The 230,686-nt window shown below is 34.6% G+C and carries 201 protein-coding genes, 5 pseudogenes and 5 riboswitches (2 of these 211 cut by a window edge); of the genes and pseudogenes, 57 read left to right on the top strand and 149 right to left on the bottom strand.

Annotated features, from left to right (window positions below):
• A protein-coding gene (locus tag HS848_RS08270; RefSeq protein WP_198611961.1) for an SDR family oxidoreductase crosses the window boundary here: on the bottom strand, nt 1–121 show its 5' end (the start). It extends 575 nt beyond the left edge of the window; the window shows 121 of its 696 coding nt (coding positions 1–121); the start codon lies at nt 119–121; its stop codon lies off the left edge, out of view.
• 185 nt (nt 122–306) lie between these two features.
• Here HS848_RS08270 and HS848_RS08265 point away from each other — a divergent pair, with 185 nt between their 5' ends.
• Nucleotides 307–573 carry a DUF1413 domain-containing protein gene (locus HS848_RS08265; protein WP_198611960.1) on the top strand — a complete coding sequence of 89 codons (267 nt, stop codon included), beginning with the start codon at nt 307–309 and terminating at the stop codon, nt 571–573.
• 220 nt (nt 574–793) lie between these two features.
• Here the strand turns inward: HS848_RS08265 and HS848_RS08260 are convergent, their stop codons facing one another.
• The 13 genes and pseudogenes from HS848_RS08260 to HS848_RS08200 form a co-directional block, all read right to left on the bottom strand.
• On the bottom strand, nt 794–985 hold the full coding sequence (locus HS848_RS08260; protein ID WP_198611959.1) for a hypothetical protein: 192 nt from the start codon (nt 983–985) through the stop codon (nt 794–796).
• 420 nt (nt 986–1,405) lie between these two features.
• Nucleotides 1,406–2,644: pseudogene (gene dcm / locus HS848_RS08255) on the bottom strand (DNA (cytosine-5-)-methyltransferase).
• A 105-nt stretch (nt 2,645–2,749) separates the two neighbouring features.
• A pseudogene (locus HS848_RS08250) lies at nt 2,750–4,218 on the bottom strand (Sau3AI family type II restriction endonuclease).
• Between the two features lie 522 nt (nt 4,219–4,740).
• Entirely contained in the window at nt 4,741–4,932 is a 192-nt protein-coding gene (locus HS848_RS08245) for a hypothetical protein (RefSeq protein WP_198611958.1), read from the bottom strand.
• An 829-nt stretch (nt 4,933–5,761) separates the two neighbouring features.
• Entirely contained in the window at nt 5,762–6,628 is an 867-nt protein-coding gene (gene galU, locus HS848_RS08240) for a UTP--glucose-1-phosphate uridylyltransferase GalU (RefSeq protein WP_107508048.1), read from the bottom strand.
• A gap of 177 nt (nt 6,629–6,805) precedes the next feature.
• Nucleotides 6,806–8,164 carry a gluconate:H+ symporter gene (locus HS848_RS08235; protein WP_198611957.1) on the bottom strand — a complete coding sequence of 453 codons (1,359 nt, stop codon included), beginning with the start codon at nt 8,162–8,164 and terminating at the stop codon, nt 6,806–6,808.
• Nucleotides 8,165–8,200: 36 nt separating this feature from the next.
• Nucleotides 8,201–9,739 (bottom strand): gluconokinase, encoded by a 1,539-nt coding sequence (gntK, locus tag HS848_RS08230; RefSeq protein WP_198611956.1) that lies wholly within the window; start codon nt 9,737–9,739, stop codon nt 8,201–8,203.
• A gap of 21 nt (nt 9,740–9,760) precedes the next feature.
• Entirely contained in the window at nt 9,761–10,441 is a 681-nt protein-coding gene (locus HS848_RS08225) for a GntR family transcriptional regulator (protein ID WP_198611955.1), read from the bottom strand.
• Between the two features lie 211 nt (nt 10,442–10,652).
• Entirely contained in the window at nt 10,653–11,351 is a 699-nt protein-coding gene (locus tag HS848_RS08220; RefSeq protein WP_107508043.1) for a GTP pyrophosphokinase, read from the bottom strand.
• Between the two features lie 212 nt (nt 11,352–11,563).
• Nucleotides 11,564–11,977 (bottom strand): DUF2188 domain-containing protein, encoded by a 414-nt coding sequence (locus HS848_RS08215; RefSeq protein WP_198611954.1) that lies wholly within the window; start codon nt 11,975–11,977, stop codon nt 11,564–11,566.
• Nucleotides 11,978–12,051: 74 nt separating this feature from the next.
• On the bottom strand, nt 12,052–13,935 hold the full coding sequence (locus HS848_RS08210) for an FUSC family protein (protein WP_408642067.1): 1,884 nt from the start codon (nt 13,933–13,935) through the stop codon (nt 12,052–12,054).
• A gap of 217 nt (nt 13,936–14,152) precedes the next feature.
• Complete coding sequence (locus tag HS848_RS08205; RefSeq protein ID WP_107508040.1) at nt 14,153–14,437, bottom strand: putative quinol monooxygenase; 285 nt, start codon at nt 14,435–14,437, stop codon at nt 14,153–14,155.
• 347 nt (nt 14,438–14,784) lie between these two features.
• Nucleotides 14,785–16,065 carry an MFS transporter gene (locus HS848_RS08200; protein ID WP_107508039.1) on the bottom strand — a complete coding sequence of 427 codons (1,281 nt, stop codon included), beginning with the start codon at nt 16,063–16,065 and terminating at the stop codon, nt 14,785–14,787.
• 340 nt (nt 16,066–16,405) lie between these two features.
• A riboswitch (TPP riboswitch) is annotated at nt 16,406–16,515 on the top strand.
• Nucleotides 16,516–16,581: 66 nt separating this feature from the next.
• Between HS848_RS08200 and HS848_RS08195 the strand changes: the two genes are divergently transcribed.
• From HS848_RS08195 to HS848_RS08165, 7 genes are all read left to right on the top strand, one after another.
• Nucleotides 16,582–17,172, top strand: a complete 591-nt coding sequence (locus HS848_RS08195; RefSeq protein ID WP_198611952.1) for a thiamine phosphate synthase — start codon at nt 16,582–16,584, stop codon at nt 17,170–17,172.
• Complete coding sequence (thiO, locus tag HS848_RS08190; protein WP_198611951.1) at nt 17,165–18,280, top strand: glycine oxidase ThiO; 1,116 nt, start codon at nt 17,165–17,167, stop codon at nt 18,278–18,280. Before HS848_RS08195 ends, thiO begins: the two co-directional genes overlap by 8 nt.
• On the top strand, nt 18,264–18,464 hold the full coding sequence (thiS, locus tag HS848_RS08185; RefSeq protein ID WP_198611950.1) for a sulfur carrier protein ThiS: 201 nt from the start codon (nt 18,264–18,266) through the stop codon (nt 18,462–18,464). Before thiO ends, thiS begins: the two co-directional genes overlap by 17 nt.
• Before the next feature lies 1 nt (nt 18,465).
• Entirely contained in the window at nt 18,466–19,233 is a 768-nt protein-coding gene (locus HS848_RS08180) for a thiazole synthase (protein WP_198611949.1), read from the top strand.
• On the top strand, nt 19,233–20,231 hold the full coding sequence (locus HS848_RS08175) for a ThiF family adenylyltransferase (protein WP_198611948.1): 999 nt from the start codon (nt 19,233–19,235) through the stop codon (nt 20,229–20,231). The genes HS848_RS08180 and HS848_RS08175 overlap by 1 nt, the downstream gene beginning before the upstream one ends.
• A gap of 140 nt (nt 20,232–20,371) precedes the next feature.
• Nucleotides 20,372–20,989, top strand: coding sequence for a DedA family protein (locus tag HS848_RS08170; RefSeq protein WP_107508033.1), 618 nt, complete (start codon nt 20,372–20,374; stop codon nt 20,987–20,989).
• A 204-nt stretch (nt 20,990–21,193) separates the two neighbouring features.
• Nucleotides 21,194–23,158: a fructose-1,6-bisphosphatase gene (locus tag HS848_RS08165; RefSeq protein WP_107508032.1), complete on the top strand. Its 1,965-nt coding sequence runs from the start codon at nt 21,194–21,196 to the stop codon at nt 23,156–23,158.
• 325 nt (nt 23,159–23,483) lie between these two features.
• Here the strand turns inward: HS848_RS08165 and uidA are convergent, their stop codons facing one another.
• From uidA to HS848_RS08120, 9 genes are all read right to left on the bottom strand, one after another.
• Nucleotides 23,484–25,295: a beta-glucuronidase gene (uidA, locus tag HS848_RS08160; protein WP_198611947.1), complete on the bottom strand. Its 1,812-nt coding sequence runs from the start codon at nt 25,293–25,295 to the stop codon at nt 23,484–23,486.
• A gap of 23 nt (nt 25,296–25,318) precedes the next feature.
• The gene (locus HS848_RS08155) at nt 25,319–26,164 is read right to left on the bottom strand and encodes an SDR family oxidoreductase (protein WP_198611946.1); all 846 of its coding nucleotides are present in this window, start codon (nt 26,162–26,164) and stop codon (nt 25,319–25,321) included.
• 13 nt (nt 26,165–26,177) lie between these two features.
• Nucleotides 26,178–27,221, bottom strand: a complete 1,044-nt coding sequence (uxuA, locus tag HS848_RS08150; protein ID WP_198611945.1) for a mannonate dehydratase — start codon at nt 27,219–27,221, stop codon at nt 26,178–26,180.
• An 18-nt stretch (nt 27,222–27,239) separates the two neighbouring features.
• Nucleotides 27,240–28,646, bottom strand: coding sequence for a glucuronate isomerase (gene uxaC, locus HS848_RS08145; protein WP_198611944.1), 1,407 nt, complete (start codon nt 28,644–28,646; stop codon nt 27,240–27,242).
• An 18-nt stretch (nt 28,647–28,664) separates the two neighbouring features.
• Complete coding sequence (locus tag HS848_RS08140) at nt 28,665–30,095, bottom strand: MFS transporter (protein WP_198611943.1); 1,431 nt, start codon at nt 30,093–30,095, stop codon at nt 28,665–28,667.
• Between the two features lie 23 nt (nt 30,096–30,118).
• On the bottom strand, nt 30,119–31,129 hold the full coding sequence (locus HS848_RS08135; protein WP_198611942.1) for a PfkB family carbohydrate kinase: 1,011 nt from the start codon (nt 31,127–31,129) through the stop codon (nt 30,119–30,121).
• Between the two features lie 4 nt (nt 31,130–31,133).
• Complete coding sequence (locus HS848_RS08130) at nt 31,134–31,772, bottom strand: bifunctional 2-keto-4-hydroxyglutarate aldolase/2-keto-3-deoxy-6-phosphogluconate aldolase (protein WP_107508026.1); 639 nt, start codon at nt 31,770–31,772, stop codon at nt 31,134–31,136.
• Between the two features lie 325 nt (nt 31,773–32,097).
• The gene (locus HS848_RS08125) at nt 32,098–33,303 is read right to left on the bottom strand and encodes an AraC family transcriptional regulator (RefSeq protein WP_198611941.1); all 1,206 of its coding nucleotides are present in this window, start codon (nt 33,301–33,303) and stop codon (nt 32,098–32,100) included.
• Nucleotides 33,304–33,567: 264 nt separating this feature from the next.
• Complete coding sequence (locus HS848_RS08120; RefSeq protein WP_198611940.1) at nt 33,568–35,349, bottom strand: cation:proton antiporter; 1,782 nt, start codon at nt 35,347–35,349, stop codon at nt 33,568–33,570.
• Nucleotides 35,350–35,594: 245 nt separating this feature from the next.
• Between HS848_RS08120 and HS848_RS08115 the strand changes: the two genes are divergently transcribed.
• Nucleotides 35,595–36,638: a YkvI family membrane protein gene (locus HS848_RS08115; RefSeq protein ID WP_232806148.1), complete on the top strand. Its 1,044-nt coding sequence runs from the start codon at nt 35,595–35,597 to the stop codon at nt 36,636–36,638.
• 52 nt (nt 36,639–36,690) lie between these two features.
• Here the strand turns inward: HS848_RS08115 and HS848_RS08110 are convergent, their stop codons facing one another.
• Together HS848_RS08110 and mhqR are read right to left on the bottom strand one after the other, a co-directional pair.
• Nucleotides 36,691–37,590, bottom strand: a complete 900-nt coding sequence (locus HS848_RS08110) for a VOC family protein (protein ID WP_198611938.1) — start codon at nt 37,588–37,590, stop codon at nt 36,691–36,693.
• Between the two features lie 81 nt (nt 37,591–37,671).
• A complete protein-coding gene (mhqR, locus tag HS848_RS08105; RefSeq protein WP_107508021.1) occupies nt 37,672–38,106 on the bottom strand; it encodes a MarR family transcriptional regulator MhqR in 435 nt (144 codons plus the stop codon).
• 192 nt (nt 38,107–38,298) lie between these two features.
• Between mhqR and aldA the strand changes: the two genes are divergently transcribed.
• A complete protein-coding gene (gene aldA, locus HS848_RS08100; protein ID WP_198611937.1) occupies nt 38,299–39,723 on the top strand; it encodes an aldehyde dehydrogenase in 1,425 nt (474 codons plus the stop codon).
• Nucleotides 39,724–39,868: 145 nt separating this feature from the next.
• Here the strand turns inward: aldA and HS848_RS08095 are convergent, their stop codons facing one another.
• The gene (locus tag HS848_RS08095) at nt 39,869–40,834 is read right to left on the bottom strand and encodes a metal ABC transporter solute-binding protein, Zn/Mn family (protein ID WP_198611936.1); all 966 of its coding nucleotides are present in this window, start codon (nt 40,832–40,834) and stop codon (nt 39,869–39,871) included.
• Between the two features lie 182 nt (nt 40,835–41,016).
• Here HS848_RS08095 and HS848_RS08090 point away from each other — a divergent pair, with 182 nt between their 5' ends.
• Nucleotides 41,017–41,298, top strand: coding sequence for a GNAT family N-acetyltransferase (locus HS848_RS08090; RefSeq protein WP_107508018.1), 282 nt, complete (start codon nt 41,017–41,019; stop codon nt 41,296–41,298).
• A gap of 392 nt (nt 41,299–41,690) precedes the next feature.
• Nucleotides 41,691–42,497: a VOC family protein gene (locus HS848_RS08085; RefSeq protein WP_198611935.1), complete on the top strand. Its 807-nt coding sequence runs from the start codon at nt 41,691–41,693 to the stop codon at nt 42,495–42,497.
• 114 nt (nt 42,498–42,611) lie between these two features.
• On the opposite strand, the gene HS848_RS08080 is transcribed toward HS848_RS08085, so the two are convergent.
• Nucleotides 42,612–43,238, bottom strand: a complete 627-nt coding sequence (locus HS848_RS08080) for a TetR/AcrR family transcriptional regulator (RefSeq protein WP_198611934.1) — start codon at nt 43,236–43,238, stop codon at nt 42,612–42,614.
• A 210-nt stretch (nt 43,239–43,448) separates the two neighbouring features.
• Here HS848_RS08080 and HS848_RS08075 point away from each other — a divergent pair, with 210 nt between their 5' ends.
• Nucleotides 43,449–44,717 carry an ABC transporter permease gene (locus HS848_RS08075; protein ID WP_198611933.1) on the top strand — a complete coding sequence of 423 codons (1,269 nt, stop codon included), beginning with the start codon at nt 43,449–43,451 and terminating at the stop codon, nt 44,715–44,717.
• Between the two features lie 201 nt (nt 44,718–44,918).
• Entirely contained in the window at nt 44,919–45,851 is a 933-nt protein-coding gene (locus tag HS848_RS08070) for an alpha/beta hydrolase family protein (protein ID WP_198611932.1), read from the top strand.
• 119 nt (nt 45,852–45,970) lie between these two features.
• Here the strand turns inward: HS848_RS08070 and HS848_RS08065 are convergent, their stop codons facing one another.
• Together HS848_RS08065 and HS848_RS08060 are read right to left on the bottom strand one after the other, a co-directional pair.
• Entirely contained in the window at nt 45,971–47,464 is a 1,494-nt protein-coding gene (locus HS848_RS08065) for an aldehyde dehydrogenase family protein (RefSeq protein WP_198611931.1), read from the bottom strand.
• A 228-nt stretch (nt 47,465–47,692) separates the two neighbouring features.
• A complete protein-coding gene (locus HS848_RS08060) occupies nt 47,693–48,352 on the bottom strand; it encodes an NAD(P)H-dependent oxidoreductase (protein WP_198611930.1) in 660 nt (219 codons plus the stop codon).
• A gap of 318 nt (nt 48,353–48,670) precedes the next feature.
• Between HS848_RS08060 and HS848_RS08055 the strand changes: the two genes are divergently transcribed.
• Nucleotides 48,671–49,663 (top strand): D-lactate dehydrogenase, encoded by a 993-nt coding sequence (locus HS848_RS08055; protein ID WP_198611929.1) that lies wholly within the window; start codon nt 48,671–48,673, stop codon nt 49,661–49,663.
• A gap of 91 nt (nt 49,664–49,754) precedes the next feature.
• On the opposite strand, the gene HS848_RS08050 is transcribed toward HS848_RS08055, so the two are convergent.
• The 3 genes from HS848_RS08050 to srtA form a co-directional block, all read right to left on the bottom strand.
• Entirely contained in the window at nt 49,755–50,552 is a 798-nt protein-coding gene (locus HS848_RS08050; protein ID WP_198611928.1) for a Cof-type HAD-IIB family hydrolase, read from the bottom strand.
• Between the two features lie 186 nt (nt 50,553–50,738).
• Nucleotides 50,739–56,987, bottom strand: a complete 6,249-nt coding sequence (locus HS848_RS08045; RefSeq protein WP_198611927.1) for a YSIRK-type signal peptide-containing protein — start codon at nt 56,985–56,987, stop codon at nt 50,739–50,741.
• 201 nt (nt 56,988–57,188) lie between these two features.
• Nucleotides 57,189–57,800, bottom strand: coding sequence for a class A sortase SrtA (gene srtA, locus HS848_RS08040; RefSeq protein WP_198611926.1), 612 nt, complete (start codon nt 57,798–57,800; stop codon nt 57,189–57,191).
• Nucleotides 57,801–57,960: 160 nt separating this feature from the next.
• On the opposite strand from srtA, the gene HS848_RS08035 reads away from it, so the two are divergent.
• A complete protein-coding gene (locus HS848_RS08035) occupies nt 57,961–58,455 on the top strand; it encodes a GNAT family N-acetyltransferase (RefSeq protein ID WP_198611925.1) in 495 nt (164 codons plus the stop codon).
• 253 nt (nt 58,456–58,708) lie between these two features.
• On the opposite strand, the pseudogene HS848_RS12720 reads toward HS848_RS08035, so the two are convergent.
• From HS848_RS12720 to pgsB, 10 genes and pseudogenes are all read right to left on the bottom strand, one after another.
• Nucleotides 58,709–58,876, bottom strand: a pseudogene (locus HS848_RS12720) (hypothetical protein); the annotation flags it as partial.
• 223 nt (nt 58,877–59,099) lie between these two features.
• Nucleotides 59,100–60,005: an L-serine ammonia-lyase, iron-sulfur-dependent, subunit alpha gene (sdaAA, locus tag HS848_RS08025; protein ID WP_107507118.1), complete on the bottom strand. Its 906-nt coding sequence runs from the start codon at nt 60,003–60,005 to the stop codon at nt 59,100–59,102.
• Nucleotides 60,006–60,018: 13 nt separating this feature from the next.
• Nucleotides 60,019–60,705, bottom strand: coding sequence for a serine dehydratase beta chain (locus tag HS848_RS08020; protein WP_107507117.1), 687 nt, complete (start codon nt 60,703–60,705; stop codon nt 60,019–60,021).
• Between the two features lie 2 nt (nt 60,706–60,707).
• A complete protein-coding gene (locus HS848_RS08015; RefSeq protein ID WP_107507116.1) occupies nt 60,708–61,751 on the bottom strand; it encodes a PTS sugar transporter subunit IIC in 1,044 nt (347 codons plus the stop codon).
• 426 nt (nt 61,752–62,177) lie between these two features.
• Nucleotides 62,178–63,665 (bottom strand): xylulokinase, encoded by a 1,488-nt coding sequence (xylB, locus tag HS848_RS08010; RefSeq protein ID WP_332871288.1) that lies wholly within the window; start codon nt 63,663–63,665, stop codon nt 62,178–62,180.
• 213 nt (nt 63,666–63,878) lie between these two features.
• Nucleotides 63,879–65,480 carry a gamma-glutamyltransferase gene (locus tag HS848_RS08005; protein ID WP_198611923.1) on the bottom strand — a complete coding sequence of 534 codons (1,602 nt, stop codon included), beginning with the start codon at nt 65,478–65,480 and terminating at the stop codon, nt 63,879–63,881.
• A 1-nt stretch (nt 65,481) separates the two neighbouring features.
• The gene (locus HS848_RS08000; protein WP_198611922.1) at nt 65,482–65,643 is read right to left on the bottom strand and encodes a hypothetical protein; all 162 of its coding nucleotides are present in this window, start codon (nt 65,641–65,643) and stop codon (nt 65,482–65,484) included.
• Nucleotides 65,633–66,706, bottom strand: a complete 1,074-nt coding sequence (locus HS848_RS07995) for a CapA family protein (RefSeq protein WP_198611921.1) — start codon at nt 66,704–66,706, stop codon at nt 65,633–65,635. Before HS848_RS07995 ends, HS848_RS08000 begins: the two co-directional genes overlap by 11 nt.
• 23 nt (nt 66,707–66,729) lie before the next feature.
• Nucleotides 66,730–67,182 (bottom strand): poly-gamma-glutamate biosynthesis protein PgsC, encoded by a 453-nt coding sequence (gene pgsC / locus HS848_RS07990; protein WP_107507112.1) that lies wholly within the window; start codon nt 67,180–67,182, stop codon nt 66,730–66,732.
• Nucleotide 67,183: 1 nt separating this feature from the next.
• Nucleotides 67,184–68,341 (bottom strand): poly-gamma-glutamate synthase PgsB, encoded by a 1,158-nt coding sequence (gene pgsB, locus HS848_RS07985; RefSeq protein ID WP_198611920.1) that lies wholly within the window; start codon nt 68,339–68,341, stop codon nt 67,184–67,186.
• Between the two features lie 471 nt (nt 68,342–68,812).
• Between pgsB and HS848_RS07980 the strand changes: the two genes are divergently transcribed.
• Nucleotides 68,813–69,130 (top strand): hypothetical protein, encoded by a 318-nt coding sequence (locus HS848_RS07980; RefSeq protein WP_198612170.1) that lies wholly within the window; start codon nt 68,813–68,815, stop codon nt 69,128–69,130.
• A gap of 45 nt (nt 69,131–69,175) precedes the next feature.
• Here the strand turns inward: HS848_RS07980 and HS848_RS07975 are convergent, their stop codons facing one another.
• Nucleotides 69,176–70,147 (bottom strand): alpha/beta hydrolase fold domain-containing protein, encoded by a 972-nt coding sequence (locus HS848_RS07975; protein ID WP_198611919.1) that lies wholly within the window; start codon nt 70,145–70,147, stop codon nt 69,176–69,178.
• A 160-nt stretch (nt 70,148–70,307) separates the two neighbouring features.
• Between HS848_RS07975 and HS848_RS07970 the strand changes: the two genes are divergently transcribed.
• Complete coding sequence (locus HS848_RS07970) at nt 70,308–71,267, top strand: L-lactate dehydrogenase (protein ID WP_198611918.1); 960 nt, start codon at nt 70,308–70,310, stop codon at nt 71,265–71,267.
• A gap of 111 nt (nt 71,268–71,378) precedes the next feature.
• Here the strand turns inward: HS848_RS07970 and HS848_RS07965 are convergent, their stop codons facing one another.
• Together HS848_RS07965 and HS848_RS07960 are read right to left on the bottom strand one after the other, a co-directional pair.
• Nucleotides 71,379–71,708, bottom strand: coding sequence for a thioredoxin family protein (locus tag HS848_RS07965; RefSeq protein WP_198611917.1), 330 nt, complete (start codon nt 71,706–71,708; stop codon nt 71,379–71,381).
• A gap of 34 nt (nt 71,709–71,742) precedes the next feature.
• The gene (locus HS848_RS07960) at nt 71,743–72,147 is read right to left on the bottom strand and encodes an acyl-CoA thioesterase (protein ID WP_198611916.1); all 405 of its coding nucleotides are present in this window, start codon (nt 72,145–72,147) and stop codon (nt 71,743–71,745) included.
• A 260-nt stretch (nt 72,148–72,407) separates the two neighbouring features.
• On the opposite strand from HS848_RS07960, the gene HS848_RS07955 reads away from it, so the two are divergent.
• Both HS848_RS07955 and HS848_RS07950 read left to right on the top strand, forming a co-directional pair.
• Nucleotides 72,408–73,460: a zinc-dependent alcohol dehydrogenase family protein gene (locus HS848_RS07955; RefSeq protein WP_198611915.1), complete on the top strand. Its 1,053-nt coding sequence runs from the start codon at nt 72,408–72,410 to the stop codon at nt 73,458–73,460.
• A 660-nt stretch (nt 73,461–74,120) separates the two neighbouring features.
• A complete protein-coding gene (locus HS848_RS07950; protein WP_232806124.1) occupies nt 74,121–74,678 on the top strand; it encodes a LysE family translocator in 558 nt (185 codons plus the stop codon).
• 65 nt (nt 74,679–74,743) lie between these two features.
• On the opposite strand, the gene ptsG is transcribed toward HS848_RS07950, so the two are convergent.
• From ptsG to cidR, 5 genes are all read right to left on the bottom strand, one after another.
• Nucleotides 74,744–76,810, bottom strand: coding sequence for a glucose-specific PTS transporter subunit IIBC (gene ptsG, locus HS848_RS07945; RefSeq protein ID WP_198611914.1), 2,067 nt, complete (start codon nt 76,808–76,810; stop codon nt 74,744–74,746).
• A gap of 884 nt (nt 76,811–77,694) precedes the next feature.
• Nucleotides 77,695–79,434, bottom strand: coding sequence for a pyruvate oxidase (locus HS848_RS07940; RefSeq protein WP_198611913.1), 1,740 nt, complete (start codon nt 79,432–79,434; stop codon nt 77,695–77,697).
• A gap of 51 nt (nt 79,435–79,485) precedes the next feature.
• Nucleotides 79,486–80,172, bottom strand: a complete 687-nt coding sequence (locus HS848_RS07935; protein ID WP_198611912.1) for an LrgB family protein — start codon at nt 80,170–80,172, stop codon at nt 79,486–79,488.
• A gap of 4 nt (nt 80,173–80,176) precedes the next feature.
• Nucleotides 80,177–80,560 carry a CidA/LrgA family protein gene (locus HS848_RS07930; RefSeq protein WP_107507101.1) on the bottom strand — a complete coding sequence of 128 codons (384 nt, stop codon included), beginning with the start codon at nt 80,558–80,560 and terminating at the stop codon, nt 80,177–80,179.
• A gap of 191 nt (nt 80,561–80,751) precedes the next feature.
• Nucleotides 80,752–81,636 (bottom strand): cidABC operon transcriptional activator CidR, encoded by an 885-nt coding sequence (cidR, locus tag HS848_RS07925; RefSeq protein WP_198611911.1) that lies wholly within the window; start codon nt 81,634–81,636, stop codon nt 80,752–80,754.
• Nucleotides 81,637–81,991: 355 nt separating this feature from the next.
• Between cidR and HS848_RS07920 the strand changes: the two genes are divergently transcribed.
• Together HS848_RS07920 and HS848_RS07915 are read left to right on the top strand one after the other, a co-directional pair.
• The gene (locus HS848_RS07920) at nt 81,992–82,207 is read left to right on the top strand and encodes a sterile alpha motif-like domain-containing protein (RefSeq protein ID WP_107507099.1); all 216 of its coding nucleotides are present in this window, start codon (nt 81,992–81,994) and stop codon (nt 82,205–82,207) included.
• A 513-nt stretch (nt 82,208–82,720) separates the two neighbouring features.
• On the top strand, nt 82,721–83,155 hold the full coding sequence (locus HS848_RS07915; protein WP_198611910.1) for a CHAP domain-containing protein: 435 nt from the start codon (nt 82,721–82,723) through the stop codon (nt 83,153–83,155).
• 80 nt (nt 83,156–83,235) lie between these two features.
• Here HS848_RS07915 and HS848_RS07910 read toward each other — a convergent pair whose 3' ends face one another.
• Both HS848_RS07910 and HS848_RS07905 read right to left on the bottom strand, forming a co-directional pair.
• A complete protein-coding gene (locus HS848_RS07910; protein WP_198611909.1) occupies nt 83,236–84,513 on the bottom strand; it encodes a hydroxymethylglutaryl-CoA reductase, degradative in 1,278 nt (425 codons plus the stop codon).
• Between the two features lie 4 nt (nt 84,514–84,517).
• The gene (locus tag HS848_RS07905; RefSeq protein ID WP_107507096.1) at nt 84,518–85,669 is read right to left on the bottom strand and encodes a thiolase family protein; all 1,152 of its coding nucleotides are present in this window, start codon (nt 85,667–85,669) and stop codon (nt 84,518–84,520) included.
• Nucleotides 85,670–85,951: 282 nt separating this feature from the next.
• Between HS848_RS07905 and HS848_RS07900 the strand changes: the two genes are divergently transcribed.
• Nucleotides 85,952–87,118, top strand: coding sequence for a hydroxymethylglutaryl-CoA synthase (locus tag HS848_RS07900; RefSeq protein ID WP_198611908.1), 1,167 nt, complete (start codon nt 85,952–85,954; stop codon nt 87,116–87,118).
• Nucleotides 87,119–87,454: 336 nt separating this feature from the next.
• Here HS848_RS07900 and HS848_RS07895 read toward each other — a convergent pair whose 3' ends face one another.
• Nucleotides 87,455–87,976, bottom strand: coding sequence for a methylated-DNA--[protein]-cysteine S-methyltransferase (locus HS848_RS07895; RefSeq protein WP_198611907.1), 522 nt, complete (start codon nt 87,974–87,976; stop codon nt 87,455–87,457).
• Between the two features lie 150 nt (nt 87,977–88,126).
• On the bottom strand, nt 88,127–88,591 hold the full coding sequence (locus HS848_RS07890) for a hypothetical protein (RefSeq protein WP_198611906.1): 465 nt from the start codon (nt 88,589–88,591) through the stop codon (nt 88,127–88,129).
• 337 nt (nt 88,592–88,928) lie between these two features.
• Between HS848_RS07890 and HS848_RS07885 the strand changes: the two genes are divergently transcribed.
• Entirely contained in the window at nt 88,929–89,477 is a 549-nt protein-coding gene (locus tag HS848_RS07885) for a TetR/AcrR family transcriptional regulator (RefSeq protein WP_198611905.1), read from the top strand.
• Between the two features lie 108 nt (nt 89,478–89,585).
• The gene (locus HS848_RS07880) at nt 89,586–90,032 is read left to right on the top strand and encodes a VOC family protein (protein ID WP_198611904.1); all 447 of its coding nucleotides are present in this window, start codon (nt 89,586–89,588) and stop codon (nt 90,030–90,032) included.
• A gap of 127 nt (nt 90,033–90,159) precedes the next feature.
• On the opposite strand, the gene pruA is transcribed toward HS848_RS07880, so the two are convergent.
• From pruA to HS848_RS07860, 4 genes and pseudogenes are all read right to left on the bottom strand, one after another.
• A complete protein-coding gene (gene pruA, locus HS848_RS07875; RefSeq protein ID WP_198611903.1) occupies nt 90,160–91,704 on the bottom strand; it encodes an L-glutamate gamma-semialdehyde dehydrogenase in 1,545 nt (514 codons plus the stop codon).
• A gap of 180 nt (nt 91,705–91,884) precedes the next feature.
• The gene (locus HS848_RS07870; protein ID WP_198611902.1) at nt 91,885–92,475 is read right to left on the bottom strand and encodes a sugar O-acetyltransferase; all 591 of its coding nucleotides are present in this window, start codon (nt 92,473–92,475) and stop codon (nt 91,885–91,887) included.
• Between the two features lie 151 nt (nt 92,476–92,626).
• A pseudogene (locus HS848_RS07865) lies at nt 92,627–92,818 on the bottom strand (KGG domain-containing protein); the annotation flags it as partial.
• A 233-nt stretch (nt 92,819–93,051) separates the two neighbouring features.
• Nucleotides 93,052–93,921, bottom strand: coding sequence for an SDR family oxidoreductase (locus tag HS848_RS07860; protein ID WP_107507088.1), 870 nt, complete (start codon nt 93,919–93,921; stop codon nt 93,052–93,054).
• Between the two features lie 254 nt (nt 93,922–94,175).
• On the opposite strand from HS848_RS07860, the gene HS848_RS07855 reads away from it, so the two are divergent.
• The 3 genes from HS848_RS07855 (at nt 94,176) to copZ (ending at nt 97,389) form a co-directional block, all read left to right on the top strand.
• Nucleotides 94,176–94,382, top strand: coding sequence for a hypothetical protein (locus HS848_RS07855; protein WP_107507087.1), 207 nt, complete (start codon nt 94,176–94,178; stop codon nt 94,380–94,382).
• A 265-nt stretch (nt 94,383–94,647) separates the two neighbouring features.
• Nucleotides 94,648–97,035 carry a heavy metal translocating P-type ATPase gene (locus HS848_RS07850; RefSeq protein WP_198611900.1) on the top strand — a complete coding sequence of 796 codons (2,388 nt, stop codon included), beginning with the start codon at nt 94,648–94,650 and terminating at the stop codon, nt 97,033–97,035.
• 147 nt (nt 97,036–97,182) lie between these two features.
• Nucleotides 97,183–97,389 (top strand): copper chaperone CopZ, encoded by a 207-nt coding sequence (gene copZ / locus HS848_RS07845; RefSeq protein WP_198611899.1) that lies wholly within the window; start codon nt 97,183–97,185, stop codon nt 97,387–97,389.
• 131 nt (nt 97,390–97,520) lie between these two features.
• On the opposite strand, the gene HS848_RS07840 is transcribed toward copZ, so the two are convergent.
• From HS848_RS07840 to HS848_RS07795, 10 genes are all read right to left on the bottom strand, one after another.
• On the bottom strand, nt 97,521–98,519 hold the full coding sequence (locus tag HS848_RS07840) for a D-lactate dehydrogenase (protein ID WP_198611898.1): 999 nt from the start codon (nt 98,517–98,519) through the stop codon (nt 97,521–97,523).
• 24 nt (nt 98,520–98,543) lie between these two features.
• Complete coding sequence (locus HS848_RS07835; protein ID WP_198611897.1) at nt 98,544–99,704, bottom strand: aminotransferase class I/II-fold pyridoxal phosphate-dependent enzyme; 1,161 nt, start codon at nt 99,702–99,704, stop codon at nt 98,544–98,546.
• Nucleotides 99,705–99,781: 77 nt separating this feature from the next.
• A riboswitch (SAM riboswitch) is annotated at nt 99,782–99,891 on the bottom strand.
• An 83-nt stretch (nt 99,892–99,974) separates the two neighbouring features.
• Complete coding sequence (locus tag HS848_RS07830) at nt 99,975–101,480, bottom strand: phytoene desaturase family protein (protein ID WP_198611896.1); 1,506 nt, start codon at nt 101,478–101,480, stop codon at nt 99,975–99,977.
• Nucleotides 101,481–101,491: 11 nt separating this feature from the next.
• A complete protein-coding gene (locus HS848_RS07825) occupies nt 101,492–102,355 on the bottom strand; it encodes a phytoene/squalene synthase family protein (protein WP_198611895.1) in 864 nt (287 codons plus the stop codon).
• 20 nt (nt 102,356–102,375) lie between these two features.
• Nucleotides 102,376–103,506: a glycosyltransferase family A protein gene (locus tag HS848_RS07820; RefSeq protein WP_198611894.1), complete on the bottom strand. Its 1,131-nt coding sequence runs from the start codon at nt 103,504–103,506 to the stop codon at nt 102,376–102,378.
• Between the two features lie 21 nt (nt 103,507–103,527).
• Nucleotides 103,528–105,027 (bottom strand): phytoene desaturase family protein, encoded by a 1,500-nt coding sequence (locus HS848_RS07815; RefSeq protein WP_198611893.1) that lies wholly within the window; start codon nt 105,025–105,027, stop codon nt 103,528–103,530.
• Entirely contained in the window at nt 105,020–105,451 is a 432-nt protein-coding gene (locus HS848_RS07810; RefSeq protein ID WP_232806123.1) for a glycosyl-4,4'-diaponeurosporenoate acyltransferase CrtO family protein, read from the bottom strand. Before HS848_RS07810 ends, HS848_RS07815 begins: the two co-directional genes overlap by 8 nt.
• Before the next feature lie 224 nt (nt 105,452–105,675).
• A complete protein-coding gene (locus HS848_RS07805; protein ID WP_198611891.1) occupies nt 105,676–106,443 on the bottom strand; it encodes an aggregation-promoting factor C-terminal-like domain-containing protein in 768 nt (255 codons plus the stop codon).
• A 583-nt stretch (nt 106,444–107,026) separates the two neighbouring features.
• The gene (locus tag HS848_RS07800) at nt 107,027–108,451 is read right to left on the bottom strand and encodes a phosphate--AMP phosphotransferase (RefSeq protein ID WP_198611890.1); all 1,425 of its coding nucleotides are present in this window, start codon (nt 108,449–108,451) and stop codon (nt 107,027–107,029) included.
• 162 nt (nt 108,452–108,613) lie between these two features.
• Entirely contained in the window at nt 108,614–109,672 is a 1,059-nt protein-coding gene (locus HS848_RS07795; RefSeq protein ID WP_198611889.1) for a PTS transporter subunit IIC, read from the bottom strand.
• A 266-nt stretch (nt 109,673–109,938) separates the two neighbouring features.
• Here HS848_RS07795 and HS848_RS07790 point away from each other — a divergent pair, with 266 nt between their 5' ends.
• On the top strand, nt 109,939–110,964 hold the full coding sequence (locus HS848_RS07790) for an alpha/beta hydrolase fold domain-containing protein (protein WP_198611888.1): 1,026 nt from the start codon (nt 109,939–109,941) through the stop codon (nt 110,962–110,964).
• Nucleotides 110,965–111,188: 224 nt separating this feature from the next.
• On the opposite strand, the gene HS848_RS07785 is transcribed toward HS848_RS07790, so the two are convergent.
• Nucleotides 111,189–111,734: a M23 family metallopeptidase gene (locus HS848_RS07785; protein ID WP_198612168.1), complete on the bottom strand. Its 546-nt coding sequence runs from the start codon at nt 111,732–111,734 to the stop codon at nt 111,189–111,191.
• Nucleotides 111,735–111,978: 244 nt separating this feature from the next.
• Here HS848_RS07785 and HS848_RS07780 point away from each other — a divergent pair, with 244 nt between their 5' ends.
• Nucleotides 111,979–112,545: a TetR/AcrR family transcriptional regulator gene (locus tag HS848_RS07780; protein ID WP_198611887.1), complete on the top strand. Its 567-nt coding sequence runs from the start codon at nt 111,979–111,981 to the stop codon at nt 112,543–112,545.
• A 440-nt stretch (nt 112,546–112,985) separates the two neighbouring features.
• Nucleotides 112,986–113,213 (top strand): DUF896 domain-containing protein, encoded by a 228-nt coding sequence (locus HS848_RS07775; protein WP_198611886.1) that lies wholly within the window; start codon nt 112,986–112,988, stop codon nt 113,211–113,213.
• Between the two features lie 59 nt (nt 113,214–113,272).
• On the opposite strand, the gene HS848_RS07770 is transcribed toward HS848_RS07775, so the two are convergent.
• The 3 genes from HS848_RS07770 to HS848_RS07760 are packed head-to-tail and all read right to left on the bottom strand — an operon-like array spanning nt 113,273 to nt 114,808.
• Nucleotides 113,273–113,650 carry a VOC family protein gene (locus tag HS848_RS07770; protein ID WP_107507072.1) on the bottom strand — a complete coding sequence of 126 codons (378 nt, stop codon included), beginning with the start codon at nt 113,648–113,650 and terminating at the stop codon, nt 113,273–113,275.
• Between the two features lie 27 nt (nt 113,651–113,677).
• Nucleotides 113,678–114,496, bottom strand: coding sequence for an NmrA/HSCARG family protein (locus tag HS848_RS07765; protein ID WP_198611885.1), 819 nt, complete (start codon nt 114,494–114,496; stop codon nt 113,678–113,680).
• A gap of 12 nt (nt 114,497–114,508) precedes the next feature.
• Nucleotides 114,509–114,808: a DUF2316 family protein gene (locus HS848_RS07760; RefSeq protein ID WP_198611884.1), complete on the bottom strand. Its 300-nt coding sequence runs from the start codon at nt 114,806–114,808 to the stop codon at nt 114,509–114,511.
• A 128-nt stretch (nt 114,809–114,936) separates the two neighbouring features.
• Between HS848_RS07760 and HS848_RS07755 the strand changes: the two genes are divergently transcribed.
• The 6 genes and pseudogenes from HS848_RS07755 to HS848_RS07730 all read left to right on the top strand — a co-directional run bounded on the left by HS848_RS07755 (nt 114,937) and on the right by HS848_RS07730 (nt 119,745).
• Nucleotides 114,937–115,491, top strand: coding sequence for a TetR/AcrR family transcriptional regulator (locus HS848_RS07755; RefSeq protein ID WP_198611883.1), 555 nt, complete (start codon nt 114,937–114,939; stop codon nt 115,489–115,491).
• A gap of 2 nt (nt 115,492–115,493) precedes the next feature.
• The gene (locus HS848_RS07750; protein WP_198611882.1) at nt 115,494–116,198 is read left to right on the top strand and encodes an SDR family NAD(P)-dependent oxidoreductase; all 705 of its coding nucleotides are present in this window, start codon (nt 115,494–115,496) and stop codon (nt 116,196–116,198) included.
• A gap of 37 nt (nt 116,199–116,235) precedes the next feature.
• Nucleotides 116,236–117,240 (top strand): amidohydrolase family protein, encoded by a 1,005-nt coding sequence (locus HS848_RS07745; RefSeq protein WP_198611881.1) that lies wholly within the window; start codon nt 116,236–116,238, stop codon nt 117,238–117,240.
• 71 nt (nt 117,241–117,311) lie between these two features.
• Nucleotides 117,312–118,148 (top strand): alpha/beta fold hydrolase, encoded by an 837-nt coding sequence (locus HS848_RS07740; protein ID WP_198611880.1) that lies wholly within the window; start codon nt 117,312–117,314, stop codon nt 118,146–118,148.
• 24 nt (nt 118,149–118,172) lie between these two features.
• Entirely contained in the window at nt 118,173–118,799 is a 627-nt protein-coding gene (locus HS848_RS07735; protein ID WP_107507065.1) for a nuclear transport factor 2 family protein, read from the top strand.
• Between the two features lie 6 nt (nt 118,800–118,805).
• Nucleotides 118,806–119,745, top strand: a pseudogene (locus HS848_RS07730) (amidohydrolase family protein).
• A 160-nt stretch (nt 119,746–119,905) separates the two neighbouring features.
• Here the strand turns inward: HS848_RS07730 and HS848_RS07725 are convergent.
• Complete coding sequence (locus HS848_RS07725; protein WP_198611879.1) at nt 119,906–120,760, bottom strand: fructosamine kinase family protein; 855 nt, start codon at nt 120,758–120,760, stop codon at nt 119,906–119,908.
• A gap of 239 nt (nt 120,761–120,999) precedes the next feature.
• On the opposite strand from HS848_RS07725, the gene HS848_RS07720 reads away from it, so the two are divergent.
• The 3 genes from HS848_RS07720 to HS848_RS07710 all read left to right on the top strand — a co-directional run bounded on the left by HS848_RS07720 (nt 121,000) and on the right by HS848_RS07710 (nt 123,429).
• Complete coding sequence (locus HS848_RS07720; RefSeq protein WP_198611878.1) at nt 121,000–122,067, top strand: quinone-dependent dihydroorotate dehydrogenase; 1,068 nt, start codon at nt 121,000–121,002, stop codon at nt 122,065–122,067.
• A gap of 154 nt (nt 122,068–122,221) precedes the next feature.
• The gene (locus HS848_RS07715; RefSeq protein WP_198611877.1) at nt 122,222–122,506 is read left to right on the top strand and encodes a hypothetical protein; all 285 of its coding nucleotides are present in this window, start codon (nt 122,222–122,224) and stop codon (nt 122,504–122,506) included.
• Between the two features lie 305 nt (nt 122,507–122,811).
• Entirely contained in the window at nt 122,812–123,429 is a 618-nt protein-coding gene (locus HS848_RS07710) for a LysE/ArgO family amino acid transporter (RefSeq protein WP_198611876.1), read from the top strand.
• A 66-nt stretch (nt 123,430–123,495) separates the two neighbouring features.
• On the opposite strand, the gene HS848_RS07705 is transcribed toward HS848_RS07710, so the two are convergent.
• The 3 genes from HS848_RS07705 to HS848_RS07695 form a co-directional block, all read right to left on the bottom strand.
• Nucleotides 123,496–124,212: an epoxyqueuosine reductase QueH gene (locus HS848_RS07705; protein ID WP_107507059.1), complete on the bottom strand. Its 717-nt coding sequence runs from the start codon at nt 124,210–124,212 to the stop codon at nt 123,496–123,498.
• Between the two features lie 78 nt (nt 124,213–124,290).
• Nucleotides 124,291–124,797, bottom strand: coding sequence for a DUF3278 domain-containing protein (locus HS848_RS07700; protein ID WP_198611875.1), 507 nt, complete (start codon nt 124,795–124,797; stop codon nt 124,291–124,293).
• Nucleotides 124,798–124,904: 107 nt separating this feature from the next.
• Nucleotides 124,905–125,498 carry a TetR/AcrR family transcriptional regulator gene (locus tag HS848_RS07695; RefSeq protein ID WP_198611874.1) on the bottom strand — a complete coding sequence of 198 codons (594 nt, stop codon included), beginning with the start codon at nt 125,496–125,498 and terminating at the stop codon, nt 124,905–124,907.
• Nucleotides 125,499–125,656: 158 nt separating this feature from the next.
• Between HS848_RS07695 and HS848_RS07690 the strand changes: the two genes are divergently transcribed.
• Nucleotides 125,657–127,345: a CocE/NonD family hydrolase gene (locus HS848_RS07690; protein ID WP_198611873.1), complete on the top strand. Its 1,689-nt coding sequence runs from the start codon at nt 125,657–125,659 to the stop codon at nt 127,343–127,345.
• A 325-nt stretch (nt 127,346–127,670) separates the two neighbouring features.
• On the opposite strand, the gene budA is transcribed toward HS848_RS07690, so the two are convergent.
• Both budA and alsS read right to left on the bottom strand, forming a co-directional pair.
• Nucleotides 127,671–128,375: an acetolactate decarboxylase gene (gene budA, locus HS848_RS07685; RefSeq protein WP_107507055.1), complete on the bottom strand. Its 705-nt coding sequence runs from the start codon at nt 128,373–128,375 to the stop codon at nt 127,671–127,673.
• 30 nt (nt 128,376–128,405) lie between these two features.
• On the bottom strand, nt 128,406–130,070 hold the full coding sequence (gene alsS / locus HS848_RS07680; RefSeq protein WP_198611872.1) for an acetolactate synthase AlsS: 1,665 nt from the start codon (nt 130,068–130,070) through the stop codon (nt 128,406–128,408).
• Nucleotides 130,071–130,840: 770 nt separating this feature from the next.
• On the opposite strand from alsS, the gene HS848_RS07675 reads away from it, so the two are divergent.
• On the top strand, nt 130,841–132,292 hold the full coding sequence (locus HS848_RS07675; RefSeq protein WP_198611871.1) for an APC family permease: 1,452 nt from the start codon (nt 130,841–130,843) through the stop codon (nt 132,290–132,292).
• A 149-nt stretch (nt 132,293–132,441) separates the two neighbouring features.
• Here the strand turns inward: HS848_RS07675 and HS848_RS07670 are convergent, their stop codons facing one another.
• Nucleotides 132,442–133,779, bottom strand: coding sequence for an aspartate aminotransferase family protein (locus HS848_RS07670; RefSeq protein ID WP_198611870.1), 1,338 nt, complete (start codon nt 133,777–133,779; stop codon nt 132,442–132,444).
• A gap of 320 nt (nt 133,780–134,099) precedes the next feature.
• Entirely contained in the window at nt 134,100–134,849 is a 750-nt protein-coding gene (locus HS848_RS07665) for a MetQ/NlpA family ABC transporter substrate-binding protein (RefSeq protein WP_408642065.1), read from the bottom strand.
• Between the two features lie 112 nt (nt 134,850–134,961).
• Nucleotides 134,962–135,068: riboswitch (SAM riboswitch) on the bottom strand.
• 151 nt (nt 135,069–135,219) lie between these two features.
• Between HS848_RS07665 and HS848_RS07660 the strand changes: the two genes are divergently transcribed.
• Together HS848_RS07660 and HS848_RS07655 are read left to right on the top strand one after the other, a co-directional pair.
• On the top strand, nt 135,220–135,645 hold the full coding sequence (locus HS848_RS07660) for a hypothetical protein (RefSeq protein WP_198611869.1): 426 nt from the start codon (nt 135,220–135,222) through the stop codon (nt 135,643–135,645).
• 178 nt (nt 135,646–135,823) lie between these two features.
• Nucleotides 135,824–136,435: a cell surface protein gene (locus tag HS848_RS07655; RefSeq protein WP_198611868.1), complete on the top strand. Its 612-nt coding sequence runs from the start codon at nt 135,824–135,826 to the stop codon at nt 136,433–136,435.
• A gap of 126 nt (nt 136,436–136,561) precedes the next feature.
• Here HS848_RS07655 and thiC read toward each other — a convergent pair whose 3' ends face one another.
• Both thiC and HS848_RS07645 read right to left on the bottom strand, forming a co-directional pair.
• On the bottom strand, nt 136,562–138,298 hold the full coding sequence (thiC, locus tag HS848_RS07650) for a phosphomethylpyrimidine synthase ThiC (protein WP_198611867.1): 1,737 nt from the start codon (nt 138,296–138,298) through the stop codon (nt 136,562–136,564).
• 185 nt (nt 138,299–138,483) lie between these two features.
• A riboswitch (TPP riboswitch) is annotated at nt 138,484–138,586 on the bottom strand.
• A gap of 763 nt (nt 138,587–139,349) precedes the next feature.
• On the bottom strand, nt 139,350–140,684 hold the full coding sequence (locus tag HS848_RS07645; protein WP_198611866.1) for a putative glycoside hydrolase: 1,335 nt from the start codon (nt 140,682–140,684) through the stop codon (nt 139,350–139,352).
• Between the two features lie 425 nt (nt 140,685–141,109).
• On the opposite strand from HS848_RS07645, the gene HS848_RS07640 reads away from it, so the two are divergent.
• Nucleotides 141,110–142,000, top strand: coding sequence for a fructose bisphosphate aldolase (locus HS848_RS07640; RefSeq protein WP_107507045.1), 891 nt, complete (start codon nt 141,110–141,112; stop codon nt 141,998–142,000).
• A gap of 118 nt (nt 142,001–142,118) precedes the next feature.
• Here HS848_RS07640 and HS848_RS07635 read toward each other — a convergent pair whose 3' ends face one another.
• The 14 genes from HS848_RS07635 to betB form a co-directional block, all read right to left on the bottom strand.
• Entirely contained in the window at nt 142,119–143,291 is a 1,173-nt protein-coding gene (locus tag HS848_RS07635; protein WP_198611865.1) for an FAD-dependent oxidoreductase, read from the bottom strand.
• A 20-nt stretch (nt 143,292–143,311) separates the two neighbouring features.
• Nucleotides 143,312–143,893: a PadR family transcriptional regulator gene (locus tag HS848_RS07630; protein ID WP_198611864.1), complete on the bottom strand. Its 582-nt coding sequence runs from the start codon at nt 143,891–143,893 to the stop codon at nt 143,312–143,314.
• A 158-nt stretch (nt 143,894–144,051) separates the two neighbouring features.
• Entirely contained in the window at nt 144,052–144,366 is a 315-nt protein-coding gene (locus HS848_RS07625) for a YciI family protein (RefSeq protein WP_107507042.1), read from the bottom strand.
• Nucleotides 144,366–145,232, bottom strand: a complete 867-nt coding sequence (locus HS848_RS07620; RefSeq protein ID WP_198611863.1) for a class I SAM-dependent methyltransferase — start codon at nt 145,230–145,232, stop codon at nt 144,366–144,368. The genes HS848_RS07625 and HS848_RS07620 overlap by 1 nt, the downstream gene beginning before the upstream one ends.
• 188 nt (nt 145,233–145,420) lie before the next feature.
• The gene (locus HS848_RS07615; RefSeq protein WP_198611862.1) at nt 145,421–146,860 is read right to left on the bottom strand and encodes a 6-phospho-beta-glucosidase; all 1,440 of its coding nucleotides are present in this window, start codon (nt 146,858–146,860) and stop codon (nt 145,421–145,423) included.
• A 428-nt stretch (nt 146,861–147,288) separates the two neighbouring features.
• Nucleotides 147,289–148,782: an L-lactate dehydrogenase (quinone) gene (lqo, locus tag HS848_RS07610; RefSeq protein WP_198611861.1), complete on the bottom strand. Its 1,494-nt coding sequence runs from the start codon at nt 148,780–148,782 to the stop codon at nt 147,289–147,291.
• Nucleotides 148,783–149,165: 383 nt separating this feature from the next.
• Nucleotides 149,166–149,996 (bottom strand): pyruvate, water dikinase regulatory protein, encoded by an 831-nt coding sequence (locus tag HS848_RS07605; RefSeq protein WP_198611860.1) that lies wholly within the window; start codon nt 149,994–149,996, stop codon nt 149,166–149,168.
• A gap of 4 nt (nt 149,997–150,000) precedes the next feature.
• On the bottom strand, nt 150,001–152,625 hold the full coding sequence (ppdK, locus tag HS848_RS07600; protein WP_198611859.1) for a pyruvate, phosphate dikinase: 2,625 nt from the start codon (nt 152,623–152,625) through the stop codon (nt 150,001–150,003).
• Nucleotides 152,626–152,938: 313 nt separating this feature from the next.
• Nucleotides 152,939–154,534, bottom strand: a complete 1,596-nt coding sequence (gene mbcS / locus HS848_RS07595) for an acyl-CoA synthetase MbcS (RefSeq protein WP_198611858.1) — start codon at nt 154,532–154,534, stop codon at nt 152,939–152,941.
• 166 nt (nt 154,535–154,700) lie between these two features.
• Entirely contained in the window at nt 154,701–155,174 is a 474-nt protein-coding gene (locus HS848_RS07590) for an antibiotic biosynthesis monooxygenase family protein (RefSeq protein ID WP_198611857.1), read from the bottom strand.
• Nucleotides 155,175–155,228: 54 nt separating this feature from the next.
• On the bottom strand, nt 155,229–155,453 hold the full coding sequence (locus tag HS848_RS07585; RefSeq protein WP_198611856.1) for a sterile alpha motif-like domain-containing protein: 225 nt from the start codon (nt 155,451–155,453) through the stop codon (nt 155,229–155,231).
• Between the two features lie 114 nt (nt 155,454–155,567).
• A complete protein-coding gene (locus tag HS848_RS07580) occupies nt 155,568–156,749 on the bottom strand; it encodes an amidohydrolase (protein ID WP_198611855.1) in 1,182 nt (393 codons plus the stop codon).
• Between the two features lie 291 nt (nt 156,750–157,040).
• Nucleotides 157,041–158,747: a choline dehydrogenase gene (betA, locus tag HS848_RS07575; RefSeq protein ID WP_198611854.1), complete on the bottom strand. Its 1,707-nt coding sequence runs from the start codon at nt 158,745–158,747 to the stop codon at nt 157,041–157,043.
• Nucleotides 158,748–159,015: 268 nt separating this feature from the next.
• Complete coding sequence (gene betB, locus HS848_RS07570; protein WP_198611853.1) at nt 159,016–160,506, bottom strand: betaine-aldehyde dehydrogenase; 1,491 nt, start codon at nt 160,504–160,506, stop codon at nt 159,016–159,018.
• Between the two features lie 260 nt (nt 160,507–160,766).
• Here betB and cudC point away from each other — a divergent pair, with 260 nt between their 5' ends.
• The gene (cudC, locus tag HS848_RS07565) at nt 160,767–161,321 is read left to right on the top strand and encodes a choline uptake/conversion transcriptional regulator CudC (protein ID WP_198611852.1); all 555 of its coding nucleotides are present in this window, start codon (nt 160,767–160,769) and stop codon (nt 161,319–161,321) included.
• Nucleotides 161,322–161,413: 92 nt separating this feature from the next.
• On the opposite strand, the gene HS848_RS07560 is transcribed toward cudC, so the two are convergent.
• From HS848_RS07560 to HS848_RS07505, 12 genes are all read right to left on the bottom strand, one after another.
• A complete protein-coding gene (locus HS848_RS07560; RefSeq protein WP_198611851.1) occupies nt 161,414–163,036 on the bottom strand; it encodes a BCCT family transporter in 1,623 nt (540 codons plus the stop codon).
• 366 nt (nt 163,037–163,402) lie between these two features.
• A complete protein-coding gene (locus tag HS848_RS07555) occupies nt 163,403–164,695 on the bottom strand; it encodes an anaerobic C4-dicarboxylate transporter family protein (RefSeq protein ID WP_198611850.1) in 1,293 nt (430 codons plus the stop codon).
• A gap of 249 nt (nt 164,696–164,944) precedes the next feature.
• Nucleotides 164,945–165,208: a hypothetical protein gene (locus HS848_RS07550; protein WP_107507028.1), complete on the bottom strand. Its 264-nt coding sequence runs from the start codon at nt 165,206–165,208 to the stop codon at nt 164,945–164,947.
• Between the two features lie 477 nt (nt 165,209–165,685).
• Nucleotides 165,686–166,474: a CHAP domain-containing protein gene (locus HS848_RS07545; protein WP_198611849.1), complete on the bottom strand. Its 789-nt coding sequence runs from the start codon at nt 166,472–166,474 to the stop codon at nt 165,686–165,688.
• 486 nt (nt 166,475–166,960) lie between these two features.
• Complete coding sequence (gene cysC, locus HS848_RS07540; RefSeq protein WP_198611848.1) at nt 166,961–167,560, bottom strand: adenylyl-sulfate kinase; 600 nt, start codon at nt 167,558–167,560, stop codon at nt 166,961–166,963.
• Nucleotides 167,561–167,576: 16 nt separating this feature from the next.
• Nucleotides 167,577–168,755, bottom strand: a complete 1,179-nt coding sequence (gene sat, locus HS848_RS07535; protein WP_198611847.1) for a sulfate adenylyltransferase — start codon at nt 168,753–168,755, stop codon at nt 167,577–167,579.
• Between the two features lie 46 nt (nt 168,756–168,801).
• Entirely contained in the window at nt 168,802–169,677 is an 876-nt protein-coding gene (locus HS848_RS07530; RefSeq protein WP_198611846.1) for a sulfite exporter TauE/SafE family protein, read from the bottom strand.
• Complete coding sequence (locus HS848_RS07525; protein ID WP_198611845.1) at nt 169,674–170,309, bottom strand: NAD(P)-binding protein; 636 nt, start codon at nt 170,307–170,309, stop codon at nt 169,674–169,676. Before HS848_RS07525 ends, HS848_RS07530 begins: the two co-directional genes overlap by 4 nt.
• A gap of 37 nt (nt 170,310–170,346) precedes the next feature.
• Entirely contained in the window at nt 170,347–171,114 is a 768-nt protein-coding gene (gene cobA / locus HS848_RS07520) for a uroporphyrinogen-III C-methyltransferase (RefSeq protein ID WP_198611844.1), read from the bottom strand.
• A gap of 34 nt (nt 171,115–171,148) precedes the next feature.
• Nucleotides 171,149–172,870, bottom strand: coding sequence for an assimilatory sulfite reductase (NADPH) hemoprotein subunit (gene cysI / locus HS848_RS07515; protein ID WP_198611843.1), 1,722 nt, complete (start codon nt 172,868–172,870; stop codon nt 171,149–171,151).
• Nucleotides 172,871–172,887: 17 nt separating this feature from the next.
• A complete protein-coding gene (locus tag HS848_RS07510) occupies nt 172,888–174,762 on the bottom strand; it encodes an assimilatory sulfite reductase (NADPH) flavoprotein subunit (protein WP_198611842.1) in 1,875 nt (624 codons plus the stop codon).
• Nucleotides 174,763–175,013: 251 nt separating this feature from the next.
• Entirely contained in the window at nt 175,014–175,745 is a 732-nt protein-coding gene (locus HS848_RS07505) for a phosphoadenylyl-sulfate reductase (protein WP_107507019.1), read from the bottom strand.
• A 399-nt stretch (nt 175,746–176,144) separates the two neighbouring features.
• Here HS848_RS07505 and HS848_RS07500 point away from each other — a divergent pair, with 399 nt between their 5' ends.
• The gene (locus HS848_RS07500) at nt 176,145–176,324 is read left to right on the top strand and encodes a hypothetical protein (RefSeq protein ID WP_198611841.1); all 180 of its coding nucleotides are present in this window, start codon (nt 176,145–176,147) and stop codon (nt 176,322–176,324) included.
• An 87-nt stretch (nt 176,325–176,411) separates the two neighbouring features.
• Here the strand turns inward: HS848_RS07500 and HS848_RS07495 are convergent, their stop codons facing one another.
• Together HS848_RS07495 and HS848_RS07490 are read right to left on the bottom strand one after the other, a co-directional pair.
• The gene (locus HS848_RS07495) at nt 176,412–177,524 is read right to left on the bottom strand and encodes a 5,10-methylene-tetrahydrofolate dehydrogenase (protein WP_198611840.1); all 1,113 of its coding nucleotides are present in this window, start codon (nt 177,522–177,524) and stop codon (nt 176,412–176,414) included.
• A complete protein-coding gene (locus HS848_RS07490) occupies nt 177,521–178,717 on the bottom strand; it encodes a 5,10-methylene-tetrahydrofolate dehydrogenase (protein WP_198611839.1) in 1,197 nt (398 codons plus the stop codon). Before HS848_RS07490 ends, HS848_RS07495 begins: the two co-directional genes overlap by 4 nt.
• A gap of 253 nt (nt 178,718–178,970) precedes the next feature.
• A riboswitch (TPP riboswitch) is annotated at nt 178,971–179,072 on the top strand.
• Between the two features lie 134 nt (nt 179,073–179,206).
• Here HS848_RS07490 and HS848_RS07485 point away from each other — a divergent pair.
• Together HS848_RS07485 and HS848_RS07480 are read left to right on the top strand one after the other, a co-directional pair.
• Nucleotides 179,207–179,956, top strand: coding sequence for a 3-oxoacyl-ACP reductase (locus HS848_RS07485; RefSeq protein ID WP_198611838.1), 750 nt, complete (start codon nt 179,207–179,209; stop codon nt 179,954–179,956).
• A 48-nt stretch (nt 179,957–180,004) separates the two neighbouring features.
• A complete protein-coding gene (locus HS848_RS07480) occupies nt 180,005–181,306 on the top strand; it encodes an LLM class flavin-dependent oxidoreductase (protein WP_198611837.1) in 1,302 nt (433 codons plus the stop codon).
• A 582-nt stretch (nt 181,307–181,888) separates the two neighbouring features.
• Here the strand turns inward: HS848_RS07480 and HS848_RS07475 are convergent.
• The 6 genes from HS848_RS07475 to HS848_RS07450 form a co-directional block, all read right to left on the bottom strand.
• Entirely contained in the window at nt 181,889–183,001 is a 1,113-nt protein-coding gene (locus tag HS848_RS07475) for a DUF4064 domain-containing protein (RefSeq protein WP_198611836.1), read from the bottom strand.
• 88 nt (nt 183,002–183,089) lie between these two features.
• Complete coding sequence (locus HS848_RS07470) at nt 183,090–185,081, bottom strand: ABC transporter permease (protein WP_198611835.1); 1,992 nt, start codon at nt 185,079–185,081, stop codon at nt 183,090–183,092.
• A gap of 1 nt (nt 185,082) precedes the next feature.
• On the bottom strand, nt 185,083–185,832 hold the full coding sequence (locus HS848_RS07465) for an ABC transporter ATP-binding protein (RefSeq protein ID WP_198611834.1): 750 nt from the start codon (nt 185,830–185,832) through the stop codon (nt 185,083–185,085).
• A gap of 143 nt (nt 185,833–185,975) precedes the next feature.
• A complete protein-coding gene (locus HS848_RS07460; RefSeq protein WP_198611833.1) occupies nt 185,976–186,872 on the bottom strand; it encodes a sensor histidine kinase in 897 nt (298 codons plus the stop codon).
• A 5-nt stretch (nt 186,873–186,877) separates the two neighbouring features.
• Nucleotides 186,878–187,543 (bottom strand): response regulator transcription factor, encoded by a 666-nt coding sequence (locus HS848_RS07455; protein WP_198611832.1) that lies wholly within the window; start codon nt 187,541–187,543, stop codon nt 186,878–186,880.
• A 15-nt stretch (nt 187,544–187,558) separates the two neighbouring features.
• The gene (locus HS848_RS07450; protein WP_198611831.1) at nt 187,559–187,723 is read right to left on the bottom strand and encodes a hypothetical protein; all 165 of its coding nucleotides are present in this window, start codon (nt 187,721–187,723) and stop codon (nt 187,559–187,561) included.
• A gap of 307 nt (nt 187,724–188,030) precedes the next feature.
• On the opposite strand from HS848_RS07450, the gene HS848_RS07445 reads away from it, so the two are divergent.
• Nucleotides 188,031–189,506: an alkaline phosphatase gene (locus tag HS848_RS07445; RefSeq protein WP_198611830.1), complete on the top strand. Its 1,476-nt coding sequence runs from the start codon at nt 188,031–188,033 to the stop codon at nt 189,504–189,506.
• Nucleotides 189,507–189,760: 254 nt separating this feature from the next.
• Here HS848_RS07445 and HS848_RS07440 read toward each other — a convergent pair whose 3' ends face one another.
• From HS848_RS07440 to HS848_RS07355, 18 genes are all read right to left on the bottom strand, one after another.
• A complete protein-coding gene (locus HS848_RS07440) occupies nt 189,761–190,708 on the bottom strand; it encodes an LCP family glycopolymer transferase (RefSeq protein WP_198611829.1) in 948 nt (315 codons plus the stop codon).
• Between the two features lie 97 nt (nt 190,709–190,805).
• Complete coding sequence (gene wecB / locus HS848_RS07435; RefSeq protein WP_198611828.1) at nt 190,806–191,945, bottom strand: non-hydrolyzing UDP-N-acetylglucosamine 2-epimerase; 1,140 nt, start codon at nt 191,943–191,945, stop codon at nt 190,806–190,808.
• 41 nt (nt 191,946–191,986) lie between these two features.
• Nucleotides 191,987–193,258 (bottom strand): nucleotide sugar dehydrogenase, encoded by a 1,272-nt coding sequence (locus tag HS848_RS07430; RefSeq protein WP_198611827.1) that lies wholly within the window; start codon nt 193,256–193,258, stop codon nt 191,987–191,989.
• 66 nt (nt 193,259–193,324) lie between these two features.
• Nucleotides 193,325–194,194: an NAD-dependent epimerase/dehydratase family protein gene (locus HS848_RS07425; protein WP_198611826.1), complete on the bottom strand. Its 870-nt coding sequence runs from the start codon at nt 194,192–194,194 to the stop codon at nt 193,325–193,327.
• Complete coding sequence (locus HS848_RS07420; RefSeq protein WP_198611825.1) at nt 194,194–194,751, bottom strand: sugar transferase; 558 nt, start codon at nt 194,749–194,751, stop codon at nt 194,194–194,196. The genes HS848_RS07425 and HS848_RS07420 overlap by 1 nt, the downstream gene beginning before the upstream one ends.
• 1 nt (nt 194,752) lies before the next feature.
• The gene (locus HS848_RS07415) at nt 194,753–195,961 is read right to left on the bottom strand and encodes a glycosyltransferase family 4 protein (protein WP_198611824.1); all 1,209 of its coding nucleotides are present in this window, start codon (nt 195,959–195,961) and stop codon (nt 194,753–194,755) included.
• Between the two features lie 5 nt (nt 195,962–195,966).
• Complete coding sequence (locus tag HS848_RS07410) at nt 195,967–197,175, bottom strand: polysaccharide biosynthesis protein (RefSeq protein WP_198611823.1); 1,209 nt, start codon at nt 197,173–197,175, stop codon at nt 195,967–195,969.
• Nucleotides 197,168–198,334: an O-antigen ligase family protein gene (locus HS848_RS07405; RefSeq protein ID WP_198611822.1), complete on the bottom strand. Its 1,167-nt coding sequence runs from the start codon at nt 198,332–198,334 to the stop codon at nt 197,168–197,170. Before HS848_RS07405 ends, HS848_RS07410 begins: the two co-directional genes overlap by 8 nt.
• A gap of 16 nt (nt 198,335–198,350) precedes the next feature.
• A complete protein-coding gene (locus HS848_RS07400) occupies nt 198,351–199,466 on the bottom strand; it encodes a glycosyltransferase (protein WP_198611821.1) in 1,116 nt (371 codons plus the stop codon).
• A gap of 10 nt (nt 199,467–199,476) precedes the next feature.
• A complete protein-coding gene (locus tag HS848_RS07395) occupies nt 199,477–200,100 on the bottom strand; it encodes a CatB-related O-acetyltransferase (protein WP_198611820.1) in 624 nt (207 codons plus the stop codon).
• Nucleotides 200,097–201,224: a non-hydrolyzing UDP-N-acetylglucosamine 2-epimerase gene (gene wecB, locus HS848_RS07390; protein WP_198611819.1), complete on the bottom strand. Its 1,128-nt coding sequence runs from the start codon at nt 201,222–201,224 to the stop codon at nt 200,097–200,099. The genes HS848_RS07395 and wecB (HS848_RS07390) overlap by 4 nt, the downstream gene beginning before the upstream one ends.
• A gap of 4 nt (nt 201,225–201,228) precedes the next feature.
• Nucleotides 201,229–202,338, bottom strand: coding sequence for a polysaccharide biosynthesis C-terminal domain-containing protein (locus HS848_RS07385; RefSeq protein WP_198611818.1), 1,110 nt, complete (start codon nt 202,336–202,338; stop codon nt 201,229–201,231).
• An 11-nt stretch (nt 202,339–202,349) separates the two neighbouring features.
• On the bottom strand, nt 202,350–203,372 hold the full coding sequence (locus HS848_RS07380) for a nucleoside-diphosphate sugar epimerase/dehydratase (protein WP_198611817.1): 1,023 nt from the start codon (nt 203,370–203,372) through the stop codon (nt 202,350–202,352).
• 10 nt (nt 203,373–203,382) lie between these two features.
• Nucleotides 203,383–205,182, bottom strand: coding sequence for a polysaccharide biosynthesis protein (locus tag HS848_RS07375; RefSeq protein WP_198611816.1), 1,800 nt, complete (start codon nt 205,180–205,182; stop codon nt 203,383–203,385).
• Between the two features lie 23 nt (nt 205,183–205,205).
• Complete coding sequence (locus HS848_RS07370) at nt 205,206–205,973, bottom strand: tyrosine-protein phosphatase (RefSeq protein ID WP_198611815.1); 768 nt, start codon at nt 205,971–205,973, stop codon at nt 205,206–205,208.
• Nucleotide 205,974: 1 nt separating this feature from the next.
• On the bottom strand, nt 205,975–206,673 hold the full coding sequence (locus HS848_RS07365; protein WP_198611814.1) for a polysaccharide biosynthesis tyrosine autokinase: 699 nt from the start codon (nt 206,671–206,673) through the stop codon (nt 205,975–205,977).
• 12 nt (nt 206,674–206,685) lie between these two features.
• On the bottom strand, nt 206,686–207,348 hold the full coding sequence (locus HS848_RS07360) for a Wzz/FepE/Etk N-terminal domain-containing protein (RefSeq protein ID WP_198611813.1): 663 nt from the start codon (nt 207,346–207,348) through the stop codon (nt 206,686–206,688).
• A gap of 505 nt (nt 207,349–207,853) precedes the next feature.
• Complete coding sequence (locus HS848_RS07355) at nt 207,854–207,955, bottom strand: SE2200 family small protein (protein ID WP_107506994.1); 102 nt, start codon at nt 207,953–207,955, stop codon at nt 207,854–207,856.
• 220 nt (nt 207,956–208,175) lie between these two features.
• Between HS848_RS07355 and HS848_RS07350 the strand changes: the two genes are divergently transcribed.
• A complete protein-coding gene (locus tag HS848_RS07350; protein WP_198611812.1) occupies nt 208,176–208,802 on the top strand; it encodes an FMN-dependent NADH-azoreductase in 627 nt (208 codons plus the stop codon).
• An 82-nt stretch (nt 208,803–208,884) separates the two neighbouring features.
• Here the strand turns inward: HS848_RS07350 and HS848_RS07345 are convergent, their stop codons facing one another.
• Nucleotides 208,885–210,216, bottom strand: coding sequence for a poly-gamma-glutamate hydrolase family protein (locus tag HS848_RS07345; protein WP_198611811.1), 1,332 nt, complete (start codon nt 210,214–210,216; stop codon nt 208,885–208,887).
• A gap of 166 nt (nt 210,217–210,382) precedes the next feature.
• Nucleotides 210,383–210,847: a MarR family winged helix-turn-helix transcriptional regulator gene (locus tag HS848_RS07340; RefSeq protein ID WP_107506991.1), complete on the bottom strand. Its 465-nt coding sequence runs from the start codon at nt 210,845–210,847 to the stop codon at nt 210,383–210,385.
• Nucleotides 210,848–210,996: 149 nt separating this feature from the next.
• Here HS848_RS07340 and HS848_RS07335 point away from each other — a divergent pair, with 149 nt between their 5' ends.
• Complete coding sequence (locus HS848_RS07335) at nt 210,997–212,637, top strand: alpha-keto acid decarboxylase family protein (RefSeq protein ID WP_198611810.1); 1,641 nt, start codon at nt 210,997–210,999, stop codon at nt 212,635–212,637.
• Between the two features lie 76 nt (nt 212,638–212,713).
• On the opposite strand, the gene HS848_RS07330 is transcribed toward HS848_RS07335, so the two are convergent.
• Nucleotides 212,714–213,853, bottom strand: a complete 1,140-nt coding sequence (locus tag HS848_RS07330) for a CapA family protein (RefSeq protein WP_198611809.1) — start codon at nt 213,851–213,853, stop codon at nt 212,714–212,716.
• A gap of 184 nt (nt 213,854–214,037) precedes the next feature.
• Between HS848_RS07330 and HS848_RS07325 the strand changes: the two genes are divergently transcribed.
• A complete protein-coding gene (locus HS848_RS07325) occupies nt 214,038–214,367 on the top strand; it encodes an SdpI family protein (protein ID WP_198611808.1) in 330 nt (109 codons plus the stop codon).
• A 93-nt stretch (nt 214,368–214,460) separates the two neighbouring features.
• Here HS848_RS07325 and HS848_RS07320 read toward each other — a convergent pair whose 3' ends face one another.
• The 4 genes from HS848_RS07320 to HS848_RS07305 form a co-directional block, all read right to left on the bottom strand.
• Complete coding sequence (locus HS848_RS07320; protein ID WP_198611807.1) at nt 214,461–216,386, bottom strand: PTS beta-glucoside transporter subunit IIBCA; 1,926 nt, start codon at nt 216,384–216,386, stop codon at nt 214,461–214,463.
• Nucleotides 216,387–216,413: 27 nt separating this feature from the next.
• Nucleotides 216,414–218,087 (bottom strand): alpha-glucosidase, encoded by a 1,674-nt coding sequence (locus HS848_RS07315; RefSeq protein WP_198611806.1) that lies wholly within the window; start codon nt 218,085–218,087, stop codon nt 216,414–216,416.
• A gap of 78 nt (nt 218,088–218,165) precedes the next feature.
• Entirely contained in the window at nt 218,166–219,161 is a 996-nt protein-coding gene (locus tag HS848_RS07310; protein WP_198611805.1) for a LacI family DNA-binding transcriptional regulator, read from the bottom strand.
• A 104-nt stretch (nt 219,162–219,265) separates the two neighbouring features.
• Nucleotides 219,266–220,027, bottom strand: a complete 762-nt coding sequence (locus tag HS848_RS07305; RefSeq protein ID WP_198611804.1) for an alpha/beta hydrolase — start codon at nt 220,025–220,027, stop codon at nt 219,266–219,268.
• Between the two features lie 167 nt (nt 220,028–220,194).
• Between HS848_RS07305 and HS848_RS07300 the strand changes: the two genes are divergently transcribed.
• Nucleotides 220,195–220,452: a type II toxin-antitoxin system Phd/YefM family antitoxin gene (locus HS848_RS07300; RefSeq protein WP_198611803.1), complete on the top strand. Its 258-nt coding sequence runs from the start codon at nt 220,195–220,197 to the stop codon at nt 220,450–220,452.
• A gap of 151 nt (nt 220,453–220,603) precedes the next feature.
• Here the strand turns inward: HS848_RS07300 and HS848_RS07295 are convergent, their stop codons facing one another.
• From HS848_RS07295 to HS848_RS07280, 4 genes are all read right to left on the bottom strand, one after another.
• Nucleotides 220,604–221,290 (bottom strand): Crp/Fnr family transcriptional regulator, encoded by a 687-nt coding sequence (locus HS848_RS07295; RefSeq protein WP_198611802.1) that lies wholly within the window; start codon nt 221,288–221,290, stop codon nt 220,604–220,606.
• 38 nt (nt 221,291–221,328) lie between these two features.
• Complete coding sequence (arcD, locus tag HS848_RS07290) at nt 221,329–222,762, bottom strand: arginine-ornithine antiporter (protein WP_198611801.1); 1,434 nt, start codon at nt 222,760–222,762, stop codon at nt 221,329–221,331.
• Between the two features lie 183 nt (nt 222,763–222,945).
• On the bottom strand, nt 222,946–224,181 hold the full coding sequence (arcA, locus tag HS848_RS07285; RefSeq protein ID WP_198611800.1) for an arginine deiminase: 1,236 nt from the start codon (nt 224,179–224,181) through the stop codon (nt 222,946–222,948).
• A 360-nt stretch (nt 224,182–224,541) separates the two neighbouring features.
• A complete protein-coding gene (locus HS848_RS07280) occupies nt 224,542–225,003 on the bottom strand; it encodes an arginine repressor (RefSeq protein WP_107506978.1) in 462 nt (153 codons plus the stop codon).
• 223 nt (nt 225,004–225,226) lie between these two features.
• Between HS848_RS07280 and HS848_RS07275 the strand changes: the two genes are divergently transcribed.
• Nucleotides 225,227–226,303, top strand: a complete 1,077-nt coding sequence (locus HS848_RS07275; RefSeq protein ID WP_198611799.1) for a YkvI family membrane protein — start codon at nt 225,227–225,229, stop codon at nt 226,301–226,303.
• 55 nt (nt 226,304–226,358) lie between these two features.
• On the opposite strand, the gene isaB (HS848_RS07270) is transcribed toward HS848_RS07275, so the two are convergent.
• On the bottom strand, nt 226,359–226,892 hold the full coding sequence (gene isaB / locus HS848_RS07270; RefSeq protein ID WP_198611798.1) for an immunodominant staphylococcal antigen IsaB family protein: 534 nt from the start codon (nt 226,890–226,892) through the stop codon (nt 226,359–226,361).
• 306 nt (nt 226,893–227,198) lie between these two features.
• On the bottom strand, nt 227,199–227,456 hold the full coding sequence (locus HS848_RS07265; protein WP_198611797.1) for a hypothetical protein: 258 nt from the start codon (nt 227,454–227,456) through the stop codon (nt 227,199–227,201).
• Between the two features lie 325 nt (nt 227,457–227,781).
• Between HS848_RS07265 and HS848_RS07260 the strand changes: the two genes are divergently transcribed.
• Complete coding sequence (locus HS848_RS07260) at nt 227,782–228,192, top strand: YolD-like family protein (RefSeq protein ID WP_198611796.1); 411 nt, start codon at nt 227,782–227,784, stop codon at nt 228,190–228,192.
• A 152-nt stretch (nt 228,193–228,344) separates the two neighbouring features.
• Here HS848_RS07260 and isaB (HS848_RS07255) read toward each other — a convergent pair whose 3' ends face one another.
• The gene (isaB, locus tag HS848_RS07255) at nt 228,345–228,875 is read right to left on the bottom strand and encodes an immunodominant staphylococcal antigen IsaB family protein (RefSeq protein ID WP_107507300.1); all 531 of its coding nucleotides are present in this window, start codon (nt 228,873–228,875) and stop codon (nt 228,345–228,347) included.
• A 202-nt stretch (nt 228,876–229,077) separates the two neighbouring features.
• On the opposite strand from isaB (HS848_RS07255), the gene HS848_RS07250 reads away from it, so the two are divergent.
• On the top strand, nt 229,078–229,623 hold the full coding sequence (locus tag HS848_RS07250) for a hypothetical protein (protein ID WP_198611795.1): 546 nt from the start codon (nt 229,078–229,080) through the stop codon (nt 229,621–229,623).
• A 96-nt stretch (nt 229,624–229,719) separates the two neighbouring features.
• Here the strand turns inward: HS848_RS07250 and HS848_RS07245 are convergent, their stop codons facing one another.
• On the bottom strand, nt 229,720–230,686 hold the final stretch of the coding sequence (locus HS848_RS07245; RefSeq protein ID WP_198611794.1) for a YhgE/Pip domain-containing protein. Its footprint extends 1,850 nt past the window's final position; the window shows 967 of its 2,817 coding nt (coding positions 1,851–2,817); its start codon lies beyond the right edge, outside the window — the gene reads right to left on this strand; its stop codon occupies nt 229,720–229,722.

The following is a 230,686-nucleotide window of genomic DNA, read 5'->3' as shown; positions in this document are numbered from 1 at the left end:
CTTCGTCACGTCCTGCTAAGACGACTTTTACGCCTTGATGTGCAAGTGTTTTAGCGGTTGTTGCTCCAATACCACTACTTGCTCCTGTAATAATTGCTACACGTCCATTTAATTCTGCCATTTCAACTTCACCCTTTACTTTAGTGTCATTGATTACCTATCCTTAATCATCGTTGACTAAACTTGGGTTGCTTTAATTTTCAAAAATTCTCAGAGAAAAGCTTATGAAGAATTGTATTATTTGTGAAAACGTAATAAAGTTAAGATATAGGATTCATGGGCATATAGAAAGAGAGGATGACGAGAGTGACATTTACTGAACGTATTCAAGCATTACGTGGTAACATTGGTAGAACGAGTTTCTCATTCCGCTTCAAGGATTTATTTACTGAGGAAGAATGGTTAGAGATGAGTGTAAAGCAACGTACGCGTCAGGAGAGAGAATTTATTGCACAGATTGATCGTATTCCACGTGTGAGAATGCCTTTCTCAAGTGCAGAGCATTATAAATTTAAGTTATATAATCAAGAGTATCAATATAATGAAGTTAAGAAGAATTTTAAAGCAGTGTAATATATGCGAGAGTTGGAATAGATTAAGTATGGATTGAGCATACTGTAGTTTCAATTAGCTCGTATCACATGAAAGGCTGGGGCACTTTTGTAGAAGTGTCCCAGCCTTTTCAACACATTATTCCATGATGATTAGGGGTATATTTATGGTATGCCTCCGACTGCTCACCAACGAAGGCATAGTAAGTTCTTGAATGTTATAGGAGGTCATTCAAATTGTGTTAATTGCTTACGAGTGTTTTACGTTCGAGTCCATAGAAGTATAATCGTTCGGCATCGATATAAGGAATTGAGTCGATTGTTAAATAGCCATCTTTAATATCGCCAATAGTGCCTTGGTTTACACCTGTTTTTAAATAAATATCGTAGCTGCCTTCTTCAGAAAAAATTACATCTTCAATTACTTTTCTCATCCGTATCACTCCAATTACTTATTCCTTACACTTCATATCATACACGCTTTTTAAAATATTTAAAGTGATTTGTGATAGTTTTCACAAATAGTTCATTATTTTTAAAAATCTAATCTTTTTAATATTTTTATGCAGATAGTATTTAATGTGATGTTTCGTAAAAAAAGGAATCAAAATGGGTTTGGGTTGCGTTTATGTTGTGACGCTTTCCTGCGTGAACTCGACGAGCCACGGTCTCGCCATTCGTTCTTTTACGCTAGGAGTCGCACAACAACACTCCACCCACCATTTTGGGATACCTCTTAATAATTGTATGAATTGAAAACTAGTTATACTTTAGTGAGCATTCTATTTTTATTAAAGACTTATATATTTTATTAGCAAACATAAAAAAACAACACTTTAAATAAAGTGCTGTCTTTAAAATAATTTCAGTTGACTAAATTCGTCTTTAGTCATTTGTTCTATTTTTTCAATTTGGTTACCAATTCGTGTAACTATAGGCACAACTAGAGCATTTCCCATGCAGAAAAACCGCATTCTATCTGGCATAGTATCTGTCCAATTATCAGGAAATCCATTTAGTCTTTCAGCTTCTATTGGGGTTAAAGTCCTAAAGACGCCGTTTATATTTAACAGATGAGAACTTCTATTAACTGAAGCTTCACTAGTCAGCATTGTTCTTGCTGGTAAATCTAACGAGTCAAACTCTGACATTCCACCTTCAGAAAAATAATATTCATGTCCGTCTTTTGAAGTTCGTTTAATTTTCTTAGCGCCTCTTAAATATTTAAATTTTTCTATCTTATCTTTAGTAAGTAAATAACTATCATTAACATCCTCTAAAATTATATCTTTCAAGGGAGTTGAACTTTCATATTTAGGTATAGTATCAATAGTTAACACATTTCCGTTTTTCATAACGCCACTATTAAAAAATTGAAAATTAAAATTCTCAGACATCTCAACAATATCACTTGATATTGTAATTGAACTTATTCTCTTTTTATTAGGTTCATTTTCTACTGGAAATGCTTCGGCAAACATACCAGAGTTATAAATCAAATCTTCTAATGAATAGTTTTCCATCAATTTGGCATAATCCAAATCTCTTTTATAGCCAAAAATAAAAACTCTACGTCTTCTTTGAGCATTGCCATAATCTGCAGCATTAATAATTCGCCACTCAATATCGTACCCTAATTCATTTAATGTTGATAACATAACTCCAAAATCACGTCCTCTTTGTTTTGAGGGAGATTTTAATAAGCGATCTACATTTTCTAATAAAAGATATTTAGGATAAGTGTTTTGAATAAATCTAACTATTTGCCAAAACAAAACTCCTTTTTTGCCTTGTATACCTAATTATCCACTTAAACTTCTAGCTACAGAGTAGTCTTGACATGGAAATCCACCAACTACCATATCAGCTTTAGTGCTTGCTAGTTCTTCATCACTAATTAATCCAATATCTTCATTTACATGTTTTCCCGTTGCGAATTTACTATTATAACAGTCAAAAGCATGTTGTATTTTTTTTGAAGGTTCCCATTGATTTGCCCAAGTAACATCAAAAATTTTATTTTTTGTATTTTCTAATCCTAGTCGAAATCCTCCAACTCCTGCGAAAAGTTCAGCAACTTTGATTGTACTCATTAGGCACCTCCTTTAATATCCTTGTTGAAATTATTATATCACAAAACACGAACAAACGTTCCGATAATTTTCTTTTGAAAAACATATCTATTTTAACATACTTTTCTACAGCATATCTTCAACTTGTTTTTTTATATAATCTGCATTCAACCAAAAACATTGTTTAGTCATCCATTGATCAGAATATTTTTTTGTATCTTTAGGACGATTATTCCAAACTGCAGGAGCTGGTAAATAGTCTGCACACTCTCCATTAACTCTATAATCTGCTTTTGACTGATGAGGTCTAACATGACAAATCATCTTATCAGATTTATTAATAAAGTTATTTTCAATTTTCAAAACGTCTCCGTCTTTATTGTACTTCGCAGTAAGTTCAACACCGTTTTCTAATTTCGAAACTGTATCTTCCCATACTTTTTTAACTGGACCTTTAATATCTTTTTCAGGCATACTAAAGAATTTAATTCCTTTAAATACATCTTCATTATTTTCTGTTTTGACAATAAAGAATAAGAATCTAGTTTCTAGTAAATAATTATGCCATGTCGCAGAAGGATTTCCATTTTCATCTTCCCATTTTTCATTAACTAGCTCTTTAAATTTAAAAGTAGGAAATGACATACTTTCTTTATTTATATTATTTTCATCAAATTTAACTGTTTTTAGAACTATTGATGCCTTTTCAAACTCTTCCACTCTTGGAAATTGGTTACCATTTTTGACTTTATTTTTTAGATTCAAAATTGCAGAAGCTATTAGATAATTGACACTTTTACCGCCCTGTTTTATATCAAAATGTTCACACAATTTACTAATAGGCCAGTTATAATAAGGTTCGAACGTTTCTCTTACAACTGATTCAATACTTTTGTTTTTAACTTCAATTCTATCTTTTATAATTGAATCAATTTTTTCATCGCCTAAAATATATTTTCTTAGTATAGATGTCATATAACCTGATTTAAATGAAAAGGCTCTTTGTTTAGCTGGTATGTCTGAATATGGTTGTTTACGAACTGATTTAGAACTAGCTCCTTTAGTACACGGGGCTAAATAATCAGTTAAACTTTCACTTAGCTCATGATCTCTTCCCTCATTGATATACTGATGTATAGTATGCCAATCATTTTTAATAATTTCATAATCTACAGGATTTTTCTTCATTTCATATAATACTGCTTCTTCAATTTTCCATTCTTCTCTTTTGACATCTTTGATATATTCATAAAAAGCTAATTCAATCGTTCCATTTTTATATAAAAAGGTACTATCTTCAAAGCGTTCTTTAGCAACTTTTTCATAGTTTATTATATTTAAAACTAACCTTTCTTTAGCACTATACTTTCCACTTTTTAATTTTTAAAAGGAGTTGCTTTTAATTCTACACCTGCTTCTTCCATATCTGGCTTACTATCATTATCTTTTGTTTTACCAAACCAAGCTTCGAAGGCATCTCCAACCGAACTTTTAAATTCACTTACAGGCGCTCCATTATTTAATTCTTTTAAAGTTTTACCCACTGCTTCTTTAGCTCTATTATGAACTTCTTCCTTAGTTTTGTATTCAGTCATATAATCATCTCCAATTCTAAAACTCCTATTTAAATTAATTATATAATACGTAGCTATATTTGTATTTTCTCATATAAAAAATTCATATTTTAAATAGCTATTTATAGATGATTAATTGATTTTCACGTAATTAGTTAAAAAAGTGATATTTTTAGTCAAAAGATTGCTATTTCTAGGGGTTTAAATATAAATTATTTATATTATAATTTAATTTTGTAATAGTTTTATAGCTATTACACAATCGGAGGTTTGTGTGGGTATGGAAAGAGAAATTCAAAGTCTTCCTATATGCATCTTAGCGGAAAATGAGATGTAATTATTTATTATTAGTGAATAGTATTTTTGCTTTTTCTTTCCATAATTCTGTTAGATCGATCTAACTACCGTTGGGAATGCCATTAATTCTCAATTGGTAAAATTCCTTAGGGGCTCATCTTAAAGTAGAGTAGGATGAGTCCCTTTGTTTATTTTTTATCTATGTAAGGTCGCATAATAATCCAATTTTTATTTCTAAAATGGTCTCTAGCTATTCATTTCTTCTTTAAAAAACGTATAAAGTTTTTCCGTTGTTTTTAGTGTTAAATCATCTACGGCTTTATCACCGTTTCTCAATCCTGATATTACACTTTGACTAATACCTGTTTTTTTATATATTTTATATCCTGTAATATCACTATTTATGACCTTTACAATAATGTTTCTATAATCACTCATGCTGTTTCCACTCCTTGTTTAATTGCAAAATAACTTTGCGTTTTATATACTTAAATTTGTAAAGAACTTTTGATAGTTCTTGTTGTTTTCTTTTCGGTCTACCATACCGAAAATGAACAATCTGATTTCCTTCAAAATACCTGGTATTCGGTAAATAATTACTGATACCAGTATTTTTGTGTCTTTTCATCATTTTCTATTGCTCATTCTAGGTTTATACAAATTCTCTCAATTCTTTTTTAATATATTGCCTTAAATTTATTATATATATTATTCATACCCCTTTTTATTAATCAATTTCTTAGAGTTTCATGATTTTTAGGCTGAATTTTATAAATTAGTCAAAAAAGTGATATTTTTAGTCAAAAGATTGCTACTGCTTGTGGTGTTTTTTCGAATATAATAAATGCATATTAGATTTCGGTCTAATATACGGAGAATCATAAGGGGGGGACATTACATATGTAACTCCCCGGGGATGCTCATCCTAGCGGAAAATAGGATGGGTTTCTCTCATAGTTAGTTTTATATTTTGTCTCTTATTTTGTTTAGTTAAAATGATGTTAAATTTATTTTTTGTTTGAAACGAGTATAGTCAAAATGAGCAACGATTTATCATTATGCCAAACTAAAGATGTTTTAATCATTTAACTATGACAAGGTAAGAAGACACACGTCATGTTTAATGCCTTCTCTCTACTCCAAATATAAGGCAGGCGCAGGACATTTTAAGCGGGTGTAGCGTATTTCTTAATACGCAAAGAGCCTAAAGCGATATTAGTTAATCATTCAGGGTGTTTGATATTAACTTACGCTTTAGGCTCTATTTTTATAATCCGAGCTGTTTAATAAAATGTACAAGTTCATCTTTCATTTTCGGATCTTTAAGGGCGTATTCAATTGTTGTTTTGACGAAACCTAGTTTTTCTCCAACATCGTAGCGGTTGCCATCGAAGTCATATGCGTATACTGGAATATCGGCGTTCATGCGTTCGATTGCGTCGGTTAATTGAATTTCGTTGCCGGCGCCTTCTTTTTGCGTTTTTAAGTAGTCGAATATTTCTGGTGTCAGGATATAACGACCCATAATCGCTAAATTGGAAGGTGCAGTCCCTTGTTTAGGTTTCTCTACAAATTGTTTAACTTTGTAACGTTGGCCTTCTTTTTCTAAAGGATCAATAATGCCATAACGATGTGTAACGTCTTCTTCTACTTCTTGTACACCGATGACTGAATGTCCTGTTTCTTCATAGACATTCATTAATTGTTTAATCGCAGGTTCTTCAGATTCAACAATATCATCGCCTAATAAGACCGCAAAAGGATCATTACCGATAAATTGACGTGCTGTATAAATAGCATGGCCTAGCCCTTTTTGTTCTTTTTGACGAACGTAAAAGATATTAGCCAAACCTGTTGAATAATTTACTTTTTCAAGTAATTCTGTTTTACCTTTTTCTTCTAGTACCATTTCTAATTCTTTTTGATTATCAAAATGATCTTCAATCGCACGTTTATGTTTGCCAGTTACTATAATGATATCTTCAATTCCTGCGCGAGAGGCTTCTTCCACTATGTATTGAATGGTAGGTTTATCTAAGATTGGAAGCATTTCTTTAGGCATCGCTTTGGTAGCTGGTAAAAATCTTGTTCCTAAACCAGCGGCAGGTATGATAGCTTTTTTTATTTGTTTCAAACTTGAGTAACTCCTTTGTACATTCTGTTGTTTTATCATTTGTTAGTTTATCACTCTTTATGTGTCATTCCTAGTGATAGCCTAATGTTTGCTTTATAAATAGAAACCGCTTCAAATTATAAAAAGGTTGAGAGGATATCTCAACCTTTAATGACGAAATAGTAATGTATCTTAATTTTAAACAAATAAACTAATAAACAGGATAAAGATAATACCTGATACTGAGATAATGGTTTCTAGTAATGACCATGTTAAGAAAGTTTCTTTAACTGTTAATCCGAAGTATTCTTTAAACATCCAGAAGCCTGCGTCGTTAACGTGTGACAGGATAACGCTTCCGGCTCCGATAGCAAGAACGACAAGTGCGACGTTTACGTCTGAATGTTGTAATAATGGTAAGACAATACCTGTCGTTGAAATGGCTGCCACTGTTGCTGAACCTAGTGCGATACGTAGAACTGCTGCGACCATCCATGCTAGTAATATCGGTGACATAGTTGAACCTTCAAACATTTTCGCAATAGTATCACCAACGCCACCGTCGATAAGGACTTGTTTGAATGTACCACCACCGCCGATGATTAAGATCATCATGCCGATTGGGTAAATCGCGTTAGTGGCTGATTTCATAATGTCGTCCATTTTTCTACCGCGTTGTAAGCCCATTGAGAAGATAGCGAAGATGACAGAAATCAACATTGCTGTACCTGCAGTACCTATGAAGTAAATGATTTGTTCGACAATATTTTTCGCTTCTTCGTGTCCAGTGACCAACTGTACAATCGTTGAAATTAACATTAGGATAACTGGTAAGATGGCTGTGAATATACTTAGTCCAAAGCCTGGCATTTCAGACTCTTTGAATTCTTTTTGAGAACCTAATGCTGAAATGTCGCCTTTACGTGTATAGGCTGAAGGAATTATTTTTTGTGCTAATTTATTAAAAATTGGTCCGGCTATAATAGTCACGGGTATCGCGATAATAATGCCGAATAATAATACTTGGCCTAAGTTCGCTTTTAATTCTTTAGCGATGACTACTGGACCAGGGTGTGGTGGTAAGAAGCCATGTGTTACTGAAAGCGCAGTCACCATTGGTAAGCCAAGTTTTAATGGTGATACGTTAGCACGTTTGGCGATTGTAAATACTAATGGTATAAGTAAAACTAGCCCTACTTCAAAGAATAGTGCAATGCCGACGATAAAGGCTGCGATAAGCATTGCCCATTGGACGTGTTTTTGTCCGAATTTAGCGATTAACGTATCGGCAATGCGGTTTGCCCCGCCTCCGTCTGCGAGTAATTTACCAAGCATCGCACCTAAACCAAAGATTAATGCGATATGTCCAAGTGTGCTGCCCATTCCATTTTCAATGGTTTCCATAATTTTATTCAGTGGCATGCCGAGTAAAATGGCAGTTACGACTGATGTGACGATTAACGAAATAAATGTATTAAGCTTCAAGAATATAATAAGTGACAATAGTAATAATATCCCAATAACCACGCTAATTAGTGGCCAAATTTCTCCAAACATCGTAAAACCTCCCTGTTTCTCTTTTTATGTACTGATTTATTGCATGTGTTTCCGTTGAAAATCTGCTATTTCTGCATATCTTTCTTCAAGTGAACGGCTTAAATTAATAAAGATAGACACTAGTTGTTGATAGACGTTGACAGTATCTTGATTTGGTTGATGTTCATGTGTAGTGCCGACCATCTTTTCAACAATAGAAAAATCATCAATCTCACCTAAAGCTTTAAGACCAAGTACACAAGCGCCTAGGCAAGAACTTTCATAACTTTCTGGCACGTTAAGATTTGTATCAAAGATGTCAGCCATCATCTGACGCCACATCTCACTCTTCGCAAAGCCACCTGTCGCTTTAATGGTCTTAGGTGTTTCATTCATCACTTCTACTAAAGCAAGATAGACGGTATAAAGGTTATACAGTACACCTTCTAAAGCGGCACGAATCATATGTTCTTTCTGATGTGAGAGTGTTAAGCCAAAGAATGAACCGCGCGCATCTGCGTTCCATAAAGGTGCACGTTCCCCAGCAAGATAAGGATGGAAGATTAATCCATCGGCGCCTGGTTTCACTCGGCTAGCGATTTTAGTAAGAACATCGTAAGGATCGACGCCTAAACGCTTAGCCGTTTCTACTTCGCTTGCAAGTAGTTCATCTCTTAACCATCTAAGGACTACGCCACCATTATTCACTGGTCCACCAATCACGTAATGGTCTTCATCTAAGACATAACAGAAGATACGTCCTTTATAGTCTGTACGAGGTTGATTAATCACTGTACGAATAGCGCCAGACGTTCCAATTGTGACTGCGACTTCGCCTTTTTTATAGCTATTTACTCCGAGGTTAGAGAGCACGCCATCGCTTGCGCCAACAACGACTGGCGTATCTTCGTCGATGCCCATTAATGTAGCATAGCGTTTCTTCATACCTTTCAGTATGTGTGTAGTTGGTACTAGCTCTGGTAGTTGTTCACGTGTAATACCTAATAATTGAAGCGCTTCGTCATCCCAATCTAAATTTTCCAAATTAAACATACCTGTAGAAGATGCCATTGAATGGTCGATAACATATGTTTCAAAAAGTTGATGGAAAATATATGTCTTAATATCGGCAAACATGGCCGTTTGATGATAAATTTCAAGTTGTTCATGTTTCATCCAAAAGATTTTAGCTAACGGAGACATTGGATGAATCGGTGTACCGGTGCGTTGGTAAATGTCAAAACCGTTATGTTGTTGATTAATCATTTCAGCATATTTACTAGCACGATTATCCGCCCACGTGATACTTTCTGTTAAGCGGCTATGTTGCGCATCTAATGCGATTAAACTATGCATTTGGGCACTGAATGATATCAATTTAATATCCGCTTTGTTGATGCCCGCTTCTCTAACGACATATTTTACTGTCATAAGTACGGCATCAAATAATTCATCAGGGTTTTCTTCAGAAACATCTACGTTTGGCGTATGTAAGGGATAACCGATATGATGTTTCATAATCAATTGTCCATTTTCGTCGTATAATACTGATTTCGTACTTGTAGTACCAATATCAACGCCAATCATGTATTTCATACTATTCCTTCTTTCTTTTATTTATTGTAACCAGAAACTTTCAATGTCTTTACCGACGTCATCAAAGTTAAGATGAAAGGCTTTCTTTAATGTTGCCGAATCATAATTCTCTACTGCTTCTATAAATACTTCATGATTATGATGAATCCGTTCAAAGTCTGCTTTATCACGTGCCATACGTTGGCGCATAGATATTAAAACGAGCGATTCTATGACGGGTTTTAAATGACTCCAGAACGTGAGTAAATATTGATGATTAGAGGCCTTAATCGTTGCTTCATGGAATTGGATATCGTGCTGTGTAAAAGCTTCTGCATCGTCGAACTTTATAGCAACTTTCATCATTTCTAAGTGTTTACGCATTTCTTGTACAATCGTTGTGGTGTCTAGATGCTTTATCTTCGAAAATGCGAACGACTCGAGCATTAATCTTAAATCATAGAGTTCTTTCTTTTCTTGTTCACCGAATTGAAGTACCTTTGCGCCCATCCGCTCTAGCTGTATCAATTGATCAGTTTGTAATAATTTGAAGGCATCTCTAACTGGAGAACGGCTCACGTCAAACTGTTTGGCGACTTGATTCTCTGTAAGCAACGAGCCCGCTTCGATATCGCCGTTAACAATTTGTAAACGTAATTCCGCTGCTACACCTTCTCCTTTAGTCATACCTCCAAGCCATTGTTCTGGGTATCCCTGTTCCACTTTCGTCACTCCCACTGCCTGATTTCCAACTTGTATACAAGTATAGTAATACACAAAAGCAACTTTTGTAAACGTTTTCTTTTCAAGATATAAAAATTCCCGACTTCTTTTGGAAGTCAGGACATCAATTCGTCATTATTCTTATTATATATAAGGGAGCAGTGACAGAAATCTAATGTAATTTCGAAGATTTCTGTCACCACTCCCACTGTTAATTATTATCTGTAATTGCGGAATGTATGGATTGCATTTTTGATTCTACGTCTGAAATTTCAAATGCGCATTCTTTTAATGTTTCTTTGTAATCTTCAGTACTTGCATTATTTTTATAGCGTATTTTATGTTCTAAGCTTGCCCACATGTCCATACCAATTGTACGAATCTGAATTTCTACGGGAGTGGTTTCTACTCTATCTGATAAAAAGACAGGGATAGAAACTACAATATGTAAGCTACGATATCCATTTTCTTTAGGTTCTTTAATATAATCCTTACGTTTTAATAATTTAACGTCTTCTTGTTTAAGTAACATCTTTTCAATAACATAAATATCATCTAAGTAGTTGCAGACGACTCGAATACCAGCGATATCGAGAATATTTTCTTTGGCACTTTCTGCACTTATGATTAAGTTTTTACGTTGGAGCTTTTTCACTAAACTATTCATTTCTTTCACACGACGTTCCATGTGGTGGATGGGATTATGTTTATACACATGATTGAAATTATCGTCTAAGATATCTAGTTTCGTGCTTATTTCTTTTAATGCTGAGGAGTATAGATGATCAAGTTCAACGAAGCCAATTAAGCGGTCAAATGCTTCGTCCCCATTTTCAAAATGATTTAAACTCTCTTTAAATTCATTACGTAATTCTTCAATATACAATGACGGTTTTCTCTCTACGTACATAGTATTTCCTCCTTATTTATCACATTACATTATATCGAATTGAAAAATGAACTAAAAATAATATCCATCTGTATTTACTACATCATTAGCCCGATATATGTTATATGCATAATAAGAAGATAAATTAGAATTCCCTTTTTATTATGGGTATAGAAAAAACCTAGGACATTGATATTGAAAATGTCCTAGGCTATGATTGGTAGTTTCTCTAATTATTCATCTTTTTTATGTTCGATGACTTTTGTATCGCGATTGTCGGCAATATTTTGTGCTTTCTTTTTAGCTTCTTCTTTGGTATCAAACGTGTCTGATGCTTGTTTCGCACCTTCCGTTTTTACTTTCCATTCGTTCTCTTCATAATACACATGCACATTGTTATCATTCAATTCAGGATTAGACGACTGATCCTTTTGATGCTCAGTAATATGTTTATTCTTTAACTCTTCTAACTCATCTTTACTCGCATCTTTATACCAATCTTCAGCTTGTTTTGTCGCGATAGGTACAACATCGCCTTCTTTATATCCATCTTTCAACATGGCGTTACCGATATCAATCGATTTTTTACGTTCAAGCTCTTTCATATTCTTCCAAGTATTTGGATAATCGTTCATTGTCCAAGGCATAATGTCACACTCCTCTATTTATCAATAGTATGCTTTACCACTTTCCTTGAAAATGAAACTTCCACTACAACAAACTACGCTTTCGTAGCTGCACCGTCTTCAATCTCATCAATATCTTTACGAGTGTAAACACAATTGTTTTGTAACTTCATCAATACAGATTTTAAATAATTATATTGAGGTAAGTCCGATAAGGTATTTACTTCAAGACTACTTTGTAATTCAAAATGTTTAGCAATATTTTCAAAAATAACTAAGTATTCACCCATTTGTTCATCTGAAATATGTTGACGTTGGTGATTCTGCATAGCGCGCATTAACATGAAGTTAACTTCTTCCAATGCGAAGATACTTGGGTAATAGTAGCGGATGACTTCTTTATTAGAGAAGAATTCTTCACTTGCTGAATTATAGACTTGTGTCATGTTGCTCATTTTCACTGATAAGGCTAAACTTTCATTTTTCTCATACTCTTCATCCTGATACGCATTACTAGAGAATACATATTGGAAAATGTCGGCTTCTTTACGTACTACTTCTGCAATCGTACCTGGCAACATGGCAGATGATGTTTGACGATTAATTAATAAAATACCAATAATCGCTATAGTAATACCGATTAAAACATCAAAAATACGTGTGTAAGCAATGGTGATTGATAAATTTTCAGAGGCTAAACCGTTTAATAAGATAACTTGCGTCGTAATAAAAATAACGGCGAAAGCATAGTTTGACCCTACAAACGCTTCAGTCATCATTGCTGCAAGCCCCATTACAATAACTGCCACAATTAGGTGCGGGTTAAAGTATAAAATTACCGATAATAACAGTGTACCCATAATGGTACCAAGTCCACGCGCTGTGGCACGGTCTAACATACGACGTGTCGTCATACCTACCAAGACAGTATGCGCCGTTAATGGAATCCAGTATGATTTTTGAATGTTAAACGCTAGTGAAATAAAGATTGCGACCGCCATAATTACGGTATAAATCAACGTATTACGGAAGACGATTGAATCTAGCGTTAAATTGTGAATAATTCTTTGACTATACAATGGCTTTCTAACGCTTGCCTCGTGTTCAATTTGGTTTGAACCTAAGTTTGCTATTTCATCGATTTTTAATACATATTGTAATAAATTATCAAATTCCTCATCAACATGAACTTCCTTCGTCCATTTCTCACGATTTGCGCTTGGGCGATATGCATTACGTGTCGTTACGTCCATCATCTCAATTAATTCTTCTGGAAGTGGACGTATATCTTTTTCATGTAATTCTAGAAGTTCAGAATAAATCCCTTGCGCCGACGTATGTAATAAGAGTAATCTTTGGAAACGTTGACTCAGATTATTATTTGTCCCAGCTGTCGCCGTTATCAATAGTTCATCGGATGTTCTAAATTGTGTAACTGCACTTTTTGTAATTTCTTTAAACTTTTCAGGATCATTAAAGTTATGCATTAATTGATTAATGGTTTTAAAGTCAGAATTGATGGCTTTATTTTCAATTTTTTGTTTTTGGAAAAGTACTGTGATAAGTACAAGAAGTGTCGCAATTCCGCCACCAATAAGAATAGCAAAGCCACGAATTAATGCTTGGTCTGGTGCTACTGGCAAGTTACTAGGTAAACAAAATGTAACTAAGAAGAAAGTTGAAGATGGTCCTGCGATCTTCAAGGCGCTAAATACGTAGAATGGGACAACCGTTACAATAAGTAATGTCACACCATAAAGTATCGGTTCAGTAACAGTGAGTGTACCGAGCATCATACAGACTGCGAAAGATAAGGTACATAAAATGACCGTTCTAAGCATAGAACGTGGTGAGCTTTTAAAGACATAGATATGTGCTAATGTACCTGTGGCAACAAGTAAACCAAAACTAAAATTACCTAGGAAATAACCTATTAATGCTGGGATAATCATTAATAAGCCCTGCCTAATCCCTTTCATTGGGTCAATTTTAGAGGTATCGAAGCTTATAAGAGATTTTAATACGTTTCCCAATGCTATCGTTCCTTTCTATAAAACATATACACTTTATGATAACATTTTTATCACTAAATTTTGTTGTAGAATACTAAACCACTATATGAAAATTTAACAAAATTAAAAGCTGAAACATTTTTATATTAATGTCCCAGCGTATAATACTTAGCTATATGATAGATTATTTTGTTTCAGCAACGTCAATTTCTGGTTTTTCAGTAATATATTTACCAATATTTTCACTAAATACTTTGAAATGTTCTGAATGATTATGCGCTTCTACCGCTTCTTGGTCTTTATAATTTTCAACAACAACAAACGTATTGCGTTCACTTACATCTTCGTAATGGCTATAAAATGTATTGCCTTCTTCTTGACGTGCGTTGTCCACAAGGCCTTTCATTAATTCTAAATAGTCCTCACGATGATCTTCATTTACTTTAAGTTTTGCATTAATAATAATCATACGACTCACCCTTATCTTTAAGATTTAATCTTATTTTATCATTTTCTTTATTTTTGAGTTAATTTTACACATAAGATACCTCATTAACTTAATATATCAGATTGTACGAAAGTGGCATATTTTTTAATTATTTTTGTAAATTACCCCGTAACCCACGTAGTATTGTTGGCGAGACTCTTGAGGGAACAGAGCTAGGCTAAGACCGTGGCTTAGCCAGTCCCCCTAAGAAAGCGAGCCAAACAATACGAAGTATTGATTAAAAAAGCGTAGAAACGATTCATAATTGAATCATCTCTACGCTTATTAAGATTTATGTCTTAACCTACAATAGGTTATTGTCGTTCAATCTATTTCAATTTACGTGATTCATCTTTAATCAATGGTTTATCTGGTGTTACAAATAACCATAAGATAGCAGCAATCACTGCTGGAATAATTAATAATTGGAATGTCATTGTCCAACCAAGTGATGCAACTAAAGCACCGGCTAAGAATGGACTTAATAAAGCACCAATATTACCCCATAAGTTCATCCAACCTGATACTGTTCCGGCAAAGTTACGACCAATGTCATTCGCTGCAGCCCAGCTCATACCCATTGAAATACCCATGCCACCTAAACCAAGTGATAACCAGAAAATAGTGACATATAATTTCTCAGTATGTACTGCAAAGAAGATTGAAATCGCAAATACGATAAAGCCGACAATAGCAATTAATCCTCTTGAAACGAAACGTGATTGACCACTACGTAAAATTTTATCTGAGATTGCACCAGCAGATAAGATTAAAACAAACATGATAAACCATGGTAATGAACTGATTGTCATATGTTTAAATTCTACATGATATTGTTCTGTTAAATATGTTGGTAACCAAATTAAAAATAATGTGATTACAAATTGAACTACAAAATATTGTCCTGCAATCGCATAGAAACTTACACGACGGAAGAATTGATTCCATGGAGGTGTTGATTGAGTTGTTTGTACTAAATCACGGTTCTCCATAATGAAATGTTTCTCCGCTTCATTCACCATACGATGTTGTTCTGGTAAATCTTTTGCGATAATGCCCCATAAGATGGCGATTAAAATACCTACACCACCAAAGATATAAAAGACTGCTTGCCAGTTAAAGGCGTTAACAATCGCAATTGTAATAATAGGTGCTAATACTGGTCCAAAATATGAACCTGCTAATAACATACTTGATGCTCTACCTTTTTCATCTTTTGAGAACCAAGTAGAGTTAAATACGGCATTAGATGGATACATTGGCGCTTCCCCTATACCGAATAAGAAACGAACTAAATATAATAACCCGTGATGTTTAATCATACCCGTAAAGATAGTGAAGGCACTCCACCATAATAAGGCAATTGTAATCATCTTACGTGGGCCAAATTTCTCTGCTAACATACCTGAGGGCACTTGCATTAATGCATAACCTAGTGAGAAGAATGAAGCGAGCAACCCAAATTGTTGCTTGTTCATATGTAAATCAGCCATCATTTGTGGCGCGATATATGAGATATTCGATCTATCCATATATGCGATAACTCCGATAATAAAAAATGCTAATGCGAAAAACCAACGAACACTACTTCTTTTTTGTCTTTGAACCATTTCCTCTTTTTCCTACTTCCCTTAAATTTGTTGATTCTTAAAATGTTGTCTAATATATTCTTCGAGACTCCCAATTCTCTAAAAATATCATCCCATAACGCCTATTCTCATAGGCTTTTGAGCTTATTTTTATTTATAATATCAGTTTTTGTAATCGTTTACAATAGGTTTTCTTAAAGTTTTTTTATTAAATTGCGTTTGTTTAAATATGAAACCAACCCTTTCTTTGAAAAAGCCTTGCACCACTTGTTATAAACTAAGATTTGAATTCTATTTCAAAAAATTGTAGAATGAACTTGAAATAAAACGTGAACGGTTATTTTTTAACACATAAAATTTAATTTTCCACTGGAAGTGCCTTTGTTTAGGGCTGAGAGTAAAGAACGGACTTTATAATTCCTGGAACCTGATCCAGTTTGTACTGGCGTAGGAAAGTGGCGCATAGGATATCATAAAGCTAAGTTAAACGCTATTTCCCTACGAGGGAGATAGCGTTTTTTTATATCTTAGGGAGTGATGCTCATTTTCATTGCTATAACATCTTATAAAGCGTTAACGACTAAAGATTTACACCATTTTCTTGAAATTGCTAAAGGCATAGACGGCTTATTATTCAGGACGCCAATGTCTCATGAAGACTTATTTCATTTTATAACGGACTTGCTCAAACAAGGATTTCCTAAAGATAAAGTAATTATTCATAGTGACATTGCACTGCTAGAAAAATTAAATCTCTCACGCTTACACATGCGTGAAATGGACACTCATGCGTTTGATTACAAAGCACGACATCCAGAAATTGAAATCAGCATGTCGACACACTCACTGCAGTCTGTAACACAAGCTTATGAACATCATCTTGATTATGTGTTTTATGGTCATATCTTTGAAACACCATCTAAACCTAATCAGACGCCACGGTCCAAGGAAGAGATTCACCAAGTTTTACAACTCCCAATTCCTGTCTATGCGATTGGCGGTATAACTAAAGAAACAATTCACGACTTGCCGCATGGTTTTGCCGGTGTTTGTGCAATTTCTTTCTTTATGAACGCATCTTTGACACAAATTGAACAGTTACGAAAGGAGTGGTTGAAAGATGCATGACGTTCTCATTATTGGTTCGGGCGTGATTGGTATGTCTATCGCTAGAAACTTAAGCCAATCACAAATGGACATTGCTATTGTAGATCGTGATATTCCAGGTAAGCATGCCTCATACAAAGCAGGCGGCATGTTAGGCGCACAGAATGAGTTTACTGAAGATAATGATTTATTTAGACTTGCGCTTGAATCGCGTAGCCTTTTCCCAAAACTGTGTGAGACATTACAAGATGAAACGGGCATCGATATCCAATATCAAGCTTCTGGTTTGATTAAAATTGCGAATCGCCCAGAAGATGTCGACAGTTTGCGTAAGCAGTACCATTTCTTAAAATCATTAGATGACAGCGTGGTAGAACTTTCAGATACCGATTTGATTCACTTAACGAATGGTAATGTCACATCAAGTGAGATGGCTATTTATATTCCTCACGATGGTCAAATTAATGCGAATCATTATACGAAAGCTCTATTCAAGTCATTACAACAGCGTGATATTAAACGATATTTCAATACGGAAGTAACACGCATTGAACATTTAAATGGGTACTATCAGGTAGAAACAACTGATGGCTCACTTTACGCGAAGAAAGTGATTGTAGCTGGTGGCGCTTGGTCATCTCAATTACTAAAAGACTATCATCTCCCTCGTGAAGTGGTAGGCGTTAAAGGTGAAGTCTTACTCATTGAAAATGACGACTTAGATTTAAAAGAAACGGTGTTTATGACAAACGGTTGTTATATCGTTCCTAAACAACCTAACCGCTTCTTAATCGGTGCGACAAGTGAATTTGATAATTATTCTGTAGGAAACACGAGTGAAGGCATATCTTGGCTTCATCAATATGCGAATGAACGTATCCCTGAACTTGCGCAAGGTAAAGTGATTAAACAATGGTCAGGTGTGCGTCCATATACCGAAGGCGAAGTACCGATTATGGACCGTATTGACGATGGACTTTATGTCATCACCGGTCATTATCGTAATGGGATTTTACTCTCACCTATTATCGGACGCGACATCGCGAACTGGTTATTTACTGGCGTGAAGCCACGTAACTATGAATCTTTCAATGTTTCAAGGAGGTCAAATCATGAAGTGTATCATTAATGGCGATGAGTTCAATTTCGATTCAGAACAGTCTATCAATGACGTTTTACGTTCTCTCGAATTGGACCCACAACGTGTCATTGTCGAATATAATAAAACATTAATTAAACAAGAAGAGTACGATAATCATACTGTTAGAGAAGACGATCAACTAGAATTATTAGAATTTGTTGGAGGCGGATAATATGTTTAAAATTGGACCATTAGAATTACAATCTCGTTTATTATTAGGTACTGGTAAATTTGAAAATGAAGATATACAAACGCAAGCAATTAAAGCTTCAGAAACAAATGTACTTACTTTCGCAGTAAGACGTATGAATCTATATGATAAAAACTTACCTAACCCACTTGCGAATATTAATTTAAAAGACTTTATTACTTTTCCAAATACTGCAGGCGCAAAAACTGCTGAAGAAGCGATTCGTATCGCAGAAATCGCAAAACATGCCGGCGTATGTGACATGATTAAAGTCGAGGTCATTGGCGATGATGAAACATTGCTACCTGACCCATTCGAAACTTACGAAGCTTGTAAAGTCCTATTAGACAAAGGTTATATCGTTTGTCCATACATTTCTAACGACGTCGTATTAGCGAAACGTTTAGAAGAACTTGGCGTACACGCGGTGATGCCACTTGCTTCTCCAATCGGTACAGGACGTGGTATTAATAACCAACTTAATTTAAGCTACATTATTAAAAATTCAAATGTTCCTGTTATCGTAGACGCAGGTATCGGTTCAGCGAAAGACGCTTGTCACGCAATGGAATTAGGTGCAGATGGTATCTTGCTTAACACAGCAGTTTCAGGTGCTAAAGACTCTGTGAAGATGGCCGAAGCAATGAAATTAGGTATTCACGCTGGTCGTTTATCTTATGAAGCCGGCCGTATCCCTGTGAAATACACAGCCCAAGCTTCAAGCCCTACTGAAGGATTAGGATTCTTATAATGCAACGTTATCAACGTCAAATGCGTTTTCATCCTTTTGGGGAAAATGGGCAAAACGCCCTAACGCACGCCAATATTTTAATATTAGGCGCCGGCGCATTAGGTAGTCATGTGGTTGAACAACTCGCACGCATGGGCGCGCATCATTTAACCATCGTTGACATGGATATCGTCGAAGAATCCAATTTACATCGTCAAGCACTCTATACTGAAGACGATGCAGTGAATATGACGCCTAAAGTCTATGCGGTTAAAGACAAAATTGCTCATATCAATTCTAACGTCGACGTTCAAACGTATTATCAAGAAATTGACTCGACTAATATTGAAGATTTACTCAAAGAAGTTAACCCAGATATTGTGATTGATGGTATGGATCACTTTAAAATACGTTATCTAATCAATGAAGCATGTCATAAACACAATATTCCATGGGTTTATGGTGCAGCCGTTGGTAGTAAAGGCACAGTGTATGGTATTGATTTTAGTGGCCCTTGCTTGAAATGTTTATTAAAACGTATGCCATCAAGTGGTGAAAGTTGTGCTATCAACGGTGTCTTACCGCCTGTCATCTCTCAAGTAGCAAGTTATGAAGTATCCGAAGCCATTCGTTACCTATCTGGTCACGGCTTTTCAAAAAAACTTATTACTATCAATGCATTTGATATCGACTATAAAGCAATGAACGTAGATATCTTAAAAGATAACGCTTGTGAAGTATGTGCCGAACATCGTTATTCTTTACTCGAAACAAAGCAACAACAACAAATTGAGAGTTTATGTGGAAAGACCTATCTCTTTAGATACGACCCATCAGTCTTCGAACATGCAGACTATTTCCCGGGCGATATTGTGAAATCAACGTCGTTCGCTAAATTGATTAAAGATCACGATTATGAAATTACTTTATTTAAAGATGGACGTATGAATGTCTATGGCGTGGAAGATGATGACGAAGCGAACAAATTATACCACTATTATTTAAAAGCAATAAAATAATGTGAGTTGGTTATCTCTGAAGAAAGTCAGGCAATTTTTAGGCTTATACAAGCAATTCATAGTAAATTTTATTATAATGAATTTACTATGAATTTTTTATTTTCAATAAAGCTTAATATTAAAGGAGTTCTTGCTAATAAATGGAACAATTAATCACCGACTTTATAAGTAGATGGGGTTATACAGCAATTTTCATTCTTATTTTACTGGAGAATGTATTGCCTGTAGTACCATCTGAAATTATCTTAACGTTTGCTGGGTTAATGTCAGTTAAATCAGGCTTATCGATTCCAGTCCTATTTCTTATTTCAACTATCGCCTCGTTAATTGGATTATTAATCTTGTACTACATCTGTCGCCTTATCAATGAGGAAAGTATTTACCGCTTTGTAGATAAGCATGGTAAATGGTTTAAATTGAAAGGGAAAGACGTTAAACGTGCCAATGATTGGTTCAAGCGGTACGGTTCTTGGGCCGTGTTATTATGTCGCTTCATTCCAGTCTTACGTGTATTAATCACTATCCCGGCTGGTATTAATAAAATGAACGTCGTGCAATTTATGACACTTTCATTGATTGGTACGACGATTTGGAACTTTGCCTTAATTCTATTAGGTCGTCTGTTAAGTGATAGCTTTGACGCACTAATGGCTGGTTTACACACGTATTCATATTTCATGTATATTATTATCATTCTAGCCGTATTATACCTAGTGTATAGAATCTTCTTTAAAAATAGAAAACGCGGTGTGAAGTAATCGAAGAGGTTGGGATAAACTTACGTAGAGTTGTTTTACCCCAGCCTTTTCACTGTTTTAATAGCTTATTTGTAATTTAATTATGACATTTTAAGCATCACCATTGAAAAAGTGATGCTTTTTAACGATAATTTATGTAAGCGGTTTACTAATTACTGTTACTTTTCGAAAATAAATGGAAATTCCACACAGGAGTGAAATCGAATGACGCAAACAACTGAAAGTGAATTAAGAAAAAAATATTTAGACCTACTATCCCAACAATTTGATAGTCCAGAAAAATTAGCTACAGAAATCGTGAGCTTAGAATCTATCCTTGAATTGCCTAAAGGTACGGAACACTTTGTAAGTGACTTACATGGTGAATATGAATCCTTCCAACACGTATTACGTAATGGTTCAGGCAATGTGCGCGCAAAGATTAACGACCTCTTCGCGAAGTCATTATCACAAAAAGAAATCGATGAATTAGCTGCCCTAGTTTACTATCCAGAAGAGAAATTAAAACTCGTCAAAAATAACTTTGATACAAAAGGTAAGTTAAACGTTTGGTATATTACTACCATTGAACGTCTTATCGATCTTATTACATATTGTTCTTCTAAATATACACGTTCAAAATTAAGAAAAGCGTTACCTAAAGAATTTGTCTATATTGTTGAAGAACTACTTTATAAAAGTAACGAATTTAATAATAAAAAATCGTACTACGAAACTCTTGTAAACCAAATTATCGAACTTGAACAATCTGATGATTTAATTATCGGCTTATCTTATAGCGTGCAACGTCTAGTAGTTGACCATCTTCACGTCGTTGGCGATATTTATGACCGTGGACCACAACCCGATAAAATCATGGATACCTTAATTAACTATCACTCAGTTGATATTCAATGGGGTAACCACGATGTGTTATGGATTGGCGCTTATGCCGGTTCTAAAGTCTGTCTAGCCAACTTACTTCGTATTTGTGCGCGTTATGACAATCTAGACATTATCGAAGATGCGTACGGTATCAATTTGCGTCCATTATTAACGCTAGCCGAAGAACATTATAGTGGCGATAACCCTGCATTCAAACCTAAGAAACGTCCAGATAAACCTGCCGCATTATCTAAACTAGAAGAAGATCAAATTACAAAGATTCACCAAGCTATCGCCATGATTCAGTTCAAATTAGAAATGCCAATTATTAAACGTCGTCCTAGTTTTGAAATGGAAGATCGCTTAGTATTAGAAAAAGTAGATTATGATAAGAATGAAATTTCAATTTACGGTAAAACATATCCATTAAAAGATACATGTTTTAGTACTGTTGATAGACAAGACCCAGGAAAATTATTACCTGAAGAAGAAGAAGTAATGAACAAATTATTGCTTTCTTTCCAACAGTCTGAAAAACTTAAACGTCATATGTCATTCTTAATGCAAAAAGGTAAACTATACCTACCTTACAATGGCAATTTATTAATTCACGGTTGTATTCCAGTAGATGAACAAGGCGAAATGGAAGCCTTTGAAATTGAAGGTGAATCACATAAAGGACGCGACTTATTAGATGTATTCGAAAGACACGTGCGTCATGCCTATGACCATAAAGAACTTACTGACGATTTATCAACTGATTTAGTATGGTATCTATGGACAGGTAAATACAGTTCACTTTTCGGAAAACGAGCTATGACGACATTCGAACGTTACTTTATTGAAGATAAAGCCTCTCATAAAGAACCTAAAAACCCATATTATTATTTACGTGAAGACGTTGATATGATTCGTAAGATGTTAAAAGATTTCGGATTAAATCCAGATGAAGGACGTATTATTAATGGTCATACGCCTGTGAAAGAAATCGATGGTGAAGATCCAATTAAAGCGGATGGCAAGATGTTAGTAATTGATGGTGGTTTCTCTAAAGCTTATCAAAAAACAACGGGTATCGCTGGCTATACCTTGTTATATAATTCTTTCGGCATGCAATTGGTAGCCCACCAACATTTCGATTCAAAAGACAAAGTATTGTCAGATGGCGCCGATGAATTATCAGTCCGTCGTGTTGTTGACGAAGAACTACAACGTAAAAAAATCAAAGACACCAACGATGGTAAAGCAATGCAAGAACAAATCCGCATCTTAAAATTATTAATGCATGATAGATATTTAAATTAAAGTCTTAAACAAATAGGCGCACAGATGATTTCATTTAGTAATCAATCATCTGCGCGCCTTCTTTTCTTACTATTACTTCGTATTGATTGACGAAGCTTTCCTGGGGGGACTGGCTAAGCCACGGTCTTAGCCTAGCCCTGTTCCCCTAGGAGTCTCGCCAACAATACTACGTTAGTTACATGTAATTTTACTTTATAACACGAAAAATAAGACACCTCTATAATTTAATATAAATATACTAAATTAATGAAGTGTCTTACTTTAATTTTCACTTAATATTAAACAATAATTATTTAGTTTTAACCGTTAACATTAAACCTTATTTTTATTTTTTATAATCAAAATCTGGTATTGAATGCCATCTTTCTTTAAAGTAATGGGCTATGGCTTTAGGTTTTCTATCGCGAGTGAAGATACCTTTTTTGTTACCTTGAATTCTAAATAAGCCATCAGATGTTTCAAAGTCTGCAAAATTCCATGTTTGTTCTCCAATAAATGATGAGAACTGATCTACAATTTCATGATTAGCTTTATAATAGTTTACTTGATATTCTTCAGTGAACATTTGTGTATTGGCTGCGTGGAAGCCTGAAACTGTATCAGCGCCATATTCAGTAAACATAATTGGTTTTCCTGGCGCTTTTTCCTCCCATTGTTCCATTTCTTTTTTCAATTCTAATTTGGCTGTGTTTAAATCTGCTGTTTGAGTATACCAGCCATAATATCGATTTAAACAGATTACATCAATTAAATCATAAACCTTATCAGTATCAGGTTGAGCAGTTAACAACAAGACAATCGTAACTGGTCGTTTTTGAGGATCCAAATCTTTCGTTAATTTAACTAATGGTTCAAAATATTCTTTAGCTCCATCCTCCATTGATGCTGGTTCGTTAGCTACAGACCACATAACTACTGAAGGGTGGTTTTTATCTCTAGCAACAAGTTCTCTAATCACTTGTTCGTGAGCTTCTTTTGTTTTCAAACCTTCCCAAGAGTTAGGTTTCTCTGAACCATCATTACTCAATAACGCAGTGAAACTTAAGTGTAAGCCTACGCCTGTCGTTTCATCTATTACAACAATACCTTGTCGGTCAGCCAAACGCATCATTTCTTCAGAATATGGGTAATGTGAAGTTCTGAATGAGTTTGCCCCAATCCATCTAAACAGTTCTAAATCTAAAACGTTTGCAGTTTCATTTAGCCCTCTACCGCTATAGAATGTATCTTCATGTTTACCAAATCCTTTGAAGTAAAATGGTTTATTGTTGACTAAAAATTGTCCATTCTTAACTTCGACTGATCGTATGCCAAATGGTTCGCTATAACTATCAATTAATTGCTCATCATTATCAAAGATTTCCACTTTCAAATCATACATATAAGCATTTAAAGGCTGCCATAAATGTGCATGTTCTATTTCAATAGTACTTTCTGTTTGGTTGGCAGAAGCTACATTATTACCTTTTTCATCAATAACTCTTACTCGAACATGTGTATTAGAAGGAAATTGTCCTTTAATTTTATAACTAACTTCACCTTTATCATCATTTAAAACATTAGTTATAATTTCAATATCTTCTATATAATTTTGCGGTGTCGTATAGATTTTCACGGGTCTATGTAGCCCTGCGTAGTTAAAGAAGTCAAAGTTTGGATTATTTTTTCGTACTATTTCTCCATTTTCATCTTTTTCTTCAGAATAATTACCTACTGGTAAGGTTGAATAATCTAAAACATTGTTTACTTTGACAGATAAACGGTGTGATCCTGTAGAAGCTAATTCTCCAGTTAATTCAACTTCGAACGGTAAAAAACCACCTGAATGAGATACTACTTCTTTTCCATCTACATAAACTGTTGCTTGATGCGTTGCTGAAGCAAATCTTAATACCACTCTATCATCTGCAAATGATTTAGGAATGGTAAATTCACGTTCATACCACACATCACCAACATGATTTCTTATTTTATCTACAATACCTTGATCATTATAAGAACCAGGAACTGCCATAACATATTCCGTTTCCAAAGGTGTTTGTACATCATTAATATTTTGAGCATTTTCTAATTTAAAATTCCAAATACCACTTAAATCTATCACTGTTCTTGTTTCTGTAACTATTGGATATAACATAAGTTCACTCCTAAATGATTTATTTAAACTCCTGAATACGCATTAAATCCTCCATCTACTGGCAAGACCACACCATTAACGAAGCTTGACGCTTGGTCGCTTACTAAAAACAATAGTGCGCCTATAAGTTCTGAAGGTTCTCCAAAACGTCTTTGTGGTGTAGACTCAATAATTTTTGTAGCACGTTCTGAGTAACTGCCATCATTATTTAACAATAATCCTCTATTTTGATCTGTTAGTAAAAATCCAGGTGCTATCGCATTTACTCGTATATTGGTACGTGAGAAATAAACGCTTAACCATTGCGTAAAGTTACTAACTGCTGCCTTAGCTCCACTATATGCTGGTATTTTAGTTAATGGAGTAAAAGCATTCATTGAAGAGATGTTAATAATACTGGCGAAATCTTTATTAATCATATCTTTACTAAATACTTGAGTTGGTATAAATGTACCTTTGAAATTTAAATCAAATACAAAGCCGACGCTTTCTTCATCCAAACCATAAAAATCTTGTATAGATTCTTTATTATTATTATCAAAGTATTCATCGTCTGTAGTGCCTTTAGGATGATTTCCTCCAGCACCATTGATTAATATAGAAATTTCACCATATTGTTCGTTAATTTCTTTCTTAACTCTTTCCATATCTTTTCTAGAAGTAACATCGCCTTGGAAAAAACTAGCTTCTCCATTATCTTTCTTTATTGTTTCAATTAATTCGTTTCCTTTATCTTGTGTCAAACCAACTATAGCTACTTTTGCTCCACAACTTGCTAGAGCTTTTGACATTTCGGAACCGATAACACCTGAACCTCCAGTAATAACGGCTATTTTACCACTTAAATTTATTTCAAAAGGTAATCCCATTTTATTACACCCCTTAGTTAGATTTTGTTACTGCTTCGTATAATCCGATAAGATACGTTGCACCTAATGCACGGTCATATAAGCCATAGCCCGGTTTACCAGTTTCGCCCCATATCATTCGGCCATGGTCAGGTCTAATAGGCCCCTCATAATTAAACTCATGTAAAGCTTTTACTATTTCGTACATATCTAGCGAACCTTTAAATGAAGGATGGGCTGATTCTTGGAATGAGTTTGGACCAGTATGTTTGATATTGCGAGCATGGACGAAATGTACTCGATCTTTTTCGCCAAAATAGCGTAACATTTCAACAAAATCATTAGATTGATCTGCTCCAAGAGAGCCAGAACACATTGTTAGACCATTGCTTCTAGAATCATATAAATTAATAAAACGTTCTAAATTTTCTTTATTCGTGATAATTCTTGGTAGACCAAAAATACTCCATGGTGGATCGTCCGGATGTATTGCCATTAAAACATCTTCTTCTTCAGCTACAGGAATTATTTTTTTAATAAAATATTCTAAGTTAGACCATAACGCCTCTTCGTCGACATCATCATATTCATCTAACAAGGCATTTAAACTTTCTTTTGTATAACTTGAATCCCAACCAGGTAAAGCAAGTTCACCACTACGTGGGTTCATTTTATCTACGTCATTTTCATCGTAAATTAAGCATGTTGAACCATCCTCTAAACGATATTCTAGTTGAGAACGTGTCCAATCAAACACGGGCATAAAGTTATAACACACCGTTTTAATACCCTCAGATGATAAATTTCTCAATGTTTGACAGTAATTTTCAATATATTGTTCTCTAGTTGGCTTTCCTAATTTAATATCTTCATGCACAGGCACACTTTCAATTACTGATAATTCTAAACCTGCTTCTTCTATCTCGTTTTTTAGTGCCTTAATTTTTTCTTTAGGCCAAACTTCACCAACAGGCACATCATAAATTGCACTAACTATACCTTTCATTCCTGGTATTTGGCGTATTTGTTCTAACGTAATAGGATCATCAGAACCATACCATCGAAATGTCATTTTCATTTCAAATTACCCCCTTGTTTAAATTAAATTGAAATAATTATAAGCATTGTTATAACAAATATTTTGAATTAATTTTTTTAGCAACTCATTTTCATTAGGAATTTCACCTTTTTCAACTAAATCTCCTACAAAAGTACATAAGATTCTGCGGAAATAATCATGTCTTGAGTAAGAAATAAAACTTCTTGAATCAGTTAACATACCAACGAAATTCATTAATAATCCTTGGTCAGCAAGTGATGACATTTGGCGAAGCATGCCACGTTTAGTATCATTGAACCACCAGCCTGCGCCATGTTGTACTTTTCCTTTTATGCCCGCTTCTGTCTGAAAATTGGCTATTGCTGAACCCACAATATCGTTATAGATTGGGTTTAAATTGTAAATAATAGTTTTAGGCAAATGTCCTTCATATTCCATCATATTTAGTAAAGAATTTAAGTGGTAAGCTACATGGGTTTGATCTAAAATAGAATCAAAACCTGTATCTGGACCTAATTTTTCAAACATTTTAGTATTAGCATTTCTCAACGCTCCAAAATGAATTTGCATTGCCCAGCCTTTTTCATAATATTTTTTACTCAGTTCATTCAATACATAAGTTTGAAATTGAGCTTTATCTTTACTAGTTAATTCTTCTTTATTTATAGCTTTACTAAAAATGCGACTAACTTCTTCTTTTGTAAAATCTTCATAATGTAATATTGAAATACCATGATCTGACAATTTAGCACCTTTAGCATGAAAATAATCTATTCTATTAAATAAGGCTTTTATAAAGTCATCTTCAGTTTTTAATTGTTTATCTTCAACTTGTCCTAATTTTTCTAAAAAATTTAAGAAAGCCTGGTCTCCTATTTTGAAGACATCATCTGGTCTGAAAGCTGGTAGTACCGTTGTCTCAAAAGCGTCTTGTTTAGCAATATCATCATGATAATGTAAGTCATCGGTAGGGTTGTCTGTCGTACAAATTAATTTCACATTAGAATTAGTAATTAATGATTGGGTTGTTACGTGATTTTCTTCCAAATATTTGTTAGCCTCGTTGTATATTCGTTCAGCATTTTCTGAGGTTAGTAATTCATCAATGTTAAAGTACATTTTCAACTCTAAGTGTGACCAATGATACAAAGGATTCCCTACGCTGTTTTCAAGTGTTTCTGCCCATTTTATAAATTTTTCTTTATTAGAGGCATCTCCAGTAATATATCGTTCTTCAATACCTTGTCCTCTCATAGCACGCCATTTATAGTGATCTCCACTTAACCAAATGTCTACAATATCTTTAAAATGAACATTTTCAGCGATTTGCTTAGGGTCTAAATGACAATGGAAATCATATATTGGTAAATCTTTTGCATAATCGTTATATAATTTTTTACCTGTTTCATTATTCAACATAAAATCTTTATTTATAAATGCCATAAAACTTTTGCCTCCTTATTACAATTCATCTCTAAGTGTTAATTCTTTTACAATTTGTTTATGTCTTTTATCTGTTAATGGATAAGTAAAGAAGAAAATGATTAATGCTATTAAACTTATACTTCCTGGAATGACAAAGAATAATATTCTTAGTCCTTCTAAAGTTCCTGCTGATTGAGCAACGTTAGGTTGGTAGCCAATTAATGTAAGTGCAAGACCTGGTACAAAACCGGCAAGTGCTTGTGATAATTTCCGAGTGAAACTATAACTTGAATAAATTATGCCTTCAGTTCTTTTACCAGTCTTCCATTGTCCATATTCAACTACATCAGCTATAAACGCCCATGATACTGTAGTTGGTATAACTAAAAAGAAGTTTGAGAATGTATTTACAGTTAAAAAGCTAATATGTTGTTCTCCGAAGAAGAAATAATTTAAAAATTCGCATACTACAAAGCCAGCTATACCGATGATTGCAGTCATTTTTTTACCAAATTTTTTACTTAAGTAAGTCGTAAATATTAGTGCAGGGATTAGTGAAATAAAATTCAATGTACTTACTAATCCTACGAAGTTAGGTTCATTTAGTACATACTGGAAATAATATAATTGTGATGATTGTTTTAAAAATAATGCCATAATACTAAGTAATGTAAAGATAGCTAATGCTGCAAAGGCTCCATTTTTCAACACACCTGCAAAAGCATTTCCACTATCTTTTTTAACAGGCTGTTCACGTATTTCGCCTTTTTCTTTAGGTTCTAATTTCACATGTCGTTCCTTAACATTTTTATAGCAAATTAAATGTAATAAAACACCAACAATTGCTAGAGCAGCTACTACAACTGGATAACCCAGAGTATGACTGTTGAAAAGGTTAACCATTGGTACAACTACTATACCTGCAACAAATATTGCTCCTTGAGACCCTAAATTTCTAAAGACAGATAACTGTGTACGGTCATCTGCATTAAGTGTCATAGATGCTGAAAGAGAACCGTATGGAATGTTAACAACAGAATAGGCTAGGTTAAATAACATATACGTTCCAAAAGCCCATGCAATTTTTCCAGTATGACTCAAATCAGGAGATAAGAAGGTTATTACCGTTATAATTGCTAGCGGTAAAGTACCATACAGAATAAATGGACGGAATTTACCTTTTGGTCCAATTTTCTTTCTAGAATCAACAATTGTCCCGACTCCAGTATCAACAAAGGCATCAAATATTTTAGATATTAAAAAGACAAGACCGCCATAAAATGCTGATATTCCTAAAATGTCAGTGTAAAACTTCAATAAATAAATTTGTCCCATGTCGAACATCAGGCCATTTCCTAAATCCCCTAAGCCATAAGAAAGCTTTTCTTTAAACTTGAGTTTAGGTTGTTCAATATCTTTGAATTTTTTTACTTTTGGATTGCTATCGTGATTTACTTCAGTAGTCATATTTTCCCCTACTTTCTATCTCTTCATCTTTTTATATCTTGTGCAGTGGTTTGGATAGAATTGATAACTTCAAAATCTGAGGTAGTATGGTCTCCTTCAACGGTATGCTTATATAAAGCATTTTTAATTCCAAAATCAACAGTATCTTGTAAAGGAAGATGATTGATTAATCCATAGATTATTCCTACGCTAAATGAGTCTCCAGTTCCAACTCTATCTAAAATATCGACATCATATTTCTCAGATTGATATAGATGATTGCCATTATATATAAATCCTTGTAAGCGGTTTCTTGAACTGCTAAAATTTTTTCTTTGCGTAAATGCAATGTAGTTAATGTCATATTTTTCAGTAATTTCTTTTAAAATTGGTTTAAGTATTTTAATATCAGCTAAACGATTAAGACTATCCTTTTTATCTTCGTTATTATCATTAGGTAAAGACAATGGTTCATAGCCAAAGATTAAATTCACATATGGCAAGAGTTCAGACATCTTTTGTCGTGCGTAATCAAATTTCCATAAAGCTGCTCTAAAATTCAAATCACAACTTACAAATAATCTTTTCTGCTTGGCAACTTTTAATATTTGTAAAATACAATCAAACATCTCATCGTTGAGTGCAGGAGTTATACCAGTAAAGTGAAACCATTGGTGGTGGCTAAGTGCCTGTTCTATTTCATAATCTTCAAATCTTAGTTTAGAAAACACTGAGTTGGCACGATCATAAGTTACTTGTGATGGACGGACACTAAATCCCTTTTCTAGAAAATAAGTTCCCAGCCTACCTTCGCGTTGTTCAATAAAATCTGTATTTATATTGAATTTTCTTAAATTCATTAACACCGTATTACCTAACACATTAGAAGGTAGCCCAGTTAACATTGAAGTTTGGACTCCTAATGATGATAATCCCACAGCTACATTCATTTCTGCGCCCCCATAGTTGATGTCAAACTTAGTTGCATCTTCAATCTTTCCAAAACCTGGTGGTGATAGGCGCATCATAATTTCACCAAACGTTATTACTTTCACTTCCTCACCCTCTTACATCTTTTAATTTTTGTACAAATTGTTGAGTGTTTATTTTTACTTGATTGATGTTATCGTTAGCGTTTTTAGTAAGCGCGCTACCAATTCCAACTGCAAAGGCACCTTGCTGATACCACTCATGCATATTATCAATTGATACTCCACCTGAAGGCATCATTTCTACTTGTGGTAGCGGACCATGAACATTTTTAATGTATTTCGCACCTAGTAAATCTCCTGGGAACAGTTTAACTACGTCTACACCTGCTTTTAGTGCTTGCGTTATTTCTGTAACAGATCCACAACCTGGTAAATAAGGAGTGTTATATAAGTTGCACATCTCAGCAATTTTCACATCAAAATGTGGGCTGACAATATAAGATGCACCATTCATAATAGCCATTCTTGCCGTTACGTCATCTAAAACTGTTCCAGCACCAATAACGACTTCTTTGTCTTTATAATTCTCTTTTAATTCTTGAATAACTATTTCTGCTTGAGGAGTAGTGAAGGTAACTTCAATATTCAATATTCCGCCCTCAATAATTTGTTCTATATAGTCTAAAGCTTGCTTTTTAGACTTCCCTCTTACTACAGCAACCAAGTAGTTATCATGTAAGCTTTTTAAAGTATTAAATTTATTCATTCGCATCTTCCCCTTTCTCTCCTTTTTTCAGTTTCAATTTTAGAATTATATTTAGATTTTTCAATTAAATCTCTGAGGAGTAGCTATTTTAATAAAAAATGGGCATAAAAAAACACTTACATTTAAAGGCTATAAACCATTGATATGTAAGCGTTTTCTTTAAATATTGAAAATTTTCTTATTAATTACAATAATTCTAAATAATTCATTAAACCATGGATAATAAGTAGAAAATTTCAACCTATTTGTGTTAATTTGACCTTTTTTATAATTATTTTACCTTTTACTAAAATTTTAAGTTTCTATAGTTTGTTTTTAATATATTTTACCTGTTCTTTTTACGGTATTGATTTGGGGATAACCCGAAAATATTTTTAAAACACGTCGCAAAATAACTTTGTTGCTTAAAGCCGACATAATGTGCAATTTGCTCAATAGACATATCTGTATTTTTCAACAAATATTCGCCTTTACGTACTCTTTGCTCCGATAAAAACAATGATATAGTTACTCCTACTTCTTTTTTAAACGTTCTTGATAAATAAGCAGGTGATAATTCTACGCTCTTCGCTAAGTCTTCTAAAGTAATGTCACGACTTAAATGTAATTCCATATATTGAATCACTTTATTAATTTTAGAACTGTAATTTAAACTTTTAGTGCTTAAAGTTGTATTAGCATACTCTTCAATCATAGTTAAAGTTAAATTTTCAATTCCTTGCACGCTTGTTTCATCGTCAATCATCGTCGCATATTTGCCAGATAAAGCATCAACCGTTAATAAATTAACTCCGCTTCTTTCAATTGTCTTTCTACATAATGCATTCATTAAATAGGCAAAATATTTCATTGTAACAAACACATCATGCCCTCTACGTAAACCTGATATTTGAGAAGAAACTAATTTAAAGTATTTTAAAGCTTCTGAAGGATTGCCGTTTGCAACTTCGGTTAAAAATTGATTCTCTAGTTCGTATCTTTTCTCTAACTGTAGCAAAGTGTATTCATATTGCTCTGTTGCTTCAGAAAAGTTAGTACTTGAAATGTGAAAATTAAAGTCAATTTTTTCTACTAACTTATGATAAGATTTACCTTTTAAAAACTTATAAGCTAATCGCGTCGTTTTATCCACTTGTGTTTGAGGGCATAGTGGAATAGTAAGTAAATATTGTTTTAAAGCTTCAATTTTATCTACACCCATATTATTTTGTTGCAATAAATAATGACAGTCTTTATCACTTGGTCTTTTAGTCAAATATGGACCTACAACGATAACTTGCTTTACCTTTCTATATTTAAACATCATAAATTTAACATTAAATTTATTCGTATAAATATAGATATGATTACCATCCATATCATCAGTTAGCCTCTTAAGTTGATTCTTAAAATGCTTACTTCTCGTATTAGTGAAGGGCGTTTGAAGCCAATTACCTAATTTCCTTAATTCATAAAGATGAAAACTTTTAACTTGTAGATTAAAAAATTCAAGGGCATGTGCTTTTATCAATTCCATTTTACTTTTATCCATAAAAAACACCTCACCTAATTATAAACATATTCCTAAGTTCATAAGTTATATAATAAAAAAGAACGATGAAAGTTAATCCATCGTTCATATACATATTCAATTATTTTATTTTCATATTAGATATGATATACGAAGTATTGTTGGCGAGATTCCTAGGGGAACAGGGCTAGGCTAAGACCGTGGCTTAGCCAGTCCCCCTAAGAAAGCGAGCCAATCAATACGGAGTATTGGTGATAAAAATTATTTATCTTACTTTAAATTATACTAATGTACATCTTTTAAGATGCCGTAAATGCCGTGTTCGTGTTGTGGCATTGGTTTGGTACTTTTATTAAATGTTACGACGCTTTCATTATCTATATGATAAATAATCATGTCATTATCTGTAATATTGTCGTATTCATCGGCATTTATTTCAATAATATTTTGTTTTGATATAACATTATCAAACCAGCGTGGGCTATGATTGTCATCAAATAAGATATGGTTACGTAACGGTCCATTTAAATTATTGCGTGCTTGTTCATCGGTAAATGAGACAGGCATCATACTAACATTGTTCAAACCAAACTCAGGAACAAGCTCATTAAATGCTAAACTATTGAAAATAAAGGACTTAGTCATCAATAAACATTTACTATAATGAATTAAATCTGCTGAGAGACGATCACTACTTGATAATAAATGTCCTCTAAATACCTCAAATCCTAATTCTTTCGCATCTTCTGAAGATTCATCGAAAAGATTAAACACCATTACGGGAATCTCGTGTTCACGTAACTTTTTCCCTAAATGGAATGAGAATTCGCTTTCCCCTACTAATATCACACCAGGTGGTTCCGTACTAGCTAACCCAAGTAATTTACTCAATGGCGTAAAACTAAAACCATAAATGACTACGGTAATAAAGACTAAGCCGAACGTCACTGGCGTAATGTAACTCGCCATTTTGACATTATCTTCTAAAAATAAGCTACTGAAAAATTGTGCTACAGTAAGCACTACGATGCCTTTTGGTGCCATCATTGCGACAATTGCACGTTCTTTTTTAGTAATTTCAGTCCCAATTGTTGATAACAACACTGAAATTGGACGCACAAGAACGATCATCACAATCGCAAATACTAATAATTGCCATGATAAAACATGCATAAGCACAGATGACGTCAGTGATGATGTAATTAAAATAAAGACTGTTGAAACCAATATAGATGACGTATTTTCAATAAAATGATCGGATTCTTTGAAAATTAAGTCATGACGTTTATAGTGTGCCATCATTAATCCGAAAATGGTCACCGCTAATAATCCAGATTCTTGAAGTATCTGGTCACAAATACTAAATACCAACAAGATGAAAACGAGTTGTATAGATGGCATTAATGTTTGTGGAATTAAATCTCGTTGAATCAACCAATTGAATATAAATGATGCACCAAATCCAATTATAGCAATGGCAATCATTTGTAAGATAAAGACGAAAATAAGTTGAAAACCAAAGCCTTCACCTATGATTTGATAAACGTAGAATGCGGTAAGTGCTAAAATTGGCCCCATTGGATCCAAAATAATACTTTCCCAACGTAATATTGAATCGACACTTTTACGCACCTTCGCTTGTTTCAGTAAAGGTTGAATAACAGTGGGACCAGTGATTAAAAAGAGTCCTCCCATGGCCATGGCTACAGAAATTGGAAAATCTAATATCTTATGTAATGCGATGGCGCCAAGTATCCAAGCTAACACGGCTCCTATAGTAATAATACGGATAACTGCTTTGGAAATACCTCTTAACTCGCGGAAATCTAAGTTACTGCTTCCTTCAAACAGAATGACTGCTACGGCTATCGATACAATAGGACTGAACACTTCAGAACCCAATGTAGCTTCGGGGTTAGCTAAACCTAAAATAGGTCCTACTAATAATCCAACAATCGACATGACTACAATTGAAGGCCATTTAATACGGTCTGCTAACCATTGACTGAAAATACCTAGTGCTAGAAAGAGTACAATGACTAGCATGACAGGTAAATCTAGTGACATACCTACACCTTCCTCAATAATTTCAAGTTTTGTTTAATACTTGCCATACTACCAAACTTTGTTTAAGACTGCATTACTATTTTACAACACTTTGGTTAATGACCTCACACAAAAAACATTGTTCATGTGGAATGAACTTACTATTTATTTTTAAGTCATTTTCGGCTAAAATAAGTTATTGCGTCTTACATATATAAAAATAATAATTGAAAGGACTTTTCAAAGTGCAACAATTTAAAGAGGCCATGATGGTGGCTTTCGCCTTTGTCGGTGTCGTAGTTGGCGCTGGATTCGCTACTGGGCAAGAAATTTTCCAGTTCTTTACTAGTAATGGAAGCTTTAGTGTTCCAGGTATTATCATTACCGGAGCAATTGTGACGCTCGGTGGCATATTTGTATTAAACACTGGTTACATCTTAAAATCTCATAACCATTCTGAATCTATCCACTATTACTTACACCCGATTATTGCGCGTATATTTGATATTATTCTTACAATTTTTCTGTTTTCGCTTGCAATCATCATGACTGCTGGCGGAGCATCTACTATACATGAAAGTTTTGGTTTACCTTATTGGCTAAGTTCATTACTTCTTGTAGTAATGATTTTAGTCACTTTATTTTTAAAATTTGATCGACTTATTACAGTACTTGGTATCGTGACACCATTTTTAGTTATTGTAGTAACTATTATCGCTATTTATTATTTTTCAACAGGTTCACTTAATTTCGATAGTGCAAATCAATTTTCAGAACATCACCATGCGCTTTCACTTGGTTGGTGGTTTGACGGTATTAATTACGCCAGTCTCCAAATTGCTGCAGCGTTTAGCTTTTTAAGTGTAATGGGCGGTCGTATGCATCATCAACGTTCTGGCCTATGGGGTGGCTTAATTGGTGGTCTCATCATTACGTTTCTACTTTTAATGATTAATTTAGGGCTCATCACTGAATTTAACGAGATTAAATCGGTTGCTTTACCAACTTTATTACTAGCCCATCATATTTCGCCTATATTAGGAACAATTATGTCGATTATTATGATTCTGGTTATCTATAATACAATTGTGGGCCTTATGTACGCCTTCGCTTCACGTTTTACAGAGCCATTTTCAACATCGTACTTCGTATTAATCATTATTATGGCAATCGTTACATTCATTTGTACATTTATCGGTTTCATTTCATTAATTGGAAAAGTCTTCCCAATTATGGGATTATTCGGTTTCATACTCCTTATCCCAATTATGTATCGAGGCTTTTTAAATTTGAAATCTTTCAAAAAATAACTTAATAAATTAAAAAATCTAGCGCATCGATATGTGCTAGATTTTCTTATATCTAATTCAATTTTAAGGGCGTTAAATGTGATTCAATTTCGTAGCGTCGGTCTTTATAAAATGGCGGTAGTTGTAAGTGTGTGCCTAGGTTTTCTATATCTTCGTCAATCGTAAATCCAGGGCCAGCCGTCGCAAATTCAAAGACTAAATGTCCAGGTTCTTTCATATAGATAGCGTGGAAGTAGAAGCGCTCTTTGACCTCTGTAACGTTCAAACCCTTATTTTTAAAATGATGTTGCCATGCGACATGTTCATCATTATTTGGAACCGACCAGGCAATATGATGGAAGATACCCACACCCCAGCGTCTAAGTTTTTCAGGCGCTACCTTTTCAACGATGACTTGATGATGTACTTCACCTACAGTTTGATATTGCACATTATCTTCAGTTGTTGTCACGTATTCTAATTGTAAATCCTTTTGTAACAAGCCTGTTGTTGCTTCTGGGTTCGCTGATAACATTGTTACGCCATGAAATCCCATAATATCGCTCGTATCTCGTTCTTCTTCACTCTCTACTAATGCGAGTGTTAACCCATGGATATCTTCAAATTCAAGTGTTGCTTGATTGAAGGTGTGCGTTTGACGCGTTTTGACTCCTTGGGCATTAAGGTACATTTCCCACTCGGCCATGCTATCTTTTGGAATTCTAAACGCTAGACGCCCTATTTGTCCTGCACCTATACGTCCTTTGTATTGATTTGGCCAGTTAAAGAATGTTAATACCATGTCGCTATTGGTTTTATGATTGGAAAAGTATAAGTGATATATTTTAGTGTCATCGTAGTTTACCGTCTGTTTAATCAATGTTAATTTCAATATCTTCGTATAGAAATCGTACGTTTCTTGCGCGTCGCCGACAATTGCAGAAATATGATGAATATGAGTAATCGGTTCCATCGTTAGAGCCTCCTGATTTTTTATGCTCGCTAATTATTTCGATTTCGAGATAAATATATTTAAAAAGATAAGCGCACAGACTTATACGTCAGTCGTTTGTGCACTTAATTTCTTGAATGCCTGTTGTAATATAGTTAATTCCTCATCTGTTAAGACAGAGAAAGCTTCTTCTAATGTGGCTGCGTGTTGTGGAAATATCTTAGCCATAAATTGTTGCCCTTTGTCTGTAAGTGTTGCATTATAGACGCGTTTATCGCAGGAATCTTTGTCGCGTATAATCCAGCCCTTTTCTTCAAGTTGCGTGACCACATACGAAATACTACTACTTGCGATGAGTACCCTTTCTCTAATACGTTGTATAGGTTGCGGTCCTTTGTTGTAAAGTAATTCTAATACCGCAAATTCAGTGACATTTAGTCCATAATTTTGAACATCTTGTTTTACAATTTTTTCCAATGTATCTAATGAACGATTTAATCCTATAAATGCGTTTAAGGAATATTGTGTTCTATCCATTATGTCACCCACTTTATATTATTTCGATTTCGAGATAAATTATACACTTTGTTGATATAAACGTCAACGTTTTGATTTAGTCTATTTTTCTTGAAAATGAAGTCCCTAATCGTCTGCATATGTGGGCTCCCTTTTCAAAAATAAGAATGAAAGCAAGACTTTCAGGGAATACTATCTTTGGAGGTGTCACAAATGACCAATCAATTATTTATTAACAATGAATTTGTAGCAAGCAAATCTAACGAAACAATGGACGTTATCAATCCAGCTACGGGTGAAACAATTGATACCATTACATTTGCGACTGAAGAAGAAGTGAACGAAGCGATAGAAAAATCTAAGCATGCGCAACGTGAGTGGGAACAAGTCCCTGCCCCAACACGTGCTGAACATGTTAAACTATTAATTCCATTATTGGAACAGAATAAAGACGAGTTAGCCAATTTATATGTTAAAGAGCAAGGTAAAACGCTCGCTCAGGCAGAAGGTGAAATTGATAAAGCCGTTCAATTTATCGATTATATGACAAGCCTAAGCATGAGTAATAAAGGCGAAGTCTTACAAAATAGTGTCTCAAATGAAACAATTCAACTAACGAAAAAGCCAATTGGAGTAACGGCAGGCATTGTACCGTGGAATGCGCCGATTATGGTATTAATGCGTAAAGTGATTCCGGCACTAGTGACTGGCTGTTCTGTGGTAATTAAACCAAGTGAAGAAACGACTCTACTTACATTGAGATTAGCAGAACTCTTCCGTGCGTCAACGATTCCAGCAGGCTTAGTTCAAATCTTGCCAGGTACAGGCGAAACGGTAGGTACTCAACTTGCTAGTCATAAAGATATTCAAATGATTTCTTTAACTGGCAGTATGCGTGCCGGTAAATCAGTGTACCAACATGCGGCGGATACTGTGAAGAAAGTGAATTTAGAATTAGGCGGTAATGCGCCAGTATTGATTACACCTCATGCCGATTTAGATAAAGCAGTTGATTATATTGTGACTGCTCGCATTAACAATGCCGGCCAAGTATGTACGTGTCCTGAACGTATCTTCGTTCATAAAGATGTGCACGATCAATGGATTGAAAAAGTAAAACAACGTATGAGCGACCTTCAAGTAGGCGATCCATTCGATAACAATACAGATTACGGTGCTATTATTAACCAACAACAATTAGACAGCATTGATGATAAAGTACAAGAAGCAGTGAACAATGGTGCTAAGTTGGTATTAGGTGGTCATAAATTAGATTGTCCAGGTTTCTTCTATGCACCGACGATTTTAGACAATGTTAAAACAGATGACCGAGCGTTTAAAGAAGAAATATTTGGTCCAGTATTAGCTATCACAACATACAGTGACTTTGATGAAGCCATCGAAGCTGCTAACGATACCAATGCAGGGCTATCTTCATATATCTTCTCTGATAACCTACAAGAAGTGATGACGGCGACTGAACGTTTAAAATTTGGCGAAGTTTACGCCAACTGCGAAGCTGAAGAAGTCGTTAATGGCTATCACGCAGGTTGGAGAGAATCTGGTCTTGGAGGCGCAGACGGCATCCATGGCTTTGAAGAATATTACAATACAACAGTAAGTTATATTAGATGGTAAAATAGTTGGTCTCAAAATGACATTTTAAATATAAAACTTTAAATCCCTTATTCCATTAAGTTGGAGTAAGGGATTTTTATAGTATCATTTTGGTTTGCATAGGAGTTTATAGGATTGGACTCGCACTAAATGGTTGTGCCGCTTCTTATTTATTTAAGGCTTTGTCGAGAGATTGAATATTTTTCTTCATAACAGATTGGAATGTAAGCGACTCATCATTCGCTTGTGATTTAGATAATACTGATAAATTATTAAAGCTCACAGGTTCCGCATTGGTTTCATCACGTATAATATCCGTGATTTTTGAAGTGATGTTTTGTTCGTATAAGATGTACGGTTGTTTCGTATTATTAATATTTTTAACTAACGCTAGAATATCTTTCTGACTAGGTTCTTCATTATTCATACCACTGACGCCCTCTTGTTCGAAGTGATAACGATGCGCTAAATAGCCTAATGAATCATGTGAAATCACTACTTTATCACGTTTTGGATTAGCTGTGATTTGTTTTAACTTTTTATCTAAATCTGTTAAATCTTTATCTAGTTTTTTATAGTTCTGTTCATAATACGCTTTATGGTCAGGGTCTCTTTTAACTAAATCATTTTTAATTTTCTCGCTCATTTGTTTATCTAACACTGGATCTAGCCACACGTGTGGGTCATGACTTTCTTTTTCGTGACTATGATGCTCATGTTCGTGTTCATCGTGGTCATGGTCTTCTTCTAATAGTTCATCATGATTCAATCCCTCAGCTACCGCTAATTTCATATCATCATTGTTCATAGATTTTGTAATCTTTTTAGCGACTGAATCTAAGTCATCACTTGAGTAGATAAACAAATCACTTTTCGCGATATTAATCATATCTCTTTGCGAAGGCTCGTATGTATGTGTATCTGCGCCTGGAGGATAAATCGTATCTACATTCACATATTTACCGCCAATTTGCTTCGTAAAGCTTTCAAAGGCGAAGACGGTAGTATAAATATTAAGTTTATTTTTAGTAGTTATTTTATCTTTCCCATTATGTGTATAGTGTCCTGAGCTACATGCCGTTAAGGCGACACTTACACATACGACTAGTACGATATAGACCAACTTTTTCACAACGAGCCCTCCAGAGCGTAATAATTTCGTTCTCAACTATATCTATTCTACCCTAGAATTGCAATATGTATAGGTAGATTAACTTCGATATTATTTATAATTTAATATAATTTTTATACAATGTTTTAATTTTCTGGAAAAGTGATACATAATACTATGATATTATTAAGGAGTGAATTTTCATGGCTGAAGAAATTAAACAAGGTAATAACAAATTTTACGTTGGCGAAGATGAAAATAACGCACAAGCAGTAATCACTTTCAAACAAGTGGATAATAATGAAATCGATATTGATCATACTGGCGTAGCTGATGAATTAGGTGGTCAAGGTTTAGGTAAAAAATTAGTAGAAGCAGTTGTTGAACATGCACGTAAAAACAACTTGAAAATTATCGCATCTTGTCCATTTGCGAAAGATGTATTAGAGAAAAATAAAGATTACCAAGACGTATACTTTGGTTAATCAAATTTAGGAAGAATTTTCCGAACATAGGCGTAGAGATGATTCAATTATGAGTCGTCTCTACGTCTTTTTTATCAATACTCCGTTATTCGCGCGTGGTTTTAACTTAAAAAACTTAAAAACACCTTTTCATAATTTAATAAATACTATTACATCAACGTTATCTATTTGTATAAAAGGTATAACGACCCTTGATTTACACTTTTAATAGAAATTGATGTCTTCATCCATATCTATCGTCATATTTTATTAATCGGTTGTATTGATATCTCAACTTCTTTTTTAACTTCCTAAACAATGTGCTTGCTTATTTTTTATCATAGTAGTATATTTATTATACTTAATATAAATAATAGATAAAGATGAGGTTTCATCTTAGGAGGCACTTTACTATGAATGCATTTCATACTACTAAAGCTACACAAGTTACTAACATTACATTAAACGTTGAAGATTTAAATAAAATGACACAGTTTTACTCAAATATTTTAGGCTTTTCAATTAAAGAACAAGATGATCAACACACTGTATTTAATATCGGTGCACATGGACATACATTAACTTTAAACTACTTAGCTGACGGACGCCGTCAAGGGTTCAGAGAAGCTGGTCTCTTCCACATTGCCTATCTTTTACCTACACGAGCTGATTTAGCGAACTTCTTATATCATGCAAGTCGCTTAAATATACGTGTTGGTGGTGGCGATCACTTAGTTAGTGAAGCATTATATTTAGCTGATCCTGAAGGCAATGGCATTGAAGTCTATCAAGACCGTCCAAACGAAGACTGGCAATGGGATGGCAATTACGTCAAAATGGATACTCTAGAAGTGGATGCGGATGACTTAATCGATCAACGCACAGAAGAAGGTTGGCAAGGTTGGCCTGAAGATGGCATGATTGGTCACTTACACCTTAAAACACATGATTTAGGACAAGCACGTGACTTTTATATTGAACAAATTGGTTTAGAACATATTTCTAATTACCCACAAGCTTTATTCATGTCTATTGAAAAATATCATCATCACATTGCCACAAACACTTGGCAGTCTAGTGAAGTAAGAACAGACAATGAACACACTTATGGCTTAGCACATTTTGATATTTATAAACCAGATATGGAAGAAACTCATTTAACCTCACCAGAAGGTTTCGACGTAACTGTTCATAGCGATACTAGCGTCGTGCCAGGCTAATTTAAAACTATATATTCTTTATTCCTAATCATTCTTCACCGAGCGGGGCAGCGAAATCTTTGAAATTACATTAGATTTCTGTCGCCGCTCTTTTTTATGTAGATAACTATAAGTTTAATTTTCCATATATCTGTTCAAAGGATTTTTTGATAATTCAATAACTAATTGTTTTAATGGACCAGTACGCATTAATGTATACAACAAGTTTCCTAGCTCATCTTCTGACACTCTATTAGGGTCTAAAACCCAGAATTTGATTGTAGAAATCATCGCACCAGATATAAATATATGAAAATATCTAAACGGTATATTATTGATGTTACTTTTCTTTTGTAAAATAGTCATTAAGTTTCTTGTAATCATTTCAGATAATTTGTCTTCTATTAAACTTTGTCTTTTCATACTAAACAAAACTTGATATATTTCTATGTTATTTGAAATAAGTTGAATCACGCTTTCGGGCACACCTTGAAGTAATTGTCTTAAATCATCTTCCTCTTTTATATTAGGTTGTCTTAACTTTTCATAATCAATTTTACTTTTCAAACGTTGAATCTCTTGGTCTTCTAGTCTGTTTAGTAAATCGTATTTATCTTGATAATATTTATAAAAAGTAGCTCGATTAATATCTGCCTCGTCTGCAATTTGTTGAATAGTGATATCTTCTAAATTATAGCTTTTTAACAATTGAATAAATGCATTTTCAATACTATTAATTGTTCTTTTAACTCTACGGTCCATAGTATCACTCCTACATGTCTTATAATCTTCATCTAAAATAATAATGTCAGTTTTAATATTTTTATACATAAAAACAACTACAATTTCTTTTATTTTGTTGCTTAACATTCACATACGTGCTGATTGCTTATTGAACCTATTTCATAGGTGATTATAATAACAATTAGTATATTAAGCAACAAAGTGTTGCGTAAAAAAGGAGATATAAATATGAAAAAGAAATTAGTGTGGTTTATTCCGGTAGCAATAGTATTGCTTCTTATAATTTTAGCAACAGCCTTTTACCCTGCTTACAACCCGAAACCAAAAGATATACCTATGGCGATTTTAAATGAGGATAAAGGAATAGAAGTTCAAGGTAAAACTACTAATATAGGAAAGAGTTTCGCGGAGAAATTATCAAAAAGTAACAATGAAGCAATGAATTGGAAAATAGTGGATAACAGAAAAGATCTTAACAAGGGGTTAAAAAACAATGACTATGTAGGGGCTATCGTTTTTGATAAAAACTTTTCTAAAAATGCAATCAGTAATGCACAAAATAAAATTATGAAAGATAAACAGAAAGAAATGAAAAAGAAAATAGAAAGTGGTGAATTATCTGCTACACAAATTAAAGTACTACAACAAAAACAAGGTGGGCCTTCTCCAGAAATCCCACAACCAAAGCAAGCTAAAATAGAAACTATCATCAATCAAGGTGGTAATTCACAAATATCTAATGTCGCACAACAAGCTTTAAATAAAATCACAGACCAATTAAATAATAAGATAAGTGAAAAAAATGTAAAATTATTGGCGGATAATCACATTGATGTGCCAAGTGATCAATATAATAAATTTATGAATCCTGTAAAAATTGATACTACTATTTTAAATAAAGTTAAAGACCACCAAGGTAATGGTAATGCCGCTTCTGCCATGTTCACTCCCGTATGGTTAGCGTCTATGATTATGGCAATTCTATCTTATCTTGTATATAAAAATAGAAATAAATTAGAGACTCATAAAGACAAAGTATGGTTCATAAGTAAACTTATATTCTCAGTAGTAATAGGCGCTTTTGCCGGTGCATTTATCTATGTATATTATACAGGAACTGTGTTAAATTTTGATTTTAATCAACCTGTAGCAACAGCTGTTTATATTGCCCTTGCGTTATTAGGATTTTCATCTCTTCTTATTGGTTTCATGGCATGGATAGGACTAGGAGCTATCCCACTCTTTATATTATTTTTATTCTTTACTATACAATCTGTTATGCTTCCAAAAGCAATGGTTCCAGAGTTTTATCAAAATTATATCATTCCATGGAACCCATTCTATCACTATGTTGCAACACTTAAAGGTCTATTATATGAAAATACTGATCTTTTAATGAATGGCACAATATGGATGTTTATCGTATTTATATTATTTGGTTTAATCTCATTAATAATAGCCGTTTATGTAAAAAACAAAAAATTACCAACCAAATGATAGCTCCTTTAAATATAATTGAAAGTTTAGTGAGCAGTTTGATTTCACTATCTTGAATTGCCGTTTACAATAGTCTTTCAATTAAATTAATTTGATGATTCAATTGATGGAACATGAATTACTTTCAACCAAGATATATCTTATCTAGCGTTAGTAACTCCGCTTCATTAAGTTGCACTCATTTTACAAAGGAGAATTATATTGACGATTACAAATATAGATTTAAATAAAGAAAACACTATTATTTCAATAAAAACAATTAAACTTCATGATTCAAAACGTAATACAGATGCCATTCTTAAAGTAACGGCGCCTATGGATTGGAATAATGCGCCGGTTATCTTATTCGCACATGGGTTCGGATCTTCTTTAGATGGTTATGGCCCACTTGCTGATTTCTGGGCAAGACATGGTTTTGTTGTGATACGACCAACGTTCCTAGATTCTAGAACCGTTGATTTAGACCCTAATGATCCATGCCAACCTTATATTTGGAAACACAGAGTTCAAGATATGAAGCTCATTTTAGACCAATTAGATACTATTGAAGACTACCTTCCAGGTGACCACTATCAACTTGATCGTTCTAAAATAGCGACAGCTGGCCATTCATTTGGTGGTCAAACTGCCGGTAACTTACTAGGTTTACAAGTATTAGATTTAAACACTCAAAAGAGAGAAGATTTATCTGATTCAAGAGTTAAGGGCGGTATTTTAATCGCAACTGCCGGTGAAGGTGGCGATAATCTTACAGAATTTGCAAAAGAAAATTTCTCATTTTTAAATCCTTCATTTTCTAATATGTCTAAACCAGCACTTGTTATCGCAGGTGATCAAGACCATAATCCACTTACAGTACAAGGTCCAGAGTGGATGATGGAACCATACCATTTAAGTCCAGGACCTAAAAGTCTATTAACACTTTATGGCGCTGAACATTCATTAGGCGGTATCGCCGGTTATGAAGTAAAAGAAACTACCGATGAAAATCCTGAACGTGTGAGATTGATTCAAGAAGTCACATGGGCTTATTTCCGTCATTTATTAGATATTGAACATGATAGTTGGAAACAAGTTCAATCTTCCCTAGCTAATAAAGATAACGCTATGGGTTACATCGAATCTAAAGAATAAATAGTTTATATTTTATATGTATATAAAAACGGTCATCTCTATTGAAGTCCAATAGAAATGACCGTTTTCTTTATTTAAGAATATAAGTTAGTTTCTTAATCTTAATGGTTTATTGTTTATTAGTATAAACCTTTTGTTTCATTGCTTGTATCTATGAAGATATTTTTAGATTGTTGATAGTTTTTAATTGTATCTTTGTAGATTTCACGACCGATACCTGATTTTTTGTAACCGCCGAATGGTGCGCCAGCTGGGAATTGGTTGTAAGTGTTAATCCAGATACGACCTGTTTTCATTGCTTTAGCAACATTTAATGCACGGTTAATATTAGTAGTAAAGATACCGCCTGCTAAACCGTATTCTGAGTCGTTCGCAATTTTAATTGCTTCGTCTTCATCTTCAAATTTTTCTACGACTAGTACTGGTCCGAAGATTTCTTCTTGTGCTAATTTATGACTATTATCTTTTAATTCGATAATTGTTGGTTCAAAGAAATAACCTTTGTCGCGACCGTTGTCAGTAATACGGTGACCACCAGTTAGAATATTAGCTGAACCATCTTCTTCTGCAAGTTTTACGTAGCTTTCAATTTTTTCAAGTTGTTCAGGTCCAGTTTGAGCACTCATTTTAACGTCTTCGTCAAATGGATCGCCGACTTTAATATTTTCAAATGCTTCTTTTAGTTTAGGCATTACTGTATCGTAAATAGAAGATTGAACTAATAAACGTGAACCTGCACTACATACTTCACCTTGGTTGAATAAGATACCTAATTGAGCACCTTCAACAACTTGAACTAAGTTAGCATCGTCGAAGATAATATTTGCACTCTTACCACCAAGTTCTAATGTAGTTGGTACGATACGTTCTGCACCTGCTTTAGCTACTCCATAACCAACGTCAGTTGAACCAGTGAATGATAATTTATTTACGCCTTCGTGATTGAAGATAGCGTCACCTGATTCAGAACCTTTACCTGTTAGGATATTCACTACACCTTTAGGTAAAACTTCTTGGAAAATTTTCGCAAGTTCAATTAATGATAATGGTGTAGATGATGATGGTTGAATAACAACTGTGTTACCCGCTGCTAATGCTGGCGCTAATTTCCATGATGCTAGTAGAAGTGGGAAGTTCCATGCAACTACGGCACCTACAACGCCAACAGGTTCATTAATTACTAAGCTCATTGTATTGTCGTCGATTTGGTTAACTGTACCTTCATCAGTTGTTAATACACTTGCAAAGTATTTAAAGTGGCTTGCTGCTAATGGCACGTCGATTGTAGACGTTTCACGATATGGTTTACCATTTTGTAATGATTCAACAGTTGCGAAATGTTCTGCTTTTTCGTGAATACGACGGCTAATTTCTAATAAATAATCTGCACGTTCTTCTTTGGAGATTTTGCTCCAGTCATCGAATGCATCATGTGCAGCTTGAACGGCTTTGTCGACATCAGATTTTGATGCTTTAGCTACTTCTGCTAAATCTTCGCCGTTAGCTGGATTTGTTACTGTTAATGTGTCTCCACTTTCACTTGCTTGGAAATCACCATTAATAAACAATCCGTATTTTTCATCTATAAAATCTCTAACATTTACTTTTGCCATAGTTCATCATCCTTTATATAAGATTTATGAAGCCTTTTGCAATTGTTCTATATCTATTACATTGATTAAATGTAAGCGTTTACTACAACTAAAGTTATTTTACCTTTTATTACATGAGATATAAAATAACTTGCTTATATTTAATTCCACATTTTCAAGATTTAAAACCTGTAACAAAAAGACTACTAATAGTCAGTGCAACACTTCTAATAGTAGTCTTATCTATATTTATTTAATCCATTCAATGACGTCTTCAGCTGGTTGGCGAACTTTATCTTTAGGTTCGTGCTTACGATAGCCGAATGCAACCATCACTGATGGCGCAAAATGTTCTGTATCCACTACATCTTCTTCTGCTAAAATTTCTGTCACTTTATCTAAGTCGAAACCTTCCATTGGACATGAATCAATGCCAAGCAATGCTGCTGATGTCATCATGTTAGCCAATGCGATGTAAGTTTGTTTACTAGCCCAATCCAATAATGTTCTTTCACTATCATTAATATGGAAGTTTGTTTGGAAATTATTAAATTTGTCTTCTACGGCTGGAATAGTACTTTCTTCATATTTCTTAATACCACGAATAATATGTTGCACGTATTCTGATGATGCAGTTACATTTTTACGAGCAAGAATAATCACGAAATGACTCGCACTATCTAATTGCTTTTGCGCTCCCCAACTATAAGGTTTTAATTTATCTTTTAACGCTTCGTTCTCAACGACGATAAAACGCCAAGGTTCTAAACCTAATGAGCTTGGTGATAAACGTCCAGTTTCTAAAATTGTATTAAAATCTGATTCACTTATTTTCTTTTGGGCATCAAATTCTTTTGTTGCATGTCTAAAATTAAATGCTTTAATGATCGTATCTTGCATCTCAGTCATGACATATACCTCCTAAGTATGTAATAGTTAGATTATAAATGATAAATTCATTTGCCAAAAGTTATACGCTTACATTTTCGGTTCTGAAAAAAATTGATGAAAAATAACAATTTTATGTGAATTTTTTATCATTTTAAAAAGAAATTTATATTTATCTATTGAATTGTGAATAAATTCACAATATAATGTATCTATGAGTTAAGTAATAGAGATGTTTCCAACCATTATTCTAATTATAAATATTCATTTCTATATGTAACTTCTGTCTTACTTACTTATTTATTAATATTTTATACAAATTGAAATGGGGTTAATATAATGACAAAAATTATGTTTTACGGAACTCGTGATTACGAAAAAAATGACGCTTTAAATTGGGGAAAAGCTAACAATATAGAAGTTGTTACGACTGAAGAAATTTTAAGCGAAGATACAGTAGATATGGCTAAAGGTTTCGATGGCGTTACTACAATGCAATTTGGTAAATTAGCAGAATCTGTATATCCTAAACTTGAAGAATATGGCATTAAACAAATTGCTCAACGTACTGCAGGTTTCGATATGTACGATTTAGAACTTGCTAAAAAACACGGTATCATTATTTCTAACGTACCAAGTTACTCTCCAGAAACTATTGCTGAATATTCAGTATCAATTGCTTTACAATTAGTTCGTAAATTCCCTGCAATTGAAAAACGCGTTCAAGAACATAATTTCAAATGGGCTGCACCAATTATGTCTACACCTATTAAAAACATGACTGTAGCAATTATCGGTACTGGTCGTATCGGTGCTGCAACTGGTAAAATCTATGCTGGTTTCGGTGCTAAAGTAGTAGGTTATGATGCATACCCTAATAATTCATTAGATTTCTTAGAATATAAAGATTCAGTTGAAGAAGCAATTGCTGATGCTGACATCATTTCATTACACGTACCTGCAAACAAAGAAAGCTTCCATTTATTCGATGCTGACATGTTCTCTAAAGTTAAAAAAGGCGCTGTATTAGTTAACGCTGCACGTGGTGCTGTTATCGATACACCTGAATTAATTAAAGCAGTTAACAACGGTACTTTATTAGGTGCTGCTATCGATACTTATGAAAATGAAGCAGCTTACTTCACATATGACTGGACTAATAAAGAAATCGAAGATAAAACATTATTAGAATTAATTGAAAATGAAAATATCTTAGTAACACCACACATTGCATTCTTCTCAGATGAAGCTGTAAGAAACTTAGTTGAAGGTGGATTAAACGCTGCATTATCTGTTATCAATACAGGTAAATGTGACACTCAATTAAACTAAGATAGTAATCATATAATTAAAAAGGATGAAATCTCTATGTGAGGAGATTTCATCCTTTTTTATATTGTTAGGAAAGTTGCCAACAATACTACTATTTCAATACTTCTTGTTCGATAATTTGTAAGACACCTTGTTCGTCATTGCTTGGTGCGACTGCTTTTGCGATATCAAATAACGATTGATCTTGACTGTTTGCCATTACATAACTATATTCTGCTAATTCCAACATATCTTTATCATTGTTCGCATCTCCAAATGCCATAAGTTCAGAAGTTGGCATTTCCCACTCTTCTAATAATCGAGTAAGCGCTCGACCTTTTGTCATATTCGGCATGATAATATCAATACTATTGTGCCCACTTGAAACAAGTTTAATCGTCTCGCTAAACTTTTCTTCTAAATCAGTATCGAGTGTTGAATGTGTGTCACGATTAATATTAAGCGCAATCTTCACATATTCATCTTCTGGTAACGGTTGGAACGAATCAATTTCTTCTAGTTGATGATAATAGAAATGCGCATCTTTTTTAAATGCTTCGCTTGTATCTTTTAAAATATAGGCACTTTTTAACCCACACACTATAAATTCATCAATTTTTCTATCAATGTTTAAATAATCTACTGCTTCTTTATAGTCCTTTTTATTAAAACTACGATAATTATATAATTCTGTTCCGTGATAAATAACTGCCCCATTTTCAGAAATAAAGAACATATCTCTTTCTCCAAAAATAGATTTCAGTTTCGCAAATTGATTGCCACTAGCAGCGATAAATTCAATATGTCGTGACTTTAATTCTTGAAAAATTTTGTCAAAACGTGCTTTATCATAGGCTTTGTTTGAATCTAAAAATGTACCATCCATATCTACAGCAATTGCTTTAACCATATTCGTTCCCCCTTATGCACTATGTTATATTCTCATTCATTATATAGTTCATAGTCTATAGGTTGAAGATACCCACGACAGGATGAAACAATATTCACATTTTGAAATGACTTTCATTATTAAAATAAGCGCCCCTTTCCCATTAAGAAAAGGAACGCTTAATATCTTTAATCTAGCATAGTTAGATTATTTAGTTTGCTGTTTGCGACTGCCTTTTAACAACAATAAACTGCCAACAAGTAATAATAAATATTCTAATGATAGTTCATCAGATTGACCTGTATTAGGTAAAGCATAGCGTTTAGCTACTATAGAACGATATTGATTCATAGCTTCTGTCATAGTGTAGCCTTGACCTTGTGTAGTCATATTTTCATATGATGAAACATGATTATATCTATCTGAGTAATTATCACCGTTATGACCATAATGATTGAATTCATAGTGATCTACAAATTGACGATGGTCGTGGCCATAATATCTGTCAAAGTGTGATTGGTTATTATAGTCATAATGCATTTGTTGATTAGAATATCCATTGAAATGCTGTTGATTATTGTAACCATAATTAAAGTGTTGTTGTCCATTATAACCATGGTTAACATGTGGTGGGTTGTTATAACCATAGTTGTAATTGAAATTATGATCATAGTAATTATGGTTGATATGTGTCACTTCAATTGGCTTTCTTGGGATTACAATACTTGGATGGTTGTTAAAGTCAATATGGATATTACCATCCTTGTCCATGTAATAGTAATTAATCGTTGCTGCATTATTACCCATGCAAGGTATTTTGATTTGTCTACCGTCAGCTAAGAATATATTCGTATTTCTATGATTATCAATATAATAATGGTTTACGATATTTTGTGGCGTATGAGTTTCGTGTGGTGGAGCTGGTGGTTGATTATCAATTACCACTTTTTTATCATCACTAAAGATAATGACTGTATTACCATTATTATCTTTTTGAATTTCTTTTACTGTCACTGAGTGACCATCTTGACCTTTTGGAATTGTAACGCTATTACCATCACTAAATTCAATTACGGTACTACCGTCTTTGGTAATTCTTTGACTTGTAATAGTAATTGACTTGCCGTCTTTACCGTCTTGGCCTTTTTCAATAGTAATTGTATTACCATCACTGAAGGTTACAACAGTATTGCCATCTTTATCTTTATGGCTTTCTTTCACAGTAACTGAGTGACCATCTTGGCCTTTAGGAATTGTGATTGAGTGGCCGTCACTAAATTCGATGATTGTGCTACCATCAGATGTTATTCTCTGGCCTACAATTGTAATTGATTGGCCATCTTTTCCATCTCGACCATTAGTGCCGTTGATTCCATTGTTTCCATTATTGCCATTTTGACCGTTATAACCGTTGTTACCGTTATTTCCGTTGTTGCCATTTTGACCGTTATAGCCATTATTACCGTTTTGGCCGTTTTGACCATCTCTACCGTCACGTCCGTCGCGGCCATCTCGGCCATCTCGACCGTCTTTTCCGTCGCGACCATCTTGGCCTTTTTCAATAGTAATAGAATTATCATCACTAAAGATTACTACAGTGTTACCATCTTTATCTTTATGAGTTTCTTTTACTGTAACTGAATGGCCATCTTGACCTTTAGGAATTGTAACTGAGTGACCATCACTAAATTCGATGACAGTATTACCATCAGGGGTAACTTTTTGATTAACAATTGTAATTGATTGACCATCTTTTCCATCACGGCCATTGTCACCACGGTCACCTTTATCGCCTTTGTCACCTTTAGCGCCTTTTGGTATTGTGATTGTTTTGCCGTCTGTAAACGTTACGACTGTGTCGCCTGTTTCATTGACTTCTGTCTTCGCAATACCGACTGATGTACCATCTTCACCTTTATCACCTTTTGGAACTGTCATGATTTTACCATCAGTGAAGTGCACCACTTTATTGCCATTACTATCTGTTTCGATGTTTACGATACCAATTGATGTGCCATCTTTTCCGTCACGACCATTGTCACCGCGATCACCTTTAGGAATTGTGATTGTTTTTCCATCATTAAAGTGGAGGACAGTATTACCATCTTTATCTGTTTCTGTACTTGTAATAGTGATTGATGTGCCATCTTCACCTTTGTCGCCTTTTGCACCTTTTGGTATTGTGATTGTTTTACCGTCTGTGAATGTTACGACTGTGTCGCCTGCTTCATTGACTTCTGTTTTCACGATACCGACTGATGTGCCGTCTTCACCTTTGTTACCTTTTGGAACAGTCATAGTTTTACCATCAGTAAAATGAACTACTTTATTGCCATCGCTATCTGTTTCAATGTTTACGATACCGATTGATGCACCGTCGTGGCCATCTTGACCATTGTCACCACGGTCGCCTTTATCTCCCTTAGGCCCTTTAGGGATTGTCACTGTTTTTCCGTCGTTAAAGTGGATAACTGTGTTACCATCATCATCTTTTTCTGTGTTTGTGATTGTAATCGATGTGCCGTCTTGGCCATTGTGACCATCTTGACCGTTTTCACCACGATCACCTTTGTCACCTTTAGGGATTGTCACTGTTTTTCCATCATTGAAGTGGATAACTGTGTTGCCATCATCATCTTTTTCTGTGTTTGTGATTGTAATCGATGTGCCGTCTTGGCCATTATCGCCACGATCGCCTTTATCACCTTTAGGGATCGTCACTGTTTTTCCGTCGTTGAAGTGGATAACTGTATTACCATCATTATCTTTTTCTGTGTTTGTGATTGTAATTGACGTACCATCTTGACCGTTTTCACCTTTAGCACCTTTTGGTATTGTAATCGTCTTACCGTCAGTAAACGTTACTATTGTATCGCCTGCTTCGTTAACTTCTGTTTTCGCGATACCTACTGATGTGCCATCATGTCCGTCTTGACCGTTTTGTCCGTCTTTACCATCGGCGCCTTTGTCACCTTTTGGTATTGTGACTGATTTGCCATCACTGAAGTGAACAACTTTATTACCATCACCATCTGTTTCCGTGCTTGTGATTGTAACTGATGTGCCATCTTGACCATCTTTTCCATAGGCGCCTTTTTCGCCTTTTGGTATTGTCATGACTTTACCGTCTGTGAAATGAACGACTTTATTACCATCTTTATCTGTGTCAATATTCGTGATACCAATTGATGTTCCATCTTGACCGTTTTGGCCGTCTTTACCGTCGGCACCTTTGTCCCCTTTAGGAATTGTCATTGTTTTTCCATCAGTAAAATGTACAACTTTATTGCCATCTTTATCTGTTTCGATATTTGTAATACCTATTGATGTGCCATCATGGCCGTCTTGTCCATCACGTCCATTGTCCCCACGATCGCCTTTAGCGCCTTTTGGAATAGTCATTGTTTTATCATCAGTAAAGGTAACCACAGTATCGCCATTGTCTTTAGTAGTTATTGATTTAATGCCGATTGATGTACCATCTTCTCCTTTTTCACCTTTTGGAATTGTCATTGTTTTTCCATCAGTAAAGTGAACGATTTTGTTTCCGTCATTATCTGTATCGATGTTTGTGATACCAACTGATGTTCCGTCTTCACCTTTCGGTCCTTTTGGTATTGTCATGACTTTGCCGTCAGTGAAATGAACAACTTTATTTCCTTCATTATCAGTATCGATATGCGTGATACCAATTGATGTTCCATCTTGGCCATTATCGCCTTTTTCACCTTTAGGGATGGTCATCGTTTTTCCATCAGTGAAGTAGACAATCTTATTTCCATCACTATCTGTATCAATTTTCGTGATACCAATTGATGTTCCGTCATGACCATCTTGTCCATTCTCACCGCGCTCACCTTTCTCGCCTTTTGGAATTGTCATTGTTTTTCCGTCAGTAAACGTCACTACTGTATCGCCATTAGGTTCTTTATTGATAGTATCAATGCCTACTGATGTGCCATCTCGGCCCGGTTTGCCAGCTGGAATTATTATTGAAGAATCATCACTGAATTCCACAGTTGTATTACCATCATTATCTTTTGTAATACGTTTAACAGTAATTGATTGGCCTGGATCACCTGTGTCACCTTTATCGCCTTTGTCGCCTTTATCTCCTTTCGGTCCGGCTTGGCCACGTGCCCCTGCTGGTCCTCGTGCGCCTGTATCGCCCTTATCACCTTTATCGCCCTTGTCACCTTTTGGAATACGGATTGTTCTACCATCACTAAATTCAATAACATGATCACCCGTTTTAGCATCATGGTAATCATTTGTGATTGTTACAGAACTTCCGTCTCTTCCAGGTAACCCATCAGGTACGAAGAAGTGACTAATTTGTTGACCAGTTGTAGCATTAGTAATTGTAACCCAGCTACCTGGTTTATGATTATCTTGACCGCGTACTACATTCGTATTGATATCTGGTGTTCTACCGTCTCTTGGTACGATCGTTTTACCTGGGCTACTGTTCTTACCATTCAAAGTGGCTACCGCTGTAATATGGTCGCCTTGTTGTAATGTGTAATTAGGTAAGGTATAGCTAAAGTGTCCAGTATTATCAGCAGTGGTATTGTATTGTTTACCACCAACATTAATCTTAACTTGAGCGTTAGGACTTGTTTCACCACTGACTACGTTAGTGCCTGAAAGTTGTGGTTCCACAATTGGTGCAAGTGGGCCATTGATATTAGAATCATCCACTTGTCCAATACCAAGTTTAACGATTTTATTTACTGCTGGTTCATTATCATATGTTTCTTTAACGAATCTTCCGATAATTTCATTTTTATATTTTACTACTGAATAAAGCACACCACGTTTCCCATTACGTCCCTCTTGTTGTACGACTTGTTGGCCTAATGGAACATCTTTAGAAATGACGTACTCAATTTGGAAAGGTGTCGTTTCTACTTCTGATGCATCATCCGTTGTAATAATATTTTCTTCAGGTTTGTTCGTACCTTGGACGCTTGTTGAGCCGTAAAAATAGTTATCATGTGATGTTGGTTCTGCTTTACCAGTACCTGTTTGGAACATCATCACATTCCCATTGAAACTTAAGTCACCATTCCAATCACGTACTGGAAGACTAAAGCGATATTCTACACGTCCATCTTTTCCTACAGCATATTTGTTAATAGAGATTCTAGAATTTAATCCATAACCTGCTGGATAACTCGGATGGGAGCCTCTATTCATTTCAATAGTCCCAGAGTTACCAGTAACACCAGTTACGTTATAATTTCCTTGAATTGAACTTGGTACATTATAACCTGAACCAAAGTTAAAACCGCCTAAATCTGCGTTATGAGCAGGTTCAGGAGCTGAGCGATTGACTTTCCATGTGATAGTAAAATTCATGCGATTCGCACGACGGTTAGGTTGAACTTGTACAGTATAATGCGCGGGTGTTTGTGAGAACGAAGTAATTCCATCTCCATTAATTGTGAGTCCTGAATTTGGATCAATACCAATAACACGTTTTAAATCTTCTAATGAATTAACTTCAGTATTATTAATATTAGCGCCTTCACCTGTAGATCTCACTGCATAGGTAGTAAATATCGATGCCTTTTCTTTAGCATATTGTAAACCGGCATACATTATAGTCTGAAATACTTCTTTGGCATCAGTAGAAGCATAGTCAATATCTGCACGTTTAAGGATTTCTTCTACATCATTACTATCATATGACTCTGAAAGCAAATCATGTACAAGTTGACTCTTATCACTTGCATTATTATATCTATCCACAAATTCTTGAGGGACTTCTATTTCATCAGCGCTATCATCACTCATTTCTCGTGTAGACGCCGTCGTTGTGTCGTCAGAGGCTTCTCTAGTTGCTAAACGAGTGCTAATTGCTCTACTTTCATTTAAATCTTTTTCATTATTAGTAGTCGTACTTGTTTCTTCGTTAGTAGTTGTTTTTTCGTCAGTAGTTGTTTCAGTTGAATTTGGTGTTGCTTGTTCTTCATTTTTTGAAAAGTTCTGATTTGTAGTTTTCTCATGTTTATTAACGTTTTCTTTATCTTCTGTTACAACATTTTTATTAGTATCAGTTTGAGTAGTATTTGTTACAGTGGGTGTTTGAATTGAATCTTTGTTTGAGGGAGAGCTTGTCGTAGACGTTGAGTCAGAGGTTGGCTCAGTCGTTGCTTTCTCCTTAGATGTCGGTGTCGAAGGCTCTGAGTCGCCTTGGACGTTCTTGTTGTCTTTATTTGTTTCATTGGTTATCACTTCATCCGGTTGAGCGGTCGGAGAAGTTGTTTCAGTTGTTTGTTGTTCAGATGTATGAGCACCATCTTCACTTTGGGCTTGAGCTTCATTGCTTATACCGAATATTAAGGTCGAACCTAAGAGAATTGAAGCCGTACCAATAGTAAATTTCCTAATAGAATAGTAATTATATCTATTCAAAAATGATCCTACTTTTTGTTTAGATTTTGGTTTCAAATATTTCACGTCCTTGTTGTAGATTCTAGTTGTGTAACTTTCAATAGAATAGCACCTTTTCGAATTAAGTACAATACTATTTTATATATATTCTATTTATAATTGTAATAACATTCTATTCAAACCTAAAAAATTTATAATAATAAGAAAAAGAATCTGGAACATTTGTATGAATAATGTTCCAGATTCTTAATTAATTAGTTATTTCACTTCTTCAGCAACGAATATTTTACGTTTTTCCCATACGCCAGTGTTCTCGTTATAATCATCACACGTAATTAAAGTAAGTTGGTTCTTTTTACCTTTATGCTCATCTAACACTTCCACGTCCTCTGGGTTAACATCGCGAATACTTGTCATTTTATATTTACGTGTTTCATTGCCTATTTTAAAGGTCACTTTACTTCCTTTTTTTGCAGCTTTTAAATTTGTAAATTGATAATTGGGTCGATCAATAAATGTATGACCTGCTATTGAAATATTTTGGTCATCTAATGATTCATCTTCTTCCGCGAAACTTACACCACGATTTAATTGTTCTGGCGTAGCTGGTCCAGGATAAACAGGTTCTTTAATATCTGCGTCAGGTATGCTTATATATCCTGTCATTTTAGATTTATCTTTTGATATCGTGGGCTTTTCATTCTTGCTAGATTGCTGTTTTGAATCATTTTTATCGTATTGTTCAATTTTATTATCTTTATCTTTCTGTTGTAAGTAATTATCGATGTGAGGTTTCGCAAATAAATATACTGCGACTAGAATTAAAATTACACCTATAATTGTCATCAATCTATTAGTCCAATTTTTCATTGATGATACTCCTTTAATCATAACTTTGTTAGCTCGTAGTATATCATTATTATTTCACTATATTAATTTATTTTTTTCATTTATTACATAAAATTTTTATCGCCCATTTGCTTGCTGTTCACTTTTTAATTTAAAATAAGGTCAACAAGGAGGTAAAGCCGTGATTAGAAATATTGAACGCAAAGATTTGCCTACTATATTAGATATCTATAATGATGCCATATTAAATACTACTGCTGTATATACCTATGATGCTCAACAACTTAGCGATCGCGAGGCTTGGTTCGAATCAAAAGTACTAGCGAATGAACCAATATTTGTTTATGAGTTAAACAATAAAGTGGTTGGTTTTTCAACTTATGGACAATTTAGAAACTGGCCAGCTTATTTATACACGATTGAACATTCAATTTATGTAGAGCATTCACATCGTGGCAAAGGCATTGCAACTCAATTACTTCAACATTTAATCGAGCATGCGAAACAAAAAAATTATAGAACGATGGTAGCGGGTATAGACGCTTCGAATTCTGATAGCATTCATTTACATGAAAAATTAGGATTTACTCACGCCGGTACGCTAAAAAATGTCGGTTACAAATTTGAAGATTGGTTAGATTTGGCATTTTATCAACTTGATTTGAAAAATGACTAAAACTTCACATTTATTAAAACTAAAGGAGGCTAGAACAGTTATCCAATAACAGTTCTAGCCTCTTGATTATAGGCGTTGAAATGAGTATGTGTGAAAATCATACTTACTTCATCTTTAGTCAACTATGCCCATAGCAAGACTTATGACATCCTTAAAATTATAATATCTTTCTGTCTCGCTCTCTTGTTGTATTTTGAATTTCTTCTTGAACTTCTTCACGAATTTTTTCCCTTAATTCGTTAATTTGCTTCTTCTTTTTATCCGCAATAACAAAACGTGCGTAATGTACTAGGAATACTACAATCATACTTAATGACATTGATTGCAATAACAGATTCTCCCATGTCCCTGTCTGAGTAAAATAGTACGTCATCGTTGTGTTAATGACAAATGCTAAAAAGATGATACTGAGTCTAACCATACCATCATCCCCTTTTGAGTTATTTTATACTCAAAGGTGAAATTTTGCAATATTATTTTTAATTTTCAGATAAGGACATATGTACTATTAAACATGTAAAAAGTAAGCACTCAAGGTCAATAAACAGGCTATCGCATTTATATAAATTTACTTAATTTTCAAAGATAACAAAAAACCATTCCTGAATGTGCAAATGACATTCAAGAATGGTAATTGGTTGATATTAAGAAAAGCTATTAACTGTGCCTGCGCCAGTTTCGCCAAAGATTTTTTGTTTAATTGCTTCGCCAGTTGGTGTGCCAGCTAAACCGCCAAGACCAGTTTCTCTAAGTTCTGCTGGTAATCCACGACCAATTTTATCCATAGCTTCGATTACTTCGTCAACAGGAATTCTGCTTTCAACACCTGCTAATGCTAAGTCTGCTGAAATTAATGCGTTACCTGAACCGATTGCATTACGCATAACGCAAGGGATTTCAACTAATCCTGCTACTGGGTCACATACAAGACCTAGTAAGTTACTGATTGCTAATGCCATTGCATGACCTGAAGCTTCAGGTTCGCCACCGAATACTGCTACTGCGGCAGCTGCTGCCATAGCTGATGCTGAACCAACTTCTGCTTGGCAACCGCCTGTAGCACCGGCAACGCTTGCGTTGTTCGCAACAACACGGCCGAATAATGAAGAAACGAATAAGAAGTCTACCATTTGTTCTTCAGTTAAATCGTGTGTTTTTTCTAATTTGAATAATACACCAGGAATGGTACCCGAGGATCCTGCTGTTGGAGTTGCACAAATGATACCCATTGCTGCGTTAACTTCGTTTGTAGCTACGGCACCTTTCACTGCTTCAACCATTTCATGGCCTGATAAAGCATGGTTATTATCGTTATACTTAGCTAGTTTAATAGCGTCTTGGCCTGTATAGCCTGTTACACTTTTAACACCTTCGCCTGTAGTCCCTTTAACTACGGCATCGCGCATAACTTCTAAGTTTTGTTTCATTGTTTCTCTAACTTCTTCACGAGATTTACCTGAAAGATTCATCTCTTCTTGAATCATAATATCTGCAAAAGACATCTTGTTTTCAACTGCGTAGTCTATAGTTTCTCTAATTGAATCAAACATCTTTAATCCCCCTCTATTTAATATAGGATACGTTTAAGTGACTATATTTGTCTTTGATTTGGTCTAACGTTGATTCAGATATTGCTTTAGCTAGTGTTAATACAACTAAGCTATTGTTTTCGCCCGTTTCTGTCAATTCGTCATCAATACTTGCACCAAGTTCATTAATATCATTTAATAAGTGATTGACCTCTGATTTATTTGCCGCCCCATCTATTTCTAAGATAGGTAAACCGTGGTCAAATTCAACTTCTTGTCCTTCTACATTAATTCTTCTTAATTTAATGGTACCGCCACCGATTGAGTTACCGATAACTTCAATATGACGTCCATTTGCTTCAGCAACGATGTGTGCACAGTTAGGGTGTCCACCAATGCTGTCGCCATCTTCTTCTATAATCTCTACGTCAATGCCTTGATCTCTTGCAATTGTTAAAGCGTCTTTAATACGGCTATCAAATGTGCTATAACCCATTGCGCCACCAACAATTGCTAAATCTGTACCGTGACCTTGATGTGTTTTAGCGAACGATTCATAGTAATGAATTGTTAATTTTTCTGCTTGCATTCCGCCTAATACTGCATATGCAGCATTACCGATTTTAACAGCACCTGCTGTGTGAGAACTTGAAGGTCCCATCATGACAGGGCCAATGATATCAAATGCACTTTGATAATCGTAGCTTTTTTTAGTAGCCATTATTAAACACTCTCCTTAGGTTGTTTCTGTTTACTAGGCATTTTAATAGTCATATCCATTAAGTTGAATTTTTTAATTAAAGTACTGAAGATAAACGCTAATACAATACTTACTACTGCAACTGCAATGATTGTAATTACTGATCTAACTGCGTCGTTAAATCCGAATAATACGATTGCACCTGCAATTGGTGTAGCCATACCTTTAACACCGATTACTAGTCCACTGAATGTTACGATACAAGCATTTACAACACCGATAATTGCATTAGTTCCGTATAATTGTACTGGATATTTTGCGATTAAGTCGATTTGAGTTAATGGTTCAATACATACTGCGAATGCTTTAGATTTACCTCCAATGTTAAGTCTGTTGAATAATACAAAGTTAACGAATGAAGAACCTGTACATGTTAATGCACCGATAGCCATTGGTACGCCAGTTAATCCTAATAAACTAGTTAATACCATTGAACTTAGTGGTGTCATTCCCGTTACTGGGATAACTAAACCTAAGATAACCGCTAATGCGTAAGGGTTACTGTCTCCAACTGATGTTACTGCGCCACCGATTTGATGTAAGATAGCCATAACTCCTGGGCTAATTACAGTTGCTAAACCGAACGCAATTGCTGGAGCGAATAAAATCACAACAATTAAGTCTAAACCTTCTGGTACTTTCTTTTCAACAAATTTAATTCCAAATGAAATGATGTATGCTGCGATAAATGCTGGTAATAATTTAAAGTCATGTAATACTAAACCAACAATTACTGCGAATACAGGTGAGATACCAAGTTTAAGTCCAGTTAAGATACCTACTGCTACACCTGCTAAGCTTCCTGCTAAATCACCAATTGTTTGAAAGAATTCAATATGAAATACGCCACCAATAGCGTAACTTAGAAACGCTTGTGGTAAGAATGTTGCACAAGCAGCTCCCGATAGAGCTTGTAATCCTTGTTTGCCGTATGGCGCAAAGTTTAAGAATAACGTCATAACGACAAGTACGAGTACGAGTGTTCCCACTCCTAAAATAATGTTCATTCCCCAAAACCTCTTTCTAATTATTTATTAGTCATTGACATAGTACACCCTATGGAAACCGATTTCAAGATTTCTCTAGAGTGAAATGAGGCTAATATGTGAAATAAATCACATTTAGGGACTTTTTGAGGGATAAAAATTTTCATTTTGAAAAACTTTGTAAACTAATAATTAATTATCCACGTTTTAAATTGTCTATCGGTGAAACGTATAATCTACTAGTTCGATATTTGCCAAGAAAATATATTGTGCACTTCACTATTTGTACATCTACTTTAACATCTATAACGCATTTACCCATAAATTCTGCTCACTTTTGTAGTTAAAATAAGGTTGTAATTATCCAAAATACTTATTTTTTCACTAAAAAAGAGCAAAGACCATAATTTTTAGTCTTTACTCTTTATAAAATGTATATTGTTTATATTAATCGTCAATTTTTAATAATTCTTCTGTGAGTTGATGTGTTTGTTGATAGATTTGGCGGTAGACATTATAGTAAGCTTCATACTTATCATGGCTCTCTTTGTCAGGTTCAAATGTACGGTCAACCTCAATAAATTGAGCGACACAGTCATCGAATGAGTTAAACCATTCTAAACCGTATGCGGCAATCATGGCCGCTCCCATACTAGGTCCTTCTTCATGTTTTAATTTTCTAATCGTAGCATTAAAAATATCGGCTTGCATTTGTAGCCAAAATTCACTCTTTGCGCCGCCACCGATTGACGTAATGTGCGTGATTTCTTTACCCGCTTCTCTTATTAACTGAATGGAATCATATAGCGAGAAGGTAATGCCTTCAAGTACAGCGCGTGCAAAGTCAGCTTTCTTATGGCTACCACTAATACCAATAAAACTTCCACGAATAAACGCATCACCATGAGGCGTACGTTCACCGGCTAAGTATGGCGCAAATAACAGATGATTAGCTCCAATCTGGGACGTGCTTGCTTGTTTTACAATATCGTCGAATGACTGATCTTCAAAGAACGTCTTCTTCAACCAGTTTAAACTATAGCCTGCCGCAAGTGTTACCCCCATCGCATAAAACGTTTCAGGTACGCTGTGATCAAAGAAATGAATGCTATTACGATACTCAGTGTAACTATCACTTTCAACGTTAAGTACGACACCTGACGTACCTATACTGCATAATGTGTCGTTGTCATTAATAATTCCGGCACCAATCGCTCCACAGGCATTGTCGCCACCCCCTGCGAAGACTTTAACTTCCTCAGTAAAGCCAACTTCTTGAGCAAGTTCAGAACGCACATGGCCTACGCAAGCCGTTGAACGAACTAAAGGGGGGTAAATATCTCCAATTCCGAATTGTGTACCTACGTCGCGTGCCCAATCATGTGTTTCTGGATTAAGTAAGAGCGTGCTTGCCGCATCAGAATATTCCATATGAATTTCTCCAGTTAAATAATAGCGCACATAATCTTTAGGCAACATAAAGACACTTACTTGGTCCCATATATCTGGTTCATGTTGTTTAACCCATAACATTTTAGGCATAGTAAAGCCTTCTAATATTGGATTTCCATTTAATCTTTCGCCATAGACCTCTTTAATTTGGCGACATTGTTCTGAATTACGTGTGTCATTCCATAGTATTGCATGTCGCACAGGTTGATGCTGGGCATCTAAGGCTACTAAACCATGCATTTGTCCTGAAAATGAGACCCCTTTAACGACACGTTGAGCCATTTGAGAAGAATGGGTGATGTTTTTAATGCCTTGTGTGACCGCTTCTACCCATTCTTTAGGATCTTGCTCACTATAACCTGCACGTGTTTGAATTAACGTTAACGGTTCACTCGTCGAAGCTACGACTTCCCCTTGTTGGTTCACTGCAATAATTTTTACTGCACTTGTTCCTAAATCAATTCCTAATACAACATCTTCCACGACGCATCCATCCTTTACTCTGTTCATTAATAAAGTAATTTCCAATGTTTTAGAGACAACTCAATATATCTTCAATTTATATAATATTATAATAAAATTCATTTATCCATATGCTTATCATATCTATTTTAATTATAATTTCAATAGGAAACGGAACAGAAACCTGAAGTAATTCGAAAGATTTCTGCTCCGTTCTTAAATCTAATTATTATATTATCTGTTACCCACGTCATGACCAATCTCAACTGTTTGATCATTTTTATTGTATATCGCGCCTTGAACACTTCCAAAGTTAGGGTCATTACGTTTTTCTTCTACACCGTAACCCATACTTTTGAAGATATTAATATCTTCATCGCTTGTGGCATTTTCATAATAAACAGTACCACCATCATTATAGAAACGTGGTTTATTAATAGATTCTTGTAATGTCCCATCGTTACGTAAATAATCAATCAACACTTCATTGAGGAGCGTAGGGATTTTATTTCCCCCTGGCGTTCCTATGCCCATATAAAAGTCTGGTCCTACTACAATAGATGGTGATGTATAAGAACGTGGCGCTTTATGTTTACCACCATAGTTTGGACTATTAGGGTCACTTGAGAAGTTGGTTAACGAGTTATTCATATAGAACCCTTGTTTAACAAATTTTCCTGAACCAAAGAAGCTAGATAACGTATTTGTCGTACTTGCGAGCTTTCCTTGCTTATCAATCACTACAAAGTGTGTTGTACTTGTAGTACTAAGTGTTGGGTCAAAGTTACTGCTCGTTTCGCCACTATTGATATTGTTTAGATTATCTAATAAATAGTCTTGTGAAAGATATGTATCACTACTAGGTTCTTGGCCGTTAACGATATCTCTATTACGATACATCACGTCACGAGATTTAATGATGCCTGAAATATAATCGTTTCGTGCTTCACTTGTGTTACCACCAGAATTGACGCTTTCATCGATTTTCAACCCTTGTAACATTAATGTACCACCGAGTGGGTTAGAGGCTGAATAGATTTTATTATTCAAATAGTTTGTAGACACTGGTTGCTTCTCTTCTGTCTTAACAGCTTTAAAGTCCTCTTCAGTGAGTTCATCGTCAATTTGTTTGGATACACTTTTAGCGATATCTTTATAGAAATAAGAAGGGCCTTTATCACGAATGTTCTCTAATGTTTTAGCTAGTGCTTCTTGTTTAACGACATCACCTTCACGCACCGTCCGCTTCCCTTTGAAAAATGGGGAATCACGATCAATGTCTGAACCGAATAATTTCATACTACGCTCTAATTCTGAATCTACTTCAAAGCCATTTTTCGCTAGCGGAATAACATAATTTAAAATCTTCTTCTCATCCATTTTACCTTCACGTTGGTGCATATCATGTAAGCCTTGCACGAAACCTGGGGTGCCTATTTCATCGCCTTTTTTATAATTAAATGATGACATAGTTTTATATTCATACATTTTTGGTTCTTCGCCATCTTTACCGTTATACGTTAATGTAGCACCCCCGCCACCTATACCTGAGGAATGTGGCTCTGTTACTGCTAGCGCGTAAGAAACACCCATTGCCGCATCTACAGCGTTACCGCCATCTTCAATAATCTTGTTACCTACACGTGTGGCAATGGTATTGTTAGAAGCTACACCATATTTTTTCTTACTGCCCGATGCTTTATGGTTGGCGATTTTATTTTCAAATAATGTATCTTTATCTGGTTTATCTTCTTTGTTGAAATAATAGAACGTGAATGAGATCAAAATGGTCATTATTAAAATGACGGATAGCGTCCCTTTATTATAAATATTCATACTAACTGGCCCCTTTAGATAAATATTGCTCCGTTACATTTTTTAGCTCTTCCTTCTCATAGTTATCTAGGCCTTCATTCGCTTTAGCAAACGTTACCATTAATAGAATAGCAATGATAATGAGCGTAGTTACAATACCTAACCAATGTTTTTTAATATTCAAAGGTATATCCTCCATTCTTCTCTTTTAGATGAATCGATTGATCTTCAATATTATTGTAATAACGTTGCGCTTCCATTTTAGTCATACGATCTTTCGTAATATTTCCGTCTGCTGAGCGTACCGGAGTAATGCTAAATCGATTATGTTGGCCATCCCAATCGTGTTGAACGACCATCCCTTTTTGGTTCTTAGATAGGAATGAATCGGAAGTAAGGTTACCCAAGCTATAAAAGATGCTGGCGTTTTTATACTTTTCAACTTTTTGGACGACCGAATTATGACCGATAATGACATCAGCACCCGCATCGACTAATGCATGGGCATACTCTTGTTGGCGGTCAGTGACATTACGTTCATTCGTAATTCCCCAGTCTACATTGACTACGACCATATCATTATTCTCTTTTAAATTTTTGATTAAAGGCACAAAAATACTTGGGTCTAAACTGATAGATGTCGTATTTTTTAATGAGTCTTCATAATTCGAACCCACATCTGTAAATGAAACATTGGCAATTTTTTTACCTTTAACTTGTTGTTGAACCGTTTTACTATTAATCAAGTTAGAGCCGTTGCCCGTCATAAAATTATAATCCGTCTGTGCTTCTACTTGTTTACTCAATTCCTGTGCTTGTACGTTATCAATTGTATTGTTAATTAAATTAACGCTTTTGATGTTTTGTTTTCTTAGAAACATAATATTCTCTAAATTCTTTTTAATGTTATCTTGTTGATTATTTGAAAAGTTACTCACCAACAAGGACGCTGTTGAAAAGTCACTATGTTGAAGGGGTTCTCTCAAACTTCCGAACACCTTATTTAGATTCATTTTTCTAATATGTTTGTTTAAAGTAACGTTACCTAGGTATGTACTACGAATATTATTGCTATTCGAACTTGGCATCGCTTCTACTGGTTCGACTTTAACTGCTCGAATAGCGAAGACTAAAAGCACTAATGCAATAATTAAAACGATAAGCGTATAAAGAAAATTTCGACGTTTATGTCGTTTAGATTGCTTAAGTAACCATTCGCTCGCTGATAACCGTTTTTTCTTTTTCATTATTATGCGCTCCTTGCTCGCGATTAATTAATAAAGCTGTATAAGAATAAGATGACATATGTGATACAAGTTAATAACATAGTCGTTGATAACGTAATCACGACACCTTGCTTTTGAATTGTATTCGCAATGATGCCGGGAATAACTACACCAATGCCTGATACTTCTACCATTTCAAAAGGCGTCAGTGGATAAAGTAAGTCGAAGATAAATTTGAGCACCATGCCTGTTAAAATCATAGCTGCAAACTTCCGTCTTCCGTATAAAATCACCCATCTGCTAATTCCATATGTAACAATGAAGAATGTTAAACAACTAATTACTAGCACTGACAACAACATAATAGGTTGATCGAATATAAGTGCTAAGTAACCAGGTACTACGAGTCCTGCTGGATTAATCCCAAATTTTTCTGCAAAGATTAAACTCAATACAATACCGACAAATAGGGAAAAGTATAATTCTGAACCTATCATTTTATTCTATCCCTTCTATGAATTCTGCTATTCTACCGCCTGGTCCGTGAATATTACCGACACAGAAAATAAGCGCATTCTGCGATTCTCTCATAATAGCTTTTTCAATTTCTACAAAGTCTTTGTTTTCGAAGTTAAGATACTTTTTCTCAGGTAAGTGTTGCATAATCTCTGTTACCTGCTGCGTACTTTTACCGGTACAAATTAATGTGTCATAATCAACATCTTCAATAAAGTTTTCCGCGAATTGACGCGTTCTATCGACCCTATCTGAACGACAATTTAAAATAACGACTTTCTTCGTATATGGATAGTTATACGATTCAACTTTATTCAAGATAGCTTTCGTCGATTGCGGTTCATTTGCTGCAAAGGCATTAACAAACACATTACGTGAATGATTCGCATTAAAGTATTTAATTTCCACAGCACCAGGGTCAGGTGGTGCGTTTAACATGCCTTCTAACGCAGTTTCTTTATCAATGCCTACTGCTTGCGCCACGCCTAATGTAATAGCCACATTATCTGGAAATACGAGATAGCTAAATTTTCTTAAATAAGATTCAGGTATCTCATCTTTATCCACCACGATGATTTGTGTTTTACGCTTTTTCGCTTCTTTCGCAAAAAATTTCGTATACTCATCTTTCATGACGACAAGCTTACCTTTATAAGGAATTGTAGCGGTAAAGGCTTGCGCTACATCCTTTAATGTAGGGCCTAAAACATCCATATGGTCTTCCATCACATTGACAATGACCCCAATATTCGCTTTTACTAAATCTTTTTGAAAAGTAATTTGGTAGTCTGGATTTACGGCCATACATTCGTTGACTAAAGCTTTAGCATCTTGTTTGACGACTTTACGGATAATGTCACGTTGCTCCCCAATGTTCGCTCCTTGAGGTTTTCTAATAACTGGATACTCTTTGTCAGTAAACCAATACAACATCCGTGCATCTGTGCCTGTCGTCTTACCTATTACACGATAATGATCCTCTCTTAATACGCTATAAATCATTCTAGTTATCGTGGATTTACCACGTATACCATTAATATTGATTCTTAAAGGAATCTTGTTTAGTCGATTTGTATGGCGGTTTTTCTCTTTAATTCCAAGCCATAAAATCAAGGCGATACAAATTATAATGAGAATCACAATATTGTCCCTCTCTTTAAATGTTTTAATATGAAGTTTTTAGTAAAGCGCTTTCTAAAATAAGTATGTATAGTGAATATGTTCGAGTGAAACACTCTATATAGAAGAAATGAATGATAATAAGGTCATGACAAACATATTGGTAAATTTCCAAAGCTCAAACGATTAATGTCCGACCCTTTTATTACTTCTAATAAGGGTATGCTATCATTTATGTGTTGAGTCAGTTTTAACAATGTAAATATAATGTAAAAAAATACTAACAAATATAAATTTTTTAAGAAATTATAAATAATAAAATCATTAATATAATAAAATATTTTAGAAATATTTTCCAAAACTTAATATTTAATCAAACACAGTTGTTAAATCACGAAATATTTACCTCTTATTTACATTAACTTAAAGTTCTCGTGTTACTTTATAGATAAATAGAGCTACAACTTTAGGAGGGTATTGATGAATAAACCAATGGCTAAACCTGTTAAAATAGCAGTGGGTATTTATCTAGCAATTGTATTACTCATGTGTTCAAGTTATTTAGTGCTTATTCTTGTAGGCAGTTTACAAGGTAATGATATGAGCAACTCAGTATTAGATTCTGATCACCGTCATATTAATAGCGTGACTAAAGACTCAACTGAAAATATAAGTAATACAGAGTTAAATAAAGCGTCAGCAGCCACTTCTGAAGTAGCAAAGGACGAGACAACATCAACAACTGATTATAAAACGATTAATTCTAACGACAAAAAAGCAGGTGCTAACTCATCCAGTGATGGTAGTTAGCACCCGTTTGATTTAACTTTAAATTCTTATTTTGTTTTATTGATATTACTGAATTATATTCTTAAGTTGCGCAAAGAATTTCTGTCTTTCTGGTAATGGGAATATTGGGTAAATATGGAATAAGTTATATCCCGGCGTAAAGTCATGTTCTATGCCTTTCTCGTTTAACATTTGAGATAATTTTAAAGCATCTGGGTACAATGTTTCTTTTGTACCGATGAAGATTGAAATACGACCTAAACCTTCTAAATTACCATTGATTGGAGAGATTTTATAATCCTCAACTGGTAAATCTCCTGCCCATAATTCAATAAAGTACTTACTGCCGTCAATACCAAGCATTGGGTCAATTTTTTCATATTCTTTCGCGTCAGGATTACTTAATGTACCGTCTAGGACTGGCGATAACATGACGATGTGTCCAGGTTGTTGTAATTGTGTCGCTTCATTTAGATATTCCGCGAAAGATAACGCAATTTGTCCACCGGCTGAATCACCCATGATAATGAGTTGATCTGAACTTTCAACTTCAGTCAATTGTTTTTCATAAATACTCTTTAAAAGTTCAAAGGTTGTGCGATAATCACGGTGTGGCACTTTAGGATAAATCGGCATAATAATGCGCGCATCTAGTTGCCCTGCAAGTTGATCGATAAATTCAAAATGTTCATCTAGAGGGTCTTGGAACCATGCGCCCCCATGGATGTACAGAATGACTTTTTGTTGGCGGTTACGTTGTGCATTCACCACGTAGGTCACTGACCCATTCCAACTTTTAGTTTTAACATCATGTTTAAACTCATAATCAGTACCTTCATATTTACCAGCAGTGATTTCTTTTGTTTCTTGTAAAGCCTTCTTAGCATCTTCAACATTTTCAAATGGTTTCTTCATTCCAGACATGCGAATATAGCTTTCCATTAAGACGCTTTTGTAGCTACGTTTTTCTTTTACTTTTATAAACGCTAACGTGCCTAATAAAGCTGAAGTTGCAACTGTAAACATTCTCTTTTTCATTTTATATCATGGCCTCCTATACAATACTTAATTATAAACCTAATCACGCTTAAATTTTAGTAAACCACATTATAAGGCTATTTCTATACTTTTATTGAAAATATTAATCTATAATGTAATTATCAGAATTTTCAATATTAATAGAAAGTAGGTTATACATATGTCACGTCATAAGATTGTGTTAATCGGAAGTGGTTATGTCGGCTCTGCATTTGCGCATGCTATTGTTGCGAAAGGCCTTGTAGATGAGCTGGCAATTATAGATATTGATGAGGATAAAGCTAAAGCGGATGTTTGGGATTTAAATCATGCTACGCCTTTTAGTGAAAACGTTGTAGACGTTCATGTTGGAAATTATCAAGATTGTGCTGATGCCGATATCGTTGTTATTTGTGCGAGTGCGACATTGGCTAAGGGAGCGACACGTCTTCAATTATTAGAAGATAATGTAGAGATTTTTGTACCTATGATTCAACAAGTGATTAATCATGGCTTTAATGGCTATTTCGTACTACCTTCCAATCCTGTAGATATTATGAGTTATGTGATTAAACGGGTATCGCATTTTCCTAAAAATAAAATCATCGGCTCAGGGACTTCACTCGATACTGCCCGCTTCGAATTCTTTCTTAGTCGCGCATTGAATATCGCTCCTCAAAGTGTTTATGCCCCAGTGATTGGTGAGCACGGAGATTCACAACTTCAAGTATGGTCTCATGCACAAGTTGCTGGTGAGCCCGTATTAGACTTATTAAGCCCTGATGTTGATAAGACATCGTTCATACAATCTATTTCAACTCAAACGACCCAGGTAGGCTATGATATTTACGTTCGAAAAGGCACGACCAACTTTGGTATATCGTTAAGTTTAGTCCGAATTGTTGAAGCCATCCTTTTCAACAAAAATATTATTATGAATGTATCAAGTTACCTCGAAGGCGAATATGATCTAAATGGGTTATATATCGGTACACCAACCGTAATTAATGGAAACGGCGCCGATAGAGTTATCGAGTTGGCATTGGAAGAGGATGAGTTAGCACGTTTCAATCAGTCTGCTAATGTCATTAAGGATTATCAACAACGTGCCGATGGAATCATTGAAAAGCTTCTTAATTAATTATTTAATATAAAGAAAGCGGGACAAATATCTCATTATCATTTAAAGATATTGGTGTCCCGCTTTAGTATAATTGGCTTAACTTTTATTAGATTTACATCATATCTGCTTTTATAATTCTAAACTCTCATACATACGCTGCAATTGATATTCAAAGCCTTGCATGTCTATAAAACGTGCCTGACGATGCATCTCCTTACCATCCATGTAGATTAGATCTACTGGCACAGTAAAGATAGATAGCTCTCCAGCAACTGCTTCGACTTCAGATTGATTTATCACACCAAGTGGCACACGTGGATAATCTTTGAGCATGTCTTTAATTTGAGGTAATACAGCGTGACACACTGAGCAGTTATTGCGCATCACATGTATCACAGCTAATTCATGTGTGTCTATAAATTGATGAAAGTGTTCAATACTTGTTAATTGCTCAGTCATTATGTTCACCTACACTTGTCGTTTATCGAAATTTTTATTTTAAAATATCTTGAAAGATGGCTGGCATTTTAGTGATTCTTTGTCTTTCTAAATCGAAAAAGCCTCCAGTTTGTTGACCAATACAATGTATTTTATCACCTGAAGCAATTTCAAATTTAAAGACCCATTTCATGCGTCCACCTTGAACATACCAACAACGTCCAACGGGTTGATCATGAATCGTAATAGGTACCTTGTATTCAATTTCCGTTTTCATTAAAATTGGTGAAATATGTTGATTCATCATTTCAGAAAATGTCATATATTTATTAATAAATACTGTACGTAAATCTTCAAACCAACGCACATAAACGATATTGCTTACTATACCCATAGCATCGATGTCGTAATTATTAACCTCTATTTCTTTCTCAGCTACTAATAGACCTTCTTCAGCCATATTTATAATCTCCTTTAAATCAGTATACAACTCTATTTTACGCCGTTCATCCAGGTTTTGCATCTTCTTAACTCTGTTAAAAATAAAATATATTATCCTTTAAATGTAATTTGAAAATATCTAATGTATAGCCTCAAACATTTTTTTATGAAAAATTTATCGATTTATTTTTGTATTTAGTTGCGTGTAAATAGACACAAATAGAATAAAACATGGTATACTGTATGTGAATAAATTCACAAAGTTTTGGAGGGTATATTATGAAAGCCTATAACTATGAAAAACCTGGAGTAGCACAATTAATCGAGAAAGAGAAACCAGTCGTTACTGAAAGTACAGACGCCATTATTAGAATGGTTAAAACGACAATTTGTGGTACAGATTTACACATTATTAAAGGAGACACACCAGAAGTTCCTGAAAACACAACACTTGGTCATGAAGGTATCGGTATCGTAGAATCTGTTGGTTTAAACGTAAACAACTTCAAAGTTGGCGACAAAGTTATCGTTTCTGCCGTTTCATCATGTGGTAAATGTTACTACTGTAAAAAAGGTATCTATGCTCACTGTGAAAACGATGGTGGTTGGATTTTAGGTCACTTAATCAATGGTACACAAGCAGAATACGTTAAAGTTCCTTTTGCGGATAACTCTTTATACCATGCACCTAAATCATTACCAGACGAAGCGCTTGTTATGTTATCAGATATTTTACCAACTGGTTATGAAATTGGTGTATTAAAAGGTAAAGTTAAACCTGGTAGCACGGTTGCTATCGTAGGTGCTGGCCCAGTAGGATTAGCTACATTACTTACTGCACAATTCTTCTCTCCATCTAAAATCATCATGTTAGATTTAGATGACAACCGTTTAGCAACTGCGAAAGGCTTAGGCGCTACACATACAATTAATTCAAGTAATGTTGAAGAAGCTATCGCAAAAGTTAAAGAATTAAATCACCGTGGCGTAGATGTAGCTATCGAAGCCGTAGGTATTCCACAAACATTTGACTTATGTCAAAAACTTATCGGCGTTGACGGTACAATCGCAAACGTTGGTGTACACGGTTTACCTGTTCAATTTGATATTGATAAATTATGGATTAAAAATATCAATGTAACAACTGGATTAGTTTCAGGTAACACAACTGAAGAACTTTTAGAAGCACTAAAAAGTAAAACAATTCAACCAGAACAATTGGTTACACATTATAGCAAATTAAGTGAAATTGAAGAAGCATATGATTTATTCAGAAATGCTACTGATCATAAAGCTATTAAATTATTAATTGAAAATGATATCACTAAATAAGAAATACTAACCTTATTTAATTTCTAATGTTATAACGTGTTCGGAATATAAACCTAAACATGATAGCGTAGAGACAATTCAATCATGAATCGTCTCTACGCTTCTTTTATCAATACTTCGTATTGTTTGGGAGCGGGACAGAAATCTAATGTAATTTCTAAGATTTCGTCGTCCCGCCCCGGCAAGGATGACTAGAGATGAAGAAAGTCCGGGTTGGACGCATCTTCATCACAGTCAACTACTGCCAAGCTTAGCTATTGAGAATATTCCCTCAGGAGTCTCGCCAACAATACTACGTTATATACATGTAATTTTACATCAAAATACTTAAAAAAATTAAGACACTTTCGTATAATTTAATAAACATCACTAAACTAAATTAACGAGGTGTCTTATGTACAAAAATTATTATATAACTCAACTTACACTTCCAATAGAAACTTCTATTTTAACCCTATTATTTTTTAATGTATTATTTCATATCTATTAAAATTCTTTAATTGCTTTAATCTCTTATACCGAGAAAGTGTTATTTTATAGTCTTTTATTAATAAATATTTAGATATATTTCTTTCTTTTAATTTCAGAATTATCAAAAAATGATTGTAACTTAAATTCTAAGTGATAAAATGAGATTATTCTTCTTAGGTGGTGAGAGTTATGTTACCTTATTTGTTATTTCTATTTACCATGTCATTTACTCCTGGTCCAAATACGATTATGGCGTTGTCAGAAGGTCAGCGTAAAGGATTTATACGTTCATTACCTTTTAACTTTGGTGTTTTAATTGGGATATTATTGACGTTAGTTGTGACTTTGCTCTTTTCAGAACCTTTAAAAGCTTCACTTACGTTTATCTTCATTATGAAATTATTAGGCACTATCTACTTATTGTATTTAGCTTATCATGTTTTAATCTCTAAACCTGATAGCGTCGATGAAGCACTAGACCGACCAATATTAAAAGGTGTACTTATTCAAGTCACAAATGTAAAAGCAATGTTGTACTTTCTAACTGGTTTAACAACTTTCACTCTCCCACCCGACTTTGAACATACATATATACGTTCCACTTTACTTATCGTGATTGGTATAGCTGGGACATTGTTATGGTCACTATTAGGACAAACAATGAATCGTTTATATCACCAGTATTATAAAATAATCAATGTAATTATCGCTATTTTATTATTAATTAGCACAATAGAATTATGGTAATTAAAAAGAAATAGGCTGAGCCATTAATAAATTAATGGCTCAGCCTTTAGTTTTGTTTCGCTCTTTTATTTAATTGTCATAATTACTTTTCCTGGGTCAACAGATGTTACATCTTCTACTGTTAATGTTTTGTCTCCTAGGTTTGTAATAATTACTGGTGTGACTGTGCTTGGTGCGTGTTCTTTTAAGTATGCTAAATTAATTTTCATTAATGGTTGTCCTTGAGTCACTGTTTCATCAGCATTGACTAAGCTTTCGAAGCCTTCCCCATTTAATTTAACTGTATCGATACCAATGTGAATAAGCACTTCGACACCACTATCTGATTCTAAACCGATCGCATGTTTCGTTGGGAAAATTGTTTTAATTGTACCATCGAATGGTGCTACGATTTCTCCACTTTCAGGAACAAAGCCTACGCCATCGCCCATCATTTTTTCAGAGAATACTTTGTCTGGAACTTCTGATAATGGAATGATATGTCCAGTACCTGGCGCATAAATTTCAGTTTCCTTAATATCTTCAACATGTACTGGTTCATTTGATTCTTCTTCAGTAACTGTTGTTTCGCTCGCTTTTGTAATTTCTCCGCTCATAATTTTAGCCATGTCGTGTTTAATTTGATCTGACTTAGGTCCAAAGATTGCTTGCATATTATTACCTACTTCAAGTACACCTGAAGCACCTAATGCTTTTAATCCTGGTACATCTACTTTAGATTTATCATTTACTTCAACACGTAAACGTGTAATACATGCATCTAAATGTTTGATGTTTTCTTTGCCACCCATAGCATCTAATACATCGAATGGTAATTTCGCTACGCTAGAGTTACGAACTTCTTGTTCAGTGTCTTCACGACCAGGTGTTTTCAAGTTGAATTTCTTAATTGCGAAACTAAATAAGAAGTAGTAAACAACTGCGTATACTAAACCTACTGGAATAACTAATAATGCATGCGTACGATCCCAGTTTAATAATCCGTAAAGAATGTAATCAATAAATCCACCTGAGAATGTCATACCGATTTTAACGTCTAATAAGTGCATTACTAAGAATGAAGTACCTGCTAATAATACGTGAATAACATATAATAACGGTGCTACAAATAAGAATGAGAATTCTAATGGTTCTGTAATACCTGTTAAGAATGAAGTTAAGGCAGCTGATAACATTAAACCACCAACAACTTTTTTACGTTCAGGACGTGCATTTCTATAAATTGCTAATGCAGCAGCTGGAAGACCAAACATCATGAATGGATATTTACCTGTTGTAAACGTACCAGCTGTGAATTGAACGCCGTCTTTTAATTGAGACATCCAAATACGTTGGTCCCCACGAATTAAGTCTCCGGCATGGTTTGTATATTCTCCAAATTCAAACCAGAATGGTGCGTAGAAAATATGGTGTAAACCAAATGGAATTAATGAACGTTCAATTACACCGAAGATAAACGTTGTTAATGTTAAGTTTTTATTTAATAAGAAGTTAGATAAGCTATTTAACCCGTCTTGAATTGGAGGCCAAATAAAGCTTAATAAAATTCCTGCAATAATCGCTGCGACTGATGTTGCGATTGGTACAAAACGTTTACCAGCAAAGAAACCTAAGAAAGCCGGCAATGTAATATTATAATACTTGTTATAACACCATGCGGCGATTGCCCCCATGATGATACCACCAAACACCCCAGTTTGTAGGGTTGGTATTCCTAAAATTAAAGCATTGGCTGGTAATTTATTGGCTTGACTTAGTTCTTTCGCGCCATTAGCGTAACTATAAATATCATCAATAGAGATATCCATTACTTTACCCATAGTTGCGTTCATAATTAAGTAACCAACTAATGCGGCTAAAGCGGCTACGCCATCGCCACCTGCTAATCCTAATGCTGTACCGACTGCAAATAGTAACGGCAAGTTATCAAATATAATTTGTCCAGAGGCTTCCATGACAGATGAAATCATGACAAAGACATCCATTTTTAGCCATGGTGCAAGACCAACTAATTGTTCATTATGCATCGCATTACCAAATGCGAGTAAAATCCCTGCGGCTGGTAAAATCGCAACTGGTAACATTAAGGCTTTACCGATACGTTGCAATTGACCGAAAAATTTCTTAAACATAATCTTATTCCCTTCTTTATGTATTGAACTTTATGACAATAAAAAAGACATAAGCAAAAAGAGAAAAGTACGTTTAAGGAATTGTTTAGTGTCGCTCATTAGATTAATGAGGGTACACCTATCCCAATAATTCCTAGTCTACTTTTAAGAATATAAATTAATATTTGCAAGAATGAATGATTAGCCTACGAGTCATTCATAGACTATAACACCGGTTATCGGCGTCTCATCTTCATTTCTTGCCATCTTCATTTAATTTATATTCTAATCAAGACACCTTTCGTGCCTTAATCTCTTAATTTGCTTATGCCTAATTTAATAGTAACACGCAGTTCTTTTTAATTAATTTCAATTATATACATTTGTAAAACCGTTTTCAATACCTTTTTTTATGGAAAATGATTATATTTATTTAGAACTCTAAAAATAAAAATCATTTAAAGTGCTGTTTATGAAATTAAATAAATATATTTCTAATAAAACTTCAATGTTGGATAATATGAAGTTGCTGTGCCACATTGTTTGATTTATTTTTTTGCATTTTAATATAAAATTATACGTAAAAACGTAGTATTGTTGGCGAGACTCCTGAGGGAATAGGATGAGTGTCGAGACCGAGGCTCGGTCTAGCAGTAGTTGTCTGAAATGAAGATGCGTTCGACCCTCACTTTCTTCATTTTTAGTCAACCTTGCCGGGGCGGAACTACGAAATCTTAGAAATTGCATTAGATTTCTGTTCCGCTCCCCCCCAGGAAAGCTTCGTCCCACAATACGGAGTATTGACATAAAATATTGATAAAAAAGACGTAGAGATGATTCATAATTGAATCGCCTCTACGTCTATATTTTAGGATTTATATCCCATATTATTTATTGAATCTATATTATAAGAAACGTTTAGCTGCAACTGAAAGTGGTGGAATTTCGTCGAAGTCTAATTTTTTATCTTCAGTGATTGATCTGTAAGCCCATTTACCATAGTTAATTGCTTCTTCGTTTACAATTTTACCTGGTAATGGAGCAGCGTTAGGGTCAACATGTACGTCAACGATTGTTGGTACATTTTCATTTAATGCTGCTTCTACAACTTCATCAATACGGCTAGGGTCTTTTAAGACATAACCTTTACCGCCAGCAGCTTCTGCGAATTTAGCATGGTCCATATCAGAGAAATCAATGGCATATTCTAATTCACCAGCAGCTTGTTGTTCATATTTAATGAATGATAATTGTTTGTTGTTCATAACAAAGATTGTCATTGGTAAGTCATATTGAACAGCAGTTGCAAAGTCTTGCATTACCATTTGGAATGCACCGTCACCAGTGATTGAGATAGCTTGACGTTTAGGGAATGCAATTTTAGAAGCAATTGCTCCTGGAAGACCGCAACCCATAGTACCTAACCATGATGAAATAATGAATTTATTATTAACAGAAAGGTTTAAGTAACGTGTAGACCAAACTGTTGAAGTACCAACGTCAACTGAGAATACAGCGTCATCAGTACTATATTCACTAATAGCTTTCATTAAGCGTTCTGGACGAATTGGTGAACTTTCTTGTTTCATATCTTGTTCCATCCATTTATCCCAAACAGCTTTACGTTCTAATGTTTTGTCTAAGAACGCACGTTTTGGAACGTGTTTAATGCTGTCAGTTAATTGATGGAAAGCAAGTTTAGCATCGCCAACTACGCCAACGTTTACATTGAAACGGTGTCCAATAACAGCTGGGTTAGTGTCGATTTGAATTGCTTTGATATTTTTCTTAGGTAAGTAGTCAACGTATGGATAGTTTGTACCTGCCATGATTAATAAGTCTGCATCTTGGATTGTTTGGTAAGATGTTTTTGTACCAATTTTACCTAAGTTACCAATGCTGTATGGGTGATCATCTGGGATGATTGTTTTCGCTGGTAACGTATGGATAACTGGAATTTTTGCTGCTTCGATGAATTCACGTAATTCATCTTTAGCATTTTGCGCACCTACACCAACAATCATAACTGGTTTTTTACTTTTATCGATTAATTTAGATGCTTTTTTAATACTACGTAGCGTTGGAGCTTGTGCTTTAGGTTTAGTAGTATCGATTGCACGATTAGTAGTGTCTTTGATTTTTTGAGTTAATAAATCATTTGGACATACAACTACTGCTACACCGCGTTTTTCATATGCAGTACGAATTGCTTCGTTAACTACTTCAAACACGTTGTCGCCTTTTTGGATTTGGTGATTAAATACAGAAACGTCTGCTACCATGTCAGTAATATTAGTTTCTTGGAATGCTTTAGTTCCTAATAATGTGCTGTTAGTTTGACCAGCTAAAATTAATTGAGGAACGCGGTCCATTTTAGCATCATACATACCGTTTAATAAGTGGACAATACCAGGACCACCGATACTTAATGCTACACCAATTTTACCTGTCATTTTTGTATATGAAGCAGCTGCTAAACTTGCTACTTCTTCGTGACGTACGTGATAGAATTTGAATGAATCTCTCACTGTACGTAAACTATCTACTACTGCATCAATTGAGTCACCTGGAATACCATAAAGATGATCAATGTCCCATGCTTCTAATGCTTTAACTAATGCTTCATTTGCTTTGATCTTCGCCATTATTACAATAGCTCCTTTCTTAACTTAACAAGTACTTAGTATATATTCCCTTTAGTAAAATAAAATAATCATAATTGGAATGAGAATTGAACTAATTACAGCCGTTAAAATCATTCCAATTGAACTAAATGCGCCAGATTCTATGTCATGTTCTAACGCTTTTGCCGTACCAAAAGCGTGTGATGCGTTACCGTACGTTAATCCTCTGGCTATCGAAGTTTGAAAATTACCTACTTTCAATAACAATGAACCCATCATACTGCCGATTAACCCTGTCGTAATAATAAATAATACTGTAATCGTATCAGTGCCTCCCAATTCATGAGAGACTTCTATTCCTACTGCAGCGGTTATCGATCTTGGTAAGATGGTTACAATTGTTTCTTCAGAGTAACCTAATAACTTTAACGAGGTAAACACTAACACAAAATTAAGTATGACGCCAGCCATCACGCTTGAGAAAATAATACTTAAATTCCCAAAGATTTTATGTCGATTCTTATATAGTGGATATGCCAAACAGACGACGGTAGCGTTTAATAGATGATTAATCCATTTACCACCAACCATATAGTCATGATAATTTTGATGGGTAAGAAGAAGTACAATGATAACGCCAATCGAACCAACTAATGCTGGATTTAAAAGCGGATTATCGTATTTCTGTTGTAATTTTCTAGCTACAATATACATTACGATGGTCAACAATATCATTAAAACAGCTTGTAAACTATTCATATTATTACTGGCCTTTCTTTGTATCAGGCTGCTTGACCATCTTTTCAGCAATATAACCTGAAACAAGTGCTACACAGCTTGTTCCTACTATTATTAATAGGAAAAAGACGATGTAGCTTCTCGTAATATTAGAAATAACATCCATAATACCTACAACTGAAGGAATAAAGAAGAAGACCATCGTTGCTAATAAGAACTCTGCGCCTTCTGATATCCAGTTCATACGTATGATTTTTAATTCTAATAAGATATAAAGTAATATCATCCCAACAATGCTCCCGGCTAATGGGATGTGTAAACTTTTCTGTATAAAACCACCAATTAAACTAATGACTAAAATAATGGCTATTTGAATGATAATTTTGGCAAATATTAACGCGTGTTCCAAGATGACTGAGCCTCCACTAAATATGTCGAAATTGTTACAGTTATTTAAAAACCTACGTTCATAATTATACTCTTGGATAATAAAATAGAAAAATACTCTTTTTAAATACCATCTATAGTTTTTTTCTATGTAACCGTTTCAACAAATAAAGTTAGGGCTTTTATTATTGTCGTTAATAATGAAAATATTGTTTAGTCATAGTTTAAGCGTTCGCTCATAAAGTCAATCCATTTAGAAGTGGCGTGGCTTAACAATTTATCTTTCTTCCAAATCGCACCTAATTCCCAGCTCATTCCTGTGTCTTCGATTTTTATACTTTTAATATTATCTTTAAGCATATTAGCGATATGTTCAGGAAGTATGCTAACACCTAAGTGCGCAAGTAATAAATATTCAATAAAATTCCATTGGGAAACATTCGATACCGTGTTTGGGATGAAACCGGCATTTTTTGCTGCGGCAATAATTTTATCATTTAAATAAAAGTCTTCATTAAACAGTATGAAGTCCTCATTTTTTAAATCGGCCATACATACGGAATCACGAGTGGCAAGTTCATGTTCTTCACTCACTACTAATCTTAAATCTTCGCTATATAATGAAAGGTAGTCGAAGGTATTCTCATCAATAGGAATGGTTGTGATGCCGATGTCGATTTGGTCATTAATCAATCGTGTTTCAATCGACTTACCGCCACTTTCATTCAAGCTATATGTTACATTAGGATACAATTTATGAAATTCTCCTAGAATGTAGATGAATTGTTGCATATCCATAACGGCTGACATTCCAATATTGATGTGGCCAGTTTCTAATCCGAGCAAGCCATTAATTTCGAATGGAATATTATCATATAGCGCGATGATTTCCTCACACTTTTTATAGAAGACCTTCCCTGCATCGGTTAATACAAGATAACGTTTTTGACGATCGAATAATGTCATATGCAGTTCGTTCTCTATATCTTTAATCGCTTTACTAATCGTAGGCTGGGCTATAAATAATGATTTTGAAGCATTTGTCATACCGCCTTGATTGACTACTTCCATAAAATATTTCATATGTTTGATATCCAAATGCTCACCTTCTCTTTTAATTATTACGTTTTCATTATACACGATTTATTTTCGGAAAATAAAAAAAGTATTTTTTAATTAAAGTATGAATTTAAAGGGATTGCACTTATGTGGAATAAAAAAGAAGAAATTTCAAATCAGAGATTGGTTAGAGTGCGAGACATCCATCGTTTATATGTTAGAAAACGTATAAATAGTGTCCCAAGCTCATCTCAATCGCTCATTTAGAATTTCTTCAAAAATTAGATGACTTCCATGATTAAATTATTTCATTATAAAACAATTCCACCTATATTTTTATTTTGCAAAAAATGTTATAATCACATAGGCTCAATTTGATTAATGAGGTGAGGCATTGAGCTTTTATGAATTTATGCAAAATTTCGTTGGTGATGACACACCATTAGGTGAATTGGTAAATTGGATGAATCAAGATAGCAATTTTCCTAGAGAAGTGAAGAGCCAAGTTGAAATATTGTCATATTTTCGAAATAATCCATGTCCTGAAAACATACCTGTGTCTTTAGTTAAAAGAGCATTGGCTGTTTTTAACCAATTCACAAATGTATGATTTCTAGTTATGTAATTGTACATTCATGGAAGTATCATCTCACAGAAAAGGCTGGGTCATTAAAAAATGGCTCAGCTTTTTGTTTAGGCAGTAGTTGACTGAGATGAAGATGCGTCCAACCTGGACTTTCTTCATCTCTAGTCAACCTTGCCGGGGCGGGACGACGAAATCTTTGAAATTTGGCAGTCGTTGTCTGAAATGAAGAGGCGTTCGAACCTCTCTTTCTTCATTTCTAGTCAACCTCGCCGGGGCGGGACGACGAAATCTTTGAAATTGCATTAGATTTCTGTCACCGCTCCCTAGATTTCTGTCCCGCTCCCCTTTTCACTTTTATCCTTATACCCCTTTATCAGATTAAAATCACTTTTTTGTAAAAATAATTACAAAAATATGCAGTTATGTTTCATCTATATTACAGTTACTTGTATTATTCGTTTCTTATATTGTATTACATCTTTTTAAAGAATATGATTAATACAGTTTTTAATTCTTGTATATTTTGAGGGGAACAAAATGAAACTTAAAAAAATTATTTCACGTCTTATATTAGCTACTGGAATCATGTTTGCTGGGACATTTACATATCAAAACATTGAACATACACACGTGTCAGAAGCCGCTTCATACAACTATTACGCTAAGAAGCAATGTACTTGGTGGGCTTATCAACGTCGTGCACAATTAGGCAAACCTGTTTCAAACAGATGGGGAAATGCGAAGAATTGGTACTACAATGCACAACGTTCTGGATATAGAACGGGTCATAAACCTAAACGCTACGCAGTGATGCAATCAACTGCAGGTTACTATGGTCACGTTGCTGTTGTGGAACGCGTCTATAATAATGGTAGTATCAAAGTATCTGAATATAACTACAACGTACCTAGAGGTTACGGCGTACGCTATTTAAGTAAATCAGCTGCCCGTTACTATAACTACATTTACTAATATTTTTTACATAAATAATAAGCCACTAATGATTGAGGGAGCATCCCATCTTTCATTAGTGGCTTTTTCTAAATATATTATTATTTTGAACGTAATTCTTCTAAAATTTGTTGTGCTGTCGCTGTATTAGCTTTAGGTGCTTGTTTCAAGGCATCGGCAACTTGCGCAATTTCTTCACCTTTCGCACCGACTACGATAGCTAAAGACTTATATTGTAAGCTCATATGACCTTGTTGAATGCCTTCCGATACTAGTGCTCTACATGCTGAAAAGTTCTGTGCTAATCCTACTGCAGCAACGACTTGTCCTAGCTCTTGAGCAGATTCTACATTCAATAAATCTAACGATGCTTTGGCAATCGGCAATACTTTAGTGCCTCCACCTACAATCGCTAACGTCATAGGTACCTCAATAGTTCCAATTAAACGGCCACGTTCTTTGTCGTATTTCCATGTTGCGATACCTCTATATTGACCATCCCGGCTAGCGTATGCATGGGCGCTTGCTTCTGCGCCACGTGTATCATTTCCAGTTGCTAATACCACTGCATGGATACCATTCATTACCCCTTTATTATGTGTAGCGGCACGATGGATGTCCACTTGTGCTAATACAGAGGCACGTTCCATACGAGAAGCAACGTCTTCTCCTGAACGTTCGCCTCTATTTAAATTGGCAACATCTATTTCACCTTGGACGCGTACGACTGACGCCGTAGCATGATTTGATAGAATGCTCATTAACACGTCGCGGTCTATGAACTCATTTTTCAAATGGGCAGTAATCGCTTCTAAGATCGTGTTAAGCATATTCGCACCCATTGCATCTTTCGTATCAACAAAAACTTTTAATGATAATAAATGGTGTTCTGGGAAAGTATCGATCTCAATACGACGATAGCCTCCACCACGTTCAATAATAGATGGGTACGCTTCTGCAGCAATCTGTTTAATTTGTGGTTCTAATTCGTTGATACGCTGTGCAAGTGCTTCAGTGTCATGCACATCATCAAAGACGATTTGGCCAATCATTAAGCGCTCACTTTTAACTGTTTTAAAGCCACCTGTTTGATTAACAAGTTTAGCTCCGAAACTCGCTGCAGCAACGACTGATGGCTCTTCTACCATCATTGGTACCACGTATTCTTTGTCATCAACAATAATTTTAGGCAGTAAACCTACCGGAAGTGTACCTTGTCCAATCACATTCTCGATTAAACTATTGGCTACTTCTTCATCAATTAATGGATGATTTAATAGCACTTCATAATTATCATTATTTAACCAACCGTATTCAACCAACTGTTTCAATTTATCTTCACGTGATAAATGACGAAACGTTTTGTCTAAGCTTTTCATCTTATTATTCCCCTTTATCAATCATTAGAGCGATGCCAAGTCCCCCACCGATACAAGCTGTCGCAATACCAGTTTGCTTCTCTTCTTGTTCTAAGGCGTTAACTAATGTAGTGACTAAGCGTGCACCACTTGCCCCAATCGGGTGACCTAAAGCAATTGCGCCACCGTAGATATTTAATTTTTCATCAGGAATGTGTAAGTTGTCTTTAACAGGGATACTTTGTGCGGCAAATGCTTCTGTCATTTCTACCACATCTACATCATCAATCTTGCTCTCTGTTTTTTCTAATAACTTTTCAACGGCGTAGAATGGTGCATATCCCATAAATTGTGGATCACAGCCAACTTCTGCATAGTCACCGATAATGCCTAGAATATCGAAACCATGTTCTTTAGCATATGTTTCTTCCATAAGGATTAAAGCTGATGACCCGTCGTTAATACTTGAAGCATTTCCACCCGTAACTGTTCCATCTTCTTTGAAAATGGTCTTTAATGTCGCAAGCTTTTCAATGCTACTATTTGGACGTACACCTTCATCTGAAGTCATTAATTCACCTTCAGCGTCTGTCATGCCGATAATTTCATTATCGAATTTACCATCTTGTGTAGCTTTCGCTGCTTTAGTTTGTGAATGATTGGCAAACTCGTCTTGCATTTCACGTGTGATGTTATATTTTTCAGCGATATTTTCAGCAGTTACACCCATTGGCACATAGTGGAATGCATCTGTTAAACCGTCGTGCATAAAGCTTTCGACTGGTTCTTCGCCTTCTTTTAAAATAAGTTGAGGTGCGTTTGTCATACTTTCAACGCCACCTACTGCAACTACATTTGCTTCGCCTAATTGAATCAGTTGTTTACCTAAGATAATGGCTTTAAGACCTGAACCACACACTTCATTGATTGTCATGGCTGGTGTTGCATCAGGTACGCCTGCTTTAATAGCAATTTGGCGTGCTGGATTTTGGCCAATGCCACTTTGAAGCACGTTACCAAAGATAACTTGTTGGATGGTACTAGGATCAATATCGATTGCATCGATTGCACCTTTTAATGCAGTTGTTCCTAGTTCAACTGCTGAATAATTTCTTAATTTCCCTTTATATCTGCCGATTGGTGTTCTTTTAGCACTTACAATAGCGATTTTTTTCATTCTTTATCTCCTTGTATCTAGTTTCTATATAATTGTAATTTAGTTATTTATTTTGGTAAAATGATTACTAATATGATTGTTAATAATAGCCTTAGAAACGTTGCAACTTAGTGTTTCTTCATGTCTTATAGCATATTTAATAGCATTTAACTATAATTTAGTACAAAATACAACACATAAGATGAAAACGCTTTCTATTAGTCTGAATTTTAGATTAAATTTCAAAATAAAGCTACTATTAATATGATTAAAATATTAGAATTTCGAAAGGATGTAATGCCCGTGAGTATAGGTATCGATAAAATTAATTTTTACGTCCCTAAATACTATGTAGATATGGCTAAGCTTGCAGAAGCGCGCCAAGTTGATCCAAATAAATTTTTAATTGGGATTGGACAGACCCAAATGGCTGTAAGTCCAGTATCACAAGATATTGTATCTATGGGGGCTAATGCTGCTAAAGATATTATAACAGAAGATGATAAAAAACATATTGGAATGGTTATCGTGGCGACTGAATCAGCGATTGATAACGCAAAAGCAGCAGCCGTTCAAATTCACAATTTACTAGGCATTCAGCCTTTCGCTCGTTGTTTTGAAATGAAAGAAGCATGTTATGCAGCTACACCAGGCATTCAACTTGCTAAAGATTACCTTGCTCAACGCCCTGAGGAAAAAGTATTAGTTATCGCAAGTGATACTGCACGTTATGGTATTCAATCTGGTGGCGAACCTACTCAAGGTGCCGGTGCTGTAGCGATGGTTATTTCACATAACCCTAGCATTTTAGAATTAAATGACGATGCCGTAGCATATACTGAAGATGTGTATGATTTCTGGCGTCCAACTGGCCATAAATATCCACTTGTTGCTGGTGCATTATCTAAAGATGCATATATCAAATCGTTCCAAGAAAGCTGGAATGAGTATGCTCGACGCCAAGGTAAATCACTATCTGACTTTGAATCACTTTGTTTCCACGTACCATTCACTAAAATGGGTAAAAAAGCGTTGGATTCAATCATTAATGATGCTGATGAAACAACTCAAGAGCGTTTAACATCTGGTTATGAAGACGCCGTATACTACAATCGTTATGTAGGTAATATCTATACAGGTTCTTTATATTTAAGTTTAATTTCTCTACTTGAAAATAGAAGCCTAAAAGGTGGTCAAACTATTGGATTATTTAGTTATGGCTCTGGATCAGTCGGCGAGTTCTTTAGCGCTACTTTAGTTGATGGTTATGAACGTCATTTAGATATCGACGGTCATAAAGCATTATTAAATCATCGTACAGAAGTATCAGTTGATGAATACGAAACGTTCTTTAAACGTTTTGACGACTTAGAATTCGACCATACTACTGAAAAATCTGACGAAGATAAAAACATCTTCTATTTAGAAACAATTGAAGATGAGATTCGTCAATATCATAGACCAGAATAATTACAAATGATAAATTGAGATGCTAGGTATAAACCACAAAATGTAGAGCATAGAGATGATTCAATTATGAATCATCTCTATGCTTTTTTAATATTCTATATTGTTTGACGAAGCTTTCCTGGGGGAGAGCGGAACAGAAATCTAATGCAATTTTTAAGATTTCGTAGTTCCGCCCCGGCAAGGTTGACTAAAAATGAAGAAAGTGAGGCTCGAACGCATCTTCATTTCAGACAACTACTGCCAGACCGAGCCACGATCTCGACGCTCATCCTGTTCCCCTAGGAGTCTCGTCAACAATACTCCGTTTACCATGTAGTTTTATAACTAAATACTTTCTTATGGTTTTGTAGTGTGGGCGGGTCTGTAAAGTTGGGTCATATCTACTTTTTCTAATTCAAGGAGTTTAATTTTATTATCAATCGTTCCACCATATCCTGTTAAGCTGCCGTCTTTTCCAACCACACGATGACATGGGATAATAATTGAGATGGGATTTCTTCCAACTGCGCCACCTACTGCTTGTGCCGACATTTTAGGTTTGTTGAGCTGCCGACCGACTTCTTGTGCAAGGTCTCCATACGTGTTTAAATCTCCATATTCAATAGTTTGTAAAATTTTCCAAACTCTTTGTTGAAAATCAGTTCCTGGCGGGCTGAGAGGAAAATCTATCGTAGGATTATTTCCTAAGAAATAGTCATCTAACCACTGTGCGACACTTTGAAATATTTCTAAATCAGGTTTTTCAGGATAACTTAAAGTTGTTGTATCGTATTTATACAATACATGAGTAATTGTAGAGCCATCACTAATAATTTCTAAATTCTTTACCGGTGATTTATAAAGCATGGAATAAGGCATCGACTTCCTCCTAACTCTTGAAGTTCTTTTAAAACTATTATAAGCATATTTAACGTTGACTACCTTAGAAATTAAAATGAGCGGAACAGAAATCTAATGTTACCCCACAGATTTCGTCGTCCCGCCCTGTTAAATTTATTTATATTATTATTAGCTAAAGTTATATAATTCGTAACCTTTATCTTTAGCGTATTCTAGCGCTAAAATTTCTAAAACATTAATAAATGCTGGTTCATCTTTAACGTTTACATATTGGAATTTTAAATTATAATCTTCAGCTGTAATTGTTTTAATATCGTCTTCTTTTAAACCTTTTTCTTGTGCTAAAGCTTTTTTGAATTTTGTAGTGCCAACACCAGATTTTAGATTATATTGACCTAACTTATTAAATAAATCTTTAGTGATAGGTTGATAGCCAGTTGAGTAACCACCAGTTTGGCCTACAAATATTGGTTTCTTTTTATCAAAGATTACATAAACTCCATATTTATCTTGAACTTTTTCACGGTCTTCTTTACTAAAAGATAACGCATTGTCTTTCTCATACTTAAATAATTTCTTTAATTGCTTTTTGTTATCTTCTTTAATCTGTTCTAATCTTTTACTACCTTTCATTATTCATCTTCCTCCCCTATTGTTTATCCCTATTTATCTTAGTATTTTATAAACTTACTTTATAAAAACACTGTTATTTTTAAAAATAGTTAACTAATGCTTCTATTTTCAAATATTTATTTTAAGTAATATACCCCTTATAGCTTGTTTGAAACTAAAATTGCTTTATCTTGAGCTCAACCCTCACTTTATAAAAAATCTTTAGTTTAATTTTTATACTTAAATTACATATTAATTGTAATTACATGTTTATTTATGTATTTATCTATTTTATACTTATTTAAAATGTATTTCTTATTTTATTTCACTACTGCATACATGTTGGGAGAGAATAAACATGAATAATGAAGACATAAGAGTCATCAAGACTAAAAAGGCTTTAACAGATAGTTTATATTTTTTGCTTGAGGAAGAAATGTACTCTACTATAACCGTAAATAAGATTTGCGAGAACGCTAATGTTCATCGCACCACGTTTTATAAACACTTTTACGATAAAAAGGAATTATTAATTTATTTATTAAAGTTAACTGGTGATGACTACTTTTCAGTTGATATTAAAGAAAGATTAAATAGTCCTTTTCAAGTGCTTGCCAAATCATTCAATAAAGAAGAACTCTATCGCATCGAAGCACAACAACAGGGCGATAAAGAATTCGAAAAACTATATAATGATTATTTAATCAATATCGTCCAAAACGATTTCAATAATAATATGCATTGTATCGTGGTCGATCCTACTTTCCCTAAAAGTTTAATTTCTTATGTTTTCGGTTCAGTGTTAGCAGCATTTATAGAATGGAAAATGAATGAGCACCCAACGACTAATCCCCAACAAATGGATCAAATATTCCATAAACTTATTAATGTTAAAGCACGCGAATAGTTTCTAACATGCGCTCATACAATTAATCGTTTATCATTCGTTTTCTATGCCCTTTCATTATATAATTGCGCTAGAAACAGATAATCAACTATAAAGGGGGATTTAAAAATGACTCAATTACATCCATATTTATCATTCGAAAAAGCGAAAGATGCCTTATCTTATTATGAAGAAGTATTTGGAGCGACTAACATTCATAGATTACAGGTTGGGGAATCTCAAGCTGAACATTTCAGTATGACAAAAGAACAAGCTTTAGAATCTACTATGCATGCAGAGTTCGAAGTATTAGGTGTGAAAATTTTATGTTCTGATTCGTTTGGTCGAGTGGAAAACATCAATAACGGCATTTCTTTACTTATCGATTTTGATATCAATGATAAAGAAGACACTGAAAGAGTTCATCAATTTTATAATAAAATAAAAGACCATGAATCTTTAAATATTGAAATGCCTCTTGAAGAACAATTCTGGGGCGGACAAATGGGCGCCTTTACTGATAAATATGGCGTGCGTTGGATGTTACACGGTCAAGATTATACTAAACTAAATTAATTTTGAGAGAACAATACTCAAGCTATTTGAAATAAGACGATTTTCTTTAGATATTAAATAATATACAAAAAGGCTAGAAGATGATTTTAAACAATCACCTTCTAGCCTTTTATCATGGAGCTATAGCTTAGAACATTTCTGATACAACTTTTTGTTCTAAGAAGTTTAATAGATAGTCTGGGCTACCTGTTTTTGCGTCAGTACCTGACATTTTGAAACCACCGAATGGATGGTAACCTACAACTGCTGCAGTACATCCACGGTTAAGGTATAAGTTACCTACATCGAATTCGTTGACTGCTTTAATCCAGTGTTCACGATTATTCGTGATGACAGCGCCAGTTAAGCCGTAATCTGTATCATTGGCAATATCAATTGCTTCGTCAAAGTTATCGAATTTAGTGAACCCAACAACTGGACCGAAAATTTCTTCTTTCATAACTTGGTCAGAAGATTTTAAGCCTGAAATGATAGTAGGGTTGATGAAGTAACCTGTTGAATCATCAGTGTCGCCACCAATTTCAATTTTACCTTCTTTACCACCGATTTCGATATATTTTTTAATTTTATCGAATTGTTTTTTATTAATAACTGGACCCATGTAAGTGTTATTTACAGTATCGCCTACTGTTAATTCTTTAGTTAGTTCAACTGCTTTTTCTAATACTTCGTCATACACTGAACTGTGGACGATGGCACGAGAACAAGCTGAACATTTTTGACCAGAGAAGCCAAATGCTGAATTAACGATAGATTCTGCTGCTAGGTCAGTATCTGTATTTTCATCTACAACAATCGCATCTTTACCGCCCATTTCAGCAATTACACGTTTCAAGAATGTTTGACCTTCTTGAACTACGGCACTACGTTCATAAATACGTGTACCTGTTGCACGTGAGCCTGTAAATGTTACGAAGTGTGTATGAACAGAGTCAACTAAGTAGTCACCAATTTCTTTTGGATCACCAGGTACGAAGTTAACTACGCCTTTAGGAAGACCCGCTTCTTCTAAGATTTCGATTAATTTATATGCAGTTAGTACAGTATCTTCAGCTGGTTTTAATAATACTGTGTTACCCGCAACGACTGGTGCTAATGTTGTACCAGACATGATTGCGAATGGGAAGTTCCAAGGTGGAATTGTAACACCTGTACCAATTGATTTATAGAAGTATCTGTTATGTTCACCTTCACGGTCTAATACTGGTTTACCATCAGATAATTCCATCATTGAACGTGCATAGTATTCGATAAAGTCGATACCTTCAGCAGCATCGCCAACCGCTTCATCCCATGGTTTACCTGCTTCGTAAACCATCACTGCAGAAATTTCTTCTTTACGACGACGGATAATTGCCGCTACACGAAGTAAGAGTTCAGCACGGTCTCTGTGTGACCATCTGCTCCACTCTTTATATGCTTTATTTGAAGATTCAAATGCTTTTTCTACATCTTCTTTTGTTGCTTTAGATACTTTCGCAACTACTTCAGATGTATTAGCTGGATTAATTGAATCAAATGTATCATCTTTAGTAATGTGTTCACCGTCAATCACTATTGGAAGTGTTTGACCAAGTTCACTTTTTACTTGTTCTAACGTTTTTTGAAATCTTTCCACATTTTCTTGTACTGAAAAATCAATCCCAGGTTCATTTTTGAAAGGTACTACCATTCTTAATTACCCCCTATTTATTTTTAAATATTTTAAAGTTAGTAAAATATTGTCTTACATAAAAATGATAATTTGTATCATTAATTTCATTCTACTATGTAATCCCCATGTTTTGCAATCGCTTACACTATATTATCTGAAAAGTTTTAAAATAGTATTACACTAAAAACACTTATCTTTCTATTTATTTTCCTGAAAATTTGGTGCATCATTCTCATCAATGGTTCTAACGACTTTCGCAGGAACGCCAGCTACTAAACTATGAGAAGGAACGTCTTTAGTTACTACACTACCGGCAGCAATGACTGAACCGTCGCCAATTGTTACGCCTGGTGTGACGACCACATTACCTCCAAACCAAATATTATTTCCAATAATAATCGGTTGAGCTAATTCTAAACCTTTATTACGTTCTGGATACGTCAGTGGATGATGCGCCGTATAAAATCCACATGATGGTCCTATAAAGACATCATTGCCAATCGTAATGCCACCTCCGTCCATAAAATAACAATTACTATTAACAAATACATTACGACCTAACTTAACATTCCAACCGTAATCTGTATCAAATGGACTATTAATCTCCACATTTTCCAAAGGATAACCAAATAAATCGGTTAAAATTTCAAGGCGCTTGCTAGTATGACTAGGACGCGTCTGATTAAATTCAAAGCACAAATCTTTTGCGCGCTTACGATCATCGCTTAACTCTTCATCAAAGTTTGCATCATACCATTGATGGGCTAACATCTTTTCTTTTTCCGTCATATGCTTCACCTATTTCTTTCTAATCTTCTCCTTGAATTTTAACCTTTATATATGAAAAATACACATAAAAATAGCTATGAAAAAATCTATCACATCATACCTCGATTTCTTCATAGCTACTTTTGTGCGTTTTTAATGGTTGATATTATTTGTTGTTACTTGATTGAGACTTGCCGCCTTTTTCGCCAATTTCTTCATAAAATTCTTTATTATGGTTTGACGATGTAGCTTCTCCACCTTTTTCACCAATTTCTTGGTAGAACTTTTCACCATGATTTGATGAAGTTGTTTCTCCACCTTTTTGGCCTGCTTCTTCGTGCGTCATTTTTTTCTCTTCTGACATTAAAAATTCCTCCTTAAAAATATTTTTTTAAAAATACTTATCATAAGGTGTCATAATTACCACGAACTCTAGGTGCAGTTTCATTATTCCCATTTAATTCACGTATAAACAATATTTTACAAATTATTTTAATTATTTAAAAATAATGGAACAAAATATAAATCATCTAAATAAAAAAAGTCTAAGACATCAATAAAGTAATAATGTCTTAGACCATAATCGGTAATAATATATTATGAAGTAATAAAATCTCCGCCGTTAACGTGAATAATTTGGCCAGTTATATAAGAACTATCCGCATTTGTAGCTAAGAAGACATAGGCAGGTGCAAGTTCGGCTGGTTGGCCACGTCTACCCATTGGTGTGTCGCCACCTTGATTTTCCACTTTATCTTCATCAAATGTAGCTGGAATTAATGGTGTATAAATCGGTCCTGGTGCTACACCGTTTACGCGAATATTTTTCTCCATTAATGTAGTAGCTAATGAACGAGTGAATGACACGATGGCACCTTTAGTTGCAGCATAATCAATTAAGTGGCCTGAACCACGATATGCTGTCACGCTTGTCGTGTTAATAATTGTATCATTTTCACTTAAATGCGGAACTGCTGCTTGTGATAAGAAGAACATGCCAAAGATATTTGTCTCAAACGTTTCTTTAAATTGAGCGGGTGTAATATCTAAGAAATCATCTTGAGGGAATTGTACGGCCCCATTATTTACTAAGATATTTAATCCACCAAAGTCTTTTACTACATCTTCGACTAATTGTTTAGATTGATCAGCGTCTTTTAAATCGTGCGCATATGCTTTAGCTTCAACGCCAATTTCTTTTAGGCGATTAACTGTTTCTTCAGCATCTTCATGTTCATTATAATAACCAATCGCAACATTCGCGCCTTCTTTGGCAAATAAAATAGCTACTGAACGACCGATACCTGAGTCTCCACCAGTAATCAATGCTACTTTACCTTTTAACTTACCGCCAGCTTTATATTCGTCTAATTCTGCTACGGGTTTAGGATTCATATCTTTTTCAGTACCCGGTTGTTTACTTTGAGTATAACCTTTAATTTGTTTATGAAAATCTAATAAGTTCATTTATACACACTCCTTTTCTATTTACTTAATCGTTCCCATTTAATGGTTTTTCAAAACAACAAATTAATTTATACTTAAATTGAATTACACACCAGTTAAATTCTGCGAGTAGGTTATTTACTACTTTAGAACCACTCAACATCACTACTCTAGACGCATGAAATTAAGACGGTAGGGCTTTATAATTAAGTTTAACTTTCAATTAGGTCAATCACGAATCACATTTTATATAGAGAAAAGGAGTGCGATTACAAATGAGAGTATTATTAAAGGGAGTCATTACACTACTTGTCATTTTAGGCCTTGTTAAAACTTTTCAAGACCATGATATTGTGAATGACGTAAACAAATACTATGATGAAGCCAAAAATGGCGAATTAGTTCAAACCATTTCCAACTATAATTTCAATAACTTTAAAGACTTAAACTTAGAAGACTTCAAACCATCTGACTTTTTCTAATTAATAAGTAAAATAATTATATTTCATTTTCACCTCTTACAATACAAGCCTAAAATACTACAATTTAACTAATCGTTTTAAGGTGCACAACGCACATCTAATCCAACTTTTTAATAAATAGCTTAACATCGTTATTTTTCCCAAATAAGCCTAGAACATTTTTAACAGAGTGTTCTAGGCTTTTATGTTTGTAAATCAAACGGAATGATTGACTATAATACCCTAAGGGGGTATATTGGTAATGAAATGAATTGGAGGTAGAATGATGAGCCAAACTAGCAAAGTGACCTTAGACGTGACGGGAATGACATGTGCCGCTTGCTCAAATCGTATCGAGAAACGCTTAAATAAAATGGACCATGTCGATGCACAAGTGAACTTAACAACTGAAAAAGCAAATATCGAATATGATGCTAACACCTATACCGTAAGCGACTTCGTTTCTACCATTCAAAAGCTCGGTTATGATGTGGCTACTGATAAAACGGAACTCGATATCACAGGTATGACATGTGCGGCATGCTCTAACCGTATTGAAAAGGTCTTAAATAAAACATCTGGCGTTAAACAAGCTAACGTCAACTTAACTACCGAACAAGCAGCGATTGATTACTACCCTAGTCAAACTGACGTAGATACACTAATCGGACGTATTCAAAATTTAGGTTATAACGCTCAACCTAAACAAACCGAAGAACAACAAGCCTCACGTAAAGAGAAAGAATTAAAGCATAAACGCAATAAATTAATTGTGTCTGCCGTTCTAGCACTTCCTTTATTAATGACCATGTTAATTCATTTATTCAATATGAATTTACCACACATTTTAATGAACCCTTGGTTTCAATTAATACTAGCTACACCCATTCAATTTATTATTGGTTGGCAATTCTATGCAGGCGCATATAAGAATATACGTAATGGTGGTGCCAACATGGACGTGCTAGTAGTGTTAGGTACTAGTGCCGCCTATTTTTATAGTATTTATCAAATGGTTAAATGGCTCATTGGTACAACTACGACACCCCATTTATATTTTGAAACGAGTGCCGTGTTAATTACGTTAATTCTTTTCGGAAAATATTTAGAAGCACGTGCTAAATCACAAACGACTAACGCCTTAAGTGAACTTTTAAATTTACAAGCGAAAGAAGCACGGATTATTACTGAAGATGGTACCGAACGCATGGTGCCGTTAAGCCTAGTCGACGTTGATGATACATTATTAATTAAACCAGGTGAAAAAATACCAGTCGATGGCCAAATCATTAAAGGTGAAACGGCCGTTGATGAATCGATGTTAACGGGTGAGTCAATGCCTGTAGATAAACAGGTCAATGATAATGTGATAGGTTCAACCATGAATTCAAATGGCGTCATTACTATCAAAGCCACAAATGTGGGTAAAGATAGTGCGTTATCTAATATCATCAAAGTAGTTGAAGAAGCACAAAGTTCCAAGGCCCCTATTCAACGTCTTGCCGATATCATTTCTGGTTATTTTGTGCCTATCGTTATTGGACTCGCTTTACTCACATTTTTAATTTGGATCACACTCGTACATCCTGGACAATTTGAAGACGCCTTAGTCGCAATGATTTCAGTATTAGTTATAGCTTGCCCTTGTGCATTAGGTCTCGCTACGCCTACGTCTATAATGGTAGGTACTGGACGCGCTGCTGAAAATGGTATTTTATTCAAGGGTGGCGAATATGTGGAACGAACACATCAAATTGATACTATAGTGTTTGATAAGACGGGTACTCTCACACATGGCAAACCTGAGGTAACTCATTTTCAAGAAGAAAACGACATATTAGCGCTCGTCGCATCGGCTGAAAGTAATTCAGAACATCCGTTAGCTACTGCGATAGTGCAATACGCAGATGAACAAGGAGTATCTCAAGTAGATGTAGAGGATTATAAAACCTTACCAGGACATGGTATACAAGCCGTTATTGAAGGCCAACACTTATTCGTGGGTAATCAAAAATTGATGCAAGATAACGGTATTGATGTCACAGATTATCAAGCGCAAATGGAACGTATGGAAGCAGATGGTCATACTGTAATGTTAATCGCATACGCTGGTGAACTACGGGGTATGGTCGCTGTGGCTGATACGGTAAAAGATTCCGCTAAAGAAGCGATACAACAATTGACGGATATGGATATTCATACCGTTATGTTAACTGGTGACAATCAGCGTACAGCACAAGCGATTGCTTCAGAAGTAGGAATCGACCAAGTTATCGCAGGCGTGTTGCCTGAGGACAAAGCGCAACATATAACGCAATTACAAGATAAAGGACATAAAGTAGCAATGGTCGGCGATGGTATTAATGATGCCCCTGCACTTGTGAAAGCAGATATTGGTATTGCGATGGGTACGGGTACCGAAGTAGCGATTGAAGCGGCCGATATTACGATTTTAGGTGGCGACATTCACTTAGTCCCTAAAGCTATTCATGCAAGTGACCAAACCATTCGCAATATTAAACAAAACTTATTCTGGGCCTTTGGTTATAACGTAGCTGGCATTCCAATTGCTGCTATGGGATTATTGGCACCATGGATTGCCGGTGCAGCCATGGCTTTAAGTTCTGTCAGTGTAGTAAGTAATGCCCTACGTCTAAAACGTATGAAATTATAATAAGCATTTAACTATACGCTAAAACTATACGCATTTTACCTTGAAAATGACTTTAATTTAGGATTTCATCGCGTTTTCTTTTCTTTGATATATATAAAGGAGTAGAATAAGGGTATACAGTAATGTAATTCTTTGGAGGTGACACAGATGATTAATGAAACAATTAAAGTAGACGGCATGAGCTGTGATCATTGCAGAAATGCTATCGAATCTGCCTTAGCTAAATTAAACGGCGTAACAACTGCCGAAGTCAATTTAGATAAAAATGAAGTTAGAGTCGATTATGATGAAAACAGAGTCTCAGTTGATCAAATGAAACAAGCCATTGAAGACCAAGGTTACGACGTAAAATAATCTGTTATCAATGTGGGATATAAACCCAATATTATAGGCGTAAAGGTGAGTCAATCATCTTTACGCCTTTTTTGTGGTCGAAACCACGAGAGTTATAAACTATAATTAGGTTTTAGCACGCCTCTCCTTATTTAGTTAACTCTTAATTTCGTAGTGCCAGTATTACGTAATTCAATAATGGCATCTAATGCATCTACCACTAAATTCTTAACAGCCGCTTCCGTATAAAAAGCAATATGTGGTGTTAACAAAATGTCTTCTCGTTCAATAAGCGTATCCAACAGCTCATCATTAATCTCTTTACCTCGATAGTCTCCAGGGAATAAGCCACGTTCATATTCATAAGTATCTAAAGCTGCACCTTTAAGATGGCCACTATCTAGCGCAGCGAGTAAGGCTTTGGTATCCACCATTGAACCTCTCGCCGCATTAACGAATACTGCCCCTTTTTTAAATTTTGAAAATACTTTTTCATCAAATAAGTGTCCGTTATATTGTGTAGCTGGGATATGGACCGTTACAATATCCGCTTCTGCTACTGCTTCTTCTAACGTATCTTTATACTCAACATGTTCTGCTACATGCTCATTTGGAAAAGGATCATACGCAATCACTTTACTGTCATAGCCTTTCGCAAAGATCTTAGCCGCTACAGAACCAATACGGCCCGTACCAATGACCGCTACCGTCAAATCACTAATCGAACGTGATAATATAGAAGGCTCCCAACGAAAATCATAATCACGCACTTTACGTTGAATGTCATTTTGATTTCTTACGATATTAATCGCTTGTGTTACGGCGAATTCTGCAATTGAACTTGGTGAATAGGAAGGCACATTGGAAACAACGATGCCATACTTGGTCGCTAAATCTAAATCATACATATCGAAACCTGCACTACGTTGTGCGATATGTTTAATGCCAAAGTCATGTAATTTAGCAAATACATGTTCTGAAAGAGGATGTTGTTGAGACAATGATAAACCGTCGAATCCTTTCACACTGTCTACATTATCATCGTTTAATAGTTCTTTATTCATCTCTATTTCCACTTGATTGTCTTGTGCCCATTGTTCGATGAAAGGTATATCTTCATCTCTTACACTCATCATTTTAATTTTTAACATTATGGATCATCCTTTCTTGTCTTCTTAGTTGTCGTATAAATGAGCTAATGACGCTAATCTCTCGGCTGCTTCTGCTAAATCCTTATCATTTAATGCTAAGGAGATTCTGACGTAATGACGGCCATTTTCTCCAAATGGAATACCTGGTGCGACTAAAATGGATTTCTCTTTTAATAAATACTGTTCAAACGTTTCACTGTCATATCCTGGAGGGGTTTGTAGCCATGAATAAATGCCCCCTTTTGAATGTACAAAAGGTAAGTGTGCTTCAGCTAGGCATGCTTCAAAAGCATCACGACGACGTTTAAACGTAGCATTTTGTTGTTCTAAAAAATCATCATAATTATTTAATGCATACGTTGCCGCATCTTGTAAGGCACCAAACATTCCTGCATTGGTATGGGTTTGATATTTTTTAAGCGCTTGAATCATCTCTTTATTTCCAACTGCGAAACCGACACGAAAACCTGACATATTATAGCCTTTTGATAAGGAGAAAATTTCGATTGCGACGTCTTTCCCATGTTCAGAAGCAAGAATGCTTGGGTTCTTCGCATCAAAGCCAAATGCGCTATAGGCAAAGTCGTGCACAATCTTCGTCTGTGTTCCTTTAAAACGCTTAATAGTTTCATCAAACACTTCTGACGTAGCAGTAGACCCAGTTGGATTGTTTGGATATGTAAGGTAAATTAGTGATGTATGCGCTAAGGTCTCTTTATCCACACTGTCCCAATCTGGTAGATAGTCAGGAGGCGATAAATTGAGTGGCACGGGATTCGCGTCGGCAAGCATCACGCCTGCTAGATAATCCGTGTAACCCGGGTCAGGTAATAGCACGTTCTCTCCTGGGTTAACGACACACGTCGGTAAAGCGACGAGTCCATTCTTCGTGCCATATAGGATACACACTTCATCATCTTTATGTAAATCTACGTTATATTGACGTTGATAGAAATTCACAATGGCTTCTTTAAATGATTCTTTGCCATGAAACGCTCCATACTTTTGATTCTCGGGTATACGCACTGCTTCTGCAAAATGATCAACGATACCTTTAGGCGTTTCGCCATCAGGAATGCCCACTGCCATATTTATCAGTGGTAAAGGTCCATGTTCAACTTTGCGTCCCATCGTTTTGCCAAAGTAACTTTCCGGTATAGCGGCTAATCTCTTTGAAATGACCATCTTCATCCTCCTTTAGATATAAAAGTAACGCTATACACCACTTTTCCAAGTGGCATATAGCGTTATTTTGTACATGACACTTATCTGTGAGGCGTTACCTCTTTGGAATTAGCACAGTGCTGTTTATATGTGGAGCCTGTTGCTGAAGTTTCATCGGGCCAAATCCCTTCACTTCTCTGGATAAGTTCTTTCGAATTACTATTTATTTTATTAGGACGAAAAATATTGTCAATATTTATAATTTTCAGATTTAATCTAACTATTCAATATTTAAATCCCTTTATTAATATCTTCTAACATGGCTTCTGCCGTAATTTTAGCGCTCGTTAAGACAATTGGCACACCTGCACCAGGATGTGTACTTGCACCTGCAAAGTATAAATCTTTATAATCTTTCGACACGTTAGCCGGACGATAATAGTTACTTTGCGTAAGCGTAGGCATTAAGCCGAATGCCGTACCAAATTTTGCGTTATAACGAGTTTCAAAGTCTACTGGTGTAAAGATTGTTTCTGAAATCACATCTTTGCGCACATCTTTAAGTTCTTCAATGGTTTCTATTTTGCTATAAACAACCTCTTTGGCGCGTTCGATTTCATTTGGATCATTCCAATCTATTTCGCCTGTTTTCAATTCAGGTACAGGCATAAGCACGTACATTCCAGTTTGGCCTTTTGGCGCTAGCTCGTCATCTTCTACCGCTGGAAAATAAAGATATAAAGAAGGATCATCTGGCATTCTACCACTAAAGATATCATCAATATTGCCTCTAAAGTCTTTGGCGAATACAACATTATGAACATGAACTTTATCACGTAGTTCTCTGTTTATGCCGGCATAGACAAGGAAAGCTGAACATGAGTAGTCCATGTTGTCTACCTTTTCAGGAGAATATTTCTTCAGTGGTGCATGGGATGGCATCAAGTGTTGTGCGACATACGGGAAATCTGCAGTACATAACACTTTATCAAAGCGATGGATTTCATCATTCACACGTAAACCATCTGCACGTTTAAATTTAGGGTCAATAATGATTTCTTGCACATCTGCATTTAATCGAACTTGAACACCTAAATCTTGGCCAAGGTTCAATAAGCCTTGTGCTAAGCCATACATTCCGCCTTTAATATAGTGCACGCCATGGACCATTTCAATCATTGGAATAATTGAATAAATAGATGGACCTTGTTTAGGATCGATACCTATATATAACGTTTGGAATGCGAGTAATTTACGAATCTTTTCATTAGAAACGTAATCGTCAATAAGTTGATTCGCTTTGCTAAACGTTCTTAGTTTAAGACCACGATATAATGTCAGTGGATTGTAAAACTCACTCGGCTTACGGAAGGTACGTTCTAAGAAATATTTACGTGCAACTTCATAACGTCTATACACGTCGGTTAAGAACTGCATAAACCCTGGCGTTGAGCCCGGTTCGATAGCTTCTAACGCTTGGCTTAACTGCGCTAAATCAGTCGACACACTCACTTTATCTTTATCCGAGAAATAGATATCAAAGATATGCGTCAGTTGTCTCATATCTACGTAATCTTCAAAGCGTTTACCACTTTCCTCAAATACAGCTCTATACACATCTGGAACCATTACAATCGTAGGTCCCATATCGAACGTAAAGCCATCTTTTTTAAATTGACTCATACGTCCGCCTACTTGTTCATTTTTCTCGAAGATTGTTACTTGATGTCCATGTGCAGCTAATCTAGCGGCTGCTGCTAAGCCGGTTACTCCTGCGCCTACAACGGCTATCTTCATATCTTTCCCACCTAAGCTTTATATTTTTTCTTTAATTTACGGTAGATTTTATTTTTCTTCCATGTTGATACATAGACACGGTCTTTTAGCGTGTAATCTGCTTTTCTTACTTCAGTTAAAATGCCTCGATACACTTCAGCGGCTAACTCAATAATCATACGTGCTTCTTCGTTATACACTTCTAGATGGTTTAAGACTTCGTTATAATTATCATCCGCAAGTTTAGCGTAGCTTTCCCATAATTTTTTATAGGCTTCTGAAGGTTTAGCACGTTCTACCTCTTGTGCAATTGACACATCATATGCTTTTAAACGTTCTACGCTAAAGTAGACGCGTCCATTTTCAAAATCTTCACCTACATCGCGTAAAATATTAGTTAACTGCAATGCTTCGCCTAGTTGCTTACCATATTCATACGCTTTATCTGTTGGTGGTGTCGCTAAAATTGGAATCAACAATACGCCTACCGTGCCTGCAACACCATAGCAATAATCTAGTAACCCTTGATCTGTCTCGAACATTTCGAAATCTTGGTCTGCTTCTACTGCATCTATCAGGTCATAAAGGGCTTGATAATTCATTTGAAAATGTGTTGCAGTATCGGCAAATGCCGTCATAATAGCCGCATCACTTTCAAATGTTTCAGGTATTGTCGCGTGCTGTTCAACAGATTGAACGTCACGTCGTATTTTATGTAAATAGTCCACATCTTGATGTATATCGATACTATCATCAACGATTCGACATACGGCATAGATAGCCCAAATAGCTTGTCGTTGCTGTTCTGGTAACATATCAAATGCATATGAAAAACTTTTAGAGTAATCTTTCATAATTTGATGACAATATTGATAACTTTCTTCTAATGTTCTCATGGAGAGCCCCCTGTTATGCATTAATCATTAATATTAAAAGTACGTCCCTTCCATTTTACAGTTTTCGTAAAATAAATGTGACGATACGAGTTCATAAAAATTAAAATAAATATCCAAAATAAAAGTGGATTCATTATTAAAAATAGGAGTGAAAAGCTGCCTACTCTTTTATGTAATTTCACAAATTGTATTGTGTATATTCCATATGATACACATATACGCTTAAATGACAATGATTTCACTAATAATCCTAGAATTAAAGCTAAAGTCGAGGTCATCGTGCCTATCATCCAGATTATAATCATTGCCATGAGACGTCCTTGCGTTGCCGAGGCGCCTACTGCTAAATGCTTCGTCCAGCCTTCGACTAACGATTTAGGACCTTCTTCATACATCCTAAAGCCAACATACCCTTGTCCTTCGTAAGCCGTCACCGGTAGATGGTGCTGTTGAAAGGCTTGACCTAGCGCAAACCCTTCAATGATATGTGTTTGCGCATTTTTATGACCTTCCGTTATAGCATAATCTGTTTGATTCATGACTGTAACTGGACCAAATGCCAATGATTGCGTTTGAGCTTGAGCTAAAGTAGACGATTGGTTCATACCTACTACCGTCATTAAATTAAATAAGGCCGACGCTTGTTCATACGGTCGTTGTACAATGTGATAAGGCTGGATGCTTAGTAAACCGCGATACGCTTGTTTAGCATAAGTTTGCATTATCGCTTCTAACGCATGTTCATTCATTAATACGACATCTGCATCCATAAATATGATTATTTCTGATGTTGCATGTTTGACGCCTTCGTAACACGCATAGGATTTACCATACCATCGTTTATTGTCTACATTCTCTCCAACTCGATGCACATGCGCTCCAAATTCATGGGCCACTGCAACCGTCTCATCCTGAGAGTCATCATCCATAACAATGACTTCAGATTTCACCGATTGTTGGGCTATACTTTTCAATAATTTGGGCAGTCGTTGCGCTTCATCTCGCGCCGGAATAATAATACTTACAGTCACATCTTTATCATCAATTTTTGACTTTTGAAAATGTAGCAAATGCCGTTTATTATACATGAAGTGACCACATAATGATGAAACGCCTATAATGCTATGAAGCAATTTCTCTAACCCTTTCATCTATCCTTCACCTCATTAAATCTACACTTGATGATTATCTCGTTCAAGTTGGTTAATTTTATTAGCGACTTGTTGACCACTTAACGTCACCATTGGCATACCACCACCTGGATTGACAGAACCACCAACAAAGAACAAGTTATCGAAGTATTGACTTTGTTTAGGAAACTTAAAGCCTTTATTTTTCTTTCTATCGGCGACGACGCCATATATTGCGCCTTTATTAGAAGCGTAATGGCGCTCTATATCGTGAGGCGTCCACACGTCTTCATATACAATATGTTGACGTAAATCTGTTAGCCCCATGCGCTCTAATTTATCTAAGACACGTTCACGAAATTGAGCATATTGTGCTTCGGTAAACGGTTCATTTTGAATATATGGAATATGCGGTAAGACCTTCAAATTCTCATAACCTGTAGGTGCTTGCGTCGCATCAGTTTTATTAGAATTGACTAAATAGATCGTTGGATCTTGTGGTAAAACCTTATCGTGAAAGACTTCGTGATAATTGCGCTTAGAATCACTTGAGAATAAGAAATTATGATGCGCCAGTTGTGGGTACTGCTTATCCACGCCTAAGTGCATCACATACCCAGAACTAGCTGGCTCATACGTTTTCTCTAACTTAGCCAACTTTTCCTCTGAAAAATGAAGCAAATCACGGTACGTTGGAATCACTTCTCTATTCGCTACAATGTAGTCAGCCTCAACATGCGTGCCATCATCTAACCTTACACCCGAGACATGATTGAAATAGGTATCAATACTTTTAATGTCTACGCCAGTATGAATATCTACACCTTCTTCACGTGCTAAACGTTCTAGTGCTTGCGCAAGAAGATGAATACCTCCTTTAACGTACCATAGCCCTTGTTCATATTGCATATGTATTAATAACGTCAATACAGCTGGTGCATCATATGAAGAAGAACCGACATATTTAATGAAGTAACCCAACATATCTCTTAATTCTTGTTTTTTAACATAGCGATTAATGGCTTGTTGCATCGTTGAAAAGTAATCGACGCCTTTTAACGCAGTGAAAGGTCCTTGATATTTAATAATTTCAGAAACCGTATCAAGCCCTAACGCAAAATACCCTTCTTCTGTAAAGCGGTGTACTTTCTCTGCATAGTTAAGAAAATCATGCACTTGTTGAATATCTTCTTCATTTAAATTGTCGTTAGCTTCCAACATTTGATTTAAATCTTCATATAGATCAATCGTCTCACCATTCGTAAAGAAACTACGCCATTGTAATGGTAAACGTTCAATCGTGACGTAATCTGTCATATTCTTGTGACTATAACGGAATAAATTCTCAAAGATATAAGGCATCGTTAAAATAGATGGGCCTAAGTCAAAGCCAAAGCCTTGTGTTTCAAGACGATTCACCTTACCACCTATATGATTATTTTTCTCATATAATGTGACGTCGTAGCCACTTTGAGCAAGTCGGATGGCTGCTGAGATACCACCTAAACCTCCGCCAATCACTATGATACTTTTTTTAGACATCGTGCTCGCCTCGTTTCTTTTTCAATTGATAATAGCGTTCTAATCTCGGACGATTATAGCGTTGTGCCACAATGATTGGAATATTAGCTAATAATGCATAGCAAAGATTGATTATTTTAATATATCGAGGTGCTTTTATAAACGCTATGACGGGTAAGATGGATAACCAATGTACCAACTCTGCACGTCGCATTTCTAACATCATTCTATGTATATTGGATAATTTGAATGACGTTAATTGTTTCTTATTGTATATTTCTGGATTTAGTTTGTTGCCTTCTGGTATATATTTCTTCCATTTATTAATTTGAAACAACGTGTTCCATAACTTACCATTTTCTTCCCATGATAAGGACTTAAATAGACGTTCATACTTTTCAAAAAAAGTGAGTGGTAACTTTGCGAAAAAGTAAGAAATAGTCATTTGGGTAGAACACCAATACATACTATGGAATATTCCAAGTGCTAGAATCTTTTTTAATGGCATATATCGTCAACGCTTTCTAATTATTAGTCCTTAATATTTCCCTATAACGCGTATCAATAAACTTTAAACGACAGTGTATATTAAATAACTAAAAAAAGAGGCCGACATAAGTCGACCTCTCTTCAATAACTCGATGTACTATCCAGTTATTTCTGTAAATCTTACCACCAGTTATGGCTAGAACGGAAAGCAATAGCGTTGCTTAATGAACCGTAACGGCTGTTAGCGTAGTTGATTAAACCTTTAGTTTGTGAAGCTACTGAACCTGTTCCCCAAGATTCTTTAGTTTGACCTAAACCTCTGTAACCTAATGGGTTAACTGCGTTAGGGTTACCGCCTGATTCTGGCATTACGATAGTGTTCCAAGCTGCTTCAGTACCACCGTTAGCTAAGAATTGAGCTTTAACTGAACCACCAGTTGAAGCTGATGAAGTTGATGCTGCAGGTGCTGAGTATGAAGTTGTTTGTGCACTGTAGCTAGTTGTTTTGCTTGTAGATGGTGCAGATACAGCTTTCACGTTAGTGTGGCTAGCTTGTTGGTTTGAGCTTACTGATTGAGTTGAAGCTTGGTTGTTGTATGAAGCTGAGTAATCAGTTGCTGGAGCTGCTTGAGTTGCGTGAGCAGGTTGAGCAGCTTGTGTAGTTGTTGAAGCTGTGTCAGCGCCACCAACGTAAGTGTAGTTCCAAGACCAAGTTTTACCGTTTGAAGTGAAGTTGTATTGGAAACCGTCTTTAACGAATGTGATGTTGTACGCACCAGCTTGTACTGGGTGAGCGTTTAATTCTGATGGGTTGTTTTGAGCTAAGTTAGCTAATTGATCATAGCTAGATGTTGACTCAGATGCGTGTGCACTGTTGTCTGTAGTTAATGCATAACCTGTTACTCCTAATGCTACTGCTAATGACGAAGCGATAACTGTCTTTTTCATAATAAATAATTCCTCCAAAAATGTAATTTATATTTTTCGTAATGTTAATTTTTTAGTTATAGTGTTTTGCTCTGTTGTTTAACTTTTGACAATAAGTACTATATCATAAAAAAATGCCAATAGTATTACGCTTATCTTACAAAAAATTACAATGAGGAATTGATTTTGTAACATTGAAACATTGTTGTTGTCTTCTGTAACAATGATTTCGTGGGTATTTTGTTTAAAATTTCATCATGAACCATGATTTTACATTATTTTCTTGGGAAATTTACAATCGTTTTACAACGCTCGTAATATTACAAATTTCCGTTTTGTTACAATACCGTAATATTTCTTATAATTTAGACGTCATTTATTTTCTTTATAGTTTGGTTAAAATTTATGAAATCATTCTATAAAATACGGATTTAAACACCGCCATGCCAGACTTGAATAATTTTATAATAAAGAAAGAGTTTCAAAATATTATATAAATTAATAAAGCATCGGCTAAATTTTAATAATTCAATCGATGCTTTATTGATGTATTTCTAAATATTTAATTTCTTATTTGAATCGCCTTTCTTCTATATTAATAGTATTAATAATCTTTTACGCCCCAAAGGACTTTTTCACATTCGCGAATGATGTATTTTAATATTTCAATGCGTGATGTTTTCTTATGATCAGCAGGTACTACGAGCCATGGTGCGTAATCTGTATGTGTTTTTTCAATCATGTCATGGCTGGCTTCGACATATAAATCCCATTTTTCACGGTTACGCCAGTCTTCATCTGTAATCTTCCATTGTTTATGAACGTTGACTTGGCGTTCTTTAAAGCGTTTTAATTGTTCTTCTTTATCTAATGTAAGGAAGAATTTTAATATAATTGCGCCTTCGTCTGTCCACATTTTTTCAAAAGCGTTAATTTCTTCATACGCACGTTGCCATTCTTTAACCGTCGCAAACCCTTCGATACGTTCTACAAGTACACGACCGTACCAACTTCTATCAAACATTTCGATATGACCGCTTCTAGGCATATCTTTCGCAAAGCGCCATAAGTAATGATGATTTAGTTCTACGTCTGTTGGCGCACTAATACCGTTGACTTCATAGCCTGTAGGGTCAAGTTTCTCTCTAATACGTTTGATATTACCACCCTTACCTGCTGCATCCATACCTTCAAATACTAAGATCAATGGAATTTTTCTTTCATATAATGCGAACTGGATTTCACGCATACGGTTTTGTAATTCCGTAATCAATGCTTTGTACTGACCTTTGGAAACTTTATCAACATCAATATCAAATAAATCAGTAGTAAAGTTTGGCGTGAATTTACCATCACGTTTATCTTTTGTTTTATTATGTTGTTCGATGGCTTTCTCTAAACGTTTAATAATATGTTCATACATCTTTTCAGTTGCACTTTGGCGCTCTGTATAGTCGATAATTTGCCATGTTTTATCATTTTTAATGAATCCATGCATATCATCTAAATAGGTTTGAGTCGATAATACATTAGTATATTCTTGAACTTTCCAACGTGTTAACGGATTAGCCTTCGTTTGTTTTATATGTTCTTGACGCTTTTCTTCATTAATATCGATGAAAAACTTGATAATTTCATAATTATCTTGTTCTAACATACCTTCAAACGAATCGATTTGTTCTTTTAATACACCATAGTTTTTATATCTGTCATGTTTGATTTCATTTTCACGATAATCTAAATAGTGAGAATACCAACTTCTAAAATAAATATTAATATCACCTTTTTTAGGTAATGTATTCCAATATTTTTGTAAAAATTGATATCTCAAATCATCGCCTTGTGGTGATTGTGTCGCAATAAAGTGAGTATACTTCGCATCAAAATTTAACAATAGTTCATTTGCTAAGCGTGTTTTACCTGATGCTGGGACCCCTTCAAATAAGATCATAACCGGAATACCTAAGTCATGTGTTTGTCTTGTAAGCTCTGCAGTTTTTAATGCTAATTTTTCAATTTTAGTCGTCATATACGATTCACCCTTTATTTATCATATTACTCATTTACATTGTAACATTATTCGTTGATACACAATTATATAATTTAGTTTATTTTTAATTTTTCTAAGAAAAAATGAAGTTGATAAACTGCTTATGAATAGCAATTTAACAACTCCATATTTGAAACGTATTTAACCCATGAATTTATAGATATCGTTTGTATATAGACGTAAAACTTTGCGGAAGATGATATCTAGTATATAAGCTGTTAATAATGGCACAACGAAGAATCCTAATACGATTAATATAATGCTAAGGACTGTAGAATCAACATGTAAAAACTTGAAGGCGCTGATAGGTCCAATCATTCCGATAAAACCGAAGCCTGCTGATTCTTTTGTACCGGCAATACCGATTAAACTTCCGACGATGCCTGAGACACCTGCCGTAATTAAGATTGGCAACATAATAATTGGGTATCTAACCATATTCGGCATCATCATTTTCACGCCACCAAAGAAGATTGAAATTGGTACAGCAACACGGTTTACTTTGCTTGTACCTATAAGCAACACAGCCTCAGTAGCTGAGATTCCAATCGAAGCTGAACCGGCAGCAAGCCCTGCAATCCCTATGGCAATCGCAATCGCTACGGTTGAAAGTGGTGAAATAATGATGAAACTGAAGACCATTGAAATTAACATACACATTAAGACAGGTTGTAATTCAGTAAAGCTATTAACAATATTACCAATTCCAGTTGTAATCATATGTACATAAGGAAGAATTAACACGCCAATTGTGGCAGATGCGCCACCTACGATTGTAGGATAAACTATAAGCGCCATGCTTCCTACACGTTTTTCAATTAATAAGATAAATAATACTGCGATAGTGGCCGTAATCATGGTATTGATTAAATCCCCAATACCTGCAATAACCCATGCTCCGTCTTTAAATTGAGCGGCGCCACTACCCACATACGACGCACTAGCCACTACGGCTATAGCGAGCGGTGTCATTTCAAATTTCAAAGCAATTAATGCTCCGATTAAGGCTGGTACGGTAAATTGCATTGCTTGTACCACATGTAATAATGTTCCAAAAAATGGGTGATGATGCATGAGCGCTTTAAAAATTTCACCTAAAATCGCATTAGGTACTAAACCTACAACGATACCAATTGCTACCCCGGATAGTACCTTAAAGGTAAACTCTTTAACGCCCATATTTCTAAGTTCTGTTGTCATTCTAAAACCTCCCACGGTGTTTACATTCACACTTAAGATGAACATGTGCTTAATTAATGATAGAATTTACTATACCACAAATTCTAAATTTTCAGAATATTATTTTTGATTTTTCCTTAAATAATTGTAAATACGGGAAATCATAGGTTTCATTCGAGAGATTGACCGTCCATTTTAATGAGGTTATAGCCTATTTTATTTAACTTCTTGTATTCAATGTATTAAGATAGTTGAATACCTTAATGTAAGAAAGAGGAGGATTTTCCATGAAAAAAGCATTTATATATGGTGCAATTGCTGGAATAGGTACAGCTGCTTTAAGTTCATATCTTTATGAAACTAAAGTTAAAAAGCGTAGTTATAGAAGCTTTCTAACTAATACGATGACTAAAGCGTTTGGACCGAAACGTTTTCTAAATACTGATCAAAAAATCGATAAAATGATAGCACTTAAACGCGAGGAACAAATGGAAACACCTACGCCTACAGACTATCGTTTCAAACATCGTTTCGATGCCGAAACTCAAGACAATAGCATCGTTTATACAATTAATGATAAGCAAGATAGAGATCAACGTGTGATTCTATATGTTCACGGTGGTGCATGGATTGAAGGTCCATTTAAAGAACACTACAAATTAATCGATACGTTAGCCGAGACTTTCGATGCTAAAGTTGTAGCACCTAACTATCCAAAGATACCAACACATGATCATCATGCTACATTTAATTTATTAGCTTCAATTTATAAAGACATCTTAAATGATACGAATGACGCGAACCAAATTACGTTAATGGGAGATTCTGCTGGTGGTCATATTGCTTTAAGTTTTGCGCAGTATCTTAATGAGCTAAATCTCGCTCAACCTAAAGATATTATCGCACTTTCACCATGTGTTGAATCACGTCTTAACCACCCAGATATCTACACTATTCAACCACGCGATTCATTCCTTACTCAGAAAAGTTTACGCAGATTTTTAGAATTATGGGCAAATGGTCTACCAGATGGTCATTATAAAGTATCTCCTAAATATGGTAATTTTGAAGATTTAGGAAAAGTAACATTCGTGATAGGTACCGATGAAATCTTCTACCTAGACGTAGTAGATTTATCAAAAACGTTAGACAGCAAAGGCATTAGTCATAATTTAATTATTGGTCATAACCTATTCCACGATTATGCCATTATGCCAATTCCAGAACAAAAAGAAGTCATCAGTAATATCAAACACATTATTGAAGATAACCGAACTATAAAAGATAGGGAGCGGGACAGAAATCTAATGTAATTTCAAAGATTTCGTAGTTTCGCCCCGGCAAGGTTGACTAGAAATGAAGAAAGTGAGGCTCGAACGCATCTTCATTTCAGACAACTACTGCCTAATAATGGATTAAGAGATAATATCCTTTTTCCACTCAAATTCTAAACACTTTTGTGCCAAAATCTTCTAAAATAAAAATAGCTTGAAGTGGACTGATTTTACGTAAGAATCAAATCCGCTTCAAGCTTCTTTTATATATTAAATAAACTATTTTCGCCTTCTGGTAAGTTATCTATAAAATCTTGTGGGTCTTCCGCAAATTGATTTCCAATGCCACCTTTCATTCTTTGAAAATGAAGATGCGGCCCTGTGGTTTGCTCACCTGTATTACCTGATAATGCGATAACGTCACCCGCTTTTACTTGTTCCCCTTGTTCGGCTTTAATCTCATTCAAATGCATATACCATTGGTAATATTGACCATTAGTTTCTGAGATTTGTAAAACTTTTCCACCTAATTTATCTTTAAAAATACGTGTGACCGTACCATCTGTAGCTGCTAATACTTCAGTATCTTCAGGTAAGTCATAATCATTACCGTAATGGGCATTCTTTCCGTTAAATTCTAAATCGTGGTTATAAGTCCCAAAGCCATGTGTGAGCCGGCTACGGTCTTCCCAATCAAACGTCGACTCGTTCGTGCTCTGATTATCTATATCGCTAAAATCAATGCGATTAATTAAGTTAAAGGCCAATACTCCCAAGCCTACAACTATAGCTAACGTAATTAGATTCATTATAATCTTCTTCAAACATCGCCCTCCCAAAACAGTAAAATGATACTCACATATTAACAAAATACTAAATATGACAAATGGATTTAGCTCACAATCAGACTAAAAGATGAGAGCATTACTGTAGGTTGATGAATTGGAATGAATAAGTACCATTCGGGAGTGCTTATAATCTCACTTTTTGACAACGTCGATAATTCGACAGATAATTTGAATAAGCTTATTGTCAAAGAAGGAGGCCACTATAGTGTCCACTACCAAAGTTGATCCACGTATTATACGCACTAAAAAATTACTCGTCGAAGCATTTCAAGAAGTGTCACGTGAGAAGAAGATGTCGCAAATTACTGTCAAAGATATTACCGAACGTGCGACAGTCAATCGTGCTACGTTTTACGCTCACTTTACCGATAAATACGATATTTTAGACTACACACTGTCTGTTACTATTTTAAAAGATTTAAATGATTCACTCACTATTTCCGACGTAATTAATGAAGAAGTTATGTCGACATTATTTATTTCTATCGCGCACTATATGGCTAAAGTACACCACTCTTGCGAGATGAATAGTGAAACCTTTTGTAATCAAGCGCACAAGCGTATTAACAATGAATTAGAAGATATTTTCACTATCATGCTACGCAATAGCTACCCAGAACATGATATTGACATTCTAGTAAGTAGTGCGAGCTTTTTATCAACGGGGCTCAGTGGTCTTGCGCGCCACTGGCTTAATACAAGTTCTCTCACCGCTGAAGCATTTATTGAAAAGAATTTGCCGTTCTTACTCCACCATATTACCCATCTTTAAATATCCTTAGGAACGGGACAACACGCTCATGTCATCTCGATAACGAATGGTGTTGTCCCTCTTTAACTAGTTAATATTCCCCAACTAAACAACTTATTTCTTTATGTGTTGCCTATACGACAAATATTGATATATGTCAGTTGTACTATCTAAACAATGGGAGTATAGTACATTTATACAACAAGTGTTAGTTAAATAATAAGTGTTGTTTTAATATCCGTATGAAAGGAGGAGTTAAGATGTTAGATTCCGATGAACACGAGCATTACAAGTTGCCACAAGGTGGTGCCACTTTTCTAGAAAAAATAATAAACCCTATCAAATTTATATACGTATCAATCACGTGGTGGATGTGGAAAAGCTCTGACATTAACGTCATAACTTCCCTTTCACCTAATCTTGAACGTATCGCATAATCAAGATAATTAGGAGGATCAATAATGAGAGAATTATTAACAAGAATTAATTACTTAGCAAATAAAGAAAAAATGAACGGTTTAACTATCGAAGAAAAACAAGAACAACAACGACTTAGACAAGAGTACTTAGGTATGATTAGAGGACAAGTATTAAATACTTTCTCAACTATGAAAGTGTTAGATCCACTTGGCCAAGATGTCACACCTGATAAAGTGTACGACTTAAGAGAACAATACGGTAATATCTAAATAGAAACGGCGCCAGAAATCTAAGGTCATTCAAAGATTTCTAGCGCCGCTTCTTTTATTTAACAGACTAAAAAGTTGAATTTATGGCCATCTAAATCAGCAAATGTAGCACCGTAATAGCCCTGATAAATGCCAGGTTCATCGATAATCATACCACCAGCTTCTTTAACTTTTGAAGTTAGCTTATCTACTTCGGCATTTGTTTTTACTCCTAATGAAATAATTAATTCATTAGGTTGAGAAGTAGTTTCTTCATGAGTGACCTGTTCAAAATGATTATTTTCAATCAAAATAACGATGGTTTGACCGATTTTAATTCCTATCATTTTGTCTAACATATCTGGATTTTTATTAATTTCAAAACCTAAGTTTTTGTAGAATTGTTCACTACGTTCTAAATTCTCTACGTGTAAATTAAACCACATCGATTGAATCAAAGTCATCGCCCCATTTTAATCATTAAATTAAAAGCTTACTTCACTAATCCATTGTTCTAAGGTTAAACGTGTTGGGTTAATACGGTCCATTTGATTGAAATCGACTACATAACCTTTTTCTTCTAACCAACCACGTTCTGCCGTACCACTAGAGAACGTTCCTTTAATTTCTGTTGGTTTACCAGTTACTGTGGCAAACGCTTTTACGACCTCTTTTAATGTCAATTCGTCAGAGGCAATTTCTATAGCTTGATGGTTATAGTCTTTTCGAGACGCGAAAATATTAACTGCAAATTTAGCGATATCTATAGAAGAAATCATCGCAAATTTAACATCTCTATCAATAAATTCTGGAATACTTATTTCCCCATTTTCTACTGTTGTAATTCTTAAGAAATTATCCATAAAGAAGGATGGTTTAATAATTGTATAATTTAGCGAACTTGCTTTAAGCTCATTCTCAATATCAGCTAATGCTTCAAAATGTGGACCAGTACGATCACGATTCACGCCACCTGCCGTACTATAAACGACATGTTGAATATCTTGTTGTTCTGCAGTATGGATAATCATTTTACCTTGGCGTAATTCTTCTTCCACATCATCAACGATAATCAGTTGCACGCTATATACGCCATACTGGCCATTCATCGCTTCAGTTAAGCTTTCTTGACTACTCAAGTCACCTTCAAATATTTCTAGGTTACTGTCATTGATTGATGTTAATTTTTCATTATTTTTATTACGTGTAAAAGCACGGACTTTCCAGTTATTTTTTAATAGCTGTTTAACGACTGCGTTACCTTGTTTACCTGTAGCGCCTATTACTAATATACTTTTACTCATAATTTATCTCTCCTATTGTAAGAACCAATAATCTTCTTTATCGCCTTTTAAATACGAATATTCTTTAGGTTGATCTCCGTTTAATTTAATGTTGTCATTGATTAAATCACGAACATCCCATACTAAGTGTATGAATTTTTGTAATTTATTACCAAAGAATCCATTGGGAGCGTCCATGTTTAACACCTTTTCCACTTCTGTAACAGAAATATTCATTTCTTCTGCAATCTTTTCAATACTTAATGTAGATTCATGAAAATGTGCTTTAAGTTCTTCACTCGTCACACGTCTTTGTTCTTTATTTAATGACATCAACTAACAACTCTTTTCTAAAATAAAATGATTATAATGCTTAATATTTGAATTACTAATTAACACGATTTATAATAAACGGAGCATTATCCGTTTGTCAATAATATAAATTTTAAAGGGGTGATATGATGCGTAAAGATGCACGCGAAAACCGACAACGTATAGAAGAAAAGGCGCTCGAATTATTCAATTCGGAAGGGGTTAAAAATGTGAGTATGAATCGAATTTCTAAAGAATTAAATATCGGTATGGGAACCCTCTACCGTCATTTTAAAGATAAGGGCGATTTATGTTACCACATTATTGAACATGATTTTGATACTATCATGAACCAAATGTTAAGCGTTAAAGAACGTTATTCTTCTAAGAAAGAAATTATGAGTCATTCACTTGATATATTTTTAAAATTTAAAACGGATAATAGCGATTTACTTAATTGTATTGAAGGTGAAGATAACGTTAAATTATTCCGTTCTAGTGATTTCTTTCAAAATTTAAATCAATACTACTTTGATTTATTTAATGATGATGAAGATGAATCATGGGCAATATTTAAAACAGACATGTTATTAAAATCTTTAACTACAACAACATTTACATTCCAAAAAAATGAACGACAACTATCTAATGAAACATTTAGAGATAACTTAATAAAACTCTATTTACCTAATGAGGAGGAGTAATAATGGAAAAAGTTACATTAATTACTGGTGGAAATAAAGGTTTAGGCTTTGAAGCAGCGAAAGAATTAAAACAACAAGGACATATAGTATATATTGGTTCTCGTAATGAAGAACGCGGCCGTGAAGCTGCAGAACAACTTGGCGTTGAAGTTGTACAACTCGACGTGACAGATGACGCTTCCGTGGAAAAAGCTTTTAACACAATTAAAGAAAATGAAGGACATTTAGATGTCTTAATTAACAATGCGGGTATTTCAGGTGGCTTTAAAAAACCTGCTGATTTAACAGCGAACGATGTTCAAGATGTTTATAATACGAATGTCTTCGGTATAGTACGAATGATGAATACATTCATCCCACTGCTTGAACAATCTGAACAACCGGTTGTAGTTAATGTAAGTAGTGGTCTGGGTTCATTCGGCATGGTGACTAATCCTGAAACACAAGAATCTAAAGTGAATTCATTAGCTTATTGTTCTTCTAAATCTGCCGTAACGATGATGACCGTTCAATACGCGAAAAGTTTACCACATATTCAAATTAACGCAGCAGATCCAGGCTCAACAAACACTGACTTAGTTGACGACTTTAGCAATAACTCTAAACCTGCTTCTGAAGGTGTTATCCCAATTGTGAAACTTGCGACAATCGATAAAGACGGCCCTACTGGTACATTTATTGATGCTAATGGTACATTACCTTGGTAATCAACCATTCATTTCTATTTTATGAGGAGGCTTTTCAATGAAAAGTATTAACTTTGAAGAACACTATGTCGTAGACGAAATTCAACAAGAAACGATGAAACATATGTCATCAGACCCTAAAGGCGTCCCTATGCAAACGATGCTTAAAGGACTTGAACAAAAATCAGGTTTCACTGATGCTGATGAAATTAAACATCATGATGCCCGTATTAAATTTATGGATAAACATGATATAGAAAAACAAGTATTATCATACGGTAATGGCGCACCTTCAAACTTAAAAGGTGAACGTGCGATTGAATTGTGTCAACAAGCGAATGACACATTAGCCGACTACATCAAAGAACATCCTGACCGCTTTGTTGGCTTTGCCACATTACCAATTAATGAACCACAAGCTTCAGTTGAAGAATTCAAACGTTGTATCAATGAGCTTGGTTTCAAAGGTGCATTAATCATGGGCCATCCTAACGATGGTTTCTTAGATCAAGATGAATACGATGACTTATTCGCAACAGCTGAAGAATTGAATGTGCCAATTTACTTGCACCCTTCTCCAGTACAAAGCGATGTATATCAAGCTTATTACAAAGGTAACTATCCAGATGTAACTGCTGCTACATTCGCTTGCTTCGGTTATGGTTGGCATGTTGACGTAGGTATTCATGCGATTCACCTTGTATTATCAGGTGTCTTCGATCGTCACCCTAACTTAAACTTGATTATTGGTCACTGGGGCGAATTTGTACCATTCTTCTTAGAACGTATGGACGATATCCTCTTCGCAGACCACTTAGAACACGAAATTAGTTATTATTTCAAAAATAATTTCTATATTACGCCAAGTGGTATGTTAACTAAACCACAATTTGATTTAGTTAAAGCTGAAGTTGGTATTGATAGGATTTTATACGCAGCCGACTACCCTTATGTTGAACCTGAAAAATTAGGTACATTCCTAAGCGACTTAGGCTTAACAGAAGAAGAACAAGAAAAAATTAGTTATAAAAATGGTGCTAAATTATTAGGCCTCGATAAATAAATAAATAAATATATAGATACATTTTAAGTGAAATTTTAAAAATAAACTGATTTAAATGGAGGTTTTTTAATATGGAAACATTAGAATTACAAGGTGCTAAATTACGTTATAACAAAGTAGGCAATGGTCCTGTACTTATCTTAATTCCTGGTGCGAACGGCACAGGCGATATCTTTATGCCACTTGCACAACAATTAAAAGATAAATTCACAGTAGTAGCAGTAGACCGTCGTGGTTATGGACAAAGTGAATTAACTGAGCCACTTCCTGACGAAGTCGCTAGTCCAGATAGCCGTTATCGTGTTAAACGTGATGCCCAAGACATCGCTGAATTAGCTAAATCACTTAGTGATGAACCTGTATATGTATTAGGTTCAAGTTCTGGTTCAATCGTTGCTATGCACGTATTAAAAGATCATCCAGATGTTGTAAAAAAAATTGCTTTCCACGAACCACCAATCAACACATTCTTACCAGATGCTAAATATTGGCAAGACAAAAATGCCGAAATTATTGATATCGCAGTCAATGAAGGTATGCCTCAAGCAATGAAATTATTCGGTGAAACACTTAAAATAAGCAAAATCGACCAACAATCTATGTCTAAACCTGCACAAGCTGAGAACGATGCAGAAAGTAAAAAACGCTTTGACGAAATGTTAGGTTGGTTTAAATATGAAATTCGTCAATATACTGAATCTGATATTTCAATTGATGATTTCAATAAACACAAAGACATTATTACTCTATTCAATGGTACAGCTTCAAAAGGTTCATTCCCTCATGAAGTTAACTTCTATATCTCTGAACAAACTGGTATCGATATTGTTGATATTCCAGGTGGCCATTTAGGTTATGTTCAAGAGCCAGAAGGTTTCGCTAATGTCTTACTTGAATTATGGGGATAATTGACTCAAAGGAGTGTCCGCACTGTGCTATTCACTAGAAACAAACCCTATACACAGGAAACATTATTAGCTAAAGAAGACATTTTGGAACTCATACAATTTGAACGTTTTTGTCGTGATAATGCATTATGGGACAGCATGGCCACATGCTTCGCTAAAGATTCTTACGTCAATATCTCTTGGTTTAAAGGTACAGGAAGTGAATTTGTCACTTCTTCAAAAGAGATGAATCGTTATGCGCCTCATCAAATCCATAATTCTCAAATTTGGATTAATGACACGCGTGCTGTAGCTATTATGCAAGCGACAATTCAAACACGCTTACCGATTCAAAATGTTGAAATGGAATTACAATCAGATGCTAAATTGGTTTACTGTGTCGAACAAGATGAGCAAGGCGTTTGGTACATCACGCGTCTTGAATGTATTTATGAAAAAGATAGCTTAACACCAGTTAAACCTACGACCATTAATCTTCCAAAGCAAGATTTTGCAGGCTATCGTGAAAGTTACGCGTGCTTGTCATATGCGTTAAATGAAATTGGTTATGAGGTTAATAGTGAACTCCAAGGTATCGATCGACCGGCTGAAGTAAGTAATTATTATAACGAAATCGATAGTTGGTTAACTTTTAAAGAAAAGGAAGCGTAAATAACTATGAAGAAGATTGATTTGCATGCGCATTATATTTCACCTGGATTTTCACATTTTCTAGATAAATATTTTGATGGGAAAGGCGATGGTGTAGCGACGCCTGCCTTCTCTCCTGAAGGTTATCTAGATTTGATGAATCGTATGGAAATTGAGTATGGTGTGTTATCTATTTCGAGTCCGCACATTAGTGCTGCGCCTGATGATGAGATGGTTGATTTAGCTAAAGAAGTGAATGACTATGCCTCTGAAATGGTGCATAAATACCCTGAACAATTAGGTTTCTTTGCGACATTACCACTACCTTTAGTGGAAGAAAGCATTGCGACAATTGATAAGGCGTTAGATCAACAAGGCGCGTTAGGCTTTACGTTACCTACTAATGCACGTGGGATTTATATTGGTGATGCACGTTTAGACGACGTATTGGCTAAATTAAACGACCGTCATGCATTAGTATGCATTGCACCCTAATGAACCTAAACCTAATATTGAAGCTATGAGTGAAGTAGTTCCTGCACCATTAATGGAATTTATTTTTGATACAACACGTACGGTTATTTATATGAGTCAAAATAACGTGTTTAGTAAATATCCGAATATTAAATGGATTGTGCCACATTGCGGTGCTTTATTACCTGTAATTGCGCAACGTGTGGCGATGGGTAATAAGATGTTTGGTAGCGAGCGTCAACCTGATGATTTAGAACAGGTGATGAAAGAGCTTTACTTTGATTTAGCTGGAAAAGTTTTACCGTACCAGTTACCTAACATTGCACAATGTGTGGATATGAATAAGATTGTCTATGGTTCTGATGCACCGTATACGACGGATCAAGTAGTGACGATGTTAGCGGATGAACTTGAATCTACTGAGTTAATTTCACGTCATGAACTTGAAAAGATGTTGTATGATAATGGACAACAATTATTAAAAACACTATAAATAAAGAGCGACTAGGACTTAAATTCAAAAGTATGAGCGTAGAGGTGATTAAATAAAATCATCTCTACGCTCTTTTTTATCAATACTACGTTATTTGCGTGTAATTTTTAAATCAAGATATTTATTTCTCAGGTTCTTCTTATGCTATATGGTTCGATATTTATGCTAGGATTTCGTTCATTGAGCGGTTGACGCTGCTTGCGTACATTCCACCAAATTTAAGTAAGTGAACCATGAAGAGATATAATCTATAAAATTCTAAGCGTTTACGTGATCCTTTTCCAGAAGGATAATGTTTCTCATATTCATCATAGAATTCTTGAGTAAAGCCTCCAAATACGGTCGTAATACCTAAGTCAAATTCTCTATCGCCATAGAATGGTGCCGGGTCGAATAATGCCGGACTGCCATCTGTTAAGAACATGTAGTTACCACCCCATAAGTCACCGTGTAACAGTGAGGGTTTACTCTTATGCTCTTCTAGACTGTTAACCATGACCGTACGCACTTGTTGGTAAACTTTATTATCTTCTTCATTCCATAAACCTTTGCGCATTAATTCATCTCTCAAATGGTCCATCCGACGTTCAACAAATATTTCTATCCATGAATCTGACCATGAATTATCAAATGAAATATCACTGCCTTCGTGTGGTAACTCAAATCCGAATTCACCTTCAGGTTGTTGTTGGCTATGCATTTTAGCTACTAATTGCCCTAATTCACGTTGGCTACCACTCGTTCCTTCATCTAAATAACTTAAGATTAGGAAGGCGTCATCTTTAATTTCCCCGTTAGCGATTACGCGTGGTGCGGTAACTCCTGCTTCTTCAAACGCTTCTAGCCCTGCAATTTCATTGGCATAGAATGATTTATCACGATGACGTTGCACTAATAAGAAATAGACATCGTCTTTTGTCGTTACTTTAAACGCTTCGTTCACATCGCCCCCACTTACCGGGGTAATCTCTTGTATATTATCCAATGGTAATTGGTCTTGCCATTCTTGATTCATAAAGGCATCCTCCTTTAGTTGATTATCCTTATTATTATTATTATTATATTTCCTGAAAATGTGTACTTTAATCTTTATCATGAATTTGTCTTATCTCCCAAATTTGAGGCGAATTTTCAAACACTAGATAAATAGACTAGGAAATTAGTAATGAACATGCTAGTCTAATATAGAAATGTTTTTCAATGATATTAAATGAGGATAGTAAGCCTCAAATACAATGAAATAGGAGCATTATTATGTACAAATTAATCAAACCTCTATTATTTAAATTCGACCCAGAGAAAGCACATGGCATGACCATTGATGCGTTAAAAGTCGCACAAAAACGCTCTTTCTTATTACCAATTATCCACAAATTATTTACTTACGAAGATCTTTCATTATCTCAAACAATCAAAGGTATTCAATTTAATAATCCAGTCGGTTTAGCAGCAGGCTTCGATAAATCTTGTGAAGTTCCTAAAGCCCTTGAAAATGCTGGCTTCGGTGCACTTGAATTAGGTGGAATTACACCTAAACCTCAAGACGGCAACCCTAAACCACGTATGTATCGTTTAATTGAAGATAATGCGTTAATCAATCGCATGGGCTTTAATAATAGCGGAATGAACAAAGCGTTAAGTAACTTACGTCGCCATGCCTATAACATCCCAGTTGGCTTAAATGTAGGTGTTAATAAAACAACGGCTTATAACGAGCGTTATCAAGACTACATTAAAGTTATCGATACGTTTAAAGCAGACGTGTCATTCTTTACTGTCAACATTAGTTCACCAAATACTGAGAATTTACAAAGTTTCCATGATAAAGATGAATTCTCAATGCTATGCCAGGCATTAAAAGATTTCAAAGCTTCTACAGAAATCAATGTTCCTATTTTCTTAAAATTAACATCTGATTTAGAATTAGAAAGTTTTAAAAATATTTTGCCAGCAATTACTGAAACATTCGACGGTATGATTCTTGCCAATACTACACGTAAACGTGATGGTTTAACATCACCAAATAAAGTAGAAGACGGCGGATTAAGTGGACAACCCCTTTTCAAAAGAAATCTAGAATTAGTGAAATGGGCATACCAACAAACTAACGGTGAATTCTTAATTATTGGAACTGGTGGTATCTTTAGCGCTCAAGATGCTATTCAAATGATGAGAAATGGTGCTTCACTCGTCCAAATTTATTCATCTCTAGTTATTGAAGGCCCAGGTCTAACTAAAAAAATCAACAAAGATATTGCTAAATATTTAAAACAACATAACTATAACAACGTAAGCGACATTATCGGATTAGATGCTAAATAGTTTCCCGGAATAATTATGCTTAAAAATGTCGTTATATTGGTTACGAATTTTCAAAAAGACTTTGTCTACAATTTAATAATAAAATACTTTACTTAATGAAATATTGTACTATACTAAAACCAAAGATACGCAAGTTTATCGGAGGATTATTTCTATGACGGTAGAAAACAAAACTAAAGAGACAAATCAAACGTCAACAAATGAAGAGCAATCTGCGACATCTCAACAAAAACAAGCCAAAGATGATAATAGCATTGGTTATAATGGTGAGAAGAAAACAGAATTAGATCTTGAAATCGAACGTGAATTATTAGAAATGATGGAGAATGAAGACCCGGAACCTGAAAAACAGAAAAAAGGTTGGAAAATAGCCGGTCTCCTTTCAACTTTAGTCATAGCAGTTCTAGCAATTATACGTTTTATCAATCGTACGCTATAAATGAATGATCCCAACTTGATGCATTGCCATTTAAGTTGGGATTTTTATCTACTAAAAGTTATTCTGTATTTAATTATCTTATATAGGGAGTACGATTAAATGAGTTCAGGAATTACTGTAGGTTTAATATTAGCTGTCATAGCTTTGACTATAGGTTTATTTAAAAAGAAAAATTAAGCGTCATTATTATAGCGAGTTTGTATAAATAGCAGAATATAAATTAATATATGACCTATCATGAAAGTTTCTATTCTCTAATAGTTTAAAGAATGCATCTTTATATCATGTAGAAAGTGAGTTAACTAATGTTACAAGCAACTATACACGGGATTTTATTAGCCTTAGGTCTAATCCTGCCTTTAGGGGCGCAAAATGTATTTGTATTTAATCAAGGAGCCAATCAGAAGAAGCTTACTAAAGCACTTCCTGTAATTATAACGGCTAGTTTTTGTGATACTTTCCTTATAGTCATTGCTATATTAGGCGTTTCATTAATATTAATGTCGCTCCCTATTTTACAACTTATTATATACATTATAGGATTTGTATTTCTTTTATATATGGCATGGTCTTTATGGAAAGAACAGCCTTCAAATGTTAGAGATATGGCCCCTATGAGTACTAAGAAACAAATTGGCTTTGCTTTATCTGTATCCTTACTGAATCCCCATGCGATTATGGATACTGTAGGCGTGATAGGTACGAGTGCTTCTATATATACCAGTTATGAAAAAATAGCTTTCGCTATAGCTACAATATCCGTGTCTTGGTTTTGGTTTATTTTTTTAGCTATATTAGGTAAATTGTTAGGCAGTATAGATAAAACAGGTAAATACATCATCGTTTTGAATAAACTTTCATGCATAATTGTCTTTATTGTAAGTCTTATTATTTTAAAAAATATTATTCAGTTACTCTATTAATAGTTAACAGCCCCTTATTACATGTTGTAGTGAGGGGCTGTTAGCTATTTAACTAAAAAAGTGGTACTAATGTTGTTCTAAAAAGGCTTTGGCTTCTTGATTAATCTTTTTAAAATCAATACCTTGAGCCATTGCTGCAAATACGCAACCACAGTAACATTGTCTAAAAATATTGTAGTCATTACACATTTCAATTGAACGTTCGTAACCTTTATTTTTCTTGAAATCACTAGGCAAATAACTGACATCATATAAATTTTGAACTTCCATGCCTAGTTCATTGATTAACTGTGCATTTTTCTTCGGTGATAACGTGAGTGCACTACCAAAGTAATCATAGCCATACTCAACTGCTGCTTTAGCAACTAATTCTAGTCGCATCTCAAAACACGCAGTACAACGTAATCCCCCTTCTGGTTCTTCAGTTAAACCACGTGATTTAGCCATTTTCATAAATTCGTGAGGTTGATAAGGTGCCTCAATATATTTAACATTTTGTCCTGTACGTTCATTAAAATCTTTCACAAATTGTTCTTGGACTTTAGCACGTCGCAAATATTCATTTTTCGGATGAATATTAGGATTTGCAAAATAGATAGCAATATCTGCATATTGAGTTAAGTACTCTAAAGTATACGTGCTACAAGGCGCACAACAACTATGAAGTAAAATTTTAGGGCGTATATCTTCTCGCTCCCACTGATTAATTAATTTTTTTAGCACTTTGTCATAATTAATCTTTTGATTCTTCATTTTCGCAATGATTGGATCTGCTTTTAACATAAAAACGCTCCTCAAATATTATATGTATTAATTATATAATATTTAAGGAGTATTAGGATAATGAATTATAATTTTATGCTATTCAATTTTATATTCTTTTGTAATTCTTTTTTTGGCCATAAAATAAATCGTTACACCAAACGCTAGCCCTATTAACCCATCTTTAATAAGTATAAAGGCTAGGTTTAAAGATTCTTTCCACATATAAGACCAAGCTAAATCATATAAAAACATTACTAGAGTAATAATGATTGTAGCCCCTACACAATTCATTTTATTTTTTCTCAATAATTCTTCGTATTCTTCCTCAGTATAAACACGTTCTGTATCTAACTTATTTTTCCGAACAGTAATCATTAATGTTACATTCACTGCTAGAAAAACAGCAAAGATGCCTATTGTTGGTATGTTGACCTGGCGGGTTACATAATCATTAATTAAACTGATTGTCGCTATAATAAATATTCCTAAATAAGCTACTAAGAAAGCAGTAGTAAATTTTGAATAAAGTTCAATTTTCTCTCTTTCGTCTCGTTCGCCTCTTACGCCAATGATACGATTGATGATTTTATCTCTAGTGCTCATTATCGCCACTCACCTCATAAATTTGATAGCTACGTTATCTTCACTATAAAAAACATCAGAGGTTATGTCAAATATAAATGACATTTTCACACTAGAACCTTAGCTATTTATTTTTCTATTTCTCTTTGTAAAATGGTTGCAGGACCATGGTTGACAATGTCGTAGAAGTATTGAATCAAATCTTCTTTAGGAACACGTTGGTCGTCTTCTACCCAATGACGTAAAAATGATAATCCAGCTCCAGATACATAACTCATGAAATAGGAGAATGGAATACCGCTAATCTTACCTTCTTCACTTGTAAAGCTATTAAGATAACTATTTAATAAGCTATATAATTTTTCATGTAGCATCGATTCTTTACCCACTTTGAACATTAAACGGTAAAACCCTATATTCTCTTCGATGTGGGAGATAAGAAACTCCATAATTTGACGTAAGTCTTCAGTTGAGAATTGACCTCCACTACTCGTTTTACTTTCATTAATAAAAGCACGTACGATATCAACATGTTCGTCTTCTAATTTTTCCAATAAATCGTATTTATCTAAATAGTGGGTATAAAACGTCCCACGATTAATATCAGCTAAATCTGTAATTTGTTGCACGGTAATATCATTAAAAGTCTGTTGTTGCAGTAATTCAAGAAATGCGCTTTTAATGGCATTTTGTGATTTTCTAATTCTTCTATCTTGAACCATTGTTCAAACCTCTCTTTAAACTACATGTTATTACACAATTATATCTATTTTGTTGGTTTTCGTACAACTGACAATGCATTGATTGTTGTAGATAAAGTTATTATCTCTTACTATGAAGTTGTATTCGAAAAGAATGTTTAACGAAAGGATGAACTAGTATGACAAATAAATTCTTAGGTAATCCACAATTAGAAGTAACAGATGTTGAAGACGTTAAAGAAGGCGTTAATCATATTGTAGTAGATAGTATTCAATATGGTAATCAAGAAATGATTATGGAAAAAGACGTAGCAGTACCAATGAAAGATGGCGAAGTTTTATACGTTAACATTTTCCGTCCAAATAAATCAGGCAACTTCCCAGTAGTTATGTCTGCAGATACTTATGGTAAAGATAACAAACCTAAAATTACTAATATGGGCGCAGCTTGGCCAACACTTGGTGCAATCCCAACTTCAAGTTTCACACCTGAAGAATCACCTGATCCAGGTTTCTGGGTACCCAATGATTATGTTGTAGTCAAAGTAGCTTTAAGAGGTAGCGCTGGTTCTAATGGCATATTATCTCCATGGTCTAAACGTGAAGCTGAAGATTACTATGAAGTAATTGAATGGGCTGCTCAACAAGATTGGAGTAACGGTAATATTGGTACAAATGGCGTGTCTTATTTAGCTGTTACACAATGGTGGGTTGCTTCCCTAAATCCTCCACACCTTAAAGCTATGATTCCTTGGGAAGGCTTAAATGACATGTATCGTGAAATAGCGTTCCATGGCGGTATTCCAGATACTGGTTTCTATCGCTTCTGGATTCAAGGTATCTTTGCAAGATGGACAGATAATCCAAACATTGAAGATTTAATCCAAGCTCAAACAGATCACCCATTATTCGATTCATTCTGGAAACAACGTCAAGCACCACTAGCTAATATCACTACACCATTATTAACTTGCGCAAGCTGGTCTACTCAAGGCTTACACAACAGAGGAACTTTTGAAGGCTTTAAACAAGCTAGCTCAGACAATAAATGGTTATACGTACACGGTCGAAAAGAATGGGAAAGCTATTATTCACGCGAAAATCTTGAACGTCAAAAAGAATACTTCGATTATTATCTAAAAGAAGAAGATAATGACTGGTTAGATACACCACATGTGATTTATGAAGTAAGAGATAAATTCTACCGTGGAACATTTAAAACTGCGGATAATTTCCCATTAACAAACACTGATTATCAAGCTTTATATTTAGATAGTGACAATATGTCATTAAATGTGCAACAACCTTCAGATAAAGCTGTAGCAACGTACAATTCTGAAAGTGACGACGATGAAGCACGTTACACATACACATTTGAAGAAGATACAGAATTAACTGGTAACATGAAATTGAAATTATGGGTAGCTGCAGAAGAAACGAATGATTTAGATTTATTCGCCGGTATTAAAAAATTAGACCGTCGAGGTAATGAAGTTCATTTCCCTGACTTTAACCATATTGAAAATGGCCAAGTTGCAACAGGTTGGTTACGTGCATCTCATCGCGAATTAGATGAAACAAAATCAACAATTGCACAACCATGGCATACACATGAACAAGAATTAAAATTCGAACCTGGTGAAATTGTACCTGTCGAAATTGAACTCTTACCTTCTGGTACATTATTCAAACAAGGCGAATCTTTAGTAGTGGTTGTTAAAGGCAATGAAATCGTTAAAGGCAACAGTACACCACTACCTAACATGAAAACACGTTATGAACACGAAGAAACAGTTAATAAAGGCAAACACCTTATTTATACTGGTAACGATTATGATTCACACCTCATCATCCCAGTAATTAAATAAGATACCTTGACTAATCGTAGGAAAGAGGCTAAGACGTTTATATAAAAACGTCTTAGCCTTAAATTTTGCATTTAGAAACTAAAAAGAGCGAACAAACATTTGAAATTACTTTATATTTCTATGCTTCTCTTTAAAAATATCACTATTTATTATCACGAAGTATTGTTGGCGAGACTCCTAGGGGAACAGGGCTAGGCTAAGACCTTGGCTTAGCCAGTCCACCCAGGAAAGCAAAGTCAACAATACGTAGTACTATATAAAACAAAAAGACTCGGCATGGTTAATTCGATTAGAAATCAACCATGCCGAGTCTCTTATTTAAAAATTATTCTGCTTCTCTGATTTCATCGGCTACGTCTGCGTAGTCAATTTCAGTTTCAGTAAATGTTTTATTATTTACTGGGAAATGTTGTTGGAATGTTTCAAAGTTTTGAATTTCAACTGTCACATCATCCACTTCAAAGTCTAATACGTGACCACCGAAGTTACGATCATCATTAGCAAAGTGAATATGGAAACCTGATGACCCAATACCATGGAATAATTCTGGTGTGAAGAAACCAATCACTGTACCTTTAATATCTTCACGTGTTTCTTCAGGTTGTCTACGTGCAGAATCAATTAAGCGTGTATATGGAGGTTCTTGTTTAGGCATCATACGCACATGCATTTTTTTGAAAGTACCACTGATTTTTACTGCAGAGAATAAATTATCACTCAACATATGTTCTTTCACTTCATTTAGAACCTTTTCAGAATCTTTATCAGTAGTTTGGTATGACTCATCCGCTTCAAATTTAGTAATTGTTGCGTATGGTGTCATTTCGTCACCTTTAAGCTTAGTAAATTCTTTGTGCTCGTTCGCATGAAATGCTTCACCGTTAAGGAAGATGACTTCCCCATTAGAACCAGTTAATGTTGCTAGCCCTGAATCACCGTGTTCTAATAGTTCATCGATTGTTGCAGTACCTTCTAATAAGCCTGCCATTAATGTACCTAATGTACCGTGTTGATATAATACGTGACTCATTTTAATATTCACTCCTATAATTATTGAAAATTAGTTTAAAGAATCTGGTAACATGTTTGTTGATAATTTAATATTATCTTTATAGTTAACTGGGATATCGATAACAACTGGTCCTTCAGTTTCATATCCTTCTTTGATAGCAGCTTCAAGTTCTTCTTGGCTAGTGACACGAAGACCTTTAGCACCAAATGCTTCAGCATATTTAACGTAATCTACTGGTCCAAAGTCGACACCAGATGAACGTTTATATTTCATTTCTTCTTGGAATTCTACCATATTATATTTACCATCGTTCCAGATTAATTGGATGATGTTTAATTTTTTACGAACTGCAGTTTCAAGATCTTGAGCTGAGAATAAGAAACCACCGTCACCTGCTACTGACACAACTTGTGTGTTTGGACGAACTAACGCTGCAGCAATTGCCCATGGTAATGCTACACCTAATGTTTGCATACCATTACTAAATAATAAATGTCTTGGGTTATAACTTCTGAATTTACGTGCCATCCAAATGTAGTGACTACCTACATCGACAGTTACAGTTGTATCATCAGTTAAATTGTTTTGCATTGTTTCAATAATTTCTAATGGGTGCATCACACCATCTTCATGAGTGTATTTAACACCAGTTGCTTCTATAATATCTGCTCTTAATTGTTCTAAATCATTTAAACGTTCTTCATTAATGATAGGTTCAGTCACGTTTTCAGATAATAATTGAATTGTACCTGCGATATTACCTACGATTTCTTTTTTAGGACGTAGGAAGTTTGTAATTTCTGCTTGTACTTCGTCAATCGCAATAATTTCAGTATCTAATTCTTTATTCCAGTTACTTGCTTCGTATTCGATTGGGTCATAACCGATAGTAACTACTAAGTCAGCTTTTCTTAATAATTCGTCACCAACTTGGTTACGGAATAAACCGACACGTCCGAAGAAATGATTTTCTAATTCACGGTTAAGCACGCCAGCACCTTGGAATGTTTCAACTACTGGTAAGTTTGTTTTAGCGACTAATTGGCGAATTGCTTCTGTTTCTTTTTCACTTGAACTTCTCATACCTGCAAGAAGTACTGGGAATTTAGCTTGTTGGATTTCATGGATGACTTCTTTAATTTCATCAACTGATGGTACGCCTAATTGAGGGCGTTCGCATAAATTGATTGCTTTAGATTGAACAGGTGCTGAAATAACGTCTTGTGGGATACTGATGAAGCTTGCCCCATTTTTACCTGAAGTAGCTGTACGGATTGCGTTTGTCATCACTTCAGATAACGATTCAGGGTCTTGGACTTCAGCGCTATATTTTGTAGATGATCTTAAAAGAGAAGCATTATCTACAGCTTGGTGTGTAAGACGTAATAAGTCGTTACGTTTAACTTGACCACCAATGGCTAGGACTGGATCACCTTCTGATGTGGCAGTTAATAGACCTGTTGTTAGGTTACTTACCCCTGGGCCACTTGTCACTAAAGCTACACCTGGGTTACCAGTTAAACGACCAACGCCTTGTGCCATCATCGCTGCGTTTTGTTCGTGACGTGTAACGATAAGTTCAGGACCATCATCTTCTAACGCATCAAATAGATAGTCTATTTTCGCTCCAGGAATACCAAACACGTAATCCACATTATTATTTTTTAAAGTATCAATGACCATATCTGCTGCAGAATAATTTTCTTTAGCCATCTAAATTCATATCCTTTCAAATCAAATATTATTTTATATTTTTATTATTATTTGTAATTTTAGTATTAAAAAGAAGCCACATACATGCCTATTTTTTAAGGGAAAAAGAGGGAAAGACTTTGTTACATGTTTGTCGTGGCTTCTTATATTTAAAGTTGCTTCATTTATCATTGTTGCATTGTAATCTCAGTTAATAAAGCATATTCAAATGTGAGATGGGAGTCTTCTATTTATGTCAAGATTGTGTAATAAATCATAATTGTGCAGTACATATGTCCTGCTACAATTTAAGGGGAATGATTAAACACACACTTTATAAATTCATTTGAATATGTTGTAACTTTATTACGTGTTTCATTATAGTATGCGTTGAACTATTAATAAAATACATATTTTCGATAGAACCCATTCCATTTTGGAATAGGTCAACTTTGTTTCATTTTCGACAAAATCTTTCAAATAAATAGGTATTATTACTTGACTTATCTCCTATATTTATAGTGCGATTCGCGACATTAAGCCCACTTTTTATATTTAAAGTATATTTTTACTCTTTTTAGTTGTTTTTATTTTCTTTATATCTGCTATAATCAATTTTATCATTTTGAATTTTCTTGTCACATATATCCTTTTCTCAAAAAGTAAGAAAACTTTAAATTTTCAGAAATTTTAGACAAAAATCTAAAGTTTTATGCTATGATAATAAATATTAAATTAATGACAAGCTAATCTTATAGAAGTTTTAAAAACAACAGTGGAGGTTCAACATTATGTCCAGTTTTTTCAATAATTTCACTAGAAAAGAAGATCCCACTATCTATCAAAATAAAGACGGACATTTAAAACGCACATTGCGTGTCCGAGACTTTCTTGCATTAGGTGTAGGGACAATCGTATCAACTTCAATCTTTACATTACCTGGAGTCGTTGCAGCCGAGCATGCAGGTCCAGCGGTAGCTTTATCATTCCTATTGGCTGCTATCGTAGCGGGATTAGTCGCTTTCTCATATGCGGAAATGGCGTCAACTATGCCGTTTGCCGGTTCAGCTTATTCCTGGATTAACGTACTATTTGGAGAATTCTTTGGTTGGGTAGCCGGTTGGGCGCTCTTAGCCGAATACTTCATTGCCGTAGCCTTTGTGGCTTCCGGTTTCTCCGCCAACTTACGAGGATTAGTATCGCCCTTAGGTATCGCGTTACCTAAAGCCCTATCCAATCCTTTTGGTGCAGATGGTGGTATTATCGATATCATTGCAGCCGTGGTAATCATTCTTACTGCTTTGTTGCTGTCTCGTGGTATGACAGAAGCTGCACGTATTGAGAATATTTTAGTTATTTTAAAAGTTTTAGCTATTATCTTATTCGTTATCGTAGGTTTAACTGCGATTCAAGCGTCAAATTATGTTCCATTTATTCCAGAACATAAAGTGACAGCAAATGGTGACTTCGGTGGTTGGCAAGGTATTTATGCTGGCGTATCAATGATTTTCTTAGCTTACATTGGATTTGACTCTATCGCAGCTAACTCAGCTGAAGCAATCAATCCACAAAAGACAATGCCACGTGGTATCTTAGGTTCTTTAATCGTCGCTATCGTATTATTCGTAGCCGTAGCATTAGTATTAGTAGGTATGTTCCACTATTCTAAATATGCTGGAAATGCAGAACCTGTAGGTTGGGCATTACGTCAAAGTGGTCACGGTGTAGTAGCCGCAGTCGTACAAGCAATTTCAGTTGTTGGTATGTTTACTGCTTTAATCGGTATGATGTTAGCAGGTTCACGTCTACTGTATTCATTTGGTCGTGACGGCTTATTACCATCATGGTTAGCACACTTAAATGGAAAGCATTTACCTAATAGAGCGCTTGTCATTCTTACTATTATTGGTGTGTTAATTGGATCAATGTTCCCATTCGCATTCTTAGCGCAACTTATTTCAGCCGGAACATTGGTAGCATTTATGTTTGTGTCATTAGCAATGTATCGCTTAAGAAAACGTGAAGGTAAAGACTTGCCGGTACCAGCATTTAAAGTGCCATTCTTCCCAGTATTACCAATCGTTACTTTCGTTTTAGTATTATTAGTATTCTGGGGCTTAAGCTTTGAAGCGAAACTTTATACTTTAATTTGGTTCTTAGTTGGTATTATCATTTATGTTTTCTATGGCATTAAACATTCTAAGAAAAATGAAGAAAAAGACTATATCGTTCCTAAAGATTAATATACATTTAAAAATCATAACAAACTAAACAGGAGTAGAGGTGATTCAATGAGAATCATCCCTACTCCTTTTTTATTTAATACTACGTTGATTTTAATTATTTTAATAAACATCCCTAAACTAAATTAATGGGGTATCTGTTGTACTACTTACCAGCCTTGGCCGTTAATGTCATATTGATCTAAGCGTCCTTCTTGTAAGGCTTGTAATGCGTCTTCTAGTGTATCTAGTGCATAATCAAGTTGTTCATAGGTAATGACGAGTGGTGGTTGGAAACGTAAGACATTACCAGCTACCGCAATAATTACCAAACCATGTTCAAAGCAATAGTTACAAATTTTCAATGCTTCTTGTGACGCTCTTGTCTTAGTTTCTTTATCAGACACTATATCTATACCAATCGATAAACCGATACCTCGTACATCACCGACATAGTCATATTTAGTCACCCATTGGTCCATTCGTTGACGTACGTAGCTCCCCTTTTCAGAGCTAGCAGTTAATAAATCGTCTTCTTCAATCATTTCTAATGTTGCGAGAGCCGCTTCACAACTTACTGGATTCGCTCCTGTAGTGAACAGATGCGCAGGTGCTTCTAGGCTTTCGATAATTTCTTTACGCCCCACGATTGCTGACATAGGTAAGCCACCAGCCAGTGATTTACCGAATGTAATTAAATCTGGAGTAAAGTTGAAGTGATCAATTGAACTCCAAGTACCAGTACGGCCAAGGCCTTGTTGAATATCATCTACGGCAATTAAAATACCATGTTCATGACATAACGCCTCTAACGCTTCAAAGTAGCCTTCTACCGGTTCTAATAAGCCACCGTCTCCTTGAATCGTTTCCACCATGATACAGGCCACTTCTTCAGCGGGTACATATTTCGCGAACATCTCTTTAAGCGGTGCTAAGTATTCTTCTACTGTATTTGGTGTCGGTTGTTCATACATTCCTCTATATTTATCAGGGAATGGAATATGGTAAAACCCACTTAATAAAGGACCATAATGTTTACGCATATTCAAACTGATTGCTGACATGGATAATGAACCAAATGTTGACTCATGATAAGCATTTGTAAAACTGATAATGTATGGTCGCCCTGTATACGCTCGCGCAAATTTAATTACACCATCGTTGGCATCTGAACCACTTAATCCAAAGGTTACGCGTTTATCAAAATCCCCTGGCGCAATATCACAAAGCTTTTTAGATAATTTCACAGCTGGTTCATGATACATATAGGCAGGCGTATAATGAATAAATTTATCAACTTGCTTTTTAATCGCTTCTGTTACGCGTTTTGGTGCATGGCCTACATTCTGTGAGCTTGCACTTGATAACAAGTCAATATACTCTTTTCCATCTACATCAACCAACGTTGCCCCATAGCCGTGATCAATCGCTAATGGATAGTATTTAATTCTTCCTGACGCTGCAAAATATTTCCCATCTTCATTTATAAGTTGCTCTGACTTTGTCATTCGTATCCATCCTCCCAAGAGAGACACCTGGATATGTAGTTGAATAGGATGATGGCCAAGTATAGTGGCCATTTATCCAGGTTTCTCTCGGCTTTCGCCCAAAACATTGTTAAGTAATATTTATCAATATACTAATAATTGTCAGATTTGTAAATATTTTCAGAAAAATTAAAAAATATAAATTCTCAAACAAAATAAATAAAGGTAAGGTTGAAACCTTTGAACAAGATTTCTCCCTTACCCTTCTCTATTTATTATTTACTTTCGTACGGGATTACATCATCCCCGTATTCTTTCTTAATGTAATCTTTAATTTCTTTTTATTGCATTACTTTTAATAGTTCTTGGAATTTTTTATCGTTTTTATGTCCTTCTTGAACTGCAAGAATATTGGCGAATGGTGATGATTTACCTTCCATAACAATCGCATCTCTTGAAGGTTTTAAGCCGTTATCGATAGCATAGTTAGAGTTCATAATAACCGCAGCGCCTTCTCCATTTTTATATGTTTTAGGTAAGAATTCAGCACCTTGTTGATGGTTGAATTTTAAATTCTTTTTATTTTCCACAACGTCTTCAAATTTGGCATCTTCTATTTTTACACCTTTTTTCAATTTAGCTAAACCTTCATTAACAAAGAATGACAAGAAACGTCCTTCTTCAGCTGGGTTATTAGAGACGTATATCGTTGAGCCCTCCGGAATATCTTTAAGGTGTTTATATTTTTTACTATACACGCCCATTGGTGTTGTAAATACTTTACCAAGTTCTTCTATTTTATATCCATGACTCTTCTTCTCTGCTTTCAAATAAGGTACATGTTGGAAGAAGTTCGCATCGACATCGCCTTTATCTAACAATTTATTAGGCACTTTATAGTCATTTACTTCTTTTACTTCTAAGTCATAGCCTTTCTTTTTCAATTGTGCTTTTGCTTTCTTCAATACATCTCCGTGTGGTGCAGGAGATGCAGCTACTGTAATCTTCTTATTCTCTTCCTTATCTTTGCCACATGCTGATAATACTAAAATCAAGACTAAAACACTTATAATACTTATCCACTTTTTCATATGTATCGACACCTTTATTTATATTTTCCAATAAAATGAGCACTCTTAAATGATTAGAAGACACAAAAAAATACTTTCTATCTATTTAAGAGAAAGCATCGATACACTCTCTCTCTTATCTCTTAAAGTATTGTCTACTTTATGTGAATTAGCACCATTTCGTTAAACGACGGTTGCTGGGTTTCATAGGGCACATCCCTCCACCACTCTCGATAAGAGTTAACACGTTTTATTGAATTGATATTATCTTAGCATTCACTCTATAGCCGGTCAATATATTTTTTAAATATTCCGAAAAGTTAGCACGTGTTAGTCTTTGTTGCCAAGGGAATAGTAATATAATCAATATCAAGATTAAAGGAGGCTAACAATGTTACGTTACGGCTATCACCTATTAAGCGCCTTAATAATAAGTATAGTCTTGCTTATTACTATGGCCATTATGGATGTCTTTACACAATCCACGCATCTTACTTTATTACTTATCAACATTGACTTCTTAGCTGATCCAAGTAAAGTACCATTAGTAGTAGAATTACTGATTCATGTATTGATAGGTTTTATTATATATATTGTTTTCTTGTTTATTTATCATATATCTAAGCTACTTTATAACCTAAGTTATGTGTTACTTATGTTGATATTCATCGTACTCTATCCACTCTTAATTATGTTAGCACGACGTGAGATATTCCAATTCAGTTGGCTTGAGTATGGTTTATGGATGGTTGCGCACATTATCTTCATTTGTTTAATGGCATGGGCTATACCCTACTTTTCAAAAAAGAAATACTAAATTCACAGAAATTATAAACTTTAAATAACCTTTAATATTGTTAAGCTAGATTTACAAAAGGTGAGTTCTTTAAGCTAGGTTAAAGTTTCGATATCGTTTGTTTTAAAGCCCTATTTAATTCAATTCTGAGTGTTACACTAAGGCTGTAATCGATAATAAATGAAATGGGGTTTGCATTGTGAAGAAGGTTTCTCTATTGGCGTTAACTGTTCTAATAGGTACGGTAATATTATATTTAAACTCAAACCATGCATTAGCTGCAGAAATGGTTACGAAGGACAATGCACAACAAGTTGCACAAGAAGCAATGTCTAATAGTGGAGGCAACCCTGATTTACAAAACTTCGGCAAAGCCATAGATAAAGGTAACTATTTCGAAATTGAAAGTCATAATAAAGCAAATTCTGGTGTAGGCGTCTACAGAGTTTATAAAACTGGCGAAGTAGAATATAAAAATGATAAATTTAGTGATTTTAATCAATTAGCAAGTGAAGATACACATGCGGAACACGGCATCGCAAAAGCTGCTGAATTAGATAACCCATCTCCAACTACTTCAGACGCTTCTTCCGTAGATAATGCTCGTGAATTGAACACGTATTATGTAGGAAATGTAGCTTCTACAGAAGTCCCATCATCTAAAACTAATACACATCAATCTACTTTAAACAAAACATTGCCTCAGACTGGTGATGCCAATCATCATCAACCTATTCAGGCTTTAGGTAGTTCATTATTTCTACTAGGTAGTTTAATTTTAATCAATCGCACAACTAGAAAAACTGCATAATATCTTGAATGTTTTTAGTGAGATAGAAAAAATAATGCACCCTTAGAAGTGGGATTGTTTAGTCCAACTTTTAAGGGTGCATTTTATGTGATACTTTATAATTTAATTGTGTAACAGTATCTTATATTAATGATAAATTTTACTACCTTGTTCTTTGAATTCTTCGGCTTTTTCTTTCATTCCTTCTAATTTCTCTCGATGATCTTCTCTGATATTATGCGAAATTTTCATTGAACAGAATTTAGGACCACACATACTACAGAAGTGTGCGACTTTAGCCGCTTCAGTCGGTAACGTTTGGTCATGATACTCACGTGCTCTATCTGGGTCTAACGACAAGTTAAATTGATCAATCCATCTAAACTCGAAACGGGCTTTACTTATCGCATTATCACGTTCTTCTGCGTTTTTTAAACCTTTTGCTAAATCGGCAGCATGGGCCGCAATTTTATAAGTAACCACGCCTTCACGCACGTCATCTTTATCTGGTAAACCAAGATGTTCTTTAGGTGTTACGTAACATAACATTGCTGTACCATAGCTCGCAATGTTAGCTGCCCCGATAGCTGAAGTAATATGGTCATAAGCTGGTGCAATATCAGTTGTCAGTGGTCCAAGTGTGTAGAACGGCGCTTCTTTACAATAGAAATCTGCTAACTCTTGGTTTTCTTTAATTTTATGCATAGGAATATGACCAGGACCTTCAATCATTACTTGTACATCATGTTTCCAAGCGATATCAGTTAGTTCTCCAAGTGTTTTCAACTCTGCAATTTGACTTTCATCATTCGCATCATAAATTGAACCTGGTCGTAAGCCATCACCTAATGAAACAGCAATATCATATTGCGCTAATATCTCACAAATATCATCAAAATGTTCGTATAAAAAGCTTTCTTCGTGATGTGCTAGACACCATTGCGCCATAATTGAGCCACCTCGAGAAACAATGCCAGTGAGACGATCTACAGTAAGTGGTACATAACGTAGACGCACACCCGCATGAATTGTGAAATAATCTACGCCTTGTTCCGCTTGTTCGATAAGCGTATCTCGATAAATTTCCCAAGTGAGATCCTCTGCTACACCGCCAACCTTTTCCAAAGCTTGATAGATAGGCACGGTACCTACTGGCACTGGAGAATTACGCAATAAATATTCTCGAGTAGAATGGATATTCTTGCCTGTCGATAAATCCATGATTGTATCTGCACCCCAATGGATGGCCCATACAAGCTTTTCTATTTCAGCTTCAATCGATGATGAAACAATAGAGTTACCAATATTAGCATTAATTTTAACTTGGAAATTCTTACCAATAATCATTGGCTCAGATTCAGGGTGATTTACATTGTTAGGAATAATGGCGCGTCCTCTAGCAATTTCTTCACGGACAAATTCTGGGTCCACGTCTTCTCGGCATGCCACATATTTCATTTCTTTAGTAATTATGCCTTTTTTAGCATAGTACATTTGTGTAATAGCATGGGCTTTACTTGCTTTTCGCGGCTGGTAGTCAAAAGAGTGTTCAACAAGATTTTTATGGCCTTCTTTTTTAAAACCATTATCAATAGATTGTATACGACGTCCAATATAAGTCTCAGTATCGTTTCGCTCCTCTATCCAATGATGACGGGTTTTTGGAATACCTTTGAAAATGTCTACTTTATAATCATCTTCATGGTAAGGGCCTGCTGTGTCGTACACATACAAAGGGTCATTGTGGCGCTTTTCATTGTCGAATAGTGTATCAGATAACTCAATCTTTCTAAATGGCACCTGAATATCTTCGTCTACACCTTGCTTAAATACACGTTCACTTGCTGGAAAACCTTTTTTCAATTCAATGTTTTCTTGTTTCATAAAATCCTCCTATAATCATAGCACTAAGAGAATTTTAAGCACACAAAAAAGGAATATATTTGTTAGAAAAAAGCGATCATTAATAATAAAATACATTATTAAACAGAATAAAATGATGGTTGATAGAGACAACCATAATCGTATCCTGTCGTTTTATATGTATCGAATATATTTTATTTTAAATTTACTTTATCCATTTGCTTCCCTACGCTAGTATTATCTAGTTCAAGTCCAAAGGGTTGAGAAATATTCCTCTCTCAGCACTTAAAAGCACCCCTAGCAAATATTAATTGATATGCGATGATATTCAATTATGGCTTTAGTATACCAATTAAGATAAAAAGTTACAAATTAAGATTTAATTCACCATATTAGGAGTGGAAGTTAGATAGAGGAAATAATAATTTAAACAAGAAGAATATTTCAATTTACTAAAAAACGCCGTCTGCTATAGGCATAGCAGATGGCGTTTAGTGCTTCAACATGTATATTGAAACTATTATTTACTCGACTAATTATAATATATTATATTTATCTTAATTTGTAAATATAACTGTAAAATTACTCTATTATATTTAATGGAATACTGGTTACATTTATATTACTAGAGTACTTTATAGCTCATTTTGTAACATGAGTTAATTATATATGCAAAAGTACTTTTCACATTCCAATAAATGTCTTACCGCTGTTAGATTGTTCACATTACATATATTTAAATAATCATCCAAGAAAAGAGTATGTTACCCTAAAGTTAAGGAGGACTGGAAATGATACCTAAAACATTAATTACTTTATTAATAATTTTTTATCCTATTTTTATTAAAAGAATGAAGAATAAAAAGAAAGATGAGTATAACTCATTAAGAGATAAAAAATATTAATAGTTTAAATTGGATGAATCATATCCCTACTCACTGATATTCAAATAATGACTATAGCTAACACTAAAAATCCCCTCACCGCCAAAGCAGTGAGGGGATTGTATTTTCATATATAAAGTTTTGCACTAGGATATTATAGCCTTTAACAAGTAAATATATAAAAGGTTTTATTTATTTTCTGAGTTATCTTTGCTCTCTTTGTCTTGATTATCTTGGTTTTCTTTGTTTTCTTTATCTTTGTCTTTAGATTCTTGTTCTACGCCTTCAGGGTCTTGTTCTTTTGCGTTACCTTTTTTAGGATTATAGTTTGCGTCTTCGGTATATTCATTACCAGCATTCCATAATAAGAATTCATTTACGCCATTATCTTTAAGCGCTTGAACTTGTTCTGATACAGCTTTCGCATCGTAATCAATATAATTACCGTCGCCTAAGTAAGATGCAGTGAAATCTTGAATCCATGGACGAGAAATTGGTTTTTTCTTACCAAGTGTATCTAATAATTTATTTTCTTTTTGGATATAACGGTTAACTGTTTTATAAGGTTCAGTATCTGGTGCGTCTAAACCAAAGTCTCCATTACTCCAGTGTGATGGATAAATCATTGATGAAATTGCGTCTACATTTTCAGAGATTTTAGGGAAGCTTTGACCGATACCTGGTGCATTCTTAACTAATGCAGAGTAACCAAATACATCGGCTGATACGTTAACACCCATAGGTTTTAATTCTTTGTTGGCATGTTCTAAGAATTTAGTAATCGTATCCACACGTTGATCGCCTGAACTCATCTTACTACCTTTATAAGACCCTTTATTATAAGTTAAGCTGTCTGCTTCATTTTCAAAGCCTTCAGGGAAACGAACATAGTCGAATTGAATGTCTTGGAATCCAGCTTTAGCCGCTGCTTTCGCAACATCAATATCATAGTCCCAAACTTCTTTCATAAATGGATTGATGAAGCTGTCCCCTTTACCATTTGTCCATACAGAACCATCACTATTTTTAAATGACCATTCAGGATGTTCATTAGCTAATTTTGTATCTTTAAATGTTACGATACGTGCAATTGGATAAATATTGTTGTCGTGTAATTTTTTCAATAATTTCTTACCATCAACAATATCTAATGTGTTTTTGTCTACTTGTTTGTTACCAGTATTAAGTTTCATAGTAATGTTACCTTCGTCATCTTTAACGTCGATAACCATTGCATTCAATTTAGAATCTTTGATGAATTTAACGAGTTCATCCATCTTGTCGCCTTGTGTTGAATTACTTGTAACGTAAATACCTTTAACGCCATCTTTAGGATAGTCTACTTTATTTTCATTGTTGTTTTTATCGTTGTTCTTTTTCAACTTATCGCTTTGACTATTAGATTGTTCGTTCTTCTGGCTGTCCCCTTTTTGACCGCTATCTGATGAATTATCTCCATTACTGCAAGCAGCGAGTAACAAAGCACTTGTTGTTAATACAGCAAATATTTTGTTCTTTTTCATTCCCTTAGCCTCCGAAAATTTTTATATGTATAATTAGGTTCTTTTATTAGAAAAGTAAGCGATTTATAGTATTTAAAACATTCTACGCAAAAGAACCTAACTTTCATTTAGAATAGCATATTTTCTTCAACAATATTGGATTTTGTAAGATTTTATTTAACAAATCAACTATTTTTTTATACTTTTAAATTTTAATAACAAATACTGCTACCTTTTCTCAGGAATGAAATTAAAAACATCTAAATTCTCAATTCCTCCCAATGTTTAACCTTTTCAACTGTGTGTTATGGCATAAATAAGGCTATTTTTTGAAACTATAAACTGTAAAATAAGAATTTTCAATAAATATAGGTTTTATAGCTTGAGAATATAGATGATTTTTATCATAATAAATATGAAAGTTAATTAAAGGAGTGGAAAGAGTAATGAATAAAGAACAATTAGAAAAAATGACTAATGGAAAAGGTTTTATCGCAGCGTTAGACCAAAGTGGCGGTAGTACTCCAAAAGCATTAAAAGAATATGGTGTAAACGAGGACGAATATAGCAACGATGATGAAATGTTCCAACTTGTACACGATATGCGTACTAGAGTAGTAACTTCACCTTCATTCTCTCCAGACAAAATTTTAGGTGCTATCCTTTTCGAACAAACAATGGATCGTGAAGTTGAAGGCAAATACACTGGCGACTATTTAGCAGATAAAGGCGTTGTTCCTTTCTTAAAAGTCGACAAAGGTTTAGCTGAACAACAAAACGGTGTTCAATTAATGAAACCTATCGATGACTTAGATGACACATTAGACCGTGCGGTTGAACGTCATATCTTCGGTACTAAAATGCGTTCTAATATCTTAGAATTAAACGAACAAGGTATCAAAGACGTTGTTGAACAACAATTCGAATTTGCTAAACAAATTATTGCTAAAGGTTTAGTACCAATCATCGAACCTGAAGTTAACATTAACGCTAAAGACAAAGCTGAAATCGAAGAAGTATTAAAAGCTGAACTTAAAAAAGGCTTAGATGCTTTAAACGATGATCAATTAGTAATGTTAAAATTAACTATCCCTACTAAAGCTAACTTATACAAAGAATTAGCAGATCATCCAAATGTTGTCCGCGTAGTTGTATTATCTGGCGGTTACAGCAGAGACGAAGCTAACAAATTATTAAAAGAAAACGATGCTTTAATCGCAAGCTTCTCACGTGCATTAGCAAGTGACTTACGTGCTAGCCAATCACAAGAAGAATTTGATAAAGCATTAGGTGACGCAGTAGATTCAATCTACGACGCTTCAGTAAATAAAAACTAAGAGTCACTCTTTTAGTAATAAATATGAACTAAAAAGCTAGGACATCTTCTACAGGTGTCCTAGCTTTCATTTGATATAAGTTCGCGATGAACACTCATTTTGTCATCGCTATATTATTCTATTGTTGGTTTTGATGTTCCTCGAATAATTCTCCTACTTGATTAAAGAAATCACCAAATTTTTGCGCTGCGTTATCTCCAAACATTTCTTCTAAATTTGCTTGTGATTCACTGGCACTTTGTTGAGATGTTTCATACATAGCCGCTTCATAAGCTTGTAGGGCATCTTTTAACTCATCATGTTCTTTAATCGCTTTGGCAAGTAAATACGCATCGTAAAATGCCATATTCACGCCTTCACCCGCAAACGGACTCATTAAATGTGCAGCATCACCAATTAAAGTTAAATTAGCTTGATTCTCCCATTTAAATCCTATTGGCAATTTATAAATACGACGTAACAATAAGTCATCGCCAGCGTATTCAATATATTTTTTCAAATCTGCGTCCCAGTCACTAAAATCTTTTAATAACTGTTCTTTAATTTCTGCTTTGCTCATCGCTTTAAATTGATTAAAGTCATCAAAATCCATTTGATAAGACATATAGACTTTTATACGTCCATCGCCGTTAACTTGTCCTAGTATCGCTTTATGGTCACCAAATGCCATCATTTTCCCATTTTTGTTAAATTGAGCTAAGTCGGGATGTTGATTAAAGACATCTTCAACGTTTAATTCCACCATTGAAATGCCATTATATTCTACATCTACATTCGCTAAGTACGGTCTTACTTTTGAAAAGGCCCCATCAGCTCCTACCACGAAATCGAATGTCATGGTACTGGCATCATCAAATTCAACTTCAATTTGGTTATTATCTAAATGAGTTAATCCTTTAAATGCTTTACCATAAATGACTGTATGATCATGCAATTGTTCAGAGATAATATCGCACAGTTCACCGCGATCAATTTCAGGTCGGCCACCTTCTACTTCAGGATCTGCTGTTTCTTCATAATATACTGTGCCATTCTTATCTAAAACACGAGTGTCTTCGCCTTCAAAACGTGCAAGTTCTTTAAATTTATCGATAATTCCTGTTTCTTTCAGAGGTAATTGACCACTTTCTTCATGAATATCTAAAGAGCCTCCACGGTCTGCATTCACTTCTAAGCCCGCTTTTTCAAAAATATTAACTTCAAACCCTTGTTGTTGTAATAGTAGTCCTAACATTAAGCCACCAGGGCCACCGCCGATAATACCCACACGTTTTACATCTTTAATATTCATTCCCATATACCCCCAAATAATTATTTATTGAATTTTTCTAGTCTTTCTTTAGTTTCTTCAACAAATGCGTCAAATTCTTTTTTAGTTTCTTCATCTTGTAATGCTTGTTGACTCGCTTTCATAAATCCGTGGAAAACTTCCTGTAACTGTTCACGTGTTGCTTTCATTTGTTCGAAATCAACATTATCAAATTGGTTCAAACGTTGTGTGAATTCATCTTGGTCGATATTGTCTTTTAAGAATGTTTTACCTTCTTCAGTAATTGTATAGACTTTTTTATTACCATCTTTTGAAATAGAAACAAAATCTCTATCTTCTAACATTTGTAAGATTGGATATACAGAACCTGGACTTGGTGAGTAGAATCCTTTAAAGCGTTCTTCTAAGTCTTTAATAATTTGATAACCATGACGTGATTCTTCTTCTAACATTTTTAGAATAATGAATTGTAAATTTCCTTTTTTGAAAAATCTGTCACGGCCTCCGCCACGACGACCACCGAATTGTTCAAATTTATCAAATCCTCTTTGTCCTTTACCAAAATCAAATTGTTCAAATTGGTTCATTCTTTGTCTCATATCTTGTGCATTTCTTCTAAACATCGTATTAATCACCTTTTCTTGTATTATTTTTAATTACTTTTTCGATATATCGATATAATAAACGATATATCGTTAAATGTAAAGCGATATATCGAAATAATTTTTAAAAAAATAAATACTGCTCCGAACAACCTCGTCAGAACAGCGTTTATCTTCTATTACTTATTAAATTCTTCATTTTCTAAAAGACTTAAATTTCCAAATAACGGTTTCCACTCATCGATAGTATAATGAGATACTAAACCTTTATACCAATATGGATCTTTCTCTAGTAATTCCATTAGTTGCGTTTTATCTTTAACTTTAAAAATTAAATAAGCTTCCTTCACGTCTTTGCGCTCATCAACCGTAGGCCCTGAGACGATTAAGTGGCCTTGTTTAATTAACTTACGTAAATAGAGTACATGTGGAATCACATTCTTCTTCCACCCCTTTAAATCTGTATGTTCAAACTTAACGATATAATGTTTCATTACTCTCCCTCTTCTTCTAAATGGATTAAGACCTTCCCAAATTTACCGCCTGTCACAACAGGCACGTTCTCTCCATACTTGTCTTCTAAATAGCGTTGAGCTTCTTCAAGTTGACTTTCATCAAGTTCAACTTCTACTTCTTTGAGCCAAGTAGGTAATTGTTGCATAACTTCTTCGACAGATTTGTCTTGATGTTGCGTGTGTCGTTCGATTAATGTTTCATACGTATAGTCGTTACCATATAATAATTGAAGTAAATAATACATATCCGCAGTCATAGGTTGACTCTCTACACCTAGAAAAGCAGTGATCTCATCCACAACGGAATTTTCTTTAGGGCCTGCCATTAAACTCACATAGACAAACTTTTTAGCCGCTTCAATTGCTTTATTCACTGCTTGCCAAGTAGTTACGGCCGGGCACATTGAAGCAAAGACTAAATCGTGTTGGCCTATTGTAGCAATGTCTACATCTTCAAATGATTGATTAATAGTGTTTAATGTAACCCCGTAATGTTTTGCGTTATCATTTAACATCTCATGTAAGACGTTCGAAGGCTCTAAACTTGTGACTTTAGCCCCTTGTTGTGCAAAAGGAATACTAAAAACGCCTGATGCCGCACCTATATCTAATATACTCAAGTCACCTAAATGCCCTGTTTGTTTTTCCACCCATTTCATAATGCGGGCAGTGCGTTGTTGGCTCTTTTCAGTAAATGAGTTCGCGTTAAAGTTTTGCGCCCACTTTTCAAAACCAGGTGCCTCTGGATCACCTAAACCCGCACGCTTCATTCTCTTATCTTGTGTGTTCTCATCATTCTCCCATGCCTCTTCCCAAAACTGATTACTAAAAATATCTGTACTCATACATGTCATCTCCTTTGCGTTCATATGATACTCATAGTTTAACCTCAACTCAGTATTATTTAAAAAATTCAGCCTAGCATTTAATAGTTATTAGATGAAAATAACCTTATTCGGATTTTAAAAAACCACCAAATAACTTTAAATAAAATTATTTGGTGGTCTATATTTAAATCTATTCAATAATGTAATTATAATGATTCGCCATTTGATTCAATCACATTGCGATACCAATCAAATGATGCTTTTTTAGTACGTTCAAGCGTACCATGACCATCATTATCACGATCCACATGAATCAAACCGTAACGTTTTTTCATTTCACCAGTCGTAAATGAGACGATATCAATAATTCCCCATGGCGTATAACCCATTAACTCTACGCCATCTTGATCTACCGCTTCAATTGCCGCATTAATATGTTCACGTAAATAATCGATACGGTAGTCATCTTGAATTGTACCACCTTCTTCAAACTCATCTACTGCGCCGAAGCCATTTTCAACAATAAATAAAGGAATTTGGTAACGATTATATAGCGTATTCAATGTATAACGTAAGCCTACTGGATCAATCGCCCATCCCCAATCGCTCTTCTCAATATAAGGATTCTCAACAGAATTAGGTAAGCCGCCATTTACAATATTATCTTCAACGCTTACTTCATTATCGTGCTTAACTACTGTAGACATGTAATAACTGAAACCAATGTAATCGACTTTACCTTCGCGTAAAATTTCATCATCGCCATCTTGCCAACCAATATCGATATGTTCACGTTCAAACATCTTCGTTGCATAACCTGGATAATAACCACGCACATGCACATCTGGGAAGAAGAAACGTAGTCGACTAGCAATCTCAGCTTCCATGATATCTTGAGGATTACAACTGTATGGGTAAATTGGAACGTGAGAAATCATTGCACCAATTTCGAAATCTGGATTAATTTCTTTACCGATTTTCACAGCTTTGGCACTCGCAATTAATTCATTATGCGCCACTTGATATAACACTTCTTGCTTATTATCCTCATCAGTTAACGATACGCCTGAATTTGTCCATAAGAAGATTGGATTATTGATATCCATTTGGTTATTAATCTCATTAAATGTCATCCAATATTTCACTTTATCTTTATAACGTTTAAACACTGTTTCTGCAAAATGAGCAAAGAAGTCTGCCACTTTACGATTTCTGAAACCACCATACTCACGTGCTAAATGTAATGGCATTTCAAAATGTGATAATGTAATGACAGGTTGAATATTATATTTTAATAATTCATCAAATAAATCATCGTAGAATTGTAAACCTTCTTCATTCGGTTCACTTTCATCGCCATTAGGGAAAATACGTGTCCACGCAATAGAGGTACGTAAACATTTTAAGCCCATATCACTAAATAATTTCACATCTTCTTTATAGCGATTGTAGAAGTCAATACCTACATGGTTTGGATAATATTTATCTGGGTCAACTTGTTGGGTAATCTCACGTGCTTGACCGTGTGCACCTGCCGTCATCACATCGATAACACTTAACCCTTTGCCACCTTTATCGTAGCCACCTTCAAATTGATTGGCAGCCAATGCGCCACCCCATAAAAAATCTTTTGGTAATTTAGCCATAATATAAAACCTCTTTCCTCTTTATTTATACTTTATTTTTTAACTACTGTAATCACTTTATCCTTAGCCTTAACATGTTGAACATCACCCACGATAACTTCCCATGTACCGTATAATGTTCAATAATTTTACTATTTTAATACCCTGAGACTGCTAAAAATAACAAGTATAAATCGAGATATTGAAGTAACATATAATCTTTAAAACACCTTAGAAATTATTCAGACTTCAATTATTTTCAACAACGTATTGATTGCGACACGCCTGCAGGAATAGCATGTGCCTTGAGACTACAGGCTCAAGCCATGCCCGCGGCAAGGGAGCAAATCAATACAAAATAACAATATAAAAAGACCCATAAATGAATTTTCAACAAACTCATTTATGGGCCTTCTATTTAAAATAATCTCGTTAGTCTACGAGTAATATTATTTAGCGTCTTCGTAGTAACCTAATTCAAGGTCTTTAGAAGTTTGACGACGTGTTTTTCTCATTAATTCAACGTCTTCAATTAATGATTCACCATATGAAGGAATCATTTCTTTGATTTTAGCTTTCCATGCGCCGATTTGTGCTGGGAAGTTTTTCTCAAGAACTTCTAATGCTACTGATACTGAAGTAGATGCCCCTGGTGATTCACCAAGTAAAGCAATTACTGAATGGTCTTCAGAGTTAACCACTTCTGTACCGAATTGGATAAATCCTTTACCTTCTTTTTCAGTATCTTTAATAACTTGTACACGTTTACCTGCAGTGTATAATTCCCAATCTTTATCACGTGCTTCAGGATAGAATGTACGTAAGTGGTTCATACAACCTTCTTTAGTCATGATGATTTGATCAAATGAATATTTGATTAATGGTAAGTTTTTAACCGCTGCAGCTAACATTGTAGTAAGGTTATACGGTTTGATAGATTTGAATAAATCTAAGTTTGAACCATTTTTAAGGAATTTAGGTCCTACATTAGCGAATGGTCCGAATAATAATGTTCTTTGACCATCAATGTAACGTGCATCAAGGTGAGGCACAGTCATTGGTGGTGTGCCTGGTGGCTCTTTACCGTAAACTTTCGCTTCATGTTCTTCGATAACTTGTGGGTTAGTACAAGCTAAGAATTGACCAGTGATAGGGAAACCACCTAAATGTTTACTTTCAGGGATTCCTGTTTTTTGTAGTAATGGAATCGCAGCACCGCCGGCACCGATAAATACATAGTCAGTAACTTCTTCAAATACGTTACCAGTTTTAAGGTCTTTGATTTTAACTTGCCATTTACCGTTTGATAAACGTTCGAAATCTAGAACTTGATGGCTATATTTAACTTCAACATGTTCATCTTGTTCTAAATGTCTAGCCATTTTACGAGTTAATTCACCGAAGTTTACGTCTGTACCTTCGTTGATTTTACTAGCGGCCATTTTTCCATCATCAACGCGACCTTGCATCATTAATGGAATCCATTTTCTCATTACTTCAATGTCTTCAGTGTATTCGATGTTATCGAACATTGGAGATTTTCTCATTGTTTCGTAACGTTTTTTCAAGAATTCTTTATTATGAACGCCTCTTACAAAACTGATATGTGGAAGAGGATTAATAAATTCTCTTGGATTTTCAATGTGTCCTGCTTTCACTAAGTGACCCCAGAACTGTTTTGAAATTTCAAATTCTTCGTTAATTTCTTTTGCTTTTTCGATGTCAATTGAACCATCAGGTTGTTGAACAGTGTAGTTCAATTCACAAAGTGCAGCGTGACCAGTACCAGCATTGTGGCGCTCGTTAGAACTTTCAAGGCCTGGTCGATCCATACGTTCATAAAGCTTGATATTCCAATCAGGTTCAAGCTCGTTTAACATAGAACCAAATGTTGTACTTAAGACACCAGCACCAATTAAAATGACGTCTTTTGATTCTGCCATGGTTGTACACCTCTCCAAATTTATTAGTTAACAATACATCAGAATATTACTACTTTCTAATTTCTATTTATAAAGTAATATTGTCCCTTAAAATGTTTGTTAAGTCTTTCACTATTATGTTAAAACAAATATGGTAAATTGTAAATTGATGAAACCGAAATAAAAACATTTTTAATATAATCTTAATTTAATACATTTGACCCCAATTTTTTCGTTTAAAAAAAGAAGTGGGAATCAGACAGAAATCTAATTTAATCCCGAAAATCTTAACCACTCTTTACCCCCAAAAACATAACTCATATTATATAAAAAGACTTGAAGGTGATTCTAATTAAATCACCTCCAAGCCTATAAGTGGAGAAGTTATCTCCTAGATGTTCATTTTATTGCTTAGGTTGTAAAAACTTTTCAATATAAAATGCGGATTCTTCGATAGATTTATATTCTGTATTAATCACTGTTGCATTTAATTTCTTAAATACTTCTTCGGCATAAGCCAATTCTTTCTTAATTCGATCCAAGTTATTATATCTTGATTCACTTGATAGTCCTAAAGTTTCTGCACGATTTTTGCGTATGTTCGCTATATATTGTGGACTAGCAGTTAAGCCGAATACTTTTAACCCTTTTTGTTTATATACATTGTCCGGAATTTCAATTTCAGGAACTAATGGAATATTAGCGATTTTATAACCTTTGTTTGCTAAGTACATACTTAATGGTGTTTTTGAAGTACGTGACACACCTACGATTAAGGCATCCGCTTCTCCAATATCTGTAAAATGTTTACCATCATCGTACTTAACTGAGTACTCAATGGCTTCAATGCGTTCAAAATATTCGTCGTTTAATTTACGTAATGCGCCACTTTCCATTAGCGGTTGTTGATGGGTTACTTTTTCAACCATACGAATTAAATCGGACATATAATCGATGTAGGGAATGTCGTGTTCTCTCGCATATTCATGTCCTAAGGCATTGAAAGATTCACCTACCAATGTCGTTGCGACAATTGCGTGTTGTTCACGGGCTAAGTTTAAAACATTTAAGAATTCATTTTCATCTTTGATGTAAGGAAACTTCTTAATTTTAATGTCTGTTAAGTCGGGAAATTGTGTTAGTGTCGCATGAATCATTCGTTGTGCTGTTTCACCAATAGAATCAGATACTATAAATAACTTTAAGGCTTGTTCATTAGATTGAGTTTCGTTCACGTTATTACTCGCTTTCCTCCGCTTGACTCTGAGCTGTTGCTAAAATTGCACCTGGTACACGGAACGGTGAACAAGAGACGTAGTCAATTGCTAACTGGTTGAAACGATGGATAGATTTCGCATCGCCACCTAATTCACCACATACACCTATTTTAATATTAGGGTTCACTTTCTTCGCTTGTTCAACTGCAATTTCAATTAATTTACCAACACCGTCTTGATCTAGTGTTTGGAATGGGTCAAGCTTCAATATGTTAGTTTCAGTATACACATTTATAAACTTCCCTGCATCATCTCTAGAGAAACCAAATGTCAATTGTGTTAAATCGTTGGTACCGAAACTGAAGAAATCACAATGTTTGGCAAGTTCATCTGCAATTAGGCATGCACGTGGTGTTTCAATCATTGTACCGATAAGATCGTCTACTTTATCGCCTTGTTCTTGTTCTAATTTATCAATAGTGTGTACGAGTTTTTCTTTTAATGTTGTAAATTCTTCAACTGTTGAAACTAACGGAATCATAATTTCAGGTTGGCAAGCTATGCCTTCTTTTTTAAGTTTTAAGACACTTTCCATAATCGCTTCCACTTGCATTTCATATAATTCAGGATATGTGATAGCTAGACGACAACCACGGTGGCCTAACATTGGGTTCACTTCATGTAAGTCTACAATACGTTTATTAAGTACGTCTTTAGAGATATTGAGTTGGCTGGCCACATTTTCAACATCTTCATCAGAATTAGGTAAAAATTCATGTAATGGTGGATCAAGGAGACGTACAATCGTTGGGCGTTCCCCTGAAAGTTTGAAAATAGCTTCAAAATCTTCTACTTGGTATTTACGGATATTATTCAAGGCTTCAATACGTTCTTCATACGATGATGATAAGATGAAACGGCGCATTTCAACTAAACGTTCAGCGCCAAAGAACATGTGCTCTGTACGGACTAAGCCGATACCTTTCGCACCGAATTGATAGCCTGCTGAAATATCTTGAGGTGTTTCTGCATTCATACGTACATTTAAGCGTGCAGTGTCTTCAGACCATTCCATAAATTGAGTAAAGGCTTCACTATGTTCTGCACTAACCGTTTTAATTTCGCCAATATAGATGTCACCTTTCGAGCCATCAACAGAAATCGTGTCGCCTTCGTGAAGTTCTCCACCGTTGTAATAAATTGTCTTCGCAACTGTATTAATTTCTAGGTCAGAACATCCAGTCACACAACATTTACCCATACCACGTGCAACTACTGCTGCATGCGATGTCATACCACCATGTGTTGTCACAATGGCTTCACTTGCTACCATGCCTTCAATGTCTTCAGGAGATGTTTCTGGGCGCATTAGGATGACTTTCTTTCCTGCCTCTGCTTGTGCTTTCGCATCTTCAGCTGAGAAGACGATTTGACCTGTGGCTGCACCAGGACTAGCCGGTAGACCCATTTTTGAAATTTCAGTCGCTTCTTTTAATGCATTTTCGTCAAAATTAGGATGTAATAATTGATCGATTGATTTCACATCTACTTTTGTCATGGCTTCTTCTTTAGTAATGACGCCTTCTTCTACTAAATCAACGGCAATTTGAATAGCAGCACGTGCAGTACGTTTACCATTACGTGTTTGTAGTAAGTACAATTTTCCATTTTCAATCGTAAATTCAATATCTTGCATGTCTTTATAATGCTGTTCTAATTGTTGCGTTACTTCGACAAATTCTTTATGTACTTCCGGCATTTGGTCGTCTAATGTTGAAATGTCTTTTGGCGTACGAATCCCAGCTACTACGTCTTCACCTTGGGCGTTTAATAAGTATTCACCAAATAATTTGCTGTCTCCAGTCACTGGGTTACGTGTAAAGGCAACACCTGTACCACTATTGTCTCCACTATTACCGAAGACCATTTCTTGAATATTTACTGCTGTACCAATGTCATGTGGGATATCATTTAAATCACGGTAAATTCGAGCACGGTCATTATCCCAAGATTTAAATACCGCTTCAATGGCTTCTTCTAATTGTTTTAACGGTTCTTGTGGAAAAGGTTTATACACTTCTTCCACGTAAATTTCTTTAAAACGTTCACAAATTTCTTGTAAACCTTCAGCCGTTATTGCAGCGTCATTCTCAAAGTTATGACGTTGCTTATAATCTTCAAAATATGTATCAAACGATTGCATCGGTACGTTATATACGACCTCACCGAACATTTGTAATAAACGACGGTAACAATCATAAGCAAAGCGTGCGTCACCTGTTTTATCTGCAAGCTTCATCACGTTATCATCATTTAGCCCTAAGTTAAGAATGGTATCCATCATACCTGGCATCGAAATTTTCGCACCACTACGTACAGACACAAGCATTAAATTGGCATCAGATGAGAATGATTTCCCTGTTCTCTCTGAAAATGCTGTAAGATGTTCAATCAATTGCGTCTTCACTTCAGTAGACAATGATTTACCTTGGCGTAAATACTCAATACACGCCTCTGTTGTAATAGTAAAACCATCAGGTACAGGTAAACCTAAACGTTTCATCTCTGAAAGGTTGGCCCCTTTACCTCCAAGTAAATCTTTCATGGATTTTTGTCCTTCATCAAACGCATATATATATTTTGTCATGTTTCTACCACCTCTATAGTTATTATGTCATATTAATTAATTTAGAGTATGTCATATAGTATAACTAAATACAATTAAAAACTATACTTATTTAGGAAACGTTTACAAAAACGACATAAATAATATATAATTACGCCATTCAGAGGCATCATATTTTTATGTACCCAACAATATAATTGTGTCATACTATTTAACTTTATAAGAAATTGAGTTCCACCATTAGGGATATTTTATCCTTTTCCAAAATGCAAAAATCCCCATATACAACTAGCTATTTCTTCTAGTCATATATGAGGATTATCAGTATGGCTTACTATTTAAAACCATTCTCTTTATTGTATTTTTCACGTTCAGCATCACGTAATTCTACGCGACGAATTTTACCTGAGTTTGTTTTAGGTAGTGATTCCACGAATTCAATAGCACGTGGATATTTATAAGGTGCAACCTCATTTTTCGCAAAAGCTTGTAGTTCTTTCACTAAATCTTCGCTACCTTGATAATCATCTTGTAAGATAATAAAGGCTTTTACGATATTACCACGAATCGAATGTGGACTCGCTACGACGGCACATTCTTTAACTGCTGGATGGTTAGTTAAAGCATCTTCAACTTCGAATGGTCCAATTGTATAACCTGAACTAATAATAATATCGTCACGACGACCTTCAAACCAGAAGTAGCCGTCTTCATCGATATGCGCTAAATCTCCAGTAATATAGTAGTCGCCTGTTTCTGAAGCTTTCGTACGTTCTTCATCTTTATAATAACCTTTGAAAAGACCTGGGAAATCAAGTGGTAATGCGATATTACCTTTCACATTTCTTTCTACTGGATTACCATCATCATCCACTACTGTCGTACCACTGCCTGGGATTTCTTTACCCATTGAGCCTGGTCTTGGTTCTGTATCTTTTAAGAAACCAATTAATAATGTACTTTCAGTTTGGCCATAACCATCACGTACAGTTAAATTAAAGTGTTTACGGAATTGTTCAACCACTTCACGGTTCAACGGTTCACCAGCTGATACAGCACTGTGTAGATGTTCTAAATTATAATCTTGTAGATTACTTAATTTAGCCATCATACGATATTCTGTCGGCGTACAACATAACACATTAATTTTAAAGTCTTGTAGTAATGATAAATAACGTGAAGGGTTGAATTTACCATTATAGACAAATGCAGTCGCACCTGAACCCATAATTGATAAGAAAGGACTCCATACCCATTTTTGCCAACCAGGAGCAGCAGTTGCCCATACTAAATCATCTTCACCGATGCATAACCAGTGTTCTGGTGCCATCTTCATGTGGGCATAGCCCCACCCATGTGAATGTGTGACAGCCTTTGGATTGCCTGTAGTCCCTGAAGTATAAGATAAAATCGCAATATCATCTCTTGATGTTTTTTCGATTTCAAGCTCATCACTTTGATTAGCTTTTTCATCTTCGACATTAATCCAACCATCTTCATGACCATTGATGATAAATTTTGTTAAGTTATCATATTCTTTGATACCTTTAAATTCACCAATAAAATCAGCCATTGTAATAATGGCATCGATTTCACCATGTGTGACACGATATTGTAAGTCTTTAGTTCTTAACATTTCTGAACTTGGAATAATTGCGATGCCTAATTTTAAAGCTGCAAGATAAAGTTCGTATGTCATGATAGCACGTGGCATCATGATTAAAACTTTATCCCCTTTTTTTAATCCGTGATTTAATAAGACATGACCTACTTTATTCGCATTTTTAATCAATTCTGAATATGTAACCGTCTTTGTTGCGTCTTCACCATTCTCATAAATAAGCGCTTGTTTAGTGACATCTGAAGCATGTTTTTCAATTTCGGAAACAATATTATATGTTTCTGGCGCCAATAAGTTTGTATTTTCCATTACTAAACTCCCTTTCGGTTCTACTTATTTATCATATTATCAAACGCTTTTGTACAATGAAATCCAAATCCCTTGAGTAAGCGTTTTATTCTTGTTTTTCTTGAAAATTAAAAAGATTAAGTTCCTAGTGTCTAAAACCTACTGACAAGAAACTTAATCTTAATTATTAAAAAATACGTGCTAAGTTAACTCTAGATTCTAAGCCAGCTAGTTCAATACGTACATTATAAGACAAGTCTCGATTCACAATATCGCGATCGACGCCTTCTTTCGTGCCTCTTTTTTTATGTGTTTTGCTGTAAGCTGTAGAATTCTGCCAATCATAAAACGCTTGTCGACTTTCCCAAAGCGTTAAAATAATATAGTGACGGTCTAATGACTCAGGACGTAAAAAGCGCAACGCTTTAAATACTGGTTCATCTTGTAAATATTTAGGACGTTCTAAAAACTTCTTCTCAAACTGATTTTCCATTTTATCATTTACAAATAAATGATTCAAAACGCAAAATGAGTCATTTGATAAGTCATTAATCGTTTCTAATATTTTATAGTGGTGAAGATCATTGTTTTTCTTGATAGCTATTTCTTGGTCAGTTATTTCTTCGATTACATATGTTTTATAACTGTCTTCTAAAATCATAATTCATTTCCTTCATTTCTAAACTAGCATCAAGCTATCTTTTGATTTTTATATCTATATTTTACTTCCTAGTCGACTCTGTTCATATAATGAGATAGAACGTTTGACGATTTCTAAAAATTCGTGGTCTAATGTGGGAATTTTTAAAAAGTAATTTAATATATTTTCCGAAAAATCTTCATGCTTTGGAAAGTATTGGTCTTGATTAATCCACTGCGTGAGTTCACCTAACGGGGTCTTATCACCAATAAATCCTTGCATAAATTCATAAAAACTCATCATCTCACCCCAGTGTCTAGATATATGCTAATACTATCACGATACCTAGCTTAACACTAGTATTGAAACTGAGATAGATGAATTTATATCGTCTACCGCCTATGATTCTATCTATTATTTAGCACTTAAATAATCTAAGACTACCGCGCCAACCGCTTCCGCAGCGACTAACATACTTTTCTCATCGATATTAAATTTTGGATGGTGATGAGGATATACTTTACCATCTTGTGGCGCTGCACCTGAGTAAATAAATGTACTTGGTAATGCTTTAGCATAGAATGCGAAATCTTCTGATGGTGGCTGGGCCTCACATTCTTCAACGCCTTTAACGTCAGCTAAATCTGCATTTTGGATTGTCGTTGCTACATATTCTGTAAAATCTGGGTCATTATACAATGCTGGATAATCTTTACTAAATTCAAAATTGCATTTTACACCAAACGTTGCTTCTAAACCTTCAACAATATGTTGTAACGCTTCTTCGATACGGTCACGTGTCGCATCTGTAAGTGCGCGTACATCGCCTTCTAAGGTCACTTTGTCTTTAATAACGTTGAATTGTCCTTTTCCATCGAAAGAACCAATCGTTACTACACCTGTTTCAAATGGATTTAAACGACGTGACACAATGGTTTGCGCCGTTGTCACAAAGTTTGCTCCGGCTACAATAGCATCATTCGCCGTATGTGGAGAAGAACCGTGTCCGCCTTCGCCTTGAATAGTCAATTTAAAATATGAACGTCCGGTTTGAACATTCTCAGGACGGTAATACACCTTACCAGGTTCCATATTCGTCATAACGTGTGTACCAAGAACATGGTCTACACTTTCTAATACACCGTCTTCAATCATTCCTTTAGCGCCACCTGGTGGCATTTCTTCTGCAGGTTGATGAATGACAACTACCTTACCATTAAATTGGTCTTTCATTTCAATCAATGTTTCAGCCAAAATTAACATATAAGCGGTATGCGCATCATGACCACATGCATGCATTACGCCATCGTTCTTTGAGGCAAATGGGAGTCCTGTATCTTCTTGGATAGGTAAAGCATCAAAGTCTGCGCGAATCGCAATAGTCTTACCAGGTTGTCCACTATCGATTGTCACTTTAACGCCATTATCGCCTACATTTGTGTCGACGGTACAGTCTTTATCTTTATAGAAGTCAGCAATATATTGAGGCGTGTCAGTTTCTTTAAATGATAATTCAGGATGCTGATGTAAATGCCTACGTATGTCAATCATACGTTCCTCTTTATCTTGTAAACGTTGGACTAAATCTTTAGTCATGTCTATCCACTCCTTTTTTATATATTATATGACTTTCATTCTGTCTTATGTTGTTACACACTTTAAATATGAAGTAGATATAGTTAACTCATTTGTCTATATTGAGGTGGCATTTAAATCTTGAAAAATTAATACTTCTTGTTATTACCCTAAAAATAGAAGAGAAACTGAAATTTAATGGTTAAAATAGATTTTCACATGAAAACATTTCAGTTATTCGCTGTCCCAAATGTATAAAAGGCCAGGACACTTATGATATAAATGTCCTAGCCTAGTGATAGCTATACGATATTAATGTTTATAATATGGATCAAATTCCATAGCGCCTGCTTTTTCATCGCTCACGCCATGTTTATAGTAATCTACATATTGAGATTCTAATGGTGCTTTACCACGAATAATATCTGCCGCTTTTTCAGCTAGCATAAGGACAGGTGCATGGATATTACCGTTTGTAGTTCTTGGCATAGCAGATGCATCTACGACACGTAAGTTTTCCATACCGTGTACTTTCATTGTTAATGGGTCTACTACTGCCATTGGGTCAGAGGCAGGCCCCATTTTCGCACTACATGAAGGATGTAGCGCAGTTTCACCATCTTTACGTACCCAGTCTAAAATTTCTTCGTCTGTTTGTACTGATGGTCCTGGTGAAATTTCGCCGCCGTTAAACGGATCCATAGCATGTTGTGACAAGATATTTCTAGCTACGCGAATCGCTTCAACCCACTCTTGTTCATCTTCTTTCGTTGATAAATAGTTGAAGACGATGCTTGGTTTTTCAAATGGGTCTTTTGATTTAATTTTCAAGCTACCACGTGAATTAGAATACATTGGGCCAACATGCACTTGGTAACCATGAGCAACTGGTGCTCGTTGACCATCGTATCTTACCGCAATTGGTAAGAAGTGGAACATTAAGTTTGGGTAATCTACTTGATCATTAGATCTTACGAAACCGCCACCTTCAAAGTGGTTAGATGCTGCTGCACCTTTACGCGCAAAGATCCATTGTAGACCAATCCATGGCATACGTTTAATATCTAGACTAGGTTGAAGTGATACGGGTTGTTTACATTTATGTTGAATATACACTTCTAAGTGGTCTTCAAAGTTCTCTCCTACACCTGGTAAATGCATACGTGGTTCAATACCTTTAGATTTTAAGAATTCAGCATCACCGATACCTGATAATTGTAATAATTGAGGTGTATTAAATGCTCCGCCAGATAAAATAACTTCGCCAGCTTCTACTGTATGAAGTTTTCCATTACGTTTAAAAGTAACACCTGTGGCTTTATTACCATCAAAGTGGATTTCAGTGACAAACGCACGTGTTTTAACTGTTAAGTTTTTACGTTTCATTGCAGGGTGTAAGTAAGCTCTTGATGCTGACACACGACGTCCGTTATGTACTTGGCTATCAAAAGGTCCAAAGCCTTCTTGTCTATAACCGTTTACGTCTTTTGTTTTGTGGTAACCAGCTTCAACACCGGCATCAAAGAATGATTTGAATAAAGGATTTGTCGCAGGACCGCGTTTTAATTTGATTGGACCATTATGACCTCTGAATTTATCATAAGGTGCTGCACCGTATGTTTTCTCTAAGCGTTTGAAATAAGGTAAACAATGAGCAAAGTCCCATGTTTCCATACCTTCTGGTTCTGCCCATCCTTCATAGTCCATTGGGTTACCACGTTGATAAATCATCCCGTTAATTGAACTAGAACCACCAAGCACTTTACCACGTGCATGGTCTACCTTACGTCCCATATGTGGTTCCTCTTCAGTTTCATAAATCCAATCATAGAATTTATTACCTGATGGGAACATTAATGCAGCTGGCATTTGAATAAATAAATCCCATGGATAATCACTACGTCCCGCTTCTAATACCAACACTTCTTTGTTTTTATCTTCTGATAAACGATTACCTAATACAGAACCAGCACTACCGCCACCGATAATGACGTAATCGTATGATTTATTTTTACTCATGTTGAATTCGTCCTCCCTTAAAAAATGGAATTATGTTTATCTAAAATGTATTTAAGTTCGATACGCTCATATATGATATTTGAAAAATGCAGCCTGGGACATCATATAAATGTTCTGGACTGCATTATATTTGATAGTAAATGATTGAAATGAACATTCGCCAATACCTGCTATTGTCCATTTTCAATCAATTCTACCGGGATACGAATGCAAAATCTCTACTCGTTCTAGATTCTATATCGCTCCCATAGTTTTTAGCATGAAACTTTTATTTACTGAAGAAATTTACTGGTTCTGGATTAGTATTTGTTAGGATATGTTTGCTGATTAAGTACTCTTCTAATCCTTCTTTACCTAATTCACGGCCAATGCCTGATTGTTTATAACCACCCCATGGCGCTTGAGCAAAGTAAGGATGGAAATCATTAATCCATACAGTACCTAATTTAAGTTTGTTAGCTACACGTTGTGCTTTACCAATATCTTTAGTAAATACTGCACCAGCTAATCCGTAAATTGAATCGTTTGCTAATTTGATAGCTTCTTCTTCACTGTCAAAGCCTTCCACTGTTACAACTGGTCCAAATACTTCTTCTTGAACAATACGCATTGACGTATCACAGTCTGTAATTACTGTTGGTTCGAAGAATAAACCATCTTGTAAGTCTTCTCTGTCAGGACGTTTACCACCGATTGCGATTGTAGCTCCATCTTCTTTAGCTACTTCCATGTATTTTTCGATTTTTTCACGGTGTTCAGTAGAAATAACTGGTCCCATTTCAGTAGTATCATCGAAGCCATTACCTAATTTAATTTTACCGACACGATCGATTAATGCTTTTTCGAATTTATCTTTAATATCGTTATGCACTAAAATACGTGAACCTGCTGAACAAACTTGTCCGGCATGGAAATAACCACCGTTTAATGCTTGGTCTACCGCTAATTCGAAATCTGCATCATCAAAGATAATATTTGGGTTCTTACCACCAAGTTCTAACGCAATATTAGTTACGTGGTTAGCTGCATTTTTCATGATGTGTTTACCAGTTTCAATACCGCCTGTGAATGACACTAAATCAACTTCTTCGTGGCCTGATAATGTATCGCCAACTTCTTCACCGCTACTTAATATAAGGTTGATTACACCTTTAGGGAAGCCAACTTCTTCCATTAGCTCAAATACACGAATAGTAGTTAATGGTGTGATTTCACTTGGTTTCATTACGAGTGAACAACCTGTTGCTAACGCTGGGGCAATCTTCCATGATGCTTGGAGTAATGGATAATTCCATGGTGTAATTTGAGTTACTACACCTACAGGCTCTTTAACGACTTTACTTTCTGAGTTTGGAATTGGCGTATTAATGATTTCGCCACCGTCTTTATCGGCAAGCCCTGCAAAATATGTGAAAACATTAGCGATATCATCCATATCCGCATATGATTCTTCTAATGTTTTACCAGTATCTAATGTTTCTAATTTAGCTAATTCATCACGATGCTCTGTAATTTTATCAGCGATCGCTCTTACTTTTTTACCTCTGACTTCACTTGTTTCTAATGACCATTCACCATCTTCAAAGGCCCGACGCGCTGCTAAAATAGCTTGTTCAGTATCTTCAACTGTACCTTCTGCTACTGTGAAGATGACTTCTTGATTATAAGGATTGATAATTTCTCTTGTATTTCCATTTGAACTTTCGACCCATTCACCATCGATATATTGACGATTAGATAATTTTTCTACAAGTTCCATCAAACGACCTCCGTTAAGTTTGTTAAATTTTTATTTAACGAATTTTACAGAACTAGATTAGCATAATTTCCATAGCCTTGCAACTTGACGCTTCATGCCCGTTTTTCTCTTTTTGAAAATAAAACCCTCAAAAACACAAATCCTAATAACGCACTTTTGAAAGTTTTGAGAAAACACTTTATAATGATTGAGAATTGAAAAAATGAACGCATATGTTTGTTTATTTCGTAGTAACAAATATGCAGTGATGGAGGTGCAAGATGGCACGTTCAGTGAACTACGACCAAAAGATTGAAGAGGCTAAAGATTTAGTCATTAACTCAATCGGCGAAACAATGGATTTATACGGCACAAATAGAAGCGTAGGTAACTTATATGGCACGATGGTCTTCGAAGGCAGCATGACACTTGATGAAATGCGAGAACATTTACAAATGAGTAAACCAAGCATGAGTGCAAGCGTGAAAAAGTTACAAGAATTCGATATCGTAAAACAACAATTTACACGTGGTAGCCGAAAACAACACTTCATAGCTGAGAAGAACTTCTTTAATTTCTTCCGTAATTTCTTCACTCAAAAGTGGGAACGCGAAGTAGATAGAAATTTAGAAGCAGTTGAAAAGGCTGAGTTACTGTTACAAGAAACATTTCAAGGTGTGGAATTAGACGCCGAAACACAGGCTGAAGTTGATAACATCCAAGCTCAGTTAGACCATACTAAAAAATACTGTAAATGGTTAGATAACTTAAGCAACGCTATTGAAAGTGGCCAAATATTTGAACATTATCCTATACCAGAAGACGATGACAAATAAAATAAGAAATGCGAGCCAACAATACGAAATATTGATATAAAAATAGGAGTAAAGATGATTACTAATTAAATCACCTTTACTCCTATTTTTTATTATAAATTATCGTCTTCTGGGTCTTCTTTTACTTGAACGATACGAAGCGAGCGTCGTTCAATTTCTTTAAGTTTATCTGCACGTGTTTCTAGTTTAATTCGATCTTTATTTAGCGTAATAATAAACGAAATCATCATAAAAATAAAGATTACTATCAACGGTACACTGGCAAGAATAGATGCTGTTTTCAATACCTCGAGCGCCCGTTCCCCGCCTACTAACATAAGTGAGAATGGTAATAAACATAATGCGAAAGCCCAGAATAATCGATTGGCTTTTAAAGGTTCGCCAACGACTTTCTTTTGTGATGCAGCCGCTAAAATGTATGAACCTGAATCAAATGTAGTAGCTAAGAATAAGAACGCAGAAATTAAGAATAGAACTACAATCAATGTTGAGAATGGCAATTGGTGCATAACCTCAATAATCGTAGCTTCAGTACCATGTGAATTTAAGAAATTAACCACATTAAATTCACCAGTAATTTGTAAGTAAACTGCATAGTTACCAAAGATACCGAAGAATAATAGACATCCTAATGTACCATAGATAATTGTGCCTAAAATAACTTCTTTTAAACGACGACCTTTAGAAATACGGGCGATAAATAACCCAATAAATGGCGCATATACTAACCACCATGACCAATAGAAAATTGTCCAATCTTGTGGGAAGTTAGTTTCTTTGCGTCCTTTAATACCTCCAAATGGTTCAACCCATGTTGCCATATGGAAGAAATCTCTCAACATATTACCGAATCCTGTAATAGTCGTTTCCATAATAAAGACGGTTGGACCTACAATAAATACGAAAGCTAATAAAATAAATGAAAGCCATACGTTAACATCGCTCAGTTTTTGGATTCCCTTTTTCAAACCAGTATAAGAACTGATAGCGAAGATGACCGTTATAGTTAATAGAATAATTGAACGTACTACCATATTCTCGCCGTTAATACCTGTTAATTTCTCGATGCCGGCTGAAATCATCGGTACACCAAGGGCAAGTGACGTTGCTGCGCCCCCTAATAATCCAAAGATAAATAAAATATCTACTACTTTACCTAAGAATTTATCAGTTTGACCTTTTAATACCGGACGACATGCTTGGCTGATTTTGTAGACTGGTTGTTTCTTCACGAAGACTAAATAGCCAATCGGTAAAGCTGGTAAAACATATATTGCCCAGGCAATAGGTCCCCAGTGGAACATGCCGTATTGCGTTGCGTATGTAAGAGCTTCATCTGTCATTCCTTTTGCGCCATTAGGTGGAACTTGGTAGTAGAATGCCCACTCAATAACACCCCAATATAGAATATCTGATCCGATACCGGCACAGAATAACATTGATGCCCAACTGAAATTGTTAAATTCCGGCTTGTCACTCGCTCTCCCTAATGTGACATTGCCATATCTGCCAAATGCTATGTAAAGTACGAAGAATAAAATTGCTAATCCCATAAATAAATATACAGAACCTATTGAGTTCGAAATTGCACTGTTAATATCAGTAATCACTGTTTCACTAGCTTTTGGAAAAGCCATCATAGGAATCACCGCGACGAGTAGTACGACTACTGTCCCTATAAATGTTGGCCAATCCATAATCTTTTGACGTTTCAATTGTGTTCCTCCTCATTATAGTTATATCAATAGATGGTTTGACACACTTTATTCACATATTGACGATATCTAAAATTAAATAAAAATGCAAATTACATTCAAAATATGGTAAGTAAATTATTGAATAATTATATATTTCTGACATATTTTTTAGCTTTTAAAATTGCTATAACAACAGTGTTAAATTAAAACTTAACGAATTTAACAAACTTATTAGTGCATGTATTTTGAATACTTATACATATATTATGAATTTATATTTATTTCTATTTTTTATAAAATAACTACTTTTCGAGCAACAAAAAAGAGAGGAACCGAAATCTAATCGATTTCGTTATTCCTCTCTAGTGTGGCAATTTCACTTATTTAATATCCTAATATCGCTTTAATTAAGAACCCAACTATAATTGACACGATGATCGTAAAGAACCCTGGAATAATAAAGCTTGTTGGTCGCGTACGTCCTGTTTCGTCTAAGTTCACGGCAAATAACAATGTCGGTTGCGCCGGAATAACGAAGTTGACGTTGAGCGTTTGGACCATCGCAATAAAGTACATAGGTGGAATGCCCATGCTCATTACAATAGGCACCATGATAGATGCTGTGGCTGTTTGTGAAATAACAATCATCGCCACAATGGCTACAAGAACAATCACTAACCAAGGTACAGATTGTATTGTTTTGCCAATATCATCTTGTATAATTTTTAAATTTTTCGGTGCATTAAAGACAGTTGCGCCTAACCAACCTGGCCCTAATACGGCGAAGAGTGCACCTATAGCAGATTGTGCAATATTCGATGATAGAATATCGCTTGTATTGATTTTTAACATTAATAAATTAATAGCAGCGCTTAAATACATAAAGAATTGGACGATTTCCGTCATCGTCACTTTCACAGTAGAGCCATCGACGTTAAATGATGGCATAAGATTTGGAAATACACCAAACGTCAAAATTCCTGCTACACATAGAAGAAAGCACAGTACGCCAAGTTTCGTTTTAGTTGAAAATGACTGCGCTACATCCACGTCAGGTGTATGTGCGATTTCGCTTGGAGTTACGCTAGATTTACGCCCTACAAACGTACAAAATACACTTAACATTAACATCGTAATAATAGCGGTCGGTAAGACAATACTTAAATATTTCCCCATTGAAATATCATAGCCTGCCATGACAGAGATAAGGTAAGCCGTAGCTGAAGCTGCCGGACTACAGAGTAATGCTAAGTTGGCCGTTAATACCGATGCAGTTAGTGGACGTTTCGGTTGAATATTTGCTTTAGCGGCCGTACGTGCAATAATCGGTTCTAATGAAAGCGCAATATTGGCCGTACCTACCCCGAATACAAATAAAAAGACGATCATTGGGGCGATAAATATAATTGATTTAGGAAATCGTTCGATAATTTTAGAAGCAAGAAAGACTAAGTAGTCTATTCCACCTGTAGCTTGTAAAGTACCGCCAGCGATACCAATAGATAAGATGATTAAAATTGCAGTAACAGGTGCAGAACCTGGAGGCAGTTGAAAGCCGAATATCATAATAAGTTGTGCCACAATGGCGAAGATACCACATCCTAGTGCGCCAGCTGTACGCAATCCTAATAATATGGCCAATATCATTATGATAATTTCTACTACAAATAGTAGCATGATAAGCGCTCCTAACTTTTCAGAAAATTATTGTGATTTTTTTAACATAGATTATTTTATCACTTCAATATGTTAAAAGTATATAATTGATTAAAATTCACAAAGTTAAATGCATATAATCTGTGAACATCTATATTCCTTCACATAATACCATCATAAATGATAACGATTATCAAATAAAGTTAATAACATAAAAATATCCCTTGAAAGTAAGGCGTCACCTACTACTTTCAAAGGATTATAATTTATCTATTGCTTATCTTTATTGTGATAGTCTTTGTTTGCCTCGTCTTTGAGTTCAACTTTACCAGACTCATCATATGTTTCTTCATCATCAGTATGACCTCTTGCCATACGTACATTTCTTTCTTCTTCTTTTTGTTTTTTCTTTTTAGAACGTTTGTCGTATGCGCGCTCTTCTAATAAAGAGCCCCAAATTAGTCCACATATAATGGCAATGGTTACTACAACGATTAATCCTATGATAATCCATTTTATTACTTCAAATGTCATATTTACTCACCGTCCTTCAACATTAATCGTGAACTATAATCTTTGTTGTATAGCTTCATTATTAGTGTATTTCCCGTTCTGCTTCGGCTTCAATCACATTGTGAAGAATCTTACTTTACTAGTTTTGTTATTTTTCAATTTCAATTTATATGTTATTTTTATCTAAAAAGATTTTAGGAGTGTTGTTTAATGTCTGGCTATTTATTATTTATAATTATGTTTTGCTGTGCCATTCCTATATTTTTACTTATGTATGATGAAAAGGATAAGTAATATTTACTTATCTCATCTATTAGCGAAACATATACTAGATTTCTCTATAAATACAATGAAATATTAATCATTTAGCATCCAAGAAAATGACTGACTTTATCAACTATTCTTTCAAAAAATTTATTTTTTTAGCGTAAAAAAGAGATCAAACAATAATATTACTGTTTGATCTCTTTAAATATAGTTAGCAGTGGTTGTCTTAAATTATGAAATGTAGTTGTATGAGCTTGCTTGGCTAGCTGAGATAGTACGTGTAGATACTACGCCAGGTCCGCCGTTATAGTTCATTTCAGAAACTTCTACTGAACCGTCATTGTTAACGTTCTCTACGTATGCTACGTGACCATAAGCACCTTGAGATGTTTGCATTACGGCACCAGCTTTAGGTGTGTTATTTACTGAGTAACCAGCTTGTGCTGCTGCGTTTGCCCAGTTGTTAGCGTTGCCCCAAGTATTACCGATGCTACCTACTTTGCCATATACGTAGTACGTACATTGACCTGCAGTGTAAAGGTTAGCACCTGAACTTGATTTACCTGCAAATGCTTTTGTAGATGATTGTGTAGTTGGCGCATGTTGAGTTGTTACTTTAACGTTACGGTCTGATGTTGAATAGCTTGCACCTAAGCCGCCACCATTGTTGTTACTGTTGTTTGCAGTATATGATTGAGTATTATTATTTGAATTAGTATTTGTAGTTGCTTGCGCATTATTATAACTGTAGTTGTAGTTATAATTATTGTTTGATTGTGTATTGTTTACTGCTTGATTGCCACTATTTTGTTGTCCACCTTGTTGAGCTTGAGATGGGTTCCAGTTACCTTTCCAATCGTAATGGTAGTTACCTTGTTGGTCGATTGTATAAGTGTAGCTGTATGATTGTGAATCGTTCGGGTTGTATCCGTTGTTTTCAGCTGCCTCTGCGTCGTGATGTGCTAGTCCGAATGTTGCGATCCCTGCTGTTGCGATTGTAGCTGTTGCGATTTTTTTCATAATTAAAAATCCTCCTATAAAGTTTGAACAAAATTTTATCTCGTGGCTATCTGTAGTTTAATTTAATTTCTTAGTCTCTTTGACTTAATTTTTTCTCGCTAAATAACGACAAGACATACTTTAACAAACTAACAAGGGTTTGTGGGGCTTTTCATGTGTTTGTAAATGAATCATAATAATCGGACGTGTTTTGTAATGAACGCAACAGAATTTTACAGACACTAAAAGACTTCTATGTCAGCGTTTATATCTCTTTATTGATTTTTATCATTACAATGACTGTAATATATCTGATAATTGAAATTATGTTTTATTTCATGTGAATCGGGAAACGAAGAAGCTTAGAAAGAGGTCAATATTTCTTATAATCATGCTTTTACATTATCCAATTACTTCTATATAAATGGTGTTTATATAAAAAGTTAGGAGCGACGACAGAAATCTAATGTCTTTTCAAAGATTTCTGTTGTCGCTCCCTTTTTATTCCTATATATATTGTTTTTCTTTTAAATAGTTAAGAATGTGTTCGACTGATGCTTCTACACTTTGTTGTTCTGTATTAATAGTAATTTCTGGATGATTAGGTGCTTCATAAGGTGCGCTAATACCAGTAAATTCTTTAATTTCGCCTGAACGAGCTTTTTCATAAAGGCCTTTCGGGTCACGTTTCTCACACTCTTCAACGCTACATTCCGTATAGACTTCGATAAATTCGCCCTCTTCTAATATGGCACGTACATCATCTCGGTCTTGTCTATAAGGCGAGATAAATGCAGTAATCGCAATTGTTCCAGCATCCACTAATAGTTTGCTAACTTCGCCAATACGACGAATATTTTCCTTACGATCTTCTGGGCTAAACCCCAAATTCTTATTTAATCCATGGCGTACATTGTCGCCATCTAGACGATACGAATGTTTACCTTGTTCAAACAGAGATTTTTCAAGTGCTACTGATATCGTCGATTTACCTGAACCTGATAATCCGGTAAACCAAATAACTACACTCTTATGACCATTCTGGTGTTGTCTATCTGCTTTCGTCACTTCAGAATCGTGCCATGTAATATGACTAGATTGACTCATCTCTTATACCCCCGACTTAATTTTGTTGTAAACCTTTGATTAACACTTCTGCTACTTCTGGTCTTGAAAATTCAGTTGGTAAAGATTCACCATTACGTAATTTTTCTCTTACTTTTGTACCACTTAAATGCACATGTTCAGATGCATCATGTGGGCAAGTTTTAGCCGTAGCCATGTTGCCACATTTTTTACAATAAAATGCATGTTCAAATTTCAAGATTTGAATATCTAATTCATCTTCAAATTGAGAAATAAGGTCTTGTGCTTCATACGTGCCATAGTAATCGCCTACGCCTGCGTGATCACGTCCGACAATAAAGTGGGTACAACCATAGTTTTTACGTACTGTAGCATGCAGAATCGCTTCACGTGGACCAGCATAGCGCATAGCGGCAGGATAAATAACTAGGCGCGCTCTATCTTCAGGGAAATAATTATTTAGAATCGCTTGATAACTTTCCATACGTACATCGGCAGGAATATCATCAGCTTTCGTTTCACCTACTAAAGGATTAAGTAATAAGCCATCTACAATTTCTAATGCAGATTTTTGAATATATTCATGTGCACGGTGAACTGGATTACGCGTTTGGAAACCGACAACCGTCTTCCAACCAATATCGTGGAATAATTGACGTGTTTCTGCTGGATCTAAATGATAATCTGTGAATTCATCATGTTTAGGACGATTAAGTAACTGGATAGGTCCTGCTAAATAAACATTGCCTTTCTGATAGACTTTCTTAACGCCTGGATGAGCTTCATCAGTAGTACCATATACATTTTTAGCTTCTTTTTCTTTGTCATACGTGTACTTTTCTTCAAGTTTTAATGTGCCGTATAATTCTCCGTCTTCGCCATAAAGGGCAATGTCGTCATTAATGTCTAAGTTATCCGCTTCGGCTTCTGTGACGGGTAACGTAATCGGTATACTCCACACTAAACCATTTTCCAGATGTGTATCTTCGACAACTTTAATATAGTCAGCTTCTCCCATAAATCCAGTTAATGGACTAAATCCACCGATACCGATTAATTCTAAATCGGAAATTGCCCATGGATTTAAAGTGAGTGACTTATAAGATTGTGCTGCTTCAATTAAGCGTTCACGTTCGGCACCTTCTACGACTCGATTAATAAGTTCCCCTCCGTGTGGTTTAATTGTGTTATGAATAATCTCTTCATATGTTGCCATAATTTGATAACCCCTTTTCCAATTAATTTGATTTGTTTACTCGGTTTTATTTGTAAGAAAAAGATAATTTCTTGTTTCGAATGACTGTAATTATCACTAAAATCACAATTGCACAAATAATCACAAATCTTACGATATTAGTAATGACATCGTCTTTCACAAAATAAGTCATTAAAGCATTGCTATTGGTGAAGATAATTAATCCACCTACACAAATAGCTAAAATATTTATCGGTAGTACTTTTGTTAAATAGGCTGAAATAGGTGCAGCCACCATACCCCCAATGCTTAGCGCAATGACAAACCACCAATTAATTTGTGTAATACCTAAGAAGATAATAAAACTAAGCGATGTTGATAACGTAACAAAGAATTCACTGGCCGATACTGTACCAATCGCATAGCGTGGTTGAATTTTATGGCTAGCCAATAACAATGGCGTATTTACTGGGCCCCATCCTCCGCCACCAATCGCATCTAAGAAACCTGCAATCGCGCCTTGAGGTACGAGCTTAATACCACTAACCTTACCAATATGCGTATGAACTTCCTTTTTACGCTTGAATAAAAATTGATATAAAATATAGACGCCCATTGAGAGTAGAAACAATGCAATATACGGTTTAATATACTCACCATGTATTTGAGTGAGTAAACCTGCGCCTATAAAACCACTAATTGCTCCTGGAATGGCCAACTTTAACATAGTAGGCTTATGTACATTTTCGAATTTCCAGTGTGATGTTCCTGACGCTGCCGTAGTAGCTATTTCTGAAAAGTGCACGGTTGCCGATACAATGGCAGGTGCAATACCATACGTTAATAATATAGATGATGATGAGGCACCGAAACCCATTCCGAGTGAACCATCAACAAGTTGGGCTAAAAATCCAGCTAATGCAAATATAAATAATTTTCTCATATATCACATGACCCCTTATCCTCAGCTTGTGATTGGAGCCATCGCATGAATTCAAGTTGTTTATCTTCATCTAAATATTCGTCAGACACAATTTGTTGTAACAGGCGTTGCTTTCTAGATGGCTCAATTGCTAATGCTTTAATATACTGTCTACTTTGATATAAAAATTCAATATACGTTTCATAGTTGTCGTCATACATGTCATTTAAGGTTGATATAATTTGGGAACCTAATTTCGGACTAGCACCGTTGGTTGAGACACTAATCGTTAATCGTCCCCGTTTTAAAATACTAGGAAAAGTGACATCTCCTGCCTGTGCATCTGCAGCATGGTTAAGCAATGTACCATGAGGCAAACATGCTTTGACGTAATCATTAACCTCGGGTTGATCCGTCGCAATCACTACTAAATACGCCTGCTTAATATCTTGAGGTTCGAATTGCTTTTCTCTCCATGTAAGACGCCCATTTTCTAGTAAATTCTGTAATTCTGTAGTGATAGTTGGACTAACAATATGAACATGGGAACAATATTCAACTAACGTCGTTGCACGTCGGGTAGCTACTTTTCCTCCACCGACAATGACAATCTGTTTATCATTTAAATCAATCATAAGTGGCATACTACTCATATCGTTCCCCCCTTTTATGTTCTAATGTGTCAGTCTCTTACGCTTTATTTACTAAGATAGAATCTACGACTTGTTCTTTAAACCAGCTGATCTTTTGACGCATGTGAACCACATCGCCAACAACAATCATTGCTGGGTTTTTAATTTCTGAAGCGCGTGTAACAATATTACCTAACGTGCCAACTATCGTCTTTTGCGCATCTGTTGTTCCTAGATGAACTAATGCTACTGGCGTATCAATGCCTTTACCGTGTCGCACTAATAATTCGCAAATTTCGGCTAATCGTTTAACACCCATATAGATACATAACGTTTCTGGCCCCTGTGCTAAATGTTGCCAATATGCTTCTTTCGACATGCCTGGCTTATTTACAGCCGTTACAAACGCTACTGAAGAACTATAATCTCTATGTGTTACTGGAATACCTGCATACGCAGGGGCGGCGATGCCTGACGTGACTCCTGGCACAATTTCAAACGGGATTTGATGTTGTGCTAAGATTTCCGCTTCTTCTCCGCCTCTTCCAAAGACGAATGGGTCGCCACCTTTTAAACGAGTGACAACATGGCCTTTTTTAGCCAAACTTACCAACATTCGATTGGTTTCCTCTTGTGGCAAGGAATGCTTATTAGGATCTTTACCACAGTAGAAGAATTTTGTTGATGGTTCAGCTAGGTCTAAGATGTCTTTGTTGACCAAACGATCATATAGAATAACGTCGGCAGCTTTGATAGCTTTCAAGCCTTTAATTGTTAATAAATCAGGATCTCCAGGTCCTGCTCCTACGAGATACACTTTCCCCATCTTGTCACCCCACTTTATTGACTTCTTTTTAATGTTAACTATGGAAATCTTGACCGCCATGAACTTTAGCTACGACACCTGAACGGATAACAAAGTCGCCAAAGTGTTCACCTTCAAGGCGTTCTTTACCATAATCAATTAAAATTGGTCGTAAACTTTCAAGAATTTCTTGTTCGCCAATATTTTCTTTATATAGTTTGTTTAAACGGTCACCTTTAAAGCCGCCACCTAAATACATGTTGTATTTACCAGGTGCTTTACCGATAAAGGCAATTTCAGCTAATGCTGGTCTTGCACATCCATTAGGACAACCTGTCATACGAATTGTAATATCTTCATCATTAACGCCTGCTTCATCTAATAAATCTTCAATCTTTGAAATAAGTGAAGGAAGATAGCGTTCTGATTCAGCCATGGCTAGACCACATGTTGGAAATGCGACACATGCCATAGAATTTCGTCTTAAGCCAGTATAGTTTTTACCGTCTGTTAAACCGTATTGGTCAATAAGACCTTGTATTTCATCTTTCTTTTCAGGAACTACATTTGCGATAATTAAGTTTTGATTTGGAGATAATCTGAAGTCGCCCGTATGTGTTTCTGCGATTTCTCGCAATGCCGTTTTCAATTTATAATCTTCTGTATCTTTAACACGTCCATTTTGGATAAATAAAGTGTAATTCCAAATGTCTTCTTCACTTTCAATCCAGCCTAGACGATCGCCGTTATGTTCGAATTCGAAGTCTCTTGCCTCTTGAATGTCCCAACCTAATCGTGAATTGAGTTCTTCGACTACCTTTTCAACACCTAAACGATCGACCGTGTATTTGAAACGTGCATTCTTACGATTCTCACGATTGCCGTAGTCGCGTTGAATCGTTAATATCTTTTCACAAACATCTACTACTTTATCTTTAGGAATAAAACCAGCTAAGCGACCAACTTGTGGGTAAGTATCAGTATTACCATGTGTCATACCCATACCGCCACCGATTGTTACATTGAAACCTACTAACTGGTCATCTTCAATGATGCCGATTAAACCGATATCTTGAGAATAGACGTCAATATCATTGGTTGGTGGCACGGCGATACCGATTTTGAACTTACGTGGTAAATATTTCTTACCGTACATTGGTTCTACTTCTTCTGAAGAATCGAGAACCTTTTCACCGTCTAGCCAAATTTCATGATATGCATGCGTTTGTGGGAGTAAATGATTACTTATTGCCGTCGCATAGTCATTAATTTCTTTATGAATACTTGATTGGTACGGGTTAGGGTTACACATTGTATTACGGTTAACGTCCCCACATGCCGCAATCGTATCAAGTACTGAGTCATTGATTTTTTTCATTGATGTTTTTAAATTTCTTTTTAAAATGCCGTGGAACTGGAAGGTCTGGCGTGTCGTTAATTTCAAAGTATGATTTGCGTATTTGTTTGAAATATCGTCCATCGCAATCCATTGCTCCGGTGTGGCTTTACCGCCTGGTAGACGAACACGAATCATAAAGCTGTATGCCGGTTCAAGCTTTTGTTTACGACGTTCGTCACGTAAATCTCTATCATCTTGTTGGTAACTACCGTGGAACTTTAATAGTTTCGTGTCATCATCAGAGATAGCACCTGTCAATGGGTCTGCCAATCCTTCTTCGATTGTGCCACGTAAATAGTTACTCTCATCTTTTATATATTCTAAAGCGTCAAGTTTGTGGTCTAATTCATCTGAAATTTGCTTGTTTGATTTAGCCATTAAGTACCACCCTTTCTTTAGTACACATCGCGTTGATAACGTTTATCTTTTTTCATTTGTTTTAAATAGTCTTCTGCTTCTTCTTCAGACAAGTTTTGTTCTTTTATTAAGACGTTGCGAATCGCTTGATGTACATCTTTAGCCATATGTTTCTCATCGCCACAAATATAAATTGAAGCACCGTTTTGAAGCCATTGATTAAATTCTTCACTGTGCTCTGCAATGCGATGTTGTACATAAACTTTTTCATCTGTATCACGTGAGAAAGCGACATCCATTTTACCTAGGACACCATCTTTCAACCACTCTTGCCACTCAGTTTGGTATAAGAAGTCAGTTGTGAAGTGTTGATCTCCAAAGAATAACCATGTGTTACCTTTAAAGCCATGTTCTTCACGTTCTTGCATATACGCTCTAAATGGTGCAACCCCTGTACCAGGACCAATCATAATCACTGGTGTGTCTCCCTCTGTAGGGAATTTAAAGTTAGGATTACGTTTTAAGTAAATCGGCACTGTATCACCTGGTTGAATACGTTCCGCAAATTGTACCGAGCAGACGCCTGAGCGGTCTCGACCATGCGTGTTATATCTTACTGCTCCAACGGTGATGTGTACTTCATCCGGTAACGCTTGGTAACTACTTGAGATTGAATACTCTCTAGGTGGGAGTTTTCTAAGTAATTGATATAAGTTCTCCGGTTGTAATTCAGTTGTCGCGAAGTCATTTAATAAGTCGATAAAGTCACGACCTTCGATGTAATTTTGAACCCATTCTCTATCTTCTGTTTTTTCTGAAAGTTCATCATTGTCGAAGAATGATGCCGCATTGAGTAGTAACGGTTTGGTTAATTTTGTAATTTCAAAATGAGACGTTAGCGCTTCTTCTAATGATAGCGTGTCACCTTCATCTGAAATTGGAACTTGTTCATTTGGATCCCATCCAAGTGTGCTGATTAATAAATCGACTAGTGCTGGATCATTTTGTGGTAAAACGACTAAACAATCGCCAACTTCATATTCTTCGCCAAAATTATCTAATAAGAATTCAATATGACGTGTTTCTTTATTAGAGCCTTGGCCGTTTAAGTTAATATTCTCTAATACTTCTGCTTCGTAAGGATTCGCTTTAGAGAATTTCTTTTCCTTCGCAGATTTAATAGATTCGCTAACTACTTGTTCGCTTTGTGTGCCTTCTGGTTCTGTATCAATCGCATTGATGACGTTGGCCATCCACTTTTCAGCGTCTTCTTCATAATCGACGTCACAATCGACACGTTCATAAATTCTTTCGGCACCTAGTTCTCCAAGCTTTCTATCGAAGTCTCGACCAGTTTGGCAGAAGAATTCATAGGTTTGGTCACCTAACGCTAAAACAGAGAATCTAACACCTTCAAGTTTCGGTGCTTTTCTACCGTGAATAAACTCGTGCAATTCAGCAGCGTTATCTGGCGGGTCACCTTCGCCTTGTGTTGACGTAATGATAAATAAGTCTTCAACGTTTTTAAGATTTTTAGCTTTAAAGTCGTCCATCGCTTTTAACGTTACTTTATGCCCAATGTTAGATAGACGTTCTTCAAAGATTTCGGCTAAGCCTTGCGCGTTGCCTGTTTCAGAACCATAAAGCAATGTGATAGCACGTTTCTCAGGTACCACAGTTGGTTCATTTTGTTGAAGCATAGCTTCAGTGCTTCCCGACAGTTCGCCTTGCCCTGGCGTACTAGTTTGCGCTTGTGATTGAGTTGAAGTTGATGCATTAGTTGAAAATTGTTGATTCGCAACTAAATAACCACTTAGCCAAACTTTTTGTTCTGGTGTGAATGTTTGTAGTAATTCATTAATTTGTGTGGCTTGTCCTTCTGTAAATGGACTATTAGTGACACTTAAATTCAATCGTATCCACCTCTTATTCCGTAAAAATAATCTTCTATTATAAATAATATACTATTTTTATTATGTAAGAAATACAAGAGGGTGGGACAAAAGTGTTTAGGATACTCGTCAGATGCCGTTTATCATTTTCGCAAAGCACTAATTATTAATGTCTTAGCCACTTCCATCTATCCGACTCTCGTATTTCAGAATTTCTTTTTAAAACCTATCAGAATACTAGGTTTTATAATTAAAAAATTTTACCTTATATTTTAAGGTTTATCTGCAACATGTAATCCACATTCTGTCTTTTCAAAATTAGACCAACGTCCTGCTCTAGAATCACTTGAATCAAATACAGGAGATGTACATGGAATACAACCGATGCTTGGGTAATGTTGATCATGCAACGTATTATAAGGCAACTCGTGTTGCTTGATATAATCCCACACTTCATCCTCCGTCCAATAAATTAACGGACACACTTTAATCGATTTAAAACGCTCATCTTTATTAATAAAGTTTGTATTAGCACGTGTAGGCGACTGCGCACGACGTAATCCAGAAACCCAAGCGACTGCCCCGCCTAAGACTTCTTCTAATGGTTTAATCTTTCTAATATAACAGCATTGGTTCGGGTCATTCTTCCATAAAGCTGGATTATATTTCTCAGCTTGTTCTTCTAACGTTAAATCTGGTTTCTTCATTTCGATGCGAAGTTGTGGATACTTTTCCTTTACTCTATCGATTAGATCATAAGTTTCTTGAAAATGTAAATCAGTATCTAAAAATACAATTTGAGCATCTGGTTTAATTTGAGAAATCAAATCAATAAGTACCATACTCTCTGCGCCAAAACTACATGAATAAACGATGGAATCACCATACGTGCTATAAGCCCAATCTAGAATTTCATAGGCTCCTTTAGTTGCGTCGTTACCTGTTATAGAATCGATGAAAGGGTCGCTCTCAAAGTTCTCATACGTAATTTTCTGTACTGACATAAACTTATGATTCCCCCTCACTGTTCACAAATTTATTAAACAAATCCTATCAGAATTGTCAGAATAATATGTTAATACTTTACCATTTTTAAATGGAAAGTCAAGGCGTTTTGACAAAGTTCCTTATTTAATGTGATGGTTTAACTAGGTGACCTCGAAGCAATTTTATAGTTTATAAAAAACGAGAGGTTGGGACAAAAGTGTTTAGGATGTGAGCAGAACCGAGCGATGAGCAAAATAGCTTTTTTATTTTGTCGAATCGTGACGGTATCTGCCGAGAATCCTACTTTTGGGACACCGTTTATCGGTTTCCCAGAGTACAAATGATTAATGTCTCAACCTCACGTGTAATCAAATTTATTATTTTGTATTCCAGCATAATTATAAGGAGGAAACTTGATGAAAGATAATCGTAAAAAATTAAATCGTTTTGAGATGATTTTATTACTAATCGTCATCATCATTATGATTATTAACATTTTGATAATGTTTAAAGTCATTAATGTTTCTATAGCTTTTTCTCAAATATTATTAGCAGTTTCTATCTTAATAATGTTATTTTTCACTAGAAAAAAATAAAACTCAATTCGAGTTCCGAATATCATACCAATTAACTAAAGAAAACTAACATCTAGTCAGGCGTTTACCTTAGATGTTAGTTTTTTCTTAATCTTCATCACGATTATGGTAACGCATTTGTTGACGATAACCATATGTGCTTTCTTTAATCAGTTGATCATTTAATAGACCTGCACCAATGGCACCAGCTACGGTTGAAATCGATGCTGCAAACCATGGGATACTTAAATACAAATCAAAGCCGGCTGCTCTTTTCAATCCTACTTGTTGTCCTAAAAAGTCTGGCGGTAACAACACAAGTTCCGCAATTAAGAACAACGTGTAGAGGATAATATAATAGATAATAATGGCAACAAATAAGGTCATCACTGTGGTTAAATTGTATAGCCATGTGAGTCGTTTGTTATTACTTTTTTTAGTGGATTCCCATAATTCATGAGATAACATGACCCATATCAACATACCGATAACGGCAATCACTGAAATACCGAATAGACGCCACATTGAGAATTCCATACTCATCTGCCACATTGTAGTGAAAATAAGACCAAATGCGCCAGTGGTAAAAGCGATAGCGACAATATTACTTAAACTCGCCATCATATTTAATGGATTATTCGCAAAGGTCATCCCACTGACAAGACGAATCATGCCTGCAGAACGTGAATTGGATAAGTAACGCAAATGATAGTTTTCCGTTTCATCTAAATACACTTCTGTTTTGTCAATTTTTGATAATGGAAATTGTTTATTAATCGCATATTTGACGTCATCATCTTCATCATACTCTTCATGACGTTCTTCAGAGTGATGCACCTCATTAATAATGGCTACGATTGATCGCTTGAAACGATTTTTAACAGGACGCCAACCAAACGCTGGGTATGAGAAGATAGCCGCACCATTTTTCTTATTAATATCTAATGCTAATACACGTTGGTTATGAAACATCGGTAAATCTGTGACTGCCACCACATAGTCCCATTGTCTCTTGTCGTGATAATCTTGTATCTTCTTAAAGATTTTCTCTACAGATTCGGCATAACCAGTAAGAGAATCAACCACGAGGTCGACTTTCCAGCCATGTTGGTTATTATTCTGTTTAGATAAGATGTTAGGGATATCGTCCACTAAACTCTCGGCTAATTTTTCAGTCACACCAGGCGCTACTACTAAGCCAATGGTCTTTTCTTCACTCATGATTCATCCTCCTCTCTGTGGACTTGTTTTTTACCTTCATATTGTTCTTCATCTTTTACTTGCTTATTAGAAGCCGTTTGTGCCACTTCTTGTTGTGTTTCATCTTGTTCTTGTGCTTTTGATTGACGTTCTTCTTTTTCCGCTTCTTTATAACGATGATATTGACGATAGGAATACGTAATCTTGCGTATCTTCTCCTCGTTCTCAACTGTAGACCCCATCGCTCCGGCTAATAAGCCTAATGAAGCTACAAACCATAATAATTTTACATAATTTAGAAAAGTGAAATCTGGGTTCGCACTCGTCCAACTATTGAATAAACTCACAGGTACAAATAATGAAATACTGATTGCTAACAAGATATAAAGAATCACATAGTTCATCACTGTAATAATGATTAAAGTGAGTACGGTTGTAGAATTATAAATATAACGGTAGACACGTTGTGATTTAGCAGTCTTCCGTTCACCTAATTGGTGCGCATAAAATAACCACGCAGCCATACCTATAATTGCCGTAAGCATTAGAATGATAAAACGAAGCGGTGAATATTGTACACTTAATTCCCAAGGCATTGAGAAGATGGACACATATGTCCCAGTCGCAAAAGCAACGGAGATAATCTTTTTAAAGTTGAAGATGGTCTTCCAAGGTTCATTAGAGCGGGTTAATCCTAAAATGAGTTGTAACCAGCCTAAAATTAAAAAACGATTAATGTAACGTCGTTTCGAGCTCTCGTCTTCTCTTGGGTCAACAGCCTCTGGACGAATAAGCGGATGTACTTTCGGTCGCTCTTTCGTATTGTCACTATAAAGTTGTTCGACTAGAGTGGCGATGCTATTCACTAATTTACGTTCTAAATCTATCCACCCTAGTGACGGTAATGAAAGCATAGACACTTGACTCTCACTATTGTAGTCACTAATCACTACTTTATTATTAGAGATACTTGGTAAGTCAGTAATACTAATGACAAAATCCCAACCGTAACGTTCTTTCATGTCGGCAGCTTTATCAATACTTTCGTACACATCTTCCGCCGAACCGATTAACAAGTCTACTTTGCTTTCAAAGTTCCATTGTTGATTGTCATCGATACGCTCGTGTAAGAGCTTTTGAACTTTAGGTACTGCTTTATCTACTAGTTTATGCGCCACGCCAGGTGACGGTATTAGTCCAATGGTATACGCCATCATGTCCCTCCTTTCTTGTTGTACTATTTATTTTGATTAAGTTAAGAACTTCATTTTCAAAAAGTATAAAGTATACGAACATATCAAATCATTGAATAAGCGTAAGCTCTATCTTATATAATTGCAAATACTTTTTATTATCAAATTAGTTAATATAATTATATTAATTGAAATCGTCTTAACTTTTGGCACACTTAACTAAATAGCCTTGACTTATTAAATTAAAACTTATAAATTGTAACTATAGTATAAATATATGCACTAGGGGTGTTTTTTAACTGAGATAGAGTAAAGCTCTAAACCCTTTGAACCTGAACTAGATCGTACTAGCGTAGGAAAGTGTGGGATAAATTTTAGATAAATATTGAGATGTGACAAATTTGTCAACTCTTTATATAGACGTATAACATCTACTATTTACGCAACTTTCCTCTAGTGAAGGTTGCGTATTTTTTTACTGTAAATGAGATGTACGGAGGTACGGTATACATGGCTAGAACAGTATTAGTAACAGGAAGTAGTCGTGGTTTAGGAGCGACCATTGTTAAAACATTGGCTGAGCAAGGCTTCCAAGTCGTGATTAATTACAACAATAATAAGGAGGCGGCTGAACGGATTGCTTCTGAGATTGGTGAAAAGGCTATTGCTATTCAAGCTGACGTGACACAACGTGAAGACGTGGAACGTTTAGTTAAAGAAGCGACAGACCACTTTGGCCAAATTGATGTCGTTGTAAATAATGCGTTAGTTAATTTCAAGTTTGATCCGGTTGCACAAAAAGCGTTTAAAGATCTTACTTGGGAAGATTATCAACAACAAATTGACGGCACTTTGAAAGCTGCGTTTAATGTCACGCAAAGTGTGATACCTCAATTTATCGAACGCGGTGCTGGTAGTGTCATTAGTATTGGTACTAATTTATATCAAAACCCTGTCGTACCTTATCATGAATATACGACGGCTAAGGCTGGATTAATTGGTTTCACACGTAACGTGGCAGCCGAATTAGGACAATACGGTATCACTGCTAATGTCGTGTCTGGTGGCTTATTAAAGACAACAGACGCAAGTGCAGTCACAACACCGGAAGTATTTGATTTAATCGCACAAACCACACCACTACGCAAAGTAACGACACCTCAAGACTTAGCTAACTTAATCGCATACTTAAGCACAGAAGCGGCTAGTGGTATTACTGGTCAAAATATAACAGTTGATGGCGGTTTAACGATGAATTAATCCACCAATGAAAGACGACTGATTTCAAATTGGAGTGTTTATGTAGCTATGCCTAAAGATAATCATCACTTACACATAGGTATTTTGATTTATGGTTGTGGTCATCACCAGGCCGCTTGGCAACACCCTGATTCGAGTATTGAGCGCGTTGGAGATGTTACCTATTATCAACATCTTGCTCAACTATCAGAGAAAGGCTTATTTGATGTCGTGTTCTTCGCCGACAATCAATCATTTAATCCTGGCTTTACTACTATGCCAAGCTTTTGGTTTGATCCACTGATTAACTTAACAGCAATTTCGCAAGTAACACAACAGGTTGGCTTAGTACCCACCATTTCGAGCACATTTTCAAATCCATTTACGGTTGCTCGCCAACTCTTAAGTCTCGACCATATTACTGGAGGTCGTGTCGGTTGGAATCTGGTAACCTCTATGACCGATTTAGAAGCTCAGAACCATAGCATGCCTGCTTTACCCGACCATGCTATCCGTTATGAAAAGGCTGACGAATTCGCTCACGTCATGAACGGTTTGTTTGAATCTTGGTCTACGGATGATTTTCAACCTAACCGTGAGCAAGGTACATTAATAGATAATTCAAATATTCAACCGCTTCAACATAAAGGCAAATATTTCCAAGTTCATGGACCGTTAACGACCCCACAAAGTCCACAAGGTAAACCCGTTGCGATGCAAGCAGGTGCTTCAAAGCAAGGCATCGCTTTAGCAACGAAATATGCCGATGCTGTTTATTCAGTATCTTGGAATATTAAACAAGCACGCCGTTACCGTGAACGCTTAGATGCTGAAATGGCTAAGAACACTGTAAATCCTAGATATATTAAAGTATTTCCCGGGTTAGTGACTTATGTCGGTCGGACACATGAAGAAGCTTTAGAAAAGAAAGCAAAACTCGATGGATTATTGTCTGTTGAAACGGCTTTAAAACAACTTAGCTTCTTTGTCCAACAGGATTGTAGCGGGTGGGCACTCGATGAACCTCTTCCCGACTTACCACCAGTTGAAGAATTTAGTGGGCCTGTTGGTCGCTATGAAACAATACTTGAAATGATTAATGATACCCAGCCTACCGTACATGAATTATTGGGCTATTTAAATGCTGGCGGTGGCCATTTAACTCTTATTGGCACGCCAGAAGAGATAGTTGACGAAATGGAGTATTGGTTCAATGAAGGTGTAGCAGATGGTTTCAACCTAATGCCGCCTTCACTTCCCCATAGTTTAGAAGACTTTGTAGAACTGATTGTGCCTGAATTACAACGTCGTGGTTTGTATCGTACAGAGTATTCAAGTCATACCCTGAGAGAGCACTTAGGGTTAAATTAATTAAACAAATTACAGATATTCATTATTATCCAAATAGACATTCATTTATCCAATTCATTTATCCATATCCATATAATAGAAATTAACGTAAAGGCGAAGATGCTAACTTAGGAGCACCTTCGCCTTATTTATATATACATATATCAATACTTCGTATTGTTTTGCTCGCTTTTCTAGGGGGAGCGGCGACAGAAATCTAATGTAATTTCTAAGATTTCGTTGTCCCGCCCCGGCAAGGTTGACTAGAAATGAAGAAAGTACAGATTGGACGTATCTTCATTTCAGTCAACTACTGCCAGTCTCAGCCTACCCCAAATTGAAATTTGGGGCCCCGGTCTTCTACTGGCACTGCTCCCTCAGAAGTCTCGCTCACAATACTACGTATATACAAATAATTTAACGTTATCATTTTTAAAATAATAAAATTTCTCAAGTTATCTTATACATAAAGTTCATTATATAAATTACTTTCTAATGGTAATGTTTTTATCATAGTTCTTGATAAAAAATTATAATTACAAAGGGGTATTTATAACCAAAAAAGTGGGGCGAGTTATCGTCCCACTTTTAATATATCAATGACTAGTATTTATAAGGGTCATTGTCTTTTTTATCTTTTAATTTTTGAGTTTCATCTTGTAAGAAGTCGTTGTCACGGTGACGGTCTTGATGTTCATTATTAGTATCAAATTCATGATTGTCATCATTATATCTATCGCTACGACGGAAATGATTATCTTCATCATAACCTTGAGAACGATCTGCATCATTATAATGACGTTCTTCATTATTTGCTAAATCTCTACCTAATTCATTGTTATCACGGTGATCATGTTCGTCACTTACATCGTGGCGATCTTTTTCAGATGTCCAATCTGCATTGTTCTTACGTTGGAAGTCATCATCATTAGAACGGTGTAAATCATCACGATGATTTGAATCACGGTAGCCATTATTAATATCTTCACGTTCAGCATGACGGTCATGATTATCTACATTACGACGGTCGTCTTGATGGCGATCATCATATCTATCATTGTAGTCATGGCCATCGTTATTATGACGGCGATTGTCATGATCATTGTCATAACGATTGTCATAGTCGTTATTGCGACGATCATCGAAGTTATTGTCATGACGGTCGTCATAAGCACGGTTATGATTGTCATAATCGCGATCATTATGATTACGGTTATGGTCATCATATTTACTGTCATTTGCGTAATAGTGGTTATCGTAAGTATCTTTTTTCTTACCTTTTCTTACTAGTAACATGATACCTGCAATAATCCATAAAACAACACTAATCCAGTTTGATGCTAGAGCGATAAAGCCTGCAATAAGGATTAAAATACCTGCAATTTTTGGTGCTTTACTGATTAAAAGACCACCGATAATTGCTAAAATTAATGGAATAATCGCACCCCATGTGAAGAAGTTGATTACACCACTTAATGCGTCAAAACCTTGGTTAATATCAGTTGTAGATATTTGTTCACCTTGTTTTTGTGCTTCTCTAACCATTTGATCTTTAAAGCTGTCATTGCCTAAAAATGGTTTAGCAAGTAAAAATAGTATAGCAACTAATGCTTGTAGGACAACGCCAACCCATGTAAGAATATGTTCGATTGTGCGTTTAACCTTACGTTGATGTGTATTTCCTGATGCTGTGTACTCATTTGAGTAATTAGCCATATTTACGCCTCCTTTTTTTATTTCATACCCTACCGCTTACTAGGTTACACTTATTTTTAAAAAGTATAACTAATTTTTTATAAAAAATTTAAGAATAACTATTCACAATAAAATAATATATACGAGATGTAATCCAATACATTATGGCATAAATAATGATAACGGCGACGATGACTCCAATATAACTTGTCGCAAAAATTCCTACATTATTAATACTAAGAATGCCTAATGTATTAAAAATCATTTTTGAGGCAAAGACAACATGAATCGTTGCTACAATAATAGGTAAGATAAAAATCCACATGATTTGGTTATTAATCGTTGCTTTGATTCTCTCTTCTTCAATACCTACCTTCTGCATAATTTGATAATTTCGTCGGTCTTCGTAACCTTCCGCAATATTTTTGTAGTACATCATTAAAAATGTACCCAGTAATAAAATGATAGATACCACGACACCAATAAATATTAAACCACCATTTAACTCATAAAGTGATGCGCCTGTTCCTTTTTTACTTTCAATTTGCGCTATATATTTTTTACTGAGTTGACCACTCACTTTATCGAAATGCGATGTATCTTTCGTCATAATATTAAAATGAATAAATGAACTTGTTATATCACTTACATCTTTATTATCGTTTTTATCTTTATTCATATAGTAGTTTGTAATATGTTGATAACTGGTACTATCTGGTGTCACAATCGTTAAGGACCCAGGCACAGGTAATGAATAATTATGGCCATTCAGTTGTTTGGCAGTGACCGTTTCATCCATTAACGTCACATTATTTAACTTTTTAAATAATAAACTATCACTACTCAAGCCCGTCTCATTAGGCTTCAAGTGCACTTTCTCAGTATTCAGCTCATTGTAATCATGTTGCGTCATAATAATAAGAAAGGCACTTTTTAACCCCATAGAATAAAATTTATTCTCTCGTGGAAGCAATACGCCATTCGAACCATAATCTGCCGCTATCATGCTCACCGTATTGGTTCTGAAGAAGTCTACCTTAGCATGTTTTCTAATATCCTGTTCAATATGTTTCGCTTTCTTTTGCACCTCTTTATCATTATGAATATTACCATTCAACGTCACTCTATATTGCGTCGCCATTAGTGTATCTAAACGTTGTTCTATCCCTCTATACGTCGAGACACTCATTCCTAACGTAACAATTAAAAAGGTACATAACATCGTGATACTCGCTAGACCCACCGCATTAGAATTCATTCTCGAACGTAATCCCGATATTGTGAAAAAGTATTTCGGATTATAGTAAATTCTCGGTAACCGTTGGAGCCAATCAAGAAGTAATATGCCTAACGACATAAATAAACAATACGTTCCTATCATGACAAGTAAAATAGCACCAAATAAATTATAAAGTGAGCGAATAATCAGTTGATCACTTAAAGCAATATGATAGCTTCCAATTAACGCGCTTAAACCAATAATAAATAATAGATACAGTACAGGCGTCGGTAACCTTTTTTCCGTCTTTTGTCGTTGGGTAATTAACTTAATCGGACTTTGAAATAGAATCTTGATATTGTTAAGGCTAAATAGGAATAACATGACAAACGCAAGCATCAATAACGTATAGACCATCGCCTTAAGATTAAAAGGATAATCCATAAGTGACATCCCTGTTTGTTGCATTAATTTATTTAATAGCATAAAAATAAGGGCACCAAATAAGTAGCCACCCGTGATACTTAACACGGCAATGATAATATACTGATACACCATTTCTATAAACATAATGATGCGGAAGTGCTTCTTTTCCATACCTAAAATCATATTCATAGCGAGCTCTTGTTGACGCCGTTTCATCATGAAGCGATTCGCATATAAAATAAAGATAAAACCTAGCATACACATGAAGATATTACCTATTGCGACAAATCCTGGTAATAATTGGCTACGTTCACGCACATACTCATTCATATAGAGCGATAATAGGATAAACTCCGTCCCAAACATCATGCTCAATGCTAGGATAAAAGGTAGGATAACATGGCGTTGCATTTTGAAGTTTTGTAGAATCATCTTCCCTAACATGCGTAACGTCATCTTAGTCCCCTCTTTCATTCAAGATAGCTAAACTGTCGGCAATTCGCTTTTGGAAATCTTGTCGCGCCTCTTCTCCACGATAAATTTCATGATACAACCGTCCATCTTTAATAAATAACACCCGCTTCGCATAAGAAGCATCTACTGTTGAATGTGTCACCATCAGAATCGTTTGGTTATTCCTATTAAGTTCTCGAAAAAGGGTCATAATATTCTTCGACGTCTTAGAATCAAGCGCACCAGTCGGCTCATCAGCAAGGAGAATATCTGGTTCATTAATGAGCGCCCGACCAATAGCAATTCGTTGTTGTTCCCCACCAGAAATTTGGTAAGGATACTTATGTAATAAATCCTGAATATGAAGTTCCTCACTTAATTTCGCTATACGCGCTTCCATCACTTTATGAGAACGATTGGCTAAGACAAGCGGCATCAACATATTGTCTTTATTCGTCATTGTAGGTAAGACATTGAAATCTTGAAAGACAAAGCCTAGGTTATCACGTCGGAAATGTGCCACTTGCTTATTACGTAAATCACGCACATCTTGTTGATTAATAATAATACTGCCCTCTGTCGCTTTATCAAATGTAGCAATTAAGTTAAGTAAGGTAGACTTCCCCGAACCCGACTCCCCCATGATAGCTACAAATTCGCCTTTATGTATATTAAATGAGATACCATTTAGCGCAGTCGTCGCATTTAATCCTCTGCCAAAGACCTTTTTCACATTTTTCACGTCTAACAACATCACTTTGTGTCTCCTCTTCTTTGAAAATGAACTTCACCATTCGACTCTACTGTTAAGTGTTAATTCTATAATAAAACAAAAAAGCGCCAACAACATTGATATTTTCTTACAAATGTTGTTGGCTAACTTACAATATTGAAAGTTTATGTTGTGTGTGGAAAATGAACACAAAAGCGCGTGCCTTTACCTAGTTCGGATTGTACATCTACTTTATGATGTAAATGACGTGAAATATGTTTCACAATAAAGAGTCCAATACCACTAGATTTATCATTCAAACGACCATTGTACCCTGAATAGCCTTTATCAAAGATTTTAGGAAGGTCGGCTTGACTGATACCCACGCCGTTATCACGAATCGATAAGATGTTAGTGGCACTATCAAAGGTAATCCAAATATCTTTGCCTCGTGCATATTTCAACGCATTATTGAGAAGCTGTTCAATCATAATCGTACACCATTGCACGTCTGTAAGAACTTCCGTTTCACAACGGTCATAATGAATCTTAGTTTTTTGATCGATGAATTGAATCGAATATTTCATAATTAACGGTCGGACAAGTTCATTAATCGTTACTTTTGAAAAGGACATATCCGTTTCTTGATTCATCAATTTTAAATAGCTTAATGCCAAACTCGTATAATTATCAATTTGGATAATCTCTTGTCGTACCCGGTTCACGACATTATCTTCATTACGTTCTAACAATAGCTTCGAAGCGGTAATCGGCGTCTTAATTTGATGCACCCACGTTAAGAAGTAGTTCTCCACATTAGCTTGATAGTCAGTTTGCGCACTTTTCACACGTTGTAACTCTTGTTCTAGTTCAAGCTTCGTTTCTTTTAAATTCTCTTGTGCCTTAAAACCACTTAATTTTACAAGCCAGTAAATAACCATAACAAATACAATAATCGCAGTGCCTAAGAAAAACGCGCCAAACGGTAAATCAAATAAGAAAAAGATAAGACCAAATAGTAATAAAGTGATAACGACAATACTCAATTCATTAATAATTGATTTAATAAATGCTCTTAACATCACGCTTACACCTTATATCCGACATTCTTCTTCGTTTCAATCAAATCTTTCACGCCTATGGATTGTAATTTCTTACGCAAACGCGTCATATTTACTGCTAATGTATTGTCATCTATGAAATTCTCCGACTCCCAACACTTTTCAATCAACGCCGTACGACTGACATACTTGTCTTCATTACGGAAAAGCATTTGTAAAATCTGCAATTCTGTAAAAGATAGTTGAACAGATTCATCATTATGATATAGCGTTGCTTTATCCACGACGAGTTGACAACCTTGTACAGTGAGTTCATTATGAGAGACCGCTAAATCATAGGTTCTACGTAAGAGCGCTTGAATCTTGGCCACCGTTAAAGATAAATTGAATGGCTTCTCGATAAAATCATCGCCACCCATTTGAATCGCCATGATTTGATCCATATTATCTGTACGTGAACTGATAAAGATAATTGGCACATTAGATTCCTTACGAATCTCTCGGCACCAATGATAACCATTAAAGGTTGGCAAATTAATATCTAGCAAGACCAGTTGTGGTTGATGGACCTTGAAATACTCAAGAATATTATCAAATTGTTTCGCCACAATGACGTCATAGTTCCACTGGGACAATTCGTTTTCTAGACTTTCCGCTATGACAAAGTCATCTTCCACAATCAATACTTTCATAAGTTTCACCCTTTATTATTCTTTATGTTCATCTGTGTAGTCAGGATTAGACAGTTTATTTTTCTCTTTTTCAAATTCGTCTTCTTTATCACGTGTTTTAGCTTTACGTTTTCTTTCTTCCATAATTGATAATGCTATAAATCCAATGATGAGTAATGGCGATAACATAATAAATATCATTGGTAGACACCTCTACTTTTCTATATAGTGCTTACAGTTAATTCAATTTCTATTTTACAACTTTTAATGAAAAATGAACACGTTTACTCTACTGTGTTATTCAATAAAGCTCACGCTATGCTTTATTGTACAAACCGATATTTTTCCTATTTATAAAAAATTAAAAATAGAATTAATTCTTACAGTTAATAATTGTTTACAATAGCTTTACTTAAAAATAACTTTATACTAACTTTAAATCAAATTAAGTTCTTTAATATTAAAGATGTAGTACAAGATGATATACATATTAGGGGGCTTTATAACAATGCGTTTCATTAACAAATTTGGTAAAACTACAGTGGCAAGTACAATCTTAGCTACATCAGTATTAGGAACTACTCAACTTTCATTTGCATCTAGTCCAGGTGAAGGAAATCAAGGCCAACAAGGTCAAGATGGCGACTACATGGCAATTGGTAACACTGAAAATCCTAAAAACGTTATCTTCATGGTTGGTGACGGGATGGGACCTTCTTATAACTCAGCTTACCGTTACTATGCAGATGATCCAAATACTAAAGAATTAGACCAAACTACTTTTGATAAGTATTTAAAAGGTACCAATCGTACAAATCCAAATGATCCTAAAGAAAATGTAACCGACTCAGCAGCAGGTGGTACTGCTTTTGCGACAGGACAAAAAACATATAATGGTGCGATTTCAGTTGATAATGATAAAAAACCACTGAAATCTGTATTAGAACAAGCTAAAGAAAATGGGAAATCTACTGGCTTAGTCACTACTGCTGAAGTAACAGATGCAACTCCGGCCGTATACGCTGCCCATGTAGATGACCGTGATAAGAAAGATGAAATTGCACAACAATTTTACAATGATAAAATTAATGGTCAACATAAAGTAGATGTTATTTTAGGTGGCGGTTCTAAATATTTTGGTAAAGAAAATGGTAACTTAAAGAAAAAGTTCCAACAAGATGGCTATGATTATGTGACAAATAAAACAGATTTAGCCAACTCTCAAAGCGATCAAGTATTAGGGTTATTTTCAGAGAAAAATATGCCATTACAACTAGATGCGCCGAAAAAGAATCCATTATTAGTTGATATGGAAAACAGTGCATTATCTAAATTAGAGAAAAACGATAAAGGTTTCTTCTTAATGGTAGAAGGTGCTTCAATCGATAAAGCCGGACACCCTAACGATATTACTGGTGTCATGTCAGAAATGGGTGGCTTTGACAAAGCATTCCAAAATGCGATTGACTACACTGATACACATAAAGATACATTAGTTGTAGCGACTGCCGACCATTCTACTGGTGGCTTATCTATCGCTAAAGGTAAAGACTACGTTTGGAATCCAGAAGCGATTCACAAAATGAAACATACTGGTTCTTACATGACAGAACAAATTGCAGATGGCAAAGACCCTGAAAAAGTAATTAGCAAAGGTTATGGCATCGAATTCCCTAACGACCAATTAGACAAAGTTAAAGATACAGCTAAAGAACTTAAAGACGTTAAGTCGAAAGCTAAAAATGAAGACGATCCTAAAATCGCCGAAGCAACAACAAAATTACAAGATGCGATTCAAAAACCAATCAATGATGAATCACATACAGGTTGGACAACTTACGGTCATACTGGTGAAGACGTGAACACTTACGCTCACGGCCCAGGCGAAGATAAATTCTTAGGTAACAACGATAATACCGATAGCGCGAAAAACATCTTCGACTTCTTCGCAAACGATGTTAGTACGAATCAAAATCAACAATAAACTAGAATTTGTAAAGCGCCCTCCTCGGAGGACGCTTTTCTTTTATCAATACTTCGTATTGTTTGGCTCGCTTTCTTAGGGGGACTGGCTAAGCCACGGTCTTAGCCTAGCCCTGTTCCCTCAAGAGTCTCGCCTACAATACCTCCTTTATAATTTTTCTTCAAATAGTTTAAACGAAAGATGATTTCTATTCTAATATTATTAATATACTAAAAAAGCACTTTATCGTCGGTTGCGATAAAGTGTTTTTTCTATTAATTAAGTTCTAAATTGTCTTTTAATTTCTTTTTAACATTGTTCAAGCTATTTTCATCAGGATAGAAATAATAGATATTATCATCACCTAATGAATTTTGGCCATCAATTGTTAGACGTTCTACATTATCTTGGGCTTTATCGTAATCTGATCTAAAACGATTTAACTGAACAAAGCTTAAATCAGTTTTTAAGTTATCTTGTGCAGCTTTGAAGATACCGTTTAACTTAGTAACTGAATTCATTGAAAAGGCTTCTTTAGCCACAGCAGTGATGATTTGTTGTTGACGTTGTTGACGTCCTTCATCTCCTCCTGCACCTTGTTCTTTACGACTACGCATATAAGCTAAAGCTTGTTCACCATCCATTGAGTAACTTTGACCTTGTTTAAAATTATAGTCCTTCTTGGAATCTGTAGTATTAAATGTAGCGTTACTAGTAACCGTAACTCCACCTATTTCATCTACAACTGTCTTCACACCATCCATATTAATTGAAACATAATGGTCTACAGGAACATCCATTAATTTTTCCAATGATTTGACAGCCATATCAGGACCACCATATGCATATGCATGGTTTATTTTTTCAGTTGTATTTTTACCGACTATTTTTGCATGTGTATCACGCGGTATACTTACCATTACAGTTTTTTTATCTTCCGGATTAATTGATATTAATACGATAGAATCACTTCGTTGTCCTGAATTTTGTTGTTGTCTTTGTTTATCGTCATCAATACCATAAAGAACTACCGTCATAGGATCCCCATCTTTAGTTGGTTTGTCTCTTAATTCTGATTTATCTCTATCCAATGGGTTAGTAATATTGTCACTTAATGAGTGTAATTTACTAAATAGATATACCCCTACAATAATAGCTAATATGATTAATATGATGAAAATGGTTAAAAGAATTTTAAAAATTTTTGATTTTCTTTTTTTCATTCTTTTTACTCCTATCATTTTTATATAAATATTTTAAAAAGCATCTCAAAATAGGTTGAATTTTAACTCAACCATTGAGATGCAAATTAAATATAAGTTAATTATCATATTTAAAGGCTTGAGGTTTTGCTTCTCTAAGACCAAAATAATATTCGATATTTTCACAAATTCGTTTTGAAGCTTCGCCATCACCATATGGATTACTAGCTTTACTCATTTTGTTATATTCATCTTGATTATCTAGCAATTTCTTAGTTTCCTCTAATATTGATTCAAAGTTAGTTCCAACTACTTTTAATGTTCCAGCATTCACACCTTCTGGGCGTTCAGTTGTATCTCTTAAAACTAATACTGGTTTACCTAAAGATGGAGCTTCTTCTTGCACACCACCTGAGTCAGTAAGTATTAAATGTGACTCATTTGCGAAATTATGAAAATCGATAACATCAAGAGGCTCAATTAATTCAATTCTTGAATTATCTTGTAAATATTTGCTAGCAATTTCTCTAACTTTAGGATTTTTGTGCATTGGATAAATTACTACAATATCCTCATATTCTTCAACAAGTTTTTGAACTGCTTTGAAAATATTATGCATTGGTTCGCCAATATTCTCTCTTCTATGCGCAGTTAACAGTACAATTTTTTTATCCTTATGTTTTTCAAGAATCTCAGACTGATAGTTGTCTTTAATAGTCGTCTTCATAGCATCAATTGCTGTATTACCAGTAACTACAATACTACTTTCGGATTTGTTCTCATTTTTTAAATTTTCTGCCGCCATATCAGTTGGTGCAAAATTTAAATCTGCCATATTTCCAACCATTACTCTATTCATTTCTTCAGGGAATGGTGAATATTTATTCCATGTTCGTAAACCTGCTTCTACATGACCGATTGGTGTTTGATTATAAAATGAAGTTAAACCACCTACAAATGTTGATGTAGTATCTCCATGAACCAATACCATATCTGGTTGTTCTTCTTTTATAACTGCATCAAGCTTAGTAGTAATTCTTGAAGTAAGTTCAGCTAATGTTTGATTTGCTTTCATAATATTTAAATCATGGTCTGGTTTAACATCAAAGATTTTTAATACACTATCCAACATTTCTCTATGTTGAGCTGTTATTACTACTACAGGTTGTAGATTTTTATTTTTTTCCAATTCTTTAACTAAAGGTGCCATCTTTATCGCTTCAGGACGAGTGCCAAAAATAGTCATTATTTTTTTCATTTTATACCCCTTATTAATTGAAGATTTTAAATGCGATTATTTTAGTTATTTAGCTCAATATCTTTAGTTTTATAAAGGTTACCATAGTTAAAGTATGAAACTTCTTGGAATGTTGACTTAACAACATTTTTAGTATCAAATATAACTTTATTTTTCATGTGTTTAAAGTCATCGTCACTAAATTCTTTAAAATCAGAATGATCTGTTAGAATTAATACAAGTGAAGCATCTTCTGTTGCTTTGTTAATATCTTTTTCAACAAAATCTAAATCTACGTGTGGATCATATGCTACTACTTCTAAATTTTCATCTTCTAATAGTTTATAGATATCAAATGCCGGTGATTCTCTAATATCATCAACGTCACCTTTATAAGTTAAACCAAATACGGCAACTTTCGCATTATCTACTTCTGATAAAATACGTTTCACATTCTCTACTACAAATTCAGGCATTGAACGATTGATTTTACGACCTGTTTGAATTAATGGTGAGTTTTCAGGGTCTTTCGCTATAATGAAGTAAGGATCTACTGCTAGACAGTGGCCTCCAACACCCGGACCTGGTGAATGAATATTAACACGTGGATGTTTATTCGCCATTTCAATAACATCTAAAACATTAATATCTAAATTATTACTTATTTTAGTAAGTTCATTCGCTAAAGCAATATTTAAATCGCGATACGTATTTTCCATTAACTTACTCATTTCAGCTGTACGCGCATTTGTTTCAATCATTTCACCTTTAACAAAAGTACTATATACACGTTTCCCAGCTTCTACACAATTTGATGTCACACCACCGATAATACGATTGTTATATACTAATTCTTCAAGAATTTTACCAGGTAACACACGTTCTGGACAATGAACTAAATAAATATCTTCACCAATTTCAAAGCCTGCTTGTTCAATGATTGGTTTAACATGATCATCCATAGTACGTGGTGCGATTGTAGATTCTACAATAATTGTATCACCTTTTTTAAGATAAGGAACGACGCTGTTTACTGCGCTTAAAACGATAGAAATATCACAAGATTCATACTCATCATCGTTATTTGGTGTTGGAACAGAAATAATATAAGCATCTGCTTCAGCAGGTTCTGTAGAAACTTTTAATTTTCCTTTATTAAGTACTTCTTCAAACACTTCTTGTAACCCAGGTTCTTCAATATTCACTTTGCCATTTTGTAAACTATCAATTGTTTTTTGATTAATATCTACCCCTAATACATCAACGCCATGCTTAGCAAACATAATAGATGTCGGTAAGCCAATATATCCTAATCCTACAACAGTTAATTTCAATGTAAATACCTCCATTATAAATAATTATTTTGTATGCTTTTTTCATTAAAGTGATCCTAAAAGTTCTTAACTTTCACTCATGATGTCTTTGATTATAGTTTGAAAATCTTGTTCATTAATTTGTATCTTTTCCTCATGTAAATATAAATCTTTGCCATAAACTAAATTCCCATAAAGTTTCGAAATCACTTTCACCTTATTTAAAAGAGGATAAGTCATTTTAGGAATAGGTACTTGTACGGTCTTTTTATTTTTACTCTTACGTATTTCTGTTATTACTTTTGTTGTATTAAAATCAAAACTATCTTTAGGATGATAGATACCTGAATTATTTCGACTAACGATTTCTTTAATAAATTTCTCAAGATGTTTAATGTATAATGCACTTCTTGAATTATTAATTTTTGGAATAATTGGTAATATCTTAGCTACTTTTTTTAGTTTTGAGAAATTACCCGGAGAATTTGCACCATATATCATTGGTGGCCTAACTACTACAACTTTAAATTGGGCTGAGTCCATTTTCAACAATTCATCTTCAGCTTTTGCTTTAGAGATGCCATAGTCTGTAACCGGATTAATATTAAATGGATTAGAGATTTCTTTTCTTCTCCCCATGTCTCCATCTTCGCCATATACTGCCATCGTACTCATAAATACAAATTGACTAACTCCATCATTTTTAGCTTTAGTAGCCAATTCTTTAGGTAATTGCATGTTAATACGAAAATAATCTTCAAGTTTTGCATTAGGTTCATTATTGTGTACTAATGCTGCTGTGTGAATAATCACATCAATATCTTTAAAAGATTCTTTCTTCCACAGAGAATTTTTTACGCTTAATCTTTTTACTGTATTACCTGCTTGTTCTAAACTTTCTGCTAAATGGCTTCCTACATATCCACTAGTACCGGTAATTAAAATATTTTTATTCATTAGTGAGAAACACCTTCTGAAGAAATCGTATTAATTACTGTTTTATAAATAATGTACATGTCTAGCTTAAATGATCGATTTTCTAAATAATATTTATCATACATTACCTTTTGGTCATCAGTATTATTGTCTCTACCCATAACTTGTGCTAACCCAGTAACACCTGGTCTAATAGTATGAACATTGGCTTTAGTTCTTTTTTCAATTAATTCGTATTGATTATAAAGTGCTGGTCTTGGTCCTACGATTGACATATCACCTTTAAGTACATTTAATAATTGAGGTAATTCATCAATTGAAGTTTTTCTTATAAACTTTCCAGTTTTTGTTATATAATCTGCTGGATCCATTAAATCCGTCGCTACATTAGGTGTATCAATTTTCATAGATCTAAACTTATAGATATCGAATATTTCATTATTTAGTGTAGGTCTCTTTTGTTTGAAAATAGCTGGTCCTGGTGATTCTAGTCTAATTAATAATGCTACTATCAATAAGAATGGTCCAGCTACAACTAATCCATATATTGAGCAAAATATATCGAACGCTCTTTTCATGTTAATTGCCCCCATTCAATAAATTAAAGTATTTATTTGTATTATGTTCTCTTGTATATTTATCTTTAAACAATTTGTAAGCATTACTGCCCAGTTCATTTAAAGATTCTCTTGAATGTGTTTCTATAAATTCTTGAATACCTTTTGCATTTCCATTTCCTATTTGAATACCGGCATTATATTCTTCAACATGTTTAACTATATCTGACTGTTTATCCATAATAAGAATTAAAGGCTTTTTATTAGCTAAGTAACCATAGTTTTTACTTGGCACACCTAATCCCACGCCTTCTTTTACTAGAGAAGCAAAGCAAGCATCAGCAATTTTTAATACGTCAGTATAATCAGTACCTGTTAAAAATTCGTAAATCTTCACATTTTTTATATCATTTGATTTAATACTTTGTTTAACATCATCATATTTTTTTCCATGACCACATAGTATTGTCAAAGTTTCTTGATTATTTTTATTCAACTTCAGAAAATCTATAATTGTATCCATGTCTTGAAGTTGGCCCATATTCCCGCTATAAAGAAGTATTTTTTTATATTGTTTTCTTAATTGTTTAAATTCGGAATTATGAACTGTATTATCATCATTTTCAATATACCAATTTGGAATCACATGAATATTGTTTGCGTTGTTAGAAATTCTATTTTGTAATAAATAGTTTTTCATTTCTGTGCCTAGAACAATAACATTTTCCGCATTTTTATAAACATGTTTATTAATATATTTCATAAGCTTATCAATCATACTACCAGGTTTAGTAGCACCCGTTTTCAAAGCATTGTCAGGTGCAATATCATATGCTACAAAAGAATATTTCTTCTTAAATATACGGTGTAATATGTCCGGTATTAGAGGTAATATCGGTGGATTAGAATAAACAAGTATATGATTATATTTAAGCATCTTAGGCATTTGGAATATAAACATTATGAATAGAGAAAAGAAATTAAACATACGTCCGAATTTAGATTTGTTATCAAATTTAGAGTATTTTAATCTTCTAATATTGATACCTTTGTATTTCACTTTTTTCTGAACATTTTTTTCTTCACTATATTCATAAGGCCATCCACAAATAACATCTACATCCATTCCCTTTTTAACTAAATCTTCAGCCATCTGTGTTGGCAACGTAGCAGACGAAACATATTCAGGATAAAAATACTGACATAATATTAATAATTTTTTCTTTTTCATATAAATCACACCTCCGTTTTAACTGTTTGTTTTTTAATTCCCTGAATACCAATTATATTTAGAAGTAAAAACTTAATTAAATTAGCTATTAAAGTAGTCCAGAAAAAGCCTACTAAACCATAGTGACTAGTCATAAATATAGTAACTAAAATATATATAATAGTATGGATTGTAATATAGTTTGCTTGTTTAGCAATTGATATATGCTTAGTATTTAATGTTTGAATCATGATACTTATTGCATTAATCAATACCCCTAAATTTCCTATCAAAATTAAGTTTTTAAAATCTTCAGGGTTAGTTTGATATAACCATGAAACAATTAAAATTGTTAAAGGATAACTAATAATCATTACTATAATTAAAGCCAGAATACTATATAAATTCACACTTATATATTGTTTAAATTTATTCCAATTTGAATTCACGGATATATATGATAAAAGCACATTATTTACTGGATACATAAATGTTGCTAGCATTTTACCTACAAATGTAGCTAAGAATGCTAGAGTAACTGCTTTTCCTCCAATAAAAGGTAATAAAATCAAACGATCTAAATATAAATTTACATTATTCAAACCATTTGTTCCCAATAACATTATGAAGTCCTTAAATATTGGTTTAGAATCTTCAGTAACTTTTGCTGATTTAAGTTTTCTCAATTCAAATAAAGTATAAATAACAGCAAATAACTCACTGAAAAGAAAAACTATTATCCAGTATTGAGTTACAAAAAATAATATTAAACCAACCATCATTCCTAAAAATTGAACTATAGCTACATATAATATTTTGTTATATTGTAACTTCATTCTAAAAAATACATTTAAGTATATTCGCAAACACATCAAAAGATTTATGAATAAAAGTAATAATGTATCTAGTATATTAAGTTCAAAATAAGAAACTAATAATATAAAAAGACCTATAGTTTCTATAAGAATTGAAGCAAATAATATTTTGTAAAATCTACTAAAATAATGCTCCGTTGAATAATTATCAACATTTATTAACCTTATATTATTTAAAGTATTCCCGAGTACAACGCTTGTAATAGTCAAAATAGTATAAATGGTTAAAATTTCTCCAAATTCTTTATCTCCTAACCCCCTATGAATAAAAGGGTAAGCGACAAATTGTAAGCCTAAGGCTATTAGCAAAGAACTTACAATTGTTTTTAATGTATCAATAATAAATAATTTTTTAGACATTTTTACGACGCCCTTTGGTTAAGAAATAAAATAGAATAAACCACAATTCACTTGTTACTAAATAATTCGAACTAAACATCAATAAAGTGATTGGGTAAATAGTAATAAATAATACTAATAAATCTATTGAGTTTGGATCATAGTTATTTATAAGTTTAATAGTTACTAAAATTAAAACAAAAATAATAAAAATTAATCCGATAATACCGAAAGAGAGCAACATTTCTAAAACTATATTATGTGGGATATTGTGAATAAGATGATAATAATTAAAAGGGCCGTACCCTAATAATAATTTTCTAGAAATGTAGTACATACTCAATTGATAAATAGGACCTCTTCCTGAAGTGCCTCCTACATCAAAGCTACCTCCTTTAATATAAGAGAAAGTTCTACTGTCTCCGCCACTTTGGAATACATATACTATTAAAGATACAGCGGCAACCGAAGCTATCATATAAACAAGAATTTTAAGTACAACTGGAATTTCTCTCTTGAATGTAAGCATTACTAGAGCAATTAAGAAATAAAATATTACTAAAATTGCTCCTCCTCTTCCGCCAGGTATAAATACTGAAGGAAGTGTAAGGATGGTCATTAAAATATAAAACCAATTATATTTTACCTTCACTTTTAAAATTATGTATATACCTAACCCCGTAGTAAAGGCAGATAGATATGAAGCATTTTGATAGTTCATTAAACCAAAATTCACATAGCTTGGAAGATTTCCAAAAATATATGGTATTAAAATGACAGTTAAAAATGTAATTGAAAATACAATGAAAACCAACTTAAAAAATCTTTCAATAACTTTTTTAGAAAGATATTTAATATATACCCCACTTATTGCAGCAGGCACTGACCATAATAAAAAGAATCTCAAATTATTCTCAGATAACTTTTCATTATTGTGAGGAGAAATTACATATGCAATATATATAAGCGCGACTATTAATAGTAACAACGCAAATCCTATTGGCATCTTTTTAGTTTTAACAATGTCTACTAAAGCATAAAGAATTGTAAGCACCGCTATTAATACCATGATTGGGTAATAAAAAGAATCGATAGGTAATTTAAAAGTCTGTTTGAATAATGTGGATACTACAATAAATAAGTTCATACTTATTATTGAGCATAGCATAAAGTACTTCATTTTAATCCCTCTCTTGCTATACTGTCTGTTTATATAATTCTATTAGCTTTTGACTTTCATTTTGCCAATTAAGCGTTTTAGATGCTTCTATTGCATTTTCACGTAAAGTATCATATAACGATTCATTATTTACTAACTCATCAACAGCATTAGCTATTTTTTCAGGTGTTACTTCATCAATAACTATTCCAAAATTGTATTTATCATTTAAGAAATAATGTTCTTTAACTGGTGATAAAATTACAGGTAGGCCTGCTTGAATACATTCAAAAATCTTATTCGATACAGTATATTCAAAATTTATCGATACTGGTTTAGTAAGAACTACTCCAATATCACTTTTACTTAATTTTCTCACTAGCTCACTAACTTCAACCGGTTCATCGATTCTTACATTAGCATTGATAGAGTTAATTAACTCTTTTAAATCATTCTCGAGTGGTCCAAAACCTCTAACAACGTAATTTACATTTTTTTCTCTCGGTAGTACTGAAGCTTTAACGAATTCTTCATAACCACGATTAGCCACTATCTGGCCTTGATAAACTATTTCATTAATAGTATCGTGTTTTTTTAACTCTAATGATTTATCTAAAATAGGTGCATTAGTTATTACATAAGGTGTTTTTTTATAACCCTTATCTAAATAATATGATTTTGCAGCATGACTAACGGTCACAAAAGAATTAACCTTTTTATTAATTATATGTTTTTCCATTAGTTCTACAGCTTTAGAAATAATTATATTTTGATTAATAAATGCATTTTTCGCATAAATTTCATGAGCATCAAATATGATGTTTGCCTTTTTATATCCACTTAGATAAACCATTAATAAAACGTCAAAATCATTAGCATGAATTACATCCGGTTTATACCTTTTAATTTGTTTAATTACGCCTCTAGCAAAATTTACTCTTTTCAATAATTTGCTAAAAATCGAATTACTTTCATCCTTTTTACCAAGAAGTTTATATTGAAAATCTAATGTTTCTAAACGTTCTTTAGTAACATTTTTATTATTCATACCAATCATCAAATGAGTACCAGTTATACTTTTAATGGTTTCCATTTGCTTTAGAATTCTTGGATCTTGAACAATATTACTAGATACTATATTTAAAATTTTCATTAATCTCTTCCTATTCTTTTGAAGGGTTTAAATTATTTAAATTAAAATTTTTTGCCTTCAGCTTTTTAGGTTCCATTGTCCACCATTTACTATCAAGTAACAGTCGAATTGTAGTTTCATCAAATCTTTTTCTTATTAATTTAGCAGGCACTCCACCTACAATTTGATATGGAGGAACATTCTTAGTAACAACTGATCCTGTTGCTATAATCGCACCTGTTCCTATTTCTACACCATCAAGTATAATTACGTTTGCTCCAATCCATACATCATGTCCAATAATTGTACGTTTAGGATTTTCGTCAAACGTCAAATATGCTTCTTTAGTACCGAAAGGATTATTATTTGAATAAAAAACGGGTGAACTACTGAAATAATCTACTGGATGTTTTCCTAGACCAATTTTCACATCTGAAGAAATTGAACAGTAGTTTCCTACCTCTACGTTATTAAAATCACTACCAAATCCTATATAACTATATCTGCCAATAGATGAATTTCTGATTTTACAGAATCTATCAATATAATTATTTCCTTCAAATGTTGAATTTTTAATATAAGCTAATCTATTAGCTTTAATATTCTTTTCTTTAGAAGAAACAGATTTTAATAAACTTAGTACTTTTTTAATCATGATTTTCTCCATGTATTACGATTAATAATGTCTTTATAGCTTTGAATAATCTTCACGACTTTTGTTGAAACATTTGAATCTTTATAATCAATAGCATCAAGCATTGGTTCATCATTATCTTGCATTGATTTTGCTAATTCTACTGATTGAATCAGATTATCGTAAGAGATACCACCTACAATTACTGTTCCTTTATCTAAAACTTCAGGTCTTTCTGTTGATGTACGGATTAATACACCAGGGAATTTTAAAATTGAAGACTCTTCAGATAGTGTTCCACTATCAGATAAAACCACAAACGCATTTTTTTGAAGTGCATTGTAGTCAAAGAAACCAAACGGCTTTAATTGTTTAACTAATGGGTGGAATTCGAAATTTCTTTCTTCGATTTTTTTCCAACTTCTTGGGTGAGTTGAATAAATTACTGGAATTTGATATTTTTCAGCAATTTCATTAATAGCATTCATTAGTGATAAGAAGTTTTTCTCATTATCGATATTTTCCTCTCTATGAGCAGAAACTACGATGTATTTTTGAGACTCTAATTCCAATTTTTCTAAGATGTTACTTTCATCAATTTTATAAGCGTATTCGTCTAGTACTTCTTTCATTGGTGAACCTGTAACGAATATATTTTGTTTTTGGAATCCTTCATCTAATAAATATCGTCTACTATGTTCTGTATAAGGTAAATTCACATCACTCACATGGTCAACGATTTTTCGGTTGATTTCTTCAGGTACATTTTGATCAAAACATCTATTACCTGCTTCCATATGAAATACAGGTATTTTTAGTCTTTTAGCTGACACTGCCGCTAAACAACTATTTGTATCTCCTAAAATTAATAAAGCATCTGGCATTTCTTTAGCTAAAACTTCATATGATTTAGCTAAAATATTTCCCATGGTTTCACCTAAGTGATTTCCTACTGCTTCAAGATAATGATCTGGTTCTCTTAATTCTAAATCTTCAAAAAACACTTGGTTAAGCGTATAGTCATAATTTTGACCAGTATGAACTAAAATTTGATTGAAATATTTATCGCATGCTTTAATCGTTGCAGATAACCTTATAATTTCTGGTCTAGTACCTACGATTGTCATTAATTTTAATTTTTCCATTTTATTAGACCTCCAAGAAGTATGTGTCTGGATTATTAGGATCAAAAATTTCGTTTACCCACATAATAGTAACCATATCAGTATCACCTAAGTTTTCGATATTATGGGTATATCCTACAGGGATATCAACAACTTCCATTTTTTCTCCCGAAACATAGTATTCTTTAACTTCATCTTCTCCAACTTTTCTAAATCGAATAACACCTTTTCCTGAAACAACCAAGAATTTCTCATTTTTAGTATGGTGCCAGTGATTACCCTTAACTATACCCGGTTTAGAAATATTTACAGATACTTGTCCTCTGTCAATTGTTTTAAAGATTTCAGTAAATGAACCTCTATTATCAACATTCATTTTTAACGGATAGCTAAATTCTTCTTCAGGTAAATAACTTAAAAATGTGCTGTGCAATGCTCTTTCAAAAGGATCTTCAATGTTAGGTAAGGATTTATCATTAGGTATTTCTTTAAATTGATATAAAAGTTCAGCTATTCTGCCTAATTTCACCTCATATACATTAGCGACCTTAGGTTCTCCATTTTCAAGGTTAGGTTTTTTATTAATTGCGTTTTTGAATTCTTTAATTACGTCATCAATATAGTTTAATTTAAGAATTGCATTTTCATCATTAACTTGTATATCTTCATTTCTAGCAATTTTATGACAAAAAGTTGCGACTACCGAATTATAATTCGGTTTACACCATTTACCGAATAAATTAGGTAATCTATATATTAATACTTTGTTACCATTTTGTTTTGAAAACTCTTCAAGCACTTGTTCTCCTTGACGTTTACTATTGCCATATGGATTGTCATTTTCAGCTTGAATAGAAGAAGATAAAATGATATCAGGTTTTTTAGTATTTTCTTTTAATAATTCCAAAACTTCACTTAAAAAGTCGACATTACCTTCTTTGAATTCTTCTTCATTCTTTGGTCTATTAATGCCAGCTAAATGAACTACTGAATCAGCTTCTGATAAGTATTTTTTTAAATCTTCTGAGCTAGTTTGTCTATTTACTTCTAAAATCTCATCATCTGTTGTTGCTTTCAAATCTTCTTTAAGGTTTTTACCTACAAATCCGTTTGAACCAGTTATAACGATTTTCAATATAAACTCTCCTAACCTTTTTTGTAATTACTTAGTTCAGTTCTTACATATTCTAAAGAAAGTAGTTTCTCTTTAATTTCGTCTACTGTAAGAATATTCGTGTTATCAGAATTGTATTCATAAGCTTCAGTTATTTTTTCGCTACCATCTTCGTAGTATTTACTATAGTTCAAGTCTCTTGCATCAGCTGGGACTCTGAAGTATTCACCCATATCTTCACATTGAGCATATTCTTCTCTAGTTAATAATGTCTCAGCTTTCTTTTCACCATGTCTTGTTCCAATTATCTTGATTTCATTGTCGGCCTCAAATAATTGTAAAAGAGCCTCTGCTAAATCTCCTACAGTTGAACTAGGTGCTTTTTGAACCATAATATCTCCAGTTTTTGCATGTTTAAATGCATGAACTACTAATTCTACGGCTTCTTCTAAACTCATTAAAAATCTAGTCATATCTGGATCTGTTACAGTTAGTGGTTCCCCTGCTTTGATTTTGTCAATAAACAATGGGATTACTGACCCTCTTGAAGCCATAACATTTCCATATCTAGTTCCACAAATTAATGTTTGATCACTATCAACATTTCTAGATTTAGCAACAAATACTTTTTCCATCATTGCTTTTGAAATACCCATTGCATTGATTGGATAAGCCGCTTTATCAGTTGATAAACAAATTACTTTTTTTACATTATTACGAATAGCATTTTGTAGCACATTCTCTGTTCCCATTACATTTGTTTTTACTGCTTCCATTGGGAAAAATTCACAAGAAGGAACTTGTTTTAATGCAGCAGCATGAAATACAAAATCAACTTCTCGCATAGCTGTTTCAACACCATGAGAATCTCTAACATCACCTAAATAGAACTTTAATTTAGGATTGTTATATTTTTTTCTCATATCATCTTGTTTTTTCTCGTCTCTTGAAAAAACTCTTATTTCTTTAATGTCTGTATCAAGGAAACGTTCCATAACTGCATTACCAAATGAACCTGTTCCACCTGTAATTAATAGTACTTTATCTTTAAACATATTAATTCTCCTATTCGTTAGCAATCTTAAGTATTTTTTCTTTTCTGAAGTCACTTGCTAAATCACTAATCATTTCATCTACTTCTTCTTTAGAAAAGTCTTTTACTTTTCCTCTATAGATTTTTTCGTATACTTGTTCAGGATGTATCTCATTTTCGTTAAGTAATTCTTCGTACATTTTTTCTCCCGGACGAATACCACTAAATTTGATTTGTATCTCATCCTCGGTTTTACCACTTAATCTAATTAAGTTACGTGCTAAATCGACAATTTTAACTGGCTCTCCCATATCCAATACGAATACTTCTCCACCTTGAGCTAAAGCTCCAGCTTGTAAAACTAGTCTTGATGCTTCCGGTATAGTCATGAAATATCTTGTCATATCTGGATGAGTAACTGTTACAGGGCCTCCAGCCTCAATTTGTCTTTTAAATAAAGGAATTACAGAACCACGAGATCCTAAAACATTCCCAAATCTAACTGCTACAAAATCAGTTTTACTATTTTCATTATTAAGACTTTGAACCACCATTTCAGCTAAACGTTTTGATGCCCCCATAACATTAGGAGGATTAACCGCTTTATCAGTTGATACCATCACAAATTTTCTAACGCCTACATTTTTGGCTGCTGTTGCTACATTTCGAGTGCCTAATACATTATTTCTAAACGCTTCAATAGGATTGTACTCCATTAAAGGCACATGTTTATGCGCTGCAGCATGATACACTGCGTATGGTTTATATTTATCCATTACTTCTTGGATACGTTCGCCATTTTGGACATCAGCTATAATTGGAATAATTTCTATTTTATCTTTATAGAGTGAAGTTAATTCTTGGTGGATTAAGTAAATACTGTTTTCGCCGTGCCCTAGTAATAAAATGCGCTCTGGTTCAAATTTGCAAACTTGTCTACAAATTTCAGAACCAATAGATCCGCCTGCTCCTGTAACCATAATAGTTTTATGAGTTAATTCTTTAGAAATCATTGCCATATCTAACTCTACAGGTTCACGTCCTAGTAAATCTTCAACTTCAACACGTTTTAATTGGTTAACTTCAAGTTCACCAGCTAGTACTTGCTCAATACTTGGCATTTTGAATAATTCAATACCTGTACTATTACAAATATCATTTATTTCTTTTAAACGATCTGGCTTGAGCGTTGGGATAGCAATAATAATTCGTTTGATATGAAATCTATTAACTAATAAAGGAATATCTTCAATTTTGCCTTGAACTTTTACTCCTTCAGCAATTGTTAACTTACGTTTTTGAGAATCGTCATCAACCGCTAAAACTGGTTCTAATCCCATTTCCGGGCTTCTTAACATTTGACGAATTAATAGTGAACCACCACGACCTGCGCCTACTATAAGTGTCGGTTTTTTCTTTTTCTGTTTCCCTACAACAAATCCTCTTGCCACTCGCCAAGATATACGAGAACCACCTATTAAGATTAAATGCATCATCCAAGTAATTAGATATAATCTAAAAAATGGTGGATGTCCTGTAAACAGAGGTATAAAAACAACTGTAGCTATTATTGAACAAGTTACTGATTCAACAATCAAAATTAATTCATTAACACTCGCATATTCCCAAGCACGATGATAAAGATTAAATATATATGCAAAAACATGATGTGATACTAATAAAATTAATGAAGTCAATATTAAAAGTTTATGCGAATACCCTTCAAAGAAAGGTTCTAAAATGTTGTAACAAATGAATACTGAAAATGCTACAATCAGTGAATCTATTATAATTAGTATAAGCAGACGCATTCTTGTACTTAATTTGTCCACATGCCTATCCCCCTTACTTTCTTTTAAAACAAGCCAAATAATTTTTTGTTTTGATAATCTTGAGTAGGTTGTTTTTTGGCTAAATCTTTATCGTCAATAACGAATTTTGCATTATTCATAAGCATTTTTATGCTTTCTTCATATTTTTTCAATTTCTTATCTTCAAATAAATCATTCATTATAAATGGGCGATTGGTCTCGTGATGTGCGTCAGAAGCAATAAAGTGTACTAAGTTATTCTCCATCATTTGAATCGAAATTTTTTGAATTTTTTTACCGTGCTTGCCTATTAATGATGCTGAAGTCAATTGACTAAGTGCACCCTCATTTACAAGTTCAAATAATACATCTAGGTTTTGGCTTATCTCTTTATTTCTCTCAGGATGTGCAATTATTGGAACATAACCTTTAGATTGTAATTCAAAGAAAAGGCGATTCGTATAGTGAGGAACTCCACCAGAAGGAAACTCAATTAATAAGTACTTCGAGCGGTTCAACCCAATAGCTTCGCCTTTTTCTAGTTGCGGAATGATTTGATCGCTTATTCTAATTTCTTGTCCCGGATAAAGATTGATACCTAATTCTCTCACTTTATCGAGATTTAAAAGTTGTTGTAATTTTTCTTCTACAACTTTGTATTCATTGTCGAATGTAGGGCTAAGATGATGGGGAGTTACAATAATATCTGTAACCCCTTCATCTATTCCCTGCTTAAGTAATTTAAGCATTTCCTCTTCATCTTTAGGACCATCGTCTACACCAATTAAAACGTGGTTATGAATATCTATCATTTTATTCATCTTCTCCATAATAATAATAACTAGAGGAATTATCTCTAGGCATTTTATTTAGTACTGCTCCTAAAATATGGCCTTCAGCTTTGTCAATTAAAGATTTAGCCTTTTTAAGTTCATTTTTATTATTGTTCTCTGAATCTATAACTAATACACAATCAGGAACATATTGTAGGAATACTTGCGCATCTGTAACTGTATTAACAGGCGGTGTATCAATTAAAATGAAATCATAATAATTGAATAAGTCCTCTAACAATCTATGGAATTTTTCAGAAGATATTAATTCTGACGGATTTGGAGGTACAGGGCCTGATGTTAATAAATCTAAATTATCTATTCTCGTTCTTCTAATAGCTTTGTCATAATCACTTTTCCCAATTATTAAATTAGAGAAACCATCATAATTAGAAGTTTCAAATATATATTGTTGAGTTGGTTTTCTCATATCTCCATCTATAATTAATGTTTTATATCCAGCTTGTGCATAAGTTATAGCTATATTGGCAGATATTATACTTTTACCTGCAGCTGGTTTTTCCGAAGTAACTATAATACTTCTAGTTTCTTCTACGCCTGAGAACATAATATTAGATCTTATACCTCTGAATCTTTCACTTGCAACTGACTTTGGTTTATCGTGCACATATAAAGGGGTTGCTAATTTTTTTCTAACTTCTTTTTTCTGTTTAGCCATGCTTATAACTCCTTATTTAAGTTTTGGTATTGAACCTAAAACAGGTATATTTAATTCTCTTTCAACATCATCTTCTGTTTTAACTCTATTATCAAAGAGGGCTTTTAAAATTAAAATAATAATAGCTAAGAATAGTCCTAATACAATCGCAATCACACTGTTTAGAACGATGTTAGGTGAAACCTGAGTAGCTGTTCCGTTAGCTCTTGATAAGATCGATACATTGTCAACTTTCATTATCTTAGGCATTCTATCTTTAAATACGTCTGCAACTTCATTAGCTACACGTTCTGCATCTTTTTTATTCTTAGATTTCACATCAATATCTAAAATTTGTGATTGATCTTTATTAGATACTGTCATCATATCTTCAATTTCATCTACAGAAAATTTATCATCCTTTTTAGACACCTCGTCTAAAATTCTTGGACTTTTAATTATTTCTGAATATGTATTCACCAATTGAATATTACCTTGTACTTCTTGGGCCATCATTTCAGGGTTTTTTTCTCTTTGGTTAACTAACACTTGCGTATTAGCCTGATATTGTGGTTTCATTACAAAAATCGTAATTGCCAAAGTAATTAGTAGTAAGATAATTGGTAGTAAAACTAAAAGCCACCAATTTTTCTTCAATATTTCCAATACTTTTGATAAATCTAATGAATTTTCCATATTTACCTCCGAATTCTAATTTCGATATTAATTTTATATTTTTAAAATGGTTTTTACAACATATTTTTAAAATATATACATTTCAAAACTTTATTTTTTCAAAAAATTTCATATATTCCTATGTGAAATGGGGTTAGGGCTCATTTTTATGGCAATAAACCTTTACACTTCATCGTATAACAATAATTTAAAAGAATTTTTAATCTTATGTAAATATCATGTAAATTTTTACGTTTTATACTACATATTCATTAATTATGTATCTAATGCTCAATTATGTATTTCAATCTATTAATTCCGAGCAAATTAATGAGAAAAAGTCCCTTCCGAATATTATATAATACTACATAGCCAATATTTGTCTTTTTAAATAAAAAATATTTATATTTTCCACATCAGATAGCACTTCTTTGAATTTAGAGAAATTCAATAAATATTATGTAGAATTTATATAAAATAAAAAGCCAAGACGTTTTTCATTATGAAAACATCATGGCTTACAACATTAATATTCAATATTAGGCATTTCATTAACTTTATTTTGATATTTCTTGAAACCAACATATGCAGCTACGCCTAAAACTACTGTAATTAATAATCCTCTCACGTCTGTCACTCCTTTAAGGTTCTACATTCATTAGATTTCTTCTGTGTATTTAAATCTAAATTTACCTATATTATACACTTAATTAACTTATTTTTAAAACCTACATTAAATATTCCTATACCCCATTGGTCTGATTTTCATTGAAAAGTATTGCAATATTTTGAAAATCCAATATATTAATTATATCGATTTCGAAATAAATGATTTGAGGAGCATGACTGTGGCTAAATTATTATACATTACAGCACATCCATTAGACGAATTAGCTTCTAATTCAATGGCAGCTGGTAAAGCATTTTTAGAAGCATATAAAGAGAACCATTCAAGCGATGAGGTTAAACACATCGACTTATTTAAAGAAGATATTCCTATGATCGACAAAGACGTATTAACAGGTTGGGGCAAATTACGTAATGGCGATACACTTACTAATGAAGAACAACAAAAAGTTGATCGCTTAAGCGCAATTTTAGATGAATTCCTTGCAGCTGATAAATATGTCTTCGTATCACCAATGTGGAACTTATCATTCCCACCAGTATTAAAAGCTTATATTGATGCAATTTCAATTGCTGGTAAAACTTTCAAATATACTGCTGAAGGTCCACAAGGTCTTTTAACAGATAAAAAAGTATTACACATCCAATCACGTGGTGGTTTTTATTCAGAAGGCCCTGCAGCCGAAATGGAAAGTGGCGATCGTTACTTAAAAACAATCATGTCATTCCTAGGTGTGCCTTCATATGAAACAGTTATTATTGAAGGACATAATGCGGAACCTGAAAGAACTGAAGAAATTAAAGCCGCATCACTTGCTGAAGCAAGAGAAATGAGCAAAAATTTCTAATACAATCTTAAAAAGACTGGGACATTTATTCATAAGTGTCTCAGTCTTTAATTTGGCATTAGATTTCTGATGCCGTTTTCTATTAAATTAAGTATTGTGTAATGGCGTTGTTGATTGCCGTAGCAAAATTATCCATTACTGATAAGCCGTTATCCATGACATCTCCTTTTAACATTCTGTCGCGCAAATCTGAAGTAAGTTCTAGTTGAACTCCTTTTCCTCTCCAATTAAAATTAGCAATATTGTTTGATGTTGCTCCAGCTATATAACCACTTGCATCTTGTACATTAAATTGGTGTCCTACCAATTCAGTTTTGATAAGATTTTTTAAATTGTAATCTAATCCACCTATACATACTGTATTCTCTAATATCCCTTTTTGTGCACGTACACCATGAACCGTCACAGACACATCCTTATAATAATTACGATTAATTAAATCCGGATCATCATAATTCGTTGAAATGACATGTAGTTCATTGCTATTTGATTTTTTTAGCCCATTAAACGTGTAATAATTATAGTTACCTTTTGCTGCAATCAATTTAGTTAACTCCGTTGTCCCACGTTCAATATTTCCCCCGTGTGGCGCCATTATTAACACCCTACTATGATTATCAGAACTCTCTTTTGTCCAATCGACCCCTTGCTGAGTGTGGTTTAATAATTCGCTCATTGAATTATAATGATCCGCTATATTTCTACCTACTCGATATTGAGGCATCTGTTTAACCGTAGTGGTATTTGCCGGCACAGGTGTTTTAACAGATGCAATTGTAGCTTTTGTTTTTGTCGTCTTTTTAGGTTTAGCTTGCTTTGTACTTTTTTTAATTACTTTATGCGAAGCATTCACTTTAGATGTTTTTGCGTGACTTTGTGTTTGTGGATATGTGGCTTTAATTTTTGTATTTGACGTAGAAGTTGCTTTCGCTTTCGTAGGTGCTTTTGCTTTATATTTTGATGAAGTTTTAGTCGTTAAATTCTTAGTTTGCGGAGTCTTTTTAGATGATACCGAGCTTTTAGATGCTACATTAGATTGCACTGACTTTGATTTCAACGATTTAGTCATCACTTTATGTGTTGAGACAGGTTTTACTACTTTAGGGCTCGTTACTTTGTATTTTGGCGTCACTGTTTTAATACTTTGCTTACCTTTAGATGTATTAATTGTTTGTGTCGTCCTTGATGAAGTCGTTGAATTTGATTGTACAACTTGACTAATTTCTTTATTTTGCTTTGTCTTCTTAATAGGATTGGTTGATGATGTATCTAACTTTGAAGTTGCTTGTTGAGTTGTGTCAGCGGCTTGTGCTTGTCCCTCAATTACACTTAATAGTCCTATTCCAATAACTGTGGTAGCTACTCCCAATAGCCACTTATGCGAAAGATGATAACTAAATTTTTTATTTTTCATTTTGCTCCCCTTAAAAGTTTAAATAATTACAGTTCAATATTACTTTTAATTTCAAAAAATACAATAAAATTATTAAGTTTTAACACAATATTTTTGAAAATTAAACATTATTAAACTAAGGTTCACATTAATAAGCTAGGAGTCTTAATAGTCTCCTAGCTCCTCATTAATTATCTGTCTTATTTCTTTCATCTTTCAAATGTTCAATATCTTGAAAGCCTTCGCGATAATTTGCAAGTTCTTCCATAATGTCATACCAATCATGGCCTACTTTTTGAAAGGTTTCTTGCATTAAATCATTTTGCGCTTTATTAAGTTTATCTACTAATTTACTGCCCTTTGGGGTGGGAAAGAGTTGTTTAACGCGACGATCTTCTTCAGATGTTTGTTCCACGATGAGCCCCTCTTCTTTAAGTTTACGCAATGTAGCATGAGATCCTTGTTTTGAGATTTCTAATGTCCTTAATAATTGTTTTATCGTGATGCCTGGTAATTTATTAATGAAGAATAAAAACCGATGATGTTGTCTACTCATGCCATATTTTTCTACAATCTCGTCTGCTGCCGTAATAAACGTCTTATACGCAAAGTAAAATAACATATGTTCATATTCATTTTTATTACTATCCATAGGCGTCTGTCCTTTTCAAATATGAATTTTTATACACATTATAATCAATTTTCAGAAAAAGGTCACGAAAAGGTCAAGTTAATTGACTTTATTTAACTACCGATTTATATTTGAACTATAGTTAATTTAGAAATAAAGGTGGAATGTATATGAAACAACGTGTAGGACAATATTTAATGGATGCAGTGCATACAGCTAGTGTAGATAAAATATTTGGTGTACCAGGAGATTTCAATCTCGCATTTCTTGATGATATTGTACGCCATGATGGTGTTGAATGGATTGGTGCAGTAAATGAATTGAATGGTAGTTACGCGGCAGACGGATATGCGCGTATACATGGCCTTGGCGTGCTTGTCACAACATTCGGTGTAGGTGAACTTAGTGCAGTAAATGGTATTGCTGGCTCATATGCTGAACGCGTGCCTGTGATTGCTATAACTGGCGCCCCTACGCAAGCAGTTGAACAAGCTGGCAAATATGTACATCACTCATTAGGTGAAGGAAAATTTGATAGCTATCAAAAAATGTTCGCCCATATTACTACAGCACAAGCATATATTACTGCAGACAATGCGACAACTGAAATTCCAAGAGTTATTAATGCAGCTATTCATGAACGTCGTCCGGTACACATTCATTTACCTATTGATGTAGCAATGACTGAAATCGACGTTGAGCAATCATATGAAGTAGCACAAGCACCTGAACAAGATGTTCAAAGCTACATTGATATGGTCGCAGAGAAATTGAAGTCCGCTTCGCAACCTGTCATTATTGCAGGGCATGAAATCAATAGCTTCCACTTACATGATCAATTAGAAAAATTTGTTAATCAAACACATATTCCAGTTGCCCAATTATCGTTAGGTAAAGGTGCTTTTAACGAAGAAAATGAACACTATATTGGCATATTCGACGGTAAAATTGCGGACGATAATATTAAAGACTATGTAAATAACAGTGATGCCATTCTAAATATCGGCGCCAAATTAACCGATTCAGCTACAGCAGGTTTCTCTTACGAATTTGATGTAGATGACGTAATAATGTTGAATCATCGCTATTTCAAAATGAACGATACAGTAGATAACGAAGTCACATTGCCTAATTTACTTGCTGGTTTAAATACACTAGATTATCAATATGAAGGTTCTGCTCCTACTTTTGAAAAGACAGACAAACCAGATTACGAATTATCAGATGAGGTATTAACACAAGCCACATACTTTAACATGATGCAAGAATTTATAGGAAGCAATGATATCTTAATCGCCGAACAAGGTACCTCTTTCTTTGGCGCATACGAACTTGCTTTACCTAAAGGTATGACGTTTATTGGTCAACCATTATGGGGTTCTATCGGCTACACACTACCTGCAACATTAGGTACTCAAATGGCTGATAATTTACGCCGTAATATCTTATTAATTGGTGATGGCTCATTACAATTAACAGTACAAGAGTTATCAACTATGATTCGTAATGATATTAAACCTATTATCTTTGTGATTAATAATGACGGCTACACTGTAGAACGTCTCATTCACGGCATGGAGGAACCATATAACGACATTCGCATGTGGGATTACAAAGCATTACCTAAAGTATTTGGTGGCGATAATGTAGCGATACACGAAGCTAAAAGTTCAAATGAATTAAAACAAGTCTTCGAAGAAATTAATGACGCACCTGACCAAATGCATTTTACTGAAGTTACAATGAAATGGGATGACTCACCTAGAAAACTACGTGACATCTCAAAAGCATTCGCCGAACAAAATAAATAAGTAATTAAAAATAAGGCTAATGGGAAGTAAGTTTATCTTCTCATTAGCCTTATTCATTTCTTGTGACCCCGTTGTATTATAAACTCTTTTCATTTAAATATTGATCATCTATGACATCTTTCGTAATATCTTGTAAGTGTTTAATATTCCATTGGCTTTTAGCATCACTATTTAAACCATGTTGTTGTGCCAGTTTATTGTTATAATCATCTAAATTGTAAATGTTAAAGTGATGTCTCGTACGCTTATCTGTTGGTACCGCCTGTTCATAATGATTCACCATACTGGTCCATGTGACATTTTCCAAATGGGGGCCTTTAGGAGCTTCAACAATCTTAAAGTTTAAACGTCCTAGAAGTTGATTGTTCTCATCACCACCATACTGTCCATTCAGAAAATTACCTAACGAATAGGCCACGAGTGTTTGATGATGATTATATGTGCTCTTAACCCACTCAATGGGCTGAATAACGTGAGGGTGTGTACCAAGTACTACATCTACCCCTTCATCCGCAAAAAGCTGCGCATATTTCTTCTGAGAGTCGTCAGGTTTATGTTGATTTTCACGTCCCCAATGGGCGGATACCATTACTACATCGCTTTGTCGTTTTGCCTTTCTTACATCACGTTGAATGGTCTTCTTATCAAATTGTTTCACCGTATAAGGATATTGAGACGTCATATCGTTCGTTCCATATGTATAACTTAAAACACTTACTTTAATACCATTCACCGTTATCGTTGGTATCGCTTTGGAGGACTTTTCCGAATTAAAAATACCTGTAAATAGAATGTGGTTGAACTTATTCCACGTCTGAATGTTATTCCGAACGCCACTGTCCCCTTGATCTAATGCATGGTTATTCGCGCCATTTATAACGTCGAAACCCGTATCAACAATGTCCTGAGCCACCCGACTAGGTGTGTTAAACTGCTTAAATCCTGAAAATGGACGATCATCGCCACCTAATGGAGACTCTTGATTTACAAACGCCAAATCAGGTTCTTGAATGTCGTCTTTCACATGTCTATACATCGGTGCAAAGTTGTAGGAGCCATCTTGTTGAAGCGCATCATTAAAAACTACCGGATGAATTAAATTATCGCCTACTGCTACTACTGTAGCTTCTTTACTTACATCTTCGTTTAGCGTCATTCCACACACTATCGCAAACGTAAAGAAAAGTAGTAAGCAAGTGACATAATACTTAAACATTAAATTACGCCCTCTCTCGCTTTAATTATATTTAAAATATAATGTATGTATAAAACCTATAATAAAACGCTTTCTTTAACTTTAGTTTAGTTCATTTATGATTTTAATTCAATTTGAATAGAAATGTAAGTTAATATATTATGTGAATTAATAAGGTAGTGAGAAAACTTGAAGGGATGTTTAGATGTTGTTATTGCCGTTCAGTCTCGTAATGGGTATTCTAGGCTTTGCCTTTAAAACTAGTCCACCGCTAGAACGAAATTGGTGGTACGGCTTTCGCACAAGAAAATCCTTAGCAAGTCAAGAAAATTGGGTAAAAGCACAAACGTTATTTTGGCGATATAGCCTAAAATACTTATGGGTGATAATAGCAGTAGGAGTAATTGGTTTAGTAGTCGAAATCATCGGCTTGTGGCTAGACATAGATGCCATTATCATTAGCGGATTTGTGTTGGAATTAGTAGTAATGGCCTGGTACCTATTTATCATTTATTGGAAAGTAGAAAAAATGTGAAAAGTCGCTAACGTGTTCATTTTAAATAGAAAAACAACGCCCACCAATTGGATTGTTTCAATTGGTGGGCGTTGTTTGTTTACATAATTTTTATTATTTTAATTTAAAAATTGCAACTTTTTCGCCTACTGAAGCTTCATTATCACTTAATAATTTAAAATCTTTAATCTTATCTTGTGTATTAGTAATAACCACCATCGTAGTAATTTCTTTCATTGAATTGCGAATAGCATCAATATTCATTTGAGCAAGAAATTGTCCAACTCTAACTTCTTCTCCTTGCTTAACTTGAATATTAAATACTTCTTCTTTTAATTCAACTGTATCGATACCCATATGGACAAGTATTTCTATACCATTTTCATCTTCAATACCTATAGCGTGCTTAGAATCTGAAATAAAAGTAACTTTATCATTAATAGGACTATAAATTTTGCCATCTAATGGTTCAATAGCATAACCTTCTCCCATCATTCTCTCTGCAAATACAGGATCATTAACATTTTGGAGTGACATTGTTTCTCCAATTGATATTTTTGCTAATGCGTTGTCTTCATTATTTATTTTAGGTTGCATTGTTCCATTTTCTTCTTGCACTGATTCAACACTAACGTTTGCTACTGCTACATCCTGATCTTTTGGAATACCAAAAATTTGAGTTAGAATAAAACCTAATACCAATGTAGCAACCCCTATTAATACATATGTTAATAATTGACTAAAATCATATATATACATTAATGGTGAAAGAATAACAGCTAAACCATATGAATTTGCTTTAACGTGTAATAAGGCTAATATTCCTCCGCCTAAAGATGAACAAAGTAACATAATTCCTAACGGCTTAATTCCTGAACGAAGTACTACACCGAATAGAGCAGGTTCACTCACACCTAATAATTGTGTAACTGTTGCGCTGATACCAGCAGTCTTAAACGATGCTTTCTTACTACGTAACGCTAAGGCTAAACACACACCTGCATTTGAGAAACCATACATTGCCGCTAAAGTAATTAATGGGTTAAATCCTGTTGAAGCAAGTAATGATGTTTCTACTATTATAAACATATGATGTAATCCAGTCATCACGGCTAATGGATAGATAAAACCAATGAGGAATCCACCTAATCCAAATGGTAAATTAACAAACGTTTTAACTACTGTAATTCCTATAGACTCTATGCCATGAACAATTGGACCCATAACAAAGAACGAGAATAACATAATAATTAAAATAACAAAGAAGGGTGTGAAAATTAAATCCAAAGCACTTGGCATTACTTTACGAAGTCTTTTTTCAAGTTTAGCTCCTAGAATACCAGCAAACAGTGCAGTTAAAATACTACCTTGATAGCCAACAATTGGAATAAACCCAGCAATCATAATAGGTTTCGCACTACCACCAGCTACGTCATAAGCATTGGGTAAAGCAGGTGATACAAGCATTAAGCCGATTAAGAAACCAATAATTGGTGTACCTCCAAATGTTCTAAATGCGCTCCAAGCAATAAAAGCAGGTAAAAACCCGAACGCTGTATCTGTTAATACTGAAATAAGCGTTTGAAGATAATCAGGTATCATATCTGGTTTTAAACCAAAAACCCCGAGTACACTTTCGTTAAATAGCACACCTTTTAGTCCTAGGAAGAGCCCTGTTGCGCCCAAAACTGGAATGATGGGGATAAATACATCTGCTAATAAACGTATTGCTCGTTGAATAGCACCTTGTTTCTTTCGCTCCATTTCTTTTTTAGATTCTTCTTTAAACTCGTATTGTTCTTCTAGCGCTTCATAAACATTATTAACTACACCTGTGCCAAGGATTATTTGATATTGCCCTCCAGTGTAGAATACACCTTTAACTTCATCAATTGCTTCAATTTTATCGTCATCTATTTTTTTACGATCATTTACTGATAAACGTAGTCTTGTTACACAATGAGTTGCACTTTCAATATTATCTTTACCAACTACGTCAACTATTTCCCGCGCAATATTATGATATTTTTTATTTTTCATGATATACACCACTTTCAACATTGAAATTTAATTTTTTAAAAGTACTGCTTCATAAGGCCGTAAAGAAATTGCCTTTTCGTATAAATTATTATCTTTATAATTATTAAAAATTACTTTATGGTTCCCGTCTCCAAGCGTTTGATTTACTTCGTTATTTGATAAATTTACAATGACTTGAAGCTGTAAATTATTAAATATTCTATAGTAACTAATAACTTCATCACTTGTATTCCAAATGGGATGGATGTCTCCATATATAAGAGCATTTGAATATTCTGAGTCATTGCGAAGTTTAATCATTTTTCTATAAAAATTAAATAGTGAATTCTCATCATTAATTTGTTTTTCAACGTTCACATCTTTATAATTATTATTTAATTCAATCCAAGGCACCACATCCGAAAATCCCGCATGAATATCACTATTCCATTGCATAGGGGTACGTGTATTATCTCGACTACGTTGATTAACAAATGATAATGCTTCTTTTGGGGTAAATCCTTCTTGAAGAGAACGTTCATAGTTATCAATACTTGATATGTCATTAAATTGTGTAATAGACTCTCTTTCAAAATTTGTCATACCAATTTCTTGTCCTTGATATATAAATGGTGTGCCTCTTAAAAAGAAATACATTATCCCTAGAGCGCTACCGCCATAATAATTATGATATTTTTTATCTTTTATCAATTTAGAAATTGCTCGAGGTTGATCATGATTTTCTATAAAGTTGGCGCCCCATCCAACCTTTTGTATTGCTTCTTGGCTTTTAAATAGAAGTGATTTAAATTCATCTACTGTCCAATTAGTACGTTTAAACCAATCGCTACCAGATTCAACATCAATATCTGCATATTTAAAATCAAATATCATAGAGAAGTATCCATTTTTACCAATAAAATTATCAAGTTCATTATATTTAACTCCTGGAGCTTCTCCGACAGTTACACAATCATATTTTTCAAAAGTTTGTTGCTTTAATTCATTTAAAAATTTATCAATACCGGGACGGTTACGTGTTTTATGCTTACATGTTACTAACCCATCACTACCATCTGCTTCCAAACTTTTAAAATCTTGATCTTTTTTTAAGAAAGTAATCGAATCAATTCTAAACCCTGCTAAACCTTTTTCTAACCAAGTATTAATCATGTGATATATTTCTTGGCGTAACTCTAAATTTTCAAAATTTAAGTCAGGTTGTTTTTTATCAAAAATGTGCATATAATATTGATTTTCATTTGGTACTTTTTCCCATACGCTCCCTCCAAAAATCGAACGCCAATTATTAGGGGGTTGTCCGTTAATACCTTCTTTAAAAATGTAATAATTTCTATATTTACTTTTAGGATTACTTATTGCTTCTTGAAACCATATATGTTCATCTGAAGTATGGTTAATTACTAAATCCAACATAATTTTAATATTAAAGTCATTAGCCTCTTCAAAAAGCTGATTTAAATCATCCATACTTCCAAATTCTGAATTTATATCTAGATAATTAGCAATGTCGTAGCCATTATCTACCATTGGAGATTTATAAATTGGACATATCCATATCATTGTAATTCCTAATTTACTGAGATAAGGCAATTTAGAAATAATGCCTTGAATATCACCTATTCCATCATTATTAGAATCTTTAAAACTGCGAGGATAAATCTGATAGATTATCTCTTTTTGCCACCATTTATATTCCATTTCCGACCCTCATTCTTCATTATGGTATCGATACCATATTTTATTTAAAGAAAGAGCTTAAATAAGCTCCTTTTTACCTTAAGTACTTTTTCTTTCTATAATTTCTAATTTTAATAAATTATCATCTGCATTAAATTCAACATCTTCCAACACTGACAATAGAAATTCTGTTAATTGTCTCCCTATTTCATTTACAGGTTGGTTTACTGTAGTTAAAGGGATTTTTAACAATTTAGAAAATGGTTGATTATCATAACCCATAATAGCTATATCATCAGGTATATTAATATTATAATTTGTCATAACTTGAATAATCCCAGAAGCGACTTCATCACTTCCTGCAAAGATAGCATCTGGCAATCTCTTACTCTGCCATAAAATCTTCCCGATTTTTTCTCCATCTTCTAATGTATGTGCGTTATTAAAAATCCATTCTCTTTTAATTTCTAATCCATTATCATTCATAGCATCTCTAAAGCCTAAATTTCTTGATCTACCATGACGTGAAGCAAAATAATTACCACCTGTGCAATACGCTATTGTTGAATGTCCCTTATTAATTAAATATTGAATAGCCTCATATGTTGCTTGTCGTTGATCTGTATGAACTACCATTACTTTATTTGATTGCACTGTTTTATCAGCAGATAAAACTATAGGACCGTACTTTGTGTATTTTTCTACAACACTAATATCATTTTCAAGAGACCCCATAATAACGCCATCGATATGCTTTTGTTTTAACATATTTAATAACCTTAATTCTTCATCCTTATCATCATACGTTTGCATAATTAACGTGTGATAAGGCGTTGTTCTAATTGTGTTTTCAATCGCATCTATCAAATATGCAAAATATGGATTAGTTATTCTAGAAACAATGACTCCTAGAGCAAATGATTTATTAGAACGTAACTGGGTTGCTGCTGAATTTGGTACATAATCTAAATCTATCATTGCTTCTTGAATTTTCTTTTTCTTCACGTCTGAAATATATGGATGATTATTCAAAAACCTTGAAACTGTTGACACAGACAATCCTGCTTTCTGTGCTACATCCTTAATTGTTGCCATGTCATCACCTTTATGAAATCGATTTCATATTAATCATAGTTTTTAATTTGCAACTTGTCAATACTATAATTAAAACGCTTTCATGTTTTTTTACACAAATTCTTTCAATCTTCTATTAGCCATTCAATGGTGCGTTTAATGGCTTTGTCCCAAAATGCATAACCGTGTGCGCCAGGGCCTTCTTCATATTGGTAAGAAATTCCTTTTTCATCTAAATAGGCCATGAATTGTTGCTTATCTTCGTATAAGAAATCTTCGGTGCCACATTGAATCAATAGTTGTGGTAGCGTTGCCTCATTTTCAATAGCTTTATCTACGAGATGATAGGTATCTAATTCTGTACCTTTGATGTTCGTATCTTCTCCTGTAATAGCTTTAGGTGCGAAGTCTACGTAGTCTAAGTTCATTAAATCTTGAGCTTGAAAGACTGATGAGAGAGGTGATGCCTTTGAGAATAACTCTGGTTGTGTTAAGGCAAATTTCATCGTGCCATAACCGCCCATCGAGTGACCTGCTATAAAGTTATCTTCACGTCGTGTTGAAAGTGGGAAGACTTGATGTGCATAGTGATACACCTCTAATATGTAATCGTAATAACTATGGCCGTATGTCATATTCGCGTAGCCACTGTGATCAGCGTTAGGCATGATGACCGCAAGATGATGTTCTTCGGCATAACGCTCAATACTAGTGAAGCGTGGATAAGATGTCGCGTCACTCGAGAGCCCATGTAGAAGTAATAATGTTTTTAAAGGGTGTGGAGATTGTGATTGTTTAAAGAAACTCTCATCCTCTGGAATAATCGCTGTAAACGATTGGTTCATTCCTAAAGTTGGTGATAAATAGTTTACTGTCATAAATGCCATGATAAGTTTCATCCTTTCCAAACAAAATCTATAATATAACTATTTTACACTTTTTCGAGCGACTTAGTTACTAAATAAATATTTGTGTAAAATTTCAATTTAAATGTAGACGTTCTGATTAGCAAGGTTTATAATATAAGCACATATTTTGAAAGGAGCAGTCTTCTATGAATATAAAATCTTCAACTGTAGCTAAAGATGAATTCTACGATTTACTTAAACAAGTCAATGACAAAGAAGAGCCAATCATTATTAGTAGTTCTAACAATCAAAGAGATGCCGTTATAATTGGAAAAAAACAATGGAATAGCATCCAAGAAACTTTGTATCTCGAATCTACAGGTACAATGAACAAAATTAGAGAAAGATTAAATGATAACAGTGGGTATACTGACATCGATGATATAGATTGGGCTCGCCTTTAACTCTCCTAGACGCTTCGTCTTCGGTTTATTAATTACACTTTGTTTCTTATTTATTTAATCAAAACAAGACGCTAGTGATAGCACTAACGCCTTAAGTAGTTTGCTAGACATTTATTCATCATGCCTTACTTCTATATAACTTCTGCTATTTTTATTTCCTTATCATCCAGCTTTTACCGTTTTTAAGTAAGACTTTATCTTCTTTCAACTGATTTACAATATGACCTGTCGTTTCACGTGAAATACCTGACAAATCACTTAATAATTGAATCGTCATAACTTGCTTGATTTCGTAAAATTCCTCATTGTCATATCCTATCGCATAGCACAGATAGTATAATACTTTCTCTATACGTTCTTTTGCTAACTTCGTCGTTAACGCCATATTATATTTCATTTGTAGTCTTAGTGTGTCGTTTAACTTTTCAAAAAGTGTAATAAATATATCATCATGGTTCTTACATAAATACTCCAATAAGTCTTTAGGCATGCCGATAATATAGCAATCCGTCATCGCTGTACACATTTCATTTAATGCGTCTTTATGAAAGAGATGGGTTAAGGGAAAGAGCACTTCTTCTTTATTTAATATGCGATAGACGTCGCCATCTTCATCAAATGTTTCACGCAAAACATTGCCTTCTAATAATAGATACACGTATGCAGGCTGATCTGATGAGTAATACAATACTTGTCCTCTATTATAGTGACGTACGAAACATTCATCTTTATATGCATGTATAACGCCCGTTGGAATATTCATGTAAGATGCCAATCGTTTGAAGCCATAATCTAATTCTGTTTCTTTATTTTGGTTGGAAAATTTCTTTTCAGTCATAGTGATACGCTCCTAAAACTTCAAGACTTCATCATCTATTAGAATACTGAAACGCTACCCATAGCTAAACGTATAATGCCTATGATGGCAAGTACAATAATTAATGCAAAGAGTAGATAATCGCCTTTTGATAGACGTCGCTTATTGTTGTGTTGTACGAAACTATAGACGAAGAGTCCTGGGATATAAAGCAACATCGTTAATAATAAGTAATCTATACCTGCAGCATAGACGAGCCAAATGGCATAGATAGAAGCAATAATACCAATTGTCCATTGCTTAACTGTAGCGCGTCCTCTATGTTCAATCGTATATTTCAATTGATAGAATGCGCTAAACATATATGGAATTAAAATGGCACTTGATGCAAGTGAGAATGCGAATTGATAGGCACTCTCTGTGAATAACATACTCACTAGGAATAACTGTACTAAGATGTTTGTGATTAACAGTGCATTGACCGGTGCTTTGTTTTTATTTTCCTTCGCAAACCATTTAGGGAATAAACCATCTTTCGCTACGATGAATGGTAATTCGCCAGCAAGCAATGTCCAACCAAGCCACGCGCCTAATACAGAGATGATTAATCCAATATTAACAAGGACAGAACCCCAGTGGCCAACGATGTGTTCTAATACTTGGGCCATTGATGGGCTTGCAAGTTTAGAAATATTCGCTTGTTGAATTACACCTTGCGCTAATACAGTCATTAAGAAATAAATGATTAGTACTGAGACTAAACCAATAACTGTAGCTGTTCCAACGTCTTTTTTCGTTTTCGCACGACCTGAGAAGACGACTGCGCCTTCAATACCAGTGAAGACCCATACGGTTACAAGCATTGTACTTTTAACTTGAGACATCGTATCGCCCCAGCTAAACACGCCCATGCCTTCACTTGTCATACCAAAGAAGCCAGATTTAAATGTATCGAAGTTGAAAACAACAATCATACAGATAATAACTAAAAAGATTGGAATCAATTTGGCTACTGTTACGATACTGTTGATAAAGGCTGCTGTTTCAACGCCTCTAAGAATTAAGAAGTGTACGCCCCATAATAAGATAGAAGCCACGATAATACTTGGTAATGTATTTCCACCTTTAAAGATTGGGAAGAAATTCCCGACTGCTGACATTAATAATGTCGCATAAGCTACGTTCCCAAGAAAGGCTGCGAACCAATAACCCCAAGCACTTGAGAAACCAATAAAATCACCAAATCCTGCTTGCGCATAACTATAAATACCGCCTTCAAGATCCGGACGTTCGTTTGTTAAATTTTGGAAGACGAATGCGAGTGAAATCATACCAATGGCCGTGATAATCCAACCAATTGTAATTGCTAGACCGCCTGCTGGTCCACCCATGTCGGAAATGATGTTGAACGCACCGCCACCAATCATAGATCCGATAACTAAACCAATGAGAGACATTTTACCTAATTTGTTTGTGTCTGTTTCATTATTCATATGTCATTTCCCCTTATAAGAAAGGTCTTGTTAGTTTATTTTTTTAAAAAAGGACTTGAAGCTCTACATATTTAATTGTCGCTTCAAGTCCACTCCTTGTGTCTTGGTAATAAATATGCGGTTGTAATGTAGTATTAATCCTTGGTCCTTACCTTTTCAAACTAGTCCTAAATTATCTAAATACTAAATGTCTTCTCTGAATAGTGGTTGACTCATACATCTTGGGCCCCCACGTCCACGAACAAGCTCACTACCTGCGATTTCAATAACTTTAATACCTTTATCACGTAGTAATTGGTTAGATACGTAGTTACGGTCGTAAGTTACAACAACTCCTGGGCGAATACATAAAGTATTTGAACCGTCATTCCATTGTTCACGCGCACCGTCGATAACATCGCCATTACCAGTTGGGATAAAGTCAATTTTATCTACGCCTAGTACTTTTGCAAGTGTTTCGCGTAATTTACTTGAATGTGTGATTTTAATATCATCTTTCGCTTCATCGTACTCGATTGTGAAGATGTTCATGTTATTTTCTTCTTTAAAGATGGCTGAATGAACTGTAAATTTGTCGTAATCAATCATTGTAAATACGGTATCTAGATGCATAAATGTACGACTATTTGGAATTTCAATCGCCACTACTCTTTTGAATGTTGTTGTTTCATCGTTGAAAATGTTACGAGCTAAACGTTCGATAGCTTGTGCTGACGTACGTTCAGAAATACCAATCGCTAACGTTTCTTTAGAAAGTACTAATTCGTCTCCACCTTCAATGTTGAAGCTTGAATCACGGTCTAACCATACAGGCACATCGGCATCTTTGAAACGAGGATGATGTTTTAAGATGTATGTGATAAATAGAGATTCTCTACGACGTGCTCTCCAATACATACGGTTAATTGTCATGCCTCTACCGACAGATGCTTGTGGGTCACGTGTGAAGTAAAGATTAGGCATTGGGTCTAAATAGAATGGATAGCGATCATCCATATATTCAACTAAGTGTGTTGTTTCTAGTTTAATTTCTTCTTTACGAACACCAGCCATCACTTTATCGATAAGTTCTTGATCTGATAAGTTTGAGAAGAATTTTTTGATTTCTTCTTCATGACCTAGCACTGTTTTTTTGGATTCTGCAAGAATATCATCGATAAATTGTTCACGTACTGCTTTGTCAGCAATGGCTTCTGCAGCAAGCTTTTCAAGATATACTACTTCAACACCTTCATCTTGAAGTGCTTGTGCGAATTTATCGTGTTCTTCTTGTGCTACTTTTAAATAAGGAATATCGTCAAATAATAACCCGCTTAAGTGATCTGGTACTAAGTTCTCTAATTCTTTACCAGGTCGTTTAAGTAATACTGTTTTGAGTTTACCGATTTCACTGTTTACTTGGATTGGTCCTTGAGTCATATTCATTTCCTCCTTTATTTCTTTACAACTAGAGTATAAAACGCTTTCAATTTTAAGTATGTGATTAATTTCACATTATAAATGTGTGCTTCTTCATACTATTTGGTTATTCAATGCATTATTCTGAGTGAATATACGTTTTTATTAGTTATTCTTAAGTTATTATGTATATTTCATACATTATGATGTCGTCATTTAACTAATAAAGTTCTTTTATACATCATTCTGCATTTATAATCATTCTCAATTTTTCTTTTTTATTTTGAAAATGATATTACTAGAGATACCCTATTGTACGTATTTTATACATCTTACTAATTATGGCTACGTCATCATAATAATCAATCTAAATATACAATTTTACGTATATTTATAACCAAATAATTTATAATGTACATACTTCGCCATCTCTTCAGAGGAAGTGAGGACCAATAATGTGTCATTACCTCCTACTGTTCCAAGGACTTCGTCTATATCCATTTGATCGATAAAGAAATTAATACATTGGGCAAAGCCAGGAGAGGTTTTAATAATTAAATAGCTATTTTTTATCACAATATCTTGAATTTCTTCTTGATAATAATGTTCTAATTTAGTTTTGGCATCCATTTGGTGTGTATTATCTAACTTTTTATAATATGCTTGATGACCTGCGACGGGCATTTTAAATATTCTTAATTCCTTTAGATCTCGCCCAATCGTTGTGACACTATAGCGGATTCCAAAGTGCATATCAATATAATCTGCGATATCTTCTTTTTTGTAAAAACGATTTTGTTTTACAAGCATTGAGATAAGATCTAAACGTTTACTTTTCTTCATACTCTTAACTCCTCTACTCTATATATCTCTCTGAGGCAATGAATTGTTTATACTATATCTCTAACCTACCATTTTTAATAGTGAGTTGTATTGCGATTTCATGAATTCTACATATTCAACTTCGTCCTTTTCAAAAAAACAAAAACTAAAATTGGGCAAAGGTTTTATATTTCTGATGTTATGTTAACCTATATATTGTAAACATTGAGGAGGGAATATATTTATGAGTAAGGATAATAAAACGGCAATTAAGCTGATGTTAGCTTATCTAAGTTTTATTGTTGGGGCTGGTTTCACGACTGGTCAGGAATTATTACAATTCTTTGTAAACCATGGTAATTATGCCTATGTGGCAGCTATTATTACCGGGGTCATTGTGACGTTTGGGACACGTCAAATTTCTAAGGTAGGCTACCGTTTAGACGCGGATACGTATGATATTTCGCTACATAAATTATTTGGAAAGGTCTTCGGCACGATTATTGACTACTTAATCGTCTTTTTCTTATTTGGTTTAACGGTCGTAATGATTGCCGGCGGAGGTTCTGCGCTTAAACAAGGTTTCAATTTACCTGTATGGGTAGGTTCATTGGCGATTGTGCTCTTATTGTTTGTAGTCTTATTACTTAATTTCAATCGTCTTATTGATTTCTTAGGCATCGTTACACCTTTCCTAGTTATCGCAGTCTTTATTATTGCAGGTTATAACATTATCAATCCTACTATTCCATTTGATGAAGTTTCACAACATATTCATCCATCTAAAACACAGTCACCTCATGCGTGGTGGTGGGATGCGATTTTATATGGTGGCATTATTATAGGTAATAGCTTTAGTTTCTTAACAATTATTGGTGGAGATTCAAGCAATCATAAAATAGCACGACGTGGCGCCTTTTACGGTGGTCTCGTGTTTAGTATTTTATTATTAATTATGATTGCTGGGCTCTTAGCTAATATTAAAAATGCGAATTCTGTAGATATCCCAACTTTATTATTAGCTAATGATATTCATCCATGGCTTGGTATTTTAATGTCAGCTGTAATGGTAGGCGTTATCTTTAATAGTTGTGTAGGTATGATTTATCCATTCCTTACACGCTTTTCAGAATTCCGTACGACGCGTTACTTCATTCTATTAATCGCATCATTAGCTTTAGCTTTCGCATTAAGCTTTGTAGGATTTGCCGATTTAATTAACTTCGTCTTTCCTATCGTCGGTTACATCGGTCTCTTCATCGTTGTAGCCCTATTAGTACGTTGGATTTACAACAAAACTACATCTAAAAAATTAATGTAAAATTAAAAACTGAGACATTTTCACATTAATGTCTCAGTTTTTATATATAGACTAATTATTTCATTGCTTTTTTAACTGTACTATAACCCATTACCACGCGGTCTACTTTACCTTTTTCCACATCAAACCAAACTGTCATACCATTTTGATTAGGTTGGTAATAGTAAATTCCAGTTGTATTTTTTTTACCGTTATCAATTTTTTGTAAGTCCTTACCATAAACTTTATTTAATTGTGCTAATGATAAGTGACCTGTCACTTTCATATCTAATAACGATGCTGTTTTACCGTTCTTAGCAACGTTTCTGAAATATTGATCATATTTTTTAACATTTTTACTAGAATTAGTATCTTTTAATTTAATACCGTTAAATGTAACACTTTCAGCTTTAACCGCATTTTTAAAGTTTTTATCTAATACAAATGATACGTCTTGACCTGCATAACCTTTGTAATTGTAATATGCAGATGTTGTGTGAGTTGCAGCGTGTGCCGTAGCTGGCTGTTCTAATACACCTGTTGTTCCAATGCCGAATAATGTGCCCAACGCTAAAGTTGTGGTTACCACCGCTTTTGTTGATTTTCTCAAAATATTCGCCTTCTTTCTCTTTAACTATAAATATAATACTCTATTCCTTATACTTATACAATTTTTATTATCCGAAAAATTAACACTAAATTAATTTCAGTTGTATCACATACTAAATTATACGAAATTAAATTTCACAAATCGTTAAATAATATTTATATACAACTATGGTATACTATTCGTAGGAGTAACATCCCCATTAACTCCTTCACAAAAAGTTATATTATGTAATGACAATGGGCCATAAGTTTACTTCCCCTTTGTTAGACTTATGGCCCTATCTATCTTCTCATTCAGACTACTATTCTATTTTCTCGCCTTATTCAACGTATTAATAAATGCCGTTGGTTTAACTTCATTGGCATAATCTTTCTGTAACTGTAATCTCGTTTTATATGTTGTTTTCTTCTTAGCCATTTTTTGTAGCATCAATGTTAAGTTTGCGTACTCATTTTCCAAAGCAATATTCTCAGGCGCCGTAAATAGTCTATTGTGGGCCACTTCATGATACGCAAAGATGACCATATTGTAATCGAAGGCACGATTTAGTTGACGGTTAAACATTAATTTCATATTTCCCGGGACATTACCGTTGCAGTGTTCTTGTTATACTAGGATGCCTTTACCTACTTTGTCCATGCGGTAAAGTGCGATAAATGGCATCGTAAGTGAATTAAAGAGTACTTCAAAATGTTAAAGGAGCTTTTCTATAGAAGGTAAATAGATTGTTAGGATTCTTACATTGGAGGATTGAAGAAAGTATACTCTTCTCAGTTAAAGTCAAAGAACCAAAAATAATAAATATTATTTTGCCTTTTACATATAGGAGAAAATAAACTATAATAACTTTATACGAACGTACGTTCTCTATAAGATTGAGGTGTATACAATGATAATTAATCCAGATGCTCCGGACGAGTATAAATATGAAACCGATTATAGAAAAATACCAAGAGAATATTTAAATCCTAATATTCCAGAAGGTCGAAGAAATGTTAAATGGAGTCCATTCACTACCATACCTGAACAATTTGAAATTTTGAATAAAATTATTCAAAGTCAAAATGAAATAAAAAAACCTTCATTATCTGAAGATGCTTTAAGCCATTTAGATTATATTGTTCAACAAAAGCTTCAAACGGATGAACTCTGTTCTTTAGATTATTGGGAAGATGGTCACATTCAAAATTATACTGGCAATATTTTAAAGTTTGATCAATTAAGTAATTCCTTTACCTTTTGCGATGGCAATGATCAAACATATCAATTATTAAAAGAGAACATTTGTAATATTACGTAGCATAAAAAGCATTAAATGTAGTACCTTCTAAATAATTATTACATCGCGATAACGATACATATAAAAATATCCCCTATAGTTTTACTCGTCAAAGTATTAACTATAAGGGATATATCAGACTAACTTTGTAAATGTGTTTCTCTATTGTTCAATTATTTACTAGTTGTGAAGCCTTCATAGCTTATATCTACTTCTACAACGTGATTGTCATTCATTACAAATGAAGTAGCTAGGCCGTCTTTAACAGGTTTATACACATAAATACCGCTTCCTTTAGCGTCACGGCTACCTTTAACTTTTTTCAAATCTTTGCCGTAAGCTTTTTTAAGTTGGTTGTATGTTAAATCACCTTTTACGATAAACTGTACTTTATGCGCTTTCTTACCATCTTTAGTTAAACCAGTAAATTTTTGATTGTGTTTTTCTTTAACTTTTTCACTTTTTGTTGGTGCAAGTTTAACTCCACTAAATGTCACATTGTCATGTTTCACAGCTTTGATAAAGTTTTTATCTGTTAAGAATTTTGCGTCTTTATCAACATAGCCATTGTAAGAATAGTGATATCCTTTTGTTTGTGTTGCAGCGTGCGCTGTATCTTGGAAAGGTAATACAGCTGTACTAGCTCCTAAAAGTGTTCCAAATGCTAAAGTTGTTGAAGCAATAGTTTTTACTACTTTATTCATGTTAGTCCTTCTTTCTATATTAGATTTGTACTTCACTTATATTATCTCACATTGCCTATAAACATTCACTGTACTTAAGATGTATTTATCATATAATTTAGTAAACAAAATTTAATATTATAAAATTGTGGAAATACTATCTATTTTATGAAGTTTTATTATAATAGGAGAAAGAAATGAATTAAGGACGGGGGACCACATCTTGAAAAAAGTATTAGCAGGTATAGTCATTTTACTACTTGTGGTAGCTTTAGGTTTTTCAATATTCTTTGCGGTAACTAGCACTAAAAGTTCAAATGTTAGCGATGATAATAAAACAGAAAAACATGATAAAAAAGATAAAAAGGAAAAGTCTACCGAAGAAACACAAGAAGAGAACGATGATACCGATAACGGTGAAAATGCACAGTCAGAGCCTACATATAATAACTCAGTAAATACTCAACAAAACTATTCAACGCAACAACATAATAATGTAACAACTCAAACTCAAGAAACTAAAACTAAACAATCAACTACAGAAGGAAATAAAGCTAGTCGCTCAAGACAAAATAGTTCAGAAAGTGCAACGTCAGAAAAACGTACTAAAGAAGCTACGACAACTCAACAGCCAAGTACACAACAACCAGCGTCAACACAACAACGTACACAACCAAAGAACTCTACTCAAAGTAGTACCTCAACAAATAAAAGTAGTTCAACTCAAAATACTGGTAAGTCAGTTAACTCAAACAATAAAGACAATTAATACAAATAAGGCTAGGACATCTATATGATTAGTGTCCTAGCCTTATATTTGTGTTTTAGTACTTGCTACATTTTCCAAAAACCTTAACTTAAGCGCCTATTCTGTGACGTTACTTTCATCTATGCGTTTAGAAATTTTACGCATGAGTGGATCTAGAATCGGTTTAATTAAGACGCCGACTATAAAGAATCCTAGTCCGAATAATGCCAGTATAATCAATTTTGTGATTAAAATTTCTGGTACGATGCCTCCTACTGTTTCTCGTAAGGAATCAATGACGTAGGTGAACGGTAAGAACGGCGAGATTGTTTGGAAGAACTTAGGTGCTGTTACTACTGGGAATGTTCCACCGCCACCTGCAATTTGTAATACTAATAGGATGATTGCGATAGCTTTCCCTGGATTACCTAGAAGCGATACCGATGTGTAGACAATAGTATTGAAGATAATCGCTCCAAATAGTGCTACCAATACAAATAATAATGGAGACTCGACTTGTGCTTTCAAGATGAACAAATCTCCCGTCGTTACGATGAGGGTTTGTATGATACCCATCATGACGAAGAATGCGCCCTTACCTAAGTAAATCTGACGTCTCGTTAATTCGTCTTCAAGATGTTTGTGTTTGTTGTCGACTGATAATAGGCTGACTAATAATAATGCACCTACCCAGATAGATAGTGATGTATAGAATGGTGTCATTCCTGAACCGTAATCTTTTACTGGGAAGACATTGGTTTGTTTTTTATGAATTGGATTTGCGATGACGTCGGCTTGTTTTTTCAAATCGTTTCTTAGTGTGTCAATCAGTTTATCCACTGCATCATCGTCATCTAATTTTTTGAAAATTTTATTAGCCTTGTCTAAATCTTTTTCAATACCTGGTAGGCGATTCTCTGAAAAGTTAGCCAAGTTTGCTAACGCTTCTTTCGCACGTGGTTGATTCTCATCTAACAAATCTACTGCGTTATCATATTTATTAAATAACGTTGGTAAATTAGCGTTTACCGTCGCAGTTGCGTTGGCTAATTGTTGTTCTAACCCTGGTAAGTCATTGCGTACA

Source organism: Staphylococcus caledonicus, assembly GCF_016238465.1.
GTDB lineage: Bacteria > Bacillota > Bacilli > Staphylococcales > Staphylococcaceae > Staphylococcus > Staphylococcus caledonicus.
Note: the sequence above shows the minus strand (reverse complement) of the source record. Positions and strands in the feature narration are given on the sequence as shown.

Excerpts from the sequence above, each read along its gene's own strand:
- HS848_RS07840 (WP_198611898.1), bottom strand. The coding sequence starts at position 98,519 with ATGTTAAAAATTAAAATGATGAGTGTAAGAGATGAAGATATACCTTTC.
- HS848_RS07760 (WP_198611884.1), bottom strand. The coding sequence starts at position 114,808 with ATGTCATTAAATAAAGAACAAAGACGTGTGACGAGTGAAGAACTTAAA.
- cobA (WP_198611844.1), bottom strand. The coding sequence starts at position 171,114 with ATGGGGAAAGTGTATCTCGTAGGAGCAGGACCTGGAGATCCTGATTTA.
- thiC (WP_198611867.1), bottom strand. The coding sequence starts at position 138,298 with ATGAAACAAGAAAACATTGAATTGAAAAAAGGTTTTCCAGCAAGTGAA.
- HS848_RS08050 (WP_198611928.1), bottom strand. The coding sequence starts at position 50,552 with ATGGTTAAAGCAATTGCTGTAGATATGGATGGTACATTTTTAGATTCA.
- HS848_RS07785 (WP_198612168.1), bottom strand. The coding sequence starts at position 111,734 with ATGAATCTAATTACGTTAGCTATAGTTGTAGGCTTGGGAGTATTGGCC.
- HS848_RS07995 (WP_198611921.1), bottom strand. The coding sequence starts at position 66,706 with ATGAAAAAGAAAAAACGGTTATCAGCGAGCGAATGGTTACTTAAGCAA.
- HS848_RS08170 (WP_107508033.1), top strand. The coding sequence starts at position 20,372 with ATGGAACAATTAATCACCGACTTTATAAGTAGATGGGGTTATACAGCA.
- HS848_RS07820 (WP_198611894.1), bottom strand. The coding sequence starts at position 103,506 with ATGAAAGGGTTAGAGAAATTGCTTCATAGCATTATAGGCGTTTCATCA.
- HS848_RS07365 (WP_198611814.1), bottom strand. The coding sequence starts at position 206,673 with ATGGCTAAACAGAAAAAAGAAGTTAGAAAAAAATTAGCAACCCCTTTA.
- HS848_RS07765 (WP_198611885.1), bottom strand. The coding sequence starts at position 114,496 with ATGAGTAAAAGTATATTAGTAATAGGCGCTACAGGTAAACAAGGTAAC.
- HS848_RS07590 (WP_198611857.1), bottom strand. The coding sequence starts at position 155,174 with ATGATTTTAGAAGACAGTTATAAAACATATGTAATCGAAGAAATAACT.
- HS848_RS07280 (WP_107506978.1), bottom strand. The coding sequence starts at position 225,003 with ATGAAGAAAAGTAAACGTTTAGATCTTATCTCAATGCTTGTAAAACAA.
- HS848_RS07855 (WP_107507087.1), top strand. The coding sequence starts at position 94,176 with ATGAGAGTATTATTAAAGGGAGTCATTACACTACTTGTCATTTTAGGC.
- HS848_RS07410 (WP_198611823.1), bottom strand. The coding sequence starts at position 197,175 with ATGTCTAAAAAATTATTTATTATTGATACATTAAAAACAATTGTAAGT.
- HS848_RS07625 (WP_107507042.1), bottom strand. The coding sequence starts at position 144,366 with ATGAAACATTATATCGTTAAGTTTGAACATACAGATTTAAAGGGGTGG.
- HS848_RS08215 (WP_198611954.1), bottom strand. The coding sequence starts at position 11,977 with ATGCCTTGGACAATGAACGATTATCCAAATACTTGGAAGAATATGAAA.
- mbcS (WP_198611858.1), bottom strand. The coding sequence starts at position 154,534 with ATGGAAAATACAAACTTATTGGCGCCAGAAACATATAATATTGTTTCC.
- HS848_RS08075 (WP_198611933.1), top strand. The coding sequence starts at position 43,449 with ATGAAAAAGAAATTAGTGTGGTTTATTCCGGTAGCAATAGTATTGCTT.
- HS848_RS08175 (WP_198611948.1), top strand. The coding sequence starts at position 19,233 with ATGCAACGTTATCAACGTCAAATGCGTTTTCATCCTTTTGGGGAAAAT.
- HS848_RS07330 (WP_198611809.1), bottom strand. The coding sequence starts at position 213,853 with ATGTTTAAGTATTATGTCACTTGCTTACTACTTTTCTTTACGTTTGCG.
- thiO (WP_198611951.1), top strand. The coding sequence starts at position 17,165 with ATGCATGACGTTCTCATTATTGGTTCGGGCGTGATTGGTATGTCTATC.
- arcA (WP_198611800.1), bottom strand. The coding sequence starts at position 224,181 with ATGACTCAAGGACCAATCCAAGTAAACAGTGAAATCGGTAAACTCAAA.
- HS848_RS07635 (WP_198611865.1), bottom strand. The coding sequence starts at position 143,291 with ATGAATATTAAAGATGTAAAACGTGTGGGTATTATCGGCGGTGGCCCT.
- HS848_RS07645 (WP_198611866.1), bottom strand. The coding sequence starts at position 140,684 with ATGAAAAAGAACAAAATATTTGCTGTATTAACAACAAGTGCTTTGTTA.
- HS848_RS07275 (WP_198611799.1), top strand. The coding sequence starts at position 225,227 with ATGAGTAAGGATAATAAAACGGCAATTAAGCTGATGTTAGCTTATCTA.
- HS848_RS07545 (WP_198611849.1), bottom strand. The coding sequence starts at position 166,474 with ATGAAAAAAATCGCAACAGCTACAATCGCAACAGCAGGGATCGCAACA.
- HS848_RS08210 (WP_408642067.1), bottom strand. The coding sequence starts at position 13,935 with ATGAAAGGGATTAGGCAGGGCTTATTAATGATTATCCCAGCATTAATA.
- sat (WP_198611847.1), bottom strand. The coding sequence starts at position 168,755 with ATGGCAACATATGAAGAGATTATTCATAACACAATTAAACCACACGGA.
- ppdK (WP_198611859.1), bottom strand. The coding sequence starts at position 152,625 with ATGACAAAATATATATATGCGTTTGATGAAGGACAAAAATCCATGAAA.
- HS848_RS07500 (WP_198611841.1), top strand. The coding sequence starts at position 176,145 with ATGAAAGATAATCGTAAAAAATTAAATCGTTTTGAGATGATTTTATTA.
- HS848_RS08015 (WP_107507116.1), bottom strand. The coding sequence starts at position 61,751 with ATGAACATTATTTTAGGAGTGGGAACACTCGTACTCGTACTTGTCGTT.
- HS848_RS07405 (WP_198611822.1), bottom strand. The coding sequence starts at position 198,334 with ATGAAGTACTTTATGCTATGCTCAATAATAAGTATGAACTTATTTATT.
- HS848_RS08065 (WP_198611931.1), bottom strand. The coding sequence starts at position 47,464 with ATGGCAAAAGTAAATGTTAGAGATTTTATAGATGAAAAATACGGATTG.
- HS848_RS07885 (WP_198611905.1), top strand. The coding sequence starts at position 88,929 with ATGAATAATGAAGACATAAGAGTCATCAAGACTAAAAAGGCTTTAACA.
- HS848_RS07950 (WP_232806124.1), top strand. The coding sequence starts at position 74,121 with ATGTTACCTTATTTGTTATTTCTATTTACCATGTCATTTACTCCTGGT.
- HS848_RS07310 (WP_198611805.1), bottom strand. The coding sequence starts at position 219,161 with ATGGCAACAATTAAGGATGTAGCACAGAAAGCAGGATTGTCTGTGTCA.
- HS848_RS08060 (WP_198611930.1), bottom strand. The coding sequence starts at position 48,352 with ATGACTGAGATGCAAGATACGATCATTAAAGCATTTAATTTTAGACAT.
- aldA (WP_198611937.1), top strand. The coding sequence starts at position 38,299 with ATGACCAATCAATTATTTATTAACAATGAATTTGTAGCAAGCAAATCT.
- cysC (WP_198611848.1), bottom strand. The coding sequence starts at position 167,560 with ATGAGTCAATCTAGTCATATTACATGGCACGATTCTGAAGTGACGAAA.
- HS848_RS07495 (WP_198611840.1), bottom strand. The coding sequence starts at position 177,524 with ATGAGTGAAGAAAAGACCATTGGCTTAGTAGTAGCGCCTGGTGTGACT.
- HS848_RS07750 (WP_198611882.1), top strand. The coding sequence starts at position 115,494 with ATGGAAAAAGTTACATTAATTACTGGTGGAAATAAAGGTTTAGGCTTT.
- HS848_RS07745 (WP_198611881.1), top strand. The coding sequence starts at position 116,236 with ATGAAAAGTATTAACTTTGAAGAACACTATGTCGTAGACGAAATTCAA.
- gntK (WP_198611956.1), bottom strand. The coding sequence starts at position 9,739 with ATGAAATACATGATTGGCGTTGATATTGGTACTACAAGTACGAAATCA.
- HS848_RS07465 (WP_198611834.1), bottom strand. The coding sequence starts at position 185,832 with ATGTTGTTAGACGTGAAAAATGTGAAAAAGGTCTTTGGCAGAGGATTA.
- HS848_RS07720 (WP_198611878.1), top strand. The coding sequence starts at position 121,000 with ATGTACAAATTAATCAAACCTCTATTATTTAAATTCGACCCAGAGAAA.
- HS848_RS07860 (WP_107507088.1), bottom strand. The coding sequence starts at position 93,921 with ATGAACTTATTAGATTTTCATAAACAAATTAAAGGTTATACTCAAAGT.
- pruA (WP_198611903.1), bottom strand. The coding sequence starts at position 91,704 with ATGGTAGTACCTTTCAAAAATGAACCTGGGATTGATTTTTCAGTACAA.
- HS848_RS07800 (WP_198611890.1), bottom strand. The coding sequence starts at position 108,451 with ATGACGACTAAAATTGAAAAATTAGCATTAAAAACTGCAGAGCTTACA.
- HS848_RS08130 (WP_107508026.1), bottom strand. The coding sequence starts at position 31,772 with ATGAATAAATTTAATACTTTAAAAAGCTTACATGATAACTACTTGGTT.
- HS848_RS07265 (WP_198611797.1), bottom strand. The coding sequence starts at position 227,456 with ATGTTTAACCGTCAACTAAATCGTGCCTTCGATTACAATATGGTCATC.
- uidA (WP_198611947.1), bottom strand. The coding sequence starts at position 25,295 with ATGTTATATCCAATAGTTACAGAAACAAGAACAGTGATAGATTTAAGT.
- uxuA (WP_198611945.1), bottom strand. The coding sequence starts at position 27,221 with ATGAAAATGACATTTCGATGGTATGGTTCTGATGATCCTATTACGTTA.
- HS848_RS07670 (WP_198611870.1), bottom strand. The coding sequence starts at position 133,779 with ATGACAAAGTCAGAGCAACTTATAAATGAAGATGGGAAATATTTTGCA.
- uxaC (WP_198611944.1), bottom strand. The coding sequence starts at position 28,646 with ATGGCATTTATAAATAAAGATTTTATGTTGAATAATGAAACAGGTAAA.
- HS848_RS07315 (WP_198611806.1), bottom strand. The coding sequence starts at position 218,087 with ATGGAATATAAATGGTGGCAAAAAGAGATAATCTATCAGATTTATCCT.
- HS848_RS07815 (WP_198611893.1), bottom strand. The coding sequence starts at position 105,027 with ATGTCTAAAAAAAGTATCATAGTGATTGGCGGAGGTTTAGGTGGTATC.
- HS848_RS07880 (WP_198611904.1), top strand. The coding sequence starts at position 89,586 with ATGACTCAATTACATCCATATTTATCATTCGAAAAAGCGAAAGATGCC.
- HS848_RS08115 (WP_232806148.1), top strand. The coding sequence starts at position 35,595 with ATGATGGTGGCTTTCGCCTTTGTCGGTGTCGTAGTTGGCGCTGGATTC.
- HS848_RS07695 (WP_198611874.1), bottom strand. The coding sequence starts at position 125,498 with ATGGTTCAAGATAGAAGAATTAGAAAATCACAAAATGCCATTAAAAGC.
- betB (WP_198611853.1), bottom strand. The coding sequence starts at position 160,506 with ATGGAACTTGTAGAAAAATTATCTAATCGTCAATATATCGATGGTGAA.
- lqo (WP_198611861.1), bottom strand. The coding sequence starts at position 148,782 with ATGGCAGAATCAAAAGACGTCATTTTAATTGGTGCTGGTGTCTTAAGT.
- HS848_RS07890 (WP_198611906.1), bottom strand. The coding sequence starts at position 88,591 with ATGAAAGGTAGTAAAAGATTAGAACAGATTAAAGAAGATAACAAAAAG.
- HS848_RS07810 (WP_232806123.1), bottom strand. The coding sequence starts at position 105,451 with ATGACTATTTCTTACTTTTTCGCAAAGTTACCACTCACTTTTTTTGAA.
- HS848_RS07895 (WP_198611907.1), bottom strand. The coding sequence starts at position 87,976 with ATGCCTTATTCCATGCTTTATAAATCACCGGTAAAGAATTTAGAAATT.
- HS848_RS07525 (WP_198611845.1), bottom strand. The coding sequence starts at position 170,309 with ATGAGTAGTATGCCACTTATGATTGATTTAAATGATAAACAGATTGTC.
- alsS (WP_198611872.1), bottom strand. The coding sequence starts at position 130,070 with ATGGCTAAAGAAAATTATTCTGCAGCAGATATGGTCATTGATACTTTA.
- HS848_RS08055 (WP_198611929.1), top strand. The coding sequence starts at position 48,671 with ATGACAAAAATTATGTTTTACGGAACTCGTGATTACGAAAAAAATGAC.
- HS848_RS08120 (WP_198611940.1), bottom strand. The coding sequence starts at position 35,349 with ATGTCACTAGATTTACCTGTCATGCTAGTCATTGTACTCTTTCTAGCA.
- HS848_RS07380 (WP_198611817.1), bottom strand. The coding sequence starts at position 203,372 with ATGTTTAAAGATAAAGTACTATTAATTACAGGTGGAACAGGTTCATTT.
- HS848_RS07830 (WP_198611896.1), bottom strand. The coding sequence starts at position 101,480 with ATGAAGATAGCCGTTGTAGGCGCAGGAGTAACCGGCTTAGCAGCAGCC.
- HS848_RS07665 (WP_408642065.1), bottom strand. The coding sequence starts at position 134,849 with ATGAAAAAGTGGATAAGTATTATAAGTGTTTTAGTCTTGATTTTAGTA.
- HS848_RS07910 (WP_198611909.1), bottom strand. The coding sequence starts at position 84,513 with ATGAAAAGCTTAGACAAAACGTTTCGTCATTTATCACGTGAAGATAAA.
- HS848_RS07475 (WP_198611836.1), bottom strand. The coding sequence starts at position 183,001 with ATGGCTAATTACTCAAATGAGTACACAGCATCAGGAAATACACATCAA.
- HS848_RS08260 (WP_198611959.1), bottom strand. The coding sequence starts at position 985 with ATGAGAAAAGTAATTGAAGATGTAATTTTTTCTGAAGAAGGCAGCTAC.
- mhqR (WP_107508021.1), bottom strand. The coding sequence starts at position 38,106 with ATGGATAGAACACAATATTCCTTAAACGCATTTATAGGATTAAATCGT.
- HS848_RS07615 (WP_198611862.1), bottom strand. The coding sequence starts at position 146,860 with ATGGCTAAATTACCAAAAGATTTTTTATGGGGTGGCGCATTGGCTGCC.
- HS848_RS07660 (WP_198611869.1), top strand. The coding sequence starts at position 135,220 with ATGTTACGTTACGGCTATCACCTATTAAGCGCCTTAATAATAAGTATA.
- HS848_RS07705 (WP_107507059.1), bottom strand. The coding sequence starts at position 124,212 with ATGTTAAAAGCAGATCCAATCATTGCGAAAATGAAGAATCAAAAGATT.
- HS848_RS08080 (WP_198611934.1), bottom strand. The coding sequence starts at position 43,238 with ATGGACCGTAGAGTTAAAAGAACAATTAATAGTATTGAAAATGCATTT.
- HS848_RS08110 (WP_198611938.1), bottom strand. The coding sequence starts at position 37,590 with ATGGAACCGATTACTCATATTCATCATATTTCTGCAATTGTCGGCGAC.
- HS848_RS07640 (WP_107507045.1), top strand. The coding sequence starts at position 141,110 with ATGAATAAAGAACAATTAGAAAAAATGACTAATGGAAAAGGTTTTATC.
- HS848_RS07260 (WP_198611796.1), top strand. The coding sequence starts at position 227,782 with ATGATAATTAATCCAGATGCTCCGGACGAGTATAAATATGAAACCGAT.
- HS848_RS07955 (WP_198611915.1), top strand. The coding sequence starts at position 72,408 with ATGAAAGCCTATAACTATGAAAAACCTGGAGTAGCACAATTAATCGAG.
- pgsC (WP_107507112.1), bottom strand. The coding sequence starts at position 67,182 with ATGATAGGTTCAGAATTATACTTTTCCCTATTTGTCGGTATTGTATTG.
- HS848_RS07470 (WP_198611835.1), bottom strand. The coding sequence starts at position 185,081 with ATGACGTTACGCATGTTAGGGAAGATGATTCTACAAAACTTCAAAATG.
- HS848_RS07790 (WP_198611888.1), top strand. The coding sequence starts at position 109,939 with ATGAAAAAAGCATTTATATATGGTGCAATTGCTGGAATAGGTACAGCT.
- HS848_RS07345 (WP_198611811.1), bottom strand. The coding sequence starts at position 210,216 with ATGAAAAATAAAAAATTTAGTTATCATCTTTCGCATAAGTGGCTATTG.
- HS848_RS07795 (WP_198611889.1), bottom strand. The coding sequence starts at position 109,672 with ATGACAACAGAACTTAGAAATATGGGCGTTAAAGAGTTTACCTTTAAG.
- HS848_RS07940 (WP_198611913.1), bottom strand. The coding sequence starts at position 79,434 with ATGGCGAAGATCAAAGCAAATGAAGCATTAGTTAAAGCATTAGAAGCA.
- sdaAA (WP_107507118.1), bottom strand. The coding sequence starts at position 60,005 with ATGTTTGATTCAATTAGAGAAACTATAGACTACGCAGTTGAAAACAAG.
- HS848_RS07835 (WP_198611897.1), bottom strand. The coding sequence starts at position 99,704 with ATGGTCATTTCAAAGAGATTAGCCGCTATACCGGAAAGTTACTTTGGC.
- HS848_RS07295 (WP_198611802.1), bottom strand. The coding sequence starts at position 221,290 with ATGACTGAAAAGAAATTTTCCAACCAAAATAAAGAAACAGAATTAGAT.
- HS848_RS07335 (WP_198611810.1), top strand. The coding sequence starts at position 210,997 with ATGAAACAACGTGTAGGACAATATTTAATGGATGCAGTGCATACAGCT.
- HS848_RS08085 (WP_198611935.1), top strand. The coding sequence starts at position 41,691 with ATGAATGCATTTCATACTACTAAAGCTACACAAGTTACTAACATTACA.
- HS848_RS07460 (WP_198611833.1), bottom strand. The coding sequence starts at position 186,872 with ATGTTAAGAGCATTTATTAAATCAATTATTAATGAATTGAGTATTGTC.
- HS848_RS07980 (WP_198612170.1), top strand. The coding sequence starts at position 68,813 with ATGGCTAAACCTGTTAAAATAGCAGTGGGTATTTATCTAGCAATTGTA.
- betA (WP_198611854.1), bottom strand. The coding sequence starts at position 158,747 with ATGAGTAAAAATAAATCATACGATTACGTCATTATCGGTGGCGGTAGT.
- HS848_RS08195 (WP_198611952.1), top strand. The coding sequence starts at position 16,582 with ATGCTCATTTTCATTGCTATAACATCTTATAAAGCGTTAACGACTAAA.
- HS848_RS07935 (WP_198611912.1), bottom strand. The coding sequence starts at position 80,172 with ATGAATAGTTTACAAGCTGTTTTAATGATATTGTTGACCATCGTAATG.
- wecB (WP_198611819.1), bottom strand. The coding sequence starts at position 201,224 with ATGGAAAAATTAAAATTAATGACAATCGTAGGTACTAGACCAGAAATT.
- HS848_RS07825 (WP_198611895.1), bottom strand. The coding sequence starts at position 102,355 with ATGAGAACATTAGAAGAAAGTTATCAATATTGTCATCAAATTATGAAA.
- HS848_RS07360 (WP_198611813.1), bottom strand. The coding sequence starts at position 207,348 with ATGGAAAATTCATTAGATTTATCAAAAGTATTGGAAATATTGAAGAAA.
- wecB (WP_198611828.1), bottom strand. The coding sequence starts at position 191,945 with ATGAAAAAAATAATGACTATTTTTGGCACTCGTCCTGAAGCGATAAAG.
- budA (WP_107507055.1), bottom strand. The coding sequence starts at position 128,375 with ATGAGTCACGTATTATATCAACACGGTACATTAGGTACATTAATGGCA.
- HS848_RS07960 (WP_198611916.1), bottom strand. The coding sequence starts at position 72,147 with ATGGCTGAAGAAGGTCTATTAGTAGCTGAGAAAGAAATAGAGGTTAAT.
- HS848_RS07715 (WP_198611877.1), top strand. The coding sequence starts at position 122,222 with ATGACGGTAGAAAACAAAACTAAAGAGACAAATCAAACGTCAACAAAT.
- HS848_RS08200 (WP_107508039.1), bottom strand. The coding sequence starts at position 16,065 with ATGGTTCAAAGACAAAAAAGAAGTAGTGTTCGTTGGTTTTTCGCATTA.
- copZ (WP_198611899.1), top strand. The coding sequence starts at position 97,183 with ATGATTAATGAAACAATTAAAGTAGACGGCATGAGCTGTGATCATTGC.
- HS848_RS07425 (WP_198611826.1), bottom strand. The coding sequence starts at position 194,194 with ATGAATAAAAATATTTTAATTACCGGTACTAGTGGATATGTAGGAAGC.
- HS848_RS07400 (WP_198611821.1), bottom strand. The coding sequence starts at position 199,466 with ATGAAAATTTTAAATATAGTATCTAGTAATATTGTTCAAGATCCAAGA.
- HS848_RS07775 (WP_198611886.1), top strand. The coding sequence starts at position 112,986 with ATGAGAGAATTATTAACAAGAATTAATTACTTAGCAAATAAAGAAAAA.
- HS848_RS07320 (WP_198611807.1), bottom strand. The coding sequence starts at position 216,386 with ATGAAAAATAAAAAATATCATAATATTGCGCGGGAAATAGTTGACGTA.
- HS848_RS07455 (WP_198611832.1), bottom strand. The coding sequence starts at position 187,543 with ATGAAAGTATTGATTGTGGAAGATGACTTTGTCATAGCGGAAAGTCTA.
- HS848_RS07300 (WP_198611803.1), top strand. The coding sequence starts at position 220,195 with ATGAATATAAAATCTTCAACTGTAGCTAAAGATGAATTCTACGATTTA.
- HS848_RS07450 (WP_198611831.1), bottom strand. The coding sequence starts at position 187,723 with ATGATATTTATTATGTTATCGCCATTACTCATCATTGGATTTATAGCA.
- HS848_RS07975 (WP_198611919.1), bottom strand. The coding sequence starts at position 70,147 with ATGAAAAAGAGAATGTTTACAGTTGCAACTTCAGCTTTATTAGGCACG.
- HS848_RS07445 (WP_198611830.1), top strand. The coding sequence starts at position 188,031 with ATGCGTTTCATTAACAAATTTGGTAAAACTACAGTGGCAAGTACAATC.
- HS848_RS07970 (WP_198611918.1), top strand. The coding sequence starts at position 70,308 with ATGTCACGTCATAAGATTGTGTTAATCGGAAGTGGTTATGTCGGCTCT.
- HS848_RS08235 (WP_198611957.1), bottom strand. The coding sequence starts at position 8,164 with ATGTTTGGAGAAATTTGGCCACTAATTAGCGTGGTTATTGGGATATTA.
- HS848_RS07485 (WP_198611838.1), top strand. The coding sequence starts at position 179,207 with ATGGCTAGAACAGTATTAGTAACAGGAAGTAGTCGTGGTTTAGGAGCG.
- HS848_RS07415 (WP_198611824.1), bottom strand. The coding sequence starts at position 195,961 with ATGAAAAAGAAAAAATTATTAATATTATGTCAGTATTTTTATCCTGAA.
- HS848_RS07305 (WP_198611804.1), bottom strand. The coding sequence starts at position 220,027 with ATGGCATTTATGACAGTAAACTATTTATCACCAACTTTAGGAATGAAC.
- HS848_RS07965 (WP_198611917.1), bottom strand. The coding sequence starts at position 71,708 with ATGACTGAGCAATTAACAAGTATTGAACACTTTCATCAATTTATAGAC.
- HS848_RS07915 (WP_198611910.1), top strand. The coding sequence starts at position 82,721 with ATGAAACTTAAAAAAATTATTTCACGTCTTATATTAGCTACTGGAATC.
- HS848_RS07630 (WP_198611864.1), bottom strand. The coding sequence starts at position 143,893 with ATGTTTAGAAGAAATGCACAAGATATGAGACAAAGAATGAACCAATTT.
- HS848_RS07870 (WP_198611902.1), bottom strand. The coding sequence starts at position 92,475 with ATGACGGAAAAAGAAAAGATGTTAGCCCATCAATGGTATGATGCAAAC.
- HS848_RS07420 (WP_198611825.1), bottom strand. The coding sequence starts at position 194,751 with ATGAAAAGAGCGTTCGATATATTTTGCTCAATATATGGATTAGTTGTA.
- HS848_RS07370 (WP_198611815.1), bottom strand. The coding sequence starts at position 205,973 with ATGATAGATATTCATAACCACGTTTTAATTGGTGTAGACGATGGTCCT.
- HS848_RS07675 (WP_198611871.1), top strand. The coding sequence starts at position 130,841 with ATGTCCAGTTTTTTCAATAATTTCACTAGAAAAGAAGATCCCACTATC.
- arcD (WP_198611801.1), bottom strand. The coding sequence starts at position 222,762 with ATGAATAATGAAACAGACACAAACAAATTAGGTAAAATGTCTCTCATT.
- HS848_RS08125 (WP_198611941.1), bottom strand. The coding sequence starts at position 33,303 with ATGGATAAAAGTAAAATGGAATTGATAAAAGCACATGCCCTTGAATTT.
- HS848_RS07490 (WP_198611839.1), bottom strand. The coding sequence starts at position 178,717 with ATGGCGTATACCATTGGACTAATACCGTCACCTGGCGTGGCGCATAAA.
- HS848_RS07725 (WP_198611879.1), bottom strand. The coding sequence starts at position 120,760 with ATGAATCAAGAATGGCAAGACCAATTACCATTGGATAATATACAAGAG.
- HS848_RS08165 (WP_107508032.1), top strand. The coding sequence starts at position 21,194 with ATGACGCAAACAACTGAAAGTGAATTAAGAAAAAAATATTTAGACCTA.
- HS848_RS07620 (WP_198611863.1), bottom strand. The coding sequence starts at position 145,232 with ATGAGTACAGATATTTTTAGTAATCAGTTTTGGGAAGAGGCATGGGAG.
- HS848_RS07395 (WP_198611820.1), bottom strand. The coding sequence starts at position 200,100 with ATGATTAAAAAAGTACTAAGTTTATTAAAATCTGTTTCTTCTAAAGAA.
- HS848_RS07505 (WP_107507019.1), bottom strand. The coding sequence starts at position 175,745 with ATGTCAGTACAGAAAATTACGTATGAGAACTTTGAGAGCGACCCTTTC.
- isaB (WP_107507300.1), bottom strand. The coding sequence starts at position 228,875 with ATGAATAAAGTAGTAAAAACTATTGCTTCAACAACTTTAGCATTTGGA.
- HS848_RS08090 (WP_107508018.1), top strand. The coding sequence starts at position 41,017 with ATGGCTGAAGAAATTAAACAAGGTAATAACAAATTTTACGTTGGCGAA.
- HS848_RS07905 (WP_107507096.1), bottom strand. The coding sequence starts at position 85,669 with ATGAAAAAAATCGCTATTGTAAGTGCTAAAAGAACACCAATCGGCAGA.
- HS848_RS08005 (WP_198611923.1), bottom strand. The coding sequence starts at position 65,480 with ATGAATATTTATAATAAAGGGACGCTATCCGTCATTTTAATAATGACC.
- HS848_RS07710 (WP_198611876.1), top strand. The coding sequence starts at position 122,812 with ATGTTACAAGCAACTATACACGGGATTTTATTAGCCTTAGGTCTAATC.
- HS848_RS07530 (WP_198611846.1), bottom strand. The coding sequence starts at position 169,677 with ATGAGAAAATTATTTATATTTGCATTAGCTGGATTTTTAGCCCAACTT.
- HS848_RS08220 (WP_107508043.1), bottom strand. The coding sequence starts at position 11,351 with ATGTACGTAGAGAGAAAACCGTCATTGTATATTGAAGAATTACGTAAT.
- HS848_RS07550 (WP_107507028.1), bottom strand. The coding sequence starts at position 165,208 with ATGACATTTGAAGTAATAAAATGGATTATCATAGGATTAATCGTTGTA.
- HS848_RS07480 (WP_198611837.1), top strand. The coding sequence starts at position 180,005 with ATGCCTAAAGATAATCATCACTTACACATAGGTATTTTGATTTATGGT.
- ptsG (WP_198611914.1), bottom strand. The coding sequence starts at position 76,810 with ATGTTTAAGAAATTTTTCGGTCAATTGCAACGTATCGGTAAAGCCTTA.
- HS848_RS07805 (WP_198611891.1), bottom strand. The coding sequence starts at position 106,443 with ATGAAAAAGACAGTTATCGCTTCGTCATTAGCAGTAGCATTAGGAGTA.
- srtA (WP_198611926.1), bottom strand. The coding sequence starts at position 57,800 with ATGAAAAATTGGACTAATAGATTGATGACAATTATAGGTGTAATTTTA.
- HS848_RS08180 (WP_198611949.1), top strand. The coding sequence starts at position 18,466 with ATGTTTAAAATTGGACCATTAGAATTACAATCTCGTTTATTATTAGGT.
- HS848_RS07440 (WP_198611829.1), bottom strand. The coding sequence starts at position 190,708 with ATGAAAAAAAGAAAATCAAAAATTTTTAAAATTCTTTTAACCATTTTC.
- HS848_RS08205 (WP_107508040.1), bottom strand. The coding sequence starts at position 14,437 with ATGATTATTATTAATGCAAAACTTAAAGTAAATGAAGATCATCGTGAG.
- HS848_RS08140 (WP_198611943.1), bottom strand. The coding sequence starts at position 30,095 with ATGACTACTGAAGTAAATCACGATAGCAATCCAAAAGTAAAAAAATTC.
- HS848_RS07755 (WP_198611883.1), top strand. The coding sequence starts at position 114,937 with ATGCGTAAAGATGCACGCGAAAACCGACAACGTATAGAAGAAAAGGCG.
- cudC (WP_198611852.1), top strand. The coding sequence starts at position 160,767 with ATGGCACGTTCAGTGAACTACGACCAAAAGATTGAAGAGGCTAAAGAT.
- thiS (WP_198611950.1), top strand. The coding sequence starts at position 18,264 with ATGAAGTGTATCATTAATGGCGATGAGTTCAATTTCGATTCAGAACAG.
- HS848_RS08155 (WP_198611946.1), bottom strand. The coding sequence starts at position 26,164 with ATGGGATTACCTTTTGAAATAAATTTAAGTGGTAAAATAGCCGTTATT.
- HS848_RS07555 (WP_198611850.1), bottom strand. The coding sequence starts at position 164,695 with ATGCTACTATTTGTAGTAGAAATTATCATAATGATATTGGCCATATTA.
- HS848_RS08245 (WP_198611958.1), bottom strand. The coding sequence starts at position 4,932 with ATGAGTGATTATAGAAACATTATTGTAAAGGTCATAAATAGTGATATT.
- HS848_RS07700 (WP_198611875.1), bottom strand. The coding sequence starts at position 124,797 with ATGAGCACTAGAGATAAAATCATCAATCGTATCATTGGCGTAAGAGGC.
- HS848_RS07740 (WP_198611880.1), top strand. The coding sequence starts at position 117,312 with ATGGAAACATTAGAATTACAAGGTGCTAAATTACGTTATAACAAAGTA.
- HS848_RS07585 (WP_198611856.1), bottom strand. The coding sequence starts at position 155,453 with ATGAGTTTTTATGAATTTATGCAAGGATTTATTGGTGATAAGACCCCG.
- HS848_RS07340 (WP_107506991.1), bottom strand. The coding sequence starts at position 210,847 with ATGGATAGTAATAAAAATGAATATGAACATATGTTATTTTACTTTGCG.
- HS848_RS07580 (WP_198611855.1), bottom strand. The coding sequence starts at position 156,749 with ATGACTAAAGATTTAGTCCAACGTTTACAAGATAAAGAGGAACGTATG.
- HS848_RS07850 (WP_198611900.1), top strand. The coding sequence starts at position 94,648 with ATGAGCCAAACTAGCAAAGTGACCTTAGACGTGACGGGAATGACATGT.
- HS848_RS08020 (WP_107507117.1), bottom strand. The coding sequence starts at position 60,705 with ATGGCTACTAAAAAAAGCTACGATTATCAAAGTGCATTTGATATCATT.
- cysI (WP_198611843.1), bottom strand. The coding sequence starts at position 172,870 with ATGGCTAAATCAAACAAGCAAATTTCAGATGAATTAGACCACAAACTT.
- HS848_RS07690 (WP_198611873.1), top strand. The coding sequence starts at position 125,657 with ATGACAAATAAATTCTTAGGTAATCCACAATTAGAAGTAACAGATGTT.
- HS848_RS07325 (WP_198611808.1), top strand. The coding sequence starts at position 214,038 with ATGTTGTTATTGCCGTTCAGTCTCGTAATGGGTATTCTAGGCTTTGCC.